Consider the following 230,686-nt stretch of genomic DNA (forward strand, 5'->3'; position numbering starts at 1 on the left):
AAGAAAAACGTAATGGCTTATTTTGAGAACGGTTTAAGGCTAAATTGAAGAAAACTATCATGATGTCATAAATAAAGTAGTTTTACCTTTACTGGTGCTGCTATAAATTTCGCTTTTAAATCTCTGAATTTAGTTATATTCCATAAAGAACCATAAGCATCTATTTGCAATTATTTTTTAAGTAACTTTGTCCATTATTCATTAAATACGACAATAAGGTGTCTTTCGATAAATTAAAATTAAGCAAGCGGTTACAAAAATCCATGGAAAGTTTGGGTTATTTAACACCCAAGGAAATACAAGTGAAATCAATGTCTCGGATATTAGGAGGCCAAGATATTATCGCTATAGGTCCTGACGGTTCAGGTAAAACGACAACTTATATCCTAAGTGTACTTTCTGGACTTAAATTCAACGTTCCTGATGCTCCAAAAGTTTTGATTTTAGCTCCTGATCAAGAATGTGTTCAGGCTATTGTTGATCAATTTTATTTGATCAGTAAAAATAAAGACCTTAGTATTATTGGATTACGTGCTGGAGGTAGTATGGAGCAAGAAATTGAAAAACTTGTCGCTGGTGTTGAAATCGTTGTTTCTACTCCAAATAGAGCAAGAGCTGTCTACCTTAAATTGGGCTTAAATCTTAATTTAATACATACCATAATTATCGATGATGCAGAAGAGGTAATTAAAAATGGTATGATAACTCCGGTGAAAGAACTTGTTCAAAGTGCTAAAAAGTGTCAGCATCTTGTTTTTAGTACAGTGGAGCATGAAAAATTGCACCAGATGATTGATGGTTTTATGGTTTCACCAGCCCTGATCGAAGTAGAAGAACTTGCTGCGGAAAAACTTAATGTACATGATATGTTCCTATATCAGGTTCCAAATTTCACAACTAAAATCAATCTTCTCAACAGCTTAATGCTGGACAACGAAGTTTTTGATAAAGTGATCATTTTTGTTAATAGTAAACTTACTGCACAAAAATTAGGGAAAAGCTTACACCGTAAATATAACGATGAGATCGTTATATTTAACCCTTTATTTTTTGAAGATAAAAGCATTTCTGACATCGAATTATTTAAACAAGAGGATGCTCATCGGATCTTAATCGTTGCCAATGAAGGAACTGAAGTATTAGATCTGTCGGGAATACCGTATATTTTTCATTTTGAAATCCCCGAGAATAACGATACGCTTATACAACGAATCATTAAATCAAATACAGAAGAGCAACTGTCATTTACTTTTGCAACAGATTTGGAGTTGCCTGAAATCAAAAAAATTGAGCATACAGTAGGTCAAAAAATGGAAGTTCTTGATTTACCAGAAAAATTATCAATTTACAGTGCAAAAAAGGGAAATACCTCATTAATTGATGATGATAATGATGGAACACGTGGTGCAGCTTTCCATCAAAAGAAAGAAAGTAATAGTAAAACATATAATTATGGTGCCGGGAAAAAAGCTAAGATGACCATGAAGAAGAAAAAGGGTTAAATATCGTCCTTCATATAAAATCTAAAAATCACGGAACTATCACTCCGTGATTTTTTGTTTTTTGGCTTAATATAGATCATCCCGATATGGTTTAGCCTTTTTAATTGTGAACTTGTGACGATTCAATGAAATTTAACCTGTTATAAAATCATTAATTATATTTTATCTTTACAGGTCTATTGAGTGGCGCTGTAAGTTATAAATAATGAAGGAAGCTATTTACCACTATGCCTCTTCTATCTTGGTTATATTAAAATAAAAAAATGTACAATTTCAAAAATGACTATTCTGAGGGTACGCACCCAAATATTCTCAATAAATTAATAGAAACAAATCTTGTTCAACAACTTGGTTATGGAGAAGATGAATATGCTATCCAAGCAAAAGATATTTTAAAAAATAAGATCAATAACCCACAAGCTACCATACATTTTCTTTCCGGAGGCACGCAGACCAACCTAATTGTTATTTCTTTTCTTTTGCGCCCCCATGAAGCGGTGATCAGTGCTAAAACCGGACATATTTCGGCTAATGAAACAGGAGCTATTGAGGCAACCGGCCATAAAGTAATTACTGTAGAAACCGCTGATGGCAAACTTAATCCAGTTGCTATTGAAAGAGCATTGCAAGAATATGCACTAAAACCGCATGTAGTAAAACCTAGGATGGTTTATATTTCCAATTCAACTGAGATCGGCACGATCTATCTTAAGAAAGAATTAGAAGATCTGGCAGCATGTTGTCTTTCGCATAATTTATTGTTATTTCTTGATGGTGCTCGATTGGGACACGCTTTAATGGCTCAAGATAATGATTTAACACTCCCTGATATTGCAAAATTAACAGATGTATTCTATATCGGTGGAACGAAAAATGGTGCATTATTAGGCGAAGCTGTTATTTTTAAAGATCCGCATCTGGCAGAAGATTTTGATTATGTACTGAAACAAAGAGGTGCAATGTTAGCGAAAGGACGTGTACTTGCTATACAATTTCTTGAATTATTCAAGGAAGACCTATATTTCGAATTAGCAGATCATGCTAACAAAATGGCCATGAAAATAGCAAAAACTGTAAAATCCAAAGGTTTTTCTTTCTTAACAAATTCAACTACAAATCAGATCTTTCCTATTTTACCCAAAGATATGATTGCAAAACTCCACGAAAATTATTTGTTCTTTGTCTGGAAAGAAATAGATGACGACAATGCTGCCATTAGATTAATAACATCATGGGCAACAGACGAACAATATGTCGATGCATTTATTAATGATCTAAAGAAATTATAATTTATTATTTTGACAATCCTAAATAGGTTTTACCTGTGTAAAGTATTTAGAATCTATAAATAATATTATTTAACAAAAGATGTGCTTAATAACAAGGGGTTTATCTAATAATTTAGATAAACCCCTTGTTTATTGTCAATAATTAATACCCATTGTTTTGTGTTAAAGCACCACCACTTCGATCAATTTGAGCTTGAGGAATTGGGAAATATTCATTTTCAGGTTTAAAATTCAACCCTTTATATGCTGGTAAAATACCACCTTCAAAAGATGAATAACTTTCTAAAACTGCCTTTGCTTCACCCCATCTTACTAAATCATAAAAGCGATGACCTTCCATTGCCAATTCTAGACGGCGTTCAAAACGAACAGCTTTTCGCGCGTAAATTTGATCAGGAAAGGATAAATATGGTTTAACTACATAGACAGCAGCATTACTATTGTTGGCTGTTTTCTTCGCTGGTAAATTAGCTGCACGATTACGAATTGCATTAACATAATTCATTGCACCAGTCAAATTCCCAACTTCCACTTCACATTCTGCTGCCATCAACACAACATCAGCAAGACGAATTATATTTACATCTAGATCAGTGATGTATGCAGCACCAGAAGCTGTATGGCTACCAAATTGACTCTGCGGAATCATAGTTTTGATACCTACAAAAGGACCTCCATTCGTTACGTCTCTAATCCATGCATCTCCTGGCATTACACCGTAATCAAGATACCTTACTCCTCTACGTCCCACAGTATAATCTAATCGTGGATCAAATCTTAAGCTAACATCTAATTGATATTTTGTTTTAGCTGAGTCCGCTTTTGTATCGACCAATCCAAAATCTGATTTATACGGATTTAGACGAAATGTACCATCTAAAAGTGGTAACCCATTAGCGTCAACTTTATATGCATTTACTAAATCAATTGTTGGTTGATAAAACCCACAACAGCCAACGGGATTATTTCCATTCAATCCAGCTAACATATCCCCCACATTTGCATTGTCACCACTACCGTTAGGATTGATGGCATGTTTCGATACTAACAAAGCCTCAGGTCCATTTTCAGTTAATACATCAAAGTTATTTTGAAAAGGCATTGATAAAATATCTTTACCAGCCATAACCTCCTTGAATAAAATAAGCGCATCAGGATATTTCTTTTGATACAAATAAACTTTGCCCAAATATGCTTTAGCAATATTTTGATCCATTCTACCTGCCTCTTCATTAATTTTTGTTAGAGGTAAATTCTCAATACCAAACTTTAAATCTTCTATTATCTTTGGTAGCACATCATCTTTATTAGGCTTTACCTTGGCTTCATCTAAAGTAGTATTTTCATCTACATAAACAAGATTCTTAAATACTCTCCATAGATAAAAATAATAATGGGCGCGCAACACCCTTGCCTCACCTTCAATCTGCGTTGCTCTAGCTGCACTAATAGTTTTAGCTCCAGCCTGATCTACTTTTAATAGGCGTAAAGTGTTATTAGCCCGCAATACACCTTCATAATAAACTTCCCACATTTGGCTCAAGTTATCGTTTGAACTATTAGGTGTATGAAATTCAATCATATTCATATTCGGCTGATCAGTAGACGTAGAACCTTTATGTGCATTATCTGCTGCAACTTCACCAAATAACCACTGGCTTGGTGCCGATGAGTAATTACCCCAAGTTCCACTTACATTCCCATTCAATATTCCATAGGCTCCAATCAATATCCCTTCAATTCCTTTAGCATTTTCAACTTGTGGTTCTGCTAATTCTCCCTGTGGAAATTTTTCCAAAAAACCCTTACCGCAAGAAGCAAATAAAAGTGTAGTGGCTCCCAGTATCATATATATATTCTTTTTCTTCATGATATTTAAATTTTAATAATTAATAAAGCTTTAGAATCCTAAACTAAGACCTAACATGTATTGTCTTGCCTGTGGATAGACTCCAAAATCAACACCTAATGCTGGATAATCCGAAGGAGTAGCGGTTACCTCTGGATCTAACCCTTCATATTTAGTAATAGTAAACAAATTCGTTACAGCAAAATACATTCTAAACTTACGTACTGAACTATTTGCTCCAAATAGATTTTGAACAGGTAAATTATAACCTACCTGTAAATTCTTAAGCTTTAAAAAACTAGCATCTTGTACATAATAACTTGAAGATGCATATTCATATGGAGAAGCATCATTGACTTGAGAAGGAATCATACTTCCATTATTCTTTGGGCTCCATTCATCTAAGACACGAACACTTTTCTGTCCTTTGAAAACTCCGAAGTCGGTAAAATAACGTGTTGCTTCATAATTTTGATTTCCTTTAGAACCGTAGAAATAAGCCATAAAATCAAAGTTTTTATACGTTGCATTGATATTTAATGAATATACAAAATCAGGATGTGGACTTCCTATTATTGTTCTGTCATTAGCATCAATTACCTTATCACCATTTATATCAGCATACTTAAGCCCTCCTATGCGTGATTTTCCATCCGCATAAGGTGCACTTGCGATATCAGCAGCATCTTGATAAATTCCGACAACTTTATATCCATAAAATGCACCTAGTGGTTCACCAGCTTTTAAAATAGAAGTTTCCATACTACGGAAAGCTCCATATACTTGTTGACTAATTGAAGGAGCTAAAGACACAATTTTATTTACATTTCTTGAGATATTAGCTGAAAGATCAAGCGTGAATGGTTTTTCTTGTTTCTTGCCATAATGATAATTTAATGAAAACTCAACTCCTTTATTTTGCATATCACCAATATTAACATAAGGTGCATCAGCTCTTCCTATACCAACTGCTGGTAACGGAAGTGGATAAAGCATATCTGTAGTTTTCTTATTATACCAGTCAAATGATCCATCAAAATCACCATTCATTATGGAAAAGTCCAATCCGAGGTTTAATGCGGATACCTGCTCCCACTTAATTGCAGGGTTACTATATGCATTTTGCCATACACCGGAACTAAGTGGTCCGTTGATCGGATAAGAAGATGAGTTTACATCAACTTTATAACGATTTACATATTGATTTTGTGGAATACGCTGATTTCCTGTTACTCCATAACCAGCACGGATTTTAAGATCATTCAACCATGAAGATCCCTTTAAAAACTCTTCTTCCGATAATCGCCAAGCAGCACTTACACCAGGAAATACTCCATATTTATTGTCTGGTCCAAATGTTGACGATCCATCTCGTCTTACAGTACCACTCAAAATATAACGATCTTTAAAAGAATAGTCTACTTTTCCGAATATGGAGAACAATGAACCCACGGTTCCCTCCCCATTTCCAAAAATATCTTTTGACGCAGCATCAATATAAAAATAATCTAAACTTTCAGTTGTAAAGAAACCGTTTCCTCGAGCAGATATTTGTCTATATCTGCTGGATATTGCTTCGGTACCCAACAAAATATTTAGATTATGTTCATCATTAAATTTCGCTTTATAATTTAAGGTATTTGTCCATGTCCACTCTTTATTAATTCCAGAAGATTCGATCATTCCGTTGTTGAAACTTCCTTCTGTAAATTCTGGATTCGGATAGGTATATGAAACTGTATTATAATTTTCATATTTCATACCCATACTTGTGCGGAAAGTTAAGCCTTTTAGTAAATCATACTCTCCATAGACATTGCCAAAGAATAAATTACTTTTATTCTTATTATCTTGAGCACGAGATGCTATGGCTACTGGATTTTCTCCGTTACCATACTGTCCACCAACAGAACCTGCAAAATTTCCACCCTCATCATATACAGGGATTAAATTGTGTATTCGGTATGCAAAACCAAGGGCACTCCCTTCCCCAATATAATCACCAGCAGTATTTGTATTCACCCCCATGCCAAAGCCTTCAGTAAAAGAATACTGAATATTTTCCCCAAATCTCAATTTTTTATCAAAGGCAGAAAATGACATATTAGAGCGGACATTATATTTTTCAAAACCTGTATGAATAATAGTACCCTTTTGATTTAGATATCCTCCTGAAAAAGCATAATTTGCATTCTCACCCCCACCCGTAGCACTTAATTGATAAGATTGGGTTGGTGCATTTTGAGATAATGCATCAAACCAATTGGTACCAGCCTTATTTGCTTTTGTAATCTGATAAAAATCGGCTCGACTTGAAGCATCATATTTGTATTTTGACATATCAAGATCGGCAGGTTTAATATCATGACCTAATTTAGCACCTGCAATAATGTAATCTGGCAATGTATTGTTTTTTCCATCTAATCTATTTTCAATATCTAAAACTTGTTGTGGACTTAACATTTTAGGAAAACGACTACTGTTAGGAACCTGTATTCCAAAATAGGCATCCAAATTAATTTGTGGTTTTCCCGATTTACCCATTTTTGTTGTCACAATCACGACACCATTATTTGCGCGAGATCCATATATTGAAGCTGCAGATGCATCTTTTAGAACCTGCATACTTTCGATATCATTTTGATTCAACCAACTTAATTTCCCTTCATACGGCACGCCATCAATAATGTATAATGGTTCATTATTGTTAATAGTACTATAACCACGGATCTTAATCTGCGGTGTCGCACCAGGAGCTCCGTCCGTTACAACTTGAACACCAGTTGCACGTCCTTGTAAAGATTCTACGGCACTTGCGGCCGGTGTACTTTTTAACTGATCAACATTCACGACAGAGACAGCTCCGGTCAGATCTTTTTTACGTTGTGTGCTGTATCCGGTTACTACTACCTCATCCAAATCACCAGTTTGTCCTTGCATCCCAACAATTAGTGGTAGCGATGTTGATGTTACATTCACAGATTGCTTTGAAAAGCCGACATAGGTAATTTCCAATACATCATTTAAGGCTGCATCAATCTGAAAATTACCCTCCGAATCGGAAGAGGTCGCTAAAGTCTTTCCCACGACTCTAATTGTTGCTCCAGCGATGGGTTCTTTAGTCGCGGCATCCTGAACTTTTCCTCGAACAGGGTTTTGCGTAATCTGTGTGTTGACTACATAACTTGACACATCAGCAAATTTTGACATCGGATTACCTAATGACTGATGGCTAATTAACACGAGCGCTGTGGACGCCCAAAGGGAGTATTTTATCGATTTTTTATGCTCAATAAAATCCTCGTTAAGAAACTGTAATAGTTTTCTCATAATGTGAAAAAGGTTTAATTTGGTAATTTAATCAGTGCTAAACCCTATTGAAAGAATCTCCCCTAGCACCATATGTTTAGTTGTTACCTAATGTACGCAATCGATTGATTTTTCATAATTATTCCGAAAAAATGTTTTTAACATTACCATAACATATTGATAATTAACGATTAAAATTATAAAGCCTTATTGTAACAAGTACATCATGTAACAAAAAAAAGACAATTTAACTTAATATCCATTAGTTTAAAGAATGAATTTAAATGATCAAGATCCACTCTAGATTAATTCTTAACAAAAATGATTTACCTCGAAAAAAAAATAATCAGAATCTATTTAATTCGATTTATTTTTAAGTTTTAATGACAGAAATCATAGATATGTTCAAAACATAAAAAGGCAGTCCTAATATTAGGACTGCCTTTTTATGTTTAGTTTTTATTTAGCTATGCTGTCTTTTTACCAATACTTGCTAAGAATAAATAGCCGATTGCTCCTGAAAATAAAGATCCGATGAGTACTGCAAATTTTGCTTCTTCAATAAGCATGGGATCAGTAAAAGCTAATATAGATACAAAGATAGACATCGTAAACCCTATACCGCCTAGTAAACCTACTCCAAAAATATGTTTCCAATTTGCACCTTCAGGCAACGTACATAATTTTAATTTCGTAGCAATGAAAGATATCCCTAATATCCCAACAGATTTTCCAACCAATAAACCGCCTATTATACCAATACCCAAAGCAGTGGTCAATCCGTGCACCATTTCACTTTGTATAGTAATATTGGTATTTGCGATTGCAAATAAAGGGATAATGATAAAATTGACTGGAGAAGTGAGTATATGTTCCAATTTTTCTAACGGTGATTCATCGTCTGTTACATTTGTTGGTAATGATAGTGCTACCAATACCCCCGCAATGGTGGCATGTATCCCTGAATGATGAATAAAATACCAGATAAATACTCCTGGTATCAAATAGGCCCATATTTTTTTTACTCCAAAAAAATTAAGCAACAATAAGAAAGCAAAAATTCCTAATGCAATAAATAAATAATTATAATGCAGATCGCCGCTATAAAACAATGCAATAACTAAAATAGCCAACAAATCATCAACGATTGCTAAAGCCGCTAAAAAGATTTTTAGACTTGCCGGAACCCGATTACCCAATAAAGTGATCACAGCCAAGGCGAAAGCGATATCTGTAGCCATAGGGATACCCCAACCATGCTCAGTTGGTAATCCTTTATTAATAAACAAATAAATAAGGGCTGGTAAAATAGCTCCACCCACAGCAGCTAATATGGGGAGTAATGCTTTCTTTGGAGAAGATAATTCACCCTCTACCAATTCACGCTTGATCTCTAAACCTACCAAAAGAAAAAATATTGCCATCAAACCATCGTTAATCCAAAGCAGTACCGAATAGTTTAACTGAATATGATCTGTTTCAAAACCTAGAGTTGTATTTAATAGCTTACTGAATGAATCTGCTAAGGGACTATTGGCTACTATTAAAGAAAGAATAACACAGATAAATAACAGAATACCGCCAATATTACTAGACTGTAAAAACTGCTTGAAAATTTTTAGATTAATTAATTTTGACATGAAGACTGTTTCATTTAGTGATCAATAAGGAAATATACAAGCTCCAAAATGACTGCGGAACTTTAACTATGTAATTCTACTAAGATAAGTTTTTCTTTTATAATAACAGGTTTTTTTGCCTCAATAATCATGGTTTTAGAATGAAAAAAAACCTCCAATGTTAACAAAATCAAATACACAAAACACTTAACAAAAACTTCACATACATTTTACGCAGAGATTAAAAACGATACTTATCTTTATAATAAATAAAAAACAGAAAGATGATTAAAGATTTTGAAGTACAAACATTAGAAAGCTACACGGATGTAATCGAATTTACATTTGATGGAGATGATTTATTATCGGGTGAAGATTAACCTACATTTATAAACAATTTGTCGCACGCTTAAAGCGTGTTTTTTTTATCTTATACATTCATAAAACAAAAAGGACCAATACAAAAAAGACCAATATAAATAATCAATCCTTTCATATTATACCTATAAACGATGCTAATTAAACAGGTGCATTTTGGCTGATCCATACCATACATTAGCAATGATCAAATTAATTATTCAGTATATAAAATCTTTATTTTTTCAACCAGCTAAACCAACCGGAGCTCCATTCTTTCTTTTTCTCTAATGCCTTTTCATGCTTCGGAAAAAACTTTAGAATATTTTGTATTTTTTGTTTACCGCTTTCTGTATCATTCAATTCAAATGATGCTTCGGCAGACATCAACAACATTTCGCACCAATCATCATCTTCTTCCCAATTCTGACTTTTATACATTTCGTCAGACTCTTGAGCAATTCGAATGACATTGTTCCAGTCATTTAAATGAAAATAAGTACGGATTAAATGAAGCAGTATTAAATGAAAATCACCATGTGATTCCTCTTCTTCCAAAGTTGCTTTTGTAGAGCTATACGCCACCAATAAATCCTGCAATGCTGCTGTATAGTTTGCAGTTAAAAAGTATGACTTCCCTCTGAGATAATGTAACTTGCGATAATCTATTAATGCCATCTCCTGTATGGGTTTTGTCGCTTCATAGTTATTAGCACAAGCAATACATTGTTCATATTGTTCCAATTGGAAATAGTTTTGCATTAACATGTACCAATTTGAAGCATCATCAGGTTTACTTTCCAGCTCTTTCTGCCAATCTTTTAACGTTTCAGAATCTCCACGATGATTGATTAAATCAAAACGAGCATTTTGAATTTCCATATAGGCCTGACGCGTAACAAATAAATCTTCCTCATCGTATTCAGCATATTCTGAAGATTGAATCAATTCATCATATTCCCGAGAAATTGTTTTTAAACGCTCTTCAGCTTCCTTAATATACCCGAGCTTAAATTCGCATTTCGTTACATAAGCTGAAATTCGAAGGTAGTTTGGTAAATCAAATTCTTTAAAACTATCATCCAATAATTCATGATAATTGATTAGTGCATCTTCAAATTCATTTTTTTCAAAATAGGCATCTGCCATGGTATTATACAGCTCCCAGAATCTACTATACGTCAGTCCTTCTTTACAGATCTCAATCACTTCATCGTATTTTCGTTTACTGCTCAGCGCTAATGCATAATTATTACAGCACATGGACATGAGCTGATGGTTAATGAAGTAATTCGCTTCAAATTTATTTTCGTGGAAATAAGCTTTAAATGCGAGGTATGCTCTTTCAAAAAACTGTAAGCGATAATTCAATAAGGCCATATCGAGTATTGGTGAGCCAATTGAATTTTCGAATTCCGAAAATTCGCAACCGGAATTAAAATAGTCGATAGGTCCATCTTCCGGCCAATTTAATACGACGGGCAATTGTTTATGAACTTCGTAATAAGTGAGTATATAACGGTATATAGTAACTGAAAAACCACCTAATTCGACAGCTTTTACCAGATAGGGTAAAGCTTCTTCATAGTTACCACCTTCAAGAATATAAGTTCCCGCAAAGTGATAGGGTACAAACCAATCTGGATTAAGATCTATATAACGTTTTGCTTCGATGAGAGGATCGGATAAGTCCAATCCCAGTTCTTCACGAAAATTACGTTGGACCATAATTGCAAAGTAAATACATTGCTTGTTTTCTAAGCCACCATTTAATAGATCTATTACCTGTTCATAAAACTTAAATATCTCTGCGTCAAGTTCAGGATCTTCATTTCCATACAACACAGCCTTAGTACCGGCCCAACCGATCATGTCATAATCATGATAATCCATTGCAAGCTGTCCTATATCTAGGTAAAGCAATACATTATTGGAAAGAATATCATGTTTGTATTTTTTAAATTCAGCTAAGGCTTGTTGATGTTGATCTAAATTTTCACGGAGTATCATTGCTTTAAAGAGTAAACTCTCTGTTAGCAAAGCACATTTACTAATACGATCATGGGCGTATAGCACTTCATAAATAGATAATAATTCATTGATATTACCTATAGATTCATTAAACTTTTCATGCAAATAATTTAAATCAGCTTTAAAACGGCATACGTTCTCCAATTCATCTTCATGAATACTCAACCTATCTATATACGATGCATACTCATCGTAATCTAGATCTTTATAAAAGAATCGTGTTGTTTCCAACAAACCAAAAAGAGCGGCCTCATTATTGGGCTCTATTTCAAGAATAGATTTATAAATTGTAATAACTTCCTGAAAATCTTCTAATAATAATTCCTTACTATCTTCTTCTGAATTTTGAAAATCAAGTTCTTTAAGTACAGTAGCTTTTAAAATTAGAGTGGGGATATCTTGAGGGTTCAGTACCAGAAAAACTTCTAATTCGGACAAACAATCCTCATATCTTCCTTCCTCATACAAATTAACTAAATCTTGAAACTTCATAAACTACGGCTCTTTTATATAAAAATAAAAATATATTCCAAACTTCAAAAAAGTTAAAAAAAATAAAGCTTAAAAGAGCTCATTATTAAAACGATAAATAATCGAAAGTCTGTAACAACAAAAAAGGAACCCTGATGGGTTCCTTTCCAATATCTAACAAATTGACTCAGGGTTAAAACTCTATTTTACTGCGTCAATAACTGCTTTGAAAGCATCTGGGTTGTTTAAAGCTAAATCAGCTAAAACCTTACGGTTTAAACCAATATTTTTAGCGTTTAATTTACCAATCAACACTGAATAAGATAATCCTTGTTGACGGGCTCCAGCGTTAATACGTTGAATCCATAAAGCTCTAAACTCGCGTTTTTTTGTTTTACGGTCGCGGTAAGCGTACTGTAAACCTTTTTCTACTGTATTTTTAGCAATAGTATAAACTTTGCTACGTGATCCATAATAGCCTTTCGCTAATTTAAGGATTTTTTTACGTCTTCTTCTCGAAGCAACTGCGTTAACCGAACGTGGCATATTTTTAAAATTATTTGGTAAAAGGCGTCATGTTTCTCAATGATCTTACAACCCTGTACCCGGTTAAAAAATTATTATTAATTAAATCGAATAAAACTTATTTACCGATAGCAAGCATACGTTTAACGTTGCCCATATCGCCATCAGATACATAACTTGTTGTTGTTAAGTTACGTTTACGTTTTGTGCTCTTTTTTGTCAAGATGTGGCTTTTGAAAGCGTTTTTTCTTGCGATTTTACCTGTTCCAGTAAGCTTAAAACGTTTTTTAGCGCTGGAATTGGTTTTTACTTTTGGCATAATACTTTAAATTTTATATCAATCTGTTAGAATTTTTTTATTATTTTTTAGCTACCAATTTAGGCGCCAAAGTTAAAAACATACGTTTTCCTTCTAATTTCGGTAATAATTCAACTTTACCTACTTCTTCTAACGCTTGTGCAAAACGCAATAACAGGATCTCCCCTTGTTCTTTGTGTACAATTGCACGGCCTTTAAAGTGTACGTAAGCACGAACTTTTTCACCGCTTTCAAGAAATTTGATCGCATGTTTCAATTTGAAGTCAAAATCATGTTCACTGGTATTAGGTCCGAAACGGATTTCCTTAATAACAGTTTGTTTTGCATTAGCTTTGATTTCTTTTTGTTTCTTCTTTTGCTCGTAAACAAATTTACTGTAGTCGATAATTTTACAAACCGGCGGAACAGCATTTGGCGAAATCTCAACTAAATCAAGTTCCAATTCATCTGCAAGCTCTAAAGCTTTACGTGTAGGATATACTCCTGTTTCCACATTGTCACCTACCAAACGTACCTCAGGCACACGGATTAGTTCATTAATGCGGTGATCTGGTTCTTTCTTCCTCATTGGTGGTCTAGGACCACCTGGTCTTTTTAATGCCAAATGTTTAAATATTTAAACGGTTATTTCTTTAATTAATACTTCTCTAAATTCGTCAGCAGTCATGGATCCCATGTCTACTGAACCATGTTTACGCACAGAAATCGTGCCACTCTCAGCCTCTTTCTCCCCTACAATCAACATATAAGGCAGTTTTTTCACCTCTGCATCTCTGATTTTGCGACCCACTTTTTCATCACGCAAGTCTATCAGTCCGCGAATATCGGAATTATTTAGCGATTCTAAAAGGTTTTTCGCATATTCTTCATATTTTTCTGACACTGGCAAGACGATAAATTGTTCTGGGGCAAGCCATAATGGAAATTCTCCAGCACAATGTTCGATCAATACAGCAATAAAACGCTCCATAGAACCAAATGGTGCTCTATGAATCATCACTGGTCTATGCTTTGCATTATCAGAACCTGTATACTCCAGTTCGAAGCGCTCAGGTAAATTATAATCCACTTGAATAGTACCTAGCTGCCATCTACGTCCCAAAGCATCCTTCACCATGAAATCCAGTTTAGGTCCATAGAAAGCTGCCTCGCCATATTCCACGACAGTCGATAATTCTTTTTCTGCAGCGGCCTCGATAATTGCACTTTCTGCAAGAGCCCAATTTTCATCTGTACCAATATATTTGGTGCGATTTTCTGGATCTCTTAACGAAATCTGTGCAGTATACTCTTCAAAACCCAATGCTTTGAAAACATACAATACCAAGTCAATCACTTTTTTAAATTCTTCCTTCACCTGATCTGGGCGACAGAATAAATGTGCATCATCTTGTGTAAACCCTCTTACACGTGTCAAACCATGTAATTCTCCAGATTGCTCGTAACGGTAAACCGTCCCAAATTCTGCAAAACGTACAGGAAGATCTTTATAAGAGCGTGGCTTTGTTTTATAAATCTCACAGTGATGCGGGCAGTTCATCGGCTTCAAGAAAAACTCTTCGTCTTCAACTGGAGTTCTTATCGGCTGGAATGAATCTTCGCCATATTTATCATAGTGCCCAGATGTTACGTACAATTGTTTATTACCGATATGAGGTGTCATCACAGGTTCATAACCTGATTTTAACTGAGCTCTTTGTAAAAAATCTTGTAATTTTTGACGCAAAGCTGCTCCTTTTGGCAACCACAATGGTAATCCTGCTCCTACTTTCTCTGAAAAAGCAAACAACTCTAATTCCTTACCTAATTTACGATGATCACGCTTTTTTGCTTCTTCAATGAACTTTAAATATTCTGTTAATTCCGAAGCTTTTGGAAACGTTACCCCATAGATACGAGTCAATTGTTTACGAGACTCATCACCTCTCCAGTATGCACCGGCAACATTTGTTAATTTGATCGCTTTGATAAATCCCGTATTAGGAATATGTGGTCCACGACATAAATCGGTAAATTCTCCCTGTGTATAGAATGTAATCTTTCCATCTTCCAGATCTTTAATCAGATCTAATTTATACTCGTCTCCTTTTTCAGTAAAATATGCAATAGAATCAGCTTTAGAAACAGCTTTACGTTCGAAAATTTCTTTACGTTTTGCTAATTCTAACATCTTATCTTCAATTTGCTTAAAATCATCAGATGAGAATTCACGATCTCCAAAATCAACGTCATAATAGAAACCCGTCTCGATCGCGGGACCTATACCAAACTTGATACCTGGGTAAAGATCTTCTAATGCCTCTGCCAATAGATGCGCAGAAGAATGCCAAAAGGTAGATTTACCATTTGTATCATTCCAGGTCAACAACTTTACTGCAGAATCTTCTTCAATAGGACGAGATGAGTCCCAAATCTCTCCATTCACTTCGGCGGCTAACACATTTCTAGCTAAACCTTCCGAGATTGACAATGCTACTTGAGCAGCTGATGTTCCTTTTTCGTACTCACGAACGGAACCGTCAGGTAATGTAATTTTAATCATCAACAAATATGATTATTTTTAGTAATTATTTATAAAACAACACCTTACAGACACACAACATACTAAATTGTTAATTATCTATAAGGCTTAATAAATTAAATCTATTCCTAGATCTATTATCCATCAAATATACTGAAAATAATCCATAATTGTACTTTTAAGTCTTTATTGCACTCCCATCATTGATCGACACATTTTTAGTTCTCCCCCTCACTTGGAAGAGGGCACATCATAATGCAAATGTAGCATAGGAATATTCATTATAGAAATGCTGAACTAACAGTTTATGATAAAAATTCGTTAATGATAAATATGGAGATAAATAGAATCCTGTCTGCGCCAAATAAGATCGTCAAGTGATTTGACTATCTAATCTAAAAGTAATGAATTGAAAACAATCCCGATATCACAATCTTTTTTATTATTTTTGCAATCTTAAATTCATTACTATGTCACATCAAGTTCCAGAAGACGGCACTTTACTTCCGTTGATGGAAGAGTTCTATACAATTCAGGGAGAGGGATTTCACACAGGAAAAGCTGCATATTTTATTCGATTGGGAGGATGTGATGTGGGGTGTCACTGGTGCGATGTTAAAGAAAGCTGGGATGCCGCTTTACACCCGCTAACTTCTGCTGATCAGATTATTGAAAATGCAAAAAAATATCCAGCAAAAACAGTTGTCATCACGGGAGGAGAACCTTTAATCTACAATTTGGATTACTTAACAAAAGGTCTTCACGCAGCTGGAATCCAAACTTTTATAGAGACATCTGGTGCCTATCCACTAAGTGGCGAATGGGATTGGATCTGTCTTTCTCCAAAGAAATTTAAAGCTCCAAGAAAAGATGTTTTAGAAGCTGCCGGTGAATTAAAAGTCATTGTTTTTAATAAAAGTGATTTTGAATGGGCTGAAGAACATTCTAAATTAGTAAACAACGACTGTAAATTATATTTGCAACCTGAATGGTCCAAATATCCTGAAATGACCCCACTGATCATTGATCATGTCAAAGATAATCCTAAATGGAATATCTCACTTCAGACACATAAATATTTGAACATCCCTTAATCTAAATTTGGGATTAATAATAAATCATAAAGGCGATCAATGATCGCCTTTATTTTTGAATGAATATTTTTTCGACTCTATTTCAAGTACTTCTCCTGAAAATCTGGAAGTGAATATTGTTGTACTTCGGAACTAATCTTCAAATCCTTAACCAGAATATTACCTTGCTCATCAGTATCAATAAAATCTAAAGTAGGTTTCAGAACAATCTTCCCATTAAAATCCAATAAACCTTGCTTATTGTTTTCAGAAAATAGCAAATATGATCCTACAAAGTTGCTGATATTGCTTAACCCTCCAATAAGTGACACTCCTGAGGCATTAATGATACCATATCGATCTTCTATTGCATACACCATGTTCTCATCATTAACAGCATAAAGTACTTCAAAACCTACATGATTTATTTTTTTTGCCTCATCATCAATAATCCAAAACAAACTACTACTATCAGAAACTATTGCTCTTTGTTTATTCAATACATCTATTGAATAAAAATTTGCAGGCTCCACTATTGTTCCATCCGTTTTTTTAACCCCAAACAAATGTTCATCACCATATGCGGCATTCTGCTGTGAAAACCATTTTAAAGGTGCTTTGAGTTCAAATGCATCTTGAAAAACACTTGCATCATCCAAGTTACTACCTTCATTTTCTGAAAGCTTAACAATTTTAACCTCATGAGGTAATTCAAATTCTTTTAAGTCACTTAGTTTAGTCAAAGCTGAGACTTCAAAACCTAAAGAATTATGCACCTGATCATTTAATTTCAGAACTGCTCCTGGTACATTAATCAAAAAGGGCAAACTACTTAGATAATAACTCGGTAGATCCGGAGCATACCAAATTGTCATTGCAACTTCACCTAAATAAGGGTCCACAACTTTCAACAATGCTTTTATACAGGAAACACCGTTGATGGTTTCTTTTTCGGACCCGTTCTCCAAGATAAGATAAGCATCTTTTGGATCAGTCGGATTCTTCAATAAGGGATAATCTGAAGAAAGCACATCCTGTGAAAGTAGATCATCGCCTTTTGTAAATGAATATTCCTGTTTTTTAGTTCGATCTGCAATCAGAACGTGCCCTAGATTATCAACTGATTTAATCTTTGAAGGTGAGGTAAAAATCGTAACCTCTTGAGCAGTGGTTCCTCCTTTTAAAAATGGCTCATAGAAATCTAACGCAAATTCAGGCACAGACTTTTCTAATTCTTCCACAGCGATCTGCCCTTTAAAACTCAATTTCATCTGCCATAAGTTATCCTGAGCTGCAGCAGAATGGGATAACAGTATAGTAAGAAATACAACATGAACCAATTTTTTCATACATTACAAATATAGCTCCTAAACAACAAAAGATAGACCAAAACGATCTATCTTTCACAATTAAAATTAATTTACTTTATTTCTTCAAATTTTATTGTTTTAAATACAATAGTGAACCATGGTTTACATATTCTGTTCTGCTAATTGCATCATCACAAAATAACATACCTAACACCATTATTTCTTTATTAAAAGTTCTTTACAACGTTATTATGCTTTTGGTTTTCACAGCTTGGTCACATGCAAAAGCAATACGTAAACTATTCAAAGCATCTTCCGATTGCTTCTTTAAATCCAAATCCTCTACAATTGCTTTTTGAAAAAATAACTGTTCTCTGTTACAAAGATCTTGATGAGTAGGTTCGTCTTCTAAATGAATCCATTCATCCGCATTTAAAAATTCATTATTCACATCAATATCAGCATGATGTACACGAATTGATTCTGTTTTGGTGTGTGCTTCCACCGAATCTGAAACCCCTTCTCTGACAGCATGATTTGGCACAATAGATACCGCCCCTTTAGGGCCAAACACATCTTTAACAAAAAAAGCAGTTTGACTAACCATAGGCCCCCATCCTGCTTCATACCATCCTACAGAACCATCATCAAAATGTAACTGAAGCTGTCCATAATTATAATTCGTTTCGGGTATATCATTTGTCAATCGTGCTCCGATAGCGGAAACTTGAACAGGCTTAGCGTCTGTCATCTGACACATTACATCAATATAATGAACGCCACAATCTATTATTGGACTCAAGCTATTCATTAAATTACGGTGTACATCCCACATATAGCCATGACTCTGCTGATTGAGATTCATACGCATGACCAAAGGTGTTCCCATCTTACGGCTAATTGCGATAAACTTTTTCCATGAAGGGTGATATCGTAAAATATATCCTACAACCAATTTTTTATTATACTTTATTGCGGCATCGATAACATTTTGAGCCCCTAATACCGTATCTGCTAAAGGTTTTTCAAGAAAAACATGTGCTCCTGCCTCAAAAGATCTGATTGCATAATTTTCATGCGTATCGGGATAGGTTGAAATACAGACTGCATCTGGTTTTGTTTGTAGCAGTGCCTCTTCAAAATCATCAAATTCAGGATAAGCTGCCTGAAGAGATTTATTCAATCTACTTTTACTTTCTCCCCTGGATACCAGCCCAACAATTTCAAAACCCGGTAAGTCATGATAGGCGCGGGCATGAGATGCTCCCATGTTACCACACCCGACTACTAATATCTTAATTCCTACGTCCATACCTAAACAAATGGTGTTTTTCCCGGCTGAGGAATCCCGCGATTATCAGCTTGCATTTTCCAATCATATTCTAATGAAGTAGGGCCTAAAACTTCTGTCGATTGCATAATCTGATCATACGTAATCGCTTTCCCCGTATAAGCGGCCGTTCGAGACCAAATTGCAAGTAGGGTACTATTCGCAAGGTGTGGTCCATCGTTAATCGCTTTTTTATCACGGATGGCTGCGAAAAGTTCGTCATGCTGGGTTTGATACATATTATTGTTCCGTCCAGTAAACTTCCACGCTTTGTCACCATAAATCTCGAAATTTGAAGGAATATTTAAGTTTGCACGACCGTTCTTTCCTATGACGTCCACTGAATTTCGGGAATCAGTTCCATTTTGTTGACGACAAGAATGAAAGGCCTTTAATCCATTTCCATAATCAAATTCAATAGACATATGATCATAAACGTTGCCGAATTTATCCAACTCTCGGGACTGTCTTCCTCCAGTTGCAATAATAGTCTTAGGAACAATATCTCCTAATGCCCAAGACATCATATCAACACTATGTATAGCTTGCTCGACAATAAGATCGCCAGAATATCTTTGGAAATAGAACCAATTACGTAACTGATACTCTAAATCTGACCAACCGGCCTGTCTTTCCTTATGACTTAATTCTCCTCCAAATCTAAAAGTAGAAACAGATTGTATATCACCAATATCACCTTGTTTTATCTTTTGAAAGATTTCACGGTTTGGTGTTGCATACCTAAAACAGAAACCACTTACCAAACAGAGATTCTTTTCTTTAGCAATCTTTACGCTTTCAAATACTCTTTTCAAGTTTGGAATATCTACTGCAACAGGTTTTTCACAAAAGATGTGCTTTCCTTTTTTGACGGCCTCTTCCAAATGATCTGGTCTAAAGTTTGGTGGAGAACAAAGTAAAACCACATCCACATCGGTATTCATCAATTTTTGAAATCCTAAAAATCCTAAAAAGATGTTTTTGCTATCGACCTTTACTTGATCATTTGATATCTGTCTCAATGAATCTAAACATAGGTCTACTTGATCTTGGAAGATATCTGCAACAGCGGTAATGACGACATTTGGATCTGCGCGCAATGCTTGAGAAGCGGCCCCTGTCCCCCTACCGCCACAGCCTACAAGTCCGATCTTAATTTTCTTTGGTGCACTGTTTGCATACAAATTAAGGCTTGATGTAGCCAGAGCAGTCCCCAGAACTACGGTATTTGTTTTCTTTAGAAAAGAACGGCGATTTAGATTTTCTAAATTCATATTTTAGCTTATTATTTTCGATTGTACAAGTCCCTATTCTTCTTACAGATAGCGAGAATTTAAAATTAATATTAAATTTTATACTAAAAAAGTATAAATAGCTTCCAAATGTAATAATGTTGTGCATCATAACGACATCACGTTAAAAGAAGCTTGAAGCACACTCTAACGTAATTTCTATCGCTTATTAAATATTTTAGTAAGGTAAAAAATGTTTAATTTCAATGCAGAAATGTCATATTTACGCTATCTCTATTTTATTTTTCTCAATTAATAGCTATTTAAATTTGATTTCTATTAACAAAATACTATTTTTGACACATTATTAATACAAACATGATTTTTGCTCACGGACATCACTTTCATATGCATCATCGCCATTGCGGCGATATGTAATAAGTGTGTTTCTACGTGAAGCATTTTTTCCCTTGTGTTTGATTTCTATTTATTAATAATTTACAGCTAACATTATAAAGCTTTGAAAAATCTTAAAATTGCTATCCAAAAATCGGGTAGATTAAACGAAAAATCAGTTCAATTACTTAAAAACTGTGGTCTAGACTTCGAAAATTATAAAAGTTCTTTAATAACAACCGTTTCCAATTTCCCTCTTGAAATTCTTTTCCTTCGTGATGATGATATTCCAGGATATGTAGAGCAAGGAATTGCTGATCTAGGAATAGTTGGTGAAAATGTCATTGATGAAACTGAATCTGAAGTTAATTATCTACAACGTCTAGGTTTTGGAAAATGTACTTTAAAACTAGCGGTTCAGAAAGATAGTGATATTAAAGATTTAAGAGATCTTAATGGAAAATCTATTGCAACATCTTATCCTGTTATATTAAAGAAATTTTTAGACGAATACCGCATCGATGCAGATATTCAGATGATATCAGGATCTGTTGAAATTGCACCTGGCTTAGGTTTGAGTGACGCTATATGTGATATCGTCTCTACAGGTGGTACCCTTAAAAATAATGGTTTAAAACAGTTTGCTGATGTCCGCAAATCTGAAGCAATTCTTATCGGTCGCCCAGGGTTGGAGGATAACGAAATCTTAGCTGAACTTTTACAGCGAATCCAGTCGGTGTTAATGGCAAAAGAAACCAAGTACGTTGTTCTGAATGTTGAGAAAGTTAATTTACCAACTATAACAGGTCTTCTACATGGGGTAAAGTCGCCTACTGTTGTTCCATTAGCAGAAGAAGGTTGGGTTGCCGTTCATACTGTTATTTCAGAAGATGATTTCTGGGGTAAGATCAACAAGCTAAAGTCTGCAGGTGCCCAAGGAATTGTGGTCATGCCGATCGAAAAAATTATTATGTAGTTAATAAGCGGTTACGCTTAAAATAAAATTCATGATGCTTAAAACTTTTGAATATGCTAAGTTAAATTCCATTGAATTACAGGAATTAACAACGCGTAATACTGATCCTTCGCATGCTATCCAAGATACTGTCTTAGATATTATACAAGAAGTTCGTCAAAATGGTGATAAAGCTTTGATTAGCTATGCACAACAATTTGACAAAGTTGAATTAGAAAAACTTTACCTTGATGCTAACGATATTGATGTATTGGCATCAACGATTAATCGCGAACAACAAAGGGCTTTAGAAATTGCGTTCCAGAATATTCATAAATTCCACTCTTCACAAGTAAAGCGTGAGCGAGTTGTAGAGACTACAACAGGTGTAAAATGCTGGCGGGAGATCCGCCCTATTGAAAAAGTGGGTCTTTATATACCGGGAGGCTCCGCTGTTCTACCAAGTACACTATTAATGTTAGGTGTACCGGCACGAATTGCGGGATGTAAAGAAATCATTGTTTGTTCTCCTCCCCAAAAAAGTGGAAAAATAAACGGTTTCGTAGCCTATTGTCTCAAATTATTAAAAATTGAACGCATTTACCTTGTCGGTGGTGCTCAAGCTATAGCGGCAATGGCTTTTGGATCGGAAACGATCCCTAAAGTTGATAAAATATTTGGACCTGGCAATCAATTTGTGACAAAAGCAAAAAGCATTGTTCAAGGTATGGCAAATGTAAGTATCGACATGCCTGCTGGTCCATCTGAAGTTTTAGTAATTGCTGATGAAACTGCCACACCTGCTTATGTAGCTGCAGATCTATTAGCTCAAGCTGAACATGGTACTGACAGTCAGGCTGTACTCGTAGCAACTTCCAAAGATATTATTGAAGCTGTAAATCTTGAATTAGAAAAGCAACTTGCTATTTTACCCCGTTTTGAATTAGCAAGCAAAGCAATCGAGAACTCCTATGCGGTGTTAGCAACTGATTTAAATGAGGCGCTTGCGTTTAGTAATTATTATGCTCCAGAACATCTGATCCTAGAAACTGATCAATGGGAACGTCTTGTCCGTCTTATTTTAAATGCAGGTTCCGTCTTTTTAGGACACTTAACGCCTGAAAGTGCTGGAGATTATGCTTCCGGAACAAACCATACTTTACCTACATCAGGATATGCAAGATCTTATTCGGGTGTATCCGTAGATTCATTTGTAAAAAAGATTACTTTCCAGCATATAAGTCAGGAAGGACTACTTAATATTGGTTCTACTGTGGAGATCTTAGCAGAATTAGAGGGACTTCATGCACATAAGAATGCTGTTACCATTCGAAAAGAAAATTAATAATTTCAAATCAAAAGAAAAGCCTTTCAGAAAATCTGAAAGGCTTTTTTATTAAAATCTTATTTCGAATTAGTTTTTCAATGCTTCACCAACTTTTTTAGCTTTGTCACCTACAGCTTTAGCTGCATCTTTGGTTCCTTCACCTACAGCTTTAGCAGCATCTTTAGTACCTTCAACGGCAGATTTTCCAGCTTTAGCTGTTGCGTCAGCAGCTTTATCGATAGCATGACCAGTTGCATGAGCGGCATCCTTCACACCTTCTTCAACATCACCCGCGACTTTAGCAGTACCTGCCGTAATTTTTTCCCAAGCAGTTTTTGTCTCGTCTACAGTTTTACGTGCAGCTTCTTCAGCTTTCTTATCTCCTTTTGCTATTGCAGCATCTAGATCTTTTTGAGCTTGCTCATATTTAGCTTTCGCTTCAGCAGCAGCAATGTCTGCATGTTTATCTAAACTATCTAGAGAATTATCTAATTTTTCTCCGACTGTGACTTCTCCATCACTATTTTTATCTTCTTTTGGCGTATTATTACAAGCCGCAAAAGTTAATGAAACTCCTGCGAATAATGCTAAAAATGCAACTTTTTTCATTTCGTATATTTCTTTGGTTAACAGATTTAACCAAACAATATTTATGCCAATTATGCTTTAGGATAAATCGTGCCTTTTGCCGCTTCTAGTGTATTCTTAAGTAATCCAACAATTGTCATCAAGCCCACTCCTCCAGGTACAGGAGTTATCCAGGAAGCTTTAGGAGCGACTTCCTCAAAATCTACATCTCCATATAATTTAAAGCCAGACTTTGTTTCTGTTGAGTCTTCTCTATTAATTCCTACATCAATTACAACTGCGCCATCCTTCACCATATCTGCAGTAACAAAGTTTTTCTTCCCAATTGCAGCAACAATAATATCCGCGCGTAAAACTTCTGTTTTAAGGTCTTTGGTACGACTATGTGTTAAGGTAACTGTACAGTTCCCCGGATTAGAATTTCGTGCTAAAAGAATACTCATTGGTGAACCAACGATATTACTTCTACCTACCACCACTGCATGTTTACCTGCAGTTTCAATTTTATAATGATCCAGCATCAACATAATACCATAAGGTGTTGCTGGAATAAAGCAAGGAAGATTTCGTTGCATTCTGCCCAAATTGATGGGATGAAAACCATCTACATCTTTTCGGTAATCTATTGCTTCAGTTATTTTATCGGGATCGATATGCTTTGGAAGTGGCAACTGCACGATCAAACCGTCAATATTTGCATCCGCATTTATTTCTTGAATTTTAGCGATCAATTGTTCTTCAGTCACATCAACATCGTAACGAATATTAGTAGATTCAAAACCTACCAATTCACAATTACGCATTTTACTCGCCACATAAGTTTCACTACCACCGTCGTTTCCAACTAGGATAGCCACTAAATGAGGTTTACGTCCAGCTTGCGCTGTAAAATCAGCTGTATCTTTTTTGATATCTTCTTTAATTTTAGCTGATACGAGTTTACCGTCTAATAAATTCATTTTTATAGGAATAGGATTTTTTAAGTTTCTAATCTAATTTCAGTACCGCCATAAATGCCGATTGCGGTATTTCAACGTTACCTACTTGACGCATTCGTTTTTTACCTTTTTTCTGCTTTTCTAAAAGCTTACGCTTACGAGAAATATCACCGCCATAACATTTTGCTGTTACATCTTTACGTAAAGCAGAAATTGTCTCACGGGCAATGATTTTCATTCCAATAGATGCTTGAATACGAATTTCAAACTGTTGGCGAGGCAATAATTCTTTTAATTTTTCACAAATTTTCTTACCAAAGTCATATGCATTACTTCTGTGAATCAGAGATGACAATGCATCTACAGGTTCATCATTTAAACGGATATCCAAACGGACCAAATCGGATTGACGGTAACCTATCTGTGTATAATCAAAAGAAGCATAGCCCTTGGAAATCGTTTTTAACTTATCATAAAAATCAAATACAATTTCCCCCATTGGCATCTCAAATACCAATTCAACACGGTCTGAAGTTAAATATGACTGATTAATGATTGCACCACGTTTTTGGATACATAAAGACATAATCGGTCCTACGAAATCAGATTTAGTAATGATATTTGCTTTAATATAAGGTTCCTCAATAGCATCTAATTTACTCGGATCTGGTAAATCGGATGGGTTATGAACCTGAACTTCTTCATTATCTTTTGTTAAATACGCTTTGTAAGATACGTTGGGAACAGTTGTGATAACAGTCATATCAAACTCACGCTCAAGACGTTCCTGGATAATCTCCATATGAAGCATTCCTAAGAATCCACAACGGAATCCAAAACCTAGCGCTGCTGAAGACTCTGGTTCAAACACTAAAGATGCGTCATTCAATTGCAAACGGTGCATCGATTCGCGTAACTCTTCGTAATCTTCTGTATCAACAGGATATATTCCGGCAAAAACCATTGGTTTTACTTCTTCAAATCCTTGAATAGCACCTTCACAAGGCCTTTCCTTATGGGTGATCGTATCGCCAACTTTTACTTCACGAGCTTCCTTAATCCCTGAGATGATGTATCCAACATCACCTGTTCTAACGACATCTTTAGCAACTTGATTTAATTTCAAAGTTCCAATCTCATCTGCAGAATATTCTTTTCCTGTAGCAACAAATTTCACTTTATCACCTTTACGGATCTCACCATTTTCAACTTTGAAATAGGCCATGATACCACGAAAAGAGTTATAAACTGAATCGAAGATTAAGGCTTGCAATGGCGCATTGGGATCCCCCACTGGTGCTGGAACTCGTGCTACAATTGCTTTTAAAATATCAGGAATCCCAAGTCCTGTTTTACCAGATGCTGGAATAATATCTTCTCGGTTACCACCAATTAAATCAATAATCTGGTCTTTCACTTCCTCTGGCATAGCACCCGGAAGATCCATCTTATTCAATATTGGAATAATCTCTAAATCATGCTCCAATGCTAAATAAAGATTGGAGATTGTTTGTGCTTGTATACCTTGAGAAGCATCTACAATTAACAAAGCTCCTTCGCAGGCAGCAATTGAACGTGATACTTCGTAAGAAAAATCGACGTGTCCGGGAGTATCAATTAAATTTAAGATATACTCCACTCCGTCTTGTATATAGTTCATTTGGATAGCGTGACTCTTAATGGTAATACCACGTTCACGTTCCAAATCCATATTATCTAGTAATTGTGCCTGCGCTTCACGTTGTGTAATGGTGTTGGTATACTCCAATAATCGATCGGCTAATGTACTTTTACCGTGATCAATGTGTGCGATGATACAGAAATTACGTATTTGCTTCATATAGGATTTTTAAAAATCGTTTCTAAAAAGCAAAGATACTTTTTTTGACAGACATTTAAGCTAAGCTGTCCCCTATTTATGCACATAATTTCATGATTTATCGATTAAGATAAAAAATGTTTTCGATTTGCTGTGACGTTTTCTACTTGCCATTCAATCTCAACTGTAAACTCTTTCGATCGTATTGGACAGTCTTTTACTTGACAATAGCTGCAGCATTCGGGAAGGCATGGATCTGCATGAATAAAAAACTCGGTTTCAATCGACATTTTGGTATTAACGATTTTATCTAAAATCGAGATTTCATCGTGTACTTTAGTTAAGGAATAATAATTTGGAAGTGTCAAGTGACAATCAACATGCAGTTCATTGCCATATCGTTGCACACGCAGATTGTGTATATCAATCCAATCTGTATGACGGTTTTCTTGCAAAACTTGAACGACTTCTTTTACTAGATCTACATCGGACTCATCCATAAGTCCACCCACTGACTGCCTTAACAATTTATAGCCATTATATAAAATAAAACTGCCCAAAGCAAAAGAAATTGCAATATCGATCCACTTTAAGCCTGTTAATTTCATAAGAATAAGACCGACTACTAGGCCTATTGTACTATAGGCATCAACTTGTAGATGTTTACCGTCGGCTTCCAATGTAAGAGAACCCAATGCTCGCCCTCTTTTCATGATGTAGAATCCAATTACAAAATTAATCAGGGCCGTAACAGAAACTAAACCGATCCCTTCTTCCAAATTTGATAATGTAGATGGGAAAAAGATATTGTAAAATCCCTTTACCAGTATGATTGATCCGGCTATAAAAATAAGTCCCCCTTCCAAGAAAACAGAAAAGAATTCCACTTTGCCATGACCATAAGGATGATTATTATCTTTAGGTTGAGCGGCTAAATAAATACTATAGAAAGCAAAACTTGAGGCAATGACATTGACAATACTTTCCGCAGCATCGGTGAAAATAGCATTGGAAGCAGTAAGGAAATACGCGACAAATTTGATGATCATCAATCCTAGCCCTGTCAAAAGGGATAGCAGAACTAATCTTTTTTGCTTAGACATAATAATACTTTATTTTCGCGACAAAGGTAGTCATATAACGCTACGATTTCCTTTTTAGTTTGAAACTACTAATCTTTTAGCATACTCTTTTACATCAATGCAATCTGATAAATGAAATGGTGATTAATGCTAAGCAGAAATATCATTATAAAATTTATCGTATATTTCTAACATCGTAACATCGGTAATATACGTGCTGAAAAATTAGAATAGATGTTATTCTAAAGCAATCAAAATCTTAATAATTTTACATATTTTCAGTAAAAAAGAAGCAATCGTTTGTCTTTTTTCAAGAAATTAAAGTATTATTTGCATTCTAAATAATATCTTTGTCTTACCATGAGCACACAATCATATTTATCAGATAGGATAAACAACTTATCCGAGTCGGCTACGCTTAAAATGACTAAGCTTGGTCGCGAATTAGCCTCAAAAGGCGTTAATGTTATCAGCTTAAGTGTTGGCGAACCAGATTTCAATACTCCTGACCACGTTAAAGAAGCTGCTAAGATAGCTTTAGACGAAAATTGGACACGTTACTCGCCAGTTCCGGGATACCCAGAATTACGTCAGGCTATTGTGAATAAATTGAAGATTGAAAATAATCTTGATTATGACATCTCTCAAATCGTAGTTTCTACAGGTGCAAAACAGTCTTTATCAAATGTTATTTTAACACTTGTTAATCCTGGTGATGAAGTTGTAATACCCACCCCATACTGGGTTTCTTATTCAGAAATGGTTGTTTTAGCTGAAGGAAAATCGGTTTTTATCAATACTGAAATCGATAATAACTTTAAAATAACTCCTGAGCAACTTGAGGCTGCTATCACGCCTAAAACTAAATTGTTCATGTTCTCATCACCAAATAACCCTACAGGTACGGTGTATAGTAAAGATGAGTTAGCTGCTTTGGCAAAAGTATTTGAAAAACATCCACAGGTATTTATCTTATCAGATGAAATCTATGAACATATCAATTTTGTAGACAAACATGAATCTATCGCTCAATTTGATAGCATTAAAGACCGTGTGATTATCATTAACGGTTTCTCCAAAGCATTTGCAATGACCGGATGGAGATTAGGTTATATTGCTTGTAATAAAGAGATCGCTGCCGCAAATGACAAATTACAAGGACAAACGACATCGGGAACATGTTCGATATCACAACGTGCAGGAATCGTTGCTTATGAGCAAGGATTAGCATCAGTGAATAAAATGAAAGAGGCATTTGCTCGTCGTCGTCAACTGGTTTATGATCTATTATCCGCAATTCCAGGAGTTAAAACAAACTTACCTGAAGGCGCTTTCTATTTCTTCCCAGAAATCAGTTCTTTCTTTGGAAAAAAAGATGAGAATGGAAATGTAATCAACAATTCATCTGACTTAGCTCTATACCTATTGAATGTAGGTCATGTCGCAACAGTTGGTGGTGATTCATTTGGAAATGACAAATACATCCGTCTGTCATATGCTGCATCTGATGAAAGCTTAGTAGAAGCTTTAAGACGTATCAAAGAAGCATTAGGCAAATTAGCATAAACTTTTATAACCCATAACAAAAGAAGAGGCTGTCTTTAAAGATAGTCTCTTCTTTTGTTATATACTCAGATTAGCCCAATTTGCTACGTAACATGGCAAGGGAACGGATATGATTTATACTGCCGCGGTATGGCGTATTCATAAATCCTTCTGCTAATTTTATTTCGGCATACGGCATATCAAAGCTGTCGTATGGGTTTTACGTCAATTCCGAATACAAAATAAGCTCCCCCATATGATGTTCAATAAATTCAACTAAAAATCAGACTTTCCCTAAGTGCATCTATTCTTTACGAGAAGCTCTTTTAATTTAAACAAGAGGCTAAACAATATCAGAATTTTACTCGCCAGTAAACTCAACTAACTTAATAGTAAAATAATATTTCCCTAAAAGCATGTTACGTAGCAATACCTATAAGCCATGCAGAGTTAATAATAAGCAATAGCGTAAAATGAACTACCGTAAGAATAAAAACAGACGGCCAAATTTCAATATACATTGGCCAGCGTGATGAATCAATTGGACATGGCGAATTACTACACCGCTGCAACGCAAAATGGTTTACCAAAAACGCGAAGACAAACGGCTAAGTTGGTATATACATTGACCAGAGTGATAAATCAATGAGCCATCGCGCATTGCTATCATACCTTTAAGCAAAATGAATGCGCAACACCACTTGTTAGAACTGCCAAGCACACAGGGTCCTTTACCCTATTGTGGCCACTCCAAATCTCAAAGCGAAAATTATGGAATGAAAAACATATTAGATTTTTCTCTATCTCAATCTCAAGTGTTGCTACAGACACTAGTTTTTTTTAATTATTGGTATCAATACGATTCAATGTAAAAGAAAAAGTACTTCCTGAACCATATTCACTGTCAACAGTTATAGTCCCCCCCTGTGCTTCTATAAACTCTTTACTGATACTTAAACCCAAACCTGTACCTTCTTTTTTTGTTCCCGGAATTCGAAAATACCGTTCAAATATTTTATCCTTATACTGATCTTCTATACCTTGTCCAGCATCTTTAATTGCAAATTTCACTTTATCCTCACTAGATCCAATAGAGATCCCAATGATAGCATTTTCATAGGAATAACGTACTGCATTTGAAAGTAAGTTGGTCAATACCCAGGCTGTTTTTTCATTATCCGCGAGCACATCTGGTAGGTTATTTTCCATTTGCAATTGCAATTCTATATGTTTTTGTTCTGCCATCGCTTTTGTTGCGCGTATAGCATATTCGATAAGTTCGCTCACATTGGTCGGTGCTACATTTAACTGAATGGTCCCACTTTCAACCTGCGTCATATTCAAAAGCTCACCTGTAATTTTCAACAACCTCCCGGTATCCTCGCGGATACTTTGAACAAGATTATTTTGATCTTCATTGAGTACACCAATTTGTTTATTTTCTAAAAGTTGTAACCCCATCTTTATGGAGGCAATAGGTGTTTTAAGTTCATGCGATATGGTTGCTATAAAATTCGTTTTAGCGAAATCCATTTCTTTAAACTGGGTAATATTACGCAACATGATGACCTGTCCTATAAATTGAGAATCTAATTCTCCCGTCGGTACAATATTAATATCGACAATTTCCTTCTCAAAATAACTTTCTTTACCATTTGCATAAATCTTAAGAAGAGTAGCTTCTCGTTGTTTCTGATCCTGAAAAATATCTTTGATAAAATCACGTATCAGATCATTTGTCACCGCGACATCTTGTATTTGCTCTCCAATTAGCTGTTCATTTTGTAAACCAGAAATTTTCAAAGCTTCTTCATTCGCGAATAATACCACCTTCTGTTCATCAATCCCAATTACAGGATCATGCATGTTATTAATAAGAGTATCTATTCGTTTTTTACCTTTTAATATTTTATCCAATTTACTTTCGGCATATTCTTCTAGTTTTTCAGCCATTGTATTAAAAGAATTTGCAAGCTCTCCAAATTCATTACGTTTATCATAATGTATTCGTTTTTTATAGTTTTCATTTGCAATCTGCTTAATACTTTCTGTCAATTCTTTAATAGGATTCGCAATATTTGATGGCAGGTTAACGATCAGAACAAAAGCAATCAGAAAACACAATGTTCCGGTAATGGAAATGACAGCAATGGCTTTTTCTGCAGTTACAGAAGCAATATCACTTTTACGTTCTATGGCTTCCATATTGAGACGCATCAATTCAGTAATGTCTTTTCTTATTTTGGAAAGCAACGTAACATCCGCTTTATTTTCGGTAAACTGATAGAAATGTTTTTCGACCATCTTTGTAGCCTGCACCTCTCCGATTTCAGTAACATTATGCTTTTGTTTCTCTAGATTTTCCTTAAAATCAAGTAACGCAACTGGATCAACAGCATATTCTTCCAATGCCAACAGCATATTGCGGGCATATTGCAAAGTGTTATAATTGGCAACGAGAATATTATTGGTATCCCTTTTCAACTGATTGACATACCAGCCACTTACCACAACCAATAGTACAATCATCAGAAAAAGTGACCCAACACCAAAAGTTAATTTTGTCTTTATACGCATTATGAAAGAATTATAAGATCAATTTTTTCGTTTGAAAGCTTCGTCAGAAGTTTATTAAAAGTATTTGTTGCCCAAATGATTTTGATTAATCCCAAATGTGGCTTACCTATACAAACTGTCGTTATCTGTTTTGCTTCACATTGCTCAATAATGGCTGTAGCAATCTTGCTATGATTAACCTTTATAATCTCGGCGCCCAATTCTGTTGCTAATTTAAAATTATTAATCAAATGTCGCTGTTTATCCAGAGCTATTTTAGAAACACTTTCTTTAGGCGTTTGCACATAGAGAACAAACCATTTACTATTATAATAGTTTGCTAACCTTGCGGTCTTACGAATTACGATCGTAGCAGTCTTCTCATTTGAACTTACACAAGCTAGAAATTGCTCCTTCTTCATATATTTATGATGAATAACCTCCGTCTCAACTTTCCTTTGCACCTGTGAAGCAACTTCTTTTAAAGCCAGTTCACGTAATTGCAAAATATGATCACTATTAAAAAAATTTGCTAATGCCATTTCTATCTTAGCAGCATCATAAATTTTACCATCTTTCAATCTATTTATCAACTCTTCAGCTGTTAAATCAATATTAACGACCTCATCGGCCAATCCAAGCACACTATCGGGTATACGTTCCTGTACATCAACACCTGTTATATTCTTAATCTCATCATGCAGACTTTCAATGTGCTGAATATTGACTGCGCTGATCACACTGATACCCGCATCCAATATATCGATAACATCCTGCCAACGTTTAGCATTGACACTTCCTTCAATATTACTATGAGCAAGTTCATCAATTATGACAATTTCAGGATGTATGTTAATAACCGCCTGAACATCCAATTCTTCAAGCTCTTTTCCCTTATAAAAAAGTTTACGTCTGGGGATCAAAGGAATACCATCCAACAATGCATGTGTTTCTTTTCTATTATGAGTTTCAATATAACCTATTTTAATATCTACCCTACTATGTAGAAGCATATGTGCCTCTTGTAGCATACGATAAGTCTTCCCTACACCAGCGCTCATACCGATATACAGTTTAAATTTTCCTTTCCTAGATTTTTTTATCAGCCCTAAGAAATGTTCCGCATCTTTTCTTTCTTCCATATAAGAATAGATCATGTTATTAGCTCTCTTGTTATTTTATAAACCAGTATAAAACAACAAGAGAAATAATAATTCGATTAAAAACGTAATGCCAAAGAAGTAATTCCAATCATATTATCTTTTTCCAAAGAATCATTTCGATCAGCAAAAATAGCATCTTTACTCTGTAGTCTCTTTAACTCTGTTCGCCAGACTAAATTTGAGAAAACCACATAATCTACTGAAAAGGAATAACCAAATGTTTGAAAACCATTTGCAGTTCCGGTATTAATAATTATCCCTTTCTTATCTTGATAATATTCACCTCGTAAAGCTATAGCAAAATCATCATGAGGTTTATAGGAAGCGATCAAAACTGGAGTAAACCATGTGTTGTAATGACTGCTTCCTTTTTCCTTTTGTTCAGCACCAATATCAAACCCTGTTATAACCGTAAATTTATCATGCAGTTGGAACTGTCCATAAAAATTATGAAAATACCGCATCTGACGAACAGAATCAGCTTTATCACTACCAAAAAACGAACTGCTGTTTAAAGTTATTTTATCCGTCGGCCTATACGTTAACTGATGCCCAAAAGCGGGGGTACTGTTTCCGTCAATCCGCTGAATTCTTTGCCAGCCATTTAAAACTAATCCACTCATCATCCATTTACCGTCATCGGTCGTATACGATACCTTAGCTCCTGTTTCAAAATAAGGAGAGTTATCCGCTCCTATACTACGTGTCAGGGTATAGCAATCCTTACTAATGGCGCTTTCAAATCCAATATGAGATGGCAAGACACCAGCATCAATCCATAAATTATACTTTTCTGAAATCTTAATACCGACATTTGCTTCGTAGATATTTTTCAACGTTACTGGTTCAGCAGCATAATTTGCATTCATATAAGTACCAGCTGCCAATGCCAGGTTAGTCCTGATTCGATCAGATTCATAATTTAATTTAATCAATCCAAGATTTAAATTAACCTCATTATTACGATGATGACTGTATACATATCCTGGTCGGGAATTATTTTTAGGGTTGGAAAAATCGTACTGACTGTACACTTCAACATAACCACTGATCGTTAACGGATTTTTGATCTCAACGTTTTCTTGTGCTTGCAAAATATGGATAGTTCCTAATAACAATAGGGAACTGATGATATATTTATTCATCATAATTTTATCATTTTGTTGATAGAGCATTCGTGTAAATCATGCTTAACATCCGCAGCAGATGATTTTACACCTTGATTTCACATTTGTTAATTGATGTATAAGGATGATATGAAATATCCAGACTGCATACACATCACTCTTCACAGAATTACATTTATTCGAATGTGTATGACATGGATATTTCATATTAAATTATTTTGCAGATAATTGATCTAATGCAATATTCAACTTTAATACATTTATTTTCGCAGGACCAAATAGTCCTATTAATGGTTTTTCGGTATGCTCATGAATTAATGTCATTAAGTCTGCTTCTTCAATATTTCGGATCTTAGCAATACGTTTCACCTGAACCTGAGCTGCCTGTACTGAAAAGTGAGGATCTAAGCCACTCGCACTTGCAGTAATAAGATCAGCAGGTATTTGTGCTTTTGTAATAGCGGGATTATGCACCAAAAATGTATCTATCCGACCTTTTACCTCTGCCAGATATGAAGGGTTTGAAGGGCCTTTGTTACTTCCCGCAGATCCTGCTGCATTATAGCCAGCTGCAGAAGGACGGGACCAGAAATAGTGATCATTTGTAAAGGCCTGACCAATATTGCTGTAATAAGTCCTACCTTTAAAAGTAATGATTTCACCTTTACCTTCATTTGGAGCTGCTTGAGCAATGGCCCATACAGCAAAAGGATAGATGACTGCAAAAAAAACAATTAGGATAAAAGTCAGCTTTATAGCTGGTAAAATATGCTTTTTCATGATTTCGTTTTTTTAAATAAATAAGGATACAATAAGATCAATCAATTTGATGCCTACAAATGGCACCAAAATACCCCCTACTCCAAAAATGAGCAGATTACGCCGTAACAGTGCACTTGCACCTATCGGTTTATAGGCCACCCCTTTCAAAGCCAATGGAATTAAAAATGGAATAATTAGGGCATTGAATATCACGGCAGATAAGATGGCACTCTCTGGACTATGTAATTGCATAATATTTAATCCTTGCAAAGCTGGAATAGCCGTAATGAATAAAGCAGGAATAATCGCAAAATATTTCGCCACATCGTTTGCAATACTAAAAGTAGTAAGTGTGCCACGAGTCATCAATAATTGTTTACCGATTTCCACAACTTCGATCAATTTCGTCGGATCATTATCCAAATCAACCATGTTGCCTGCTTCCTTAGCAGCTTGCGTCCCACTATTCATTGCAACACCAACATCTGCCTGAGCCAGTGCAGGAGCATCATTTGTACCATCTCCCATCATGGCAACCAGACGGCCATTAGCTTGTTCCATTTTGATGTAGTTCATCTTATCCTCTGGCTTAGCTTCAGCAATAAAATCATCGACTCCGGCCTTTTCGGCAATATATTTTGCCGTCAATGGATTATCGCCGGTTACCATAACTGTTTTGATACCCATTTTCCGTAAACGTTCGAACCGCTCTTGAATCCCTGGTTTAATAACGTCCTGCAATTCAATGACGCCTAAAGCAATTTCGTTTTCACAAACGACTAAGGGCGTACCTCCATTTTGAGAAATTTTAGTAACCTGATCGGTTATATCTACTGGAAATACATTTCCGGCCTGCGTAACGATATTACGGATCGCATCAGTCGCACCTTTACGAATACGAGTCTGATCAAAATCGATCCCCGAACTTCTTGTCTCTGCAGTAAATTTGATAAAAACGGGTGCATTGATTGGATAGGCCAACGGATTAACACCAGCCAACTCAATGATTGATTTTCCTTCAGGAGTTTCATCACTCATTGAACTTAATACAGCAGCTTTAATCAGTTGCTCTTCGGCTATGCCCTTCGTTGGGTAAAAATGTGTTGCTTTACGGTTACCAATGGTAATGGTGCCAGTTTTATCCAATAATAGGACATCAATATCTCCAGCCGTCTCTACTGCTTTTCCGCTTTTAGTAATGACATTTGCCCGCAACGCTCTATCCATTCCTGCGATACCAATCGCGGATAATAATCCACCAATCGTAGTTGGTATTAAGCAGATAAATAATGAAATGAAAGCTGCAATTGTGATGGGCGCATTGGCATAATCTGCAAATGGTTTTAAAGTTACAGTCACAATAATGAATACCAACGTAAATCCTGCCAAAAGAATAGTCAGTGCAATTTCATTTGGTGTTTTTTGACGACTGGCTCCTTCTACCAAAGTGATCATTTTATCTAAAAAGCTTTCCCCTGGTTCCGTTGTTACTTTTACCTGTATCTTATCGGACAATACTTTTGTTCCGCCTGTTACACTGCTCTTATCTCCTCCTGCTTCACGAATCACAGGAGCTGACTCTCCAGTAATTGCGCTTTCGTCTATCGTTGCCAATCCCGCAACAATCTCTCCATCAGAAGGAATGATATCACCTGCCTCACATATAAAGATATCTCCTTTTACAAGTTGTGATGAAGAAATCATACTTCCATTTGCCAATTTGGCTGGAGTTTCTTCTCGTGTTTTACGTAAACTGTCTGCCTGTGCTTTTCCTCTAGCTTCTGCAATAGCTTCTGCAAAATTGGCAAATAACAGTGTAAGCAATAAAATCAAAAATATGGTAAAATTGTAACCAAAACTACCTTGTGATGATTCACCTAACAATATCCATAAACTGACTAGGAGCATCACGAAAGTTCCGATTTCTACCGTAAACATCACGGGATTACGAAACATCAGTTTGGGGTTCAATTTCACGAAAGACTGTTTGCAAGCCTGCAATAACATATCACTCTGAAATAATGATTGATTCTTATTCATTTTTAATTATTTATATTGATGAAGTAAATGATCGTGTCTGTATACATTACCCAGCGATCCGTTACTATTCAAATGAGATTAACGCATAGAAAAATATTCAGCAATAGGACCTAACGCTAATGCTGGGAAAAATGATAATGCAGCTACAATAATGATTACTGTAAATACCAAAATCCCAAAAGTTGCTGTATCTGTCTGTAAAGTTCCCTCGCCCTCAGGAATGAATTTTTTCTTAGCCAACAAACCTGCAATTGCTATTGGTCCAATAATCGGCAAGAAGCGTGATAAGATCAAAACGATACCAGTGCTGATATTCCACCAAGGTGTATTATCACCTAAACCTTCGAATCCACTTCCATTATTTGCCGATGAAGATGTATATTCATATAAGATCTCACTGAAACCATGAAAACCAGGATTGTTTAGTGTTGATGCACCTTGTCCGGGAAATGCGGTTGCTAAACCTGCACTGATTAAGATTAGAAATGGGTGAATCAATGCAATAATCATCGCAATCTTCATTTCTCTAGCTTCTATTTTTTTTCCTAAAAACTCGGGTGTGCGCCCCACCATCAGGCCACTGATAAATACAGCAAGAATAATGAAAATGAAAAAGTTAAGGATACCAACTCCTGCACCTCCATAAAAACTATTTATCATCATTGCTAATAATTCATTCATTCCGGAAAGTGGCATTGAACTATCGTGCATGGAATTGACAGATCCAGTTGAAATCACTGTTGTCACAATACTCCAGAACCCAGATGTTGCTGCTCCAATTCGGATTTCTTTTCCTTCCATTGCACCTAATGACTGATCAATTCCCAAACTCGTTAAAGCAGGGTTACCATCCATTTCCATCTTGATATTGGGAATTGCCAACATCAAAAATCCTACAGTCATCACGGCAAACATCATCCAGGACAATTTTCTCCTCTTAATAAAATAGCCGAAAGCAAATATCATGGCAAATGGTACGATCATCTGCGCGGCCATTTCGATCATATTGCTTAAATAGGTCGGATTTTCAAAAGGGTGAGCTGAATTGGTTCCAAAAAAACCACCACCATTTGTTCCAATATGTTTGATTGCAACAAACGCTGCGGCAGGTCCTCGCGATACTTCAACGGTATCACCTTGCAGACTTACAATCGTATCCTTACCCTCAAACGTCATGGGTGTTCCTTGAAAAGCAAGTATAATAGCTACAATAAAGGATAATGGAAGCAGAATTCGTGTACAGGATTTTATAAAATATTCATAAAAATTACCTAAATCTGTAGCTGTTTTATCTCTAAAAGCTCTAAAAAGAGTTACTACCGCAGCCATACCAGTACCTGCACTGACAAACTGTAAAAACATCAACCAATATTGTCCCAAATAACTCACCCCAGTTTCACCAGAGTAATGTTGTAAATTACAGTTCACAACAAAAGAGATTACCGTATTGAATGCCAAATCTGCTGTCATGCTTGGATTTTGATCTGGATTTAAAGGTAATCTTCCTTGCGTCATCAGTACCAGCATTCCCACCAGAAACCAAATCATATTGATGGTGAGCATCGCAACCATATGCTGCTTCCAACTCATTTCAACTTTTGGGTTTATACCTGTTAGTTTATAAAATAATCTTTCAATCGGATTGAAAACGGGATCAAAGATTGTCTTATTTCCAGCAAATACTTTCGCAATATATTTCCCTAAAGGAATTGCTAAAGCGATCGTACCAAGAAACATGACGATTATGGCTATTATTTCTGTATTCATAATTAAATTTTAAATATTATTTCATTCACAGTTTGATTGTTAAAACTGCTCGGGCTTTAGTAATACATACACGATGTATGCAAACACGCCTACTGCTACTATGAGTAATGCTATCATCGTTTGCTATAATTTTAATTTTCCATTATCGTTTTGAGGTATTCCTTCCTCAATTCTTTTGGCAATATGGCCAGATGCTTTTTTAAACTTGCTGGACTTTCTTCTATGGACAGCTTAGTCAGAAATTCATTTTCGATCGCATTACGTGTATATTGGTTTCCTTCCTGATATATCAAATTCACCACTTTTGCAATTTCTTCGGCGTCTGCATACTCATATTCATTACCTGAGTTCATCTTTTTTAAGCATTGTTCGGCTAATTTCCCTAATACGATATAATCAGCTACGGTATGATCGCCTAATTCTTTATCTGAAATCCAATTACTGGACTCTGGTATCCATTCTTCCAGGGTACTTATCATTTTTGTTTTCATTCTATTATTTTTTCATTTGTTGATGACTGCTCGAGTAGTACATAATAGCTGCTATATATCAAGATTATCTACTTCTTGGCTTCACCTTAGATCTGATCAAAAAAGTCAATTGATTTAAAAAACAGTGCAAAACAAATTACACCGACAAGTGTCAATATTATGGCTATCATCTTTATTAATTTATGTGCTGAGAATATCTACAAATTTTACAAGCGCAAAAGTCACAATTGCAACAAAGGCAATTTTCAATAGTCCGGACGTTATGCCGGATTTCCAGTACCTGTCGTACTGCCTTATTTTTTTCCATTTTGAATTTAACATGAGTATTCATTTTGGAAGTGCTGGATGCCAATTTTATTCCAAGTCTAATAACAGGAAAATAAAACACTTAATAAGAGCAACTTAAGGGAATAACGCAAATAATTAAAAACAGAAAAACCTATCAAAATGATAGGCTCATTATCATAATAGAAGGAATTTTAAGAGGTATGATGCAGAGTGATATAAGGTTAAAAGGAATTTTTACAGAGAATTATTACACTGCTCGAAAGTTGTAAGGAACAACATGTCTGAAAGAGCCAAGAATAGTGGCATTATAATGAAAGTAATATAAAAATGGCCGTATAATGAATATAAGGCCGATATACAGATAAATTGGTATTAACGAGATCCAATTGACATCCCTATAACAACAATTGGATTTTTTTATCTTAAACTATAAACTTCTAAGTTCTCTGAGGAATAGTCTATTCCTTCCAAAATCAGTTCAATACAAGTTTGAAATATACTTAACAAAGTAATTATTAAACAATCATCCGAGAGGAAGATAACAATATGTAAGGCCTCCGTAAGACCAGAGACCTCTAGCTCATGATATTAATTTATACTCTTCAATCTTACGATAGAGTGTTGCAATACCAATTTCCAAAAGACGGGCAGCCTCTGCTTTGTTTCCCTGAGTATGGTGTAGTACTTTTTGAATATGCACTTTTTCTACACTTGCCATGGAGAAGGCAGATAACATTTTTACACCTGAATCAACGGCTATACTAGCAAAAGGAAGCGTGTCAACACACAATACATCATTATCTGATAAAATCACACTACGTTCTATGCAATTTTTAAGTTCACGAATATTTCCTTTCCATTGATGGTTTTCCAATGCAGTAATATATTCAGGCGAGATTTGTAATTCTTTTCTCTTAGCACGCAAAGAAAAGATTTGTGTAAAATGATTTGCCAATAAATGAATATCTTGCTTACGTTCACGCAGTGCTGGCAAATAAATACTGAATACCGAAAGACGATAAAATAAGTCACTTCTGAAATGTTCATTTGCTATTTCTTCTTCCAAATTACGATTCGTAGCTGCAATAATACGAACATCTACACGTGTTACTTTTGTTTCTCCAATTTTTAAAAATTCGCCAGTTTCTAATACCCTTAAAATTTTGGCTTGCAATTCCACTGGCATTTCGCCGATTTCATCAAGAAAAATAGTGCCTTTATTTGCCTCTTCAAAAAGTCCTCTTTGATCTTTCATTGCACCGGTAAAAGAACCGGCCTTATGTCCAAATAATTCACCTTCCAATAGTTCTTTACTAAAAGCAGCACAATTAATGGCGACAAAATTAAACTTACTACGGTTACTTGCCTGATGTATCGCTTGTGCAAACACTTCTTTTCCAGTTCCTGTATCACCTGTTAATAACACGGTTGTATCAGTAACAGCAACTCTTTTTGCTAAATCAATTGCATTTAATATTGGTTTCGATTTTCCGACAATCTTGTCAAAGGAATAGCGGTCTCCTAGCTGTTTTTCGAGTTTTTGAACTCTTTTTGCCAATGCTACCTTTTCGCTTGCATTATTTACTAATGGAATAATCTTATTGTTATCGTCTCCTTTGGTAATGTAATCAAAAGCTCCATTTTTAATTGCCTGTACGCCATCCGGAATATTTCCATATGCTGTCAACAAGATAATTTCAATTAACGGGTACTTCTCTTTTATTACTTTTGTGCTATCTACACCACTTCCGTCGGGTAATTTAACATCACAGATTACAACATCAATATCTTGCTCTTCCAAGCGTTTCAATCCTTTCTTTAAATCTGAAGCTTGAAATACCTCAAAGCCTTCTAGGGTAATAATTCTAGCAAGTAGTGTACGAATCTTTTCTTCGTCGTCGATTATTAGGATAGTGCTCAATGATTAAATTTTAGATATCAAACTTAAGTAAATTTTAGGCGAAACTTATTATGTATATCAGATACAATTTGTACCTAACGACCAAAATGATCATAGTTATCAGTTGCAAACTTTTCAAAACGTGTTAATAGGGCAATATTATCACGTTCCAATTGCGTTAGCTCTTTTGTTACATCATTGGAAACCGGCACATACCAATCCACCGGATCAAAGAATTGACGCACATTAATTCTAGTAAAAGCATATCCATGACGTGCAAAAATAGTATTTCGAATAATCTCTAAATCCAACTTCTTCAAATTTTTTAAATCGGCTTCTGTGAGCTTTGTTTTTGACGCATTGAGCGTATATACAACAGGCGATGCTGCACGATATAAATCATTAATAAAGGTGTAAGTTGAATCTCCGTCTGCCATCGTCTTTGTTTCCTTTTTTGACGCATACCAATCAATTAATGGTTCGCTATTTTCATCATTAGGTAACATGAGATTAGCATTATAAACGAACTGTTTTTTTATTAATTTGAAATTCCTTTTTTTCACATTTACACTTTGATCAAATGCTGTCCAAGCCCCCTCTAAAGTATCTTCATTCAATTTGAACTCAAATCTTCCGTCAGATTTTTTATCTCCGGGCTCATCCAAGATAAAGGTGATCAAATTTCCATTTTCTTCTATTTTCCCTACCAAAGGTCTTAAATTTCCTTTTACCACATTTTGCGCAATGACTGTATCGGCTGTAATTCTTTTAATTGTCAAATTAATTTTAGGACTATAATCGAATTCCGCAGGAAACTCGCCTTGCTTTTCAAGAATTTCTTCCGAAACTTTTTCATCTACAGTAAAATCGCCTACCCAATTTCCATATAATTCTGGATGAATCTCATTTTCGACCATAGCTCCCGAAACTGATTGGTCTGAAGATTTTTTATCTGTTTTACTATTACAAGAGGTTAGCATGGCGAATGCCAGTGCCATATAGAAAAGTCTTTTCATATTATTTATTACGGTTAATTATCCATTCTGCAATTAGTAGATTTGGAATCCAGCCTAACCAGGCCACCAATTGGTATAGGTCCATGGGATAGGGATGAAAGAAATAAACTAATACAAGTTTCCAATAGCGCAAAGTTAATGCCGAACATGTCAATGCAAAACTTCTGATCATAAAATTTTTATGCGCTTTAAAATCTCCCGTTTTTGCTTTTAGAACAGCTTGAAGTGTAACGTAAAACCAAAATATTGCAAGTAATGTAAAGGCAATCTGAGCAACTGGTCCACCGTTAGCTTGCATTGCGATTAAAAAACCAGAGGGTGCTGCAACAATTAAAATAGCACCAGCATATAAATAACCAAATGCTCTATGTAAACGTGGGTATGTTCTTAAAATGGTGCTATTAAATTGTGTAAATCCAGCTGGAAGCGCTAAAATTGCAAAAGTAACATGGGCATAAAACACAAATCTGTACCAGAAGATCTCTGTTATTTCAGTTTGTTTAATCTGTAAAAAAGAAGTATCTAATTCAAAATTTCGATATTGCCAAATAATTTCTGCCATTAGAATACAGCTATATCCAAACAGTAATAATAGTATTAAATTACCTATGATTTTTTTCCAACCCAAAGTCATCTCTTCCAATTTGATTTAATTAAGGTAATTTAAAAAATTACCTTAATTTTCAAAATTTCAATTAACAGCCAATGGTAATGCCGTTCACAATAACCGCTTCTTTCTTTACGACCACGATACCGTCACAAACAGCATAGGTCTCATAATCTCCATCTTTAAGATGCTTCCCTCCTTTTATACGAACATTATTACCAATACGACAGTTTTTATCTAGGATTGCATTTTCAATATAACATCGTTCACCGACGCCTACTGGCGGAGGTGCCTGCGTACTTCCTAATTCCAAAACTTCCTCCAGTTGTTCATAATAATCACTCCCCATCATATAGGTGTTTTTAATCACTGTACCATGTCCTATACGGGAGCGAATACCAATGATGGAACGCTGAATTTTATCGCCATTAAGAATACATCCATCTGCAACAATTGTATTGTTTAATGTAGTTCCTGATATTTTAGAAGGAGGCAACATCCGTGCTCTTGTATAAACTGTTTCATTAAACAAATTAAAATCAGGGATATCATCGGTTAAACCAATATTTGCTTCAAAAAAAGAACTAATTGTACCAATGTCGGTCCAGTACCCATCAAATTGATAACTCAGCACATTTTTGGAATCAATACTTTCAGGAATGATTTCTTTCCCAAAATCCATACCTGGATTTTCTTTGAGTAAGGAGGCTAATACTCCTTTTGAAAAAACATAAATCCCCATAGAAGCTAAATAATGTCTACCACGCTTATCCATCTCTTCTGATACTTCGGACCCCCAGTTTAACAGTTCTTCTTTATTAGGCTTTTCTATAAAAGAGGTAATAACATTATTTTCATCCGATTTTAAAATTCCAAATCCTGTTGCATCTTTACCAGTGACAGGAATAGTTGCAATGGTGACATCTCCTTTGTTTTTAACATGAAAGTCAACTAATGCAGCATAATCCATTTGATACAATTGATCACCTGACAGAATAAGTACATAGTCATAATCGACATTCAGCAGATTTTTCTGTGTTCTCCTCACGGCATCGGCTGTCCCTTCGAACCAACGATCGCCTTCATTATTTTGATCTGCAGCTAATATATCTACAAATCCTTTACTAAAAATACTGAAATTATAAGCGTTTTTAATGTGCTTATTTAAAGATGCCGAATTATACTGTGTCAGAACAAAGATTTTATTATATCCGGAATTTAAGCAATTCGAAATCGGAATATCCACCAAACGGTATTTACCAGCAATTGGTACAGCTGGTTTTGAGCGCTGTTCGGTCAAGGGATACAAACGAGTACCTCGTCCACCCCCCAAAACAATAGAGACTACTTTGTGTGACATATTATTTCAATAATTTAGTGTACAAATCCAAATATTTTTGAGCTGACTTATTCCATGAAAAATCCAAATGCATTTCCCTTTGTCTAATTTCTGACAACAAATCGGCCTGGTTAACTATTTCTAAAGTCCTTATCACACCCTGTACTGCATCTTCAACATGTGCTTCGGGAAATACGATACCGTATCCACCTGTATCTTTCACATCAATAACTGTATCTTTGAGCCCGCCAATACCTCTTACGACCGGAATTGTCCCATATTGTAGGGCATATAATTGGTTTAATCCACAAGGCTCCACTCTTGAGGGCATCAATAACAGATCTGTTGCTGCATATACTTGATGTGCAAGTGATTCATTATACCCAAAATAAACTGCGAGCTGTTTTGGATATTTTTCTAAAACCTGTTGCAAAGCAACCTGAATATCTTGATCTCCTGAGCCTAAAATAAATATACTCATTTTGGATTTAATATTTCCCAAAAGTTGATCAATTATTTCAGCTAATAAATCTGCTCCTTTTTCTATCGCAAATCGGCCTATAAACGACATCAATGGTAAAGAAGGATCTAATTTATACTGATCACATAAGTTTTTTTTATTTTGTGATTTACCTTTTTCAACTGTATTAAGATTATAATTCGAATCAATTAAAGTATCTAACTGCGGATTCCAATAATCTGTATCGATCCCGTTAACAATGCCGTATCCTTTTTGCGATTCGGATGCAAACAAAGATTGTAGACCATTTGCTTCGATAAATAATTCTTTTAGATATCCTTCTGAAACCGTAGAAAATGCATCGCAACATTTAACCGCTGCTGCCATGGGATTAATTACACCATCCCAATCAAGCAATCCCCATCGCCAAGTATCGAAACTTGGCAATAAAATACCTTTACTCCAATTCATCCAGCCTTGATACTGTCCATTGTGAACTGTAAAAAGTGTTTTAACATGCGAAAACTGTTGAAATTCATAACTGTATTTCAATAAAAAAGGAACCAATCCAACATGATGATCATGACAATTGATCAAATCGGGTTGGATGCCATCTGCTTTTAACCAATGTAAAAAAGCATGTTGAAATGACAGCCATTGCTCAGATTCATCTGGGTAACAGTATACTTCCTCACGATCTAATTTACCGGGTATGCGAATAAGATATAATGGAAATCCAAGCAGATCATCTGCTTCCTTCAAAATTTCATAATGCAATAATTCCGATCCTTGATAGAAAGCTCCGGAAGCAATATGATCAAACTTATTTTCTTGTGTAAATTTCCGATTGTACCAAGGCATAACAACGGATGCGTCAACACCAAGTTTACGCTGATATTTAGGTAAAGCTCCCAATACGTCTGCCAGTCCGCCTACCTTTGCTACAGGAAAACATTCAACACTTAAATGTATTACTTTCATTATGCTTTTCGTTTTAATATTATACCTCCTAAAGGTGGTAAAGTTATCGTTATCGATTGCTCAAAACCCATCCAGTGAACATGTGTTGAATTGTAAGCTTCGCCGATCAGTCCACTCCCATTAAATTCTAATTGATCTGAATTCAAAATTTCCTCCCATACGCCATTTTTTGGTACACCTATCCTAAATTCTTTTCTAACAACTGGGGTTAGATTTAATATAACTAATAAGTTGTCTTTTTCTTCATATCCCTTGCGTAAATACGCGTACACGCTATTGGTATAATCTCCTTGTTCTACCCATTGAAACCCATCGCTTACAAAAGCTTTCTGATAAAGTGCAGGTTGACTTTTGTACACACGATTTAAGGCGGTAACAAACCTAAGCATACCTTTATGTGGCGAATAATCCAGTAAGTGCCAATCCAAAGATTTGTTTTCATTCCACTCTGCTGTTTGCGCAAATTCATCACCCATAAATAACAGTTTCGTCCCGGTTAATGTAAACATATACAAATAAAGTGCTCTTAAATTTGCGAATTTCTGCCATTCATCACCCGGCATCTTATACAAAAGAGATTTTTTTCCATGCACAACTTCGTCATGAGATAAGGGCAACATAAAATTTTCATGATATGCATATACAGTTGCAAAAGTCAATTTATGATGGTGATATCGGCGATTAATAGGATCTTCTTTGAAATAATCTAACGTATCATGCATCCAACCCATCATCCATTTCATACCAAAACCTAATCCTCCTACAGATGTTGGCTTACTTACACCAGGCCAAGATGTTGATTCCTCTGCGATGGTGTGAACATCTGGGAAATGATGATAAACAGCTTCGTTAAATTCTTTTAAAAACTCTACAGCTTCCAAATTTTCTCTTCCTCCAAATTTATTGGGTTCCCACTCGCCTTCATTACGCGAATAATCAAGATAAAGCATGGAAGCAACGGCATCCACACGCAAACCATCCACATGATACCGGTCCAACCAAAAGAGCGCATTACTAATGAGGAATGATCGCACTTCGTTTCGACCATAATTAAAGATATATGATTTCCAATCTGGATGAAAGCCCTTTCTTATATCTTCGTGCTCGTAAAGGAAACTACCATCGAAACGATATAATCCATGAGCGTCACCAGGATAATGTGAAGGTACCCAATCTAAAATTACACCGATATTATGCTTATGTAAAGATTCGATCAAATACATTAAATCTTGTGGTCCCCCATAGCGTGAAGATGCAGCAAAATAACCCGCAATCTGATAACCCCAAGATGGATAAAAGGGGTGTTCCATAACAGGAAGAAACTCGACATGTGTAAATCCTGTTTCTATTATATAGGGAACTAATCGATCTGCAATTTCGCGATAGGAAAGCAAACGATCGGGATCTGAAGGATCACGTTGCCAGGACCCCAAGTGCATTTCATACACCGACATAGGTTTATCCAAACTATTAAACTGAGCTCTTTGTGACATCCAGTTTTTGTCGTCCCACTCATACCAAGTTGTACCGACGATTGACGCAGTTTGTGGTGGTAACTCACTAATCAACGCAAAAGGATCCGCTTTTTCCAATTGCTCTCCTGCCATCGAATTAATATGGTATTTATATACTTCTCCTATTCCAATATTTGGAATAAATCCTTCCCAGACACCACTACCGTCCCAACGCACATGCAAAAGGTGTGTATAAGGATTCCAGCCATTGAAATTTCCAATGACGGAAACTTGACTTGCATAAGGTGCCCACACGGCAAAATAAACTCCTGATTGACCGCTATACTCAACAACATGAGATCCAAATTTCTCATATAATTTGTAATGTCTTCCAGCTCTAAATAATGATATGTCGAATGCTGTAAGTAACGAAAATACTTCTACTGGTTGACCCATGATCAGATTAGGTGTTAGGTTTAATAATCGTAAATTATGTTATAATTAAGTTTCTGAAATCTTTTTCTACTTGGATATAATCATTGCCTGATTCATCTTTTAACAAGTTGAGTTCAACACCATCTGCCTTAACTGTTCTTACTTCAAATGGAATGCCGATCAGATAAATTTTGTAATCATCAAATCTTTCATTGTAAAGTCCTTCCACTTGTTGCAGTATCACTAAGCTATTATCTGTCCCTTCTAAAAGGAAGTGTTTTTCAGCATAGACACTTTGTTCATAAGCAAAGGTATCGCCATGATCAGCATAGGTATAAGAGTCAAACTTACCTCTACTGAAATAAACATTCAATTTCAAGGCATCAATTTTTTGCTGAAATGTATATTGCATCACGGGATATTCAGGAATTATACTTCCTCCTTTTACAAAAATCGGCATTTCATCTAGGGGAGTATCAATAGTATGTTCCTGTAAACCTACATATTTCTGTAAATTGAAATAATAATACCATTCTCCTTCTGGAAGATAAACCACTTTATTCTTTTGTCCAGGATTAAGAACAGGTGAGACTAAAATTTTATCTCCGAAACAAAACTCTTCCTCTCGTATTAAATTTTTAGGGATATGTTGTTCCACCAAGGAAATCGGTCTTAAAATAGGTTCTCCATAACGATGTTGTTGCCAAAAAATGGTATAGATATAAGGTAGTAATTTATACCTCATTTCAATAAATTTCTTACATATTGCTTCCCATTCAGGGCCAAAACTCCATGGTTCACGGTCGCGGGTATCACCTGCGGAATGTACACGCATGAATGGAGAAAAGACGCCAAATTGCATCCAACGTGTAAACAATTCTCCATCCGGTTCTCCTGTAAATCCTCCAATATCGGTTCCGCAAAAAGAAAGTCCCGAAACGGATAATCTTTGCAACTGCAAAAGACCAATACGAAGATGTTCCCATGTTGCAATATTATCTCCGGTCCATACCGAAGAAAAACGCTGTGTACCCGAATACGCTGCTCTCGTGATAGTAAAAGGTCTTTTATTTTTATATAGCTTTTTTAAACCATCATAGGTAGCACGTACCATCTGCATGCCATATATATTATGCGCTTTCCTGTGGGAACCTCGATAGCCATCATAGTTATGTCTTACGTCATCCGGAAATGTACCTCTTCCAAAAACAGCAGGTTCATTCATATCGTTCCAAAATCCAGCAACTCCGTCATCAACCAAGCCTTTGTATAAAGTACCCCACCATTCCCTAACAGTTGGATTTGTAAAATCGGGAAACTGACATCTTCCAGGCCACACAAAACCTTCCATAAAATAATCATCACCTCGACGACAGAAATACCTATTTTGCTGTCCTTCCTTGAACACCCAATAATTTTCATCAACCTTAATACCAGGATCTATCATAACCACTGTTTTAAAGCCATTGGCAGCTAAATCTGATATCATTTTTTTAGGATCCGGAAAATATTTTTTGTCCCAGGTGAAACATCGATAGCCATCCATATAATCGATATCAAGGTAAATCGCATCGCAAGGAATTTCTCTTTTTCTAAATTCGGCTGTTATCTCTCTTACATTCTGCTCAGGGTAATAACTCCATCGACATTGATGGTAACCAATCCCCCATAATGGAGGCATATAATGTGTTCCAGTGATACTATGATAACGTTTTACCACATCGATCATATTTGGGCCATGAATATAATAATATTGCATCTCACCGCCTTCTGACCAAAAGCTTGTACGTTGTTTATTTTCTGAAGCAAAATCGAAGAATGTTCTGAATGTATTATCAAAGAAAATACCGTAGGCTTCTCCACCAGTCACTCCGATATAAAAAGGAATTGTTTTATAAAGGGGATCTTGATTAAAAGCATAGCCATAGGTATCCGAATTCCAGTTTTTAAATCGTTTACCTCTAAGATTTAAATTTGTTGCTTTGTCTCCCAAGCCGAAGAAAGCTTCATCTTCATGTGCCTTTTTGCTGCAATAGACATAATAACCGCCGAAGTCTGGATTTTCCTCCCAATGCATTGGTTTGTCATCGGTATTGAATACTTTACCTGAAAGATCTTGAAATGAAACCAAAAAATTTGTTTTACGGATAGCGCAGATCACTTTATTTGTTTTCACGTAATAACTTGTTTCATCTTCATCTACAGAAAACGATACTGCGTGCTGATCTGTATCGATAACAGCATAAGAAAAGTCATCTAAAAAAGATCCTTGAGGAGCCAAACGAACGCGAATAATTTCATCAGAAACTATTCGAATTTCCACTTTAGCAATACCATCTGTAAAATAAAATGTATTCCGATCCTTAGAGCATGCTCTTACTCTAGCCAGGTATTTTTTCTCTATAGTAGGAAGGTCTAATACAGGATTATTAACATGATGTACATTATCTTCAGAAGAGTTTGCATCTAACAGATCATTTGCAATTTCCTCTTTTTTTATCGAGTCTCCCATAGTATTTATCTTTAAATAATTTAATCAGTTTAAGCTGAACTTAAATTACGATAAATAATACAAAAACTCGCTACATCATGAAGTAAAGAATAAACTTAATTTTATTTTATAGCTTATTTGCTACGGATTGCTTCCACTGGATCTAATCTAGAAGCCATCAAAGCCGGAACAATACCTGATATCAAACCAATTAACGTCGAAATAAAGACTGTTAAGAGTACCATCTTTATACTCACGACAATTGCTAACCCAGTACCAATTTTAACCAATAATGTGATCAGAAACACGATAGATAAGCCAATAGCACCGCCTAATAGACAGAGCACGATTGATTCGATCAAAAATTGAGACAATATAAAAAAGTTTTTAGCTCCTAAAGCTTTTTGAATACCAATAATATGTGTACGTTCTTTGACACTCACAAACATAATATTGGCTATACCGAATCCGCCTACCAATATGGAGAAAATTCCAATACAGAAACCGGCTAGATTTACAATGCCAAACATTTTATCCAGTTGGGAAGTTATCATGGTTGTTTGATTAATTGAAAAATCGTCCTCTCGTTGAGGAGAAATGCGGTGAATTGAACGCATTAAAACTTTAATTTCACTTTCAGCTTCTGCTAAAGAATACTTTGACATCACTCGAACAGCAATACTGGGTGAAAAATTATCGTAATTAACTAGATTTCGAGCAAGCTCAAAGGGAATAAATGCACTATTATCAGGAGAAGTATTGATCAGAACTCCTTCCCCTTCCTTCTTTAATACACCAATTACCTGTACCTTCCGTCCCAGCATGTTGACATATTTTCCCAGAGGATCACTATTTGGGAAAAGTCCCTCTGCGATGACAGCACCTAAAACAGTCACTAATGACCCTGCACGGGTTTCGCTTTCGACAAAATATCTACCTTTTTCAACATTCAAATTCTGAATACTGTACTGATCCTGTGTTCCTGCTGAAATAGACACCCCAGAGGCATTATTATTTTTATATTTAATCGTAGAATTACCGATATCAATCATATAGGCAATCTTATCTGCCGTTGTTATGCGTTCTTTCAGCATTAAATAATCCTCATATTTAGGTTCTGGTCTATTGAGATATTTCCACCAAGGGAAATCGGGCCCTCCAGTCCAAGGCCATTTCTGAACGTATAATGTATTTGATCCTATCTTCTTAACAGAATCTTCTATATTATTTCGTAATGTATCAACAGCTGAAAAGACACCAATAATCGTTAAAATACCTATTGTTACCCCTAATAAGGACAATAAAGTACGCGTACGGTTATCTTTTAGAGCCGACAGTGCGAATTTTGCACTTTCCTTAATGAGACCTATTGCTAGCATATTCAGGTTCTAAATTACAATTAAGTTTTGATTTTATGTCAAAATCAATTCATTAATCAATTTAATCCAGAAAGAAACTCCCTTTTAACTAAAAAATTGACTACCTTTGTATGCTTATTTATGTTCCAATAAGTCTGTTATAGGAAACTTAAATACATATAAAAGGCAATCATTTAAAATATCAATATTAAAGATGAAGTTATCTCAATTTAAATTCAACTTACCAGAGTCTCTTTTGGCGTCTGAACCAACTGAAAATCGTGACGAATCACGCTTAATGGTTTTACACCGTGATACTGGTAAAATTGAGCATAAAATTTTTAAAGATGTATTAGATTATTTTGATGACAAAGATGTCATGATTTTAAATAATACAAAAGTTTTTCCGGCGCGTCTATATGGCAATAAAGAAAAAACTGGTGCTACAATCGAAGTTTTCTTGTTACGTGAATTAAACAAAGAACTTCGTTTATGGGATGTATTGGTTGATCCAGCTCGAAAAATCCGTGTAGGAAACAAACTTTACTTTGGAGATGATGATTTATTAGTTGCTGAAGTTGTTGACAACACGACTTCACGTGGACGTACAATCCGTTTCTTATTTGATGGAACTGATGAAGAATTTCGTCGTAATATTGAGATTTTGGGTGAAACTCCACTTCCAAAATATATTACTCGTAAAGCAACACCTGAGGATAAATTTCGTTATCAAACAATTTATGCAAAAAATGAAGGAGCAGTTGCAGCACCAACTGCAGGTCTTCACTTCTCTCGCGAGTTGATGAAACGTTTGGAACTAAAAGGTGTTGATTTTGCTGAAGTAACTTTACATGTTGGATTGGGAACTTTCAGAACAGTTGAAGTTGAAGATTTAACAAAACACAAAATGGATTCTGAGCAGTTTATCATCACGGAAGAAGCTGCTAAAACAGTAAATAAAGCTATTGACTTAAAAAGAAGAGTTTGTGCCGTAGGAACGACTTCAATGCGCGCAATCGAATCAGCTGTTTCTGCTGATCGTCACTTAAAACCAGCGAACGATTGGACGAGTAAATTTATTTATCCGCCATACGATTTCAGTATTGCAAACTCAATGATTACGAATTTCCATACTCCAGAATCTACTTTATTAGTAATGATTGCTGCTTTTGGTGGTTACGAACACGTTATGAATGCTTATGAACAAGCGGTTAAAGAAAAATACAGATTTTACAGCTATGGCGATGCCATGTTGATTATCTAATCGACAATTAAAAAATACAGACGTGGATAAATAGTATATTTATCCACGTTTTTTGTTTTCAATCCTTTTATATTCATCATAACTCATGATCGATCAAAGCTTTGTTTTAATAGTTGCGGCTGGCAAAGGTAGTCGTATGCAGTCAGATTTACCGAAACAATATCTATTGATGAACGGGAAACCAGTCTTGATGCATACGATAGAGAAGTTCTATACAAGTACAAAACAACCCCATATCATCATAGCGATTGATCCAGCAATGGAGTATTTTTGGAAATCTCTTTGTCAAGAATACAAGTTTACTATTCCTCATGATATTACTTATGGAGGAGAAACAAGATTTCAGACGGTCAAAAATGGAATTGCATTTATCAAAAAAAAGCAACTAAATTTACAGGAAATTGCTATCGCTGTGCATGACGCGGCGAGACCTTTAATAGCCACCAATACAATTGATCTTGCTTTTGAACAAGTGGAGGTTTCTAAAGCGGTAATCGTTGCTCGTTCGTGTACTGATTCTGTTCGTATGACGACAGCAGATACCAACTATGCAATTGATCGTAATCATATTTGGCTTGTACAGACGCCTCAGATTTTTGAAGGAGGTTTACTAGAAACTGCTTATGAACAGGATGAAGAGGCGACTTTTACAGATGATGCTTCCGTTGTGGAAAGATTAGGTATACCTATTCATATTGTGATTGGTGATTATAAAAACATTAAGATAACTTATCCTGAGGATTTAGAAATTGCACAGATCTACTCAAAAGTATAGAAGTGTATAATTACACCCTGATCTCAAGTTGATCGTAAGCTAAAGTAATATTTGCAGGAAGTTCCTTTACAACATCTTTATGTAGCCCCATGCGATGACCAATATGTGTTAGATAAGTTTGTTCAGCTCCTATTTCTTGAGCAAAAGCTACAGCTTCATCCAAAGTCATATGCGAAACATGGCTTTCTTTTTGTAAAGCATTTATAACTAAAACTTTCAATCCCTGAAGTTTTTCTTTTGTTAAATGGGATACGGTCTTTGCATCTGTAATATAAGCAAAATCGTCTATTCTGAAACCTAAGACAGGCATTTGATAATGCATCACTTCCAAAGGAAGAATTTCCTTTCCAAACAAATGAAATGGTTTTAATGCTTCAATTTCCACTAATTCTAAACGCGGTATCCCAGGGTATTTTACTCCAGAAAAAGCATAGTAAAATTCTCTTCTTAACGCATCATGAAGAACACCTGTACCATAAATATCTATGGAAGACTGTTGCTTAAAATTAAATGCTCTAACATCATCAAGACCTGCGATATGATCTTTATGTGAATGTGTCATTAATACCGCATCCATATGCATCACATGTTCGCGTAGCATTTGATATCTAAAATCTGGCCCCGTATCTACGACAATGTTTCTATCGTCATAACTAATCAAAATAGAGGAACGAAGACGTTTATCAAAATGACTATTTGATAAACAAACAGCACATTGACAAGCGATAACAGGTACACCCTGAGAAGTTCCAGTTCCTAAAAATTTGACTATCAACGTTTTGATTTTAGTTTAGTAATTTGTGTATAAATAGTAAGGTGCTTCTCATTAACGCGTGATTGATCGATGTCGATTTCAGTTAAAATAGCCATCAAAGACTGAATTTTCATCTCTAAATTAGAAAACTTATTCACGACAACTACAAGTGAACTCTGTAACACACACGCTCCTGTCTTAAAAGTCCCTTTCTCGTACCTCACCCTATATCCCTGATCCTTAAAAAGTTCTTCGATCTTATCTAAACTTCCTTGTGTATATGCTACCAATTTTTCCCTTATTTATGCTTGTGCCTATATTCAAACTTAGATAAATTTGCTCAGATTTGCAATACAATTACCTCTATTTGAACAGGAATTGTACAGGTTGCAATGCACTTTTATCATTGTTGATAACCTATAAAATTCTGATTTTTCTGATAAACATGGCTGGAAATAAATAGCAATCAGTCCCTAAATAATTGTATATGAAAAGCTTTATACATTAAATTTTAAAGATTATTTCGCCAATCGAATTATTTCTTCACCAAAGATATCCCAGCTATATTTTTTCTTTTCCTCTTTCATATTTTCACGAAAGACACTTCCTTTATTTTGATCATAAAAAGATGCTATTCCTTTTACAATTTCCGCTACATTAGGTTCGACAACGGTACCAACGAGTCCATCGTGCACCAATTCTGGCAGTCCGCCTACTCGAGTAACGATCATAGGAAGATCAAAGTGATAGGCTACTTGGGTAATACCGCTTTGTGTCGCAGTTCTATAGGGTAATACGACAACATCGGCTGCACAGAAATATTTGCCAACTTCATCATTCGGAATAAAGGAAGTATGGAGATAAACACGGTCTTGCAAACCGTACTTTTGAATTAGTGACTGGTAAAGATCTTCATCTCCATAAAACTCTCCAGCTAGCAATAATTTTACATTTAATTCCTTAAGTTCTACTTTTCCTAACGCTTCCAAAAGCATATCCAATCCTTTATACTGGCGTATAAAACCAAAGAACAAGACAACTTTGTCTTCCACTGGTATCTTCAGCGCTGCTCTTGCTTGTTCTAGACTAATGCTAGGACCATAGTTATCGTATAAAGGATGTGGTGTATAAGTTGCAGGTATCTTAGAATTGATCTCTTTTAAATCATCCAAAACACTTCTACTCATCGTCACACAACCATCAACAGCATTTAAGAAGTATTTCGCTAATATTTGATCTCCAATCCGATGTTCATGTGGAATGATATTATCAGCAATACATACTACTTTTGTGTGTTTGTTTTGACGTACAATTCTCTGAATCGTTCCAAGGCAGGGCCCAAAAAAAGGCATCCAGAAGCGCACGATTAAGAGATCATAATTTGCTTTCTTTAGTTCCAGTCCTATTTTGATCCAGTTAAAAGGATTGACAGAATTCACCTTTGAAAAAATTCGTAATCCATTTGGTGCGGACTCATCTGAAAATTGCGATTTACCAGGAAATAAAAAATTGGGGTACTGGAGTGAAAAAGAATAAATATCCACCTCATGTCCCATTTGCTGATAATGCTCGGCCAATCGTTCATTAAATGAAGCTATCCCCCCTCCTCTTAATGGATATGCAGATCCTAAGATAACAATGCGCATTTCTATTAATTATATTACTTTCTCGATCTGATAATTATTACGATCTGTACTGTTTCTCGAAACCAATTCTGCCAAAAAACCGGTTAGAAACAATTGTGAACCAATGATAATCGCTGTCAATGATAAAAAAAACATCGGCTGATCTGTGACATCTCTAAATGGTGTCCCAGCGGCGATATTCATCAATTTGTGACAGATCAAGTATAAAGTAATAATAAGACCTACTAAAAAACTCACTACACCCATTACACCAAAGAAGTGCATAGGACGTTTAGCAAATTTTCCAACAAAAAATATGGATAATAAATCAAGAAAACCCTTTACAAAACGACCTGCACCAAATTTGGTTGTACCGTATTTTCTTGGATAATGCTGTACAACCTGTTCTTGAATATTGGTAAAACCTGCCCATTTCGCTATAACAGGAATGTAACGATGCATTTCTCCATACACTTCAATGTTTTTAACAACATCTTTACGATATGCTTTCAATCCACAATTAAAATCATGCAAATTATTAATTCCCGACATACCTCTTGTCACAGCATTGAACAGTTTAGTAGGTAATGTCTTTGTAAGTGGATCATAGCGTTTCTGTTTCCATCCAGAAACTAGATCTGCCCCTTTATTCATTATACGATCATACAATTCCGGAATTTCGTCAGGACTATCCTGTAAATCGGCATCCATTGTAATTACCACATCACCTTGAGCTGCTGCAAAGCCAACATTTAAAGCAGCAGATTTACCGTAATTACGTCTAAATTTTATTGCTGAAATATTGTTATTGCTCTTTTTTAATTCTTCAATTATAGCCCATGATTTATCCTTGCTTCCGTCATCAACTAAAATAATTTCATAAGAAAACTGGTGTTTAGCCATCACACGGTCTATCCATGAGGTTAGCTCTGGTAAAGATTCTTCTTCATTAAGAAGGGGAACAACAACTGAAATATCCATATGTACGTTGATCATTGTCAATATATTTGCTTTATAAACAAGTTAAGGTATCGTCATTCTGACAACACCTTAACGTAATGATTTTTTTAAATTTATTCTTTTAAACAGCAGGATTACTGCTAGCTTTTTGACCATTTTTTGTCAAAGCGGCTAACATTAGGGCAAACAAAAAATAAGGAAGTAAGGTGATAATAAAACCTTTTGCACGAGCGCCCACAGTCATGTTTGCAACCGATTCATTATCTTTCTCCATTTGTTCAATGCTTACATCTATTGTTTTTTGCTTTTCTTCTTCACTGGCAAAACCTGTACTTCTTTCCATACTTTCAATCCGAGCATTCATCATTACATGAAAATTTTCTTCCTGAAGAGTTGGTTCTACATATTTTAAATAGGTAAAGGTACTTACTGAAGCGACTAAATGATTAATTACAAGCATGATGTAAATACATTTCAACGCCTTACTAAAGTCCCAGATACCTCCCATTTTTTTTCGTAGCGCAAAGGTTATTAAAACCGTCACACCTAAAAATAAAATAAAATTAAAAAATGGATTGCTGTACTGCAATAAGGCTGATCCTTCTAACGGCTTTACTACATAAATGGAACATAATCCTAAGAAAAATGAAATCACCCCTAAGCCAACACCATATAGGATACTTGTAATCTTACTATTTTTGTCAACACCAACTTCCATTAGCCCTTGTAAAAGTTAGTAATAATTTGATAAAGAGCTGCATCGAAAGCTTTGTTTTCACTGTGAGATTCATACTCTTCAAACTGCGCATCTTTAGGGTTAATCTCACTGAAGAAACTTATGATTGCATAAAATAGCTCATAAACCTCACTTGATGGATTGATTGTTTTTGCAGTTTTTGCAATTTCTGCATATGTACTTTCTACTAAAATTTGATTGGCAATGATATCTTCATAAATCTCATGCTCATCTTGAAACTCATCTTCATCAACCAATAAAAACTCCTTCAAGTAATCATCTAAATCAGGATCAATCTCATCATCTTTACATTCACGTAAGTATAAAAATATATTCAATAGTTCTGTACCGCGATCTATTGTTTCATCTTCGATTTTCTCCCATTCTTCAGACTCCAAATAATCTTCTTCTAATTTTTGAATATCAATAGAAAAAAAGTTCATCAATAACAGATCGACATATACTTCTCTTAACTCATCAAATAGTGGATAGTCATCAAAAGCTTCATCCAATAAAGCCAATTTATCGATATATTTTCCATCGGTATCAAAAACATGCTCAACTTTTGTTAAAAATTCTGATTTTGTTTCGATGTTATCTACTCTACCGTAGGTATTAATCCCTGCAGCAACAGCCGCTTTAATATTCGCTTCCATTATTAAGCATTTTTTATGATTTGACCATTATTGATCACTAATTTAACTTTCCCTTTTAACTCTTTTCCGAACAAAGGACTATTTCTAGATTTGGATCTGTTTGATTCTTGATCAAAAATCCAATTTTCATTCATACTGAATAGCACCAAATTGGCCACTTCACCCTCTTTTATTTCAGGCAAAGTTAATCCAACTACCCGTCGTGAATTTACAGCTAATTTTTCAACTATCTGTTGTTCGTTTAATCCTGCTTTGATTAAAAGAGGTAAAACAGTCTGTAAACCAATTATACCATTTTTTGCGATATGAAATTCAACATTTTTAAATTCAATTTCATGCGGAGTATGTTGTGAAACAACAGCATCAATAACACCATCCTTCAATCCTTTTATTAACGCTTTTGCATCGGATTTGGTACGCAACGGGGGACTTACTTTATAATTACTATCAAAATCAACAATTTCATCATCAGTAAAAACCAATTGATGTGCGGCAACATCACAGGTAACCTGAATTCCTTTTGCTTTTGCCTTTTTTATCAAATCTACCGCTTCGGCTGTACTTATCGTAGTAAAGTGAATAGGTGACTCGGCATATTCAGCTAGATAAAGGTCACGAGAAACCATCAAAGACTCTGCAAGATTAGGAATACCTTTCATACCTAAATAAGTACTCATCACCCCTTCGTTCATTTTATTACCTCCCGCCATTGAAGCATCTTCTGGATGAGCAATGATTAAGCCTCCAAATCCGCGCGCATATAATAATGCACGGCTCATTAAACCAGCATGCTGCATACTTTTATTGCCATCACTAAAAGCAATGGCACCAGTCTGTTTCATATCATACAACTCAGCCATTTCATGGCCTTCGCGATTTTTACTCACTGCTCCGATCGGTAAAATATCTACCAAATTACCTTTTGCAATATTGACAATTAAAGCGACTTCAGCCCTGCTTTGGATTGCCGGTTGCGTATTGGGCATCACAGCAACAGCAGTGTACCCTCCAGCGGCGGCAGCTGCCGATCCAGAAGTAATATCTTCTTTGGTTTCCAAACCTGGCTCACCAAAATTAGCATTTAGGTCAAAGAAACCTATAGAAAGGATATTTCCTGAACCATCGAATATTTCTATATTTTTATCAGCGACTTCAATGGAATTTGCAATTTTGGAAATCTTTCCTTTTTCAATGAATACATCAACCACCTGTTGATCAAATTCATTTCCCGGCAAAACCACTTTGACAGAAGTAATTAATACGCTTTTCATATGCTTAAGAAGTTGAAATTTATTGGATTTGAATAGTAAGTACGCGCAGTTTTAAAGCACACTAATACTCTTTCCTTAGTAGAATTCAATAAAAATAGCGAGTTTTCTCTTTGAAAATTAGAGGAAGGATTATTTTTAATACGTGTAGCTTTAGACTGCTTCATTTCAAAAAACAAAGTTACAAAATACTATCGATTCTCCATTGAATTTTAGAAAATATTCACGTAGCTATCGCTATTCTGTTCCCCACTGATAATGATTAAAATTAAAACCAGCCAGACTCAACACCCGATCCACGACTGTACCTGCCAATTCATCAAAAGTTTTTGGCAAACTGTAAAACGACGGTGATGCCGGGCAGATAATACCACCTGCATCAGTAACAACTTTCATATTTTGAATATGAATATGACTTAAAGGTGTTTCTCTAGTTACTAAAATTAATTTTCTACGTTCTTTCAATATGACATCAGCTGCCCTTGTTGTTAAATCAGAAGAGATACCATGCGCGATACGTGCTAAAGTCCCCATTGAACAAGGACAGATAATCATCGTGTCAAATCGTGCAGATCCCGAAGCAAATGGCGCAAAAAAATCATTTTTACTGTAAAACTGGAAAGGGAATTGTTCATAATCTTTATTTTGCAACTCCTCCTGCCACACAACTTTGGCATTGTCAGACATTACTACTCCCACTTCACTGATCTGATCTTTTAATTCCATCAGTCGATTTAGCAGAACCTTAGCATAGATGGAACCACTTGCTCCTGTTATTGCTACTACAATTTTTCTAGACATAATTTCCTTTTAATAAAACAAAGCTATAAAAAAGGGTCGAATAAGGAATATTCGACCCTACATCTACCTATGAAAAACAAACCCTTGGGAGGGGCGTATACAAATATACCATAAGTGTGAATATTTTAAAGGATTTTTTAAAAAAAAGAATAATTGTTACAACTATATTCCTAAAAATAATTAAAAACACCTTATTTATTACCTAAAAGCCTGATAAATTAAAACTTAACAAGGTTATCTACATGCACAACCAATGATTATTAATAAAAAATAATCTGTACATTTCTTTTATAAATCCAGATTTTCATCACTTTTTTTTTCTATTTTAGTTACCGTTAAGATCGTATAATACTAGAAAATGAGTTTAAGTATATTAGAACAATACATCGAATCTGGAAATAGTAGAGATTTAGATTTGCTTTTAACAAGCAACCCAGCCTTAATCTTAGAAGAAACAAGTCACGGCATTTCGCCTTTATTACTAGCTTGCTATTTTCATAAACCTCAAATCATCCGCGTTCTTCTTCAGCACAATCAAGGCTTAAATATTCATGAAGCAGTGGCTGCCGGCTTGGATAATTATATTGAAGCGATGATTAAACAGTTACCTTCAGTGGTTAATGAGGTCTCCACACATGGTTATTCTGCCCTCGCTTTAGCGACCCATTTTAATAAAGAAGATGTTGTTCGTCTATTACTTGCACATAAAGCCAATCCTGATATCCCTACCCAAAATGAGGAACATCTCTACCCGCTTCACATTGCTCTTCTAAATAAAAACACGGCAATTACAAAGCTACTTATTGAAGCTGGAGCAAATGTTAACAACAGACAGCAAACAGGTCTTACCCCATTGCATTTAGCAGCACAACAAGGAAATATTGAAATTATCGTTTTACTCCTTGAACATGGAGCTATTATTGAATTAAAGAACTCCAATAACAAAACAGCATCAGATCTCGCTGCCTCAAAAGGCTACAGTGATATTGCAACAATACTTAAGGATATGTAAACTAACGCCGGAGCAATTCTAAGCCAATCCCACAACGTAAGCATTGTTTTGAATCGCAATACTTCCTTTTTATATGCAACAAACCTTGTGAATGTGCCGCATGCCACGCATTAACCCCTATATCTTCAAATTTTTGAATAATATTATTTCTTTCAGTTGGTAATTCTTCTAGCCATCGCATTGCCTTTTCTTTCAAATCTTCCAGCTTAAAGTAAGCCCCATAAGAAAATGTTAATGCAATAAATGCATTAATAATCAAGCTATTTTGACTCATTTCACTTAAACTATGATCACTAGTCGCTAAGGATTGCTTCGCAAAACTAAAATGAGTCTTCCAGTAATGAGTAACCCTTATATTATTAAGTAGCGATCTAAATTCACTTAAATTTTCAATCGCTAAGATTCCTTGTAGACGAACACTTTCATTTTGTAACAAACTGGCTAATTGAGCTATTCGAATAGTGGGAAAATTGTGAGGTCGCATCCGTGAAAAAAGCAGTGGAAAATGAGTTTCTTTTAAGGAATAGGCTTTTTTAAGATAAAGATATTCCTTCTGTAATTGTAGAGGATATGCTTCGTCAAAAGTAGAATTTAAAAAACCCGCCTGACCAAAAATCATAGCTTCCAATTTACTGATATCTGTCCTATATTTCAGCAATAATAAATTTGACAATTGCTCGCCTAAAGCCTGAAAAGCGTCTGCATTTACTTTAAATCCGAAACTTCGAAACAGCCATATAAAAAATATTTTCTCCCAATCTCCATCAAATTTTTGTAGTAATTCAAGTATCAATCTTGACTTATCTTCCATTCTTTCTACTGCCATACGCTCTACCCAGCTCTCCACTTTAAAACTATCTAAATGAAGTATCTGACTTTCACATGGAATCCAACGTTGCCCATCCATTAAACGCTGATATTGCTTCAGTAATTCTTCAGAAACATAATCCGACAGTCTGAGTGTTGGCACAAGGGAGCCATCTTCATGAATCACTTCTTGATCATGATCCCACACAACATGTAAAATTACATTTGCATATTTTGCATCTTTTTGATGTCCATGTAGAAACCAATCAGATGATCTGACATGAATCTCCACATTACCTGTCCACAACTCACTTCCGATACGGATTTTTGAAAACAAGAAATCTGGTCCCGCATTGTCATTATGTTCACCTACATGTAAAACTTGGATGGATTCGCCATTAACGGTTTTTAATTGATCTGTGTGATACAGACGCAACCTCCATATGAATTGCAAAAGATCTTCAGGAATAGCCATAACCTAAAGATAATCAAATAATTTAAAGTTTATATATTTACGATAATTTCCAATTGATCATCCGAAATTTTCATAATTTCTTTCAATTCACCTTTTACCTGCGGGGCTTTTATCCCGCCATCCAAAGTACGTTTACTTTTAAAAACCCTAGCCTCATCCCACAAATTAGCTTCAATAAATAGGGACAATGTCTTTGCTCCACCCTCAATAATAATAGATTGCACATCCATTAAATACAATTGATACAAAATATTTTGAGGAAGATACCAATCATAATTTTCCAATTCGATATACTTATTATGACCAGACCATTCCGTCGTCACAGCATTAAAAATAATGGTTTCAGCTTCATCGTTAAAAATAGCAGCTTCAGCAGGAACAGAAAGTAATTTATCTATCAATATACGTTTCGGATTTTTTCCATTCCACTCACGTACGGTCAAGCTAGGATTATCAACCAATGCAGTTTTAGCGCCCACTAAAATTGCATCTTCCTCAGCTCGCCATTTATGAACCAACTGCTTACTCGCCCCATTACTAATCCACACTTGCTCCCCTTCTTTTCCAAGATATCCGTCTGCACTTTCTGCCCATTTGAGAATAACATAAGGGCGATTTTTTTGAACACGTGTCAAAAATCTGCGATTTAACCACAAAGCCTCCTGTTCTAATAGTCCGATCTCAATAGCTATTCCTGCATTTTTTAAAATCTCTGCACCCTTACCGTTCACTTTTGCGAATGGATCTAAACATGCTATATATACTTTTTTAGGCTTGTATCTCGCAATAAGATTTGCACATGGTGGTGTCTTACCATAATGTGCACAAGGTTCAAGACTAACATAAAAAATTGACTGTCTTAATTTAGCTGCGGCATCATCCCCAAAATGGTCCAATACCTGCTGAATAGCATTAACTTCGGCATGAGCTCCACCATAAGGTGATGTAAATCCTTCTCCAATAATTTGATCATCACAAACAATAACGGCACCCACCATTGGATTAGGACTTGTAGTACCTGCTCCCAAAGCGGCCAGTTCCAGGCATCTACGCATGTAGCTTTCTTGCATATTCATATACAAAAGTATCAAAACAATACTATAACTTAAAATACGAGCAATATTGTAAATTTAGACTATCCAATAGTTCTGAATACTAGAGGAGAGATTCATCTTATTTAATAAGGTAAGTTCCAATAAAAATGACTTCAACAAATAAATTGTTTAATATCTGAGGCAATAATAATTGTAAATAAAACAAATTTATCTAAGTTTGACCAATGGAAAAATTACAAACCTACGACAGCTTATTCCAAAAAGATCTAGCTAAATTTTATGACGCAGAAGAAATCAAAAACATCTTCTATATAGTTATTGAAGATGTTTTAGGACTTTCCAAGATGCAGTACAGTCTGAACAAAGAACTGCCATTATCAGAAGAACAAAGCAGTCGGATTTCAAATATTTTAAAAGATCTGCTGAAACAGAAACCTATACAACACATCTTAAAAAAAGCTGATTTTTTTGGAGAAGTTTTTGAAGTCAATCCTTTTGTTCTAATTCCGCGGTCAGAGACAGAGGAATTAGTTGATCTGATCATCCGCAATCATCGGGATCAGCTACCGTTACGTATTATCGATATTGGAACCGGATCCGGTTGCATACCGATTTCACTTAAAAAGCATTTGCCGGAAGCCCATATTTCAGCATTGGATATTTCTAAAGAAGCTATTGCCACAGCCAGACGCAACGCACTCCGTTTAGATGCGCCAATAAATTTTGTGAATGCAGATATCCTAGAATGGGAATATATCTTTCAATCCCAGCAATATGATATTATCGTCAGTAATCCTCCCTATATTACACCAAAAGAAAAAGAGGAAATGCATCCAAATGTATTAGAATTCGAGCCGCATTTAGCTCTTTTTGTAGAAGAAACTGCTCCTTTATTATTTTATGAGACTATAGCTTCTTTTGCCCTGAAGCATTTAACAGCTGAAGGTGACTTATATTTTGAAATTAATCAGTATTATGGGGATGAAACAGTCGATATGTTACAAAAAAAGGGGTTTAAAACAGTGATATTACATCATGATATGCAACAAAATCCAAGGATGATACATGCTAAAAAATAAGGTGATAAAAATTTAATCATTTCATTACCAAATAGTAACAAAATAATTTAAGAATATTTAACTTAAAAGTTGGCACATATCGTCTTTTTTTCTACCTTTGCATCACTTTCAAAAACGAAATTTCTTCAAAAAAGAAAGGATTCCGTAGCTCAGCTGGTAGAGCAATACACTTTTAATGTATGGGTCCTGGGTTCGAATCCCAGCGGGATCACCAAAAGCTTCACAGAAATGTGAAGCTTTTTTGTTATTACTGGATTTCAATAGCACCATTCGGATCGATACCATGTACTGGATGTTAAAGATATTATACGATAATTGTAAAACTGCTCCAATTGCATTTCTACCATTGAGAATTTACAACAAATTACCAACAACTTTTCCCTAGATAAAACCCCACATTATACTGTACCTAAAATATTCAGTCCTGTATTGCCTCAGCTTTATGTTTTTCACCCCACTTTCCAAGTTCTTCAATAATAAGTTTCAATTCATTTCCGATTGAAGTTAATTCATATTCAACGCGCGGAGGGACTTCAGCGTATACCGTTCGTTTCACAATTTTATTTTCCTCCAACTTACGTAGTTGTAAGGTCAGCATACGCTCGGTAATGTTTGGTAAACATTTTTTCAATTCTCCAAATCGGTGTTTTCCGTTAATTAGATAGCAGCAGATCGCCAGCGACCACTGACCGCCAATTATGTTAGAAGCATAAACCTCCAAACATTCATTGGCTAAAGCCTGCTTATTTGCAAAGTTTGTTGAAGTTTCTTTTATTTTTGTCATTACTTACTTTTTTTATAGTATCCCACAATTAGCATCTAACCTACAAAATTTATGCTTCATCAATTACTTTTGTATGAGAATTTTAAAATTAAAAGACATATGAAAACATTAGTAATTGTTATTCATCCCGATGCAGAAAATTCCATAATCAATAAAAGATGGATGGAGGAATTAAACAAGCATCCTAAGCAATATCACATCCATCAATTACATGCCATCTATTCAGATGAAAAGATTGATTTTGTAGCAGAACAGAAATTGATAGAGCAGTATGATAAAATTGTATTTCAATTTCCGTTTTATTGGTTTAATTGCCCTCCGTTATTAAAAAAATGGCTAGATGAGGTTTTTACTTATGGATGGGCATACGGAAGCAAGAGTGGCTACAAAGTCTCAGGAAAAAAGATTGCTCTAGCAATGTCGATCGGCATAGATGAGGAAGAGTACGCTGCTAACGGAAAGTATAAATACACAATAAAGGAACTGACCCGAAATTTTGAATTAACTTTTGAATATATAAAAGCCGATTATCAACCATTCTTTGCTTATTATGGCCTAGAACAAGACAGTTCAGAGGAATGGATTGAAAAAAGTGTTACCCAATATATAGATTTCATGAATAATCTATAACATACTGGTCAGACAAATAAATAGACACTGTCTTTCCATTGGTTATAATTATTGGATTTTTTCAAAAAGAACTTAAATTCGCTCGCTGCCGATTCCATAAAAGGAGCACATGTTACATTAGCTCCTTTTATGGAATCGATATGAGAATTCGAACGAAGCATCACCTTAATTACGTACTGATTTGTTAGGATATACTAAGCCGGAATATTAAAACAACCTATATAGATCATATCGTTGTAATTTCCAATTGGTTTGTCTATGATCAATTCGGCATCAGCATAACATAATATGGCATTCACATTTGAAATTCCTTTATCAACACATGCCTGATAGATTGCTACTTCTGTTTGATCATTCCATATAGGCAGTTCTTCTATAGCAGCTTGAATACTCATTTTTTTGCGACTAAAGTAAACAGTGATCCAATCTACATCATAATCATACTGTTTGTCAATTGCTTTGCTAAACTGTGAACGGAGATTAAAGTCAGGTGCATTTCTCGCATAGGTTTCATCCGTTTTAAATCGATTATAATCCTTAATAAATTTGCTTTGGTCAAAATATTTATAAAATTGTTCTTCCGTTTTATTTGATGTCCCTGTCCAAATATGGATACGTTGTTCTGCCATTTTATTTCTTATACTTTTAGTAGACTGTAAAGATAGCCTAAATTCCCGAACCTTTATTTGTTCATTTACCCTCCCTACCATGGCTCAAGATATCCTTTTTAACGCAGGTAAGTTTTTTTATATTTGCAGTTCAACTAGTGATTCATAACATGTCGACAAAGCAAACAAAAATTGAAAATTTCGATCCATCACAACCTGGCTTACCAGATTCCAGCATATACGGGCTTCCCTTTACAGCTGAAGAAAGTGATATTATTGTTGTACCCGCACCTTGGGAAGTAACTGTAAGTTATGGAAGCGGTGCCAGTAATGGTCCTGATGCTATTTTAAACGCCTCATTTCAGGTTGATTTACTGCACCAGGAATTTCCGGATTTATGGAAATTAGGAATTTTCATGGATGAAACTCCTTCGCACTGGTCGGAAAACAGTGAAAAATATAAAAGTTTAGCGCAACCTATTATAGAAGCGCTAGAAAATGGTGAAGATATTGAAAATGACGCTACACTAAGAGGATATTTAGAAGAAATAAACAAAGCTTCCAAACAGTTCAATGACGAAGTAAAAGAACGCTCATTGTATTGGATGAATAAAGGTAAGAAAGTAATTCTTTTAGGCGGAGACCATTCTACTCCTTTGGGATATTATGAAGCTTTAGCTGAAAACCATGATTCATTTGGAATTTTACATTTCGATGCGCACATGGATTTACGTAATGCTTATGAAGGTTTTACCTACTCTCACGCATCAATTATGTTCAACGCGATCAAACTTCCACAATTGGAAAAAATCGTTCAGGTTGGTATTCGCGATTTTAGTGAAGGAGAATTGGAAGCAGTCCAAACTTCAAATAAAGTAAAAGTATTTACTGACACAGATCTAAAAGCAAATAGCTTTGAAGGAAAAATCTGGAAAGATCAATGTGATGAAATTCTAGCACAATTACCGGAAAATGTAGCGGTCAGTTTTGATATTGATGCTTTACAGCGTTGGTACTGTCCAAACACCGGAACTCCGGTACCTGGGGGACTGTCTTATGAACAAGCAACTTACTTGTTAAGTCGATTGGCTAATAGCGATAAAAACATTATTGGTATTGATTTAGTTGAAGTTGCTCCCGGAGAAGACGACTGGGATGGTAACGTAGGTGCTAGACTTCTATTTCATTTATGTGGCGTATTTGCAAAAAATAACAAACTTGCTGTAGGATCGAAAATCAATTTTTAATGCAAACTGCATGTACTAACGATATTTAAATAGATCATTATCTACTTAAATAATGTTCAAATATAATTAGAGCAGTAGACATTTTACATAATTGCATTTACCAGAAAACACAAAAGCCAATCTTTCGATTGGCTTTTGTTGTTATTAAATAGTGATAGGTCAGTATTTGTATACGTCATATCTCAGAAAATAATTAATTTGTAAATAAATAGAATATTAAAATCAAGGTATGGACAACGCCAAGACTATAGCAACACAAATAATTGAGTTTAATAAGCAATTACATTACTCAGGAAATCTTCCAGATGACTTTCGGGTATTAAATCCTTACTTTGAAAACCCGGAGACCTTAATCGTTATGGAAAAGTTTTACAACAAGTATTACGACGACACTGCTCCTAGAAAATTCATTATAGGAATCAATCCTAGCCGTCACGGCGCAGGGGTCACAGGCGTACCATTTACAGACACCAAAAGGTTAGAACACATCTGTGGTATCCCCATGAAATCTGCACATACTCATGAAATATCTTCCGTTTTTCTTTATGACATGATTAAGGAATTTGGTGGTACACAAACTTTTTATCGACAATTTTACATCAATTCACCTTTCCCATTAGCCATTGTCCGCAGAACAAAGGAAAACAAATGGATCAATGCAAACTATTATGATGATAGAAACTTGTTTGCAATGGTTAAGCCATTTATGATCGAATCTCTAAAAAAACACATAAGCTTAGGCCTGGAAACAACTAACGTATTTGTATTGGGAAAAAAGAATGCAACATTTATTGAAAAAATAAATAAAGAGGAACATTTGTTCGAGAATTTGACGATTCTAGATCACCCACGCTACATCCAACAATATAAATCACGAGAAAAAGAGCATTATATAAATAAATATATCGGTGTACTAGGGACTTAGAAGTAAAGTATAAATTTTATTTGGAGTATAGTACTAGAAACTCTATCTTTGCATCACTTTCAAAAAGGGATACACTTCCAATTAAGAAAGGATTCCGTAGCTCAGCTGGTAGAGCAATACACTTTTAATGTATGGGTCCTGGGTTCGAATCCCAGCGGGATCACAAAAAAGCTTCACAAATGTGAGGCTTTTTTTATTTTTCCTGGATCCGAATAGAAGCGTTGGGATGGTTGCTGCTTTTCATTGCGTACATGCGCTAGATGATTATCCGATGTATTAATCCCAGCGGGATCAAGACACCCATCATATCAATACGATATTCTAAAAAAGCACTCAAAATCGCATGTTCCTATAATATCTACCAGCGTTCCTATAATAGTAAATATTTCATTGTCCCAAACCTCTACTTTCGTAGAAAATTTGAAATATGTTAAAACCACTATCTTTTCTATTATTTTTAGTATCAATCACCCATATAGGTATTGCTCAAAAGCGATACAACATATCAGGAACTATAACAGATATATCAACCGGCGAAACACTAATTGGTGCTTCGGTTAAACTTCAGGAATTACCGCAGTCCGGCAGTTTAAGTAATTCATATGGTTTTTACTCAATTGGTGCGACGGAAGGACGTTATGTACTGATAAGTTCTTACATTGGCTATAAGACCTACACAGATACCATCACCGTTGATAAAAATTTTGTTATAAATATCGCATTGCAATCACAAGCAATGCTTGAAGAGGTAGTCATATCTACAAGCAGAAAAAACAACAAAAATATTTCTTCTCCGCAAATGGGTATTGAAAAGCTCAATATGAAGCAAATTAATCAACTACCTGTCGTTCTAGGTGAACAAGATGTGTTAAAAAGCATCACACTCATGCCGGGAATAAAAAGTTCCGGAGAAGGAAATACTGGTTTTTATGTACGGGGTGGAGGTTCGGATCAAAATTTAATTCTATTAGATGAAGCTACTGTTTACAACGCTTCTCATCTATTAGGTTTCTTTTCAACATTCAATTCAGATGCGATCAAAGATGTGAGTATCTACAAAGGTGGTATGCCTGCTGAATATGGCGGAAGATTATCGTCTGTCTTAGACATAAAAATGAATGAAGGGAATAATAAAAAAATAACTGTTCAAGGCGGTATAGGGATGATTGCCTCCCGCATTAAAGTTGAAGGACCTATCATGAAGGATAAAGGTTCGTTTATGATTTCTGCCCGTCGTACTTATGCGGACCTGTTCCTGAAAGCTTCATCAGATACCACAATAAATAAAAGTACTTTATTTTTTTATGACGTTAACGCAAAAGCAAACTACAGATTCAACGATAATAACGCAATTTACCTTTCAGGCTATTTTGGCAAGGATGTATTGGGTCTTCAGGACATTTTTGGCACTAATTGGGGAAATGCAACAGGTACAGTAAGATTTAATCACGTTTTCAATAGTAAATTATTTTCAAACACTTCATTCATCTACAGCAAATACAACTATGTCATTGAAGGACTCGATCGAGCTGATGGCTTTAAAGCGACTTCAAAAATTACCGACTTAAATTTTAAACAAGATTTCAATTATTATGCAAGTTACAATCATACGTTAAGATTTGGAATCCAAGCAATAAGACACGATATCTCGCCTGGAGATATTACTACCACAGCGAGTTCAAGTTTTAATAACAAGCATGTTGAACATCGGTATGGTTATGAAATGGCAGCGTACCTAAGCGATGAGTGGAAGGTTAACGACAAATTAAGCATGATATACGGTCTACGTCTAAGTTCAATGCTACTCGTCGGTCCTGGAACATTCAGCAAATATGATATGTTAGGCAATACGTTAATATCAGAAAAGTATAAGACAGGCGAAGTTGTTCAAAATTATTTAAATTTAGAACCTCGATTTAGCGTAAGCTATATGTTTGACGATCAGCAATCAATCAAGGCCTCATATAATAGAAATACACAAAACATTCACCTTTTAACAAACTCAACGAGCGCTAGTCCTACAGATTTATATGTCATGAGCAGCAAAAATATCAAACCAGAAATCGCAGATCAGATTTCTACTGGATATTTTAGAAATTTCAAAGACAATACATACGAATTATCAGTTGAGCTATATTATAAACATTTACAAAATCAGATCGATTACAAAGATGCAGCACAATTACTAGTCAATCAGGATGTTGAATCACAACTCCTTTACGGTGTTGGCAGGGCCTATGGTACTGAGTTATTCCTCAAGAAAAGATATGGAAAATTTAACGGATGGCTTGGCTATACCCTATCTAAAACGGAACGTAAATTTGAAGGGATAAATGACAGAAAATATTACCCAGCAACACACGACCGCACACACGATTTATCTCTAGTTGCTATTTACAAATACAACGAAAAATGGACATTTTCGAGCAATTTCGTTTATGGAACAGGTAAAGCTGCAACCTATCCTACTGGCAAATATAATATTGGAGGTAACACAACTTTCTCTTATTCACAAAGAAATGCTTATCGCCAGCCAGCCACTCATCGTTTAGATTTAGCAGCGACTTTCGAGGGAGCACCTGGTAAATATTTTCAGTCCAGCTGGACCTTTGGTATTTATAATGTGTACGCTAATAAAGATCCATATCGAATAGCGTTTAGAGATAGTAAAAAAATTCCTAATGCAACTGAAGCAGTTCAAACCAGCATATTTGGAGTACCGATTCCTTCCATTACCTGGAATTTTAAATTTTAATCTGAAAATCACAAAACATGAAAAAAACTATATTTTACATCCTGTTGCTAGTGCTATTTATCTTAGCACAGTCATGCGAAAAAGTAATTGATATTCAAGTAAATGACGAAATAGGAAAGCTTGTTATTGAAGCAAGTATTAACAATACAAGTTCACAGCAAGAAATAAAGCTGACTCGCAACGTATCTTTTTCCGCAGGCAATGATTACCCTTCAGTAAAAGGCGCTAAAGTAATCGTCTATGATGATGAAGAAAAAGAATATGTATTTCAAGAAACTATACCGGGAACTTATGTAGCAAAAGATTTTACTGGACAATCCGGAAGAAGCTATAGCATGGATATTCAAGTAAATGAGAGTAAATTTACTGCAAAATCTAAAATGCCTCAAGTGGTTCTGCTAGATTCTATTATAGCTGAAAAGCCAAAACTTGGAGACAAAGATACCCGCAATATAAAAGTATTTTACCGCGATCCTAAAGATGACGCTAACCAATATCGTTTTATTCTATTTGTTAACAATAAACAGATTAAAGATGTATATGCCCTAAATGACGATTTTAACAACGGTAATCCGGTTAGTATCACATTAAGACCAAGTGATGATGAGGAGATATATCCAGGAGATCAAATTCGTGTTGAAATGCTTTGCATTGATAAATCGATCTATAATTACTGGTATAGCCTCATGCAACAGTCTTCAGGAGGTGGCATTGCCCCCAGTAACCCACCAACTAATATAAGTCCAAGTGTATTTGGCTACTTCAGCGCCCAAACTATATCAAGCAAAAGTATAGTTGTTAATTAATGTCAACTCCATCATTACAAAGGAACCATATCGTTGAAAACATATGGTTCCTTTGCATTATTTCATCCTGTTAATAACCTTTTATCCATCACCTATTAATTGTCTGCTTGTCAATACGCATTAATAGGTTCTCTTTAAAATTAGCACCCAAAGGCATTTCGAACCCAGCAACAGTTACCCAATGATTATCGACACTTTCAATCTTCTTAAGATTTACTACAAATGATTTATTCACACGTACAAAATCCATACTTGGCAACTTATTTAAGATTGTTTTTATATTCATAGCAACCATTAATTTTTTGTCTTTACTATGTATCATAACATAATCTTTCATTGCCTCGATGTACTGGATCTCGTCTAGTGCAAGACGAAATAATTTTCGGTCAGACTTAACAAAAATATGATCGGTTGGTTGTAAAGCCTGTTTATCATAAGCTTTATTTTGAAAATAGCTGATAGCCTTATCCAAAGCTTTTTTTAACCGATCTTCAGCAATAGGTTTTAATAAATAATCTAAGGCATTCAGATCATAGCTTTCTAAAGCATAATTAGGATAGGCTGTTGTAAATATGACTTGAATTGACGGTGGAATTTGCTTTGCAAACTCCAATCCACTCTCCTCTGCTAAATGAATATCTAAAAAAATCAAATCAAGATCTTGCGTTTCCATAATCATGCGGGCATCGTCAGTATTACTATACATACCCATACAATCTAAGAAGTTATAATTTTTTAGTAATTGCACCAATCCCCTTCTTGCAAAAGGCTCATCCTCAATAACAATATACTTAATGCTTAACTGTTCTATATTCATTCGATCCATCTATTGGAATACTTAAAAATACTTTAAAAATATCTTCTCTATCATCTATTGCCAAATTATAACTATTCGGATATAAAATATCTAACCGCTTTCGAATATTACTCAATCCTAAACCTCCGTATTGTTTGACAGATACTTTCTTTTTTTTCGCATTTACACATGTAAAACAAATCTGCTCATTGGCTACAGTAAAATTAATTTTGACATGCAAATCTCCGTCCATAGCCTGATGCGCACCATGCTTCACAACATTTTCAATAAATGGAATAAATAGAAATGGTGGAATATTAATCGCCTCCATACCTGCATCCACGTCAAAATTCACACTAAATTTATCTCTTCGAATTTCCTCTAAAAAGATAATATTTTGAAGTACCTCAATTTCTTTTCCCAGTTCTATCGTATCCCCTTTTGATAAATAAAGCTGATTTCTAAGAATATCACTAAGCTTCAATAATACTTTTGATGCCAATTTAGGATTTTCATAAATGAGAAAATTGATATTATTAAGTGTGTTAAATAAATAATGGGGATTAATTTGACTTTTCAATTGTTCCAATTGACTTAGTAAGGTATTATTTTCAAATTCCTTAAATCGTATTAAATTGATAATCCATATTTTAAACAGCTTAACACTACTTACAGCCGCAATAAAAATTGTAAAAAGTATGATTAATATCACAAAATCTTTTCCATCTAATAAAGATTGATCTGGCTTCTTAATAAACCGCAATTCCTGACTCTCTAAGATCAACATACTTAAGAAAATGATGGTATAAAATGCGAACAAAGTACCTCCATAAGCTAAAAACTTACTTCTCAACATAAACACAGGTATCAAAACATAGTGATTAATATAAAATAAAGCCAAGAGAATAATAATTGAAATACATTTTACCAGTAGATTCCACACCTTCATTTTTTCATCAACTTCTGCAGGCGCATTATTTGGTAAAAAATGAATTCCTATGATTGCTGCTATTAACAAAACATGCCGTATCCAGCGGTATTTACTGTCAATTACGAAATCTATAAAATGGCTATTTTCATAACCGATAATTATTTGTCCATTTCTCATTTAAAAGATTTGCCGGTAAGCATTTAATTTATTGCAAAGGTACATTACTCCGAAAGTGATTTTGCGACCTTTTATCATTTATTTTTTTCAAAAGATACGTCTTCATTTAATTGCTATCTATTTGTAATCTTATGTTCTATATGATTCTTCTTTGTATTGAAATTAGATTCAAATAATTCTTAACTTTGTACGTAATGAAAACCCCCTATTTGAATTCTAGGGTAAGTCATGTTTGTTTCGATAGAAAATCTACCTTTTTAATGTGTAAGTTGTTAATTTATATATTAAAACATTTGAACAAAAACCAATTGATGCAAATGTTGTTACTAAGAAAAACAACATCCATTCGTTGCGCGACACTTTTACTAGGTTTTCTAACTTTTTACAACAAATAACATGGAAAATAAAAAAAACAAAATTACTGTATTATATGTTGACGACGAGGAAAACAATCTCGTTTCTTTCAAAGCAACTTTCCGTTTCAAGTATAAAGTACTTACTGCCATTAGTGGTTCTGAAGCTATCGAAATTGTAAAAAAGAATCACGTCGACATTATAGTTACAGATCAACGGATGCCAGGCATGACGGGTGTACAATTTTTAGAAGAAATCATCAAGATTAATCCAGAACCTATGCGCATTTTACTTACCGGTTATACCGATATGGCCGCAGTTATAGATGCTGTAAACAAAGGGAAAATTTTCCATTATCTAAATAAACCTTGGAGTGAGGAAGAATTAGACGAAACAATAAATCGGGCCTATGATATCTATTCTGAACGAAAAAATCTATTAGAAACATATTCGAAATTGGAAGTATCAAATGAACAATTAGAATTTTTACTTCGTCAAAAATTGCTTTCATAGGTTATACCAAAACCTAAATTCAATAAGTTTTTTTGCTTGGAACAACAATTTTAAAAGTTGTTCCAACTCCAACTTCAGATTCAACATCAACTGTACCCTGTAATTTAAGTAGCGCACTTTTCACGTTATAAAGACCAAATCCCATACCCTCAGCTTGGTCACTTGCTCTAAAAAACAATTTGAAAATATCATTGATATAGTCTGAAGAGATTCCTATCCCGCAATCACTTACTTTCAGCGTTGCATTTCCATCAGAAACTTCGACAGATAATTTAACAAATTTATTTTCACAATCCTTTCTTTGATATTTAAAAGAATTAGAAAGCAGATTATGTAAGATTAATTCCAAGACAGTTTTATCGCAAATAAATTCTTCTTTTTGATCAACACTGATTATAAATTCTACATCATTATTCCGAACAGACATATTATAGAATGCTTGAATATCATTAAAAAGTTCACTGAAATTAATTGTAGATAGCATTAATTCACCACGCCTCAATAAATAATAATCACGTAAGCTATCGATATATAAATCCAGTCTTGTCAACGAACCATCCATTAATCCTAATAACTCATGAATTTGATCGACCTGATCAAATTTCAACCCAAGTTTAACAGCTGATAGAACTCCAGTAAGTGGATCGCGAAGATCATGACTTACACTATAAGCAAATTTATCAAGCTCATGATAAGCTTTTTCTAGTTCCTCATTTTTTATATCGAGCATAGAATTGGCTGTATAAAACTTATCAGCCTCTTCGATACAGGAAATCATTTCCTCCTCTATCCATGGTTTACGGACAAAACGGAATATATTTCCTTTATTAACAGCATCAATTACAGTTTCCATATCTGCATAAGCAGTCAATAAGATACGGATAGGTCTTGGAAAATCCTTTTTTATACGATCAAAGAAATCAATTCCTAACTCATTTGGCATGCGTTGATCACAGAATATGATTCTGATTTTAGGATTTTTAATCAATATCTCTTGAGCTTCAACTGTTGAAGAAGCGGTATGTATAACATAGCTATATCTAAAATTGGCTTTAAAACCAAATAAGTTATTTAATTCATCATCAATATATAGTATTTCTATATCTTTTATCATAATCTAATCATATAGCAGTAAATGCCGCACCTACAAAAATAAGAATATCCCTTACTTTAAAGATAAGGTTCCATTTAAATAATTTGTCGAATCGGAATAATTAATTTAAAAACGGTCCCTTCTCCGACTATAGAATCAACCACAATCTTTCCATTATGCTTGGCTATAGTATTATAAGCAATTGACATACCTAAACCTGTGCCCTCACCAACATCTTTAGTGGTAAAGAATGGTTCAAAAATTTTCTCTCTAATTTCTGATGGAATCCCAATGCCATTATCAGCAATACTAATATACATAAATGACTCATCTTCAGTTAATCCTGTTTTTAATTTTAAAATTCCACCCGGATTATTTTGAAATTTCTTATTGATCGCATAGATCGCATTAGTCAATATATTTAAAAAAACTTGATTAAGTTTTCCTGCATAACATTCTATCGCTGGTAATTCACCGTAATTTTTATCAACTTCAATCCCTTGCTGTATTAAACTGTTTAGAATAACCATCGTAGATTCCAACCCCTCATTAATATCAGCAAATTTAAGTGTGTCCTCATCGACACGTGAAAAGATTCGAAGACTTTTAACGATCTCAGCGGTTCGATTGGCTCCCTCACTCATTCCTTTCAATAAGAAATCTACTTCAGTTCTGAGGTATTCCAGATCAATTTCTTCTTTATAAGCTATAATACGAGATTGTTTTTCACTTAAGGTCAGTTCATCATCAAGGGCAACACTTTCCACTTCATCTAAAGTTTCCCAAATCATATTAATATCCCGTTTCAAAGGCGCAACACTTGAGGTGACGAAATTAATCGGATTATTGATTTCATGTGCTACACCAGCAGTCAATTGCCCTAAAGAAGCCATTTTCTCGGCCTCTACCAGTTGTGATTGCGTCTCTTTTAAATGTTTCAAAGTCGCTTGCAGCGACTCATTCGTCTCCATTAATTCGCTCGTTCTTTCTTCCACTTTTTGTTCTAAAACCACATTCTGCTCACGAATAAGACGTTCATTCTCCAATAAAGTAGCCAATTCTCTAGTCTGCGATTCCTCCTTCTCTTTACGATAAATATTAATTTTATCTCCCAATGCGAATGAAAGTAATATTGCTTCAATTACTGAACCAATCTGTACAGAACGTACTGTAAAAAAATTATACTTTAAGATATTATAATCTTTAAAAACATATACAACAACACTCACTAAAAACACACACCAGGCAAAAAGGAAGTATTTTGTTTGTTTATACTTCTGTCCAGATAATTTAAATGCTACAATCAAAACAATTATAGAACCACCGCCAGCTACTATATTTACCATTTTATATGCTGGAATTAAAATCCCGGCAGCTAAAAATCCAATAATAATAAAATAACTAATCAAAAAAATATTAAGGAGCTTATCAAGTTTTGGAGCATCCTTTGCCGTCTGCAAAAATGATTTTACAAAGAAAATCGCTGCAATACCTGACATTGCTCCCGAAAAAGTAAGCAAACGACTTGATAGCCAAACACTATGAATAGAAAAAAATGGTTCAAAAATCCCTAGTATTATACACTGTGCAATTGTAACCCAGAAAATATAATTGACATAAACATAGTAATGTGATTCTCGAGTCGAAAAGAATAAAAAGATATTATACAAGATCATAGCAAGCATCAACCCTATATAAATTGCCGAGAAAATATCCGTCTCTAATAAAGTTTCCATCACCCCCCTCTCTGTATGAATCGAGATTGGGGCCATCAATTGAGTATTACTCCTTAATTTAAAAAAACACGTTACTTTTTCACCCTTTTTTAGCGGAATTTCAAATAAGAAAAACTGATGTGGATAAGCACGATCTTTTACATCACCACCATATTTTAAACTTGTACTGTCTACAACACCATTTCTTAAAGTATAAAAAACGACCTCATCAATATTAGCATGAGACAAATTTACAACAAGCTTCTCCTTATCAGAAAGATTTCTTATTTCAAATTGAATCCAATTATTAACATCTTCAATACCTAAGTTAAGTACTTCATCTTTACTTGCTTTAAATAAATTGGGCTGACGACGTACATCTTCAAAGGTGAGTTGCTTTGTTTGATCTTTTAGAACAGAGACACTCTTACCAATATATGAGTTTGATTGATCTTTAACAAAGCGAATACCCTCAAATGCATTGGTGCACAAAAATGAAATGAAAAGCAGTAAAGTCAATAATAGTTTTTTTTGATTCATAATATCCTATAAATCAATTGAAATCTGAACCGATATGACTGTCCATATCCAAATAATATCGTCCTGAAGATACTCGCTCACCCAACAATATTCTCCGACAGACATTTGTTGTCATAGCTCCCCCCAAGACAACTTCTGAAGCAAGTTGAGGCCAAGAAAGTAATGTTTTCTTGATTTGTGGAATGGATTTCTTCATTCTAATGGATAATTGATCCGCATTGACGATTTTCATTAGATATTGTAATCTTTCGCCTTCCGATAAGGTATTCAGTTCAACCATAGTTAAATCACCTATTAAGCCATGAAAAATTGGGCGGTCGGGTTCCTGATCAAATCGTTCGATATCTAACATCCCCCTGTCATTAGTATCCATTACCACCGGAATCTTTAAGGCGCGCGCATTAAATCTGCTTTCCAATTTAACTTCAAAACTATCACAAACCTCTACTAACAAATCGATCTTATCTGTTTCTCCTAAAAAAGAATTGTAATTTTTAGTATTTAATCCCTCTGGAAAAATTTCGACTTTTAAAAATGGATCTATTTCCGCTATTTCTCGTGCTGCAATAATTACTTTTGGTACAGCAAGATTAAAAACAGCTGTGCGTAATCTATTTAAATTACTTAAATCCAGTTCATCAAAATCTGCAAGTCTCAATGTCCCACAAGTACGCTCCATCGCCATTGTCAAAGCTATTGACTGTCCGACAGATAGTCCAACAATACCAACTATCTTTTGAGCTAAAATATCTCTTTCCTCTGTTGTAATTTTAAGCTGATTTCGATTCGTTCTTACCTCAATAAACTCCTTCTCATCCAATAAGTGAACAAGCGTTTTTCGCCATGGATAATATACCCAAACACCATATTCTTCCAAACTCTTTCCTTGTAGGAAATCTTGTATAAATGACTGATGCTTTAATTCTGATTCCCAATCAGCAGGGTAGCGACAACGTCCCAACTCATTAAGCTGTCTTTCAATCTCATTATATTCAAAAACAATATCACCTTTTCGCCTAAGCTCTTCTAAAGATTTTCTATCATGAGTATTAGCCAATCTAAAATATAATGGGCTGTATGGCACATCCAACGTATCAATCATATTATATTATCAAAGTATATTGAGATTATTCTCGTCAAAAAATTCAGCATTAGTATGCTGTTTAGTCATTTGTTTGATGACCTCAGTCAAATTCCATTTATCCATGTTATCCAGTTGCAACATATAATGTATCTCAATCTCTTTAGAGCGCAATTCCTCTATTCTAACCACATTACCACGGTTACGTAATTCTAAAATAGCCTTTCTATCTTCTTCAGAAGCTAATTCAAGATTATTAACGTCATCTAAAATCATCGTTGTTGCGAGAAGATCCAGTTTCGGATAATAAAATGTTCCGTTATTTCCTACACCACTTTCCAAACGATAGCCCACACATTTTGTTAAATTAATGGTGTATGGGGCGCATAAAGCAAATAATGATTTTATACCTATTTGTGGTGCAATTGCAATTGCTGCTCTAGTTAAAAAAATACTTCCAATACCATAGCCCGCAATTTCCCTTGAATTCCATAGCCCACAGCCCTCGCCTGTACCTTCTTGTGCATAGTCCCATACCAAATCAAAGATTTTAGCGTCCATGTTTCCTGTCGCCTCCTCGATAGGAAGAGGCTGGGATCCTCCTGAAACATGTATCCTTGCACCTCCGTATACATTTTCTCCATCCAGAGATTCTACAATCAAAACGAAAGCAGCAGGGTTATACATCCAATCATTTTTGGATGATGTAACTTTTTTCACACCTATGGCCGTTAAAACATGTGCATGTCCCTCTATAAAACGTTCGCAAGTTTTAGGATCATCGATTGCACGAAACGCTCTTAACCTGACCACAGGACGTCCCTCTTTAAATATTAGTGCCATGGACAGTTAATTATTCGATTAAGATTCAAAAATAATCAATATAATCAAAAGCTGTTCACTATATATAAAAATATTAAAAATGAACTATTTTATTGAATTCTAAATCATTAAAAACCTAAAATTGTATAGCGTAATTAGAATATAAACTTGGTAGGCCCTTAAATATTATTTTTTGAAATAAACTCAATTTAATTGTTTTTTTGTATCTTTTTCAAATTTCATTAGATTATATCAATAATGCATTTTGCGATAAAGGAGTTTCGAAGTCATAATTTTATTCATTCGACATTTTGAAATTACTTTGTTGCAACAAATCAAAGTTACTGAAATCATATATGAAATTTACATATAGATCATCAAAAACACCTTAAAAGTTAATTCAAGATAACTATGTGTTACATAACACTTTCTTCTGAATAATAATTTTATTAAAATCAAGTCCAAAACAACTTTTCAATTCAACTCGGATTTAGAATATACATGAACTAATATAATCTCCATATAGATAAGATACCAAGGTTACCTGCTTATGGTATTTTACGATAATAACATCTTAAATGGTAAGTTTGTATTTATTAAACCATCATGTGTTTATCGCGCCATAGTAAAAAACAGTTTATGAATTAAATATCGATGATGGTTTCAACTGATAAATAACGTATGCTCCATGAAAATATTAATTATAGAAGATGATCAGCGCGTAGCAGAACTCATAAAGAGAGGACTGGATGAACAGGATTTTGAAACCGTATTAGCTTATGATGGGTTATCAGGTAAAAAGCTTTTTTCCCAAGATCATTTTGACTTAATCATTACGGATATCATCTTACCCAAGCTGGATGGTTTAGACCTTTGTAAGCAAATCAGACAAATAAATCCAGATCTTCCAATCATTATGCTGACAGCACTAGGAACTACAGATGATAAAATAGAAGGGTTCGATGCCGGAGCTGACGATTATTTAGTAAAGCCATTTGAAATGCGCGAACTTTTAGTCCGTATTAGAGCATTATTAAAGCGTCGTCAAAAAACAACTGGTAATCTCAATTTTGTTTTACACTTTGAAGATCTCGAAATGAATCTACATACCAAAATTGTAAAACGTGGTCAGCAAGAGATTAATTTAACACCTAAAGAGTTTAAACTGCTGGAATACCTGATGCAAAATCCTAACAGAGTATTGTCTCGGGTCGAAATTGCAGATAAAGTGTGGGAAACCCATTTTGATACCGGCACGAACTTCATCGATGTATACATCAACTACCTCAGAAAAAAAATAGACCGTAATTTTGACAAGAAACTCATCCATACAAAATCCGGAATGGGTTTCATTTTGAAAAAAGAACTATGAAAATAAGAACACGTCTAGTTTTTCTATTTACCGTCATTACAGCAATTATTCTTAGTTTGTTTGCTACTGTAATCTATCTATCTGCAAAGGAAAACAGACAGATAGAATTTTACAATCTACTACAAAAAGAAGCGATCACCAAAGCCAATCTTTTTCTAAATGCTCATGTAGACAAAAAGATTTTGCAAGATATCTACCATAATAATAGAAAAATATTGAATGAGGTTGAGGTTGCTATTTATGATACCAAATTTGATTTAATCTATCATGACGCTGTGGATATCGATTTTGTCAAAGAAACAAAACCTATGTTTGATGAAATTTACCAAAAAGGTGAAATCAAATTTTATCAGCAGGACTGGCAAGTTATAGGTCTTCAGTATGTTTATACAGGTAAAAGATATATTGTTACTGCGGCCGCTTATGACCAATATGGTTATAGTAAACTCCATAATCTATTAAATAATAGCATTATTGTTTTTATTATTTCAATTTTGTTTATTCTCATAGCAGGTATTTTTTTCTCTAAGAAAGCATTTGAACCAGTTCGTGCAATGAGTGAAAAAGCACGAAATATTTCTGCTACCAATCTTGATCTCCGTTTATCAAATAATGACAATAAAGATGAACTATCTGAGCTTGCCGATACCTTCAACGATATGTTGGACCGCTTAGAAAACTCATTTGACGCACAGAAACATTTTGTATCGAACATCTCTCATGAATTGCGCACACCACTTGCTGCTATTATTACGGAACTGGAATTATCAATGAGTAAAAATCGAGGGATAGACGATTATAAGAACGCAATTAATCATGCATTAAATGACTCAAACAAATTGGCCCGTTTGTGCAATAGCCTCCTTGATCTAGCAAAAGCTAGTTATGATCCTACCGAAATTGCATTTAAGCCCATACGAGTAGACGAACTTTTGTTAGATGCCAGACAACAGGTTCAAAAAACCAACCCCCAGTACAAAATTGACATACACTTTAACGACGATTTTGAAAACGATAATCAAATCTCCATAAATGGCAATGAATACTTATTAAAAGTAGCCTGTAGCAATCTTTTCGAAAATGGTTGTAAATTCTCTACCCCATCTCGCTGTACTGTTTCTGTTCTGTTTGATAGCCAAAATATAGTGCTAAAATTTGTTGATTTAGGAATTGGAATTGCAACCGAAGATCTATCACAGGTTTTTAGTCCATTTTATCGTGGTAAAAACAAAGACTATACCTATGGACACGGCATTGGACTTGCGTTGACACAAAAAATTGTTGCACTGCATAATGGCAACATCTCGGTCATTTCAAAAGAGAACAAAGGAACAACTTTCATCTTAACCTTACCACATTGCTGATGCTATAATTTTGTAATCTATATTCAAAAGATATCAACGACTCGCTATACTTAAATCTTAGATAAAATAACACCGCAATAAACCGGACAGAAAAGCCTAACACTACGGTGAAGGTTCTGTTGCTTGGCAAAGATCAAATCTGATCTTAAAGCAAAATATTTATAATTTCATCTTCTTTATTAACACTCCAGAAAATCATTCTAATAATTTTCTAATAATTTTCTATTCGTCTTCTAACTGCTATACTCCTACAACCTAAGCACCTTTGCAATGTTCAAAAACAGCGATAAAGATGCTCCTCATGGAGAAATATCACTTAGGCACTAATAAATGTTAATTTAAAATTCTTAGCGATGAAAACCACAATTACAAAAAAACATAGTCACTTAATCCGGATTCTCATCATTTCTATACTTTCTCTTAGTCTAATGGGATGTCATACAAAAGTTGATGAAGAAATTACTGAAGATTTCACACAAAAAGGTGATACCATTCAAGTCCAAGGAAAGGTAAAATCACAATTAAAGACATATACTGTTCTCAAACAAGCTCATCATCTGGAGCTCATTACATCCGGGATAGTGAAAGCTATTCCAAATCTCTATGCTGAAATCGGTTCTCCATTTTCAGGACGTGTTTCAGCAGTACATCTCAAATTAGGAATGAAAACAAAGTCCGGAACTCCCCTTTATGAACTGATATCTCCGGAATTTATTGATACTCAAAAGCTATACTTTCAGGCAAAAACAGCTTATCAAAATGCTAGATTGATTCTAAAGCGACAACAAGATCTTAAACAACATGGTGTAGGAACTGATAAAGATGTCGAAGAGGCCAGGGCCCAGTACGAAATTACAGAGAAAGAATATCAAAATACGTCTGCTTCGCTTAGATTCTTCAATGTAGATACTGAAAAACTAGTTTTAGGACAGCCACTTATTATCCGATCGCCTATTGGTGGTGAAGTTATCAGCAATGACATTGTTCTGGGACAATACATTAAATCGGATGATTTACCCCTTGCTAAAGTAGCCGAACTGAACACTGTCTGGGTAGTTGGAATGGTTAAAGAACAAAATCTAAACCTTATTAATAAATTAGATTTAGCCGAAATTACTACAATAGCCTTTCCTGATGATAAGATAAAGGGAACCATTTACCACATCGATGAAATTGTAAATGAAGATACCCGAAGTGTCCAAATACTTATTGAATGCCGCAATCCCGATCGTTTATTAAAACCAGGCATGTATGTGAATGTCAACTTTACTAAAAAAGCTTCTGATGCTGTGTTCATTCCTGCAAAATCATTACTACAATATAATGATCAAAGCTATGTGTTCTTAGCAATTGGGAAAGATAAATATCTCAGACGCTACGTCGAAACTGGTATCACAGATAAAGATCAGGTACAAATTTTATCAGGTCTGCAAGCAGGAGACAATATTATCAGTGAGGGTGCATTTTATCTATTAAATGCAAAATAAATAGTATTTCGAAGAAAGTTTATTCACATAAAAACTGCTGTACATTCTCAAGTATATTATTCCAATGAAACCAATTACGCTGTGAATTGCATTTGGGGATCTATTGAAATAAGTATAGCTATAAAAACAGCGCTGAGAAACTAAGATAAATTAATTCCTTCCTGATTGGTGCATCGCAACTTTAATCAACTCTATTCTAATGAAAAATATATTCGACAATACTATAGCCAAACGTTGGTTGGTCTTGGCTCTTTTTATTCTATTAACCTTTTTTGGATATTATTCTTGGACACAGCTTTCCATTGAAGCGTATCCTGATATAGGCGATGTAAGTTCTCAGATTGTGACACAAGTACCTGGACTTGCTGCAGAAGAAGTAGAGCAGCAAATTACTATTCCGATAGAAAGAGCTATCAATGGTTTACCAGGTATGCACGTGATGCGGAGTAAAAGTACTTTTGGACTGTCTATGGTTACAATTGTTTTTCAAGATGGAACAGACGATTATTTCGCACGCACCCGTATTCAAGAACGGTTGACGGATCTGGAACTGCCTTATAACGCAACAGCAAATCTTGACCCTTTAACTTCTCCAACAGGAGAAATATTTCGGTACATCATCGAAAGTAAATCACATGATCTACGTGAACTCACCGATCTGCAGACATTTGTCATTATACCCCGTATCAAACAAGTTTCTGGCGTAGTTGATGTTACAAATTTTGGAGGTATTACGACACAATTTCAAGTTGAGATTGATCCCATTAAACTGGAACAATATGGTCTAGCCCTAAGCGAGGTGGTGAACAAAATTGAAACAAACAACACCAGTGCAGGTGGAAGTGTCATGAATAGAGGGGACCAATCTTACGTCATTAGAGGAATCGGACTTCTCAGGACATTGGAAGACATCGGAAATATAGTTGTTAAATCCCAGCAAGGAACAGCTATTTTCATGAAAGATATCGGTCAGATCAGATACGGAAATCTTGAAAGAAAAGGTGCTTTAGGCTATTCTGATAAACGTGGAGCAAACTATTCCGACAATATTGAGGGAATTGTACTATTACTTAAAGGACAAAACCCTTCTGTCGTTTTAGAGGGCGTCAATCAAGCTATTGATGAATTAAACAATACCACATTACCTGCGGGAGTACAGATTCATCCGTTCATGGATCGTACTCAACTTGTAGAAACAACCTTAACTACCGTTTCCCACACCTTATTAGAAGGAATGGGTTTGGTTATTATTGTACTCATCATATTCCTTGGTAGCTGGCGTGGAGCGCTTTTAGTTGCTATTACCATACCTATCGCTCTGTTGACAGCTTTTATCCTGATGCACTTTACGCATGTTCCGGCTAACTTGTTGTCATTGGGTGCCATCGATTTTGGTATTATAGTCGATGGGGCCATTGTCATGATGGAAGCTATCTTGAAAAAAAGAGAAAAGAATGAAGATGAAGAACTCACAGAATTAGGTATTGCTTCTATTGTAAAGCAAATGGCTAAACCCATATTTTTTGCAACAATCATTATAATCACGGCTTATATTCCCCTATTTGCATTTGAACGTGTAGAAAAAAAGTTATTTACTCCTATGGCTTTTACAGTAGGTTATGCATTGTTGGGTGCGTTATTAGTTGCTCTATTTCTAATACCTGGACTCGCTTATGTTGTTTATCGGAAGCCTCAAAAAGTATATCACAACAAATGGTTAGAAAAATTAACTGTAGGATATCACAGACAAATCCAGCATTTATTAAAGCGTCCAAAGAAAGTATTCACACCTTTAATTATCATTTTTGCAGGTGCAATCGTATTAACATGTACTGTTGGTAAAGATTTTCTGCCGCCCTTAGATGAAGGATCCATCTGGTTGCAAGTATCACTACCTCCTGGGATCACAGTTGAAAAATCAAAGGAAATGAGTGACTCACTGCGTGCGCGAACACTTCAATATGATGAGGTAACATATGTGATGGTCCAAGCAGGTCGCAATGATGATGGTACAGATGCATGGACTCCCTCTCATTTTGAATGCAGTATTGGCTTACTTCCTTACAAACAGTGGAAAAATGGGAAAACCAAAGCTGATCTAATTGAGGAATTGGCTGCTGAATACAAACAGATGCCCGGATATGATGTTGCTTTTTCACAACCAATGATTGATGGGGTGATGGATAAAATTGCGGGGGCGCATAGTGAGCTCGTCGTTAAGATATATGGAGAAGACTTTAAGGAAATCCGAAGAATAGCAGATGAGGTCTTGATTACGTTGCGAAAAGTAAAAGGTGCTGTCGATTTAGCGATCGATCAAGAACCTCCATTGCCGCAACTACAGATAAAAGCAGACCGTTATAAAATAGCACAATATGGTTTAAATGTCGCCGATGTCTCCGATCTTATTGAAACAGCTATCGGCGGAAAAGCGGTCTCCCAAATATTTCAAGAGGGAAAGGTATACGATATTATCTGCCGTTATCATGAAGCAAGTCGCAATACTCCTGAAAAAATAGGAAATCTAATGTTGACAAATGAATCCGGAGCCAAAATTCCCCTATCACAAGTAGCGACAATAAAACTCAATACCGGAGAAAGCACAATCGCTCGTGAGATGAATAAGAGACATTTGACAGTGCGGTTAAATCTACGCGGAAATGATCTTACTTCCTTTCTCAAAGAAGCACAAGCTAAAATTGAAAAAGATATCAAATATGACCACAACGACATAAAAATAAAATGGGGCGGTCAATTTGAAAATCAAAATCGCGCATATCAGCATTTGGCTATTATTGTTCCTATGGCACTAGCATTAATGTTTATACTACTATACGGCGCTTTTGGAAGCTTCTCACAAGCCGGATTATTGATGAGTGTTGTACCGCTTGCCATATTTGGAGGTATGCTTGCATTAAATATTCGCGCTATGACCCTCAATGTATCTTCAGTAGTCGGATTTATAGCACTCTTTGGTGTTGCAATTCAAAATGGTGTACTGATGATCACACAGTTCAATGCATTAAGAAAAAAAGGGTATGCTTTAAAAGAAGCCGTAATAGAAGGCGCTCAACATCGTTTCAGACCAGTAATCATGACTGCCACTGTAGCCATCTTGGGGCTTCTTCCTGCTTCATTGGCCACAGGTATTGGATCTGATGTTCAAAGACCATTAGCAACTGTCATTGTTTACGGATTATTCTTCGCTACCGTGATAACCCTCTATGCATTGCCATCATTATATTATCTATTAGAGAAAATAAATGCAGACAAAAAACATAATTAGTTTTCATCTCAAAAATACCATCGCATGTTACGTCTTAAAAACATCCATAAAAAACACTTTCTACTATTATATTTTACTTTAGTCTTAAGTGTAATTACTCAAGCTCAGATTGACGCAGATATTCAAAAAGAGATTACTTATCCCGATTTTATAAAAGCTGTTGCTCAAAATAACATAGCTTATGCGGCAGAAAAGTTAAATATCAATATTGCTGAAGCAAATATTGAAAAATCCAAAATAATTCCTGATCCAGAATTTACCGCTGATGTATTTAATAACGACCAGCATAAGATGAAGATGGGGTACGGATACAATATCGGACTGGATTGGACCCTCGAACTTGGCGGAAAACGGAAAGCACGCGTTGATCTGGCAAAAAGTGAATCTGAACTTAGCAAATATGTATTGCAGGATTACTTCAGGAATCTCCGAGCCGATGCTACTGTACAATATTTAACCGCAATCCATCATGAGCAACTGATGAAATTAAAGTTCAATTCCTATGAAACGATGGATGAACTTGCAAAATCGGACAGTTTACGTGCCAAATTAGGTACAATTACTGCTATTGATGCCAAACAAAGTAAACTTGAGGCTAAATCCATATGGAATGAAGCAATTCAGTCCATCGGAAATTGGAAAGGATCGTTGAGTAGCCTCAATTTACTGATGGGGAGTAAATATGCTGAACTTACACAGATGGCATTGGTGAATTTTTCTACATTTGACCGGTCTTTTTATCTTGATGACCTTATAGTCCATGCACTATCAAACCGTGCAGATCTACTGTATGCATTACAAAATAAAGATGTGTCAGAAAAAATGATCCGTCTTACAAAAGTAAATCGGGTACTAGATTTAGGAATAACGACAGGTATTACGCGCAATGCAGAAGCCCGCAATGAGTTAGCTCCCAGTCCAGCTTTCACTTCATCAAATTTTGGAATAAGAATTCCTTTGAAATTTTCAAATCATCGGAAAGGAGAACTTAAGGAGGCATTTTATACTGCCCAACAAGCTGGATTACAACATCAAGAGATTGAACTACAGGTGCAAACAGAAGTTAAGCAAGCATTTTATAACTATGAAGCGACTCAAAAGCAACTCCAGCAGTTCAACAGTGGTATTCTTGACGATGCTAAAGCTATCTTAAAGGGGAAACTCTACGGCTACAAACGAGGTGATTCTAGTTTACTTGAAGTACTCCATGCACAGAGAATCTATATTGAAGTTCAGCAAAATTATTATGAAATACTGTTTAATAATGCCCATGCTCTCGTCATATTGGAACAATCCGCAGGTATTTGGGATATCCTTTTTTAGAAATAACACAATTTTATGTGTGTTTAAAAAATATTAATATGGATAATCAGAAGCATATTTTAATGAAATATGCTTCCAGAAAGCAACAAAAATCTTAGATAAAAAAAATATTCTCCCTCAAAATAAAGGATTTAAAGAATATTCGCAAGATATACTTGGCATATCTCAGGGATTTTTCTACCTTTGCATCACTCCAAACAACGAAGGAAACTTCAAAAAAGAGTAGGATTCCGTAGCTCAGCTGGTAGAGCAATACACTTTTAATGTATGGGTCCTGGGTTCGAATCCCAGCGGGATCACAAAAAGCTTCACAGAAATGTGAAGCTTTTTTTATTTCGGCTAGATTCGAAAAAGGGATCGATCGGGTTCGATCTAGAGATATTGATTAATTTATGTGGTGAATTGCTTTTATTAGTGGTGAGTGATGGAATAGACTAGTCAAAATCGAGGAACAATATATTGTTTAGGCATAAAAAAAGCTAATCTTACGATTAGCTTTTTTTAATTTACTCTATTGACAACTAAAATAGAAAGATGGAATAAAATTAATGATTGATCACCTATAAGTTGTTTGCAATAAGTAATCAATGCATTTATAATCTATTATTTAGTAACCTTTTGCTTTTTGTGCATCTTTCAAATTCGTGTTTCTATCTAAGGCAGTTTGCGGAAAAGGCATCAACATAAATTTAGGATCCCAAATACGCTCCTGTACAATCACATTGGCAATATCTTTAGGTGATTTCATCACATCAGCAGCAATTTTCCAACGACGTATATCGAAATAGCGCTGTCCTTCTCCAGCCAATTCTATTCGACGTTCATTGCGGATCACTTCCCTTAATTTTTCTTTCGAATTGTTAACAACTTGATTTATTGGCGGCATTCCTGCACGGTCACGGATATCATCTAAAGCGGCAAATATACTCGCATCTGGTCCACTTAATTCATTTTTAGCCTCCGCATAAGCGAGTAATATTTCAGCATAACGAATGATACTAAAATCCTGTGGCGCATCAAATACGAGACCACTAGCTAGTGAAACTGGATCTAAGTATTTTTTAAAATTGTAACCCGTGAAACTTTCACCATCCCCCGGTCCAGACCACTTAAATACATAACCATCTTTGTATTCATTCCAGGTTGCTCCTGGAAATAATACACTGGCGTAAAGACGTGTATCCCGGTTTTTAAATTCATTGATGTAGTTCGCTGATGGCGTTTTTTTAATATTAAAATCGATTGCCCTCTGTTCTGGAGTCGGTGGAGTATAGGTAGTACCATCACTTTTCCAGTAAGCATCCACCAAAGTTTGAAGAGGAGTAATAGAACCCCAACCAGACATAATCGGAGGTGCAAATAGCGTTCTCAATCCATTACCAAAGGGTGCATAATCTTCATTTTCCTGAATATTCTGCGATACAAGGATTGCTTCTTTATTGCCTTCATTCGCTATCCAAAATTGTTGTTGATAACTCGCTAAGCCTTTATAAAATTTTTCTTTTGCGGCGTTATCAGTAAAAGTCACCAAGGTACTGTAATCATCTTTGGTGTCATCTCCGGTTAAAACAGTTTTTCTAAAAAGCTGATAACCTGCATCTTTTACTTTTTGAGCACTTACTATAGCATCAGCATATTTACCATACTCCAATTGAATACGTGTTAATATTGCCCAAGCAGCACCATTGGTAATACGGCCACTTTTGTCTTGAGCACCACTTGCAAAACTAGGTAATAAATCTGCCTCGGCGGCTTTAATTTCGTCAATAGCAAATTGAATTACTTCAGCTACAGGTGTTGGTGCTACAGCGGTTTCTTCTGCATCCGTATAGGCATTTTTCAGCAAGGGTACTGGTCCAAATAAATGTGCCAATTCGTAATAAGTAAATGCTCTTAAAACTCTGACTTCGGCAATAAAACGTTTGCGCAAGGTTTCATCCATGACCGCTTTACCGACATTATCTAAAAAATAGTTATAGCGACGTATGTAAACGTAGCGGCTATTATACCCGACGTCTAAGGTGGCATCTATGTCGCCTTCAGATACCCGGTTTGCGGAACTTTCCCAGGGATATTGACAAAAGGCATTATCAGCCGCACCATCATCGTAAGCATAGTTATAAGCATTTGCCAACGATGCATAACAGCCGTTTAAAGCAAGCTGAACATCATTTTGTGTCTTCCAAAAAGTGCCTGCAGAAAGTTTATCCTGCGGAACAAAATCTATCGAATTTTTACAGCCACCCAAAACTGCACTAGCGATAAGCGATATATATATAATTTTTTTCATAGTGATTAAAGCGTTAAATTAAGACCAGCAGAAATTGTTTTTAACGATGGATAAGCCGATCTTGCTGATGGAGCTTCCGGATCAAAATCTTTCAATCGTTTATCACCACGGATGGTGAATGGATTATTACTTGACACATAAACCCGAACACCTTTGATCTTAGCCTTATCCAACATATGTTTAGGGATGGTGTAACCCAATGTGATGGCCTTCACTCTAAAGTATGAAGCATCAAACAACCAGAAGCTAGACAACCCATAGTTTTGGGTGTCGTTCGTTACTCTTGGGTATGCAGCATTTGGGTTTGGATTATCCACTGTCCATCTATCCAAAACATAATTTTTAACCCCTGCACCATTAAAAAATGCTTGCGAAGCCTCTTGCTCTAAGTAAACTTTTACATCACTCACTCCTTGCCCCAGTACACTCAAATCAAAACCCTTATAACTTGATGATAGGTTCAGACCGTAAGTAAAATAAGGAACATCATTACCATTAATTACGCGATCGTCGCCATCGATAGTCTTATTGCCATCTTGATCTTTATACTTGATATCGCCAGGTTTTGGATTATTGGGTTGTTTAGCATGCGCATCTATATCAGCTTCATCAACGAACAGACCCTCAGATTCCCACATGTAGAATGAGCCAACTGGCTGGCCAATTCGGTTGATATAATAACCATTGGGAGCTGTTTCATTTGCTCCTCCCAAATCGGTTACTTTATTCCATATTTTAGTAACATTCCCCCCTATTGAGTAGTTAAAATCATTTATTTTCCCATTATAATTTAAGGAAAGTTCAAATCCTTTATTTTTAACTGTACCCAAATTTACCGAAGGTTTTTCTCCATCAGCTAAACCTGCTTCATCCGGAATATTTGGATCTGGTAATAAAATGTCTTTGGTTATCCGGCTAAAAGCATCCAACTGTAAAGTCAGTGATCGAAACAAGGTAGCATCTAACCCTGCATTATAGGTGGTTAGTTTTTCCCAACTTAATAAAGGATTGGCTAACTTACCTGGCGTTACGCCATCCTGTTTTGATTGATTAAAAATAATAGTACTTCCAGCATTTAATCCATCATAAAAATCGTAATCACCCACATTGTTGATATTTCCTAATTTACCCGCCGACAAACGGAATTTCAATTCATTAACAGCAGTTAGATCTTTCATAAAATCTTCCTGCGAAAGGCGCCACGCGACTGATGCAGAAGGATACCATGCCGAACGATGGTCAGGAGCAAATCTAGAAGAAGCATCGTTTCTAGCACTTGCTTCCAATAAGTACTTGTCAGCATAAGCATAATTAAAGCGAGTAAAGACAGAAGCCAGTGCACTCTCTCCAACACCTGCTACACCATCGTCTAAATCACTTCTTACAGTTGTATTTACTGGAAGAGTAGAACCTGCATTGATGGCATTCAGATCGTTATTGGGAAATTCTTTACGTACAACCTGTACTGTTCTCTTTTGTGTTTTTTCATAAGAGACTCCAGCTAAAATTTTAAAGTAATGCTGTTCTATATTTTTCTCATAACCGGCTGTCGCTTGAGCCAATACATTTGACGAGCTTTGCCAAGATTCTGTCAATTGGTTGGTTTTTATCCTCGTACCTTCTAAGGGAGTATTTGAAATAAATCCTATAATAGGATCTAACTTATTGTTAAAAGAACTTTTAAAATAATTATATGCATTGTATGAAAATAAACCCGAGATATCTAACCCTTCAAACGGTGTATAGGTTCCATTTAAATTACCGATAAAACGGTTGGTATTATAATTGTTTCTACCGCCCTCTTTTAATAAGCGTAATTGATTTGCTGCGGCTAATGTTGCATTTTCTTTTCCAGCAGTCACACTGCCCCATTCGCCGTTACTTTGTTGTGCAACAGATAATGGAATGGCTCTCCCAACACCCGTAAAACCGATCTCCATATTATCATTCTTGTAACCGTCTCTTATATAAGATAAATTACTACTGACTTTAAATTTATCGCTCACTTGGGTTTCGGTATTCGACCGTAACGAGTAGCGTTTCAAATCTTTACCTTCAATTAAAGAGTTTTGACCGAAATAGGCACCACTCAAATAATATTTTGTTTTTTCACCGCCAGACACACTTAACTGATGTTCCATCATGGGTGCTCTTTTATTTAGAATTAAGGAGTACCAATCGGTATTGGGATAAAGATCTGGATTGGATTGTGCCTTTATTGCTTCTAAAGTTGCAGCATCATAAAGTGGTGTTCTATTTAAATTTGTTTCGGCTTCGTTGCGTAAAATGGCATAATTGTATGCATCGGCATAATCGGGTAGATAGGTGGGTGATTGGCTTCCGAAATAAGCATTGTAACTTATAGTCGGTGTACCATTACCTTTTTTAGTTGTCACCAAAATAACTCCATTTGCAGCTCTGGCACCGTAAATCGATGAGGACGAAGCATCTTTCAATATAGAAATACCAGCAACATCATTTGGATTGATGCGTGCAAAATCATTTTGGGTTACAACCACACCATCAACCACAAATAAAGGAGATGATGACCCTAAATTTGCACGTCCTCTAACATTGATGCTTCCCAAGTCATTTCCTAAATCGCCAGGAGACGACTTAATAGCTACCCCTGGTACAGTACCTTGTAGTGCATTTGTTAACGAAGTTACGGGTCTATTAATGATGGTTTTGGTATTCACAGTATTCACAGCTCCAGAAAGATTCACTTTCTTTTGCGTACCATACGCCACCACGACTACGTCCTCTAAGGTATTCACTAAAGGAGATAAAGTAATTCTAACGTTAGCTGAGGCTCTTACTTCTGTAGTTTGATAACCTATATAAGAAATAACCAAAATAGCCCCATCGGTGACACCTGCTAATTTAAAATTTCCAGATTCATCAGTTGAAGTCCCCAGTTCCTTGCCTTTTACTTTAATACTGGCACCTGGAACCCCTTTTCCTGTTTCATCTAAAATCGTTCCGCTAACCTCCATCACCTGATTTATAGCTGTACTTAATTCGGACTTAGCGTTTGAAACCATATTTTTAGGTCGCTCTTTAATGACTATTGTATTGGTTTCTATAGCATAAGTTATAGGTTGATTTTTAAAAATGGATATCAGTACATCTTCCAAAGGCACATTTTTTACATCAATCGTTACTGGATTTGTTTTTTTTAAAGTGCTTCCAGACACCAAAAAATCATATCCACTTTGTTTACTAACCTGAATAAATACTTTTGACAAAGGTTCGTTTTTAACAGATAGTGAAATTTTTTGCGCAAATGAAGCTGCGTGAAGTTGCAATATACTAGCAACTAATAGAAAAGTAGCTAACTTCATAATTAATAATATTTTACAGACATACCTCCATAGTATGCCCATCTTTTGAGTATAAATTTTATACATTTGATTACTGGTTTATAAGTGAATTGATCATAATTTTTTGCCTTGATCCAGTCCGGCCAGATGTGTTACAGCACACTGGCCATTTTTTAGATCACTGCGATAGCTGCTTTATGTTATTGTCTAACCATAATCCTCCTCCCTTCAAAAGTTAAGTGAACTGATTTTGAATTCTGTACAATTTGAAGTACTTGATTTAGATTTCGATCGCGCGAAATACGACCGGTAAAAGACTCTTTACTCATTGGTCCGACAAACTCAACATCTACGTCATACCAACGAGAAATCTGTTTCATAATCGTATATATGTCCGCATCCACAAACTGAAAATAACCATTCTTCCAAGCGCTAATTTCATCCGTATCTACTTTTCCAACTTTGATTCCATTATTACTAACGCGAGCTTGATCTCCAGGTCTAAGAACATGGTTAAATTCGCCCATTGAAATTGCTACTGATCCCTCGACCAACGTTGTCCGTATTACATCCTCATTATTATAGCTATTCACATTAAAGTGTGTTCCTAAAACTTGAATCAGCTGATCCCCGGTTTTTACTTTGAAAGGCTTAGAAGCATCATGTGCAACCTCAAAATAAACTTCACCGCTGATGGATACTTCACGGATTTTATCAGAAAATGATGTTGGATAAGTAATCGATGATGCGGCATTTAACCATACTTTAGTACCATCTGCTAATTTTAATCTATATGTTGCACCTCGAGGCGTACGCATGGTATTTGTCCTATAAGGAGATTTAACCTGATTTACGTTGCGATCCTTATAGATCACTTCATTTTCAGCATTGATATGAATAAATGAATTTCCTTCTGCGGCAATTTGCCCCTGAGGAGATGCTTCTAGGTCTATCTCTTCTCCATCGGATAGTGTTAATATCGCTCTGTTCTTGCCTGGGGCTAAATCGGGGATTTGATTACTAATAGTAACGATATTAGCAGTTCGGTCTGTTTTTAATAAAAAATAAACTCCAAAACTAAGCATGATTAAAACAGCTGCAGCTGCGCCTAAATTATTGCGATTAAAAAGCCAATGATACCTCGTTTTCTTATCAAATTCTAGCTTATCTTCAATACAATGATAAATACGATTTTTTAATTCGGCATTATTACTTGCAAAATCTTCAGGAATATAAAAGTCTTTTTCAGCTTGTAGACGATACCAATCATCGAACTCCTGTTGCTCTAAAGTATTTATATTACCTTTTTTAATTTTACTAGCGAGCTCCTCAATACGTTTTCTTAGCTGCTTTTTATTCATTGGACTCTGACTTTAGGTTTATACTAATAGTCAGTAAAAACTGATTATATACCTAGTCCTTTTAAAAAAAAATAATAAAAATAAATAAAAACTACCATCAGGCTGAAAAACAATCACTTACATAATCAAAACCAGAATAGCTAATTTTTATTAAAAAGTTTGTTTTCCTTAAAAACGATGAGGAGATAGGTTAAAAAAGACGATGTATACATCCGCCTACTATAAAAGCAATAGATGAAGCACTCATTTTGTCTCCAAGGTCTTTGATTGCCTTAGTTAAATGGTTATTGACAGTTTTTGTAGATATATTTAGTTCTGCAGCAATTTCTTTATGTGTTTTTAAATCTTCTCGGCTCATCTTAAAAACCAAACGACACTTTTCAGGTAATTCTGCAATAGCGTTTTCAAGCTTAGCAAAAAGCTCCTTTTCAAGTAAAAGTGTTTCTGCAGAAGGTGAATAAATATCATTTTCTACTAGATCCACATTTTGAGTACGTTTTCTCTTATGGAATGCACTATCGAGAATATTTATTACGCGATATTTAACAGCCACAGCGAGATACGTATATAAGGAATATTTTAATTTTAACGTTTCTCGACGATTCCATAAACTACAGAAGATATCCTGAACGCACTCCTCTGCTTCTTCTTTAGAATTGAGCGCATTAGCCGCTAAAAGAAATATTTTCTCCCAGTATCGGTTATATAATTCAGAAAAAGCAACACGATCTTCCTTAACCCGAATTAAATCAATTAGGGTTTCATCCGTCCAAGTTGCTGAAGCATATTTTGTCATTTTACCATTAAAAGATTAAGTAAATTTATAACATTATTGTGACATTATTATTAAAGGGCTAATAGATAATATTATTATTAATTTATACTTTCTGCTTGTAATTTGCAATAATACTGCATTTTAAGCATGATTTTTTAATATACTCACTATTTTCTATTCATCAGAAATATTAGTCTATGCATAGTTCAATATTTAAATGCATGTCTTTCACAATTTTTCTTCAAAAAAACCTTTTAACAATGTCACTATAATCTAGCATTATTGAGATTTTACAGCTATTACTCGTGTTTATTAAAAATTGAGATTATTTAATCGGATCTAAAACAGCATCTAAATTTATTTAAAAATTCCAAAAAGAAACAAACCTGAATTTTAATAAATAGCTCTTGAACAAAAAAGATCCTACTAGCTGATCTGATAATCAGCTAGTAGGATCTTTTTTTTATTTACTATACTATTATTCCTATTTTAAGAAAACCTTACGGATTGCCTTATTGTCCGGATCCAAGATATAAATATTACCATCCTTGTCAATTGCCATATCGGCCATGGCACCAAAGCGAGACTCGAGTAATGTTCCATTTATATATCCACGATTATTCGCTTTGAAAATTGTAGATACCCTTCTAGTCACCATATCAATCTCTCTTAAACCATAATTAAAATTATCTGTTGCAAACATGGTGTTACCTTCAAAAAGGACAACGCTACTTATTCCTTGAAAACGTGCTGCACTTCCAATACCATCAACATAACCTGCGTCTGAAAATCCGACCCATGCATTCATAATTATACCATCAACACCTCTTCGCATCAAACCATTACCGCTTATTGCATTCTGATCTGGATAGTAGTAGTTTCCTAGAGCATCCGCAACTGTTCTGGTTGTCACCCAACCTGGACCATTAATTTTAGTATAATTTCCGGTTGGATTAACCTTATTGACCCCCGCGGCAAATCCATTGATATTGACATACAGATTTCCAGCATCGTCAATACTCATATGTCCTGGCGCAAAGCCCGATGTATGGACTGAACGTTGACCAGCCGATGTAATCTTGATTACCTGATCCGTCCCTTGATCGCTCACATAAATAGTATTCTGCTTATCGATTACGATACCGTAAGGTTTAACAAAAACCGCATCTGCTCCGTTAACCTGCAAAATGGAAACAGTACCGGAAGATGTAATCTTTTTCACTTGTTTATTATTCGTATCGGTTACATAAATATTACCTTGCTGATCGGTCGCAATGGCAGACATATATCCAGCAAAGGTATTACTGCTTGGTCCTCCAGCCAAAGTCATCACACCCGCTCTTTTAAACAATTGCGGGGCAAGCGCTTCCTGTGCACCGACAACAACTTTAACATTTCCAGTACTTAATCCCAAAGGTGCTTCGAGTACTAAACTATTCTCCGTTGCTGTTTTTACCATCGCTAATACGCCATTAAAATATACTTTATTTTCAGATGCAGTAGTACTAAAACCCGTACCTTTAATCGTCACACTCGTACCGGTCAGACCGTTGTCTGGTGTCATTGCAATAATCCCCAGATTTTGATCTTTAAACTGCGGGCCATTACTCACTTGATCATTTACCACAACGCGAATAACGCCTGATCCGGTACCTCCTGGAACTGTTAGTTTCAGCTCCGTTTCATTAGCTGAACTCAGTGGTATCAATACATTATTGATGTATACTAAATTTTCATCCATTTCTTTACTGAATAAAGAGCCGCTGATCGTCATTTGCGCCCCCTTTGGGCCGCTTAATGGAGTCACTGTTTGGATGACAGGTTTATCTACAACTGTGAAGGAAGGACCTGTGGTTTTCTGATTATTGATATTTACCGATAAGGGTCCTGAAGTTACTCCTTCGGGAGCTTTTACGATCAAACGATCTTGGGTAGATTCAAGAACAAGAGCTTTCTTACCATTAAATTCTACGATATTATTGGCTGTCAATTCCTCAAAACCTTCACCCGTAATCACTACACGCGTATCTTTCCCCCCGCTTAAAGGCTTTATACTTTTTATTGCTTGATAAGTGAAGTTTTGACCTTTCGCATCCATTCCATCCACTTTAACCAATACCGACCCAGAACCAGCTTCATTAGGCACTTCTGCTACGATAAGCGTATCACTAATACTGACAACCAAGGCCTTTTTTTCATTAATAAAAACTTCCGCCGGAGTGCTAATACTTCCAAATCCAGTACCTCCAATACGTATTTGCGAGCCCGCAGGACCATTTGCTGGAAACACCTGACGTACACTTAAATCTTGATAAGTATAGGTACCAACATCCATCAACTTACTCTTATAGCTCAATACCAGTTTCCCTGTACTTCCCCCTACAGGTATACGAATAACAATCGCATTGGCTGTCGCACTGATCACCGTAGCATCTTTACCGTTCACCGTTGCTTTGTAAGCATCGATACCAGTACCAAAACCTTCACCCTGAATAGTAACAAGCGTACCCTCTTTTCCTGAATTTGGATAATAGTCCATTATTTTCATTGCAGTCTCAGGAAGCAGATCTTCTTTCTTTTCACAACCTGCAATACCTGCAAGTATCAAAATAAAAAAGATGATACTGAGGCTATATTTTGTCCATGTTTTCATGACTTTAATTTTTTATTTATCCATATGGAATATCCATATGCTATTTTTTTGCGTTCGCATGAGTAGAAGATGATATCTTTCTTTCTGACTTTAACCATAATTTCATTGCACTTATCAACTGTTAAATCACTCATGAAAGTTACTGCTATCGTTTAAAATGTGTATCGAACTCCTAATTGAACCTGTGCTCTTGAATTAAAATAATCAATACTATATGTTTCCCCAGGTTCATTGAAAGTAAATACCGGCCAACTTCCATCATTCTGCTGTGGCGGGAACAAGCTTGGAGTCAAGCCCACACTACTAGTCGAATTGAATGTATTAGGAGAAAAATACTGTACTCCCCACTTTTTATACAGCAGGTTTGTCACATTGACCACATCGGCAGAAATTGTAATAAATTGACCTTTTTTGTTGTTCACTGGAACATCGTGTGCGATTCGAAGATCCGCTTGCACATTCCAGGGCGTACGGCCCATATTACGTTCCGTAAAATCTCCCCTTCTACTGCTGAGGTAGGCATTGCCATCAATGTATTTGTTAAATGCTTCAGCTTGCTGTACTGCAGTGTTGCCACTAGGAATATCTTTAAAATAACGGATCGCTTCCTCCGGATTTGGCACATACACTAAACTGACCTGTTGTGGTAATCCCTGAATACTGTTGTTTACAATACCGTAAGTAAATGGAGATCCCGATTGCGCACTGAAAAACAAGGTGATGTTTGTTTTACCAGCAGTTCGCCAGTTTTGGTCATAACTAATACTCGATACAATACGGTGACGAATATCAAAATTACTATAAGCAAGTTTTGGATTATTCGGTATAAGTGATTGATTCAATTGCCAATTTGATTCCATTGAGTTTCTGACTCCGTTACTCAGATCTTTAGATTCTCCATAAGTATAACTCGCCGTTCCGCTAAAATTTTTCATGCGCTTACCGATTGTTCCAGTAATGCTATAACGGTACCCCTGATCGGTATTGCTTAACAAATAAATATTAGAGAAACGATCGTCAACTGCCCCCTTATATACCGGTTGTTGCTTATAAGCATCAAAACCAAAATAGAGCGGGTTATCATGGACATTCAACTGCTGAAAGAGCACATCGCTGATATTTTTTGTATACATACCTTCGAACGCAAACTTCCAGTTATCAGCGGTTTCATAATCAATACCTAGACTACCACGCAATACCTGAGGTAATGTAAAACCATTATCTACCAGATCGACTTGTGTCTTACCGCTCTTCGGATTATTTACCACAGCGCCATTTGCTGCTATAAAATCGGCCAATCCATTTGGACTAGGTTTAATTGCATCACTGCCTGGAGCAAAAGGCTTCTGATCTGCACGTTGGTCAAAAGCCCCATAGCTATCACCTGTATTGTAATAAGCGTAAGCCAGCCATGCAAAAGGAATACGTCCTGTAAAAAGTCCTGCCCCACCACGTAATACTAAACTTTTATCTTCCAACACCTCCCATCGGAACCCTACACGTGGCGACAGCTGTACGCGATTAAGGAAATCATTTGAAATTCGTGACAAAGGTGTATAATTATAAGTTGTACCAAAGTACGGATCGGACTGTATATGTCGAACTTTATCACTTAAAACAGGCATGTCGGGCAAATGTGTAAAATCAGCGCGCAAGCCGGGTGTAATTCGAAAATTATCACTTACCCTGATCTCATCCTGTACATAAAAACTGTACATATTGATTCCAAAATCTGCGGCAGGATTATCTAGAATATAATCCCGCGTATTGTTCTTGTAGTTGTAACTACCACGTACGCGATAAGGATTATTATTTAAAAAATCATCAATACTATTATAATCTACCCTTCCATTCCAGGCATTAACAAAACCGTAGCGGATACGGTAAAGCTCGTTATGCGTACCAAAAAGAAGTTTATGCCGACCTAAGTTCCAGTTCAGATTCGCGGTCAGTTCCCATGTCCGCTGCTGCATATCAAAAATACTAGCTTCACGGTCAGTTCCTAGATAAATTGTCGAACCTGGGGTACGTCCCTGAATCTGTACTTGAGGAAGAGTGGGGTCACTCAACGGATCTCGTCTGTCGTTTACTACTGTAAAACCCAATACCGCATTACCAGAAAGATTATTACTAAAGCGGCTTTTCAATTCTGCTACTGTACTACTCTGATTATTCGTTTGCTTAAAAGCCATACTTGAAAAGCGGAAATCCTGTTGATCCCGATCCATATGACTAGCGCTACTAAAAATAGTGTTATTACGAATAGCTAATTGATGTTGATCATTTATATTCCAGTCGATACGATTAAAAAACTTTGTCGATTTTGACCAATTTGTATATTTTCCTGCTGTCCCTGCATCAAATACATCACCGTAGCGACTACCTACTGCTGTAGCAATAGATTTGACATCATCCTCACTCAAAATATGAGCGGTCTCGACAATACCTACATACAGTTGTGTAGGATCTTGACGACGGGTGATCTCTTCATTACTAAAGAAGAAAAGCTTGTCTTTTATAATTGGAAAACCTATCCTAAATCCGGACTGATAGTCATAAAAATCATGATCCATCTTACCTAAACCACCAACCCTATCCTTTCCTGTCAACATAGCATTACGGCCATATCCATAGACTGATCCTTCGATCTTATTGGTACCACTACGTGTTACAGCATTGACCGAACCTCCAGTGAAATTACCGATTTTAACATCATATGGTGCTAAATACACTTGCATGTCTTGTATGGCATCAATAGAAATCGGATTGGTACGCGTACTGCTTCCAGCCATGCCTGAAGTCCCTGTCTGTCCACCTAAAGAAGGCGAAAAGCCGATTGCATCATTATTGACTGCCCCATCGACAGTGACGTTATTATACCTAAAATTGGTTCCTCCAAAACTATTGTCTCTACTCCCCTGAGGAGTCAATCGGGTTACATCTGTAATAGAACGACTTACCGTAGGCATATTACGGACCTGTTCAGCACTGATATTGCGTCCTGCGCCATACGTATCCACACGTTGTCGCTGTAAACGACCAGTTACAGCAACTTCGGCCAAAGCTTGAGTACCTGCTAGCAATTGTAGATTGAGTTCCTGCGCAGCACCTAGACGCACTTGAATATCCGATCGTGTATCACTTTGCATCCCGACCATGCTCACCATTACCGTATATGGTCCACCAATACGGAGATTGTTTAACGTATAGCGACCGTCTTTATCTGTAGCAAGTGAATAACGCGTCCCCGACGGAGTATGTATAGCCAGAATCGAAGCTCCAGCGACAGCATTCCCGTCAACATTCTGAACACGACCTGTTAAAGCACCTGATGTTTCCTGTGCGAAAACAGAGGTATCCGTTAAAAAAAGGAAGCACATTAAGGCCACCTTTATTTTCATCCACCAAAGTATATTTTTTCCTAAAAATGGACCTACCCTTGGCTTCATATTGATATAACTATTCATTTTTAATTTCTTTTAGCTAATCTTAATTTGATTATTGAGTAATCCGCAAACCAGCATCGATCACATGTAATACACCATTTCCACTTAACATATCCTGTTTCAGCAATTTGATATCTGAAGTATTTCCTATTCCGCGTAAGCTGATACTCTGGAATGATGTTGTCGAGTTTGAATTAGGCACCAGCTTTATGGTGACACTATTACCATCCATCATGCCCTGTTGTGCCATATTTGAAACACCCGTACTGAGAATATAATCGTATACGAATCGTCTATCCTTTACAATATGATAAAGCAAAAAACTTCGAAGCTTCGCAGGATCTGCCAACTGAATCTGTTGAACCGTACTGTACCCCAAAGCCTGCATCGCTGCATTATTTGGAGCAAACACAGTATATGGACCAGCATCACTTATAGTCTGTAAAACACCAGAGGTTTTCAATGCTTGCGCAAACAAAGTAATACTGGGATCTGCTGCAATTGCATTACCTACCAAATCGTGTACATAGGGTGTAAGCACCCGATCTAAAACCTGAATCAGTCCATTGGACGCGGCAATGTTCTGGGCCAATACGCGCGAACCATTGAGCGTTAACACCGTATCAGGCCCTTTAATCCAATGGGTTGCATAGATTTTTCCACCTCGTGTCTGCAATTCCTGATTAAACAGAAAAGGAAGTTTATTTAACTCGTATTTTCCATCCAGTGTATGGTAATTGGCAATTCTGGAAATCAATTTAGTATTTCCGGCTAAAACAGCTACAGCATCGGTATAACCAGCTGTTGAAAAAGCGGCATCAGAAGGTGCCAATAAGGTATATGGTCCTTCCCCGTTCTGTACTACTTTATCCAATCCACTTTTACGCAGAACTGCACTAAAACTGGACAAATTAAAATTATCGGCTATAACCAAATTGACCCTATTATTATCATGACCTGTAGCTACCTCGTCCTTTTTACAAGAGGTAATCAATAAAATTGCGAAAAGCAGTATCCCTAATTGCTTATAAAATCTTAGCTGTAGTTTCATCTATCATTTTTTAATCATGAGCTTACTAGCTCGTTTAGTTATTCAGCGTACACATGAAATATCTTGGTTTCTGTTATTTTGTAGTACCTTAAACTCTTCCAAGGGGCTATTTTAATTTGAATCCCTTTGGTAACAATAAATTGTTCACTACATGAATCGGCCCATTTAGGGTATTGATATCTGTTTCGATAATCTGTACAGGATCCCGACCACTTTCTTTTATCGTCATGAATAACAATCCTTTGGAAGTGGTAAACGCAAAAGGATTCTTATATGCATATTCCACAGGTGCAGTTCCACCAATATTGACATTATAATCTTGTAAGAAGTCTGCAGTCAAATCATTACTAAAAAACACCGTACTATTGGAGTATGGGAGTCCATAACCAGGATCCTTGATGGCATAAAAACGTCCCCAATCACGATGATAATTCACAATACTATCTAGTGGATAACCACCGATCGGTTGAAACTCCCACTCATCAAAATGCACATTGCCACGAATTTCATTGAATTGAAGCATCTCGGTTACAGATTTAAATCCTGCTTGCTTAAAGGCCGCATCTGTAGGCACAAACCAAGTCGAAATGGTGATATTAGGATCAGCATAATCGGGATTTGGAGTTGGCCCAATGCGCCATTTTTTTGTATAAGGCTCACGTGCATCAGGAAAATTCTGCCAAAATTCTTCATGTGACATTTTATATCCAAATAAAGGCTCCATTTGAGTCACCATCGTTTCCGCAAATGTATCGTCGGAAAGTCGTTGCAATTCAAGAAACATCGTAAAACGCCCATCCTGTTCCAATGCTTCCAATACCGTTTTTGTTGGTTTGTTAACGGTTTGTTCTAAAAAATAAATTGCACCATTGCGTGCCGGTTGATACTTCACTTTTCCCGCCTTTTTTCCATTGATCAACAACTGTTCATCACGTAAAGCCAGGTAATGTTTGTAATAGTATGGATCATACCTTTGACCGAGACCAGATCCGACTCCACCTTCATAAAAAGGAACCCTTAAAGCTGGATTCATCAGCATACTTTTTACAGGTAAACTATTTTCTCGGAGTTCATCTCTCGCTATCATGCCCAACACGGTATAAAATAGCATCATACTATCTACATCCGCCTTCGGCATCAGTGCTAGCTTCGACTCGGTCAAACCTGCGGCAGTCATCGCAGCATTGTCGGGAACCAACAAAGTATAGGTTGTATTCACCCCTTTTTCCTTGATTTTTTCGTCCATACTGCTCCTTTTCCAAGCCGTATAAAACAATGTCGCATCCGGATTTTCACCTAACAATTCAGTAACAGTCTCGTTCGCCTCAGGTTTATAGGGTATCTGCTCGCCTTCCGTTGCAGGCATAAACTCCGTTTTTTTACAGGCGGAAAATAACAGCATCATCAGCATTCCTATCAATGCCAGCTTATATATTGTATTCATTTGTTGCGTTTTCATCAGCATAATTTGTCATATTATTTAATTGCTTGATCTGGTCTTACCAACCCCCGATTCAGGTCGTGCACCACTCCATTGCGACAGAGGTAATCCATCTTAGCACTGATCCCATAAGACACTTCCGCAATGATCGGTGCCATAACACTATGATCTGCACGTAAGCGAAGAAAATAACTCAATATAAAACTTGGATATGCTTCCCCTCCAGAAAAGCTCATCTCATGTAGATTATTTTTTAAGTTATAGGTATAAATTCCGCTTGAATTGATGACAGATAAAACTTTGGAATCGGACACAAAAAAGTGCTTATCATATAAGATGTAAGCTCCAAAAAGAACATCTGCACGGTAATTTTCCGGACTTAACCCCTGTAATGATTCCGATGTAATCCCTACTTCTGCTAAGGCCTCATTGGTAGGTGCAAAGATTGTGAAAGGACCATCAGTTGCGAGTTGATCCCATAATCCAAACTTTTTAAGTCCGCTTACAAATACACTGTATTCGGATCGAGCTGCTAACCAAGCTTGAATATGTGTATCAAAATGCGGTTTCATCATTTTATCTAAAACATACAGAACACCGTTCGCTAAAACTACATCTTTACGGGTTGCTTTTGCTCCGCTAAAAAAAAGTTCATTCATAGGTGTACCACCATTTGGTCCTACCGAACCAAGCGAAGTATATAAAGAAGTTCCAGCTAGTGTAGCATAGCGTACATCAACTCCATTTGAGGGAATATCACGCAGCAACATACGGCGCGGAAGGATATGATATTGAATCACTTTTTTTAAACTGTCCAGATCAATCTTATCAAAATCTGAAGGTCTAAATATCCCTAATTCATTAAATGCTTTATCAGTAGGAACCAAAACAGTATAGGGTCCCTTTTCATTTAACGTTCCCGTCAATCCCACTTTTTCCAGTGCAGCACTGAATAAGGTCATTTCATAATTATTCTTAATAAAATCCGAGGCCGGACGTAAGTTCTCATTGGGTACGACCACCGTTAAATCAGGATGTTCACAAGAAAAAAGGAAAAATGAAAGTATTAACAGAACATACTGCTGTACCTTATTACACCGTTTATCGATTATCTTATAGCTCATATTTAAAATCTCCTATCTAACTGTTAGTAAATTGGTGGGGCATATTTTCGTTGAATAGTGGTCAAATAAATTCGGCCATTTACTACCTCTAATGTGTTTACTGTTGCAAATGTCTGCGGATTATGGGTGCCAGAATGTACGTTGACTAATAGATTGGGCAATTGTGTGCCGTTGTCAGATCCCCCCAAGAATACTTTTCCATTCTTCAGACAATTCACCGATGCCCAATTTCCTCCAGTAGCAATTTCACCAGAAAAAAACGGATTATTGGTGATATCCATTCCTGGTGCAAAGAAATCAAACCGTTGCCATATATCTGTCTGAATACCGTTGCTTTTACTACTCGCCCAAAGCGGAAAACTCAAGTAAGGGCTTACCGTAGCGTTTGTATTATTACGCGTCAATCGTGTTAAAAATTTACCCTTATAACCAGATACGGTTGGCGCCTGAACAAACGGATTATCTTGGCTTTCATACAATGAAAGAAAAATATTCGTCTCGTCTTTAATGCCATTCTTAAAACTTCGCAGCAAATAATCATCATCCTTCAAACTGAGATCTGCATCAACAAACCCCTTGGCACTCATATTATAAAAATTGACATAAACCAAAGAATCAGAAAGTGGTAACTTATGAAAATTCTCTTGACGTAAGAGTATTCCATGTTCTTTGGATATAAAATCTTTTTGTAGTAAATGCAGCGTATACACCTCTTTACTTGCCAGATTAATGACCGTATCGATTAAAATATCAGTTTTAAGCTGGCTTTCTAATTCAAAAAATGGAATGCTGTTCTTTGGCCTATAAGCGAAAATTATGTGTAGTTCTCCAGACGGAACTTGAGCCCAACTACTTAAATCAAATCCATTTAAAACAGGACCTACCAATACATTTTCTTTTCCCGGATATTCTGGGTTATCAACTGTTGTGCTATTTCCAATATGTGATGGATAAGGTGGAGCATATGCTGCCCTTTTATCTAGAAAGTCACCAACAATCTCGGCGCCGGTTATTGCTCCCTCTGCACCAAACGTAGGATTGATCAACATGCAGAAATAAGGAACTTTATCATCTTTACTTCCTAAAGTTTGCACATAATTGAGGTTATTGAACACCCGTAGATAGGCAGGTTCTGTAATGGCTGTATAATCCACCTTGGCACAACCTGTAAATAGCGAAACACACAGCAACAACAGCGCTAAGTAAATCGTTAATCGTTGATTTTTCATATAAATATTATTTAAAATAATGGTCAGTAAAGAAGGTCTTTACCTTCCATTATCGGGTATGTTTAACTAAAATCATTCTTGCTTTATCTTTCGCACTCACATTCTTTGAACTCTTGCCAATAAGCGCAACCGTATACACGCCAGCTTCTTGTACCGGTGCGGGTCGTCCTGGTTTCTCATAAAGTTTTTTATTGGCGATAAAAGCTTCATGTGTCAGTACATCAATATCGTTTGCCCAGGTGCCAGGAACGACGTCTGGCGTAGAACGATAGACCATAAATTCAAAAGGATTATAGATCGTCCGATATCCAATATAAGGTCTGTCCAACTTCGCAATTCCCGGTTGAAGATTTTCTACCGCATCACGATTATCGAAAGTCATCGCAGGAGACTGTCCGTTGCCCGCTGTAAAAGTCACATATGGGTTTCCTACAGATAAGTTTAAGAAGCGTTTGGGAAAATAAAATTGATATTGTAAATGGGCTAAACTTGCATCATCCTGAGCTCCTGTATACACTGAGCCACTTAAATCATTAGCAACAAGTAGCAATTTTGCCTGACCATCTTGTTCGGGATAAAGCCAAATGGTGTAATTTTGTGCAGGTTGCAACGCTTGATCTAAAGACGCCAATACCTTACCTGATGCATCCAAGGCTTCAATAACATGCGTTCCTTGAATCAGACTGAGATAATTACTGGCCTGACCAAAAGTCAAAGGATCGGCTAGCGGTTTCCCATCAATACGAAAACGAACTGACTGTCCTGTTAGCGCATTAGCTGCTTGAATACGGAAATAAGTCCGATTAGCTGGAGCTGTTACATCGTTAAGCACCTGAAAAGCATTTTGATAATAAGATGAAGTGTTATCGATTTCGTCTACATGGTAATTAAATTCTCTGGGAGCAACGATTATTGTATACACACCACCTGGTTGATAGGTCTTGACAGGAGCATAATGCAAATTGCTATTGCTCGAGTGATTGATAGCGATTGTTGATGTTACTGGATGAAGGACAGTGTATTCATAAGTATCTGCTCCTACAGCTGGAAGTTGTCTCCCATCCTGTAGCAATAACCTAAACTGATAAGTGCCATATGGCAGTTCAATATAAGGAGAACTTACTGTACTCGTGTTTACATTATTTGTTTGCGTATGAACTAGAGTACCGTCTGCATAAGCCAGCGATACCGCACCTGTAAGATTTTCCTGCATTCCCAATAAACCCATTGTCTGATGCTTAATATTACCGCCCAAATTCACAATTCGAATTTTGAAATGATCCGGTTTTGAGGGAGACGAGACGCCACGTGGCACGGAGACAATATCCGGCTGGCCATCCATAAAAATGGAAGGCATCAGGAAATAATCCATCGGTTTGTTATAATCATTGGCTGCCTGAAAAGTGATATCCGGATATAAAGTCATTTGATAGTTACGCGCAGCCAGCGTAAGCTTTACCTGATCTTGTTGATTAAAAAGATCCTGCGGGATAATCCAGCTTTTACCTAAGCGCCCATCTATTGGAAAATAAGATGTGCCGGGATACTGATCGCTATCTGGAGCATCTGGACGACGTACTATGAAATTTGTTAAACTATCTTTACCTGAAATAACTTGGTTATATCCTGCAATGTTTATAATACGTACATTTGATAGTTCGCGGTTTTCCGTAACTGCCCGATTATCATCCCCTATTTCTATTTTTTCTTTCTTACAGGCCATAAACATTAAAGAAATTAAAAAAATTGCCCCATAAGTGCGGAGGTTACCGACGAAGCACAACCAATAAGCGCGCATCGCATGATCGCGTTTGTCCTGTTTAAAGTCTAATTTTTGATATCGCATGACTACAATAAATTATAAGTAAAGCCTACCATGATTTCAGCACCGCGTTTATAACTTCGGTTGATGTACTCATTACCGTACCATTTACCTCCTGTTTGCGGATTAGCATAAACAGTTTTAATGGCTGGGTTCATGATATTTTTGGCATAGCCCTTAAAAAGAATTCTTCTATTAATACGTTGACTAAATACGAAGTCCAAATAAGGAACTGGTTGCGTATAAAGGTCTGGTTCACCTGTTAGATTGATTTGAACCAATCGTTCTCCGACCATATTAAAAGTCATGGTTAAATCTGTTCCTGATTTATCGTTATCATAATTTAACCAGGCATTGATCGAATAGGGAGCTTGTTCAAATAAAGGGCTGTTTCTGGGTGAATGCCGATCTAGGGAGCGATTGGCTTCATAACGTGCTGCTGATTTCTGGATCTCGCTCTGCGCAAGCATCAGGTTAGAACCTAAAAAGAAATTACGTAAAGGATCCGTTAATGTTCCTAAATTTTTAACCACTTCAAACTCCACCCCCCAGACTTTACCGACATTAACATCATTCTGGAACTGTATGGTCGGAAATTCCGGATAAGTAGCTGCCAATCCTTGAGTTTCAAGGTTAAACACCTTGACCAGCTGATTTTCAATACGCTTACCAAAAGCAGAAACGGCAATAACCTCACCCTTTGCCGGAAACCATTCCCATCTAAAATCTGCATTTTGTGTATATTGATTTTTTAGATTTGGGTTTCCAACGACTAATCCCATCTGAAAAGCATCGAATTCGAACACGTTTGTTATTTCCCGAAGCTCTGGTCTAGCCAAGGTAGTATTGACAGCGCCTCTAAAATTCATATTATCGTTTAATGTAAACGTCGCATTCAACGAGTAAAAAGGTTTATAACCTGTTTTATATACTGAATTGGGATCAATCGGATTTAACGGTATTGGAGCTTCTCCATTAGCGCCCGTGGTCAATGAAGGATCCAGAAAGACGTCAGCTGTATCTACCGTAGAACCAATATTGGTCATCTCAAATCGTATACCGCCTGCCATTCGGAACCGATCCGTTAATTTTAGATCAAGCATACCGTAGAGGGCATTCGTTTCAAAATAACCTGTATAATTATTGGGTGATTTCTGACTGTTATACAAAAATCCACCAATAGGCATCATTCCTTCACCCTGCTCTGCTTTTGGTATTTTCACCCCAATGATCTCATTACTGACCAGACGGTTCAGATTACCTTCTACATCATAGAGCGGTAATGCTTTATTAGCGGTAAAATTCGATCCTGGCAAAAACAGCTGGTTTTCTGTAAAATCCCGATCCCGAAATAGATAGTTTACACCCGATTTAAACTCTTGCTTCTGACCTAATAAGCGGAAAGGAATGCTGATATCAGCTTTATAATTGTAATTCTGTTCTGTTAGATTTCGCCATCTCCTTCCATTCGGTTCCGCCTGCATGATACCATAAGTACCAAATCCATTTACATAACCAGAAGTTAGGGCATACAAATGTTTACTATAGACATATTCAAGACCACCATTAGTAGCACCGACAACTGGCCGTTTATAATAACCGCCATCACGTGGTATATAATCAGCTAAGCTCGCAAATCGAAAATCGGGATCATTCTGTTTGGATCTTGAACTCGCCACATTGTAACTTAAACGAGGAGAAAGATCTCCTTTTAAGAATTTATGCTCGCCTTGTAAATTGAAGGTATTTAAATTTCTGAAAGTTTGTTTTAGCGAGTATGTGGTACTTCTCACCTCTCCAGGTAAGCCTGTATACTCATATCGTCCAGCGAGCTGGGTTGATTTGGTTTCACCACCCCAGCTCCCAAGATATTGCATACTGATTTCATGCTGAGGATTAAACCGATATGTTAATCCTGCCAGCGTTCCATAATTCAATGTTTCTGTCCCTGTATTTTCCTTATAAGTTTGATATTTACCCATATACAAACTATTAGGTGTAATATAATTTGGAATATTGCGAACACTGTACACATCCGGGTTACCGGTCACTACCCCTTGATAAATACTATATTGTGTCAAGTCACCTCCACTTATATCGGTCGTTCTTTTATAATAATTCCCACCTAATATAACTCCCAGCTTATGCTTTTTATTAAACAGATCATAACTATTTCCAAAGGTGGCCGAATACAGTTGGTTCAATGGGGCCTTTTTATAGGTACTGGTCATCACAGGATCAAATCCCTGCATAATGCCATTAATTCTTCCCACTTCTTGATATGCATTGTTGCTATAATTACTGTTGGCAATCATATTGTGGATTGATGATAAGCCTGCCGGATATTCTTTAGCAAGATTTAAGAAATCAGTTGACAGATTTTTATTATTGATTTTTGTGCCCAAAAATCCCATGTCACTATTCCAGAAACTGTTGTACTTCCCGCCCATTCCGATATTAGAATTTAAACCTGTCTGAGCAATCACCTCAAAAGTCATCCTATCGGGCACAGACTTTGTTTTCAATTCTACAATTCCGGAGGCCGCATCTGCTGGTTTATCAGGAGTGACCGTTTTATAAATAGTGATATTATCCAGTAAGGAAGCTGGCACTAAATCTAGAGGGATAGAACTGCGATCAGGATCGGATGAGGCCAAACGTACCCCGTTCAGCTGTCCAATGACCGATCGGTCACCAAGACCACGCACAGCAACGTACTTATCATCCGTAACCGTAACTCCAGTAACCCGTTGCAAAGCCTGAGTAGTTGTAATACTTCCTGTACGTTCTATTAATTCCGCTGAAATAGCATCTTGAACAATAGACGCACGTTTCCGCTCTTCTAGAACAGCAACTTCAGTATTCGCTTTTCTTCGTGCTTGTACCCGAACTTCAACTTCGTCTAATGCTGTTGAAGCTGAGCGCAACTGAACAATAAGATTACGTTCAGCGACATGAATAGATAGTTCACGTGATTGATACCCCAATAAGGTGAATACAAATACATTTATACTTTTTGGAACCGCAATAATAAAATTACCAGAAGCATCTGTGGTAGCACCCAAAGAAAGGCCTTTTATCCGAATGGTTACACCAGCAAGCGCAGCTTTACTATTTACATCTTGGACCCGTCCGGTGATCGTTAATTGCTGTTCTTCTAGTGTGGATTTGATCCCTGCGCTTTCTGTTGCTTCGGTAACAACCACTAACTTATTTTTAATGACAAAGCGAAAGGGCAGTTCAGAAAAACAGGCCAATAACGCTTGTTCAATCGAAGCATCCTTTAGATTAATACTGATAGGTTTAGTTTTCTTAAATAATTCAGTATCATAAAAAAAGTCATACTGACTTTGTTTTCTGAACTCCTGCAAAATGGATGGTATGTTGCTATTTTGTTTATTCAGTGTAATGCGCTGTCCGAAAGTAGACGCACTGACCTGAACCAACAAGCAAGTCATTAACATCATGGTGATTTTCATAACACGCATGCATTGATAAAAATTCATATGTATTTATTGTCCTTTAACAAGACTATATAGCAGATTCATAACAGGTGTTTAACCAATGTAAATGAATATTTTATATATTTGTTGTCGTTAATATTAATTGATGATTTTGTTCGCACAACGTTATCGATCAGCTTAACTACTTGCCAGAGGTGTTACGAGCACCTTTGGCCTTTTTTGTTCAAGCGGATCCAGTATTAGAGTGGTATTAGTCCGTCACGATAATCCTCCTTTCCGTCAATTTCACTTTTGCTTTTCCTGTTATTTCAACCATATCCATTATGGAGGTTAAAGGCTGAGAACGGGATACAATTCCATCAAATTTGAGCTTCCCCAAATGTGGTGGACATACGATATCGACATCGTACCAACGCGAAACTTTGCGTAGTATACTTGCTAATGATTCACTTTTAAAAATAAAATCCCCCGCTGTCCACGCCACCTGTTGCTCTACATCTGCCGCACTCACAACAAGGTGTTTATCTAAGAATGACTGCTGTCCAGGACGCAACAGAACCGTTTCGCCGTTTAAAGAAGACGTTACGCGCACACTTCCCTCAAGAAGTGTTGTAACTATTCCCGGTTCATCGGGATATGAATTCACATTAAAATGCGTGCCCAAAACCTGTATCTCCTGATCTGCAGTTTCAACATAAAAAGGTATGCGTTCCGTACGTCCATGAAGACGCTTTTCCAGCTTGGCGATTTCAAAATATACTTCACCAGTCATTTTTACCCTTCGTTCATTATTTTCAAAATGTATTGGGTAATGTAGCGATGACGAAGCATTCAACCAAGCCTTTGAGCCGTCGGGCAAGATTAGTCTATATTGTCCTCCTTTAGGTGTAGAGATAGTATTTGAGGCCGTTTGATTTTGGATTTCCGATCCGGAAGCACTGTAAATCAGCTGTCCATTTTTTGTTTTCTCCACGCGGACACCACCTTCTAAAGCCAAGGTCCCCACTGCAACCTCATCTAGTGAGATCGTAGATCCATCTGCCAATGTCAATAAAGCTTTATCTTCTCCGGGTATCACAATGCTTTGCTTGTTGTGGTCAGATTTAAGCAACAATGATTGGCGTAAAATCAGGTAAGATATGGAACAGATCAGCAATAGTGAAGCTGCAATCTTTAACCACGGCGAAATGCGAAAACCTTTATCCGGTTTCTTATTTTTTTTAGTGATCCGCTCTTTAAGGCGAAGATAATTATCTTCAGCGGTAGTTACGGCGACATGATGAGCCATAGGCTGCACTAGCCTTCTCTGTTCTTCTACTTTTTTACGGTACTGTGGGTGGTCTTGAAGCCACTGTTCCCACTTAGCAACATCCTGAGCCGGGTATCCTTTACAATAGTTAATGAAGCTCTCATCTGCTAACAACGCTTTCAGATTCAGTTCTTCCATGTCTTATTTTTCTTCATTTGATCAATAGAGCATGGACTATGCTTTTTTCACTACTGATTTTCTAAAAAAAATAAAAAAAATGTTGAAAGTGCACCAATGGCTATTTTAAGAAAGGTTTCTTGTTCTGCAGTCAAAAGATTTCGTAATTTATCGACAGACTTATAAATAGTATTGTAGACGGTATTGATCGAAATGTCATTTGCAACAGCAATTTCATGATAGGACAATCCAAGGTAAAATTTCTGATAGATCAATAGCCGTTGTTTCTCACCCAGTTCAGCTACCTTTTCTTTGACAAAGCGCCCCACCTCATCTTCCGTATAACGTTGTATATAACCATCTTCGACAGAAGGTATTTCACAGTTTTCTAATAAAGTGGCCATAGTAGGAATCAATTCGTATTTCTTTGCATCACCACGGAATAGTTGACGTAAAAAAATGGTAATAATGTAATTGTGCTGATTCTTTATCGTACTATTTTTTATCCGGTTTTCCCATAAATAAAGAAACACATCGTTAATGGTATCTTGGATAACATCCATAGCAAAACCACGTTTGGTACCCACATAGCTGAGATAATGATGATAATATTCGTAAATTTGATAAAATGCTTCTTCACATTCTTCTACAACAAATGTATTCCAGTGTTCTTTCAGGTCGTGACGTTTTATAAGAGGCATAAATTCAAGATAATACGGTTAACTATTCTTTACAAAGAAATAGAACGCATATTAACAGAGCATTAATTATAAATAACCAAATCATGTCATATTTATCATCAACATTACAACCTGTCATCTACTAGCCTCAACCTTTGATCATATGATAGATCTAAAAAATCTGAACACTTAATTAAACAATAGATTATTTGAATTGAAGTTTAATTTGTCAATAATTTCCAGGTAAGTCTCTCATTTATTTCTTTACTTTCAATCACAAACTAAATGCAACTATATTGCATTTGATGTATTTGTTTTATATATTTGCTTTCGTATTACATTAAGAAAACAGATCATATATGATACCTCAAACATTTGAACAATGGAAAACCTGTTTGGTGAATGATTGCAAGATACCTCTAACGAAAGAATTTGCAAGAACTAGACTTGCGGTGTACCAAAACCTAGATAAGTCGGAAACAAAAAAATTCATCCGTCTATATGGCCATCACCACCATCAAAATATCATCAGCTGGTTCATAAAAATAGTTGATGAGTCGATTTAGCTTGAGATCACGAATGCCCTTGGTACGCTACTTCCTTAAATAGTATTATCCGTACGATTTTTATATCAAACATTAAAGAATTAAAGACATGCACACAGAAACATCCTTATCATCCCCTGATGTGAACATCAGCAAGAAACTTCCTGTTACCGTATTAAGCGGTTTTCTTGGAGCCGGAAAGACGACCTTACTTAACCATATTTTGCATAATAAGGAGGGATTGAAGGTTGCGGTGATCGTCAACGATATGAGCGAGGTGAATGTGGACGCGCGCCTGGTTGAAAATGAACACACATTATCACGCACTGAAGAAAAATTAGTTGAAATGAGCAACGGATGTATCTGCTGTACTTTACGTAAAGATCTCATGATTGAGGTCGAAAAACTTGCCAATGAAGGACGATTTGATTATCTATTGATTGAGAGCACGGGTATCAGCGAACCTATTCCAGTAGCGCAGACTTTTTCCTATGTTGATGAAGAGCATGGCATAGACCTGTCTCGCTTCAGCTACATCGATACGATGGTGACAGTGGTGGATTGCTTTAACTTTTTCAAAGATTTTGGAACCAATGAATTGCTAAAGGATAGAAATCTAACGGATATGCAAGGTGACGAGCGAACTATTGTTAATCTGCTAACCGATCAGATCGAATTTGCTAATGTCATCATCTTGAATAAAACAGATCTAGTAGAAACCAGAACAGTTAATCTTTTAAAAGCTGCGATACAAAAATTAAATCCAGGAGCTAAAATTATACCTTCTATTTTTGGTAAAGTGAGTCCCAAAGCTATATTAAATACCAAACTTTTCAATTTTGATGAAGCTCAAACTTCGGCAGGATGGCAAAAGGAGTTGGAATCTGAACACCATATTCCCGAAACAGAAGAGTATGGGATTAGCTCTTTTGTATTCAGAAATCAAAAACCGTTTCATCCTGAACGGTTCTGGAATTATTTAAACCATCACTATCCCTCCGGTATTATTCGTGCCAAAGGTCTTTTCTGGCTAGCTTCTCGTCGCGATGAAGCATTAAATTTTTCTCAGGCAGGCGGCTCTTCGCGCCTAGAGACAGCTGGCGTCTGGTGGATCAGTATGTCCTACTTCGAACGAATACAATTTGAAAGTTATGTAGCTAACAAAGACTATATTGAAGGCCGTTGGAGTAAGCAATGGGGAGATCGAATAAATGAGCTGGTCTTTATCGGACAAGACATAAACGAAAAAAAAATAGTAATGGATTTGGAAAAGTGTCTACTCCAAGATGATGAGTTCTATCTCTTTGAGAATAATGTTAGATTTGAAGATCCTTTTCCAATACATTTATAAAATAGAGAAGAATAGTTAAAAATAAAATGGTAGTCTAAGCACACACCATTTTACTTTTTTATCTTCCATCTGAAATTATTTCTTTAATCGTAAAATTTAAATAATATTATTCGTTACTTTTTTTATTTTACAATCTGAATAGATAAAATAATGACGATGTCATTCAAGTACAGCAATAAAGTTGTACTTGAATCAAAAAAATGGCAAGATAACAAATCATATTGTCATTGAGGATCCTGTTATGATCGAGTACCTTTGTCTTAATCGATATGCAAATTACGTAGAGACATGGATAAGAAAAATATTGCCATTTTAATATTACCAGATGTACAATTATTGGATGTAGCGGGCCCCACTGATGTCTTTCATACGGCCAATGAAATTGTAAAAAAAGCAGGATATGACGCACCCTATCAGCTTCATTACCTCTCGGCATTAAAAACTGAAACTGTTATATCAAACTCAGGTATCAAGCTCCAATGCGATTCAAGCATTTTCAATATGACAACACCTATCGATACCTTGATCATTGCTGGCACGCATCCCAATTTATTTGAAAATCTTGATAAAACGGTCTATACATGGCTCAACCAGATATATCCACGGGTAAATCGTCTAGCTTCGATCTGTGTCGGCACATTTCTAATGGCCAAAAGCGGTCTACTGAAAAATAAAACAGTGACCACACACTGGAGATATGCTGGCATGCTTAAAAGTATGTATCCTGAAATTCATGTTGACGCCAGATCTATTTTTTTAAAGGATGGCAATATCTATAGTTCTGGCGGGATCACTTCTGGAATTAATCTGGCATTGCAATTAGTCGAAGAAGATCTGGGGCGGGATATAACCATACAGGTTGCCAAACATCTGGTGTTTGGAGTGTACAGACTCTCGGATCAATCACTCTTTTCTGAAGAATTACCTGCGGTTGAAGATATGAGTGAACTTGTTCAAAAAGTTTATCACTATGCTAATGCACATATTGAAGAAACATTAAATCTTGAACAACTAGCATTCGCAGTAAACATGAGCCCACGCAATTTCTCCCGTGTCTTTAAGAAAGAATCGTCTTTACCCCCGGGACAATTTATTGAAAAAATACGTCTGGAAAAAGCAAAGCAGTTACTCGCTTATACTGCTGACACCTTAACAATCATCAGTGTTCAATGTGGCTACCATCAGATCAGCTCCTTAAACAAACTATTCTATAAATACTATAAAATTAGTGCACTGCAGTATCGAATAACATTTCAACATTAATTCATATATAACTTTTTCACAGCATGAAGATTAACAAAGATAAAATAACTAAAAACATTGCATTTTTTGTTTTTGACCAGGTAGAAGTATTGGATCTAAACGGTCCATTAGATGTATTCGTTAAAGCAAATATTATTGTGCCGAATAGTTTTAACTGTTACACTGTTGCCTTGGATGCTGCACCTGTATTTTCAGAATCCAATACGATGCAAATTATTCCAAATTACACGATCGACAATTGTCCACAAGCTGATTTGATCATTGTACCAGGAGCATTTCCTGAAACAGTTATCAAATTATTCAAAGACGAACAGTTTGAATCCCGGTTAACAGCATGGATCACAACTCAAGCACAATCTGATACCGTAATTGTCAGTATATGTACAGGTGCGCTTTTACTTTCGAATACCAAGCTTTTAGATAGAAAAGCGATTACCAGTCACTTTATGATAACAGATCTTCTACAGGAACTAAATCCGAACAGTAAAGTTGTGACAGGACCTCGTTACATTGATGAAGGGAATTTAGTAACAACTGCAGGAATCACGGCAGGTATAGATGCAGCGCTATATATGGTAACGGATATCCTTGGAAAAGATGTAGCGCAGCAGATTATTGAAATATTTGAGTATAAATCAGATTTACAAATTCATTAACCTTACCTACCGAGATTCCATACCGTCTAAGATTGAAAATTTAGTCTTAAGATATCTCTGTACCTATCCATTCCTTCTTAGATCAATTAAAATGATAGCAATTAAAGGATTGCTCAATCCCTTTAAACGCTTATTCTGTGGATTTTACTTTCAGTTTTTGAAGGCTAATTCGCTTATTTTTAAAATCACTTCATGATACTATGAAGTGATTTTACTTATCACAAAACCTTCTGATTGTCTTTTTTAAAGTGTTCGTAGCTGCTATATCCAATTTCTTGATCGATAAAAAAACACATTCCATCGGCCGATTCTACCTTTTCATCGGTAGAAATTTCATCAAATGCTGCATTCACATACTTTTAAAGAAAAATTAAAAGATATGTCACTATTAACACCTCTCATTTGGATCTCATTCATGCTACCTTTAATCGCTATTGCATATGCAAAATCGAAAAAAGTAAACTCAAAATTTTTAATCTTTTTCATCGTTTATTTTTTAGCAGACTGCTACATTCAACATTTTAGCAGACAATATTTTAGTCTTGATGCGATTGGACTAAAATTTTCATGGATTGGTAAAATCTTAAGTTTATTGTTATCGCTGATCATCATTTTCTCGGTAAATAACACTCATCGTGAGCAGATCGGCTTCACCTCGAAAAGTAACGCAAAGAAACAGGTGAAATTCGGTATATTCATATTCCTTGGATTCTTACTTTTTGATTTGATTTTCAAATTTATCTTATTTCCTAAAGGAGCTAATTTTGATTTAGAAACTTTTGCTTTTCAGGCGACCATGCCAGGCTTAACCGAAGAATTGGCCTTTAGAGGCATTTGCTTTTGGCTTCTTGACCAAACATTTCAGCCCCAATGGAATATCAAAGGCATCTCATTTGGCTGGGGATTTATTATCGTGACCCTGCTATTCAGTGTTGCACATGGTATTGTGTTAACGGAAGATCATCAACTTAAATTTGATATCATAACCATCATCTACCTCACGCTGATATCTTCGTTAAGTGTGGGTTTGTTACGGAAATTTTCAGGCAATCTTGTTTACCCAGTAATAGGTCACAATATGATCAATGTATTAAATGCCTTGATCCGAATATTATAACTAAAAGATTGCTTAGAACGCGCAATGGATAAGTTAAGAAGCTTCAAATTAGTAATCAATATTACCCGAGTCATCCGTCTTTTTAAACAAAAACTAGCTTTATAACTCGTTCAAAAAACTATATTTGGTTGATCATTTAAACAAACAACATGTCGCAGGATACGAGAATTTTCTCTAGTTATTTAACAAGTAAAATAGCTGAATTTGATTTTGATAGTTTATACAGCAAAACCAGTCGAATTTTACTTCATGTCTGCATGTGGTTCACATTTTCGATCTTATTGCTGTTGAGCTACATACTTGCATATAAACTCTCTTTTTTCAATGCTACCATCCTAACCATTAGGATGACAAGCGTTAATATGCTCGTTTTCTATCTGTTCTTTTATGTCTTACTTCCCAAGATTTTATCCGGTAGCAAGAATAAGATCATTTTACTTCTAGTCATTAGTTTGCCGATATTGTTATTTATCTGGATTGCTACCACCTATTTTTTCTCCCTATTCTACCATTCGCTGGGCTTTGAAATAGAAAATGGAGAACTAAAGAATGCTATTAAGATGAGTGCCGATCAGAAGTTCGTACAAGCCGTATCTTTAAAACGTATGATTTCACAAGCATTCATTGTCATTTCAATTCTATCGCCTTTCTTTTTTGTCAAAATTCTATTTGAAATTTCAAAATTATACAGTAAAACTTTAAAAATTCAAAATGAAAAAGCTTCACTAGAAATTGAGAATATCAATATTGAAAAAAACTTTTTAAAAGCCCAGCTAAATCCTCATTTCCTATTCAATACTTTAAATAATCTATACGGTCTTGCGATTAAAAAAGATCCAGCTACGCCAGAGGTGATTGTAAATCTTTCGGATATTATGAGTTATACCCTTTATGAGTCCAACACGGAAAAAGTATCCTTGCAGAAAGAATTGGAATTTATAAAAAACTATGGTGAACTCGAAAAAATGCGATACCCGGTAGATAAAAAGATCCAATTTGATCTTCCTGAAGAAAGTGCATTATTAGGGTTATACATCGCTCCTCTCTTAACATTTACATGTATTGAAAATGCTTTTAAGTACGGTCTTAAAAATAATAAAGAACAGTTTATATATTTGACGATAAAAGTAAAGGATCATCATTTTTACTTTCATCTTGAGAATGATGTTGAAGACTTTGTTTCGACAAAAAACTTTGGTGGTATCGGTCTATCTAATTTACAAAAGAGACTTCAATTGTTATACCCCAATAAACACGAACTCAAAATGGAGCATTTGGAAAATAAATTTATCGTCAACTTAAAAATAGATTTAGCAACTCATGGATAAATTCACCTGTATCGTCACCGATGATGAACCACTTGGTAGAGAAATTATAGAATCTTTTGTAAAAGAAATACCCTTCCTTACACTTGTCTGCTCATTTGGAGATCCTGTCGAAGCGTTGCTGTACTTACAAAACAATATTGTTGACATCATGTTTAGCGATATCCAGATGCCGAAAATAAACGGCATGGAGTTGGTAAATGCCTTGGTCAATCCACCTGTTATTATTTTTATTACCGCACATCGTGATTTCGCATTGGATAGTTTTGATGCTGGGGTAACAGATTACTTAGTTAAGCCCGTTCGATTCGATCGTTTTTTAAAAGCAGTAAATAGAGCTAAAGAAAGTGTATTAGCCGTTAAAACTCCAAAGATACAAGAGGCAAGACCTGATCGTATATTTATAAAATCAGAAGGAAGATTAGTGAAAATTTTATTGCACGAAATCCTGTATATTGAATCCCAGGGAGATTATCTAAAAATCGTTGTATACGAGAAAACATATACCACGCAAGCTACGCTCAAATCCATGGAAGAAATCCTTGATAAGCAACTATTTTTTCGTATTCAGCGGTCGTTTATCCTCAACATAGAAGCTGTAAAAACAGTTACCGGAAATATGATCGAGTTAACCAATGGCAAATCAATAGCGATCGCTGTCAACAAAAAGGAGGAGTTTTTCACCTTATTGGGCATCAAATAAAACAGATAATTTTAATATTTACAAGAGTTCCTTATGGTAGATATACAATTTAAGAAAAGCAACATTATTACAGGCATTTTCCTTTGTACTGCATTTATTGTACTATTACTTTTCATCTTTTATACCTCGTCCAATAGCTATGCCCCCATACTTATATTTTTAATATGCATAACTTTACATATTTTATATTTTCACAAGATAAAATTCTGGATCGATCATAAAAATGGCCGACCAGGATTAAGCATAGAGCAACTAGGTATATTAAATAACACCGCTGATACAGCCATTTTTATTCCTTGGGAAGAAATTCAAAGTTTTGAATCTGGCTTTTTTCGTGCCCAAAATCAAATCTTTATCAAAGTTAGGAACGAAAAAAAATATGACCAAGTTAAACGTACTACATACTTAACTGCCTTAAATACAATAGGTCGCCTTTTTAGGTCAAAACCAGATTTACTTTGGATCGATGTTGATGTCTTAGCGATCTCAGAACAACAGCTTTTAACCTTACTGCGTTCGAGGTTGGATAAAAATGACCGTCACGGGTAAAACTTCCTGTACATCAACTATTATTTAAAATTAAACACCGCTTTTAAAACAGCCATCCTGCCCCGTAGTTCATACTGATTATGAGTCTGCATATTCGCCGATATGTAATAGGTTTCAAATTTCTTCACATTTGCCAAATTCGTCAAATTTAGTTCAAAATCCGTTTTCAACTTCTTGTGACGATAGCGTAAAAATGTATCAAAGAAAACATAATTAAAATCTTTTAATCCAGGTTGATGCGAATACGTATTTCTAGCACTCAAACGCAGATGAACACTTGAAAATAGATTTATCGGTAAACTTATTTGATGTGAGGCATTAAATGTATTTCTATTTAATCCATCAGATCCCTCCTTTTGTTTCGTACTTACCCAAGATAATTGTCCATTATAAGAAAGATTAACCTGCTTCCAAATTTTAAATTCCATGTTAGGCCTCAAGGTATAACTTGTATTCTGAAATGGAAGTATCTGCTCATTGAATAACTGATTATAGTCCGACAAAGACCAAGATGCAGCAATTTTCACATTACTTGATAAGGCAAAAATATATTTATCAATCCCAGCAGAAGCACTATAGGACTTCACCTCATTTTCTTGGGCGATCAGCTGTGTTTGAGTCGACTCCTCATTGACGACGTTAGAAAGCATCGTACTTGATATGGATTGGTTGTAACCCAATCCAAAATTGAAAAATAGCAGTTTTATTGTTTTACCTATCTTATAGTTTAATCCAAAATTATTGCTCCTATTTTCATTGATTTCACCACTATTAGTCGATAAAGTCCGGTAATTTCTAATCAGTAAACCTCGATACACATTTTCGATAGTTCCAAAAGTATTGCCTCTCTGATAAGAAAAACTAAGTTCTTCCTCCTGGTGAACCTGTAAACGAGCTGAAAATGAAGGATTAAACAAAAGATTACTCAGGTTTTTATCGATACTAAAACCTTCGTCAATATAACTGGTGCGTTGCCATGATAAAGGCAAACTCAACTTTGTGGCTAGTCTATTAATACTCCATTCATAGTCTGCATTGACAGAAAACGATGAACGATTCCAGTGCATATTATTCTCCGTAGAATCAAGATCTGTAGCCTTTACAATTCCTTCTTTATTGAGATCAATACCCGATTTGAGTTTTTGATCTTCCATCATTGCCCCTAGCGTATAGTATTGTTTGATCTTTCCTTTGGGAAGCCTATATCCGATACTACCATTCGTAAAAATTGTGGGAACTTCAACATGTTGCACTGTTTGTTCATATGATATTCCTGAAGCAAAGATATCCGGAAAAAGACCAGGAGAAAAAGCTAAGGTCTGTGGTTTATTGGCGTAATTCAGATACCAATTTACCTGTACAACATCTCCATTTTTAAGTTGGGGAACCCATTCCAATTGATTTGAAAAACCGCTAATTTTATGGTTCAAATTCCCAAAAATAGTATTTCCATTACTCCCTATTGTGGCGCGCCGATCTTCTTTTTCGTATTCGAACGAGAACGTATTATTGATATAACGCTTTTCCATGTTCTTGTTCAATGACAACCGTAATGTTGCTAGCCATTCCGCTGTTTTTGTATATTGATTTTCATCAAATACAAGATCACCCCCTTCAGAAAAATAGCTCGTTTTTCCTTCAAAAGTGGTATTGTTCTTATCGTACAAGAGCTGTACATTCGACTTCAGTTGCAAACCGTTCCTTATATTCAATAGATTATTTGCATTTAAAGCCACTGTATTATTCATAAAATAATTTGATTTTGCTACAGGAGGACCACCAACAGTCCCTACAGCAAGCAAATTATTAATAGGTGAATACCCCATTTGTGCAAACACGGAACTTTGATTAAATCCAGTAAAATCACCAGTCAAGTCATTACCTATATTATTTCCCTGCAACACATTCAATACCTTATATTTTTTATTGAACAAGATTGTATTGACTTCTGCATCATATTGTTTGGGCAGTCCCCCACCCAGTTTAGCCTGACCGGTTAACTTGAGCTTAGCGTCGTCTTTAATAACCAGATTTATCGCCACATCATCTGTAAAACGCTTATTTTTCAACACTTTCATATGTTCGTGGTTGGTCAGTACCTGTATATCTTTCACCATCTTATGTGGTACCGTTTTTGTGCCAATCGCGTAACGATCGTCCAATAAATCATCACCATCAATATAGAACTTCGAAATCGCTTTTCCCTGATACTTAATACTTCCATTATCTCCTACCTCTATACCCGGCATCCGTTTTAATACCTCACCAATGCTACGATCCTCTTCCTTTGCAAACGTCGAAACATCATAAGACAATGTATCCCCGATTCGACGGATCTTCGGTCTACTTTTGACCTCAACGTCATCCAATAAAACAGCTTTCTGTTCAAGTTCAATCGTTTTTTTAGTACGAAGATCTGCCAATGGAATTATTTTTTTATGATACCCTAAGTGGTTGATCTCGAGATATGCTCCATCCACACCTTTCAATGTAGTTAAAGAAAAAGCCCCATTCTCATTTGTTTCTTTAAAGGTTAACAATTTATGGTCACTTGACTTCAGTACCACATGAATATAATTTAACGGTTTTCCCGACGCCTTATCTACTAATACCCCTTCAATGGCAACCTGCTGCCCAAAAACCCATGCACTACAAAGTATATAGCAAATTACAGTAAGAGATCTTAATAACATATTATGGTTTTAATTCTAAAGGATTATTAGTGACCGAAGAAGGTTTATAATTATCATCATTTTTAATAGATATCGATTTAATTTTATTAGGGTCGATAGTTGAAAATGGTACGTCGCTCGTTACAAAAACTCCACTCTTTTTTATAGAGGAAGATCCACCCGATTTTGTCTGCATATACGCCTTTGGATTGGTTTTAAAAGCCCTGTACAATTTTTCTACCTCCTCAGGTGCTGATAAAATAACATCGACCGGAGCACCAATCGTAATCTGAACACTATCAGCAAGTTTATCAAAACCAGAATACTCAAACTCAACTTCACTTTTATCATCCTTGGCTTCCAAAATTAATCCTGGTAAGCCGTGTAATTTCCATGGTCCAAAAGAAAAAGGAAGATCTGTTGTAAACCAAGTTGTGTAATGGCGACCGCCAAAAGTCGTTGTTGCTTTTTGACAAGTATATCCGCCTATTACTTTAGTATCATCATGAATATCCCAGTCTTGTTTAGGATATACTGCATCCAACAAGAACTCATCGGACGCTACACGTTTCACTTGAATCATATTGGATTTAGAGGATTCTAAAAGATAAGATTCTCTTATTCCGCTAGTGGATTTCGAAACAATAATATGACCATCAAAATTTAGAGCATCCATCTCTTGCGCAGATTGTTCTTGTGTTCTTGTAGATGAATAACTTGTGTAATAGCTTGTTTGGGGACTTAAATAAGTTACGACTTCATCTCTCCGATATTTATCTCGTTGTGTTGTATCATTAACATGTTTAAAGAGGTAGTGAACTTTAGCAATTGCCTTTTCTTGAGCCCTAACAGTGAACCCCGTTAATAACATCAATACGATGAATAGATTTCTTTTCATTTTTTGGTCTAAAACAGTTGAATTAAGAATAAGGCGTATCAAAGCCAAACTAGTATGATTCGTATTCGAATAATTTTAGAGTTTTTAATACGATTTTAATTCTAAAGGATTATTAGTGACCGAAGAAGGCTTATAATCATCATCATTCTTAATAGTCATCGATTTAATTTTTGATGCATCCATAGCTGGAGCTGATGAACTAGCGCCACTAATGCTCACAAAAACACCAGCCCCTGTAGATCTGCGGCTAGATCTCGTTTGCATATAGGCACTGGGATTTGCCTTAAATGCCTGCTCTAATTTTTCTACTTCATCTTTTTTAGATAAAATTGCATTTGCAGGAGTTCCAATTGTCACTTGTACATCATCAGTTAATTTATCAAAACCAGAATATTCAAATTCTACCTCACTCTTATCATCCTTTACCGATAATATCAGTCCCGGTAAGCCATGCAATTTCCAAGGTCCAAAAGAAAAAGGAATATCTGTTATAAACCAAGCGGTGTAATGACGACCAGCAAAAGTTGTAGTTGCTTTTTGACAAGTATATCCACCAATTACTTTGGTTTCATCTTCTATATCCCAATCCTGCTTAGGATAAGTGGTCTCTAATAAAAACTCATCAGATGCAACACGTTTTACTTCTACCATCTTGGATTTCGAAGGTTCTAAAAGGTAAGATTCCTTGATACCACTAGTCGATCTGGAAATCACTAAATTACCATCAAAATCCGGAGATGATAGTATTTTTGAAGTCTGTTCTTGCATTCTAGTACTAGAATAACTAGTGTAATAACTAGCTTGTTTACCAAGGTAAGTAGCAACTTCATCACGTATATGCTTGTCTTTTTGTGTGGTATCATTAACATGCTTAAAGATGTAATGTATTTTAGCAATTGCCTTTTCTTGTGCCTGAAGAGTGAACAGGCTGAATGAAATTAATGTGGTCAATAATATTTTCTTCATAATTTTACGATTTATTTGTAAACTTACGAAATATTCGTAATTAACAAATATTCATCTGGCTAAATCACAAAACAAATACACAAACAACTGATTCCTTGATAAATAAAATTACACCACATGTATTTACATGTAAAATTATTAATAGTTAGTGATCTCTTTATGGCAGTTGAGTGATAATCTCTGTTGGCCATTTATATAGAATATATAAATTGGAAAGTAAAAGCTGTTGGAACCAATTGCATCAACTAGTCCCCACCATTCATTAAAGAACTGTTTCAAAAGATATGCACAATTAGCACAACAAAAACCGTAACCCACTCTTAAAAAATATAATCGCTTAAAGACCTTCATTTGAAATAAGTACTTCTAAGAGAAGGGACCAAGTATAAAGAAGGCGTAGCTAATGCAGCCCCCCTTAACTCTTCATCTTTTGTCGTTGTACAATGATGATTAACCTTATGCTTATATAACAGACATCGATGCAAAGTAAAAATAGACCTGTCATATTGTAAAACAGCAAGCATTATCACAACAGCTTTTTGATCGTATGATTTTAATTGCTAGTTTTATATGTCAAGATATCCTTGGTAATTGTAAAAATCAATGATAAGAGTAATTTAATAATTAAATACAGCCGGGAAAAACCTACTTAAAATCTGACAACAAACTACATTCAATAATTAGAGAATATAGATCGTTGCTTTTTTATTAGTATTAGGAATTCTTACAATAAAATTTAAATGATTGTAAACAACAAAATAGGAATTACGCTTTCCGGTGGTGGCTTTAGAGGAATCGCCCATTTGGGCATACTCCAATATCTTCAGGAACTGAACATACAGCTTCATGCTATTTCAGGAGCGAGTGCAGGAGCTCTGGTCGGTGCGTTTATAGCTGAAGGATACGCTCCGCTAGAGATATTGGAGCTGGTAAAACAGGAAAAATTCTTCACCTATTCCGACTTCTCGATTAGAACTGATGGCCTGTTCAGTGCAGATATTTTTGAAAAAATCATTAAAAAATATATTCCGCACGACAGTTTCGAAAGCTTGAAAATGCCCTTATATGTGGCTGTTACAGATTTAACCAATGCGGAGTCTCTTATCTTCAACCAAGGCTCACTATCTTTTGCTATTAAATCTTCCTGCTGTTTTCCTCTGGTATTTCAGCCGGTAGCTTATAAAAACAACCGTTACTTATGTGATGGCGGAATATTAAATAACTTCCCGGTGGAGCAGATTAAAGCAACATGCAATAAAAGTATCGGCATCAATGTGAATCCGGTCAACCGTTCCGAAGGACGACTGAACTATAAGCAGATTGTGGAACGTATTATCCGAATTACCACCTCAAACATTAAGGCTGAAGCTCCTGGCGACTGCGATATATTTATACAGCCCGAGGAAATCAATCAGTTTAAAACATTTGACACGAGTAGAGTGAATCAGATATATGAATTCGGATATAATTATGCGAAAAAATTTGAGAAAGAATTTTTAAATCTCCAGAAAGAGCTCGGCTAGTAGCTAATTCTAATCATGGCTTTTTATAAAAATACATTAAAACACTAAGGCTATTCGACAACAGCAGTATCGACCTCTTCTACAGTTTCCTCATCACCTTCCATTTCTTGTTTTGAATTTTTAACATCCTCATCTGTATATTGATAATGTTCATCAAAGGTTTTCGTCTCACGATTATAAATCAGCACATATTTTGAGTTTTTGTTTTGCTTTATTATACCATCAGTTGGTGCAGGAACAAGCTTCATATCATTCAAATATATTAGTGCGCCTTTTGCAAATTGTTTGATGGTCGGCAACTCCGAACTTAATTCTTTCCAGTACAGGAGATTACCTTGATCCGTTATAATGAAAATGGCACTACTGGCAAAATCTTGTTTTTCAAGTAGAAAAGCCATTTCTTTATCCCCTTGACCAGTAAAATTGCCATATGCAATTACTTTAGGTGCTCGATCTTTAATTTTTGTAAAAAAATATTGATTGTTATCTTCATTTTGCATGAACTTATTGTCCATAAAAATCTTTACGATAGCCCTTTGAAATGGAACAGGAATATCGTTATATTCAGGTATTGTAAAAACCGCATTTTTCCAATATGCATAATCTTCTTGACTAGCCCATCCATTCACAAAAACACTGTCAGCGGGATATGCTATCTCTTCTGTATAAACTTCCTGACGCTGTTTATAAACTCCAAATTGAAAAGCAATAAAACATACTATCGCGAGTAAGGCAATGATGAGAACTACCCAAAAAATCGTTTTTTTATTTGATTTAGATTTCGGTTCCGGCAAATTATCCGAGCTATGAAATTGACTTGAGTTAGAATTGGTTCGATCCATCTTATTTTCGGTTGTATTTCTAGTATTCAAATTACTATTTCACTGATAACAATTTATTGGCCAAAAATAAAAATCGACAAGACTAAAACGTAAAGCATTTACAATTTGTAAACCATCACTTACAATTCGTGGCGTTTCCATTAAAATAAAAAAAAGTTATACTAATCAGACAACTTGAAGAATATTAAACTGTCGAAAAGAATTCTTAAAATGAATTTATATGTGCCCCTTTCTATACCACATAGTAGGAAAGCTTAATCAGATTAACTTGATCGATAAATATTCTTTATTCTAAAATCATCGCGTAAATTACATAGAATTATTGATCACTTAAGAAGAAGTGCAATCATCGTCGTTTTTTCAGAACTAAATTAAGTATAGTACATTATATTTGTATCTATAATCAAAAAAATTATGAAAGATACACCTACACAAAAACTCAAGCACGAACAGATCCAATATATTGAATTTTTATCTCAAAATCTTCAACAGATCAAAAATTTTTATACAGCATGTTTCAGTTGGACTTTTACCGATTATGGGCCTCACTACACTGCATTTGAAGGTGAATATATTGATGGTGGTTTTACTTTAGGAAATCCTGTAAAGGGAAGTATATTAATTATCCTTTACTCTAAAGCTCTTGAAACAACTCTTGAAAAAGTAATTAAAGCTGGTGGTATAATAACAAAAGAAATCTTCAGCTTCCCTGGTGGGAGACGATTTCAATTTATAGATCCAGATGGCAATGAGCTGGCAGTTTGGTCAGAATAAACTAAACATACAGGCCTGTATTGATGAACCAAAAAAACACAGGCCTGCATTAAAATAATAGTTTAACCTCTAATCTTTATGTGCTGATTCTTTTTGAAAAGCAATAAAATCTGCCTTAGAATAATCTGGGCATGCTCCCTCTCGAGCAGTAACAAATGCTCCCAGTGAAACAGCTTGATTCATAATTTCAATTGCTGAACTGCCTTTTTCGAACCTTTTTGATAAAAATCCCGCCAAAAAGGAGTCTCCACTACCAACAGTATCTTTTACTTCAATAGGGATCGTCGATATGGAATAAAAATCATGATGATCAGCGTAGAGTGCTCCTTTACTTCCTTTGGATACAATAACTTCTTTCATCCCAAAACTATCTTGTAGGAAACTTACACAATCCTCTTCTGTCGTATAGGACTTACCCATAAAGTCAATCATCATCCGTAACTCAGCTTTATTAAATTTTGCTAGCTGCGTTTTATGTAACAGATCTTTTATTACATGTATATCATAGTGTGGCGCACGCAGATTGATATCAAATACATTGTAAGAACTATTTTCAAGCAACGCAAATAATGTATCCCTAGACTGGTTATTACGAGTGGCTAATGTACCAAAAACCAATGCATCCGATTCATTAACCATTGCTTGATTTATAGTATTCACTTCAATATAATCCCAGGCAACATCACGAACAATATCATAATGCGCATCATTATGTTCATCAATTGTTGCAACGACAGTACTTGTTGGATAGTTACTCCTTACTTGTATACCAGCTGTAGAGATTTTCCAACCTTCTATTTTCTGCAGCAATTCACGACCTAATTCGTCATCTCCGACGCTACTTATCATATTGACTGCAACACCCATCTTGGAGAGGTGATAAGCAACATTAAAGGGTGCCCCACCTGCTCTTCTATCTCCTCCAGGAAATATGTCCCACAATACTTCGCCATAACAGGCTATTTTAGTCTTTTTATCTATCATTTCAATTTCCTTTCAAAAAATAGATTAGAGATATCACACGTATAGTGTTGTGACATTTCTCTAGCCATATTTGCCTATTATTTACATAGGAACCACATTCAGTATTACGCTAATTTACCAAAAATTGTATACTTGAATAGGCATAAAACAATTTAAATGAACAATTCCTTTTGTCAGATTCTAAAAACAAGCAATACAAAAATCAGACAGCACATAGCCGATCACACTGACTAACACCTTGAAATTCCACAGATCAAATATACTGTAGAAAGAATTTCTAAAAAACAGGAGGGTCATAATAAAAATATTGACCTTATTTTCGAATACATTGACCGTCTCCAAGATAAAATAGAAGAACCTCTTCCAAAAGAAAGAAAAAAGATAGGGCTTCAAGGTAAGAGATAAGCCTTTCAGATGAATCTGCATCACCATATTCTAATAAAAAAGATCTCCAAAAAGCACGAAACTATTGGAGATCTTTTAGTTAAAAAGCTAATTGCTCTTAGACCTTCTCTTTGCGATAAGCCAGATAAAAAACAACTGGTAAAATAGTAAATGACAGTACAAGACAGATCAGCAGTCCACCTACAATCATAATGGCAAGTGGTTTCTGGATTTCAGAACCCATACCTGTTGATAAAGCTGCGGGCAATAAACCCATTGACCCCATTAAAGCAATCATGACAACAGGTCTGATCCGGCTTCGGACACCTTGTATAATAGAATCTTTCAACTTCATTTTATGTTTGAGGTTATCTCTGATAACACCAATAAGTACAATACCATCAATCGTAGCCACTCCAAATAAAATGATGAAACCGATACCTGCTGATATTCCAAAGATGGTACCTGTAGCCCATAGTGAAATAAACCCTCCAATAAAAGCAAAAGGTAATGTGAGAGAAGCAATAGCTGTATCTTTAATATTTCCAAAATTGGCGTACAGTAACAATAAAATCAGCACTAAAGAGATAGGAACTACTAAAGCTAACTGTTTAGCGGCACGCTCTTTACTTTCAAACTCTCCTGCCCATTCCATATGGTTTTCTTTTGGTAAATTGACCTCTGCTGCTACAACCTGCTTCGCTTCTGCAATCGTACTTCCCAAGTCACGGCCGTCGATACTAAATCCGACACCGATATAACGGCTATTGCCTTCACGATATATAAATGCTGGCCCCGTTTGGTAATTGATACTCGCAATCTCCTGTAAGGGTATATTCTGTCCATTGCTGGTCGGTATTAAGATATTACCAATCTTAGTTGGCGTATCGCGATATGCCTCTTGAAAACGAAGGATGACATCAAATTGTCGGTCCCCTTCATAAAAGGTAGTGGCAGCCTGTCCGCCGATAGTCATTTCAATAACAGCCTGCACATCTCGCGTCTGAATTCCATATTTTGCCATCTTCGAATCGTGCAACTGAATCTTGAGTTCTGGCAGTCCAATATTTTTATACACATTGATATCGGCTATACCCTTAACTTTTGCAATAGATGTGGCTACTTTATTAGCATATTTCTCCAAATCGTAGAGATCGTCACCAAAGATTTTAATAACCAAAGAACTCTTAACTCCTGCTACATATTCCTCTACATTATCTTGAATCGGCTGACTAAATCCAAATGTAATACCGGGATAATGATGTAATTTGGTGCGCATTTCTTGAATAATATCTTCTTTAGTTACTTTTCTTTTCCATTCGCCAGCATCTTTTAGCTGGACATTGAACTCGATATTGAAGAACCCCGTTGGATCTGTCCCGTCATTTGGTCGGCCTGTTTGTGTCAAAATAAAATCGATTTCTTCACAGTCCTTTTGCATCAAGTTTTTCATTTCAGACGTCAAACGGGTAGATTCTTTCAAATTGACACTATTGGGCAATGTTGCTCGGATGTATATAGCACCCTCATTGAGCTTAGGTAAAAATTCAGATCCATAATGCATAAATTTGAAAAGACATAAAGTTAAAATACCCAAAAATAGTCCAATGGTTGTTCTTTTATAACGAAATGCAGCCGCATACATTCCAAAAATTGTTTTTTGAAAAAATCGCGTGATCACATTTTCCTTCTCATCGATATTTTTGGTAAATAATAATTTGCACATCGCTGGAACATAGGTCAAACTTAAGATCAAAGATCCAAGTAAAGCGTAACCGAGCGTAAATGCTAAAGGAGTAAACATCTTTCCTTCAACTTTTTGGAAAGAAAAGATAGGCAGTAGTGCAACAATTAGAATAATCAATGCAAAGAAGATGTAAGAAGCTACACTACCGGCACTTTTCTTAATCACTCCTAGCTTACTCATTTTAGCAAAACGCTCTGGTCCTACTCTGTGTGACAAGGTAGCCATGGCTACAAATACAGTCTCTACAATAACAAGAGTCCCTTCAAGCAATAAACCAAAATCTAAAGAACCCATCGAAATCAAGTTAGCCGGCAGGCCTTGTATTTTCAGCATGATGATAGCAAACAGGAACGCGAGCGGGATGACCGAGGCTACTATAAAGGTTGACTTCCAATTGTACAAAAAGATAAAAACAATAAGTGAAACCAGCAGAATTCCCTCGACCAAATTTTTAGAAACAGTTTTTACCGTATTATCCACCAACTTAGTTCTGTCAATAACAGTTTCAATCTTCACATTATCGGGCAAAGTACGTTCATTAAGTTCCGTGATTTTTGCTCTCAGATTTTCAATAACAGCTGAGGGATTTTCTCCGCGCAGCATAACAACAATTCCCTCAACCATGTCACTGTTCTCGTTATATCCTACCTGCCCCAGACGAGGTTTATGAGAGACAACAACTTCAGCAACATTCTTGATCAAGATCGGCGTAGAACCGTTTAATTTGATTGTGATATTGCCAATATCTTCAATCTTATCTAATAGACCTACTCCGCGCACTACATAAGCTTGACTACCTTGTTCAATGACATCACCGCCAACATTCACATTTGACTTCGACACAGCCTCATAAACATCTAATGGGGAAAGATCAAAATTCTTGAGTTCTGTCGGGTTTATCTTGATTTCATACGTCTTCTCTTCGCCCCCAAAGCTAACAACATCGGCAACTCCAGAAACAGAAAGCAATTCACGTTCAATCACCCAGTCCTGTATCGCTGTAATTTCTTTTAAAGGAAGATCACTTTTAATCACATACCTGAAAATTTCTCCTGTTGCACCAGAAGGTGGTTCAATCTCGGCACTTGCTCCTTCGGGTAGATTGACTCCGCTTAATTTATTCGAGATGTATTGTTGCGCATAAAAATCATCAACTCCATCTTCAAATTGAACAGTTACAACCGACAGCCCAAATAAGGAGATAGACCTAATGTTAGATTTATGCGGTATACTGTTCATCACCTTCGATATAGGTAAGGTGACAAGTTTTTCCATCTCTTCAGCACTTCTTCCTGGCCATTGGGTGATGATCCTGCCTCTGGTGCTAGTCACATCAGGAAAAGCTTCAATGGCTGTATGTCGCAGTGCATAAACACCACCAAACAGTAAAGCCAGGGTTGCAAAAAGAATAAAAGTGGTATTTCGCAACGAAAAAGTCACGATATTTTGAACTAATTTTTGCATGCCTTATGGATTTAACTGTTCAAATAATAACAAGGCATTTTTACTGATGATCTGTTCGCCCTGATCAAATTTTTCTTGAACAAATGTATATTGCTCATTAGAAGAGATTGTTGTAATACGTTTTGTAGAAATAGCACAGTCATTTTTATAAATAACAACATATTCCTTATTGTTGTGGAAGACAATGGCGGCATTTGGTACAGCATAAGCCTGTGCACCTGCATTGGATTTATCAATAATGATATCAGCCGCTAGACCTGGCATCAATTGTAGATTCTGATTCTCCAGTACCACACGAGCTTTTAATACATGCTCATTGTCATCAAACACATGATATATTTTATCAATTTTTCCAGCATAAAAAATATCGGGCTGTGCGATGGTTTTTACCTTTACCGCATCACCTTCTTTAATGTATTTTAAATTGTTTGCATAAATATTAACCATCACCCAAACTTGTTTCAGATTAGAAATCGAAAAAAGCGGATCCTGGTCTGTTGAAATACTTTGTCCAACACTTACTGCTTTTTGAATAATATAACCATTCTTAGGCGCTACAATTTCAAATGATCCCTGTCCTTTTGCGCGATACATTTTTAATATCTGCTGCACTTTATCCAATTCAATTTTTAAACTGGCTAATTCATGTTCGCTGGTCAGAACCTCTGTTCCTGCTACCATACCATCTTGCAACAGTTCCTTTTTTGTCTGCAATTGCTTAGTAGCCATTACAATTTGATTTTGTAAATTACGCTGTTCCTGAAAGAGTTCCTGAACATGTGTCGATTTAATAGTCGCCAATATTTGTCCTGTTTTAACATAATCTCCCAATTCAAATCCAACACTTTCAACCGTCCCTTCCAATAAACTTCTAAAGGCAACTAAATCATTTTCATTATAATCAATTTTGCCAGAAAGGGATAACTGTTCCGTAATCGGTAATAAATTGATCGGGCTTATGGTCGTTGTTTTTTTCATCTGTTCACTCAGACAGAACTTGGTCGTATCGGCTATCCCTTCAGCTGTATTTGAAGTTGCATCAGCACTGCATCCGGATAGCAATTGTATCAAAACGACCATCGGTAAATATATAAGTTTGGTTTTCATCGTCATCTTTTTAAAATTTTTGTCCGGTTAAATATTGTAGCTGCGCATGTGCCATTTGATAAGCCAAAGTCATATCAACAATTCCCGTTTCTGTTTCTTGATAAGCTTCTATAAAATCAATAAACTCCAATAAAGTGATCTGTTTCTTCTGTAAATGCTTCTGGTAGTTTACAATCATTGTTTTGCGTTCTTCGGAAGCTATATTTTTTGATTTTAATAAAGTCACTTCATACAGTGCAACTTGATACTGTAAATCCATAAGCTGTCCTTTCAATTGACTGATCAATGCATGCTGTTGGGATTCAGCATGTTTAGCCATATTTTCAGCCGCTTTGATATTTCCCTTATTTCGATTCCAAATAGGGATGTCCATGCTAATGCCGGCACCTACAAAGTCACGCATAATATTTCCACCACGATCATAACTTAATTGAAATGTTATATTAGGTGTTCTATCAGCTTTTTCGATCAAAAGCTGTTGCTTTGCCTTATCACGTTCGTTGATTTGTTTTTGATAACCAATATTTTGATCTAATAGTTGATGCTCTATATCAAGAGGTATTTTTTGTGATAAATTTAACTGTACTTCACCTTTTTCAAGCTGCAGGTTTTCAATCGTTTCATTTTGCGTCAAAATTTTAATCTTTGTCAACCAATTATTTTTATCGGCATAAAGTTCCACACGATCTTTTTCAAAATTGATAAGCGCAGCTTGAATACGTAGATAATCAGATTTAGGAATATTATTGAGCTCGGATTGGCGTTTGTATTGGTTTTCTAAATTTTGATACAGATTTACGATAGAATCTACGAGCGACTCTTTTTGAGAGACGGCCATATAATTCCAATATGCTTCATCTAGTTCAAATTGTAATTCACGAAGTAACTCTTCATAATCAAGCAATGCATCTTTCTTTTCTAAAGATTTAAGATTGATTCTTTTTTTGCGTTTTCCGGCAGTTTCAATCAGCTGTTCTAATGCTGCGGCCACCTGTTGCTGCTGACCATATTTACCAAAAATATAAGGTAAAGTCTCCGCAGTACCATTTTTCCAAAGATTGACTTCACTAATACTTAAAGTAGGGTTAGACCATAATTTTTCCTGTACGATTAATGCATCTGAAGCAGCTATTTGATACTTTTGAGCAATAAGTTGTCCATTGTTCTGCAGGAGCATATCCTTCAATGACTGTAATGAATACGTCTGTGCTCGCGATTGACCAACTGTCAATAGAAAAACACCTATAAACCAATATATCTTCACTATTTATTATTTTTAGCAAAGCTAGGTTTAGAAGATTAACAGGAATTTCGAAGTAGATTAGAATTTGATTAGAAATATAGCGAGACGGTTGTCCCTTTTATACTAGAACTGATATCCATACGAATGTGATGGAGTTTAAAAATAACATTCGCTAACGATAAGCCAATCCCTTTACCCGTATAACCATGTGCATTTTCACCTCTGTAAAAATTTTCGGTCACACGAATAAGTTCTTCTGGCAAAATACCTATTCCTTGGTCGATGATTTCAACAAGCAATTTATCATTATGGGATTTCAGATTCACAACAATAGGTTGGTTATTGGAATACTTGACAGCATTTAAAATTATATTTTGAACAGCAAGCTGTAACAGCTTATCATTCGCATCGATTTTTAATATATCGGTATCTGCAACCTGGATATCAACACTGATCTGGGCCCCATGTACTAAGGTTAGTTGCTCAATAATTTCCCAAAGTACTTCATCAATACGTATGATCTTAGTCTCGAAATTAGTCTTTGCGCCCGATAGAATCATCATATGATCGATCGTATCACGAAGATCTTCGGTATAACGTTTCAATTGTAAATTAACGAGCTCATGCTCTTCTACTGTTCGCGGCTTCTGTTTACTTACTTCCAATGTGCCTAAAATCGCGGCAAGGGGTGTTCGCAATTCATGCGATACGTAATCGATAAAATTTTTTTGAATAGAAAAGGTCTGGCTTAATTTTTCAACAAAGTGATTATAGGTATCAACCAATTCCTGAACTTCTTGGTAGGATTTATTTAATACAATGGGTTCATTGAAATTTTGATTGTCTTTTTTCTTAATCTGACTGATCATCTTGAGGATCGGATCATAAGCAATATTTCCAAGAAACTGAGAAAAAATCAGGATCAAAATCAATCCGATTAATGAAACAGCCAGCAAGATATGTAGCAATAGTTTCATCTGATCTTGAAATTCTACTGTTGATGCCCGAGTTACAATAACAAAATCACCTTCATTATCATGATAAAAAAGTCCATTATAAAAAAAAGCATCTGTTTTTAGTTGTGCCATATCCTGCTGACGCACTAAATCAAAAAAATCGGCAGAAATTGGAGCTTCATCTTCCATAAGCCCATCATAACGCCGATTGAGCGAGTCAACAACCAGTATATTACGTTTGGAAATATTCTTCTGGAGCTGATTTTTGATCGATTCATGTTCAATAAACGAAACCTCATCTTTCTCCAGATAAAACAATGCTGACAAGAGCGTTTTACTCTCCAGGTTCCTAAATTCCTGGCTTTCCATCTTGGTATAAAAAGACACATAAATGATCGTCGAGGCAATCAAAATAATCACCCCAAAGATAAAAGCCGCATATACAGAAAGTCGGTTCTTTAAATTCATTGCTCTAATTTAAATAGATACCCTACTCCTTTTACTGTAAAAATATATTTTTGATGTTTCTCGATTTTATTGCGGACATAAGAAATATAAACATCAACGACATTGGTTTGATTATCAAAATTGATTCCCCAAACCGCATTTAAAATCTGAATTCTACTAACCGCTTTATTCTGATTTTCCAGCAGGTACATTAAGAGTTTGAATTCTCGTGGTGATAATTCCACCTCCTGCCCTGCATCAAAAACTTTATACTGATCTTTATCAATCGTGAGTGATCCGACCTGTATGCATTGACTTTTTTTAACATCAAAACCAATTTGACTCCGCCTCGTCAGCGCTTTAATCCGAGATAATAACTCATCAAAATGAAATGGCTTGGTCAAGTAATCATCAGCTCCAATATCTAGAGAATCGACCTTATCTTGTACCGTGTTTAATGCACTCAACATTAAGACAGGTGCGTGACAGTCTTTATAGCGCAAAGTACTAACTAATTGCCTACCGTCCATTCCCGGAAGCATAATATCAATAATCAAGAGATCCCATGCTATATTTAGGTAATTAGCAATGACTTCTTCTGCGGACCGACATAACGTAACCAAATAGCCATTTTCTTCTAATCCTTTAATTAGAAAATCACTTATCCGTTTATCATCCTCCACAACTAATATCTGCATAGTAATTTACTTTAATTCACAAATTTAAAGAAAGGTTAGAGGAAATTAAGCAGAAATATGAATATCTAATGAAATTCTAATCTAAAGAAGTAGCTGTACAAATAGATTTCTGATGCTAACATGCAACCATCAGAAATCTATTTAATTATTTCAAGGGGCTTGTATCAATTTCCCAATTATCTGTTCTAAATGGCGCCATGGGAAGATTATTTTTTGTAAAAATATTTCCGATTCCAGCGTTACTAAACTGATAGCGTACCGCTACAGGAGCCTTCACTTGTTTATTGGAGACAATGAGTTGATTTCCTTTTATTTTTACCGTTGCAGGATAGAATACTTTATCCGCTCCAGCAATAAAAATCTCTTTTGGCTGATCTCCTTTTAAAATCAATCCTGATGAAGCATAATTAAAATCGAGGATAGCTTCTTTATCTTTTATTGTTAATGATTTAAACATCGGGCTTTTGTGCGCATCTTTCTTAAGACCATAGGTTTCTACTAAAGCGAGGTTTGCCAACCTTAGACCTACATCTTTTTTATTTGTAGGGTGAATATTTAACGTATCTGTGACTAAATCTGAAATTACCACCATTCCTGTATTTTTTGTAGTAAGGTTTTTAGCCTGCGCTTCTCTCAATAAAGCTCCGACACCATGTCTTTCATAACGAAATGGTGCAATCTGTACATAATAAAATGGAAATTCTTTATTCCATGCCTTACGCCATGATCCAACCATCGTATTGATCAATTCCGTATAAGTAGATGCTGTCTCTTTATTACTTTCACCCTGATACCAGATGGTACCTGCTATTTTATAATTGACAAGTGGAGCAATCATGGCATTGTATGCATAGCCAGGCGATACTGGCCACCACGCTGTAGGTTTATTGTTGGTTGCTGCTTCTTTCAGAACCGAATTATTATCCACCAGCTCTTCGGGAGTCCACACTTCAGCTGGCGTACCGCCCCAATTGCTACCGATCAATCCAATGGGAACATCTAAATCTTCGTTGAGATGTTTACCAAAATAATAACCTACTGCGCTAAAATTCTTTATGGCGTTACTGTCACAAACTGACCAATTACCTTCATTATTATCCTGTGGTGTTTGAGAAGTTGTTTTAGGGATATTAAACAATCGAATATTACGTGTGTTTAGTTGGGTAAACTCATCCTTTATACTTGTGATACCTTGATTGTATGACCATTCCATATTAGATTGACCACTACAGACCCATACCTCTCCGATCAATATATTTTCAAGGACTATTTTATTATTTCCTTGAAACGTAATACTGTAAGGTCCGCCTGCTTGTGGCGTCTGGATATCGATCTGCCACCTTGCATTACCATCCGTTACACTTTCAATAAGTTTATTATCCCACGAAGTAGTGATTTTAATCTTTTCACCCGGCTCTGCCCATCCCCATAACTTGGTGGTTGATTTTTGTTGCAATACCATATTACTCCCTACAATATTAGGAAGACGAATTTTTGCATACAATGTTGCTGTGAACAAGAAAAGGATACCGACTAGCAAGTATTGTTTCATTTTTTTATTTTTTAGAATTTAGGTTGCATTTCTTCTATTCTCAGTACATTAAAAAGTAGGTTTTATAGTAACAGAAATAGGGTAAGCAGTTGCAATAGCAAATGATTATAAAAGTAAATATAAATGATTTAAATCAAATAAAGTATAAAAAAAGAAGCTCCAATTCTAGAACATACTATCCACAAAGTAAGTCGTTCAGCATGTTTAAACTCTTTTTAAAGTGACAAATACCTCATTAGGGTACCCTTTTGATAAAAAATAAAGACTTGTGTGAAACAAAGGAGTAGGTTTTATAAAAGAAAAGGATCTGAAGAATTAACTTCAGATCCTTTTTCGGTACCCGGAGCCGGGATCGAACCGGCACGGTTTCCCACTAGTGTTTGAGACTAGCGCGTCTACCAATTCCGCCATCCGGGCGGTCCGTTCAAACAAGTATTTCGTTGTTTGGAGTGATGCAAAGGTAGATATTCTTTTGATATATGCAAAATAAAAATGCACCTAAACAAGAAAATAACTGATTATGAACGACTTTATTTTTTTCATTTAAAAAATAAAGATCACAAATATCGGCAGGTTTATAATCTCTAACAGATATTGATTCTCAATCAAGCCAAATGGTAATAGTAAGCTTGACCTACCTTATAGAGCAATGCTATAAACTCGCAATTTTCATTTCAGGATGCTTCTGTCCATTATGACAGGTTTTACATGAAATAGCTTTGATTTCACCTTCTTTACTTCCTTTATGGAAATATTTTTTATTGATCTTAGCAGTCATTTTCATCATATCACGCGCTATATTTTTATGGTTATTCTCATCGCTTGCAAAATCCATTTTTTTAGGATCATCTTTCGAAGGAGCATGACAAAACCCGCATTTCACACCCAAAGAAGCATTGAAATCATGCATTACCTCTTTCAATTGCTCCGGAGTTGTATTTTTAGGGAGTACTTTAAGATTGCTAAACTTTTTTTCCTTTGGTTTTTCCTGACTCGGAATAAAAGCACTTAAAGTCATCGCAGTTGCAATCACTGCAGTAACTAAGGATATTTTCCTGTATTTAAAATTAAACTTCTTCATTTTTCTTCTTCTTCTTTTAATAACTAAATGTAAAAAAAGAACAACGAATAACCTATGATAAAATGAAATTAATATGACAATACAGTAGATTGTTACAATTTAAGCTTTCTTCTCTAGCCCGATTAGATGTAAAAAGAAAGCGCTCGATAAAATATCGAGCGCTTTCATGATGTACCAACTTGAAGGGATACCTAGTTTACCTATTCTTAGCTAATGAATAACAGTTCGCGAAGTTTTGGTAATGGCCATTTTTGATCATCAACAATTTTCTCCAATTTATTGACATGGTAACGAATCTCATCAAAATAAGGTTTAACAACCTCATCATAAGCGATTGATTTTTCGCGCATATCTTCAATTTGATTTGCTTTTTTTCGCTCTTTACGCATAGCTTCTGTTTTCTCAAGAACAGTATTAACATGTGATGAAATACGCTCTAAGAAGTTAAACTGAGAACTATATGCTTCTTTTCCAAATCCAAGATCTTTCAAGCCTTGGACATTCTTGATCAATTCGTTTTGATAGATCAAACATGCAGGAGCAATCTGATTATTTACGATATCTTCAATAACACGTGCCTCAATTTGAAGTTTTTTGTAGAAGTTCTCCAACAAAATTTCATGACGGGCTTCACTTTCACGTTTTGTATAGATGCCTAATCTCTCAAATAATTCGATAGACTCCTCTTTTACATAAACATCTAAAGCTTTAGGCGTAGATTTGATATTAGACAAGCCTCTAGCTTCTGCTTCTTTCTCCCACTCATCGCTGTAGCCATTACCTTCAAAACGAATTGATTTAGAATCTTTGATATATTTACGAACAACATTCAATAGAGCTAAATCTTTCTTGATGCCTTTTTTAATTTGTTTATCAACTTCGATCTTAAATTCAATCAACTGATTAGCAACAATTACATTTAACACAGTCATTGGTAAAGCAGAGTTTGCAGAAGAACCTACAGCTCTAAATTCAAACTTATTACCTGTAAAAGCAAATGGAGAAGTACGGTTACGATCAGTATTATCCAATCTCAATTCAGGAACTTTCGGAATACCATGCCATAAGTTCGCTTCAGATTTCACCTTTTTAGCAACACGTGCCGATTCAACTTCCTCTAAAAGATCATCTAACTGTGAACCTAAGAAAATTGAAATAATAGCAGGAGGAGCCTCATTTGCGCCTAAACGGTGATCGTTACTTGCACTGGCAATCGATGCGCGTAATAAATCCGCATGCTCATAAACAGCCTTAATGGTATTAACAAAGAATGTCAAGAACATGAGGTTATTTTTAGGAGTCTTACCAGGAGACAATAAGTTGACACCTGTATTGGTAATTAATGACCAGTTATTATGTTTACCAGAACCGTTGACACCGCTATAAGGTTTCTCATGTAATAATACTTTGAAATGGTGACGCATTGCCACTTGGTCCATTAAATTCTGTAACAATTGGTTATGATCAATTGCTAAGTTTATTTCCTCGTACATAGGCGCACACTCAAATTGAGAAGGAGCAACCTCGTTGTGACGAGTTTTTAATGGAATACCTAATTTCAAAGCTTCATTTTCCAAGTCGACCATGTACGCTAAAACACGTTCTGGAATCGCTCCGAAATAATGATCATCCAATTGTTGTCCTTTTGCGGACATATGACCGAATAAAGTACGTCCTGTTAATTGTAAATCTGGACGTGCATTATATAAAGAAAGATCAACTAAAAAATACTCTTGCTCAATACCCAAAGAAGCATTTACTTTAGTAATTTGTTTATCAAAGTACTGTGCCACCTCAGTAGAAGCTTTGTCAATAGCACTAACAGCTTTTAACAGAGGTGCTTTATAATCTAATGCCTCTCCTGTATACGAAACAAAAACTGTTGGGATACACAATGTTTTACCTGAACCTGTTTCATAAAGGAAAGCTGGTGATGAAGTGTCCCAAGCTGTGTAACCACGTGCTTCGAATGTATTACGGATACCCCCATTCGGAAAACTTGATGCATCAGGCTCTTGCTGTACCAAGGCATCAGCTGTAAACTTCTCAATAGCTTCGCCGTTATCATCCGGCTCGAAGAAAGCATCATGCTTTTCAGCAGTAGATCCTGTCAAGGGTTGGAACCAGTGCGTATAATGCGTAGCACCATTAGATAGTGACCAACTCTTCATCGCCTGTGAAATATGTTCCGCTAAATCACGAGAAATAGCACTCCCATCTTCGATTGCCTGTGCTAACTCCTTGTAAGAGTTTTTAGGAAGATAATCTTTCATCTTCGCAATTGAAAAAACATTCTTACCGTAAATATCGGTAGCTTTTTTAGTTTCTACTTTTAAAGAAGCATTTTTGCGAGATACAGCTGCTTCGACAGATTTAAATCTTAAGTTAGACATTATGTGATTGAGATTTTAAGTTTTTTATACCCTGTTTTTGATCTTTCCATCAAATTACTTTGTAAAAGTATGTTGTTTTCAATAAAAATTGAAATTTTTTTTAATTTTTTTATAAAAAAGCCAAAACAATTATAATTAGGTATAAAAAAAGAGCTTATTTGTAACAAATAAGCTCTTTTTAAAAACTATTCCACCGAAAAACCCCAGTCGATTCCTTTTTCTTTTGCTGAAACTCCAGATTTTAACCATTTAGGTGCTGGTGCTCCTTTTAAATAATGATCAAAAAACTGCTGCTCTCGTATTTGAATATCTTTTCTATTCTGTCTGAGCAACAAATTATGTTCGTCACCATTGTAATTAAGCATCCAGACAGGTTTTTGCAAACGTCTTAATGCCGTAAACATTTCGATACCTTGATACCATGGCACCGCTCCATCATTATCGTTAGCCATGATCACTACCGGAGTTGTTACTTTATTCAGATGGAACAAAGGTGAATTAGCTAAATAAGCATCCTGTCCCTCCCATAGAGTCTTACCGATTCTACTTTGTGTATTTTCATACTGAAACTGTCTTGACATACCTGTCTGCCAACGAATACCTCCATAAGCTGAAGTCATATTTACAACCGGTGCCCCTGCCCACGCAGCCGCATACATATTGGTAGCTGTTATTAAATGCGCTACTTGGTAGCCTCCCCAGCTTTGTCCCTGGATACCCATTTTAGATGAATCTACCCAATTATTCTGCGCCAGATGCTTCATTCCTGAATTAATATATTCTTCCGCAGATTTACCAGGCTCACCTGTGACATACGAAATATCCGGTGCAAAAACCAAATAACCATTGCTCACAAAATAAGGTATGTTCAAACGAGACGGTGTGGGTGCCGGTGCTTGGTAACTATATAGTCCATCTGATAATTTTTCATAGAAATAAGCAATAATTGGATATTTCTTATTCGGATCAAAATCTTCCGGTTTGTACAGAATACCTTCTGCAGCATGACCAGCAGGTGTAGTCCACTGTACCAATTCCGCGGTTCCCCAATTGTAATTCGCTTGCTGCAGATTCAACTCACTCAATTTTTCTTCCTTTTTAAACGTATTGATGTTTACATATAAATCAGGACTATTGACATAATCTTCTTTTGAATAAATCAGATATTTCTGATCTTCGGAAGCTTGTAAATTTCTAAAAACCTTTGGTGCCATCAAGATCTCTTTCGGATCTTTGCGCTTACCTCTCAATTCATAAAAACCATTCTCTTTGGTCTTTTCATTAAAAGCAGTTAGCAAAATACGTTGACGCTCATCAAGTGTATTAGATTTCCACTTGCTATTTCGCGGATGTGTTAAGTTCTTATAACGCAATACGGTACTGGATACTCTTCCATATCCATTTGTGGCTAAATATTTATCCGATCCATCTAAAGCGAAATACCAGATATCATATTTATCATAAACATATACTCCTTTATTGTCGGCTCCCCAAGCGGCCATACCATAGCCTTCTGGTTTTGCCGGCATATCATTATCCTCATCGACAAAGGATACAGGAAGACCATCATTTAATATCGACACTTTTTTAGAGGCAATTTGATACGAATACCAATTGCCATTATCCTGATTAAAATACAGCACATACTGACCATCTGGAGACAAAACAGCTTGTCCTGATAAATTTTCAACTACCAACTGACGAGTACCAGAAACGGTAGAGATGACATATACATCCTGTTTGCTCCGATAATCCCACTGCGTAGATACTCTACGCCCATAATCAGTGGTTGCCAAAACATATTCTTGGTCGGCTTCAATAGTTGTACGTGCTGGATTAAATTTCTCATCAACTAGAGGAATCACACGATTATTCTGTTGCGGATAAAATATACTCAGATAGCTTTGAACAAGATCTTTTTTAAGATTGACTAATTGCTGTGGCTGTAGGTAATCATCCTGCCAATGCCAAACGTCTACTTTCGCATGCTCAAAATCCACTAATGTCGTATCCTTAACTCTAGGTATAGGTGCCAATCCTAAAAATAATTTCTGTCCATTTTTACTGAATTTTAACTCTCCATCTCCACTTACAGCCCAATTTGCAGGTACTCCTGAAGTATTTTTTTGAACAGCAATGCGCGCTGAATCAAGCTGTGCAGTATAATAATAAAGATTAAACTCTTTTAATAAAGATTTTTCAGCAGTTTTATCTCCTAAATAGACCAATTGATTGCCAAGATCGTCAAAAGTGAAGTTTTTATACGTTCCGCGACCATTTGTAATCTTTTTTAATGTCTTATTGGTCAAATCATATAAATAAACACCGGCAATATTTGATGTAGAATCTTTCGCTTCAGTTTTTTTGGTAAAAACCAGCTTGTTTCCAGCTTTATTAAAGTCATATTGATCTACCTGCTGAAAATTAACCGTATCACCTGTTGCTAGATCATATACATGCAATGTGCTGATTTTAGTTGCTTTTTTAGTCTTTGACGTCGCGGTGTCTGTAGGAGCTATCCCTTTATCATCCGTTAAGAATCCAAAGTAACCATTAGCTTCCTCAGCCAATTTATAGGATTTAACTTCTGCATACTTTAAAAGCTTTCCAGTTGCTACCGTAAAAATAGCAAGGGAGTCTTTCGGCATTTCTTCCGGTTTCTTTTTCTTAATTTTCGCTTGGCGTGTATCGGCAAACTTAGGCTTTATCAATGAAATGACATGCGTTTCATTATTGGTCAAACGGGCATTATATCCCCTTGGTAATTCAAGTATGGATTTGTTTAAATTATCCTTGACATATAAGGCTCCATCTCCCTCCTGTGGCAGTACTTGAAATGTGATGTATTTTCCACTACCACTTATTTCACTTGCATTCAAACTTTGCCATCCATCATAAACCGTATGGTTAAGCGGTTGCTTTTGAGCGAATAAAACGGCTCCATGCATTGCTAACAACCCTATAAGAATGATTTTTTTATTCATTATTTACTACTTATATCAACAAATTGATTCAAAAACTGCAAATTATCTATTTAAATTCAAAAATAACAGTTTTTTTTGGTATCATGATTGCTACATAGTAAGTCGATAAAACGTTAAATAACCTGATTAGAATAATGATTATGAAATACAATCCAATTATAATTGCACTTATTACAGGTATTGTTATTATTGCAAGTGCATGCCTTTTTAGCAATGCATACCGTTACAAATTCAAATCTTCACAAACGATTACCGTTAATGGAAATGCTAAAAAAGATTTTGAATCTGATTTAGTAAAATGGAATGCCAGTTACAGTCGTAAAAATTTCGATTTAAAAGGCGCATCAGATCAATTAGCTGAAGATCGTGAGCTGGTTCGCAATTTCTTGATCGCACAGGGTCTAAAAGCTGAAGAGATAAGATTTGAAGCTGTTAATATTAATAAAGAATTTGAATACCACACAGATGGTAAAGGCAGTAGCTATAATACGTTTTCTGGATATACCTTATCGCAAACTGTTGGAGTGGAATCAAAAGATCTTAACAAAGTCGATAATGCATCTCGCGAAATATCAACGTTAATCTCTCAAGGGCTTGAATTAAGTTCGAGCACACCGAATTACTATTATTCTAAATTGGAAGATTTAAAATTAGAACTCATTTCTCAGGCTTCTAAAAATGCACACCAACGTGCACAGAATATTGCTACCGAATCTTCCTCCACTTTAGGTCAATTGGTAAAAGCTGATTTGGGCGTTTTTCAGATAACTGGTCAAAATGATAACGAAGAATTTTCTTATGGTGGTGCATTCAATACAACATCTCGAAAAAAGACTGCAAACATTACTGTAAAAGCGAGCTATTTACCATTATAAAGTATAAAATGATATTTTTAAAGCCTTTTAGTCTTAAAATCAAGAGAAAAATTCACAAGAAAAACACGACACAATAAATTGTCTATCAAGAAAATAGCATAATTTAAAACAACTTCCAAAACTTTTCATGATAAAAAAAATCGTCAACAGATTAAACTTGTCGTCTACAGATCACTCTAACCTGATAATAATACACATGTAAAAATAATATATATGAAAAAGTTAATGTTAAAAACAGGTATGATCGTTGCTACTTTATTAATTTCGATATCCGCTATGGCACAGACATTACTTAAACAAGACGTAAATGTATTTCCAGCACCAGAAAAAGGGATGGTAAAATATGTAATTGAAGTCCCTCACGCAGGAATCGATAGTGATAATAATAAAAAGATTGAGTTTTTTGCTGGCAAATATATGGAGACCGACGCGTGTAACAGTTACTTCTTATCCGGTGATTTTGAGAAAAAAGATCTGCAGGGATGGGGATATAATTACTATGTTTTCAAAACAAATGGAAATGTAGCTTCGACTCAAATGCTTTGCCAAGGTGAAAAAAAGAACAGCTTTGTACAGGCGAAATCTGTTATAACCGATTACAATGGAAGAATGCCAATCGTTATTTACGCACCAGAGGGCTATGAAGTAAAATTCAAAATTTACAAAGCTGAGCCTGAAACTTACCAAGCCGCTGAGGTTCCTCTAAAAAAAACGAAATAGTTAAACGCAATATAAAAATTAAAAAAACGCTCTTCAATTAAATTTGAAGAGCGTTTTTTGTTAAGGATCTAAAATCTTAAATTTTATTTTAAAATCTTCCTTAATAAAGAAACTGGAAAATCTGTTTTGGTTTCTTCAGACAACTCTCCTTGGGCATTTTCTACTTGAAAATCATTTAAATCAATTGATGTATGTCCAACTGTTTTTAGATTCAGAAGCTTCAATTTCAAATCAGGGTTATCTCCTTTAAAATTTACTTTAGAATCCTTCGCTTGAATAAAAACATGTTCATAATCTTGTTTTGCAAAATTCACATCACTGCTATCCAAATCCAATGTCAGCTGATTAAGTTTAAAAGACTCCTGACGATCGCCACTAATATGGGAGCTTTTTAATCGTAATGACAAATCATTAACAACTACATCTGAATTGAACGTAAAATCTTCAACCTTATCTCCTACGATCTCCAGTTGATCATATTGACCTGAAAAACTACTCACATGAATTGCTGAAAATTCAATCTGCTTGATATCGGGAGTAAATATATATATCCGTTTATAGTAGGATTTTGCATTATCCTTCAGCTCAATATTCAATTGACCGTTTCCATCAACATCAATTGAAATTTCACCTTCACTATTTTTATCCACTTTCACAGCATATTTATCACTTTTCACAATAAAAAGTCCTATGGATCCTTTATCATTTCCGATAATATTCAAATTTGTAAAACTTTTAGTTTTATATGTTTTCAAATAAGTATCCTTACTATCTGGTTCACTACCTTCCTTACGAAGCATCTCCTCATACACTTTTGTATCAACCCGATTATTTCCTACAATATAAGAAGTGGTGACTATAGGAATAATAAATAATGCTATCCCCAAGCCTATCAATATTTTACTACTCAGTTTCATAATTCGTTATTTTTAAAATTTTGTTCGATAAAAGATTGATACCGTTGCTTTAGTTCATCTAAACTAATTTCCAAAAGATAGATATTTCTAAAAAAAGGATTAAGATCCTCTTCCAAAAAGACAGCTTTGCGATATTCCTTTACATTTCCTACTGACGTATCAGTCACAAAAAATCCAACTCCTCGTTTATTGACAACAATTTCTTTTTGTTGCAACAAATCATAGGTACGCATCACGGTATTTGGATTCACTTCCAATTGTACAGCAAGTTCACGGACCGAAGGTAGCTTATCCTCCACTTTCCAAGTCCCCAATAGAATATGATCGCATACGTATGCTGCTATCTGAAGATAAATGGCTTTGTTAGCATTAAAATCCATACTAAACCTCCTTTTCTTTTAATCTCAAGAATGCTAATCCCCAAAAAATTAATGTTAAAAATATACCAATTGCTAGAGCAAGTTGAAGTCCATGAACCTTATCATCGAAATAATTACCGTTATCAAGGCCAATTGTATTATCTGTTCGTAATTTCATGACATAGATAAATGTGATTATCCATATGGCTACATATATAATCATGGTGATAGCTGTTTTAATATATTGATAATTCTTATAGGCAATAGAACCTAATAAAAATAAGGCATTCAATATAAAGGGTAAAAAATAGAAATAGGGCAAAAATTCAGATTTTTCCAGCTTGAAGAAATACATCCAATTATCAATCACTACTTTTCCTTCTTGTTCGGTTTCAAAAGTTCTAATAGAAGATCCTATACTTCTTAAATAGGATACGAAAGCAAGATCAACTAAAAAGAATAATAAGAAATAGGCACACAAGCTTACAATAATAGTATAAAAAATAGAAGTTAAAAATTTCTCTAAGGAAGAAGCTGGAGTCATCAACTCAAAAATCGCCTTTGTTTTTTGACCTAAATCAGAAAAATAACTGCTTGATACAACTGTAATAAAAAATAATCCCAAAATAAAAAATAACGGTATTCTAAAATTAAGAACATCTTGCCCTATATTAGAGCTTGTCCTTATATCTTCATAATTTTTAAAGATTGCAACCCCATAAAAAGCTATAAAAACTCCAGCAATAATAATTAGTGACATCAAATAAATGCGTCCGACAGAAATCCACTGCCGGCGAATCAATGCACACAAGCGATTAACATTAAATACGTTCGACATCTTCAGTAACATTTAAAAGGTTTGTAATCAATTCTTTTTTCTGTAAAACAGCATTAAACAACAGTTCCAGATCTAATTTCGAGTCTTCACCCATCGTATTCAACTGTATGGTATTAAAACCTCCTAACGCAGGTTCTGAATAAAGCACATCATCGTTCAACTCACGTACTTTTTTAAAGCTGATATGATCCGTAATACGATTAACATTAGCATTTAATACCACCCGATGTTCATCCAATAGAATAACCGCATCAATCAGGTTATCGAGATCACGTACTTGATGTGTCGAAATAATAACACAGCGGTCGTCAGCAATAGCCGAGGCCATAATTTTGCGAAATTGCACTTTAGAAGGAATATCTAGACCATTAGTAGGTTCATCCATAATCATGATTTTGGTATTGGAGGCCAAACCAAATGATATGATATATTTCTTCTTTTGCCCATAACTCATATCTGCAAGCTTCTGTTCGATCGGAATTTCAAACTCTCTGATCAGTTCTTGAAAATATGCATGATCAAACTTTGGATAAAAAACGGCATTCGCTTTTACAAAAGTTGCGGATTTCACTGCTGGTAAGTGAAATTCCTCAGGAATAAAACTGATTTCCTGAAGCAGAGCAGGTTCGCGTTTACAAGGATCATGCTGTAACACTTCAATCGTACCACTTACAGGATAGACCAAACCGGCCATATTCTTCAGTAACGTCGACTTGCCTGCACCATTTTTCCCCAATAGACCATAAATATGCCCTTCCTGTAAATGAAGATCCATATTTTTAAATAATGGTCGCGATTTGCTGTAGCTGAAATTTAGGTTTTTAATAGTTATCATACTACTGTACTATTTAATTAATACACTAATATAGAAAGGAAAAATAAGAATGCAAATTATTTTGTACTTTTTATTAAAGAAATAAAAGAAAACAAAAAAAATTTTAAATATTATATCAGAAATAAGAAGCCTACCCTTTTGATTTCTAAGATTATATTGAAAAGATTAGCGATCGTTATAAGTAGCAATTATGCCGAACAAATTAGGTGCAAACAAAAGACCGTTTCTCTATATAAGAAAAACGGTCTTTTACCTTCGGTGGAGAAGTTTGTGTTAAAGACAGGAACCTTTCATGTAAATGAGTACTGTCACTTAACAATATTCTCTAAACTCAGTAGTATAACCTTCAGCCCATATGTATGTATAATAATATATCTAACGTGATCGCTGCTATACATTACATCTTTTAATAATCATTGCAGAAGCACCACCGCCACCATTACAAATTGCTGCTAACCCATACTGTCCTCTCTCCTGCTCCAGCACACTTGTTAAGGTTACTAAAATTCTGGCACCCGAACACCCCAGAGGGTGACCTAAAGATACTGCCCCCCCATAAACATTCATCCTTTCCAATGAAATATCCAACAAACGGGCATTTACTAATGCTACAACAGAAAAAGCTTCATTAAATTCAAAAAAGTCAATATCAGACAATTCTAGATCTGCTTTTGCTAATACTTTTTTTACGGCGAGACTAGGCGTCGTTGTAAACCATTCCGGTTCCTGTTCCGCATCAGCATATGCTATGATTTCAGCTAAAGGTTCTAAACCCAATGCTTCCATTTTCTCACCGGACATCAGTAATAATGCCGCAGCTCCATCACTTAAAGTAGAAGCATTTGCTGCAGTAATCGTTCCGTCTTTTTGAAAAGCTGGTTTCAAAGTATAAATTTTCTCAAAATTGACCTGCGTAAATTCTTCATCTTGCTTGACAACAACTTCTCCTTTTCGGGTAGAAACTGCTATCGGAGCCACTTCCTTATCAAATTTCCCCTGTTGCCAAGCATCACGGCTTCTGGTATAGGACGATACCGCATAGGCATCCTGCTCCTCCCGGTTAATGTCATATTTAATCGCACATAATTCTCCAAAAACACCCATTGCGTCTTGCGAATAAGCGTCACTCAGTCCATCTTTCTGTACTCCATCTACTAAACTTTGATGACCATACTTCGCTCCCCAACGTACTGTAGGTGCATAATAAGGCACACGGCTCATACTTTCCATACCGCCAACAAGTACGACATGAGCATCACCTAGTAAAATAGCCTGTGCACCTAGTGCTACCGCTTTCATTCCACTTGCACAAACCTTATTAATAGTGGTCGCAGGAATATCATCAGGTAAACTTGCATATTTTAAAACTTGGCGAGCGGGAGCTTGTCCCAAATCGGCTTGCAGAACACATCCCATCAATAATTCATCCACTTCGCTTCCATCAATAGCAACTTGTTTCAAAACTGCATTAACAGCCTGAGCACCTAATTCTGTCGCGCTAAAAGTGGATAATCCTCCTCCAAAGCTTCCTATTGCGGTACGTTGCGCCGCGACAATAAATACTTTCTTAGTCATCGTTTATTATTTTGGTTATCTATGCCACTACCTTGCTTAATCAAAACGTCAGATCCGGTTTCCCCCGAACTACGAATCCCAATTGACATACAAAGAAAACAAACAGTAGAGCGTTATCATAAAGTTATATTTAAAGGTACAAAAAAATAGTAAACAGTAAATGAATCGGTTAAACAGAAATCTTTAATAAGCTTATAAATGAGCCTAAAACACTTAAATCAAGCGAACACTCTCCCATAAAAATAAGTTATCATAAAAATTAACTTTCAAATAAATGGAAACGTCAGCTTTTTAATTTAAATTAGCTTCAACTTATTTGGATCACCAAATCCAAAAGAGAAAATATAACCAATAAAACTTGATAGCATATGCAAGCAACACAATTGACAGTTGAGCACCACGTATTTCGCGAAAGTTTAAAAGCATTTATCCGTAAAGAGATCCTGCCTCATATTGATCAGTGGGAAGAAGAAGGTAAAATAGATCGTGCCATTTGGAAAAAAATGGGCGACATGGGCTTTACAGGTCTTAACTATCCAGAAGTTTATGGTGGGCTCGACCTTGATTTTTATTATTCCATGATTCTTTGCGAAGAGCTCTCTCAGTGCTTTTCGGGAGGATTCACGATAACAGCATTAGTCATTCAATATATGTCAGCCCCATACTTACTCAAATATGCCTCTGAAGAATTAAAAGAAAAATATTTAAAAGGTGTTATTGCTGGAGATTTGGTCAGTGCAGTAGCTATTACGGAACCAGGTGCTGGATCTGATGTACAAAAAATTCAAACAACTGCTATCCGGGAAGGTGATCATTATATTGTTAATGGTTCGAAAACCTTTATCACCAATGGTTACTATGGCGATTTTTTTATTACTGCTGTTAAAACCGATCCGACCAAAGGTAGTAAAGGAATCAGTTTGCTCTTGATCGACCGTAATGCTTCAGGAGTAACAGCAACCAAAATCAATAAAATGGGCTGGCATGCTTCTGATACAGCAGAATTAGGTTTTGATCAGGTAAAAGTCCCCATTTCACATTTAATAGGTGAAGAAGGTGCGGGTTTTAGTTACCTGATGGACGGACTACAACTGGAACGCCTGACCGCAGCAATCCATAGCATTGCTACAGCAGATTCTGCCTTACAGTATACCCTAGAATATATTAACAAACGTGAAGTATTTAAGCATAAACTGCAAGATTTCCAAGTAGTAAGACATCGCGTCGCACAAATGGTTGCAGATATCGCTACAACAAAAGCATTTATATATGCTTGTTGCGATTTGCAACAACTTGGAAAATATGCAGTTAAAGAATGTTCGATTGCGAAATTACAGGCGAGTGAGCTTGCGGTCCGTATTGTAAGCCAATGTTTTCAACTTTTTGGTGGTTATGCCTTTACAGAAGATTTCAAAATAGCTCGTCTCTACCGTGATATAAGAGTCGGTACCATTATCGGGGGAACATCTGAAATCATGTTGGAAATTATTGCTAAAATGACAATTGATAAAGTCAATTATCAATCCAAGTCCGATAAAACAATTTCTTCAAATTAATTAAACTCTATACTGCAATTCCCCATAAGGGAATATAACACCTAAAAAAATGGATAAAATTAATCCTATATATTTTACTTACTTCTTAAGTGAAAGAGATGAACAGGGAGTCGTATTGATTAGCCCCTTAATTTCTACAGAAACTATCCATGGAAATGACTTAGAGCGATTAGAAGAATTTGTGACCATCATCCGTGATCAGATTAATCTCAATGAAGTAAAAGGAATAATATTCAAAAATCCACTTATAGGCCAAGCTATTAACTATGATATTTTACTTAAACAAGCATTAGATGAAAATTCATTTAAGCTACGTTTGAAATCACTCCTGTCAAATTTTAATGATCTTAACCAACAAAAGAAACCCATCGTCGGTCTAATGGACAGCGACTGTATAAGTTTACAACTTTCTACACAACTATGGGCACACTGCCGGATTGCCCTTGAGCAGATAAAAATAGGATTTCCAGAAGTCAACTATGGATTATTTCCAGGGTTTGGTGCCACGATACAAATAACAGAGATACTTGATGCACAAGATGCTCTTCCATTGGTGCTACAGGCTAAAATAATCACAGCACAAAAAGCTAAAGAAATAGGTTTAATCGATCTCATTTCTTCAAATATAGATCATGCAATCTTTCTTGCCAAAACATGGATCTTAGAACATGTGCATGAACAGGCTCGGAAACCAACTCCACCATGGGATGAAGCACAATGGGATAATCTTACCGTACCCATCAAAAAACGTAACTTAGGAATTAAGCCAAACATAGACAACTGTATGGCAGTTATTTATCAAAAACACAATCTTTCAAAACAAGAAGCACTCCGTATTGAAATAGCGTATTTTATCCAGACCCTGCGCGATCCTATTACCTGCAGTATCATCCGGACCCAGTACTTCGGTATAAATGAAGCTACAAAAGCTACAGATCCATTAGTCCATACCCCTTTCGAGTTACAAAGGATGGCAATATTAGGAGCTGGTATGATGGGGTCTGGAATTGCATTCGAAGCTGCTCGCTCAGGAATTGATGTTATCTTGAAAGATGTGACTTTACAACAAGCAGAGCAAGGAAAAAAATATGCAGAAAAAGTATCAGCAAAATGGGTGGAACTGGGAAAAATGAATGAAGAAAAAAGACAGGCTCTCCTCTCCCGAATCTCCCCTACAGATCAGACAAAAGATTTTGGAGAAGTTGATCTCATTATCGAAGCTGTGTTTGAAGACAAAAATCTTAAGGCGGCTGTCAGTACTGAAACACTTCCTTTCCTAAATAATAATGGTTTTTTTGCTTCCAATACCACATCATTACCCATCAGTGAATTGGCTTTAGTAAGTCCGAAACCAGAAAACTTTATTGGAATGCATTTTTTTTCACCTGTAGATCGAATGGCTTTAGTAGAAATCATACGCGGGAAACAAACTAGCGAACAAACCCTGTCTAAAGCTCTAAAAGTAGTCCGTCAACTTGGAAAGATTCCAATTGTTGTACATGATGGCCCTGCATTCTTTACTTCCCGTATTTTTTTCAACTACCTACTGGAAGCAGTGACGATGCTGTTGGAAGGTATTCCTGCATCTCTCATTGATGAACAGGCAAGAAATGCGGGGTTTGCTGTTGGTCCTTTGGCAGTTCTTGATGAAATTTCGCTATCGCTTATGCTGCATGTATACGACCAGCTTCCCCATCTACATCTAAGCCAGAGGCGATGTTATGATTATTTAAAAAAACTTGTGGATAGTGGACGAAATGGACGAAAATCCAATCGAGGTTTTTATGACTATGAAATTGCATCTGGAAAAAAAACAATTTGGCAAGATTCGAATTTACCGACCTTAACTACATTGCCCGAAACCATCAACATTCAGGATCGATTATTACATGTTATGGCATTGGATAGTTACCGATGCTTAATAGAAGGGATACTCGACAGGCCGATCGATGGCGATATCGGCGCTACCTTAGGGATTGGCTATCCCATTCATACTGGCGGTGTCTTTGGTCATATAGACCAAGTTGGACTCCAAAAATTTGTAAACGACTGTCAGCGTTTTGAGCGACTAGGTGAACAATGGATGATTCCAACCTCATTACATCAGCTCGCCGCAGAAAATTTCACATTTTATTTAGGCCTTCAATCCAACTGGCCTATCCAAAAACAAAATTTATAAATTCAAAAAAGGTTTTCATAAAGGTTTTAAAAAACCTTTATGAAAACCTTCTTTAACTAACTAACTAACTAACTAACTAACTAACTAACTAACTAACTAACTAACTTTATTTCACCATCAAATCAACTAACTGATTAACATCCATATCGATAAAAGTATCGTAATCCAATGTTGCATTTAAGATTTGTTTCTGTTGTTTATCTGCAAATATGCGGGCCAAATTAATCCTGTATTTTTCAATCAGTTTAGGAATACCTTCATCGCGGCGGCGTGGATGCCCTATTGGATATTCAACCAAAATTTCAGAGAGCTTTGTTCCATCATTTAATGTAATCGTCAATCCATTTGCAATTGCCCTTTTTTCAGGATCATGATAATCTTCTGTTAATTTAAGATCTTCGATACAATTCATTTTATCACGCAAAACATCAATTCGAGGATCCATAGCTATCCGATCTTCATAATCTTCTGCTGTCAATCGGCCATAGATCAAAGGTACCGCAATCATATATTGTATACAATGATCTCTATCAGCAGGATTATGAAGTGGCCCCTTTTTATCAATAATGCGAATAGCAGCTTCATGGGTCCTAATTTCTATATGCTTAATAGACTCAACAGTTTTCCCTATTGCTTTAAGTTGATCATGCAGCAACATGGCGGCCTCAACAGCTGTCTGAGAATGGAATTCAGCAGGAAAAGAAATCTTAAATAAAACATTTTCCATCACATAAGAACCATAAGCTCGCTGAAATTGAAATTCCTTTCCTTTGAACGAAACATCATAAAATCCCCACACTGGAGCCGTTAATACGGAAGGATATCCCATTTCCCCTGTCTTGGCTATCAATGCTAACTTTACAGCACGTGAGGTTGCATCGCCTGCTGCCCAAGATTTACGGCTACCTGTATTGGGTGCATGACGATATGTTCGCAGTGCCTGCCCATCAACAAATGCCAGTGAAACAGCATTGATCAATTCATCACGACTTAATCCCAACAATTTACCAACCACAGCTGTGGAAGCTACTTTAACAAGAATGACGTGATCTAAGCCCACTTTATTAAAAGAATTTTCCAAAGCAAGAACACCCTGAATCTCATGTGCCATGATCATTGCTTCTAAGACTTCCCTTGCTTTTAAAGGTTTTTCACCCATAGCAATACGGGTTCTACTCAACCAATCAGCCGTTGCTAAAATACCTCCTAAGTTATCCGAAGGATGTCCCCATTCTGCCGCAAGCCAAGTATCATTAAAATCCAACCAGCGCACAATTGTACCGATATTAAAAGCAGCCTGTATCGGATCTAATTGGTAGTTTGTTCCAGGAACTTTCGCACCGTTTGGCACAATGGTACCAGATACCACCGGACCTAACAATTTTGTACAGGCAGGGTAAGTGAGCGCTTCAAAACCGCATCCTAATGTATCCAAAAAACAGTAAAATGCAGTTCTCCATGCAACTTTGCTTTCAATCTTATATTGAAGTACATAATCTGCAATATCAGCCAAGACCTGATCAACCGGTGGTCGTTCATTCGAAATTTGTGATGCCATTTTTTCTAAAAAACTATTCGTAAATATTAAATTTCAATTGTTGTGTTCATTTGTATATTTTCTCACATTACCTTTCAGAAATTGGAATATAAGGTCTATTTTCTGGTCCGATATAGTGAGCACTAGGTCGAATAATCTTCCCGTCCTGACGCTGTTCAAATACATGTGCTGACCATCCTGTTATCCGTGACAGCACAAATAAAGGGGTAAACATTTCTGTCGGGATACCCATTATATGATATGAAACGGCCGAATACCAGTCTAAATTGGGAAACATTTTCTTTTCTTCCCACATCACAGATTCCAAACGCTCGGCAATGGAATATAGTGTCATATCGCCCGCTTCCTCCGATAGCTCCCTAGCAATACGCTTAATAACCTGGTTACGCGGATCTGAAATGGTATAAACAGGATGACCAAATCCAATAATAACCTCTTTATTCGCTAACCGCTTACGAATATCAGCCTCCGCTTCATCAGCATTGGCATAACGACTCTGTATTTCAAAGGCTACTTCATTAGCACCACCATGCTTTGGTCCCCGCAGGGCACCAATAGCTCCTGCAATACAAGAATAAAGATCCGATCCAGTACCTGCAATAACACGGGCGGCAAAAGTAGATGCGTTAAACTCATGTTCAGCATACAGATTAAGAGACACCTGCATGGCTCTTATCCAAGATGCAGATGGCGGCGTGCCATGCAACAAGTGTAAAAAATGCGCACCCAAAGTTCCATCGGTAGTTTCGACATCAATTTCTCGGCCATGTTGGCTAAAATGATACCAATACAACAAAGCAGAAGCCATAGAGGCCATTAAACGGTTGGCAATATCGCGCGCACCAGCACTTGGATGACTTTCCTTTTCAGGTTGAATACTCCCAAATACTGAAACATAAGTTCGAAGAACATCCATTGCATGAGCAGTTGTCGGCAATTGTTTTAAAACTTTCTGTATCGCGATCGGTAATCCACGTTGACTTATTAATTGTGCCTGATAAGTGGTCAATTGCGATTTAGTCGGTAAATTTCCATAGATCAATAAATAGGCTACTTCTTCAAAACTAGCCTGATCTGCAAGTTCCAAAATATCATAACCTCGATAATGTAAGTCATTACCACTTTTTCCGACGGTGCTTAATGCTGTATTGCCTGCGGCAACACCAGATAATGCGACGCTTTTCTTGGGTTTAAAACCCATTTCATTTGTTTCTGTCATCATGCTTAGTATTGAACAATTGATCTAGTTTATTTTCATATGCATAATAATTAATGCTACGATAAAGTTCTTCACGGGTTTGCATATCTACCAGAACGCCAGCTTGCGTACCATCTTTTCGAATATGCTGATATACATTTTCAGCCGCTTTATTAGCTGCTCGAAAAGCAGAGAGCGGATATAAAATTATTGAAACTCCTACTTGATGTAATTCATCTCGAGTAAACATTGGCGTTTGACCAAACTCTGTAATATTTGCTAAAACAGGCAATTGGGTTGCATCACGAAATCGTCTATATTGGTCCAGTTCATGAACAGCCTCTGCAAAAATAAAATCAGCTCCAGCCTCCTTATATGCGATAGCTCGATCTAAAGCCGCCTCTAAACCTTCGGATGCTAAAGCATCTGTACGGGCGCCGACTACAAATGTATTATCCGTACGTGCATCCACAGCTGCTTTAATACGGTCCACCATCTCTGTCTTAGATACCAATTCTTTTCCTGGTCGATGTCCACAACGTTTTGCTCCCACCTGGTCCTCCATGTGAACAGCTGCGGCACCAGCCTTGATCAAAGACTGAATCGTACGTGCTATATTAAATGCCGAGGGACCGAATCCGGTATCGATATCGACCAATAAAGGGACTGGACAAACGTTCGTAATACGCTGCACATCAACCAGTACATCTTCAAGCGTGGTAATACCAAGATCAGGAATTCCCAAAGAACCCGCGGCAACTCCTCCTCCCGATAAATAAATGGCCTGAAAACCTGCTTGCTGAGCTAGCAGAGCATGGTTCGCGTTGATAGTTCCAACCACCTGTAATGGTTTTTCCTGTTGCATCGCTTCTCTGAAAAGAAGCCCTGGAGTTTTTATCATATAATTGGATATTATAAATGAGCCCGATAGCCGAGCAGATGCATTAAACTTTTTATTGTTTAATGTCCAAGAAATTTTCTCCTATATTATCGTACTGAAAAAAGTTCCCTTATTGCTAAAGATAAGAAAAATAATGGTCGTGATCACCATCTTTAATGATCATTTTTCATGTAAATGTTCAAAATACACACTCTCAACAACACCCTCCAAAATATTGATTATCAAAAGTTTTATAATAAAAAAAAATCAATAAAATAATTAAAAAGGCTAAATACTGAGACAGCCTGCATATCCACTGGGTCAGATGATGAGCAATAGAATTGGCTATAATTATATTGCTTATTACTACAAATTTATTTAAGTTTGCTTGTACACAGTATTTTAATCATAACCCTTATTTAACCTTTTTCAAACCGTTTCACTACATCAATATGAACCTTAAAACTATCGGTTTATTTTTTCTTTTGCTCGCTTTATGTCAGCATAACTACGCTCAAAAAATAACCTTATCTTTTGGCGAAGAAGTACAACTTGAGGATCTACTTTTATCAAAAAAGCCCACGAAAAATTCAATCAACTGGCTAAATGTAAACACAGCCAAAGATACTTGGCGTTTAAATAGAAAATCACTAATATGTACAGGGCTTCCTATCGGTGTCATGCGGTCTGAAAAACTATATGAAAACTTTATTATCCATGTCGAATGGAAGCATATCTATGCAGGAGGTAACTCGGGTATCTTTGTATGGTCGGATGCAGAGCCCGATTCCATAGGAAGACTTCCAGGAGGAGTTGAAGTGCAGATGCTGGAATTGGATTGGGTAAAACAGAATACCAAAGACGGTGTTGTTCCGCCAATCGCTTACGTTCATGGCGAATTATTTGGTGTGGGCGGTGTGGAAACAATACCAGATAATCCACGCGGTACAAGAAGTAAAGCGATAGAGAATCGGGCTAAAGGGAAAGGAGAATGGAATAAATATACGATCATCTGCGTGGACGGTACAATTAAACTAACTGTGAACGGAAAATTTGTCAATGGTATTCGCAATTCGACTATCAAGAAAGGATACCTATGTCTTGAATCTGAAGGTTCGGAAATACATTTTAGAAATTTTCAATTAATTGAACTTCCTCCAAGTGTTACCCACATTTCTCAAATCGTAAAAACAATAATACAATAACCACTTAAATTCGTTGCTGCTCTTTTAAGAGCAATTTAAAACAGAAAATTTAACAGCTAAAAATTAAAAATAATTAATTTCTGATCTTAATTGTAAGTTACAAGCAAAAAAAAGAAAACTTTTGATTTCGTTTACTGTTATATAATAAACAACAATCGTTAATTATATAGAAAACTTACGAATCATGAAGAAATTAGCATTACTACTTACAATTATGGGGGGAATAGCTTTCGGCGCAAATGCACAAAAAATCGAAACTGTTCCACAAAGTTCAGCAGATGTTGGAACTGCCCCAATAAAAAAAGGTAACTGGATGGTTGGTGGTTCCTTAGCAAATCTTGGTTATAGTTTTGAAGGAAAAGCATTTAATATCAACGTACAACCTCGAGCAGGTTATTTTGTTTCTGATGGTATCGCGATCGGAGCTCAAGCTAACTTAGGATTTATTGCTGTAAAAGATCATGATAACGAATGGAATTATGGTATTGCACCTTTTGTCAGATATTATTTCCCAGAAGGTTCATCTTCGTCAGGACGTTTCTTCGGACAAGGTGATATTGGTATCGCAGGTAGTTCAGTTGGAAAAGGTGCTTCCTTAGCTTTAGGAGCAAATCTTGGTTATGCACACTTTATTACAAGAACAGTTGCACTTGAGGCTACTGTCGGTTATAACTATACCAAATCGAACGTTAACTTAGGTGAGAAGTCTTCTGGTTTAGGAGTAGGACTTGGATTCCAAATCTATTTACCTGGTCAGAGATAAAAACAGATTTATACACCGTATAAAAAAAGCACATATTCATCTATGTGCTTTTTTTATTCACGTAATTTTTTCATCATAAAACAGACTTCATTAAACAATCATGAACATAATACGTTCTTAGGTTTTATTGTCATCACAGTCTGTTCATGCCAGCTTGTTGCTACTGGACAACCCAGTTTTTCATTATAATAAATATCAGATACAACATGCTCTTTTTCGATTTTCACCTCCAGCTGAAACATACTGTCCAAATCATTTAAAATACGCTGCTGATACTCCTCTCTTTCAGTTGCCGCAGGTAAAGTAATTTCATAGCAATACAAATACTTCTCCCTCCATAATGCGGAGTCTCCACAATCCTGAGTATGTAAATACTGACACCGATTATCATCATAGATAAAAATACGTGAGACAGGAAAATTTGCTGATAAACCAAACGCAAACAAGTAAAATTCATAAATCGCCATATTGACTAATGAGATTCGAAGTATATCGGCTTTTTCATCGCGCACAACAGCACTGTAAGAATCAAGTCCTTTTAAAGGAGATGTAAACTGTGCATAGTATTGTTCCGGAGGTTTTACTTTTAAAATGCTTTTTAAAGGTTGTTCCCGATTATGAGTTTGAAACTCCTTCATGACACGAGTTTTAAAACGATCTTGCCTTAATGTTTTCATTCTTATTATATGTTTATAAGTTTTTCGTGTAATTAAAAGCTTTAGCTATACTAAGTATGTTCCCAAATCAATTGACTTCCCTATAAAAAATTGAAAATAAAAAACCGACCTACTACATTCACAAATAAACAAGAACATGCATCTATCATAGAGCAAAAAAACTCACTTAAATTTATTGTATCAAGAATAAATTAGTCATGAAGATTTCTCTATCAGTGCTACTTGCCAGGCAAGTAGGTCGGAAAAATCATAAGATACTAGCCGTTCACCATCTTTACATAAGCCGTTACAAATATGAAAAACAGACAACATGAATTTGACAACATGTTGTGAAAGTTGACGACTAGACTAATAATTTTTTTTAAAATGTCATTATCTAACAAATTTTAATATAGCATGCATTTTATATAAATAGTGCATGTAAAAAAATGCGATCAAATCAAATGTCTACATGGCTTCAATCCCACTACTATTAAGATTTCTCGATTGCTATAAATTAATATAAAAATAATGCATACAAGAAAAGGCACCCTATTGGGTGCCTTTTCTTGTATTATAGTGCATACGTAGTTCTTACCAATAAATTGAATATAGGGCCACCACAATCATGAGTACTAATAATGATCCAATAACAAAACCATTATGAGATTTAAACATTTTTGCATCAATTTCTAATCCTTTAGGGACAATACCACGTTTGTTATCAATCAAACTAATGATTACCATGAAGATCACACAGATGATAAATACAAAACTCATCCTGTCTATAAATGGAATTTCATAAATACCTGTTGTTGGATTCAGCACAGAGAATCCGGTGCTTGATAAGAAAGAAAGGTCCATCATATCTGGCAACTTTTTGAATAGTACAGATAAAATAAAGCCTCCAATCGTTGCGAACATCGCTGCATTTGATGTTGTTTTTTTCCAAAAGAACCCGAGAATAAACATCGCAAAAATACCCGGAGAAACGAATCCTGTATACTCTTGAATGTATTGGAATCCCTGTTTTCCTTCTCCCATTAGCGATTCACCTAAAATAAGTGCCAATCCTGTTCCTAAAATCATGGAAACAATAACAGCTATTTTTCCAACATTCACCAAATTCTTTTCAGAAGCAGTTTTATTGATTGCTTTTTGGTAAATATCTAACGTAAAAATGGTCGCAATACTGTTTGCTTTCCCCGCTAAAGAAGCGACGATTGCAGCAGTCAATGCGGCAAATGAAAGACCTTTTAAGCCTGCAGGCAAAAGAGTTAAGAGCGCTGGATATGCTTTATTTGGATCCTGTGCTCCAGTTGAGGTCAATAAGCTTGATGCATCAATAGCACCTAAATTTTTATTTACAATATAGTAAACAGCAATTCCTGGGATAACAACAATCACTGGCATCAAGAGTTTTAAAAATGCAGCAAACAATAGACCATTTCTTGCTGTTGGCAAAGAAGCTCCCAATGCACGCTGTGTAATATACTGATTACATCCCCAGTAGCTTAAATTAGCTATCCACATACCTCCGATCAGAACACTGATACCAGGTAAGTCCATATAATTAGGGTTGTCGGTTTTGAATATCATATGGAAATGTTCAGGAGCATCATTATGCAAAGTGGTAAAACCAGCTAAAACACCATTACCATCTGAAATGATATTAAGTGCTAAGTAGGTAGCTACCAAACCTCCTAATACTAAGAAAAATACCTGAATAACGTCTGTATACCCAATAACTTTCATACCACCTAATGTGATGATGATAGCAAAAACAGCCAATAACATAATACATAAAGTCAAATCTAAACCAGAAATACCACTGATAGCGACAGCTCCAAGATATAAGATCGACATTAAGTTGACCACGATATAAAGCATTAACCAAAATACAGCCATGATCATCGCTACAGTACTATTGTAGCGTTGATTTAAAAACTGAGGCATGGTAAAAATCTTATTCTTAAGATAGACCGGCATAAAGAATATGGCTACAACAATCAGGGTTATGGAGGCCATCCATTCATATGCTGCGATTGCAAGTCCCATTTTAAAGCCCGAACCGCTCATTCCAATGAATTGTTCGGCAGAAATATTTGAAGCGATCAAGGAGGCACCAATAGCCCACCATGTCAATGATCCCTCAGCCAAGAAATAGTCCTTTGCTCCTTCTGACGCTGACTTCTTTTTGTAGTAGATCCACAAACCATATGAAGCAACAATTATAAAGTATACAAAAAATACAATATAATCCTTCGTACTTAAAATAGTATTCATTAGTTAAGATTAATTAGATTTTGATATAAAAATGTGAGGCTAAATATAGAAATATTTATTGCAGAATCACATAAAAAAACAGACGCAAAACTTATATAATCAATTTCACTCATCTCAAAATAGTTCAATTTTTATGTTTTTTTCCCAATTTTCTTTGTAATTTTGCACAATAATGTCAAAAATCTCATCAAATAGAGTTATTCGTTATACCTCTTTATTATTACTTTTCGTAATACAATTATTATTTTTATTAGCAATCTTTAAGGAAAATAACTCAACTATTGCCCTATCATTCTTCATCATTCTAATTTCATTCTTATTACTTTTCTCCTTTTTTAAGTCGCCAGTTCATCATAATAAATTAGCGTTTGAAAAAGTTTATATTGCCGTATGGGTTCCAATTGGTGCAATAAGTTGTTATTTTTTAAATCACGCATTTGGATTAGGTTCGGTATTTTCAGCAAGTTTAGTAGGGCTCACCGGCGCCTTAATTCCGTACCTAAACAAAAAGTCAAGTTATCTGCCCCATCTACCTCCTGCTATTTATTGCGGTGCATTCGTAGGTATGTCCAATACCAAAGTAGCTCATGATATTTATTTCATTCTCGCAGCCAGTATCTGTACGGCTATTCTGCTGATCATATCAAAAAGTTTGTTGAACGGAATTGGCGGAAAACTTGGAACATTGGCTTTTGCCGGAGTTACCATTACCTACTTGATTCTATTTTTATTTTCTAGATAATGATATTTACAGCGATTCTCATATTCACAGGAATTTTCGGAAGTTTACTCACTTATTATTTTAACAATAAGCTGAAACTTGGAGGTGTATTATCCTCATCCCTATTGACCAGCATTGTTGCTGGATTTGTCCACTTTTTTCCTTCTTATATTCCAAAAGAATTAGTCAATCATATTCCACTGATTTTTATAGGTTCTTCTTTTGTTGGTATGGTTTCGAGCAATCAATTGTCTACATTTATCGGAGTTTCACTTTCAGGTCTTGTATACAGCCTGATCTATATCAACACCAGTAAATTTTTTGATGGTTTTGGCGGTGCATTAGGTACTTCAGCGTGCATATCATTACTGGTAATTATGAGCATACCTTATCTTCGGTCAAATCATAAAATGACACTGGGTTTCTTTCAGTTACGCCGTATGATATTTAAGAACACCAGAAGAAAATCGAAAAAAAATACCTAGTCATCAACAAATACCTAAATAGTCTACTTTTTCAATAAAAGGCAGCAGCTCTCTTCCCTAAAAATCTCAGAACCTTATCGAAAATAAGAGCACAAAAAAACGGTTTGAGTACTATTATTCCCGCTTTTAAGAGAAATAACAGCCCCAAACCGTAAGATGCAAAATCTTCTCAGAGATTACAAAACAGTAACATTAAAGTGTTACTCGATTATCCTCACTGGTATAATCCATAAATATATCATTATCAAGCTCAACTTCTTTCACCTTTGCTTTAGTTTTCAGTTTTAATGTAGTAACAGCCTGATTACTCTCCCAAACTTGTGGTGTAAAATGAATTTTTTCTTTTTCACCGTCCACATAAGTCAATATCACATCAAATGGAATTGCAAATCCACCATTATTTTCAATCTCTAAACTAATGGTTTTATTTTTTTGACTGACCTTAGACACCTTCAGATCGATATAATGATTACTAAAATACCAGTTATTCCAGAACCAATTGAGATTTTTTCCAGATCCTGTATTGAAGGAATAAAAATAATCCCAAGGAGTCGGATGCTTCCCGTTCCAATTATCCATATAATGATGTAAAGCTTTTCTGAATGCTTCGTCCCCTAGATAATCTTTCAGTGCCAAATAAGATAATGCCGATTTGATATAGGCATTATTACCATAACCCTTACCGCTCAATTGTGATGACAAAGAAATCAATGGCTGATCTTGTTCAGTAGCAGGATCCTGAATCCATCCTTTTACCCGAAATTCTTTAAACAATTGCTTAGCAGCTTCCTCTCCATTTTCATCCATTCCAATAAGCAATTCCAAAGCTGTAGCCCAACCTTCATCCATAAAAGCATAACGGGTTTCATTAGTTCCCATATAAAAAGGAAAATAAGTATGGGCAATTTCATGGTCTACAGTTTGTCTAGCATCCATCAAGTTATCCGGCACACTGCTATCATTGACCATCATCGGGTATTCCATATCCGCAAATCCTTGAATTGCAGTCATCGTTGGAAATGGATATTCTACTCCTGGCCAATTTTTAGAGAACCAGTCAATACAGTAACGCTCCCAACCTACATATTGCTCGAAATCCTTAGTCCCATTCAGATAAGCCGCCTGAACACTTACTCTTTTACTTTTCAATTGAACACTAGAAGCATCCCACACATAATGATCACTCAAAGCAAAACAAAAATCAACGATATGATCTGCTTCAAACTTCCAGATGTTCCAGTCATGCTGTTTTGTCACCTTTTGTGTCTCCATTTCTTTTAAATTTGCAACCGTAATCACTTGGTCCGAAATCAAAGATTTTTTAAAACGGTCTAATGTTTCAGCTTGCAGTACCTCTTCAGGGTTTAGAAAACTTCCTGTAGCCCATACTACATAATTTTTTGGAACGCGGATTTCAACTTTATAATCATTGAAATCATTATAAAATTCCTGACGGCCGTTATGTTCCAAGACATCCCATCCATTATAATCATCATAAACTGCTATACGCGGGTATGCATACGCACAGAAATAGGTACCAGGATCAATCTGCCCCTCACGGTCACTGGATAATGACAATGGATATTCCCATTCCATTTCGACTGTGACAGAAGATTTGGGATCAACAGGTTTATTCAACTTAATGCGATTGGCGGTAGTCCAGTCCTTACTATCGATAACATACACTTTATTATCTACTTTAAACGACTTCAACTTCAGTCCCGAAGTGAGAAAATCTGTACTGACGTCCGCAGCTCTTGTGGCTGTAGGTTTATGTACATTATTAGCAAAATGAATAACAAGATCTTTTAATGCATTAGGACTATTGTTCTCATATTGAATACGTTCTTTTCCAGAAACAATTTTTGTTTCTGGGTTTACCGTTACCTGTATGTGATATTGCGCTCTGTTTTGCCAATATTTTGCACCTGGTGCACCGGTTAAACTTCGCGTTTCATTTTTATAAGCCTGCTTAATATGACGAGGAGTATATAATTCCTGAGCGTGCAGGAATATGTTACAGACGACAATGTAAACCAGACTGAAGAGAATCTTTATTTTCATGTACTTTTTTTTGCTAAAGATAAGCAGTTCCTAAACGTCGTACAACAAGGAGATGTGTCGTATATTAAAAATTACTGGCTAAAAAATATCGCAAGTCTTACTTTTAACCGTATTTCCTCAATAAAATAATTCTAGATACCAAAGAGATATCGATAATTGTATAAGAATCATGAGTGCCAAATAAAAAAAATACAAACAAATTTATCTAAGTTTGCATACTATCTATATGACTAAAACGTTAAATTTTATACTCATATGTTGCAATATAAACTTGATACATGAAAAGATATTTACCTCATTTTAAAGCTGTTAACATAACTTTAGTTTCCTTATTACTTTTGTTCGCAACTCATATCACCCCAGTTCTTGCTCAGGTCACTATTGTATCGGACTCTTCTAGATTAGAATCAAAATCCACCTATATGCAGCATAAAATTGATTCTAACGCTTCTTATCAATATGATATATCCGATTTATTTCGCAACATTCTTCATCCAAAAAGAGAGCGAAACCCAAATAAAAAACGTTCTGGAATTACCCTGATGCCTGGTGTGGCCTTAAATCCCACTATTGGAGCTCAAATCGGAATAAAGGGAGTTGCAGGCATTGTACTGGGAGATAAATCGAATACCACAATGTCTACAGCGGCATCAACAGCTTCAGTAACAACAAAAGGTATTATGGTTTTTTACGTAAGCCATAACATCTATACCAGAGAGAATAAATGGAATATCCAGGGAGGATGGGCTATTGTAAAAATGGTCAATCCAGATGCCGGCTTAGGAATGACTAAAACTTTTTCTGGACAAAATGATGATGATATTCTTGCTAACCCAGACAAAAACATGTTTGTCTACAAGTATACATCCTTTAGCATCAATGAAAAGCTCTATAAACGGGTTTCAGATAATCTTTTTCTGGGTGCTGGTTTTGCATTTGACATTCGCAGAAATATCAAAGCATCAACCGAAAACAATGACAATCCAAATTACGTCTATAGTAAACGTTATGGTTTTGATCCTGAAAAATTCAATTCAAATGGTCTCCTGTTTAATGTTCAGTATATGACACGTGATAATCCAAATCGTGCGTATAAAGGAATTTATTCGGATATTGGAATTCGTATGAACCAGGAGTGGATGGGCAGTAGTAAGAATGCAATTCAGCTTACCACAGATTTTAGAAAATACATTAGTCTTTCTGAGGAAAACCCTGAACATGTACTTGCATTATGGAATTATGGATCTTACCGTATAGCAGGAAGACTACCTTATCTTGATCTACCAGGAACTGCCAAAGATAGTTATGCACGGTCAGGGCGCGGTTATACGCTTGGGTTTTTCAAAGGCTTATCTTACTTCTATAATGAGGCAGAATACCGGTTCCCGATACTTCGTAATAAATTTATCAGTGGAGCAACCTTTTTTAATATCCAATCGACCAATAACGATATGGACAGCAAATTATTTCAATCTTGGAGAGCTGCTGGAGGAGCAGGATTACGTATTCTGTTTAATAAAGCCACACGCACTAATTTATGTATTGATTATGCTTTTGGTGGGTATCATCAAAGAGGTCTATTCCTTGGATTAAATGAAACCTTTTAAAAAGCAGGCTTAATTGAAGTTTTTCATTATTTTAGGGGCAAATTGTTTTTGAGCCCCAATATCATATGTCTGTTTTTAAATCTGCTTTCTACGCATTAATACTATTTTCACCTTCTCTATATGCACAGGAGGTTAGTAAAGATACCATTACATCCTATCAATTAGAAACAGCAAAAGTGTCTGGCTATTTTACAGAACAGCCCCTATTAACAACACCAGGATCTGTTTCTATAGTCGGGCAGAAAGCAATTCTTAGTCAAAATGGAGCAACTTTATTACCGAGCTTGAATACCGTTCCGGGCTTACGGATGGAAGAACGCTCACCAGGAAGCTACCGTTTGGCCCTTCGTGGTAGTTTAATCCGTTCTCCTTTTGGTATCCGTAATGTGAAAATATATGTCGATGAATTTCCAATAACAGACGCAGGTGGGAATACTTACCTCAATCTTATTGATCCGGCTTCCATTTCGCAAATTGAAGTTCTAAAAGGTCCTGATGGATCTATTTTCGGACCGAACTCGGGAGGTGTACTCATGATTAAACCTAATGGCTTTCAACATAGTCCGTTATCGAAAACCTCACTTAACCTTGCTGGTGGATCTTTTGGATTCGCACAACAACAACTTTCGATACTACAGCAGATCAACCAAAAATATCAATTTTCCCTTGATCAAAGTTTTACAAGATCCGATGGTTATCGAGAAAATTCGGCTTTAAATAAAAAAACTATTCAAACAGCACACCTATGGAACTATCATCCACAAGCAAGTCTTAAAGTCTTTGCCCTTTATAGTGATTTGAATTATCAAACACCAGGAGGACTTACGCTAGAACAATATCAGGAAAACCCACGTATGGCACGTCCCGCTACTCCAGCCACACCATCGGCTAAACAACAAAAAGCGGCGATTGATAATAAAACCTTTTTCGGAGGAATATCCCATAAAATCAACATAAGTAATAAACTATCCAATACGACCACTATTTTTGGCTCATCATCAAAAATAGAAAATCCATTTATCAGTAATTATGAATATAGAGATGAACAAAACTTAGGGTACCGAAGCTATTTTTCTTACGAATCGCAGGATCAATTGAATTGGCAATTGCAAATTGGTACAGAAGGTCAAAAAGGTTGGTATGATATTGCTAATTATGATAATAAAAACGGAGTTTCCACAGATCCTCAAGCAGAAGATAAATTGGAAAATTGGCAGAATTTCTATTTTGTAAGAGGTAAAATTATTCTTGCAGAAAAATTGACCGTGGAGGGTGCTCTTGGGTTAAACCAGAATCAAATTGCTTATAGACAAGTATATCCTCAAACCTCGCAACAAAAAGAACGAATCTCTTTTGGAACAACGTGGATGCCGAAGTTTGCGGCATCCTATCTGCTTACACCAAAACTAGCCATCCGAGGTTCCATTTCCTCTGGATTCTCAGCTCCTACAATTGCTGAAGTCCGATCATCAGACAATATCATCAACACAGCTCTGAAACCGGAATCTGGTTACAACAAAGAGATCGGATTACGATGGGAATGGATGAACCGTCGTTTTATTACCGATATATCCTACTATCAGTACAAAATGAATAATGCCATTATTCGCCAGTTAAATGCAAATGCGGTAGAATATTACCAAAATGCTGGAAAGGTAAACCAAAGTGGAATTGAGAGTTCCATTATGGGGTACATTATAAAGCCTTCTTCAGAAAAGTTGGTGCAGGCGCTGTACATCAATTCGAGCGTGACCTACAATCATTACCGATTTAAAGATTATGAGATAGGGAATAACAATTATGATGATAATAAACTTACTGCAGTACCAGACTGGATTATTGTTCATGCTTTAAACCTAGATTTTGCCCATCAACTTGGTCTCCATGTGCAACATAATTATACGTCAAAAATCCCGCTAAATGATGCAAATACAGCATTTGCAGATTCCTATCATCTGGTTCAGGCAAAGATCCAATGGGGATTCAAATTTTCAACTAAATTCATGGCAAATGTATACCTCGGAGTGGATAACCTACTGAATGAAAAATACAGTTTAGGAAATGACATTAATGCATTTGGGAATAGATATTACAATGCCGCACCAACACGAAATTTTTTCGCTGGACTAAAACTAAGTTATTAAATGAAACGGGACTATATCATCAGAAAACATTCAACTGATGAAGCTATACCTTACGATTTACTGTTATTGGCAGATGAGACGAAAGAAGCTATCGACAAGTATATTTCGACATGTACCATCTTTACATTAGTACATCGAATAACTAACGAGATTGTTGGAGTCATGGCAGTAAAACAAATAAATTCAGATACGGTTGAACTAAAAAATATTGCGATCACAGCACAGTACCAAGCGCAAGGTCTGGGCAGCGACATGCTGTCTTTCTTAAAATCCCATGCACAGGAAGAAAATTTACTGCATATCTGGGTTGGTACTGCGGATGTAGGCTTTCAACAGCATCGATTCTATATGCGCAATGGTTTTGAAATGAATCACATCCGTCATAACTTCTTTATGGAAAATTATGCTGACCCTATTATAGAGAACGGACTGCAGATGAAGCACATGCTTGTCTTTGCATACCGTTTAAAAACGAATACAGATTAAACTACCTACAACACAATATAAATAATTATACATACCTTTAAAAATAATAGCTTTACAAAAAGAGCATTTAGATACCATGAGCAATTTCAATTATCCATTAAACTTTCTATTTAAAATTTCGACTTTTCATAATGACTTCACCATTAAGGATAGTGAGGATCGTACACTCTTTTATGTTCGTCAAAAACTGTTCAAGCTTAAAGATGAAATTATGATCTTTTCAGACGAAAGTAGATCAGAACAGCAGTATGGTATAAAAGCAGACCGTTGGTTAGATTTTAATGCAAATTATACTTTTACAGATACCAGAACTACTGAAACGATTGGTAAAGTAGGCCGAAAAGGAATGAGATCGATATGGAAAGCTAATTACAATGCTTTAGACATAGATGGTCTTGAAGATTATACCATCAAAGAAGACAATGGCTGGGTAAAAGTTGGCGACAGCTTTTTAGGAGAAATACCGATACTCAATATTCTCACCGGATATGTATTCAACCCCTCATACACCATGTATGATAAAGAAGGAAATAAAATATTACAGCTCAAGAAAAAACCTTCTTTTTTCGGCCGAAAATTTACATTGGACAAACTCGCGGATATCAACCCAAAGGATGAAACAAGACTTATTCTTTGTTTTATGATGATGATCTTACTAGAGCGCGAAAGAGGATAAAATAGAAAAGGAGAATACAAGATGTATTCTCCTTTTCTATTTTATAAACCTTTAATCTGACGGTTCAAGTGATATAGCTTAACAAGCCTTTCTATAAAAAACAGGATCAATATCGCATAGATGATCTGAGAAACTAACAAGGCATTTTCCTGCTGCGGTAAATTGAATTGGAGGTCTTTCCATGACTTGCTGAGTAGATAGTTCAGTCCAAGCCCAAATATCATTCCTGCTAAGAAAAAATAAATTCCTCTCTTACGATCCTCTAAAACAGCAACCGCTTTTTTTTCATCCTGTTCGATTGTTTGCATTACACGACTTTCAAAATCAGAAAAAGGCATTTTAAGTTTACTGCTCTGCATTAATGTCTTCATTAATTCATCATTATTTTCCATGCTACACATTTGCTTTATTCATTAATTCCTTCAATATGGCGTACATTCGTTTACGGCCCCGGTGCAAGATCACTCTTGTATTTGCATCAGTCCAGCCCGTTATTATCGAAACCTCTTTGATACTTTCTTCCTCCAGATAAAATAACCGTAAAGCCAAACTTTCATTTGCCGGTAATAGACAAAGTGCTTCATTGATCATCTGACTCCGTTCTTCTTCCTCCAATAAAGTCAGGTCACTTTCATCGATCACCTCTTTATCATAATCTGACTGAAAATCTAAGACTTCAATCTTAATCTTTCGCAATTGCATAAAGGCTGTATTGACGACAATTCGATATAACCAACTGCTAAATTTGGACTGCTGATTAAACGTGTCGAGTTTATGGTAACATTTGACAAAAGCATCCTGCGCGACTTCTTCTGCAAGCGATTCGTTTTTCACAATACTCATTGCAACAGAAAAGACCATATCCTGATATTTTTGCAAAAAATATCGAAAGGAATCGCGATCTCCCGCTAAAACTTTATCAATATACTGTTGATCCATCAATCCCTATCCTGCTTAGGTTTATCTACATAATTAGCAACAATCATGGCAATACCGCCACAAAGTACAATAATCGAAACTTTAAGTACACCGACAATATTTTCGGTCTGATATTGCGAAATTAAACCAACTATCAACAGCCCGATGCCAATTCCTACTATAAATACACCTAAACGTAACCAGTGTGAAATTCGAACTTGTTTTTTATAAAATTGCGATAAGTCCAGCCCTGCTTCGATCAAGGCCATACGCTCTTTATTTCTTGCTTGAAAATAGTAATAAAGCGTGAAGAAAATTGTACTAAAAAATGATACGAACATAATCGCACCCATTGTTTCCTTTTCCATAATTTATATTTTTCTCATTAGATGCAGACCGATCATCAAATGTTACAACTTAGCACTATAAATTTTAAAAAATGCTTTTTTAGTCTTTTAACAAAAAATATTTCTGGAAAACGAATTTACATCGTTGCGCTTATATTCATACTGATATAACAGTTTTAAAGACTCTGACCATAAATATTGAAGAATAAAATTGGTTTTATATGACGGAATTAAAATTGTAAATAAAACAAATTTATCTAAGTTTGAGTAGCATGTATACAAAAGACGTTTTGCCACAGGGTTCAGATGATTTTCACCAGTTTCGATTCTCAGATATTCATTTTAACAATGAAAATCGATACAGCTTTTATTCTTGGATGTCAAACTTATCCGATAGCAACGCTCCAATCCGCATATTGACACTAAAGAAAAATGAAGGCCATTTCTCTATCCTCTCCCTAGGTATTTCCTACGATATCATTGTCGTTTATGACACTCCCGTACTCTCATTACTGTGCAATTGCTCTGAAAGCGAAGAATTCTGTATCCATCAAAAGCTAGTTCTGAATGAAATCTTTAAAAATGATCAGGTATATTTATTTTTCTCCGATCATGCTTATCAGAATTATCTAACTAAAATAGCAGTTAAATATGGGATAGAAGATGAACAGCAACTCGAGGATTATTTCGAAATTCAATGCATTGACGGTGTTGTAAAAACCATCAAAAAACAGGATAATTTACTAGATTTATCTCAAGATATTCTTAACACCGCAACAAATCCTGATTTAAAACGCAACAATAAGGAATTAGAACAGCTAAGCAACATTCTAGTACTTAAAGAGCATAAATACTATAAACACCCTCAGGTGTTACTCTATCGTGCACCCCGCGCTAAAAATGGTTCGCTAAAAAACCCAGTACAGCAACTTTCATGTGAGGAAATGATCTGGAAAAGTAAAGATATTACAGAAAGTCAATTTTTTACCGCACTTCATTTTTTAGGGCAGAACACAATAGAAGAAAGCAAACAACAGATCACCGCCTTTAAAAAGCTGATTAAAAATCCACTAGGACTGGAAATCTATCAACATGATAAATCCTTATCGCAAACTATCGGGGCAAATAGTCTGACGCAGATCACATTAAGAGAACTACCCAAAACAATCCGAATTGACATCGATCGCGTCGGGAGATTTTTCACTGTTAGAAGCTCAATTCAAATCGCTGGACAAGATCACGCTTTACAGCAGCTTCCTGTAGTCTTTGATTATTTCATTCAGTTACAGCAACATTTCTATTTTATAGAGCATGCACAAATCCTTGCCCTGTTCAAACTTTTCAACACGACAGCAGATCACCTTATCGTACATCAGTCCAAATTCGAAGGTTTTAACAAGGATTTTTTAGTAGCAATGGAGGAGATTGTAGAAGTCAACTATCTACATATTCCCAAAGCAAATAGTAAACAAATCAAAGAACAACAGTTTTATAACGACACCGAATCGATTATCTATCTTGAAGAATCTGGTGATTATATCAATCTCATTCCGACCATGCGATATGCGGATGTAGAAGTTCCTGTTCGAAGCAGAAGATCTATCTTCGGATTTGATAAAAATGGACAAAAATTTTTAGTGAAACGGGATCTCGAAGCAGAACTCAAGATCATCAGCTTGATCATTAAGCAACATCCCTATTTCCAGGAGCAACTTGATGAAGATTTTCAGCACTTCTATCTGCATCGTAAACATTTCCTTGAACTGGACTGGTTCTTAAATGTGTTTGAAGATTGGCGCAATCATCATATTTCCATCATCGGATTTAACGAAATAAAAGCAAATAAATTCAACTCCTTTAAAGGTAAAATAGCAATTCATGTGCTCAGTGGACAGAATTGGTTTAATGTAAATGTGGATCTGCAGTTTGGTAAAAGTAAAGGTTCGCTTAAAAACCTTCAAAAAGCTATTCGTAATAAATCAAAATTCATTACACTAGATGATGGTACGCAAGGTATATTGCCCGAAGAATGGTTGAATAAATTTGAACAGTTCTTTTTAGCAGGCGAAATCATTGATGACAGCCACTTACAGATTGCAGAAACAAATTATACAGCCATTGATCAATATTTTGAGGAACAATGGTTATCCCAAATAGCAAAAGAACGTTTGGAAGAAATTAAAAGTAAAATACGCAACATCGATCAGGTCAAACCCGTAATATTATCAAAAGATTTTATCGGCGAACTCCGTAATTACCAACATGATGGATTGAATTGGCTAAATTTCTTAGATGAATTCAATTTTGGTGGTTGCTTAGCGGACGATATGGGACTCGGAAAAACCATTCAGGTCATTGCTTTTATTTTAGATCAACGTAAAAAAGTAAAAAACAATTGCAATTTACTGGTACTTCCAACCACGCTAATTTTCAATTGGAAAAACGAATTGGAGAAATTTGCACCTTCCATTAAGGTACTTATATTACAAGGTGCAGATCGTCAAAAAAACACCTTTGGATTCGATCAATATGACCTGATACTAGTTTCTTACCATAATTTATTGACCGATATTAATCACTTAAAAAAACACACTTTCAATTATATTTTCCTAGATGAGTCACAGCAGATTAAAAACCCCGAATCACAACGTTACCAAGCTGTTACCAAACTCAGTTCTCGTAATCGTATTGTAATTACAGGTACACCGATCGAGAACAGCACCATGGATTTGTTTGCGCAACTGTCGTTCGCCAATCCCGGATTATTAGGTTCGAAAAAATATTTTAAAGATGTCTATACTACGCCTATTGATGGATTCAGCAATAAAAAAAGATTGGAAGAATTGCAACGCAAAGTAAAACCTTTTATTTTGCGACGTACAAAAACGGACGTTGCCAAAGAGTTGCCAGCAAAAAATGAAATCGTACTTTATTGCGAAATGAAGCCTGCTCAAAGACATATCTACGATACTTACGAAAAGGAATTTCGGGAATTTATCTCGGTCAAAGATGGAGATGAAATACGCAAGAGTCCTATGCATGTATTAAAAGGATTGACCAAATTACGTCAGATCTGCAATTCAACAAAATTGCTAAAAACAGATGATCTAAGTGTAGAACAAGATGCATGCAAGATTGAAATGCTTATCGAACAAGTACTCGACAAAAGTCCATATCAGAAAATCATCATCTTTTCGCAATTTGTGAGCATGTTAAATCTAATCGAAACAGCTTTAGCCAAACATAATATCAAAGTGCTAAAATTAACAGGACAGACAAGAGATAGACAACATATTGTAACGCAATTTCAAGAAAATGAAGCACAGCGAGTCATACTGATAAGTTTAAAAGCAGGTGGAACGGGCTTAAATCTTACAGCGGCGAGCTTAGTATATTTGGTTGATCCTTGGTGGAATCCTGCAGTTGAAGCGCAAGCTATCGACCGCGCCTTTCGAATAGGTCAAGCAAAAGATGTCACCGCGATACGCTTAATCTGCCCGGATACTGTGGAGGATAAAATCATGAAACTGCAAGCCAATAAAACAGCAATAGCAGATAACATCATTTCCAGTACTTATAATCCGATTGCAGACTTTATGAATAAAGAACGCCTACTGAGCTTATTTCAATAAATCGAATTGCTACATACAAAGCGAATGTAAAGAGCTCATCTATGCCCTTAAAACATACATTTTTAAATAATTATCCTGATGAAAAAACTAAAGCAAAGCATTGAATATCTGAAATCTTTAGAACATATTTCTATAACGGCTAATTTAGATGATATTTGGTCGTATATCTGCTATTCCCCTAAAATGCCATTGCGACATCATCAAGAGCTACTAATAAAGTTAGCTTCAAAAGATGAATTAGCAGTAAAGGATGAATTTTTCAGTGGTCACCTATTATCTTTTCCTGTCTACCGTTGGGGATCGGGCAAAGATTTAGTTTTGTTGACGCATGGTTGGGGATCAAAAGCCGCAGATTTTTCGATGCTTATTGATAAACTATTGGAAAATCCAGATTTAACGATAATCGCATTTGACGCACCTGGAAATGGAGGAGCTGAAGGAGAATTATCCAATTTAATTTTATACATTGAAGCTGTTCAAACTATTATTAATACCTATGGTTTACCTGCAATAGTCATCGGTCATTCTCTCGGTGCCATGGCTAATATCGCAGCATTAGCAAAAATTAGACATACTCCGAACTGGATCATTAGCCTTACTCCACTAATAGATTTAAAAGCAAATTTCGCAGCTAGTATGGATTTCGTAGCTGTACCAAAAGATGTTCAAGAGCACTTTTTTCTGAATTTTGAAGAAAAATTCAATATGAAAACCGCTTACTTTCATTTAAACAGTTTATACGATTTTGATAATAGCCAGCAGCATCTTGTACTCTATGATCAACAGGACAAAATTGCGCCCTATACCTATCTGCAATCATTTTTTAAAGTTCATCCCCCGACAGAGGCGATAGACTTGAATGGTGTCGGTCATGAACGCATCTTAAAATCACCGGAAGCAATCTCCTGCGTTCTTGAAAAGATTTACTTAACATAGAAGCTGTTCTATGAATTTCAAATCAAATAATCTTATTTTAAATTCAATGCTTTTTGATGGATAAAATACAGCAAAATACCCATAATACATCTTCATTATGACATCAAAGGGGCAAAAAGCAATCTTCTAATGTTTACCTTTGTATCACAAACATTTATAAAGTAGCATGATTAAAGCAGTTTTTTTTGACATCGACGGTACTCTTCTTAGTTTCGACACCCACAAAGTCCCCGCTTCAACCGAAAAAGCCATTCAAGAATTAAAATCAAAAGGTATAAAAGTAATTGTTTCTACAGGAAGGTCTATCAATAGTTTAGATCACATCAAATACCTTGACTTTGACGGATTTATCACTTTTAACGGTGGTTATTGCATCACGAAAGAGGGTGATGTACTTTTCAGAAAAGGTATTCACGCCACTGATATTCAATCTTTGATTGACCATGCGGCAAAAAATGAAGTAAGCTTCTCTCTGATGTCAGAACAAGAAATCAGTATTTTTCAAGTAACACCGGAGATCGCTTCCATGTATGCACTCTTAAATTTACCTGTCCCGCTTCAAAGATCTTACTCAGACTTTGATATGGGATCTGTGCTTCAAACCAATATCTTCATTCAACCGGAGGAACAGGAAGAATTCATGAACAATGTAATGCCTAATTCTGTGGCCAGCCGTTGGACCCCGCTATTTGCAGATGTGAATCCTTTAGGTCAAAGCAAACAAATTGGTATCGATATTTTCATCAAACACTTTAATATCGACATCAAGGAAACCATGTCTTTTGGTGACGGTGGAAACGATATCACCATGTTGAAACATACGGCCTACGGAATTGCTATGGGTAATGCCAATCCTGAGGTAAAAGCTATTGCAGACTATATTACAGATGATGTAGACAGTGACGGTATATACAATGCTCTAGCACATTTTGAGGTTATCTAAAACCTCAAAGTTAGATTTGCGCGAAATGTATGTGCATTGCTATTCATAATAAGTGTATGTTGATCACCAAATTCATACTGTAGACGAGCCTGATAATTCTCCACAGAGTCATTAACTTTTTGATCTACAATATGGTGATTAACATGATTTGTAATATCCAATGAAATGATTTTTTCAAATACTGAAATCTTAATTTTCATTGGATATTTTTCTGCTGCATGATATCCTTGCCACAAAGCATTCTGAACCAATGGCAATAAGATAAACCTCGGTACAGACAAAGTGGGATATTCGATCTTTTTAGTCCAAACAACGGAAAGGTCTACAGCAGAAATCTGACTGAATAAAAAAACATATCTTTCCATAAAATCAATTTCTGCTTCAGCACTATTCTGAGTTTCCAATTGCGAAACAATATCCTGATAAGCTAGAAAAGCTTGTAAAAATAAGGTATTCTTTGGATCATCCTTAATTTTATCCAAGCAACCTCGTATAAGTTCTACATCAAACTGACTGTTTACAAAAGAAAGTTTTGCCTTATCTTTCCATTGTTCGTGTAAGTTTTCAGGAACTTTACTGCTCCATAAACGATTCCATAATCGATCCATCACCACCTTTAATTTAAAATCCTAATAACCTATTTAAACTTATCTAATGTCTCTGAAACCCTAAATTCAACAATTCTTCCGATGAGTTCAAATGGGATCGGCCCCCGTAACGGAAACTGCACCGAACCTTTACCTTGCTTATATGAAGCAAGTTCTATTTCGAATTTTGAATGACCAGTCGGCGTTGCATAAAATCCGATATGCTTTTGATAACCACCGAAATAAACAAGCGGTTTTCCTTTTAATTTATAAGCAGGCATGCCATAAGCTATTCCTTCAGTAGCTTGAGGAGCATGCTGCAGAATTGTATTACGGACCTGCAACAAGATCTCCTGCACTTCTTTTGGAAAAGAAGCAATATACTCTTCTACTGTTTTAAATTCAACATTCATCACTAATTATGATTTAAAGTTCAAGATAAATGTAAACAAAAGGGAACCATTTTACCAATGATTCCCTTTTGTTTTATATAAACGTATGTATTTGTATTTTATTCTAAACCACTGACACCACCTGAAACAACGAGCTTCATCGCGTCTGTAGCAGACATATCTAATTTGGTTACCAAGGATGATTTTACAACGACCACCTGACCTGCAAATGAATATGAATAGGGAAAATAAACCACCACTTCATCTGTAAGCTTAATTTTTGATAGATCTGATTGTGTCAGAAAACCAATTTTACTAACACCTATTTCATTCACTTTAACTAGAACAGGAACATTAAATTTTTTGGCATCACCTACAAAGGCTTCAGTAAAATCTTTAATGGATGAATATAGCGTATTCAACAAAGGAATACGGTTAATCTGATTATTCAGCCAGTGTTTAATTGGATCTGTCACAAAATTGGTAAAAACAATCCCTGCTACAACCAAAAATAAAATGACTGTTAAAATACCAATTCCGGGAATATATAAAGGATGCCCTGTCTCATCCTCCAGGAATAACCCTGTAAGGTTAAGTGCCGAATCGACTGAAGCAACAATCCAAACAATTAAAAAAACCGCACCAGCTAAAGGAACAACGACCAAAGTTCCTTTGATAAGATAATTTAAAAAAGCTCTAATTAATTTTGATAACATATCACTTGTATCTAAAAGACCCTACAAAGATGCGAAATAAGCCTCGAATTACTCGTAAAAATAAACTCTTTTCACCCGTTGTGAGATATTGACCAACAATTCATACGGGATGGTTCCTATAGCCAATGCCGCTTCCTTGATATCAGGATAAACAATGACTTCGTCTTCTTCATTAACATTAATATCTGTCACATCCAACATACACATATCCATACAGACATTTCCAATGGTAGAAACCAGTTGCCCGTTGATCGACATTTTACCTACTCCATTACCGAACCTTCGATCATAACCGTCTGCATAACCGATCTTGATGGTTGCGGTTCTGCTCGCACGTTGCAACATACCAGCGCGATTGTATCCTACTGTTTCATTAGCCGCAAGCTCTTTTATCTGGGTAACATTGGTCTTCAGAACACTAACTTCTCTCACCGGCAGATCATCTCGATCCATATCAATTCCATAAAGACCAATCCCTAAGCGTACCATATCGAAATAAGCACTTGGCCACAGATCAATACCCGATGTCGCAGCAATATGTCTGATAAAAGAATACCCTAATTCCTCCTTAAGTTTTGTAGTGAAAACATCTAAAAGATGAATCTGACTCTCAGTAAAATCATTATCAACAGCATTTCCTGCCGAAGCTAAATGTGAAAAAACAGACTGCACTTTCATCGCATCCTGATTTTTCAATATCGCTAGCAGTTCATCAACTTCCTCTGGCATAAAACCAAGACGATGCATCCCGGTATCAACTTTAATATGGACTGGAAAATCTTTTAGTCCTTGCTGTAAGAGATAGCGGAGAAATGAATTTAAAACTCTAAAACTATAGATCTCTGGTTCCAACTTATGATGTACAATAGCATCAAAGGCATTTTCATCAGGACTCATTACCACTATTGGAAGTGTGATGCCTCCATTTCTCAGATCAACACCTTCATCAGCAAAAGCAACCGTCAAATAATCCACATGATTAAACTGTAGTAAATTAGCAATTTCAAAACTTCCACTTCCATAAGAAAAAGCTTTCACCATAGCCATCAATTTAACACCTGCAGGCAACAGACCCCGATATACATTGAGGTTATGTTCCAATGCATTTAAATTAATCTCTAATATCGTATCATGTGATTTAGCAACCAATCGTTTACTGATCTGTTCAAAATGATAATCACGTGCACCCTTTATCAAGATCGTTGAATTGCTATAATCAATATGCTTAAAACCATCTATAAATGATTTTGTATCCGAGTAGCTGGCCGTGGGTAATGAAAACTGTGCTTCCAACTGACTCAAAATAGGTCCGATAAAAATCAAATCAGTTAATCCACTAGCTGCGACCAAACGCTTTAGTTTACTGATACTCTTCTCATCATGCAACTGTACTCCAGGAATATCGGATAAGATTAGGACCTTACGAGAATTTTGCTTTTGTTGCTTTAAAAAATCCAATGCAATCTGTAGCGCTACCAGATCATTACTATATGAATCATCAATAATGGAAGTATTATGTTTTCCTTTTTTCAATTCAAGACGCATCTCCATCGGTTGCAACGTGGCAATACGATCGGCTATAGTTTTAAAATCATAACCAAAAGTAATCATCACTGCAATACATGAAATCGCGTTCTCAATTGATGCTTGATCAACAAAAGGAATTTTAACCGTAAAAAACTGACGGGAAAAACATAAACTTACCAATGTAGCTTGATCACCTTCCTTCTTAAGCGAATAAACCTCTAATTGACACGATTCATCCTCTCCCCAGGCAAATTTGTAAATCTGAGACGGCATATAGATCTGTTCAAGATACTTTTTAGGATAGACCAATACCTCAGCATCTGTAAAAAGTTTCAGCTTCTGCGCAATTTTTTCCTCTTTCGATTGAAACCCTTCTTTATGGGCTACCCCGATATTGGTTAATACACCATGCGTGGGTTTAATCATTTTTTGGAGTTTCTCCATTTCACCGACCTCACTTATTCCAGCTTCTATGATGGCGAAATTATATTGTTCATTTAGTTCCCATAGTGATAAAGCAACACCCAGCTGTGAATTATAGCTTTTAGGACTGCGATAGATTTTATATTCTGGAGATAGCAGTTGAAACAACCATTCTTTGACGATAGTCTTACCGTTGCTCCCTGTAATACCCAATACAGGAGATTTAAATTTCATGCGCTGTGTTTCTGCTACTGCCTGTAATGCTAAAAAAGTATCTGCGACCCATAAAACATTAGCATCTGGCAATATCAGTTCTTGCTGAAAGTCATTTTGTAACACAAAATTTCTAATCCCTTTACTATAGGCATCCATGATAAACTCATGTCCATCACGACGATTGATCAAGGCAAAGAATAATCCTGTTTCAGCATTTACGATCTTACGTGTATCATAAATCAGATTTTGAATGATAGATTTATGATGAACAATAATTGATCTTTTAGGAACAACAATCTCTGAAATATCCGATATGGTATACATTTTTTAAAATATTTATTCAATCAAAGCTCCACAATTTTTCAATAAGTTCAATATATTTTTGAAATTTGTAAAGATGTTTGACGAAGAGAAAACGAGAAAAAAAATATACACGCCTAAGCAAGCATTGCTTAAGGCTGCCAGTTATTGTGCTTATCAAGAACGGGCACAACAAGAAGTCCGGGATAAATTATACGAATGGGGCTTGCATCAAGAAGATGTAGAGGAAATCATTTCACAATTGATATCGGACAATTTTCTAAATGAAGAACGCTTTGCTATAGCCTATACTCTAGGTAAGCTTAGAATAAAAAGTTGGGGAAAGATTAAGATTAAGCAGTCCTTAAAACTCAAAAGGGTATCCGACCCTTTAATCAAAATTGCATTTTCAAAAATTGATTTAGATGAGTATGAAGATAAACTCCATGATCTTTTAGATAAAAAGCAACTATCATTGAAAGATAAAGATGTCTATATTCTAAAAAACAAGTTATTTCAATATGCTTTATCAAGAGGTTTCGAAAGTGATCTCATTTCTTCTCTCCTGAAAGAAAAGGGCTTATAAAAAAAAGACAATAAAGCTTATATTAAAATTTGTTTTTTTAATTATTAGCTCTATATTTGCATCACCAAAACAGAAAACAACTTGTTAACTGTTAGCAATGCGAAAATAGCTCAGCTGGTAGAGCACAACCTTGCCAAGGTTGGGGTCGCGAGTTCGAATCTCGTTTTTCGCTCCACATTAATATCACCTGCCTAGGTGGTGGAACTGGTAGACACGCAGGACTTAAAATCCTGTTTCCGTTAAGGAAGTGCGGGTTCGATTCCCGCCCTAGGTACAAGAAAAGCTCATCCAAAAGATGAGCTTTTCTTGTTTATAGACCTTTGATTTTTTTATTGATATCAATAGATTTACCATTGCATTTTATTGTTTCCATCTTGTATATTTCTAGATAGGTGATAGTGATATTATAGAGGTTTTATAGAGGGTTCATAGAGGTATATCTCTATAAACCCTCTATAAATACACAATAAAATGTATCTAAGATCTCAAGTACTTTTTAACCTGTCCTCTACATGATCTTCATCATTTTATATCAGCTCATAAGGCAATCGCTACTGAATAAAATTTCCTTCAACACGATCGATTTTTCCCATATAAACAATTTTAGGAGTTTATAAATTTATATACCTTTAGCCATCGACAACTTACTTTTAAAAGTCCACCGTATTTTAGAAAAAAAGTATAAAAGAACTGAAAAATATGCATATGACAATTATTAATAATGCGAATTTGAAATACCTCAATCATGATAGATAACATCAAAATCACAGAAACCAAGGTCTTATCAGACAATTGGTACGTCTTGCGAAAGATCACTTACGAATATTTGAAAAAGGACGGCACCATTATGAGTCAAAGCAGGGAAGCATACGACAGAGGAAACGGTGCCACTATTTTACTGTACAACAAAGAACAGAAAACAGTTATCCTTACCCGTCAATTTCGTCTACCTACATTTGTCAATGGAAATGAGAGCGGTATGATGATTGAAGCTTGTGCAGGTTTGTTGGATAAAGATAATGCCGAGGATTGCATCAGAAGAGAAACTGAAGAAGAAACGGGTTATAAAATTACAGATGTACGTAAAATATTTGAAGCTTATATGTCCCCTGGATCTGTCACAGAAATTCTGTATTTCTTTATAGCCGAATATGCTAAAGAAATGAAAGTCAGTGAAGGTGGTGGGCTAGAACAGGAGGAAGAAAATATTGAAGTTTTGGAATTGCCTATAAAAGAAGCGATGCAAATGGTTGATAATGGCGAAATCAAAGATGCCAAAACCATTATGCTGCTTCAATATATTAAACTCCAGCATATTTTATAGTATTTGCCATTGATTCTCCCTGCCCATAACTCCACCTCTGCCAGGGAGAATCATTATTCGCTATACCAGCAGTCCCCATCAATAAAACACTTCACTTCTTAAAGTATATGGTTCTGTCACAAAAAGATGGACAGATTAAAATAAATCTACCTATTTTCGTTTATTGAGATTTTTTACCTAGTTTAGTGGAAACTTTAGGGGTGTCTGCAAAATTTGCAGGCTGAGATTTTACCCTTAGAACCTGATCCGGATCATACTGGCGTAGGGAAAAGTAGATGTCTTCATTGTGCATATACCGGCACAACTGTGGCCATTCCTAAAGTTTTTTATTTAAAAATTTTAAAAGGAATGGAACTCAAAATTAATCACCAATTACGTTTTTTTGAACAGCCCCCCTCCTCTTTGGAAGGTTTGATGCTTTTGGAATTCCCAGAAAAAAGCAAGGGCATTGCTGTCGCTATTAATAACCAGGTTATACCCAAAACGGCTTGGGCAATAACCAAACTACAGCATCAGGACTCAATTCTAATTATCGCTGCAACACAGGGCGGATAAATCTCTTATACCTATTACTATACCATCATGTTAGAACAAAACATTACCCAGACCCCATTTCCAAATTCAAAAAAAGTCTATATTTCAGGTCAGCTCTATCCTATTCAGGTTGCCATGCGTGAAATTACATTAAGTCCGACCAAACTTAGCAAGGGTGGAATAGAAATCAATCCTCCAGTCACTATTTATGACACTTCTGGTCCGTATACGGATGAACAAGCACAGATTGATATCCGCAAAGGTCTTGCTAGAACTCGTGAAAATTGGATATTGGACAGAAAAGATGTTCAAGTTTTATCACAAATCAGTTCAGATTATGGAAAAGAAAGATTGGCAGACTCGGACCTGGATGAACTCCGTTTTGAATACAGCCATAGACCTAAAAAAGCATTAGCGGGTAAAAATGTAAGTCAACTGCACTATGCAAGAAAAGGAATCATAACTCCAGAGATGGAGTATGTAGCCATTCGCGAAAATCAGCGTATTGAGCAAATCGAAGCAGCAACTAAAGGTATGGATCATCAGCACACCGGTCACAGTTTTGGTGCCCGTACTCCAAAGAAATTAATTACCCCTGAATTTGTAAGAGAAGAAATTGCCGCCGGAAGAGCAATTATTCCAAACAACATTAATCATCCAGAAAGCGAACCGATGATCATCGGCCGCAACTTTTTGGTAAAGATCAACGCTAATATTGGTAATAGTGCCGTTACCTCAAGCATTGAAGAAGAAGTTGATAAAGCTGTCTGGGCATGCCGATGGGGTGCTGATACAATTATGGATCTTTCAACAGGTAAAAATATTCATGAAACACGCGAATGGATCATCCGTAATTCTCCGGTGCCAATTGGTACAGTTCCTATATATCAAGCTTTAGAAAAAGTAAAAGGCGTTGCAGAAGATCTGACATGGGAAATATTCAGAGATACACTAATTGAACAAGCCGAACAAGGAGTTTCTTATTTCACCATCCATGCAGGAGTACTTTTACGTTATATCCATTTAACAGCACAACGTGTAACAGGTATTGTTTCCCGAGGTGGCTCGATTATGGCAAAATGGTGTCTGTTCCATCATAAAGAAAACTTCCTCTACACGCATTTTGAAGAGATCTGTCAGATTATGAAGGAATATGATGTTGCTTTTTCACTAGGGGATGGACTGCGACCAGGTTCTATAGCTGATGCTAACGATGCTGCACAATTTGCTGAATTAGAAACCTTGGGTGAGTTGACCAAAATAGCATGGAAACATGATGTACAGGTTATGATCGAAGGTCCAGGTCATGTACCTATGCACATGATCAAAGAAAACATGGACAAACAGCTTGAGGTTTGTGACGAAGCACCATTTTACACTTTAGGCCCATTGACAACAGATATTGCTCCGGGTTATGATCACATCACCTCAGCAATTGGCGCGGCAATGATTGGCTGGTTCGGCTGTGCCATGCTTTGTTATGTTACCCCAAAAGAACACCTCGGTTTACCTAACCGCAAAGATGTAAAGGATGGCGTGATCACCTACAAACTGGCTGCACATGCGGCAGATTTGGCTAAAGGACATCCTGGTGCACAATACCGAGACAATGCTCTAAGTAAAGCGAGGTTTGAGTTCCGTTGGGAAGATCAGTTTAACCTTTCCTTAGATCCTGACACAGCCCGAGAATTTCATGATGAAACTTTACCTGCAGACGGCGCTAAAGTTGCTCACTTCTGTTCGATGTGCGGCCCTAAATTCTGCTCGATGAAGATCACACAGGAAATCCGGGATTCTGCAGAACAAGGCATGATCGATATGTCAAAAGAGTTTATCGAAAAAGGTAAAGAATTGTACTTATGATCATCGTCTTGACAGCCGAGCATGATATTGATAACGAACTCCAGACCATCAACAGTATACTGGATGCAGGATTGGAACTATTACATATCCGAAAATATAATTTTTCGGATGATGATATGTGTCAATTTATTTATGGAATAGATCCGCAATATCGAAATCGTCTTGTCATGCATAGCCATCATCATCTAGCCGAAAAGTTAAACTTAAACCGGTTACATTTTAATGAATATGATCGAAAATCAAAAAAACAAAGTCAGTATAGTCACACCGTAATCCGATCAACATCTGTACACAGTATGATAGATTTTAATCAACTGGATAACCAATGGTCATATGCACTGTTTAGTCCGATGTTTTCAAGTATTTCAAAACCAGGTCATGGTAAGGAGCATACTATCAAAGATCAGCTAAAACTTCGGAATAATCAGCAAGTTCAATTAATTGGGCTTGCTGGTATCCATTCCGAAAACCTAGGCCTTGCATATGACGCCGGCGTCGATGGTGTAGCTTTATTAGGAACAATCTGGAAGAGTGCACAACCTGTAAAAAGTTTTAAAAATTGTCTTATAAAAGATCATGCATATTGCCTGTAACAATTGTTCTTACAGGTAATTCATTCCTTTACAGATGATTAGAAGGAAATACCCAAACCGGATTATACTGAGCAGAAAAATGCGATAGTAAAAAAATTGAAATAGCAATGACAGCATACCCCAAAAATATCACGTTCAGTAAGATACAGTATATCTCGCAGGGAGATACGGCTATTGAACAGGAGACTAACATTAATAATGCACTACAAGCGGGTGCAGATTGGATTCAGCTACGCTGGAAACAAGGCACTAAAGATGAAGTGCTCGCATTAGCACGTCGTATTAAACAGCATTGCTTGCAACATAGTGCTACGCTTATTATCAATGATTATCTGCACATAGCCAAAACCATTGATGCTGCCGGAGTTCATCTGGGATTAACAGATACTGACATACAAGAGGCCCGACATGTATTAGGACCGCACAAAATAATTGGTGGTACAGCAAATAATATTTCTGACGTACAGCAACGCATCACAGAAAACTGCGATTACATCGGTCTTGGCCCTTTACGGTTCACCGCAACTAAAAACAATTTAAGTCCAATATTAGGCTTAACAGGATATCAAGACATCGTTTATCATTTAAAAAACAACGGTCAAAACTATCCGCCGATTTACGCTATTGGCGGTATAACACTTGATGATATCGTTCCCCTACAAGATATTGGCATTTATGGGATAGCACTGTCAAGTTTAATCACCATACACCCTCACTACATTCAAGAACTTAAAAATAAACTACAATGGATACATTAAAAATAGCCGATCAGATATTTCAATCGAGACTATTCTTAGGAACAGGAAAGTTCGGAAGTCTGCAACAAATGAAGGAATCTATCGTCGCATCGGGTTCTGAATTGGTCACGATGGCTTTAAAGCGTTTGGACCATCAGTCTTCCTCAGACACATTTCTCGAGTCTTTACAAATCCCTGGCGTAAATTTACTCCCCAATACCTCTGGAGCACGTAATGCAAAAGAAGCAGTCTTGGCCGCACAACTTGCTCGTGAAGCCCTGGAAACGAACTGGGTAAAACTCGAAATTCATCCAGATTCACGCTACCTGATGCCCGATCCGATCGAAACATTGTTGGCTACAGAGCAACTTGCAAAACTCGGTTTTATTGTGCTCCCTTATATGCATGCAGATCCAGTGCTCTGTAAAAGACTAGAAGAAGCTGGAACGTCGGCAGTAATGCCTTTAGCTGCACCCATAGGAAGTAATAAAGGACTTCGAACATTGGACTTTTTAGAAATGATCATCGCCCAAAGCCAAGTTCCTGTTATTATTGATGCTGGAATTGGTGCTCCTTCCGATGCTGCAAAGGCAATGGAAATCGGTGCTGATGCTGTTTTAGTCAATACAGCTATTGCATCCGCAAAATATCCGATACAGATGGCGACGGCATTTAAAGAAGCTGTAATAGCAGGTCGCAAAGCTTATCAGGCAGGATTAGGTATATCAGAAAATCGTGCTATCGCTTCTAGTCCGCTAACTTCATTTTTAATCGATTAAGAACGTTTTATGCAAACTTTTCAGGAACTATTTACACTATACAGCTGGCAGGAAATCAAGGAAAAGATATATAATACCACAGTTGAGGATGTCAGAAGAAGTCTCCGTAAAGAAAAAAGAAATTTAACTGATTTTCTAACCTTCCTTTCTCCTGCGGCCATTACTGAAATAGAAGAAATGGCCCAATTAACGCAACAGATCACACAACGTCGATTTGGTAAGACAATCCAGTTATATGCTCCTTTATATCTAAGCAATGAATGTCAGAATATCTGCACCTATTGCGGTTTTAGTATGGACAATAAGATCAAGCGCAAAACACTTTCGAATACAGAATTACTGCTAGAAGCCATGGCGCTAAAATCTATGGGTATCAGTCATGTATTATTGGTAAGCGGAGAAGCCAATAAAACAGTTGAGATCAATTACTTTAAAAATGCGATTGCATTGCTGAAGCCCCACTTCGCGCAGATATCCATTGAAGTACAACCTCTGCTTTTAGAAGAATACCGTATTCTGCAGGAAGAAGGGGTTAATACTGTGCTTGTCTATCAGGAAACCTATCATCAAGAGGTTTATAAAACATATCATCCAAAAGGCAAAAAGTCAAATTTTGAGTATCGGCTGAATACACCAGACCGTATAGGTCAAGCCGGAATTCATAAAATTGGTCTTGGTGTTCTTTTAGGTCTAGAAGACTGGCGTGTCGATAGCTTTTTCAATGCGTTACATATTGATTATCTTGAGAAGCATTATTGGCGTACAAAATATTCAGTTTCATTTCCTCGATTACGACCTGCGGAAGGTGTATCCACACCGAATTTTATTATGGAAGATCGTGATTTACTGCAATTGATCTGCGCTTATCGTTTATGGAATGAAAATCTAGAAATATCCATATCAACTCGTGAACGCGAGAAATTTAGAGACCATATCATTCCTATCGGTGTCACGACCATGAGCGCCGCTTCGAAGACAAATCCAGGTGGCTATGTGGTCGATCCACAGTCGCTTGAACAATTTGAGATCAGTGATGAGCGCAGTATGGAAACTATCCAAGGTATCATCAGAAAGGCTGGATACGATCCCATTATGAAAGACTGGGACATAAGCTACTCTGGTAGGCAATAATAATTATAACACAAATTATCGTATTTATGCAACAGCACAGTGCTTTTGATCGATACTCCCGCCAAGTTTTTATTAATGAAATTGGTGTTGAAGGGCAACAGAAAATTATGGCGGCAAAAGTCCTCGTAATTGGAGCAGGTGGACTAGGTTCGCCTGTTCTTCAATATCTCGCTGCTGCTGGAGTAGGTCATTTAGGGATTGTTGATTTTGATCATGTAGAAATTCATAATCTCAACAGACAAATTATACACAATGAAAAAAGTGTACATCTACAAAAAGTAAAAAGTGCGGCAGTATATATCCGCGAACTCAATTCATCCATCCAAGTCGACAGCATTGCGACAAAAATCACTTCGGAGAATGTTGATGTTACCCTAGCGGGATATGACATTGTTGTAGATGGTTCTGATAACTTTACTACACGCTATCTGGTCAACGATGCTTGTGTACGTTCCAACAAAGTTTTGGTGTATGGAAGTATTCTTGCTTTCGAAGGTCAAATGGCTGTTTTCAATTACATGGGCAGTAAACAATTGCGTGATTTATTTCCAGAGCCTCCCCATCCAAAAGATGTTCCTAGCTGTGATCAATATGGGGTATTAGGCCCTCTGCCTGGAATCATGGGAAGTATGATGGCCATGCAGGTATTAAAAATTATAACAGATCTACCTGTTGATTCCGACAAACTGACGCTAGTTGATACTTACCACTGGAGATTCACTACGCTCTCATTTTAAGTTTTGACTACTATGAAAGCTTGTATTAGTTCCCCTACATATCTAGCAAGGTGGTGAATTCAAATTTAAACACATCGTATTTTGAAGCGGGATAAAAATTATCTCGCTTCATTTGAGGGAATTACGCTTAAGCTATAAAAAAACATTTTGTAGTATCTATAATCTCCCTATATTTGCAGTATCAAAAGCGAAAATAGCTCAGCTGGTAGAGCACAACCTTGCCAAGGTTGGGGTCGCGAGTTCGAATCTCGTTTTTCGCTCCACATTAAATCACCTGCCTAGGTGGTGGAACTGGTAGACACGCAGGACTTAAAATCCTGTTTCCGTTAAGGAAGTGCGGGTTCGATTCCCGCCCTAGGTACAAGAAAGCTCATCCAAAAGATGAGCTTTTCTTGTTTATTTTAAATATTTCGAATTGCCTCCCTTTACATGTAATTGACCAAGATATCCCTTAAAACTTAAATTTCGGATTTTTAAATCCTGATCATCATGTATTTCAAAATACAATAACCCCAGCGATAATACATCCGCTCCCTTCAAAAAAGTTCTTGCATAATCAGGTAGGCCTGATCATGCGTAAAAATCCAACCACACCACTGATCTCAAATAAATATCAGCAACCCTTGCCTACCAACTGGTAGGTTTGTATATTTACAAAAAAATAATTGATGTCAACAAAAGAACAAATCATACGAGTTGCTGATAGCCTGATTCGGGATAAGGGTTACAATGCCTTTAGCTTTTTTGATATATCTAATGCCGTTGGAATAAAAAAAGCTTCTATTCATTATCATTTTCCACAAAAGATAGATTTGGGAATTGCAGTTATAGATTATCATATTGAAAACTTTCACAAAATGAAAAAGGATTTTGAAGATAAGTCTCCACTACAAAAACTAGACAAGTTCCTCTCTATATACAGGAATATTAAAAATGACAATAAAATATGTATCGTTGGATCGCTATCTACTGATTACAATACTTTAGATATAGGTATAATTGAACATCTAAAGATTTTTTCCGAACAGGTGTTAAATTGGGTGATTGCATGGCTTAAATATGGTCAAGAACAGGGTACTTTTCATTTTAAAGGTGAGCCTAGAACAAAAGCCGTCTTACTTATTTCCACGATGATTGCAAGTGTACAAATTACTAGACTGACCGGTGATGAAGATTTCACTCTCATACAAAAAATTATTAAAGAAGATTTAATTAAAAACGATTAAATGATGAAAAGAGTTGTTATAACAGGTATTGGAGCGATTACGCCTTTAGGAAATACCGTAGATAAATTTTGGAATGCACTGATTATGGGACAAAGTGGCGCAAAAATGATTACTAAATTTGATGCGACAAACTTTAAAACAAAATTCGCATGTGAAGTAAGAGATTTCGATCCTTTACAATTCATGGAAAAATCAGAATTACGAAAATTAGATCTTTTTACGCAATATGCATTAGCTAGCGTTCATGAGGCTATTCACCACGCTGAGATTGATTTCAATCTACTGGACAAAGATCGGATAGGTGTTATCTGGGCTTCAGGAGATGGCGGGGTTTCAACATTTGAGCAACAAATAGCGGAGTTTAAGCAAGGAAATGGAATACCACGCTTCAGTCCGTTCTTTATTTCTAAGCGTATTTTAAACATTGCTTCAGGTGTTATCTCCATTAAATATGGACTTAGAGGAGTAAATTATACGACCGCCTCTGCTTGTTCTGCAAGTAATACTGCGATTGTTGATGCCTTTAATTATATCCGCTGGGGCAAAGCAGATATGATTATTACCGGAGGTTCTGAAGCGTCTATAACCGAAAGTTCCATCGGTGGATTTAATGCATCTAAAGCCTTATCAACAAGTAATGAAGATTATTTGGGTGCCTCCCGCCCTTTTGATATTCATCGTAACGGTTTTGTATTAGGAGAAGGTGCTGGGGCTATCGTATTGGAAAGCTATGAAAGTGCGATTAAAAGAAACGCCCCGATTATTGCTGAAATAATTGGAGGAAGTTTAGCGGCGGATGCTTATCATATTACGGGCACACATCCTGAAGGAGACGGGGCATTTCTGGGAATGAAACTTGCTTTGGAGGATGCGAATATCGCTGCAAAAGATATAGACTATGTCAATGCGCACGCAACTTCTACTCCTATGGGCGATCAAAGTGAACTGAAAGCTATGGGAAGAATGTTTGGTTTTAACAACGAGGTATCTATTAGCGCTACAAAATCAATGACAGGGCACTTACTGGGAGCTGCTGGAGCTATCGAAGCTATTGCTTGTATTAAGGCGGTTCAAGAAGATATTGTTCCGCCTACGATAAACTCTAAAGAAATAGAACCAGAATTTGCTGATAAATTGGATTTAACTCTCGGAAAAGCAAAGCATAAAAAAGTAAATATAGCCATGAGCAATACTTTTGGTTTTGGTGGTCATATCGCTTGTTCCATATTCAAAAAAATAGAGCACTAGATCTCGGCTACTTTTAGAAAATTTATAAATGAACATTTTAAAATGACGGCTTAGAAAGGCTGTCATTTTACTTGAAACATGTACAAATAGTGCATCGTATAATAGGTGCAAAATTTTGAAAAAACATCTATACTCCAGTTTCAGATCAATGTGTTTTTCTGTTATTCATTTCAATCTAAAAAATAAGAGCCAATATTTGAGGTCATTACATTAAATATTAAAAAAATGATGGTTTCAAATTTTGATTTTATAAAAATCGCCGTATATTTGCATCACCAAAACAGAAAACAACTTGTTAACTGTTAGCAATGCGAAAATAGCTCAGCTGGTAGAGCACAACCTTGCCAAGGTTGGGGTCGCGAGTTCGAATCTCGTTTTTCGCTCCACATTAATATCACCTGCCTAGGTGGTGGAACTGGTAGACACGCAGGACTTAAAATCCTGTTTCCGTTAAGGAAGTGCGGGTTCGATTCCCGCCCTAGGTACAAGAAAGCTCATCCAAAAGATGAGCTTTTCTTGTTTTCTATGCCGTCTAAAATATTTTTATTAAATACTAGATTTTCATACTAAAAGCAACACCTGATCGAAACTGTAAACTGCAGTTATATAAACGACCCATTAGCATTAAATCAAATTTCATCCATCGCGCTTACTCTTGCCTTATACAGATCAATTTTTTGATAAGCCTTATTAAAAAACATTTTCTTATCCCTTGTTCCTGCTGTGTTTAACAACCTGGAATTCTTAAGCTGGTGCTGATAAAAATTTGAAACGTGTTGACAGGTGTCAGTATCGTGTGTGATAAAATATCCCAACATGGTATGGGGGACAAATAAAGCCCTTCTATCTTTGTTCGAAACAAGAACATTATTGTTTAATATCAACAGTTCATGATAATACAGTTGGTATTGGTCATTATTCGGAACACATTTATTCTCCAGCGAAAACAAAAGCTCTTTGACCTGATCGCAGAGAATCGTCCCGTGCGCTGCGGTCAATAAACCAGTTTGTGAAAAATACATGATCTGCTGTAACGTACTATTGATAGTTGTATCATTCCAAATTTCTTTTACTCTGATGGAGGAATAATAATCGTTCAATTTTTTTCCGCCATTGTCTAATGCGTTTTTCGATAAAAAAGATTCGAATGATACTTCCAGTCCCTCAAAACTCAATAAGTTGAGCCAGACGTATCTTTTAAAGCTTGACAGTAATCCTGTATTTATGGTATAGAAAATTGGAATATCCTTAGCGGAATAGTAGAGGGACGTACCAAGATCAGGATTGAATTCTGTTAAAGACTTAAAGGAATTTTCCAGATAAGTTGAAAGGTCATGTGGTGTCCGGATTTCTGTCGTTTTTTTTACTAAAACATGATCACTCTTTTGAAACATCTTATCTAAAGAAATTGCAAAGTGATTAGCCAGCTGAACTGTCTCCTCTATCGAAAATTTACTTTTCATCGAAATTCTTCGATGTGCCGCATCATAACTAATATCAAGCGCATTTGCAATGGCTTCTATAATAGACTTAGTAGCGTCGACTTTTTTATATATTTCTTGGATTAGCTTTTCTTGATACATTGGTTTAATTATTTGCGATAATCACAAAATTAAAAATATTTTTTATTGTTTGTCACAATTTTAAATGCAATTATCACAATAACTTTGGAATACGAAACAAACAGTCCATTTATTAAAAGCTCATTATGAAAACATTATTAAAAAAAACAGAAGCATATGACGTTCATACTGAAGACGCATGCGCTTTACCATTTTCTTCAGAAATCAGCCAAACAGAGATAGCGAAACTGTGTGATTATCTCAGCAAAAAAACGAATAAACAATTTCCAATACTTACTGACAGTAACATCAACTTATCGCTATTAAATGGAAATATTGAAAATTTTATTGGGATAAGTCAAATTCCTACGGGGGTCATTGGCCCGCTAAAAGTTCATGGTACAGCAGCTAATGGAGCTTACTATGTTCCATTAGCTACCAGTGAAGGCGCGCTGGTGGCTTCATATCATCGTGGAGCGAGAGCATGCTTACTAGCTGGAGGAGTTACTTCGATATGTCTAAAGGAAGGTATCCAGAGAAGTCCTGTATTCAAATTTGAAAATTTAAATGATTTAAGCCTTTTTATCTCTTGGTTTCTTGCTAAAAAAGAAAGTCTCCACGATATTGTTAAAAATACAAGCAGATTTGCTAAGCTAACAGATACAAAGATTCAGATTGAAGGAAACCATCTCACCATATCTTTTGAATACTTTACAGCAGATGCATCGGGACAAAATATGGTCACGATATGTACAGATGCGATCTGTCGATTTATGATTGATCAATGTCCCGTTAAACCTAGCCATTGGTTTATAGAAGGAAATAGTTCAGGAGACAAAAAAGCAACAGCATATTCCTTTAATAACGTTAGGGGTAAGAAAGTCACAGCGGAAATTGAATTATCCGCTAAAATTGTATCAGAGGTACTTAAAACGTCATCTGCACTCATGGATAGGTATTGGCGTACTTCCACTATGGGAGTGATCCAGAGCGGTGCAATAGGCGCACAGGGTCATTATGCAAATGGGCTTACAGCATTATTTATAGCTACCGGTCAAGATGTGGCCTGCGTAGCAGAAGCGGCAACAGGAATTACAAGAATGGAATTAAATAGTAATGGATCGCTCTACGCCTGTGTTACATTGCCAAATCTGATCGTAGGAACGGTAGGTGGAGGAACCAATCTACCTACTCAAAGAGAATGTCTGGATATGATGGACTGTTATGGAGAAGGAAATTCAATAAAATATGCCGAGATAGCTGCTGCTCTTGTTCTTGCCGGCGAGTTATCGATCGCCGCGGCGCTGTCAGCAGGTCAATTTACGCAGGCTCATCAAAATTTCGGTAGAAAAAAATCACTGTAATATGGAAACTAAAAAAGAAAACAGATGGAATGTGCCAAATGCACTTTCACTATACCGTTTATTGGCATTACCTTTTATCATTTATACTATAATTACAGCAAATAGAGAGTCCTTTATATTGTTGCTGTCCATAAACCTAGTAACTGATATACTTGACGGATTAATCGCAAGACTGTTTAATCTTCAAACAGAGTTTGGTGCAAAACTAGATTCGATTGCAGACATCGGGACTTATATTATGGCGTTCATGGGAATGATTAGTTTAGAAAAAGTATTCGTAGCAACATACAAAATAGAATTTATAATCTTAATTGCGATGTTGTTAATTCCACAGTTATGCGCGCTTATCAGATTTCAAAGATTCCCTAGCTTTCATTTATGGTCTTATAAAATAACTGGCTACTTACAGGGCATATTTATTTTCAGCTACTTCGTATTTGGCTTTAGTGCATTCTACTTTCACTTGATGTTAGTTGTTAGTTGTCTAGCGTACCTAGAGGAATTAATCTTGGTTATTACGCTACCAAAACTACACTCTAATTTAAAGAGCATATTTCTTATACAGCAACAAAAAAGAAATTAATCATGTACTTAATTATTGGTTCTATATTGTTCCTGTTTTTTGGAATAGGCAGTTTAGTTACACAGTATATCAATAAACAGAGTAAGCTGCGACAAGCTAATGAACGTTGGTTAAAACTCGTGTTGTACTTTGTAATTCTGATCATGGTATTTTCGTGTATCTATTTTGAATTAACAGTATCTCTAGCTATTTGCATTGGAATAATAGGTCTTTTTGAAATTTCAAAAGCTCATATATTTTCCAATAAACGGATTATATTTTTCTTTTTTTCTGTATTTATTTACCTTACGATCCTATTTGCATTTATCAAATTCAGTGACAATACTTTAACAGAAAACGTATGCTTTGTATACTTTACTGTGGTCACTTTTGATGGATTCAGCCAACTTACTGGTCAATTATTTGGTAAAAGAAAACTTCTGCCTCAGATTAGTCCCAATAAAACTTTTGAAGGTTTACTTGGAGGTTTAATACTAACAACATCGACCAGCTTTTTCTTTTTCCAATACATCGATTTTTCAATTGGCCAAACCATAGCGACAGCAATTTCTATTTGTTTTACAGCACTCACTGGAGATTTATTAGCTTCATTGCTGAAACGTAAATATCAAATTAAAGATTATAGTAAGCTAATTCCAGGTCATGGTGGGATACTAGATCGCTTTGACAGCTTTATATTTTCTGGAGCTATGTATTGGTTAGCTGATTTATTTAAAGAAATATTATAATGAAAAACGATTTGTTAAACCTGCTTTTACTGGCATTGACATTCTTGCTTTTATTTGCTCTTTCTGAATTTTTATACCATCAATACAAGATTAAGGTAGAATTGACAAGAAAACTTGTACATATTGGTACAGGATTAATTTGTTTGCTCTTTCCAATATTATTGAAAAATCATTGGTCAGTCCTATTTCTTTGTGGATTATTTGCTGTGATTTTACTCCTATCCTTAAAATTTAATTTATTAAAATCCATCAATGCAGTTGACAGAAAATCCGTAGGTAGTATTGTATATCCAGTGGCAGTTTATCTGTGCTTCTTAATCCAGACATCTTTAGATGAATGCTATATATATTATTATTTACCTTTAGTTACCTTAGCTATTTGCGATCCTATGGCCGCACTATCCGGCAAGAAATGGCCTTTAGCGCAATATAAGATCTTTGGTGCAAAAAAAACTTTAATGGGATCTACTGTTTTCTTTATATGTGCTATGATCGTTATGTTTTTAACATGGAGATCCGTTTATAATTCTAATTTAGATTCGGAGGAATTTATAGTAATAGCCACAATTGCTCTTACTGCTACATTAGCAGAGGCATTTAGCAAAGATGGCTATGATAACTTAACAATTCCGGTAAGTATATTAGTCTGTTTGTATATATATTTTCCTTGATGAAAAAAATGATCATCTTTAGAAATAGAAAAAGTTTATCTTTGGGATCAGTTTTTGTATTTTATTATAGTCGATCTATAGATTCCCATTTCCTATTGAAATCTTAAAATTCCATTGCCTTTTTAGAAAATTGCTATATTCGAAGTAAAACAAAGTCAGTATGTCTACTTTTTATTATAGTTTATTATTTCTTGTGTTCTTTATTCTTGTTTTATTAGCGGTCTTCCTCTACTGGAAGATTCGTATTTTAAAACGTCAAAATAAACTATTAATTCGACAAAATCGAGATTTAAATAGCATTTCTCTTCCTGATGAAACGAATTATTATAAGTTGGACCCACACTTACTAAAAAATGCATTAAACGCTATTCAGTCTCATGCCTACCAAAGTTATCATGCACTTGATAAATTATCCAATGTACTGGATTATATTCTTTATGAAACAGATGTCACGTTCGTAAAGCTAAAAGATGAGATCGCTTTTGCGCAAAATCTAATAGAGATCAATAAACTTAAAATAAGTCCTTTATTTGATCTACATATACGAAAAAAAATTAGTGCCGAAGCTGGAGAAATGCTTATTGCTCCATTTATGACCATCAACCCAATTGAAAATGCTTTCAAACATGCTGATGTTCAAAATGAAAACAGTTTTATCTCTGTGGTGTTTGAGGTTATCGACGATTATTTTCACCTCACCGTTTCTAATCGGGTCATGCAAAAACAAAAAATAGACTCAAGCCTAGGTGGATTGGGCAATAAAACTTTTTCGAAACGGTTGAAAAATATTTACGGTACTGAGTACAGCTTGAATACTGAGCAAAAAGAAAATATATACACGGTAACCGTAAAAATAAAACTTTATCAAAATGATTAAATGTATTTTATTGGATGATGAACTTCCTTCACTAAGTTACATTCAAGCTTTATGTGAAAATTTTAAGGACGTAGAAATCGTAAAAAGTTTCAATAATCCCCAAAAGTTTTTAGCACAGATTGACAGACTTGATTTTAACACCTGTATTCTAGATATTCATATGCCAGGTATGAACGGACTAGAGGTCGCCCGGATACTTTCTGACAAAGCAATTATCTTTTCAACAGCTCATAAGGAATATGCTGCTGATGCATTTGATCTCAATGCTGTGGATTATATACGAAAACCTTATCAGGCTGATCGATTACAGACTGCTTTCGATAAAGCCTTGAAGTGGCTTAACTCAACAAAGGAAACAGGTTTAGAGGTTATAGAGTTAAACAGTAATCAAGGAAAAACAAGGATAAGAATAGATCAAATTGCCTATATTGAGGTGGCCGATCATGATAGGCGGGATAAATACATCTATATGAAAGACGGTCAAAATATTCTTGCGAAAAACATCAGTTTAGATGAAATTTTGGCGATCCTACCTTCTGGAAAATTCTGTAGGATCAACAGACGAAATGTTGTTGCATTAGCTGTGGTCTCGTCTTACACAGCACAGTATGTCGCGTGTAAAATAAAAGATATGCCTGACCTGAAACAACTTACCTTATCGGCACCCTACAAAGATCATTTTGTAAACAGCTTAAATGTTTAGTACATTTTTTTTCTGGTCTGGTACAAAAAACACGAATTCGTTTTGTAGAAAAAACTTTAGCTATTATACTTGCTCTTTACAATCCGACAAAATATGTTTAAAAGTAAGTACCGCTCCACCTTTTTTTATCTAGCCATTTTAATTATTGGGATAGCTTTAGGCTATTTTATTATCCATCAGGGCTCCCAATTTGAAAATCAACCACATACAACTGCAGATGTACCACTCAACTCAGCATGGTCACATTTCTTAGATCATTTGCATGAAAATCTTTCCTACCCGCTAGCAATACTCGTGTTGCAGATCATAACAATCATATTTGTAGCGCGAATATTTGGTATATTATTCAGAAAAATTGGTCAACCTTCTGTTATTGGAGAAATCGTAGCGGGTATTGCACTAGGGCCCTCCCTACTAGGAAATTACTTTCCAGAAATATCCACATTTTTATTTCCAGTCAGTTCTTTGGGAAATCTGGGGGTATTGAGTCAAATAGGTTTAGTGCTATTTATGTTTGTCGTCGGCATGGAGCTAGATTTGAAAATATTGAAAAACAAAGCTCAAGATGCCATAGTTATCAGTCATGTAAGCATTATCTTTCCTTTTCTTCTAGGGATGGGGCTCGCCTATGTGATCTTCCAGACAACAGCACCTGAAGGTATTTCATTTTTATCATATGCGCTCTTTATTGGAATATCCATGAGTATTACTGCATTTCCTGTTTTAGCAAGGATCGTACAGGAAAGGGGTATGAGCAAAACACGACTAGGTTCGATTGCCATCACCTGTGCAGCGGCAGATGATATCACTGCTTGGTGTCTTTTGGCAGCTGTTATTGCGGTTGTAAAAGCAGGATCTGTAGTCAGTGCAGTTTACACGATCGCTTTCGCGGCCGGCTATGTCTTATTGATGGTCCGGTTCGTAAAACCATTTCTCCAACGTATCGGTGACCTTCACTCCACTAAAGAACGGTTAGGCAAATCGATTGTAGGTATCTTTTTTCTAACATTGCTGATTTCTTCATGGACCACCGAAGTTATCGGTATCCACGCCCTATTTGGAGCTTTTATGGCTGGTGTAATCATGCCAACCAACACAAGTTTTCGAAGTATCTTTATTGAAAAAGTGGAAGATGTAGCGCAAGTACTTCTTTTACCGCTATTTTTTGTCTTTACAGGCCTAAGAACACAGATTGGATTACTCAATGAGGCCGAACATTGGCAAACCTGTTTCTGGGTGGTTACAATTGCTGTAGTGGGTAAATTTATTGGAAGTGCTTTATCGGCAAGATTTGTGGGGCAAAACTGGCACAGTAGCCTTACCATAGGAGCTTTGATGAATACTAGAGGTTTGATGGAACTAGTCGCTCTAAACATAGGTTATGATTTAGGAGTCCTTACTGATGAAATGTTCGCAATACTGGTTCTTATGGCTTTGATCACAACATTTATGACGGGGCCTGCATTAGATTTAATTAATAAATTTTTTAAGCCTGAAATCGAAAATAATGGCGATCTCATTTCGAAGAAAAATAAATACAATATTCTGATTTCATTTGGCAACCCAAATTCTGGAAAAATTTTACTCCGTATTGCCAATATGCTGATTAAAAAATCAAAAGAAAATAGTACGGTAACGGCATTACATCTTTCGATCGGGAATGAACTCAATACTTATAATTCGATCGAATACGAAAGAGATAATTTTTCAGTATTAAATGATGAAAGTGAAAAAATAGAGCAACCGTACACTGGTATTTTTAGAGGTACCGACAATATCAACGACGACATTGCAAAAATGGCCAATGAAGAAGATTTCGACTTACTGTTGACAGGTATCGGTCAATCTGTCTATGAAGGATCTGTTTTAGGAAGTATCATCGGGTTTACAAGTAAAGTCGTTAATCCGGAAAGATTGTTAGGTTCATTAACAGGTAAAGAAAGTTTATTTAATCATAGCGGATTTGAAGATAAAACGACAGCGCTTTTAAAAGCTGTTCATATTCCTTGTGGAATTTTAGTCGATAGGGGTCTTCCTGAAGAGGTGAAAAGCATATTGGTTCCTATCAAAACACTTAGTGATAGTTTCTTATTGATATATGTGCACAAACTTGTACAGAACAACGATGTAAAAATAAGTTTCTTAGACGAAGATGAGTTCATTAAAACCTCTGTGGAGCTCAAAGAGGCTATTCGTTCGTTAGATTATGCGGCACCTAATCAAATCAATATTATAGAGGAACCCAAGACTAAAGATATTGATTATTCTTCATTCGATATTATACTGATAAGTTTCATTGCTTGGAAACAGATTTCTTTTGAGAAAGAGCAATGGACGAAAAAATTACCGAGTACATTGATTTTAAAACCTTAATATTTATTGTTATGGAAAAATACATTTTTGAAACCATGCTAATTAATGAAGACAAAATTCATCAATTAGAGGAAACTTTAAAGAAGATTCCCAACATCATCACCATTAATATTAACAGATTCAGTAACGGATTAATATTAAAATTGGAAGCTCTAAATATTCAAGCGTTTGAAATAGCACTACGTCTGAAACAAAATGGTTTTGCCGTTGAGCGCTTATACGAAGAATAATAGCTGATCCATTGTTACACCATTATATAAACTCCAACAAAAAGTTTATATAATGGTGTATGCATTTTTAACGATTCCCCATACATGATGCCCTTATAGCCTGCTTCTGCTATCTTCCAATTCTCATTTTATTGTGCCCGAATCATCTTTTCTTGATTATTTTTCTATTTTTATCGCACAAATAGATTACATATGCACACAGCTCTATATATTTTTTCTTCCATCCTAATCATTATAAGTTTTATTCCATTAATAAGAAATGATTATTGGACGTTCCGAATTTTTGAGTATCCAAGACTACAAAAGCTTGTATTAACAGCCCTGTCACTGGCGCTCCTTTTAATATTCTCTAACAGAACGTTAACCTTCTATATTTATGTAACCTTACTTTCAGGGACTATTTTATACCTATTAAAACAGATCATTCCCTTTACTCCTCTTGGAAAAAAGCAGATTTTAAGAGTAAAACAGGAAATACCCGATCAAACCATCAGTATTATGATATCAAATGTGTTTGAAGATAATACCAATTACAAAGGCTGCATTGCGGAAATTAAAAAGACTGATGCTGACCTGGTACTGCTATTGGAAACCAGTCATGAATGGATGGAACAGCTTAAGGAAGCCACAGATGCCTATCCTTATCGTATAGAGAAACCGATAGATAACACTTATGGTATGTTGCTGTACTCTAAATTGGAATTGAAGGAAAGTGAAGTCAAATTTCTTGTGGAGGATGATATCCCTTCCATTCATACAAAAGTAATTTTACGAAATGGGCAGGTCATTCAATTATATGCGGTACATCCGACTCCTCCTGTACCAGGTGAAAACCCAAGGTCAACAGAACGTGATAAGGAACTCCTTCTGATTGCAGATAAAGCTTTAGCATCAAAAATACCAGTGATAGTTTGCGGTGACCTGAATGACGTCGCCTGGAGCTATACCACTGAATTATTTTTAAAGACAAGTCAATTACTTGATCCGAGAAGAGGCCGTTTCTTTCTGAATACTTTTCATGCACATCATTTTTTTATGCGCTTTCCTTTAGATCATATTTTCTGTAGTACAGACTTCAAATTAAAGAAAATGAAAAGACTGAATAATTTTGATTCAGATCACTTCCCAATTCTGACCGTATTACAATACGAAAAATCCGCGGATGCAGAACAAGAAGACAATACATTAGATTTAGATCAGGAAGATCGGGAATTAGCTGAGGAAAAAAAAGAAAAGTGCTGATACAACAGCACTTTTCTTTTTTTGAGTAATTATTTTTGTTTAATATTCTATTGCTAAAATTGATCTCAGAGGAATCAATACACCGCTTTTTATTTGGAGATACTTATCCGTTAACGACCAAACCGTTGTTTCTATTCTTTTAGGACCTACTTCTGTTTGAAAGGCTATTGTAGTCTTCGACTTAAATTCATTCCCCAATCGCAAAGCTCCTTTTAAAGTTTCTAAAAATGTTTGACTTCTATCTTCATTCGCCGCGACTATTTTGAATGAAGAGATTTGTTCTTTTTCTATCAATTCTCCGATCATACTACTAATAATTTATAATTGACACTTTGATTAAGTAAGACATTTCATTTATAACGCTCCTAATTGTTATAACATATACTTAACCTTATTTAAATGTAAGGAATCCTCGATAAAATACCAATACTATTTCGATTTTAACATTTATTTTACAAAATGCCTTATTCTACAGCATAATAATGCCTAAATTTGTTGAAATTTATCAAAAATGGACAATTCAACATTTGAAAAAAACTGGGAAATCAATTTTACACAATGCTATTCAAATGCCAGAATCCGTTATTCTGATCTTTCCAATTTACTGCAACTCACAGCTGGTGAACATGCGACTATTGCAGGTTTTGGTTTTAGGGAAATGGCCAAAAATAATCAGACCTGGGTGTTAAGCCGTATCCGGTTTGAAATAAACCGCTTGCCAAAATGGATGGATATAGTGACCATAAAAACCTGGATTCAGCACTTAGAAGGGGCTAAATCAACCCGTAATTTTGAGGTGTATGTCAATAACCAACTTTATGTGACTGCTACAAGTTATTGGGCGGTTATCAATACTGTAAAAAGAGGACCTGAGGAACTGGCAATAGCACTTGGCGATTTTAAAACATTTCCAGAGCGTCACAGTACGCAAAAGCCTTTTTCAAAACTAAATCTAGCACAGACCGTAAAACCAATCGAAAACTATACGGTTAAAATATCAGATCTGGATATTGTCAATCATGCTAATAATGTCAAATATTTAGATTGGTGTATGGATAGATTACCGATGGAATTAGTGCTAACAAATCAAATTGTATCCATAGAAATGAATTACCTACGAGAACTCCGCTATAATGACCGTGTAGAAATTAGTGGTAACTCAACAGATAAGGGCTATTTCATGACGGTCACAAAGCAAGAACGTGTTTCATTCGCCTTAGAAATCGAGACTAAATAAAAAGGGAGTACTTCGCTTGAAGTACCCCCTTTTTATTCTTTATGTTTTTACATTAACCTGCAAAAGCTTTATCACCTTTTTTATAAGGGTAATTTCCATCGAATTTTCCTGGAATCTTCACATAGCGCAATGCTTTAGTTAATCCCAGTTCCGAATTAAAGTATCCTGTTAAGGTCAACTGCTTAAACATTGTAAACCAATGAGGTGGTTTATTTTCCACTTCTCTATATAATTCATTTTGTTTTACAGCATTTTTCTCACGTTCTTCTTTTGTCGCCTCATCTTGTTTTTTATTAAACTCACCAGCTTCTTTGTCTAGTAAGTTTACAAAACTTGTACGTTCTTCAGCAGAAAGATCTAAGAAATTTTTCTTCATTAACTCTTGTGCTTTTTTATCTAAGTTGTTAATTCCATCCATGAAAACAGTTTGTTGTTCATCGGTATAACAATCTCTTACCATCACTGGGATAAAGCTTCCCACGCCTGCTTCTTTAGCTCCAGGAGTAGAGGTTTTCGGTAATATTGCTTCGGCTAAGTCTCCCAATAAATCGGTTGTCTTAGGTTCGAATAAAACTTCTACCTGTTTAGTAGCAGAGCGTGAACAACCTTCAAGAAAAAGGCTTGAACCAATGACCACGCCTCCCATCAACATTGCGACACGTTGAATTGCTTCTCTTCTATTCATAATCAATCTCTTTTAATACTTAAATTGTATAATTAACTTCCCAGCCTGGACGATAGTTACGCTTCACGAACTGGTTTACTTCATCAAAATTCGTCACACGCATATTATTATTATCCCATAATAAGCGTAAGTTTCTTCCTGGATATTTATTATCAACTTTCAAATCCGATCCACGAATAGCCAAGTTTGCCATCAGTAAAGCTTCTGTCAATGGTCCAGCAATTTCAAAAGGAGAAGACATCTGCATATTACCATAACCAGCAATACAACCTTCAACCCATTGCGCCCAGTGACCATCCGCACCACCTTTAACACGTGCATACTTTTGTTTTGGAGTCGTATAAGAAGCAGTTGTAGGCAATAATCTCGGATTTGCAGCGTAAGTATCGGCCAATATTTTACCTTTCGTACCGATAAATAAAATACCATTTCCACCGTCGCCAAAAGCCTCATTAGGACCTAGTTCATCTGGTCTTGGTGGTTGAATTCCACCATCCATCCAATGTAGCTTAACATCTCCTGCTGTTTTATCCGTTTTCGGGAATGTCATTACGGCATAGCTTGACGGCGGACAGCTTTCTGGGAAATATCCTCTTTTAAATTCGTCAACATATACAGATCCAACAGTTGCCTGTACATCTTTCACATATTGAAGGCCATAGATACTAAAAGGCGCTTCCATGTTATGGCATCCCATATCACCTAATGCACCTGTTCCATAATCCCACCATCCTCTCCAGTTGAAAGGAATCAATTTTTCAACATAGTCTTTTTTTGGAGCAGTACCTAACCAAAGATCCCAATCCAATTCTTGTGGAACCGGAGCTTGTTGTGTAGGCCATTGGATACCTTGAGGCCATACAGGGCGATCGGTCCAACAGAAGATCTCTTTCAGATCTCCAATCATCCCTGCGTCAACCCATTCGCGCATCTGTCTCACACCATCACCTGATGCTCCTTGATTACCCATTTGCGTCACAACTTTATATTTCTTGGCTGCTTGTGTCAAAACACGTGCTTCCCAAACATCATGAGCTAATGGTTTTTGCACATAAACGTGCTTACCCAATTGCATTGCTGCCAAAGCCACAATAGCATGCTGATGATCTGGTGTTGATACTGAAACTGCATCAATATGTTTATGCTCTTTATCGAGCATATCACGGAAATCCTTATAAAATTTTGCCTTCGGAAACTTTTTCACAGAATCTGCCGCACGACGCGTATCTACATCACATAGGTAAGCAATATTTGCTTTTCCACTTGCTGCAAATCGCGATACGTCTGATCCCCCCATACCACCGACACCTACAGATGCAACATTCAACATATCACTCGGTGCTGTAAAACCTACTCCACCCAATACATGGCGGGGCAGTATAGTCACTCCAGCGCCAAATAAGGCAGCTTTTTTCAGAAAGTCTCTTCTTGATGAATTATTCTTTTCCATAATTTAGATTTATAACTGATTAAAGATTACCTTTTTTCAACTCACTTACAGCAAAATCAACCGCTCTTGCTGTTAATGCCATATACGTTAATGAAGGATTGACACAGCCTGCAGATGTCATCGCTGCACCATCAGTTACAAAAACGTTAAGTGCATCCCAAACCTGGTTATTACCATTTAAAACAGATGTTTTAGGATCTCTACCCATACGAGCAGTTCCCATTTCATGGATACCTTGACCAAAACCATACACGTTATCATAAGTATATGTGTCCTTAACACCAATTTTCTCCAACATCTCTTTCATCTCGTTTTGCATATCACCACGCATCTTCAACTCATTATCCTTGATTTCAACGTCCATTGATAATACAGGAAGACCCCATTTATCTTTTTTAGTTTTGTCTAAGCTAATTTTGTTTTCATGGTATGGCAAAATCTCACCGAAAGCAGTAAAACCTACGTTCCAATCACCAGCTTCGGTAAGAGCATCTTTCCATGCTCCACCTACACTCATTTCTGCGACCTCCCCAGACCAGCGACCACGGCCTGCAGCTCCTTGATAACCAAAACCACGGACATAATCACGTTTCTTGTCATCTCCAGCAACGTTAACAAAACGTGGCACATATAATCCTGTTGGTCTACGACCAAATACATAGCTATCTAAATATCCTTCTACATTACCTCCTGCTCCACAACGGAAATGGTGATCCATTACGTTATGTCCCAATTCTCCACTGCTACTTCCAAGTCCACCTTCCCAAACATCTGTAGCTGAGTTCATCAGTACCCAAGTTGAGTTAAATGCAGATGCATTAACGAAGATCACTTTAGCGAAAAACTCATACGTTTGATTTGTTTCCGCATCTACAATTTCAACACCTTTTGCTTTCTTGGTATTTTTATCGTAAATGATTTTCGTAACAATTGAGAATGGACGTAATGTCAAATTACCAGTTGCTACTGCTGCTGGTAATGTTGCCGATTGTGTACTAAAATAAGCACCAAAATTACAACCTAACCAACATTGGTTTTGATATTGACAGTTGATACGGTTATGATGAGGAACAGTAATGTTTGCTGTTCTTCCCATAATAAAATGGCGATTACCACCGTATTCTTTTTTCAAACGTGCTGCAAGATCCTTTTCCACGATATTCATCGCCATAGCAGGCATAAAATCACCATCAGGCAATACATCCAAACCATCACGGTTACCGCTGATACCAGCAAATTTCTCTGCATAGCTGTACCAAGGAGCAATATCTTTATAACGGATCGGCCAATCTACACCGTGTCCATCTTTTAAATTTGCTTCAAAATCTAAATCGCCAAGTCGGTAAGATTGTCTTCCCCACATCAATGAACGACCACCTACGTGATAACCTCTATACCAGTCAAAACGTTTAGTTTCGGTGTAGGGACTTTCTTGTTCATTTACCCAATAATCTAAGTTTTTTTCATTTAACGGATAATCCCTGCTCAAAACTGGACGTTCTTTGATCATCTCTTGCGTACGTCCTCCGGCATGTGGGAAATCCCAAGGATTCTTATTCGGCGACGGATAATCTTTTACGTGCTCGATATTACGACCACGTTCTAACATAAGGGTTTTTAAACCCTTTTCTGTTAATTCTTTTGCTGCCCATCCACCACTGATTCCTGAACCAATGACAATAGCATCATAAGTGTTATTTTCAGCCATTTTATTTTATTGTTTAGTTTTAGTTCTTTTATTAATTTTACTCAGCAACCGCTTTATTCTCGACCTTCTCATCTTTAAAAGCAACTAAAAAGATAACAAAGACTACGAATGCTATTCCTGCTGGAATAATCCATGTTTGTTTCCAAAAATCAGCAACATTAGCTTGTTGCAAGTATGCATATTTCTCACCGATAAAACCCGCAACCCAGAATCCAATAAGCTGACCTACCCCATAAGTCGCTAATGTAATCAAACCCTGTGCAGCACTTTTATATTTGATTCCAGCTTTACTATCGGTATAAATTTGTCCAGAAACGAAGAAGAAATCGTAACAGATACCGTGTAAAGCAATACCTAATATCAACATGAAAGAAAGATCGCCCGCATTACCATATGCAAATAAGATATATCTTAATGCCCAAGCAAGCATACCAACCAAAATCGTTTTCTTGAAGCCGAATTTAGAAAAGAAAACAGGTAATGCCAATAAGAATAATACTTCTGAAATCTGACCAATTGTCATTTTTCCAGTAGGATTTTCCATTCCTATTTGATCTAAAAATGGATTGGCATTTTGATAGTAAAATGCTAAAGGAATACAGATTAAAATCGATGAAACGAAGAAAATCAAGAAATTACGGTCTTTCAATAATTTGATTGCATCCAATCCGATGATCGATGAAAATGATGGTTTCTGATCTGACTCAATTTTAACAGGTGGCGTTTTAGGCAATGTAAATGAGAATAAACCTAACACCAAAGAAGCAATAGCCCCCATTAAAAAGGTATTTTTCAAAGCTCCAGCAGATGAAGCTTCTGCAGCATCCCATTTAAACAAATAACTGATTGAAAGACCAGCAATGATCCAACCGATAGTTCCCCAAATACGGATATTAGAGAACTGTTTCTCAGGATTGGTCAACTGTCTGAATGATACCGAATTTACCAATGATAGTGTCGGCATATATAAAACCATATAAGCCAATACATAAGGGTAAAAAGAAGAAATTTCAGTTGCATTATACATTTGATACATCAATACCGCACCGATGATATGCAATACGCCTAATATACGTTCCGCGTTAAAGTAACGATCGGCAATCATACCGATAATAAAAGGAGCAATAATAGCACCTAATGATTGGGTTGAAAAAACATTCGCAATTTCAAGCGGCTGTGCTTGTAAATTTTTACTCAGGTATGTACCCAATGTAACGAACCATGCGCCCCAGATAAAGAATTCCAGGAACATCATGAAGGATAATTTAAATCTAATAGATGTGGACATTATATGTTTTAGTTTATTTTAAAATAAGAGATTTCTATCAAGAATTTGGTTTTTAAAATGACAATCTAGCATAAAAAAAACAATTGTACAAGTTACACTAAGAAATTATCTACTTCTCTGTAAGCGTTGACCAAAGTTTCTTCGCCGATCTTGCCACTTTTGGACATACCATGCTCCATACCGACCACGCCTTTAAATCCCTTCTCGTGAAGCCATTTAAACACATTTTTGTAGTTAACTTCACCTGTAGTAGGTTCCCTTCTTCCTGGATTATCTCCTACTTGAATATAAGCGATCTCATTCCAGCACTCATTCATTTTATGAATGAGATTACCTTCATTTTTTTGCATATGATACGCATCATATAATAATTTACATGAAGGACTTCCCACACCTTTGCATATTTCATAGGTCTGATCTGAATATCTAAGAAATAAATCAGGACTGTCACTTAAAGGCTCCAGTACCATCGTTATGCCATGTGGTTCAAAAATTTCTGCCCCTCTCTTCAATGCCTCAATCACATTACCAGTTTGTACCCCGATAGATAGATTACGTTCGTAATCGCCAGGAACAACTGTTACCCATTTTGCATTGACACGTTTTGCTACTTCCACAGACTCTTTACAGCCTTTTAGAAAGATATCAATGTATTCTTGTTTACCTGCCGCTAAAGTATTGGCACCGTTCCCGCCCTTTGGAACAACAAAAACGCCCATACGCATCCCAAGAGATGCCAACGTTTCACCTATTTTCTTTTGTTCATCGATACTGCGTCCTGTCATACCGTTATCTTCGATACTTCTGAATCCTAGTTCATGCATATATTTTATTTCATCAACAAAATTTTTACCAGCAGTTGCACTGAACATACCCTGATGCGGTGCATAATCTAAGTTAAATACTGCTCCTGCCTTATTTTTTTTCTGTTGTTGTTCACCCGCTAAAGTATTCAAGCTCACAGCGGAACCTGCAACCAATAAGGTGTTTTTTAAAAATTCAGATCTTTTCATAATTTCATTTATATTGTTTTTTTTAGAAAAAAGTTGGAAAACCCTTTCGAGTACTTTTCTTCTATTTCTCCCTTTTCATTGTTAAATATAATATAAACTTCTAAATTCTTTCTCTTCTTCACAAAATCAAGTATCTCATCTGGTGTAAGGGCCATAAAATAATTGTCCAAGGCGTCTGCTTCCATTGCAGTTTTTGCATATACCGTAACACTGACTACTGGACTAGAAAACATATATCCCGTCAAAGGATTGACATGATGACTAATCTTCTGTTTTCCATTCATCATGTACTTTTCAAAATTTCCAGCAGTCGTCAATGCTCCAGATTTGATATGCACAACTTCGGTTTTCAGTAATTGATTGTGGCTGGAGGCTGGTCTTTCAACACCAATTTTAAAAAATTCACCTGCTTGATTTCTTCCCTTAACACGCATTTCCCCACCTAACTCCACAATATAATTTTTGATATGCTTACTTTCAAGAAATTTAGCCAAGACATCTACTGAATACCCCTGTGCAATACCATTGACATCAATACTGACGTTAGGTTTGCTTTTTTTAAGATAAGGAGCTTTCCAAATTAACTTATCCATTCCCACAGACGCTAGGGTTGCATTGATTTCATTTGAGTCTGGAAAATGTTTAATCTGTTTAGGTCCAAACCCCCACAATTGGACAAGCGGTGCTACCGTAATATCAAAAATACCTTTCGTGATGCGATTATAGCGGAATGATGCATCAACCACATTTTGAAAATGACGATCTAACTTGACAGCACTTCTCTCCTCTTTATTAAATAGACTTATTGTAGAGGATGGGTTATAAATCGACATTGACAAATCAATGACTTTCAAAACACTATCGATATCATTTTTTGAAACCAACTCCTGTGTATCAAAATACGTAATATGATAAGAAGTACCCTGCGCAGGGCCAGATAAAACAGTTTTTCGGAGAGATTTTAAAGAATAAGAAGCTTGTTCAGCTCGTGCAGCTGTTATGCTGCACAAGCCAAAAAAACTAATTGAGAGCAGTATCCATGATTTAAAATACATGAATGCATCCTCTTATTAAATGTATAAATTTGTATTCTGACCTGGTATAGCTACCGGGTACGAACCATCTTCTTTTGGTAATATCTTAGGTAAAGCATCCCATGCATAATTTGTAGGCATAATATCGATTTCCGACTTTAATGCAGCATCCCATTTAATTACTTTTCCTGTATAACATGCGATACGACCAATAATACCTGTTAAAGTACTATATGCACCATATTCTGCATTATCAAATTTATATTCACCTTTTGAAATTGCTTCAAACAATTCTTTATGCTCTTGTTGATAAGGATTTGGATTTCCTTTTGGTTCATGACGATAGATTTCATTTCCTTTAGCATCCCAAAGTACTGCTTGTCCATTTGCTGACAGGTAGGCTCTACCTTTAGTTGCTTGAAACTGTTCGTCGACACGGTTTGTAACCCCTTCGAAGTGCGCACACTGACTGTATACAACTGAATTATCAGGATAAGTTAACTCTAATGCAAAGTTGTCATAGATCTCACCATATTCTTTACCTGTTCTATGCGCGCGGCTACCAGTACCTTGAATACGTACCGGGTATGCACCTTTGACCCAATTGGCAATATCAATATTGTGAACGTGCTGCTCTACGATATGATCACCACATAACCAGTTAAAATAATACCAGTTGCGCATCTGATAATCCATTTCTGTCTGTCCCGGCTTACGTGGTCTTACCCAAACACCACCACTATTCCAGTATACCTGTCCAGAAACAACATCACCGATTGCACCCTCGTGAATTCTTTTAATGGCTTCTCTGTAGTTTGTTTGATACCTACGTTGAAGACCCACCACTACATTCAGTTTTTTCTTCTTAGCAATTTCAGCAGCTGCCAAAACTTTACGGATTCCTGGGATATCTGTGGCAACAGGTTTTTCCATAAATACATGTTTACCTTGGCGCACAGCTTCTTCAAAATGAATTGGACGAAATCCAGGAGGAGTTGTTAAGATCACCACATCGGCTAATTTAATAGCTTCTTTATAGGCATCAAATCCAACGAATTTATTTTTTTCAGGAACATCAATTTTATCCTGCCATTTATCTTTTAATGTTTTATATGTGCTGTCCAAATTATCTTTGAAAGCATCAGCTAATGCAACTACTTTAATATTAAATCCTGAGCTTAGGGCGTCAAAAGTTGCACCTGTACCGCGTCCACCACAACCGATCAATGCAACTTTAATTACATCGCTTCCCGCGGCAAATGCTCCTACCAATGGCACTGAACTTAAAACTGTCCCGCCTGCGATAGCTGCTGTCGTTTTTAAAAAATCACGACGTTCAAAATTTTCCATATTTTAGGTTTTTTGGTTATAATTAATAATCTTTAATTGGAGCCTTATCATAATAGGCCATTATTTCTTCATGCGAAGGAGGTGTCACAGGTCTTACTAAGCGCATTCCTACAAATGGAGCTTCAGGGAACCACCAGTTACTTTTAGGAATTTGTGGATCTAGTTGTTTCCAGAATGGATCTGAAGCTACCCGAGATGCACTTCTTAAATCTACAGCTTCACTATCAAAGGCACCGCCTCTTACACTATTGGGATATAATTTAGTAGGTATTGCAACGGGGTTATCAGCTACTTTACCGTCAAACTGCTGGTAATAATCTTCGATATATTGATCAAAAGTCCATTCTGAAACATTTCCATGCATATCAAATAAACCCCAAGCATTTGGCTTCTTAGTTCCAACAAGATGTGTTGAACCGTCACTATTGCCTTTATGCCAAGCATATTGATCCAATAAAGCGGCATCATCTCCAAAACTATATGCTTTATCACTTCCGGCGCGACAAGCATACTCCCATTCCGCTTCTGTTGGCAATCTATAAAAAACTCCTGTACGTACGTACAGCCACTTGCAGAACTGAATTGCATTATAATGGGTCATGGCCAAAGCTGGGTGACCTTCTTTACCCATACCAAAGGTCATATCTAAATATGGTTTTGTAGGACGTGTTACTGCATCCACTTCGGGAGTGATCTTGCCATCTATACTTTGAGTCAACTCATAATCTTTATACAAGAAAGGTTCAAACAAGTTCCAGGTTACCTCGTATTTCCCTATCCAGAAGGGAGCTATTTTTACCTCATGAATAGGCTTTTCATCTGCTTTAACATTCCCACCTTGTTTATATACGCCAGCTGGAATCGCAACCATGTCAAACTTCAATTTTGTCCCTTTTATTTCTTGTACATAGCTTTCCACCTTTTGCTGTGCAAACAACGAGCTGGACATTCCTGACAAGATAAGAGCAAGTAAACTTTTACGCATTTCTATTTTTTTCTATAAATAATTGGTCATCACCCACCACTAATCCAGATATATTATTTGTCTAAGATATTAATTTCATTGTGTAATTTAAACAATAAGTATCATAACTTTTTTATTACACAGATAAAAAATGACAATTGAATAAAAAAAATAGGGTCTGTAAGACAATGTTTTACAGACCCTATTTGAAAATTACAAGTATCCTTTATAATAAAATATTACGGCTAACTTCACGATCAATCGTTATATATCCGGGATAAAAAATTGATTTACCGGCGACATTTATAGAAGGTTTAATCTTTATTGTAAACAAACCTTTTTTAGTGTTTGAATTAGATCCTATAAATCCTGCTAAATCACCATTATTGATCAATTCATAAATATTAGTATTTAATCTTACCGAGGCCACCGTAGATTGTCCAGGGTCTAAAGAAATCGACTGATTAACAATACCCTCTGCTAATTGCTTTTTTTCAAACAGAATAATATATTGAAACTGATTAATTGCAGCTTTCTTTAAAGTCGGATTTTCAATTTTCAAGCGAATTACGGCATCCAAAGGAATATTTTTACGCAACATTCCCAAAGCTACACTCGGTAGTGCCGATAGATCAATACCATCTGCTTTCACTATTTTTTGAATAGAAGTTCCCGCTACACGAATGCTATCAACAGACTGTATATCAAACTTACACTTACCAAGATTTTCAATCTGGGCTTTTTGCCTACTGATCCCGCAGCTACTCAAAAATGCCACGCTCATTAACATCAATAGCCAGTTCTTTTTCAATACTTTTATCATAATTTAATTTTTCCTTCCAAATTTATAAAGAATTCCCAAACTATTTATCGGATGCCCTGCTTTCAAATAATCATTGCTCATCAAACCGAAATTCATGCCAGTCATATATTGTATCTGCCAGCCACGCCCTACTTCCATACGGGTATAGAATACAGGTTCTATCAAAACATTCTGTTCTTTATTTGCATTAAGCTGGTTTATTTTAAAATCTGTCATATTTACATGTGACAATCGTAAAATTGTACCATAGTTCAAGGCGCGATCTCCACCAAACAAACGAATTTTCTCACGTTTTGTGGAAGAGTAATTGACTTGGACAAATATTTTATTAAAATCCATATCTCGGCTTTCTACCACTGCCGGCCCCGCCGTTGATGTCCTTGTATCTAGTTCATTTACAACACCCATCCCATAACCTGCATATACTTCGAGAATACGATTGCGCCGTTGACCAAAAGTCGTAAAATAGCCAATACCCAGCTCACCCATTTTTTGAGCAAAATCTGTAGGACTATCTTTTCGGTCCACATAAGAACCATTTGCAATCACTCCAATATGATCTGAAACGGCGACTCCTCCACTGGCAGAAATATTTCCCTTTAAATTAATATTTCCGGAAACATATACTTCACCAGCATCTTTAAACATTGGCGCGGCTGGCACATTGGGCATATACATCGAACTACAAGATGACAACAACAATAACACAACTGCTGGAATACTGTAAGGTAGACTTTTATAAATCATGAACGTTTAATATTATCTATAAACTGCAATTCCTGTATAAAATTGTACCAAACTTAGATTCTTGAAGAAATAAATGTATACAATTTTATTAAGAAGCTCTTACTTAAGCTTTAAAACATAAAAAAGGCGTTAAGTAAACTTAACGCCTTTTACAAATATTGTGTAGCAAAAAAACTTATGCCTTCTCTACAGGAACTACAGAAACTTCTGCAGGAATAATAGAAACATAAGATTTATTGTTAGCTTTTTTGCGGAAAAGTACTTTTCCATCAACTAAAGCAAACAATGTATGATCTTTACCAATACCAACATTTAAGTCAGGATTGTGTTTAGTACCACGTTGGCGAACGATGATGTTACCAGCGATAGCAGCTTGACCACCGAAGATTTTGATACCTAAACGTTTCGAATGTGACTCACGGCCGTTCTTAGAACTACCCGCACCTTTTTTATGTGCCATTTCTTTATCTCAATTTAAGACTAATGTCTGATTAAAAATTCAATTATAATGTAATACCAGTGATCTGGATTTTAGTGAATTGTTGACGGTGACCGTTTTTCTTTTTGTAGCCTTTACGACGTTTTTTCTTGAAAACGATAACTTTATCACCTTTTAAATGAGACAAAATTTTAGCCGAAATTTTAGCACCTGCCACGTTCGGAGTACCGATTGTGAATTTACCACCATCTTCTGCTAACAATACATTGTCAAATTCAATACTAGCGCCTTCTTCTCCTTGTAAGCGGTGCACAAAAAGAAATTGGTCTTTTGCAACCTTGAATTGCTGTCCTGCTATATTTACTATTGCGTACATTGTTAATAAATTAATTAAATGTGTTTATTGTTAATGAACGGCAAAATTAGCAATTATTATTCAATTCTAAAAATATATTACACTTTTTATTTACCACTACCAAACAGCAACACGTTTCTCTGGTGCTACATACATCTTCGCAGTTTTTGGAATCTGGAATGCTTGATAAAAAGCTTCCATATTATAGACTGGACCATTGACACGGAATTCTTCAGGGCTATGCGGATCGACTTTCAAACGCATGCTCATTCGCTCATCACTATTTTTAATACGCCAAACTTGAGCAAAACTTAAAAAGAAACGTTGGTCTGGTGTAAATCCATCTATTTTGGCTGCATCTTGACCTTGCTTTGTTTTTTTGAAAGCATCGAATGCAATATTAAGACCTCCGATATCCGCTAAATTTTCGCCTAATGTCAATTTTCCATTCACATGTTGTTTATCCAGTAAAGTAAAACCGTCGTATAAGGAGGCTACCTGATTAGCTTTTGTCGTAAACTTAGTTGCATCTTCTGGAGTCCACCAATCTTTTAGATTTCCTTCTTTATCATATTGACGACCTTGATCATCAAAACCATGCGTCATTTCATGTCCGATTACAGCTCCTATAGCACCATAGTTGATTGCATCGTCGGCATTTGCATCAAAAAATGGAAACTGTAGTATTCCTGCAGGAAATACAATTTCATTATAAGGTGGGTTGTAGTATGCATTGACAGTAGGTGTTGTCATCAACCACTCAGTCTTGTCAACTGGTTTGCCCATTTTTTCGATCATTTCCTTATAAGCATGACGTGATGCAGCTTGTAAATTGGCATAATAAGTATCCTTATTGATTTCTACATCAGAATAATCTTTCCATTTATCTGGATATCCGATCTTTTTAGTAAAAGCTTGCAGTTTTTCGATCGCTTTTTTCTTGGTTTCAGGAGTCATCCAATCTAACTTTTCAATACGGTCACGATATGAGATTTCTAAATTATTAACTAACTCCAACATTCTTTTCTTAGCCTCAGGTTTAAAGTATTCTTCGGTAAACAATTTTCCAAGTACTTCTCCTAAGTTATCATCGACCGTACTGACCATAAGTTTCCAGCGTTCCTTTTGCTCTTTCTGCCCCTGCAAAGTTTTACCATACAGTTCAAACTGTGCATTACGGAAGTCTTTTGTCAATGCTGTTGCTGATGAATTCAACAGATCCGCCTTCAATTTTAGTTTCCATACTGGTAGCGGTTCAGATTTTAACAAATTATTTAGAGCAACATAAAACTTCGGTTGCTGTACCAATAAAGTATCTGTTTTAATTGCTAATCTGCCCAAGATATCATTCCAGTTCAGATTAGGTGTCTCCTTTTGAAAAGCTGCTACCGCAACTTTATTATAGTTTTTAATCGGATCACGTAATTCAACTGGATTAAGATGAGATTTCGCAATTGCAGTTTCAATCTTAAGGACAGATTCGGCATCCGCTTTAGCTGTAGCCTGTTGACCGGCAAGGGTAAACAGCTTACTAAGATAATTCGTATAAGCTTCACGTATTTTCTTTGCCTTTTCATCCTGATCCAAATAATAACTTGCTTCAGGAAGATTAAGTCCCCCCTGTACAAAAGTAGCGGCATTTTTATTACTCATACGTTCATCGGCAGCGATATAAAATGAGAAAAGATCTCCCTCCCCCTCTTTAAAACCGTCGGCACTATAAGCAATCAGTTCTTCGATGGATTTTAAATCATCAATTTTCTTCAGCTGAGCCTGAATAGGTGAAATTCCAAGCTTTTCTATCGTCAGGGTATCCATTCCACTGGAATAGAAATCGCCAACCTTTTGTTGATCCGTACCTTTTTTACTATTGGACTGAGCGGCCTTATCTAAAATACCATGAAGCTTTTGTAAGTTCTCATCATTCAAGGTATAAAATGATCCCCAGCCAGACTCTGATGGAGGAATAACTGTTTTCTTCAACCATTGTCCATTGGCATACATAAAGAAGTTATCTCCTGGATGAACTGTCGTATCCATACCGGATACATCTAAAAATACAGTTCGATCTGCTTGTTTCTGATCCGAACTTTTATTGGATTGGCAACCAAATGCTAGAGCAGCAATCGGTAATATTGCCCATAATTTTTTATTGACCATAATTTTCTTATTTCAAACACCTTGAGTAAAGGTAGTTTTTTTATTAATGCGGAAATAACACATTTTAATAAAATTTGTTTTGGAAAATAGAATTATACTTCTATTTTTGCCAACAGACTCCGGAGAGGTGTCAGAGTGGTCGATCGAGCACGCTTGGAAAGCGTGTGTACTTAACGGTACCGCGGGTTCGAATCCCGCCCTCTCCGCATCCTAACAAGGAAAATGTATTAAAACCCTACAAATTGTACAATTTGTAGGGTTTTTCTTTTATACGCCATATCGTTTTTTTCAATACTTCTCATTTTCAACGAGACCCTAGCGAGACTCTAAAAGATGGTTATCTAGGGTCTCGCTGAAATGAACTCTTAGATATAAAACAAACAAGGTCATTACGTGACCAGTCGTTGAATATCTTGACAGTTTATACTCAAAAGAGTAAATTGAATTTTGAAATAAAACAACACACGCTTACACGACAAGGTGAATAAGCATAGCGAATGGTTTTATTTTTAGATAAAGTCTTCCTATAGCATAGGTATCATTCCTACTTTTTTTGTAGATTGGTTTTGCTGAACCATTAGGAGCGAACATAATAATGTAAGATTAAAATGGACAAACTGACAATCATAATAAACGGAGACAATTTTTCTGATTTAGAAAGTTTCTATCATGAAGTCGACCAAGTCTTGACGAAAGATCTTGATTGGCAAACGGGGCATAATCTAGACAACAGCAATTACTAACATTTTTCTTATATTAGGGAAAATATTACATATCAAGGTATCCTTACTAACATTTAACTTTTCTTTATGAAAGCTTTAATTATAATCGATGTACAGTATGATTTTTTACCAGGAGGTGCTTTAGCTGTTAATCATGGTGATGAAATCCTGCACACAATTAACGAGCTACAGACACAGTATGATCTTGTGGTAGCCACACAAGATTGGCATCCAAGGGGGCACAAAAGTTTTTATACCTCGCATCCTGGCAAAGAGCCATTTGAAGAAATAAAGTTAAATGGATTAGATCAGGTACTTTGGCCAGAGCATTGCATACAAGGAACTAAAGGCGCTGAATTCGTCTCTGGACTTTCAACAAATGCAATTGAAGCTATTTTTAGAAAAGGAATGGATAAAGAAATTGATAGCTATAGTGGTTTTTTTGATAATGGTAGAAAAAAATCTACAGGAATGGGTGATTATCTTAAAGGTAGAGGTGTTACAGAAGTAGCTGTCTGTGGAGTGGCTGCTGATTACTGCGTATATTACACTGCAAATGATGCTTTAGATTTAGGTTTTAAATCGAGTATTATAGCGGGTGCATCTAAACCAATAGATCTGGAAAGATACGATCGTGTGAAAAAAGACTTTATCTCGAAGAGCGGTACAATCATATGACCAGCTGGCAAATCTAAACATAATATTTACAGTAATTATAAATTAGGCCCAATAGCGAAGTTGGGCTTTTTTTATGATCACGAATGGAGAAGGCTTAATTTCAGGTTTATGTATTCGTTATCAAATTGATTGTTGGTATATGATAAAGAACACCAATAGTAATGGCAGGCCATTTCCTTCTTTTCCCCCTTTTCATAAAGAAATGCTAAAGTGCTATAAAATGGAAATTTAAGAAAGCCATTTAACATAGGTTCCAAATCAAACATTTTCTCAATCAATGGAGTTATTGGCAAGTAATTACTCTCAGCAATAACCCTATTTATTTTTACTGCTATAGCATTAGGCTCTAAAAATTCTAATTGAGAATACAAGGTAGATATCAATCTCCAATCTGTTTTTTCATAATTAGGTGAAGAACAATGCACTGAAGCAATTAAAGCCTCTAAATGATATTTATTCAGCCTATTTTTACTTAAATCTATTTTATTAAGATAAGCATATCCCTCGCTTATCAAATTTTTATCCCAAAGCGTCCGATTTTGAAATTGAATAGATATCCATCCATTTTCTTGAATCCTTGCAGGAAATCGAGAAACATGAAAGAAAAATAAAGCTAAAAGAGCATTTAATTCACAATGATCCTCCTGATATTTTTTGACTAAAACACTTAGACGAATCGCTTCAAAACATAAATCCTTTTTTATTGATTCTCGTTTTTGAGCAGATTTGAAGCCTTCATTAAACATCAAATACAATACATGAAGCAGATGGGGCATCTCATTATGCAAGCTTTCGAATTCACATTTCTCATATTGAATAGCAATTTTTTTTATTAAAACCTGACTTCGTAAGATGATCTTTTTAATAGTTTCAACGGGTAACATCATGGCTCTTGATATTTCAGAATAGCCAAATCCACATAAATAAAACAAAGATATAATCAACTTATTTCTGTCAGAGACATTGATTTTAGAAAAGAAGATCAACAATTGAAGTAAACTATCTTCGGCTTCATGTGACGCAATTGATTCTTCTTCCTCGTACGAAATTCGATTAAGAATCTTGCTTCCAACCGAATCTCGATTGATTTTATTGATTAATTTATTTTGAGAAACATAAATTAACCATCCGAAACAATTTTTGGGAGTTCCTTTATATCTCCATTCACTTAGGGCAATTTCAAATGCTTCCTGAACTGCATCAACAATATTATCGATCTGCTGATATCCAAATTTTGCAGACAAAAACGAAATCATCTTTCCATGGTATTCCCTGAAAAGATGATCTGTTAATTTGTCAATGTCCTTATTGCTCATCGGTAATGATAATCTCCCGTATTTCTAAAGTTGCACCATTCTTTAAATCAGGACAACTTTTAGCAAGCTGTGTTGCTTCTTCCAAACTTTTCACACTTAATTTGTAGTAACCGCTAACACATTCTTTTGTCTCGATGTATGGACCATCTGAAATCATATCCTTCTTTAATGTAACTCCATTAGCTTCTAGTGGATTTCCTTCTAGAAAATGTCCATTTGCAACCAGTTCCTCTACCCAATTGATATGTTCCTGAATATCAGCCTGCATATCTTCTACCGATAGGTTGCCATAAGTCGAAGACTCACGAATCAACAATAAAAACTCTTTCATCTTTTCTTAATTAAGGTTAATAAATATACTATTTATTTTAATGACAAATGAGGATCGTAATTCGGGACATTTTTTTTCAAATCGTATTCAAGAAATTTATAATCACATGAATAGATGCAATTTAACGTAATATAAGGTACTAAAAAATAGTGATTAATGTATATGATCGCGATTAGATATATACTTTTTCCTTGTCAATAAAATCAGAAGACAAAACTTAACGTCTGCCTTTAAGATTTCAAGAACATTCTCTTAAATAAATTATGCAATTAAATATACTGCATTCAAAGGCAATTCATCAAGTTGATTTATCTCCGACTGTTTAACAAATCCCTTACTTTCAAAAAGTCCGATAAAGGGATTTTGAATATACTCGTGGATCCATACCGCTTCATATGGCCTGCAGACGGATAAACTTTTTTCCAGTAATGCTTCTTCTACACCCAGATTAAAATATTTTTTTAAGATCCCAAAATTGGCAATACGGATAGCCCGTTTACGGTCTAAACTCGAAGGTCTAACGCCCTTTGACGTAATTTGGACGAATCCTGCCGGTATATTATCGACGTATGCGATGAGCCATTGATTTGACATGCTATTTAATTCTTCAACCAAATTGCTATCACTAAAATTTTCATGTATATATTTCTCTACGAACGAAAGCTCTAGATGTTTTGAAAACTTTTCTATCGCTATCGCATGCGTTAATGTTAAAAGAGCTGCCAATCCTTCTTCTGTAGCTATAGTAAATTTGATTATTATTTTCATACTGATATCATAAATGTGTGTGCACAAATGTATAAGTCTTTCAAAAGAATAAAGAGAACAGCTTATGCAACATGAAGCAGTACAGTTGTTATCGCATTAGTTGACCAGCAAGCATAATCGCTTCTATCTTCTTAACAGAAAATTTGTCTGCAAATACTACTCGAAAGTAATTTGCGAACGCCCCCGAAAATGAAAAAGTATACCCAGGAGTAAATCTCACTCCTATTTGCTCACATTGTCTGTAAAATTTAAGCATGTCTGTCCCGTCAGGCATCTTTACCCAAATATTATAGCCTCCTGCTGGCATTAAAATAGAAGTACTGTCCGGAAAATTAGCAGAAAGCAAGTGTACAGTACTATAGGCATTCTTAGCCAATTGCATTCTAAAGGAACGTATATGACGATCGTAACTACTTCCTGTCATCAGTTTATTTAGCGTCTCCTGATATAAAGGAGAAACGGTACTTCCCAATGAAAATTTAATCTGCTCTGCCCGTTGCATAAATTTTCCAGCCGCCAACCAACCTAGTCTTATACCGGGAGCCAAAGTTTTCGAATAGGACGAATAAGTAAGAACTAGACCACTTACATCAAAACTTCTCAAAGTAGTCGGTCGCTGTCCATGAAAATTCAGATCACCATAAATATCATTTTCAATAAGCGCAACATTATAGTATTGTGCTACAGTAACTAAGGCAAGCTTTTGTTCATCTGACATTAATATCCCTGTCGGGTTATGAAAATTTGAAGTTACAATCGCCGCTTTAACCGGATTGTGAAGGCATGCCTCTCTGAAAAAATTAATATCAAATCCCAAAACCGGATCTACAGAAATCTCGATAACTTTCAGGTTCAATACCCTTATTACTTCAAGTACCGAAAATACACAGGGACTTTCCACTGCTACAACATCGCCCGAAGAACAAACTGTAGCCAGAGCAATATATAAAGCCTGCAATGCACCATCTGTAATAATTAGCTCATCCATATGAATGACAGTACGATAAGCTGCCGCACGTGTGATAATATGTTCTTTTAACTCAACAGAACCATTTGAAGGATAATACCGAAGCAGACCTGCCCCCTGCTCCCGGATCACCTGTTGCATTGTCCGCAACACTAACTTTTGTGGCACAAGCAAATCTCCAGGAGCAGCTACATTAAACTCAGAAAATGTCTTTCCTGCTCCCGCAGAAGTTGTAAGTCCAAGATGATCCTTAAATATAGCATCCCTAATGACTGGAATACGGTCACTTTTTAACTCTTCTACATTTTTTTTTGTTTGATAACTTACATAATAACCCGATTTAGGAATACTTTCCACTAAACCATGAATCATCAGATATTCGTACCCATTTTGTATTGTACTGACACTGATCTTAAACTGTTCTTTCAACTCACGAACGGAAGGCAGTTTATGACCTGGCTTGAAAATACCATCTTTGATATTTTTTTCTATAGTACTGGTAAATAGTTCGAATTTATACGCCTTCATATCTGTACTGGTAAGTTTTACAAAATCTACACCTATATCGCAAATCTAAGTAATTTACCTTTGAGAAAAAAAATACTATGTCCCCTAATAATTTCATAAGTAGTCCAGTAGATCTACGCAATTTATCCTTTTCCTCTTTACAAGTTGTATGCGAAGACTTACGATCGTTTATTATCGATCATGTTGCCGTAAACGGAGGTCATTTCAGTTCTAGTTTAGGTGTTGTTGAACTTACTGTGGCCTTACATTATGTTTTTAATACGCCTATAGACAAACTGATCTGGGATGTAGGACATCAAGCTTATCCTCATAAATTACTCACAGGAAGAAGAAAATCTTTTTACTCTAACCGAGTACTAGGAGGTATAAGCGGTTTCCCCTGTAGGGACGAAAGCGAATTTGATGCATTTGGAACTGGTCATTCTTCTACCTCCATTTCGGCCATCCTAGGTATGGCTATCGCAGCCAAATATCGCGGAGAACTCAACCGGCAGCATATTGCTGTTATTGGAGATGGGGCGATGACAGCAGGACAAGCCTTTGAAGCAATGAACAATGCGGGATATGAACAACCAAACATGCTTATTATACTCAATGATAATAATATGTCTATCGATAGCAATACCGGTGCACTACAAAATTATTTGACAGATCTCACTACCGCTAAATATTACAATACGTTAAAGTTACATCTCAAAAATCTCCTTTCATCAGAAAATTCATCCACAAAATGGGCTTCAGATACGCTGCGAAAATTTGATAAAATCATTAAGGGAGGATTTATGCAGTATAGTAATCTTTTCGAAGCATTAAACATACGATATTTTGGTCCTGTAGATGGACATGATCTAAAAAAAATGATTGGTTTGTTCGAAAAACTAAAGCACATACCAGGACCAAAATTACTTCATTGTGTTACTATCAAAGGAAAGGGATTTGCTCCCGCTCTGGCCGATCCTAAAAAATGGCATGCTCCAGGAACTTTTAATAAATCAACGGGATCGAAGTTGAGTACAGTAAATCGCAGTCCCACTTTTCAGGAGGTTTTTGGAAATACGCTACTTACACTAGCAAAAACCAATGACCGCATCATAGCAGTCAGTCCAGCCATGTTATCGGGTAGCTCGTTATCGAAGATGAAATCAGAAATGCCTGACCGAGTTTTTGATGTCGGTATTGCCGAACAACATTCCGTTACTTTTTGTGCTGGACTTGCCGCTGACGGCCTGTTGCCATTTTGCGCAATATATTCAACATTCCTACAGCGCGCCTACGATCAGCTCATACATGATGTCGCTTTGCAAAAGTTACCTGTTGTATTCTGCATAGATCGTGCAGGTGTTGTTGGCACAGATGGGCCAACACATCACGGCGCATTTGACATTTCCTTTCTTAGATGTATACCCAACATAACAGGTGCATCTCCCATGGATTTGGATGATTTTAAAAATCTGCTTTTCACAGCACAATGCGATACGTTAAATGGTCCTTTCGCGATACGCTATCCAAAAAGCGTAGGCTCTGGTGAGCTCAAAAGTAAGTTTTGCAAAATACCTCTCGGAAAGGGACGAAAAATCAAATCTGGAAAAAGAATAGCCATATTATCGCTCGGTCCGATAGGTCAATTTGCAGTAGAAGCCTGTCAAGAACTTTTGGATGATCACATTGATGTAGCCCATTACGACCTCCGGTTCTTTAAACCTATTGATGAAACATTACTGCACGATGTCTTTAGTCAATTTTCAGTCGTGATTACTATAGAAGATGGTAGTATCATAGGCGGGATAGGTAGTGCAGTAATGGAATTTATGGTAGATAATGGATATCATTCCATTTTAAAACGTCTGGGGTTACCTGATACATTTGCGACACAGGGAACCCAAAATCAACTTCATGCATTATACGGATATGATAAGAAAGCTATAATTTCTTTGATTAGATCACTACACCATGAACCAAATAAAGAGAACATCTCTTAAAAAAAACAATTAGTTATATAAATATGCTGCGCTTGTATCTTGATTTAAGCAAATAAAACAAGCTCTGAAATAGAGCTTGTTTTTAAATATCAGAACTATCAAAAATAGCCAACCTATTCAAGTTTATATTACCAAAGTTTGTATGCTACACCAAGTGTTAGATAAATATTATGCAAATTATATCCTACTCCACGGAAAGATGAAGGGAAAACCGGATTTAAGCCTAATTGTCCTGTCAGATCTGCCACCCAACGTTGACCAAAATGCCTTGAAACTCCTAAATGAGCTCCAATATCAAAGGATCTCACCTCTCTTGAAAAGTCAAAATCAGCACTTTCAATCAATACTTTTTCACCTAATGAATTACCTTTTCTAATATAACCATCTGACACAGTTCCTTTGAATTCAGCCGATAATAAACAAGCGAAATACATCCCTAATTTAAAATCCCATTCTCCCTGACGGTAACCTGCAAAAACAGGTAGCGTTAAATACACATTTCGGGATGTCGTGGCGTTTGTTCCTGTAAAATCTCCTTCAAAAGAGCCTTTTTCACCATTACCATTATCCACAGAAATAATAGTATGAAAGTACTGGACACTGTCAGTTACTTTCATTCCTTTAACATCTACGCTTAATCCAGTACCTACAAACCACTTTGATGAAAGATCATATGTAGCCTGATAGCCAAAAGAAGGTGAAAATATCGGTGCATAACTATTGATCTGACGAATGGTATTAGGAAAAGAAAAAGGAGCCGTAGCACCAATATTATAACCTAATGTAATTGAATGCTTAATCTGATCAAATAAAAACTTTCGCTGTTTATCTTGTGCGTACAGGATACCTGATCCCACCACTAGACAACAATAAATGGATAACGCTATATGTTTCTTCATAATAAAGGTACGATTCTTAAACTATCTACCACCAATCGGGATCCTATCGCTCCCCTATATTGATCCCCTTCAGCGCTGGATGACGTCACAATAGCCATCATCAAATTCTTACTTATGACTGCATTCTGTTTATAAACAAAAGGAATATCAAATCTTGTGAAACTTGATTTGTCAGATCCATCCTGAAGATCCGCACGCGCAATTATCCGGTCCGAATTCATAATATTAGTCGCATTAAGTCTATCCGGACCGTTAAATAAAACAGCATAGATACTACATTTGTCTTTCACTCCTGGCTGAACCTGTCCTGCCTTATTTATAAAATCAGGTCCTGCACTATATTTATAATAACCTGTAAAAGATTTAGGAAGCCCCTTATAAGGTTCTCCAAATTCTGTCGCTGCCAACGGATTAAGCATAGCCTGAGAAGCATTAAAATTTCCTAAAAACAAAGAACCTGCATACAGTCGAATACCAATAAGTTCTGATAAAGGTGTACCTTTAATCGTAACCAGTTCTGCAGCCTTCGTACCAAGGTAACCATCTGTAGTGGATCGCGTCGGGTATGCGTCACTGCGCGCAGGAACACCCGATAGCGCAACTCCCGGATTGCCGGAGGACCAGAGCTGTAATCCAGCATCCTCTACCGGATACTCATATTTATCTGTAGGATGACTAGCCCAATTTTGAAAAGCAAAATCCCAATGACCAATATTCACAACTTTAACCGTATACCGTTTGGTGTTTTCTCCTGATTCTGAAGTGACATCATATACAATTTCTTGATCACCGTCAAACTTGATCAGTGTTCCACTTGCTGGTTTTAC

185 protein-coding genes, 11 tRNA genes and 1 riboswitch (1 of these 197 cut by a window edge) are annotated in these 230,686 nt (G+C 36.0%); of the genes, 79 read left to right on the top strand and 117 right to left on the bottom strand.

Annotated features, from left to right (window positions below; all coding sequences use genetic code 11):
- Nucleotides 1-263 precede the first annotated feature (263 nt).
- Nucleotides 264-1,502 carry a DEAD/DEAH box helicase gene (locus JAZ75_RS24905; RefSeq protein ID WP_410528618.1) on the top strand — a complete coding sequence of 413 codons (1,239 nt, stop codon included), beginning with the start codon at nt 264-266 and terminating at the stop codon, nt 1,500-1,502.
- Nucleotides 1,503-1,765: 263 nt separating this feature from the next.
- A complete protein-coding gene (locus tag JAZ75_RS24910; protein ID WP_208699282.1) occupies nt 1,766-2,791 on the top strand; it encodes a threonine aldolase family protein in 1,026 nt (341 codons plus the stop codon).
- Nucleotides 2,792-2,933: 142 nt separating this feature from the next.
- Here the strand turns inward: JAZ75_RS24910 and JAZ75_RS24915 are convergent, their stop codons facing one another.
- The 8 genes from JAZ75_RS24915 to thrS form a co-directional block, all read right to left on the bottom strand.
- On the bottom strand, nt 2,934-4,661 hold the full coding sequence (locus JAZ75_RS24915) for a RagB/SusD family nutrient uptake outer membrane protein (RefSeq protein WP_208699283.1): 1,728 nt from the start codon (nt 4,659-4,661) through the stop codon (nt 2,934-2,936).
- Nucleotides 4,662-4,691: 30 nt separating this feature from the next.
- Nucleotides 4,692-7,970, bottom strand: a complete 3,279-nt coding sequence (locus tag JAZ75_RS24920) for a SusC/RagA family TonB-linked outer membrane protein (protein WP_208699285.1) — start codon at nt 7,968-7,970, stop codon at nt 4,692-4,694.
- Between the two features lie 446 nt (nt 7,971-8,416).
- A complete protein-coding gene (nhaA, locus tag JAZ75_RS24925) occupies nt 8,417-9,589 on the bottom strand; it encodes a Na+/H+ antiporter NhaA (protein WP_208699287.1) in 1,173 nt (390 codons plus the stop codon).
- 573 nt (nt 9,590-10,162) lie between these two features.
- Nucleotides 10,163-12,448: a tetratricopeptide repeat protein gene (locus JAZ75_RS24930; protein ID WP_208699288.1), complete on the bottom strand. Its 2,286-nt coding sequence runs from the start codon at nt 12,446-12,448 to the stop codon at nt 10,163-10,165.
- Between the two features lie 180 nt (nt 12,449-12,628).
- Nucleotides 12,629-12,973, bottom strand: coding sequence for a 50S ribosomal protein L20 (gene rplT, locus JAZ75_RS24935; protein WP_021191518.1), 345 nt, complete (start codon nt 12,971-12,973; stop codon nt 12,629-12,631).
- Nucleotides 12,974-13,070: 97 nt separating this feature from the next.
- On the bottom strand, nt 13,071-13,271 hold the full coding sequence (gene rpmI, locus JAZ75_RS24940; RefSeq protein WP_021191519.1) for a 50S ribosomal protein L35: 201 nt from the start codon (nt 13,269-13,271) through the stop codon (nt 13,071-13,073).
- Between the two features lie 40 nt (nt 13,272-13,311).
- Entirely contained in the window at nt 13,312-13,875 is a 564-nt protein-coding gene (infC, locus tag JAZ75_RS24945; RefSeq protein WP_021191520.1) for a translation initiation factor IF-3, read from the bottom strand.
- Nucleotides 13,876-13,887: 12 nt separating this feature from the next.
- Nucleotides 13,888-15,813 (bottom strand): threonine--tRNA ligase, encoded by a 1,926-nt coding sequence (thrS, locus tag JAZ75_RS24950; protein ID WP_208699290.1) that lies wholly within the window; start codon nt 15,811-15,813, stop codon nt 13,888-13,890.
- A 449-nt stretch (nt 15,814-16,262) separates the two neighbouring features.
- Between thrS and JAZ75_RS24955 the strand changes: the two genes are divergently transcribed.
- Nucleotides 16,263-16,886, top strand: coding sequence for a 7-carboxy-7-deazaguanine synthase QueE (locus JAZ75_RS24955; RefSeq protein WP_208699292.1), 624 nt, complete (start codon nt 16,263-16,265; stop codon nt 16,884-16,886).
- A gap of 77 nt (nt 16,887-16,963) precedes the next feature.
- Here JAZ75_RS24955 and JAZ75_RS24960 read toward each other — a convergent pair whose 3' ends face one another.
- The 3 genes from JAZ75_RS24960 to JAZ75_RS24970 form a co-directional block, all read right to left on the bottom strand.
- Nucleotides 16,964-18,214 carry a hypothetical protein gene (locus JAZ75_RS24960; protein WP_208699295.1) on the bottom strand — a complete coding sequence of 417 codons (1,251 nt, stop codon included), beginning with the start codon at nt 18,212-18,214 and terminating at the stop codon, nt 16,964-16,966.
- Nucleotides 18,215-18,413: 199 nt separating this feature from the next.
- Nucleotides 18,414-19,487, bottom strand: a complete 1,074-nt coding sequence (locus JAZ75_RS24965) for a Gfo/Idh/MocA family oxidoreductase (protein ID WP_208699297.1) — start codon at nt 19,485-19,487, stop codon at nt 18,414-18,416.
- Nucleotides 19,488-19,489: 2 nt separating this feature from the next.
- Complete coding sequence (locus tag JAZ75_RS24970) at nt 19,490-20,779, bottom strand: Gfo/Idh/MocA family protein (protein WP_208699299.1); 1,290 nt, start codon at nt 20,777-20,779, stop codon at nt 19,490-19,492.
- A 478-nt stretch (nt 20,780-21,257) separates the two neighbouring features.
- On the opposite strand from JAZ75_RS24970, the gene hisG reads away from it, so the two are divergent.
- Nucleotides 21,258-22,109: an ATP phosphoribosyltransferase gene (hisG, locus tag JAZ75_RS24975; protein ID WP_208699301.1), complete on the top strand. Its 852-nt coding sequence runs from the start codon at nt 21,258-21,260 to the stop codon at nt 22,107-22,109.
- Between the two features lie 34 nt (nt 22,110-22,143).
- Complete coding sequence (hisD, locus tag JAZ75_RS24980) at nt 22,144-23,433, top strand: histidinol dehydrogenase (RefSeq protein WP_208702600.1); 1,290 nt, start codon at nt 22,144-22,146, stop codon at nt 23,431-23,433.
- A 69-nt stretch (nt 23,434-23,502) separates the two neighbouring features.
- Here the strand turns inward: hisD and JAZ75_RS24985 are convergent, their stop codons facing one another.
- The 4 genes from JAZ75_RS24985 to JAZ75_RS25000 all read right to left on the bottom strand — a co-directional run bounded on the left by JAZ75_RS24985 (nt 23,503) and on the right by JAZ75_RS25000 (nt 27,863).
- Entirely contained in the window at nt 23,503-24,024 is a 522-nt protein-coding gene (locus JAZ75_RS24985) for a hypothetical protein (protein ID WP_208699303.1), read from the bottom strand.
- A 50-nt stretch (nt 24,025-24,074) separates the two neighbouring features.
- Complete coding sequence (locus JAZ75_RS24990; RefSeq protein WP_208699305.1) at nt 24,075-24,962, bottom strand: bifunctional 5,10-methylenetetrahydrofolate dehydrogenase/5,10-methenyltetrahydrofolate cyclohydrolase; 888 nt, start codon at nt 24,960-24,962, stop codon at nt 24,075-24,077.
- A 28-nt stretch (nt 24,963-24,990) separates the two neighbouring features.
- Nucleotides 24,991-26,781, bottom strand: a complete 1,791-nt coding sequence (gene lepA / locus JAZ75_RS24995; RefSeq protein ID WP_208699307.1) for a translation elongation factor 4 — start codon at nt 26,779-26,781, stop codon at nt 24,991-24,993.
- A 104-nt stretch (nt 26,782-26,885) separates the two neighbouring features.
- On the bottom strand, nt 26,886-27,863 hold the full coding sequence (locus tag JAZ75_RS25000) for a cation diffusion facilitator family transporter (protein ID WP_132843207.1): 978 nt from the start codon (nt 27,861-27,863) through the stop codon (nt 26,886-26,888).
- A 339-nt stretch (nt 27,864-28,202) separates the two neighbouring features.
- Between JAZ75_RS25000 and JAZ75_RS25005 the strand changes: the two genes are divergently transcribed.
- Nucleotides 28,203-29,408 carry a pyridoxal phosphate-dependent aminotransferase gene (locus JAZ75_RS25005; RefSeq protein WP_232789315.1) on the top strand — a complete coding sequence of 402 codons (1,206 nt, stop codon included), beginning with the start codon at nt 28,203-28,205 and terminating at the stop codon, nt 29,406-29,408.
- Between the two features lie 819 nt (nt 29,409-30,227).
- On the opposite strand, the gene JAZ75_RS25010 is transcribed toward JAZ75_RS25005, so the two are convergent.
- The 16 genes from JAZ75_RS25010 to JAZ75_RS25085 all read right to left on the bottom strand — a co-directional run bounded on the left by JAZ75_RS25010 (nt 30,228) and on the right by JAZ75_RS25085 (nt 51,643).
- Nucleotides 30,228-31,964: an ATP-binding protein gene (locus JAZ75_RS25010; protein WP_208699309.1), complete on the bottom strand. Its 1,737-nt coding sequence runs from the start codon at nt 31,962-31,964 to the stop codon at nt 30,228-30,230.
- The gene (locus tag JAZ75_RS25015; RefSeq protein WP_208699311.1) at nt 31,964-33,085 is read right to left on the bottom strand and encodes a sensor protein KdpD; all 1,122 of its coding nucleotides are present in this window, start codon (nt 33,083-33,085) and stop codon (nt 31,964-31,966) included. The genes JAZ75_RS25010 and JAZ75_RS25015 overlap by 1 nt, the downstream gene beginning before the upstream one ends.
- Nucleotides 33,086-33,162: 77 nt before the next feature.
- Entirely contained in the window at nt 33,163-34,254 is a 1,092-nt protein-coding gene (locus JAZ75_RS25020) for a porin (protein WP_232789316.1), read from the bottom strand.
- 192 nt (nt 34,255-34,446) lie between these two features.
- Nucleotides 34,447-35,013: a K(+)-transporting ATPase subunit C gene (locus JAZ75_RS25025; protein ID WP_208699313.1), complete on the bottom strand. Its 567-nt coding sequence runs from the start codon at nt 35,011-35,013 to the stop codon at nt 34,447-34,449.
- A 12-nt stretch (nt 35,014-35,025) separates the two neighbouring features.
- Nucleotides 35,026-37,035, bottom strand: a complete 2,010-nt coding sequence (kdpB, locus tag JAZ75_RS25030; RefSeq protein WP_208699315.1) for a potassium-transporting ATPase subunit KdpB — start codon at nt 37,033-37,035, stop codon at nt 35,026-35,028.
- 78 nt (nt 37,036-37,113) lie between these two features.
- Nucleotides 37,114-38,802: a potassium-transporting ATPase subunit KdpA gene (gene kdpA / locus JAZ75_RS25035; RefSeq protein ID WP_208699317.1), complete on the bottom strand. Its 1,689-nt coding sequence runs from the start codon at nt 38,800-38,802 to the stop codon at nt 37,114-37,116.
- 39 nt (nt 38,803-38,841) lie between these two features.
- A complete protein-coding gene (gene kdpF, locus JAZ75_RS26280) occupies nt 38,842-38,919 on the bottom strand; it encodes a K(+)-transporting ATPase subunit F (protein ID WP_084825336.1) in 78 nt (25 codons plus the stop codon).
- Between the two features lie 14 nt (nt 38,920-38,933).
- The gene (locus tag JAZ75_RS25045) at nt 38,934-39,293 is read right to left on the bottom strand and encodes a hypothetical protein (protein WP_208699319.1); all 360 of its coding nucleotides are present in this window, start codon (nt 39,291-39,293) and stop codon (nt 38,934-38,936) included.
- 868 nt (nt 39,294-40,161) lie between these two features.
- The gene (locus JAZ75_RS25050; RefSeq protein WP_132771820.1) at nt 40,162-41,502 is read right to left on the bottom strand and encodes a sigma-54-dependent transcriptional regulator; all 1,341 of its coding nucleotides are present in this window, start codon (nt 41,500-41,502) and stop codon (nt 40,162-40,164) included.
- A 74-nt stretch (nt 41,503-41,576) separates the two neighbouring features.
- Nucleotides 41,577-42,497: a YARHG domain-containing protein gene (locus JAZ75_RS25055; protein WP_208699321.1), complete on the bottom strand. Its 921-nt coding sequence runs from the start codon at nt 42,495-42,497 to the stop codon at nt 41,577-41,579.
- Between the two features lies 1 nt (nt 42,498).
- Nucleotides 42,499-43,059 (bottom strand): DUF2306 domain-containing protein, encoded by a 561-nt coding sequence (locus JAZ75_RS25060; protein ID WP_232789317.1) that lies wholly within the window; start codon nt 43,057-43,059, stop codon nt 42,499-42,501.
- 133 nt (nt 43,060-43,192) lie between these two features.
- Complete coding sequence (locus tag JAZ75_RS25065; RefSeq protein ID WP_021188128.1) at nt 43,193-44,464, bottom strand: glucose-1-phosphate adenylyltransferase; 1,272 nt, start codon at nt 44,462-44,464, stop codon at nt 43,193-43,195.
- A 1-nt stretch (nt 44,465) separates the two neighbouring features.
- Nucleotides 44,466-45,884, bottom strand: coding sequence for a glycogen/starch synthase (locus tag JAZ75_RS25070; protein ID WP_317192284.1), 1,419 nt, complete (start codon nt 45,882-45,884; stop codon nt 44,466-44,468).
- A complete protein-coding gene (gene glgB / locus JAZ75_RS25075; RefSeq protein WP_208699323.1) occupies nt 45,884-47,794 on the bottom strand; it encodes a 1,4-alpha-glucan branching protein GlgB in 1,911 nt (636 codons plus the stop codon). The genes JAZ75_RS25070 and glgB overlap by 1 nt, the downstream gene beginning before the upstream one ends.
- A gap of 34 nt (nt 47,795-47,828) precedes the next feature.
- On the bottom strand, nt 47,829-50,285 hold the full coding sequence (locus JAZ75_RS25080; protein WP_208699325.1) for a glycoside hydrolase family 31 protein: 2,457 nt from the start codon (nt 50,283-50,285) through the stop codon (nt 47,829-47,831).
- 113 nt (nt 50,286-50,398) lie between these two features.
- Nucleotides 50,399-51,643 (bottom strand): ABC transporter permease, encoded by a 1,245-nt coding sequence (locus tag JAZ75_RS25085; protein WP_132771824.1) that lies wholly within the window; start codon nt 51,641-51,643, stop codon nt 50,399-50,401.
- A gap of 193 nt (nt 51,644-51,836) precedes the next feature.
- Between JAZ75_RS25085 and queA the strand changes: the two genes are divergently transcribed.
- Nucleotides 51,837-52,886: a tRNA preQ1(34) S-adenosylmethionine ribosyltransferase-isomerase QueA gene (gene queA, locus JAZ75_RS25090; protein ID WP_045752934.1), complete on the top strand. Its 1,050-nt coding sequence runs from the start codon at nt 51,837-51,839 to the stop codon at nt 52,884-52,886.
- An 85-nt stretch (nt 52,887-52,971) separates the two neighbouring features.
- Nucleotides 52,972-53,661 (top strand): 2-C-methyl-D-erythritol 4-phosphate cytidylyltransferase, encoded by a 690-nt coding sequence (locus JAZ75_RS25095; RefSeq protein WP_208699327.1) that lies wholly within the window; start codon nt 52,972-52,974, stop codon nt 53,659-53,661.
- 10 nt (nt 53,662-53,671) lie between these two features.
- Here the strand turns inward: JAZ75_RS25095 and JAZ75_RS25100 are convergent, their stop codons facing one another.
- The 8 genes from JAZ75_RS25100 to JAZ75_RS25135 form a co-directional block, all read right to left on the bottom strand.
- Entirely contained in the window at nt 53,672-54,436 is a 765-nt protein-coding gene (locus JAZ75_RS25100; protein WP_208699329.1) for an MBL fold metallo-hydrolase, read from the bottom strand.
- Nucleotides 54,433-54,705: a hypothetical protein gene (locus tag JAZ75_RS25105; RefSeq protein ID WP_021188135.1), complete on the bottom strand. Its 273-nt coding sequence runs from the start codon at nt 54,703-54,705 to the stop codon at nt 54,433-54,435. Before JAZ75_RS25105 ends, JAZ75_RS25100 begins: the two co-directional genes overlap by 4 nt.
- Nucleotides 54,706-54,933: 228 nt before the next feature.
- Nucleotides 54,934-56,061 (bottom strand): glycosyltransferase, encoded by a 1,128-nt coding sequence (locus tag JAZ75_RS25110; RefSeq protein WP_132843188.1) that lies wholly within the window; start codon nt 56,059-56,061, stop codon nt 54,934-54,936.
- A gap of 9 nt (nt 56,062-56,070) precedes the next feature.
- Nucleotides 56,071-57,021 (bottom strand): glycosyltransferase family 2 protein, encoded by a 951-nt coding sequence (locus JAZ75_RS25115; protein WP_208702608.1) that lies wholly within the window; start codon nt 57,019-57,021, stop codon nt 56,071-56,073.
- A gap of 100 nt (nt 57,022-57,121) precedes the next feature.
- Nucleotides 57,122-57,718 (bottom strand): DUF4199 domain-containing protein, encoded by a 597-nt coding sequence (locus tag JAZ75_RS25120; RefSeq protein WP_208699331.1) that lies wholly within the window; start codon nt 57,716-57,718, stop codon nt 57,122-57,124.
- The gene (locus tag JAZ75_RS25125; protein WP_021188139.1) at nt 57,718-58,392 is read right to left on the bottom strand and encodes a hypothetical protein; all 675 of its coding nucleotides are present in this window, start codon (nt 58,390-58,392) and stop codon (nt 57,718-57,720) included. Before JAZ75_RS25125 ends, JAZ75_RS25120 begins: the two co-directional genes overlap by 1 nt.
- Nucleotides 58,393-58,394: 2 nt before the next feature.
- Nucleotides 58,395-59,663: a dihydroorotase gene (locus JAZ75_RS25130; protein ID WP_132843185.1), complete on the bottom strand. Its 1,269-nt coding sequence runs from the start codon at nt 59,661-59,663 to the stop codon at nt 58,395-58,397.
- 234 nt (nt 59,664-59,897) lie between these two features.
- Nucleotides 59,898-60,461: a UbiX family flavin prenyltransferase gene (locus tag JAZ75_RS25135; RefSeq protein ID WP_132771829.1), complete on the bottom strand. Its 564-nt coding sequence runs from the start codon at nt 60,459-60,461 to the stop codon at nt 59,898-59,900.
- Nucleotides 60,462-60,819: 358 nt separating this feature from the next.
- Between JAZ75_RS25135 and JAZ75_RS25140 the strand changes: the two genes are divergently transcribed.
- Entirely contained in the window at nt 60,820-61,473 is a 654-nt protein-coding gene (locus JAZ75_RS25140; protein ID WP_021188140.1) for an ankyrin repeat domain-containing protein, read from the top strand.
- Nucleotide 61,474: 1 nt separating this feature from the next.
- Here the strand turns inward: JAZ75_RS25140 and JAZ75_RS25145 are convergent, their stop codons facing one another.
- On the bottom strand, nt 61,475-62,755 hold the full coding sequence (locus JAZ75_RS25145) for a DUF2851 family protein (RefSeq protein ID WP_208699332.1): 1,281 nt from the start codon (nt 62,753-62,755) through the stop codon (nt 61,475-61,477).
- 29 nt (nt 62,756-62,784) lie between these two features.
- On the bottom strand, nt 62,785-63,831 hold the full coding sequence (ribD, locus tag JAZ75_RS25150; protein WP_208699334.1) for a bifunctional diaminohydroxyphosphoribosylaminopyrimidine deaminase/5-amino-6-(5-phosphoribosylamino)uracil reductase RibD: 1,047 nt from the start codon (nt 63,829-63,831) through the stop codon (nt 62,785-62,787).
- A 203-nt stretch (nt 63,832-64,034) separates the two neighbouring features.
- Between ribD and prmC the strand changes: the two genes are divergently transcribed.
- Together prmC and JAZ75_RS25160 are read left to right on the top strand one after the other, a co-directional pair.
- A complete protein-coding gene (prmC, locus tag JAZ75_RS25155; protein ID WP_208699336.1) occupies nt 64,035-64,889 on the top strand; it encodes a peptide chain release factor N(5)-glutamine methyltransferase in 855 nt (284 codons plus the stop codon).
- 138 nt (nt 64,890-65,027) lie between these two features.
- A tRNA-Lys gene (locus JAZ75_RS25160) sits at nt 65,028-65,103 on the top strand.
- A 204-nt stretch (nt 65,104-65,307) separates the two neighbouring features.
- Here the strand turns inward: JAZ75_RS25160 and JAZ75_RS25165 are convergent.
- On the bottom strand, nt 65,308-65,673 hold the full coding sequence (locus JAZ75_RS25165) for a winged helix-turn-helix transcriptional regulator (RefSeq protein ID WP_021191443.1): 366 nt from the start codon (nt 65,671-65,673) through the stop codon (nt 65,308-65,310).
- 99 nt (nt 65,674-65,772) lie between these two features.
- Here JAZ75_RS25165 and JAZ75_RS25170 point away from each other — a divergent pair, with 99 nt between their 5' ends.
- Nucleotides 65,773-66,303 (top strand): NAD(P)H-dependent oxidoreductase, encoded by a 531-nt coding sequence (locus tag JAZ75_RS25170; protein ID WP_208699338.1) that lies wholly within the window; start codon nt 65,773-65,775, stop codon nt 66,301-66,303.
- A 194-nt stretch (nt 66,304-66,497) separates the two neighbouring features.
- Here the strand turns inward: JAZ75_RS25170 and JAZ75_RS25175 are convergent, their stop codons facing one another.
- Nucleotides 66,498-66,932 carry an immunity 22 family protein gene (locus JAZ75_RS25175; RefSeq protein WP_021191445.1) on the bottom strand — a complete coding sequence of 145 codons (435 nt, stop codon included), beginning with the start codon at nt 66,930-66,932 and terminating at the stop codon, nt 66,498-66,500.
- A gap of 149 nt (nt 66,933-67,081) precedes the next feature.
- Here JAZ75_RS25175 and JAZ75_RS25180 point away from each other — a divergent pair, with 149 nt between their 5' ends.
- The 5 genes from JAZ75_RS25180 to JAZ75_RS25200 all read left to right on the top strand — a co-directional run bounded on the left by JAZ75_RS25180 (nt 67,082) and on the right by JAZ75_RS25200 (nt 72,644).
- Nucleotides 67,082-68,158, top strand: a complete 1,077-nt coding sequence (locus JAZ75_RS25180; RefSeq protein WP_208699340.1) for an agmatinase family protein — start codon at nt 67,082-67,084, stop codon at nt 68,156-68,158.
- A 229-nt stretch (nt 68,159-68,387) separates the two neighbouring features.
- Nucleotides 68,388-69,083, top strand: coding sequence for an SMUG2 DNA glycosylase family protein (locus tag JAZ75_RS25185; protein ID WP_132843173.1), 696 nt, complete (start codon nt 68,388-68,390; stop codon nt 69,081-69,083).
- Between the two features lie 90 nt (nt 69,084-69,173).
- A tRNA-Lys gene (locus JAZ75_RS25190) sits at nt 69,174-69,246 on the top strand.
- 264 nt (nt 69,247-69,510) lie between these two features.
- Nucleotides 69,511-71,838 carry a TonB-dependent receptor gene (locus JAZ75_RS25195; RefSeq protein WP_208699342.1) on the top strand — a complete coding sequence of 776 codons (2,328 nt, stop codon included), beginning with the start codon at nt 69,511-69,513 and terminating at the stop codon, nt 71,836-71,838.
- Between the two features lie 17 nt (nt 71,839-71,855).
- The gene (locus tag JAZ75_RS25200; RefSeq protein WP_208699344.1) at nt 71,856-72,644 is read left to right on the top strand and encodes a DUF4249 domain-containing protein; all 789 of its coding nucleotides are present in this window, start codon (nt 71,856-71,858) and stop codon (nt 72,642-72,644) included.
- 88 nt (nt 72,645-72,732) lie between these two features.
- Here the strand turns inward: JAZ75_RS25200 and JAZ75_RS25205 are convergent, their stop codons facing one another.
- Nucleotides 72,733-73,461, bottom strand: coding sequence for a LytR/AlgR family response regulator transcription factor (locus JAZ75_RS25205; protein WP_208699346.1), 729 nt, complete (start codon nt 73,459-73,461; stop codon nt 72,733-72,735).
- On the bottom strand, nt 73,436-74,548 hold the full coding sequence (locus JAZ75_RS25210; protein ID WP_208699348.1) for a sensor histidine kinase: 1,113 nt from the start codon (nt 74,546-74,548) through the stop codon (nt 73,436-73,438). The genes JAZ75_RS25205 and JAZ75_RS25210 overlap by 26 nt, the downstream gene beginning before the upstream one ends.
- Before the next feature lie 396 nt (nt 74,549-74,944).
- Here JAZ75_RS25210 and JAZ75_RS25215 point away from each other — a divergent pair, with 396 nt between their 5' ends.
- Nucleotides 74,945-75,415, top strand: a complete 471-nt coding sequence (locus JAZ75_RS25215; RefSeq protein ID WP_021189665.1) for a response regulator — start codon at nt 74,945-74,947, stop codon at nt 75,413-75,415.
- A 19-nt stretch (nt 75,416-75,434) separates the two neighbouring features.
- Here JAZ75_RS25215 and JAZ75_RS25220 read toward each other — a convergent pair whose 3' ends face one another.
- From JAZ75_RS25220 to JAZ75_RS25235, 4 genes are all read right to left on the bottom strand, one after another.
- On the bottom strand, nt 75,435-76,529 hold the full coding sequence (locus tag JAZ75_RS25220) for a sensor histidine kinase (RefSeq protein WP_132843168.1): 1,095 nt from the start codon (nt 76,527-76,529) through the stop codon (nt 75,435-75,437).
- 74 nt (nt 76,530-76,603) lie between these two features.
- On the bottom strand, nt 76,604-78,763 hold the full coding sequence (locus tag JAZ75_RS25225; RefSeq protein ID WP_208699350.1) for a 7TM diverse intracellular signaling domain-containing protein: 2,160 nt from the start codon (nt 78,761-78,763) through the stop codon (nt 76,604-76,606).
- Nucleotides 78,764-78,776: 13 nt separating this feature from the next.
- Entirely contained in the window at nt 78,777-79,865 is a 1,089-nt protein-coding gene (locus JAZ75_RS25230; protein ID WP_208699352.1) for a ThiF family adenylyltransferase, read from the bottom strand.
- A gap of 9 nt (nt 79,866-79,874) precedes the next feature.
- Nucleotides 79,875-80,687, bottom strand: coding sequence for a hypothetical protein (locus JAZ75_RS25235; protein ID WP_208699354.1), 813 nt, complete (start codon nt 80,685-80,687; stop codon nt 79,875-79,877).
- Between the two features lie 667 nt (nt 80,688-81,354).
- On the opposite strand from JAZ75_RS25235, the gene JAZ75_RS25240 reads away from it, so the two are divergent.
- The 6 genes from JAZ75_RS25240 (at nt 81,355) to JAZ75_RS25265 (ending at nt 89,797) form a co-directional block, all read left to right on the top strand.
- The gene (locus JAZ75_RS25240) at nt 81,355-82,038 is read left to right on the top strand and encodes a response regulator transcription factor (RefSeq protein ID WP_208699356.1); all 684 of its coding nucleotides are present in this window, start codon (nt 81,355-81,357) and stop codon (nt 82,036-82,038) included.
- Entirely contained in the window at nt 82,035-83,402 is a 1,368-nt protein-coding gene (locus JAZ75_RS25245) for a sensor histidine kinase (RefSeq protein ID WP_208699358.1), read from the top strand. The genes JAZ75_RS25240 and JAZ75_RS25245 overlap by 4 nt, the downstream gene beginning before the upstream one ends.
- Before the next feature lie 353 nt (nt 83,403-83,755).
- On the top strand, nt 83,756-84,889 hold the full coding sequence (locus JAZ75_RS25250; protein WP_208699361.1) for an efflux RND transporter periplasmic adaptor subunit: 1,134 nt from the start codon (nt 83,756-83,758) through the stop codon (nt 84,887-84,889).
- A gap of 199 nt (nt 84,890-85,088) precedes the next feature.
- Nucleotides 85,089-88,175 (top strand): efflux RND transporter permease subunit, encoded by a 3,087-nt coding sequence (locus tag JAZ75_RS25255; protein ID WP_208699363.1) that lies wholly within the window; start codon nt 85,089-85,091, stop codon nt 88,173-88,175.
- 24 nt (nt 88,176-88,199) lie between these two features.
- Nucleotides 88,200-89,498, top strand: coding sequence for a TolC family protein (locus JAZ75_RS25260; protein WP_208699365.1), 1,299 nt, complete (start codon nt 88,200-88,202; stop codon nt 89,496-89,498).
- Between the two features lie 226 nt (nt 89,499-89,724).
- Nucleotides 89,725-89,797: transfer RNA gene (locus JAZ75_RS25265), tRNA-Lys, on the top strand.
- A gap of 308 nt (nt 89,798-90,105) precedes the next feature.
- Here the strand turns inward: JAZ75_RS25265 and JAZ75_RS25270 are convergent.
- The 14 genes from JAZ75_RS25270 to JAZ75_RS25335 all read right to left on the bottom strand — a co-directional run bounded on the left by JAZ75_RS25270 (nt 90,106) and on the right by JAZ75_RS25335 (nt 115,604).
- Entirely contained in the window at nt 90,106-91,788 is a 1,683-nt protein-coding gene (locus JAZ75_RS25270; protein ID WP_208699367.1) for a RagB/SusD family nutrient uptake outer membrane protein, read from the bottom strand.
- A gap of 5 nt (nt 91,789-91,793) precedes the next feature.
- Nucleotides 91,794-95,132: a TonB-dependent receptor gene (locus JAZ75_RS25275; RefSeq protein WP_208699369.1), complete on the bottom strand. Its 3,339-nt coding sequence runs from the start codon at nt 95,130-95,132 to the stop codon at nt 91,794-91,796.
- A gap of 179 nt (nt 95,133-95,311) precedes the next feature.
- Nucleotides 95,312-96,472, bottom strand: coding sequence for a FecR family protein (locus JAZ75_RS25280; RefSeq protein WP_208699371.1), 1,161 nt, complete (start codon nt 96,470-96,472; stop codon nt 95,312-95,314).
- Between the two features lie 190 nt (nt 96,473-96,662).
- Nucleotides 96,663-97,268 carry an RNA polymerase sigma-70 factor gene (locus JAZ75_RS25285; protein WP_208699373.1) on the bottom strand — a complete coding sequence of 202 codons (606 nt, stop codon included), beginning with the start codon at nt 97,266-97,268 and terminating at the stop codon, nt 96,663-96,665.
- 463 nt (nt 97,269-97,731) lie between these two features.
- Complete coding sequence (locus tag JAZ75_RS25290) at nt 97,732-99,900, bottom strand: IPT/TIG domain-containing protein (RefSeq protein WP_208699375.1); 2,169 nt, start codon at nt 99,898-99,900, stop codon at nt 97,732-97,734.
- 152 nt (nt 99,901-100,052) lie between these two features.
- Nucleotides 100,053-103,367 (bottom strand): carboxypeptidase regulatory-like domain-containing protein, encoded by a 3,315-nt coding sequence (locus JAZ75_RS25295; RefSeq protein WP_232789318.1) that lies wholly within the window; start codon nt 103,365-103,367, stop codon nt 100,053-100,055.
- A gap of 31 nt (nt 103,368-103,398) precedes the next feature.
- A complete protein-coding gene (locus JAZ75_RS25300) occupies nt 103,399-104,397 on the bottom strand; it encodes a fasciclin domain-containing protein (protein WP_208699377.1) in 999 nt (332 codons plus the stop codon).
- Between the two features lie 106 nt (nt 104,398-104,503).
- The gene (locus JAZ75_RS25305; RefSeq protein WP_208699379.1) at nt 104,504-105,841 is read right to left on the bottom strand and encodes a fasciclin domain-containing protein; all 1,338 of its coding nucleotides are present in this window, start codon (nt 105,839-105,841) and stop codon (nt 104,504-104,506) included.
- Nucleotides 105,842-105,873: 32 nt separating this feature from the next.
- Nucleotides 105,874-106,962, bottom strand: a complete 1,089-nt coding sequence (locus JAZ75_RS25310) for a fasciclin domain-containing protein (protein ID WP_208699381.1) — start codon at nt 106,960-106,962, stop codon at nt 105,874-105,876.
- Nucleotides 106,963-106,985: 23 nt separating this feature from the next.
- Nucleotides 106,986-108,191 (bottom strand): hypothetical protein, encoded by a 1,206-nt coding sequence (locus tag JAZ75_RS25315; RefSeq protein ID WP_208699383.1) that lies wholly within the window; start codon nt 108,189-108,191, stop codon nt 106,986-106,988.
- A 49-nt stretch (nt 108,192-108,240) separates the two neighbouring features.
- A complete protein-coding gene (locus JAZ75_RS25320; RefSeq protein ID WP_208699385.1) occupies nt 108,241-110,037 on the bottom strand; it encodes a DUF4397 domain-containing protein in 1,797 nt (598 codons plus the stop codon).
- 2 nt (nt 110,038-110,039) lie between these two features.
- On the bottom strand, nt 110,040-113,519 hold the full coding sequence (locus JAZ75_RS25325; protein ID WP_232789319.1) for a TonB-dependent receptor: 3,480 nt from the start codon (nt 113,517-113,519) through the stop codon (nt 110,040-110,042).
- A gap of 208 nt (nt 113,520-113,727) precedes the next feature.
- A complete protein-coding gene (locus JAZ75_RS25330; RefSeq protein ID WP_208699387.1) occupies nt 113,728-114,924 on the bottom strand; it encodes a FecR family protein in 1,197 nt (398 codons plus the stop codon).
- Nucleotides 114,925-114,974: 50 nt separating this feature from the next.
- Nucleotides 114,975-115,604: an RNA polymerase sigma factor gene (locus tag JAZ75_RS25335; RefSeq protein WP_208699389.1), complete on the bottom strand. Its 630-nt coding sequence runs from the start codon at nt 115,602-115,604 to the stop codon at nt 114,975-114,977.
- A 633-nt stretch (nt 115,605-116,237) separates the two neighbouring features.
- Between JAZ75_RS25335 and JAZ75_RS25340 the strand changes: the two genes are divergently transcribed.
- The 7 genes from JAZ75_RS25340 (at nt 116,238) to JAZ75_RS25370 (ending at nt 123,092) form a co-directional block, all read left to right on the top strand.
- Complete coding sequence (locus JAZ75_RS25340) at nt 116,238-117,479, top strand: GTP-binding protein (RefSeq protein WP_208699391.1); 1,242 nt, start codon at nt 116,238-116,240, stop codon at nt 117,477-117,479.
- Nucleotides 117,480-117,767: 288 nt separating this feature from the next.
- Entirely contained in the window at nt 117,768-118,742 is a 975-nt protein-coding gene (locus tag JAZ75_RS25345) for a GlxA family transcriptional regulator (protein ID WP_208699393.1), read from the top strand.
- Between the two features lie 23 nt (nt 118,743-118,765).
- Nucleotides 118,766-119,398 carry a DJ-1/PfpI family protein gene (locus JAZ75_RS25350; protein WP_208699395.1) on the top strand — a complete coding sequence of 211 codons (633 nt, stop codon included), beginning with the start codon at nt 118,766-118,768 and terminating at the stop codon, nt 119,396-119,398.
- A 379-nt stretch (nt 119,399-119,777) separates the two neighbouring features.
- A complete protein-coding gene (locus JAZ75_RS25355) occupies nt 119,778-120,515 on the top strand; it encodes a type II CAAX prenyl endopeptidase Rce1 family protein (RefSeq protein ID WP_208699397.1) in 738 nt (245 codons plus the stop codon).
- 149 nt (nt 120,516-120,664) lie between these two features.
- The gene (locus tag JAZ75_RS25360) at nt 120,665-121,843 is read left to right on the top strand and encodes a sensor histidine kinase (protein WP_208699399.1); all 1,179 of its coding nucleotides are present in this window, start codon (nt 120,665-120,667) and stop codon (nt 121,841-121,843) included.
- Entirely contained in the window at nt 121,836-122,543 is a 708-nt protein-coding gene (locus tag JAZ75_RS25365) for a LytR/AlgR family response regulator transcription factor (protein ID WP_208699401.1), read from the top strand. The genes JAZ75_RS25360 and JAZ75_RS25365 overlap by 8 nt, the downstream gene beginning before the upstream one ends.
- A 33-nt stretch (nt 122,544-122,576) precedes the next feature.
- Nucleotides 122,577-123,092 (top strand): STM3941 family protein, encoded by a 516-nt coding sequence (locus JAZ75_RS25370; protein WP_208699403.1) that lies wholly within the window; start codon nt 122,577-122,579, stop codon nt 123,090-123,092.
- A 20-nt stretch (nt 123,093-123,112) separates the two neighbouring features.
- On the opposite strand, the gene JAZ75_RS25375 is transcribed toward JAZ75_RS25370, so the two are convergent.
- The 3 genes from JAZ75_RS25375 to JAZ75_RS25385 all read right to left on the bottom strand — a co-directional run bounded on the left by JAZ75_RS25375 (nt 123,113) and on the right by JAZ75_RS25385 (nt 127,628).
- Nucleotides 123,113-125,785, bottom strand: coding sequence for a TonB-dependent receptor (locus tag JAZ75_RS25375; RefSeq protein ID WP_208699405.1), 2,673 nt, complete (start codon nt 125,783-125,785; stop codon nt 123,113-123,115).
- A 1-nt stretch (nt 125,786) separates the two neighbouring features.
- Nucleotides 125,787-126,662 (bottom strand): GLPGLI family protein, encoded by an 876-nt coding sequence (locus tag JAZ75_RS25380; protein ID WP_208699407.1) that lies wholly within the window; start codon nt 126,660-126,662, stop codon nt 125,787-125,789.
- Between the two features lie 84 nt (nt 126,663-126,746).
- Nucleotides 126,747-127,628, bottom strand: a complete 882-nt coding sequence (locus tag JAZ75_RS25385; RefSeq protein WP_208699409.1) for a GLPGLI family protein — start codon at nt 127,626-127,628, stop codon at nt 126,747-126,749.
- 740 nt (nt 127,629-128,368) lie between these two features.
- Between JAZ75_RS25385 and JAZ75_RS25390 the strand changes: the two genes are divergently transcribed.
- Complete coding sequence (locus JAZ75_RS25390; protein WP_021191549.1) at nt 128,369-129,151, top strand: patatin-like phospholipase family protein; 783 nt, start codon at nt 128,369-128,371, stop codon at nt 129,149-129,151.
- Between the two features lie 50 nt (nt 129,152-129,201).
- On the opposite strand, the gene JAZ75_RS25395 is transcribed toward JAZ75_RS25390, so the two are convergent.
- Nucleotides 129,202-129,993 carry a hypothetical protein gene (locus JAZ75_RS25395; RefSeq protein WP_208699411.1) on the bottom strand — a complete coding sequence of 264 codons (792 nt, stop codon included), beginning with the start codon at nt 129,991-129,993 and terminating at the stop codon, nt 129,202-129,204.
- 414 nt (nt 129,994-130,407) lie between these two features.
- Between JAZ75_RS25395 and JAZ75_RS25400 the strand changes: the two genes are divergently transcribed.
- Nucleotides 130,408-130,767: a VOC family protein gene (locus JAZ75_RS25400; RefSeq protein WP_208699413.1), complete on the top strand. Its 360-nt coding sequence runs from the start codon at nt 130,408-130,410 to the stop codon at nt 130,765-130,767.
- Nucleotides 130,768-130,836: 69 nt separating this feature from the next.
- On the opposite strand, the gene JAZ75_RS25405 is transcribed toward JAZ75_RS25400, so the two are convergent.
- The 11 genes from JAZ75_RS25405 to JAZ75_RS25455 form a co-directional block, all read right to left on the bottom strand.
- Nucleotides 130,837-131,751, bottom strand: coding sequence for a carbohydrate kinase family protein (locus JAZ75_RS25405; RefSeq protein ID WP_208699414.1), 915 nt, complete (start codon nt 131,749-131,751; stop codon nt 130,837-130,839).
- Nucleotides 131,752-132,253: 502 nt separating this feature from the next.
- The gene (locus tag JAZ75_RS25410) at nt 132,254-135,346 is read right to left on the bottom strand and encodes an efflux RND transporter permease subunit (RefSeq protein WP_208699416.1); all 3,093 of its coding nucleotides are present in this window, start codon (nt 135,344-135,346) and stop codon (nt 132,254-132,256) included.
- Nucleotides 135,347-135,349: 3 nt separating this feature from the next.
- On the bottom strand, nt 135,350-136,453 hold the full coding sequence (locus tag JAZ75_RS25415) for an efflux RND transporter periplasmic adaptor subunit (protein ID WP_208699418.1): 1,104 nt from the start codon (nt 136,451-136,453) through the stop codon (nt 135,350-135,352).
- Between the two features lie 10 nt (nt 136,454-136,463).
- Nucleotides 136,464-137,717 (bottom strand): TolC family protein, encoded by a 1,254-nt coding sequence (locus JAZ75_RS25420; RefSeq protein WP_208699420.1) that lies wholly within the window; start codon nt 137,715-137,717, stop codon nt 136,464-136,466.
- A 68-nt stretch (nt 137,718-137,785) separates the two neighbouring features.
- Nucleotides 137,786-139,120, bottom strand: coding sequence for a sensor histidine kinase (locus JAZ75_RS25425; protein ID WP_208699421.1), 1,335 nt, complete (start codon nt 139,118-139,120; stop codon nt 137,786-137,788).
- A complete protein-coding gene (locus JAZ75_RS25430) occupies nt 139,117-139,797 on the bottom strand; it encodes a response regulator transcription factor (RefSeq protein WP_208699423.1) in 681 nt (226 codons plus the stop codon). Before JAZ75_RS25430 ends, JAZ75_RS25425 begins: the two co-directional genes overlap by 4 nt.
- A 145-nt stretch (nt 139,798-139,942) precedes the next feature.
- Nucleotides 139,943-141,349: a sialate O-acetylesterase gene (locus tag JAZ75_RS25435; protein ID WP_208699425.1), complete on the bottom strand. Its 1,407-nt coding sequence runs from the start codon at nt 141,347-141,349 to the stop codon at nt 139,943-139,945.
- Between the two features lie 337 nt (nt 141,350-141,686).
- Nucleotides 141,687-141,766 (bottom strand) — tRNA-Leu (locus JAZ75_RS25440).
- 235 nt (nt 141,767-142,001) lie between these two features.
- The gene (locus JAZ75_RS25445) at nt 142,002-142,430 is read right to left on the bottom strand and encodes a c-type cytochrome (RefSeq protein ID WP_208699427.1); all 429 of its coding nucleotides are present in this window, start codon (nt 142,428-142,430) and stop codon (nt 142,002-142,004) included.
- Nucleotides 142,431-142,636: 206 nt separating this feature from the next.
- Nucleotides 142,637-144,823 carry a glutamine synthetase III gene (locus JAZ75_RS25450; RefSeq protein WP_132843082.1) on the bottom strand — a complete coding sequence of 729 codons (2,187 nt, stop codon included), beginning with the start codon at nt 144,821-144,823 and terminating at the stop codon, nt 142,637-142,639.
- 185 nt (nt 144,824-145,008) lie between these two features.
- Nucleotides 145,009-147,807, bottom strand: a complete 2,799-nt coding sequence (locus JAZ75_RS25455) for a prolyl oligopeptidase family serine peptidase (RefSeq protein ID WP_208699429.1) — start codon at nt 147,805-147,807, stop codon at nt 145,009-145,011.
- A gap of 140 nt (nt 147,808-147,947) precedes the next feature.
- Between JAZ75_RS25455 and JAZ75_RS25460 the strand changes: the two genes are divergently transcribed.
- A complete protein-coding gene (locus JAZ75_RS25460) occupies nt 147,948-148,682 on the top strand; it encodes an SIMPL domain-containing protein (protein ID WP_208699431.1) in 735 nt (244 codons plus the stop codon).
- Nucleotides 148,683-148,895: 213 nt separating this feature from the next.
- Nucleotides 148,896-149,402 carry an ecotin family protein gene (locus tag JAZ75_RS25465; protein ID WP_232789320.1) on the top strand — a complete coding sequence of 169 codons (507 nt, stop codon included), beginning with the start codon at nt 148,896-148,898 and terminating at the stop codon, nt 149,400-149,402.
- An 83-nt stretch (nt 149,403-149,485) separates the two neighbouring features.
- On the opposite strand, the gene JAZ75_RS25470 is transcribed toward JAZ75_RS25465, so the two are convergent.
- The 5 genes from JAZ75_RS25470 to JAZ75_RS25490 form a co-directional block, all read right to left on the bottom strand.
- Entirely contained in the window at nt 149,486-150,319 is an 834-nt protein-coding gene (locus tag JAZ75_RS25470; RefSeq protein WP_208699433.1) for a hypothetical protein, read from the bottom strand.
- Nucleotides 150,316-150,699 carry a GntR family transcriptional regulator gene (locus JAZ75_RS25475; protein ID WP_132843073.1) on the bottom strand — a complete coding sequence of 128 codons (384 nt, stop codon included), beginning with the start codon at nt 150,697-150,699 and terminating at the stop codon, nt 150,316-150,318. Before JAZ75_RS25475 ends, JAZ75_RS25470 begins: the two co-directional genes overlap by 4 nt.
- Before the next feature lies 1 nt (nt 150,700).
- Nucleotides 150,701-151,516 (bottom strand): hypothetical protein, encoded by an 816-nt coding sequence (locus tag JAZ75_RS25480; RefSeq protein ID WP_208699435.1) that lies wholly within the window; start codon nt 151,514-151,516, stop codon nt 150,701-150,703.
- On the bottom strand, nt 151,500-152,351 hold the full coding sequence (locus JAZ75_RS25485; RefSeq protein WP_031289419.1) for an ATP-binding cassette domain-containing protein: 852 nt from the start codon (nt 152,349-152,351) through the stop codon (nt 151,500-151,502). The genes JAZ75_RS25480 and JAZ75_RS25485 overlap by 17 nt, the downstream gene beginning before the upstream one ends.
- A gap of 390 nt (nt 152,352-152,741) precedes the next feature.
- Nucleotides 152,742-153,926 carry a thiolase family protein gene (locus tag JAZ75_RS25490; protein ID WP_132843070.1) on the bottom strand — a complete coding sequence of 395 codons (1,185 nt, stop codon included), beginning with the start codon at nt 153,924-153,926 and terminating at the stop codon, nt 152,742-152,744.
- A 368-nt stretch (nt 153,927-154,294) separates the two neighbouring features.
- On the opposite strand from JAZ75_RS25490, the gene JAZ75_RS25495 reads away from it, so the two are divergent.
- Together JAZ75_RS25495 and JAZ75_RS25500 are read left to right on the top strand one after the other, a co-directional pair.
- Complete coding sequence (locus tag JAZ75_RS25495; RefSeq protein WP_208699437.1) at nt 154,295-155,482, top strand: acyl-CoA dehydrogenase family protein; 1,188 nt, start codon at nt 154,295-154,297, stop codon at nt 155,480-155,482.
- A gap of 49 nt (nt 155,483-155,531) precedes the next feature.
- Complete coding sequence (locus tag JAZ75_RS25500; RefSeq protein WP_208699439.1) at nt 155,532-157,661, top strand: 3-hydroxyacyl-CoA dehydrogenase NAD-binding domain-containing protein; 2,130 nt, start codon at nt 155,532-155,534, stop codon at nt 157,659-157,661.
- 106 nt (nt 157,662-157,767) lie between these two features.
- Here the strand turns inward: JAZ75_RS25500 and JAZ75_RS25505 are convergent, their stop codons facing one another.
- From JAZ75_RS25505 to prpB, 3 genes are all read right to left on the bottom strand, one after another.
- The gene (locus JAZ75_RS25505) at nt 157,768-159,219 is read right to left on the bottom strand and encodes a bifunctional 2-methylcitrate dehydratase/aconitate hydratase (protein WP_208699441.1); all 1,452 of its coding nucleotides are present in this window, start codon (nt 159,217-159,219) and stop codon (nt 157,768-157,770) included.
- A gap of 67 nt (nt 159,220-159,286) precedes the next feature.
- Nucleotides 159,287-160,441, bottom strand: a complete 1,155-nt coding sequence (prpC, locus tag JAZ75_RS25510) for a 2-methylcitrate synthase (RefSeq protein WP_021190915.1) — start codon at nt 160,439-160,441, stop codon at nt 159,287-159,289.
- Nucleotides 160,422-161,318: a methylisocitrate lyase gene (gene prpB / locus JAZ75_RS25515; protein ID WP_208699443.1), complete on the bottom strand. Its 897-nt coding sequence runs from the start codon at nt 161,316-161,318 to the stop codon at nt 160,422-160,424. The genes prpC and prpB overlap by 20 nt, the downstream gene beginning before the upstream one ends.
- A 431-nt stretch (nt 161,319-161,749) precedes the next feature.
- Here prpB and JAZ75_RS25520 point away from each other — a divergent pair, with 431 nt between their 5' ends.
- On the top strand, nt 161,750-162,502 hold the full coding sequence (locus JAZ75_RS25520; RefSeq protein ID WP_208699445.1) for a DUF1080 domain-containing protein: 753 nt from the start codon (nt 161,750-161,752) through the stop codon (nt 162,500-162,502).
- A 184-nt stretch (nt 162,503-162,686) separates the two neighbouring features.
- Nucleotides 162,687-163,265, top strand: coding sequence for a hypothetical protein (locus JAZ75_RS25525; RefSeq protein ID WP_021190911.1), 579 nt, complete (start codon nt 162,687-162,689; stop codon nt 163,263-163,265).
- A gap of 98 nt (nt 163,266-163,363) precedes the next feature.
- On the opposite strand, the gene JAZ75_RS25530 is transcribed toward JAZ75_RS25525, so the two are convergent.
- Together JAZ75_RS25530 and JAZ75_RS25535 are read right to left on the bottom strand one after the other, a co-directional pair.
- Nucleotides 163,364-163,942: a hypothetical protein gene (locus JAZ75_RS25530; RefSeq protein ID WP_021190910.1), complete on the bottom strand. Its 579-nt coding sequence runs from the start codon at nt 163,940-163,942 to the stop codon at nt 163,364-163,366.
- Between the two features lie 573 nt (nt 163,943-164,515).
- The gene (locus JAZ75_RS25535) at nt 164,516-166,207 is read right to left on the bottom strand and encodes a sodium/sugar symporter (protein WP_132771878.1); all 1,692 of its coding nucleotides are present in this window, start codon (nt 166,205-166,207) and stop codon (nt 164,516-164,518) included.
- Nucleotides 166,208-166,379: 172 nt separating this feature from the next.
- Here JAZ75_RS25535 and JAZ75_RS25540 point away from each other — a divergent pair, with 172 nt between their 5' ends.
- Both JAZ75_RS25540 and JAZ75_RS25545 read left to right on the top strand, forming a co-directional pair.
- Nucleotides 166,380-166,949: a hypothetical protein gene (locus JAZ75_RS25540; RefSeq protein ID WP_206368662.1), complete on the top strand. Its 570-nt coding sequence runs from the start codon at nt 166,380-166,382 to the stop codon at nt 166,947-166,949.
- Nucleotides 166,949-167,413 (top strand): hypothetical protein, encoded by a 465-nt coding sequence (locus JAZ75_RS25545; protein ID WP_206368659.1) that lies wholly within the window; start codon nt 166,949-166,951, stop codon nt 167,411-167,413. Before JAZ75_RS25540 ends, JAZ75_RS25545 begins: the two co-directional genes overlap by 1 nt.
- Nucleotides 167,414-167,605: 192 nt before the next feature.
- Here JAZ75_RS25545 and JAZ75_RS25550 read toward each other — a convergent pair whose 3' ends face one another.
- Nucleotides 167,606-169,477 (bottom strand): M1 family metallopeptidase, encoded by a 1,872-nt coding sequence (locus tag JAZ75_RS25550; RefSeq protein ID WP_208699447.1) that lies wholly within the window; start codon nt 169,475-169,477, stop codon nt 167,606-167,608.
- 278 nt (nt 169,478-169,755) lie between these two features.
- Here JAZ75_RS25550 and JAZ75_RS25555 point away from each other — a divergent pair, with 278 nt between their 5' ends.
- From JAZ75_RS25555 to JAZ75_RS25570, 4 genes are all read left to right on the top strand, one after another.
- Nucleotides 169,756-171,084 (top strand): BamA/TamA family outer membrane protein, encoded by a 1,329-nt coding sequence (locus JAZ75_RS25555; RefSeq protein ID WP_132843923.1) that lies wholly within the window; start codon nt 169,756-169,758, stop codon nt 171,082-171,084.
- 65 nt (nt 171,085-171,149) lie between these two features.
- Nucleotides 171,150-173,228 carry a TonB-dependent receptor gene (locus JAZ75_RS25560; RefSeq protein WP_132771882.1) on the top strand — a complete coding sequence of 693 codons (2,079 nt, stop codon included), beginning with the start codon at nt 171,150-171,152 and terminating at the stop codon, nt 173,226-173,228.
- Nucleotides 173,229-173,714: a GNAT family N-acetyltransferase gene (locus JAZ75_RS25565; protein ID WP_208699449.1), complete on the top strand. Its 486-nt coding sequence runs from the start codon at nt 173,229-173,231 to the stop codon at nt 173,712-173,714. It abuts the gene before it with no gap.
- Between the two features lie 76 nt (nt 173,715-173,790).
- The gene (locus JAZ75_RS25570) at nt 173,791-174,390 is read left to right on the top strand and encodes a hypothetical protein (protein ID WP_132771884.1); all 600 of its coding nucleotides are present in this window, start codon (nt 173,791-173,793) and stop codon (nt 174,388-174,390) included.
- Nucleotides 174,391-174,431: 41 nt separating this feature from the next.
- On the opposite strand, the gene JAZ75_RS25575 is transcribed toward JAZ75_RS25570, so the two are convergent.
- The 3 genes from JAZ75_RS25575 to JAZ75_RS25585 are packed head-to-tail and all read right to left on the bottom strand — an operon-like array spanning nt 174,432 to nt 175,676.
- The gene (locus JAZ75_RS25575; RefSeq protein WP_132771885.1) at nt 174,432-174,782 is read right to left on the bottom strand and encodes a hypothetical protein; all 351 of its coding nucleotides are present in this window, start codon (nt 174,780-174,782) and stop codon (nt 174,432-174,434) included.
- 1 nt (nt 174,783) lies between these two features.
- Nucleotides 174,784-175,329, bottom strand: a complete 546-nt coding sequence (locus tag JAZ75_RS25580) for an RNA polymerase sigma factor (protein ID WP_183915473.1) — start codon at nt 175,327-175,329, stop codon at nt 174,784-174,786.
- Nucleotides 175,329-175,676 (bottom strand): DUF6249 domain-containing protein, encoded by a 348-nt coding sequence (locus tag JAZ75_RS25585; protein ID WP_132771887.1) that lies wholly within the window; start codon nt 175,674-175,676, stop codon nt 175,329-175,331. Before JAZ75_RS25585 ends, JAZ75_RS25580 begins: the two co-directional genes overlap by 1 nt.
- A 251-nt stretch (nt 175,677-175,927) precedes the next feature.
- On the opposite strand from JAZ75_RS25585, the gene JAZ75_RS25590 reads away from it, so the two are divergent.
- The 3 genes from JAZ75_RS25590 (at nt 175,928) to JAZ75_RS25600 (ending at nt 181,166) form a co-directional block, all read left to right on the top strand.
- Entirely contained in the window at nt 175,928-179,287 is a 3,360-nt protein-coding gene (locus tag JAZ75_RS25590) for a DEAD/DEAH box helicase (protein WP_208699451.1), read from the top strand.
- A gap of 78 nt (nt 179,288-179,365) precedes the next feature.
- A complete protein-coding gene (locus tag JAZ75_RS25595; RefSeq protein WP_208699453.1) occupies nt 179,366-180,223 on the top strand; it encodes an alpha/beta fold hydrolase in 858 nt (285 codons plus the stop codon).
- Nucleotides 180,224-180,389: 166 nt separating this feature from the next.
- Nucleotides 180,390-181,166 (top strand): Cof-type HAD-IIB family hydrolase, encoded by a 777-nt coding sequence (locus tag JAZ75_RS25600; RefSeq protein WP_183915479.1) that lies wholly within the window; start codon nt 180,390-180,392, stop codon nt 181,164-181,166.
- Here the strand turns inward: JAZ75_RS25600 and JAZ75_RS25605 are convergent.
- The 4 genes from JAZ75_RS25605 to JAZ75_RS25620 form a co-directional block, all read right to left on the bottom strand.
- Nucleotides 181,163-181,774, bottom strand: a complete 612-nt coding sequence (locus tag JAZ75_RS25605; protein ID WP_183915481.1) for a hypothetical protein — start codon at nt 181,772-181,774, stop codon at nt 181,163-181,165. The two genes, JAZ75_RS25600 and JAZ75_RS25605, sit on opposite strands and share 4 nt — an antisense overlap.
- A 29-nt stretch (nt 181,775-181,803) precedes the next feature.
- Nucleotides 181,804-182,166: an iron chaperone gene (locus JAZ75_RS25610; RefSeq protein ID WP_208699455.1), complete on the bottom strand. Its 363-nt coding sequence runs from the start codon at nt 182,164-182,166 to the stop codon at nt 181,804-181,806.
- 98 nt (nt 182,167-182,264) lie between these two features.
- Nucleotides 182,265-182,861: a DUF502 domain-containing protein gene (locus JAZ75_RS25615; RefSeq protein WP_132771894.1), complete on the bottom strand. Its 597-nt coding sequence runs from the start codon at nt 182,859-182,861 to the stop codon at nt 182,265-182,267.
- A 48-nt stretch (nt 182,862-182,909) separates the two neighbouring features.
- Nucleotides 182,910-185,351, bottom strand: coding sequence for a bifunctional UDP-N-acetylmuramoyl-tripeptide:D-alanyl-D-alanine ligase/alanine racemase (locus JAZ75_RS25620; protein WP_208699459.1), 2,442 nt, complete (start codon nt 185,349-185,351; stop codon nt 182,910-182,912).
- Between the two features lie 73 nt (nt 185,352-185,424).
- On the opposite strand from JAZ75_RS25620, the gene JAZ75_RS25625 reads away from it, so the two are divergent.
- The 17 genes from JAZ75_RS25625 (at nt 185,425) to JAZ75_RS25705 (ending at nt 196,570) form a co-directional block, all read left to right on the top strand.
- The gene (locus JAZ75_RS25625; protein WP_132771896.1) at nt 185,425-185,913 is read left to right on the top strand and encodes a regulatory protein RecX; all 489 of its coding nucleotides are present in this window, start codon (nt 185,425-185,427) and stop codon (nt 185,911-185,913) included.
- Nucleotides 185,914-186,012: 99 nt separating this feature from the next.
- Nucleotides 186,013-186,088, top strand: a tRNA-Gly gene (locus JAZ75_RS25630).
- Between the two features lie 14 nt (nt 186,089-186,102).
- Nucleotides 186,103-186,187, top strand: a tRNA-Leu gene (locus JAZ75_RS25635).
- Nucleotides 186,188-186,658: 471 nt separating this feature from the next.
- Nucleotides 186,659-187,237, top strand: coding sequence for a GDP-mannose pyrophosphatase NudK (gene nudK, locus JAZ75_RS25640; RefSeq protein ID WP_132771897.1), 579 nt, complete (start codon nt 186,659-186,661; stop codon nt 187,235-187,237).
- A 186-nt stretch (nt 187,238-187,423) separates the two neighbouring features.
- A riboswitch (TPP riboswitch) is annotated at nt 187,424-187,522 on the top strand.
- 21 nt (nt 187,523-187,543) lie between these two features.
- Nucleotides 187,544-187,792 (top strand): sulfur carrier protein ThiS, encoded by a 249-nt coding sequence (gene thiS / locus JAZ75_RS25645; protein WP_208699462.1) that lies wholly within the window; start codon nt 187,544-187,546, stop codon nt 187,790-187,792.
- Nucleotides 187,793-187,819: 27 nt separating this feature from the next.
- The gene (gene thiC / locus JAZ75_RS25650; protein ID WP_208699463.1) at nt 187,820-189,634 is read left to right on the top strand and encodes a phosphomethylpyrimidine synthase ThiC; all 1,815 of its coding nucleotides are present in this window, start codon (nt 187,820-187,822) and stop codon (nt 189,632-189,634) included.
- The gene (locus tag JAZ75_RS25655) at nt 189,631-190,227 is read left to right on the top strand and encodes a thiamine phosphate synthase (RefSeq protein WP_132843941.1); all 597 of its coding nucleotides are present in this window, start codon (nt 189,631-189,633) and stop codon (nt 190,225-190,227) included. The genes thiC and JAZ75_RS25655 overlap by 4 nt, the downstream gene beginning before the upstream one ends.
- Before the next feature lie 107 nt (nt 190,228-190,334).
- Entirely contained in the window at nt 190,335-190,985 is a 651-nt protein-coding gene (thiE, locus tag JAZ75_RS25660) for a thiamine phosphate synthase (RefSeq protein ID WP_208699464.1), read from the top strand.
- Complete coding sequence (locus tag JAZ75_RS25665) at nt 190,973-191,743, top strand: thiazole synthase (protein WP_132843943.1); 771 nt, start codon at nt 190,973-190,975, stop codon at nt 191,741-191,743. The genes thiE and JAZ75_RS25665 overlap by 13 nt, the downstream gene beginning before the upstream one ends.
- A 9-nt stretch (nt 191,744-191,752) precedes the next feature.
- Entirely contained in the window at nt 191,753-192,874 is a 1,122-nt protein-coding gene (thiH, locus tag JAZ75_RS25670; RefSeq protein ID WP_183915489.1) for a 2-iminoacetate synthase ThiH, read from the top strand.
- Between the two features lie 26 nt (nt 192,875-192,900).
- Nucleotides 192,901-193,611 (top strand): HesA/MoeB/ThiF family protein, encoded by a 711-nt coding sequence (locus tag JAZ75_RS25675; protein WP_132771903.1) that lies wholly within the window; start codon nt 192,901-192,903, stop codon nt 193,609-193,611.
- A 187-nt stretch (nt 193,612-193,798) separates the two neighbouring features.
- A tRNA-Gly gene (locus JAZ75_RS25680) sits at nt 193,799-193,874 on the top strand.
- A gap of 13 nt (nt 193,875-193,887) precedes the next feature.
- A tRNA-Leu gene (locus JAZ75_RS25685) sits at nt 193,888-193,972 on the top strand.
- Between the two features lie 307 nt (nt 193,973-194,279).
- Nucleotides 194,280-194,837, top strand: a complete 558-nt coding sequence (locus JAZ75_RS25690; RefSeq protein ID WP_132843946.1) for a TetR/AcrR family transcriptional regulator — start codon at nt 194,280-194,282, stop codon at nt 194,835-194,837.
- 3 nt (nt 194,838-194,840) lie between these two features.
- On the top strand, nt 194,841-196,085 hold the full coding sequence (fabF, locus tag JAZ75_RS25695) for a beta-ketoacyl-ACP synthase II (RefSeq protein WP_132844113.1): 1,245 nt from the start codon (nt 194,841-194,843) through the stop codon (nt 196,083-196,085).
- Between the two features lie 310 nt (nt 196,086-196,395).
- Nucleotides 196,396-196,471: transfer RNA gene (locus tag JAZ75_RS25700), tRNA-Gly, on the top strand.
- 14 nt (nt 196,472-196,485) lie between these two features.
- Nucleotides 196,486-196,570, top strand: a tRNA-Leu gene (locus tag JAZ75_RS25705).
- A gap of 144 nt (nt 196,571-196,714) precedes the next feature.
- Here the strand turns inward: JAZ75_RS25705 and JAZ75_RS25710 are convergent.
- Entirely contained in the window at nt 196,715-197,668 is a 954-nt protein-coding gene (locus JAZ75_RS25710) for a hypothetical protein (protein ID WP_208699465.1), read from the bottom strand.
- Between the two features lie 125 nt (nt 197,669-197,793).
- Between JAZ75_RS25710 and JAZ75_RS25715 the strand changes: the two genes are divergently transcribed.
- The 9 genes from JAZ75_RS25715 (at nt 197,794) to JAZ75_RS25755 (ending at nt 206,418) form a co-directional block, all read left to right on the top strand.
- Nucleotides 197,794-199,011, top strand: a complete 1,218-nt coding sequence (locus JAZ75_RS25715) for a hydroxymethylglutaryl-CoA reductase (RefSeq protein WP_208699466.1) — start codon at nt 197,794-197,796, stop codon at nt 199,009-199,011.
- 1 nt (nt 199,012) lies between these two features.
- A complete protein-coding gene (locus JAZ75_RS25720; RefSeq protein WP_208699467.1) occupies nt 199,013-199,594 on the top strand; it encodes a CDP-alcohol phosphatidyltransferase family protein in 582 nt (193 codons plus the stop codon).
- 2 nt (nt 199,595-199,596) lie between these two features.
- Nucleotides 199,597-200,322 carry a phosphatidate cytidylyltransferase gene (locus JAZ75_RS25725; protein WP_132771908.1) on the top strand — a complete coding sequence of 242 codons (726 nt, stop codon included), beginning with the start codon at nt 199,597-199,599 and terminating at the stop codon, nt 200,320-200,322.
- Entirely contained in the window at nt 200,322-200,993 is a 672-nt protein-coding gene (locus JAZ75_RS25730; RefSeq protein ID WP_132843954.1) for a diacylglycerol/polyprenol kinase family protein, read from the top strand. Before JAZ75_RS25725 ends, JAZ75_RS25730 begins: the two co-directional genes overlap by 1 nt.
- Before the next feature lie 160 nt (nt 200,994-201,153).
- Nucleotides 201,154-201,870: a sensor histidine kinase gene (locus JAZ75_RS25735; protein WP_208699469.1), complete on the top strand. Its 717-nt coding sequence runs from the start codon at nt 201,154-201,156 to the stop codon at nt 201,868-201,870.
- Complete coding sequence (locus JAZ75_RS25740; protein WP_021189847.1) at nt 201,863-202,573, top strand: LytR/AlgR family response regulator transcription factor; 711 nt, start codon at nt 201,863-201,865, stop codon at nt 202,571-202,573. Before JAZ75_RS25735 ends, JAZ75_RS25740 begins: the two co-directional genes overlap by 8 nt.
- Before the next feature lie 93 nt (nt 202,574-202,666).
- Nucleotides 202,667-204,946 carry a cation:proton antiporter gene (locus JAZ75_RS25745; protein ID WP_208699471.1) on the top strand — a complete coding sequence of 760 codons (2,280 nt, stop codon included), beginning with the start codon at nt 202,667-202,669 and terminating at the stop codon, nt 204,944-204,946.
- Between the two features lie 11 nt (nt 204,947-204,957).
- Nucleotides 204,958-205,176, top strand: a complete 219-nt coding sequence (locus JAZ75_RS25750) for a hypothetical protein (RefSeq protein ID WP_132771913.1) — start codon at nt 204,958-204,960, stop codon at nt 205,174-205,176.
- Between the two features lie 192 nt (nt 205,177-205,368).
- Nucleotides 205,369-206,418 (top strand): endonuclease/exonuclease/phosphatase family protein, encoded by a 1,050-nt coding sequence (locus JAZ75_RS25755; protein ID WP_021189845.1) that lies wholly within the window; start codon nt 205,369-205,371, stop codon nt 206,416-206,418.
- Nucleotides 206,419-206,457: 39 nt separating this feature from the next.
- On the opposite strand, the gene JAZ75_RS25760 is transcribed toward JAZ75_RS25755, so the two are convergent.
- Nucleotides 206,458-206,724, bottom strand: a complete 267-nt coding sequence (locus tag JAZ75_RS25760; protein ID WP_208699473.1) for a hypothetical protein — start codon at nt 206,722-206,724, stop codon at nt 206,458-206,460.
- 205 nt (nt 206,725-206,929) lie between these two features.
- Between JAZ75_RS25760 and JAZ75_RS25765 the strand changes: the two genes are divergently transcribed.
- On the top strand, nt 206,930-207,655 hold the full coding sequence (locus tag JAZ75_RS25765; RefSeq protein ID WP_021189843.1) for an acyl-[acyl-carrier-protein] thioesterase: 726 nt from the start codon (nt 206,930-206,932) through the stop codon (nt 207,653-207,655).
- A 52-nt stretch (nt 207,656-207,707) separates the two neighbouring features.
- Here JAZ75_RS25765 and JAZ75_RS25770 read toward each other — a convergent pair whose 3' ends face one another.
- The 13 genes from JAZ75_RS25770 to JAZ75_RS25830 all read right to left on the bottom strand — a co-directional run bounded on the left by JAZ75_RS25770 (nt 207,708) and on the right by JAZ75_RS25830 (nt 221,671).
- Nucleotides 207,708-208,340: a gluconate 2-dehydrogenase subunit 3 family protein gene (locus JAZ75_RS25770; RefSeq protein ID WP_021189842.1), complete on the bottom strand. Its 633-nt coding sequence runs from the start codon at nt 208,338-208,340 to the stop codon at nt 207,708-207,710.
- A gap of 19 nt (nt 208,341-208,359) precedes the next feature.
- Nucleotides 208,360-209,790: a Gfo/Idh/MocA family protein gene (locus JAZ75_RS25775; protein WP_168128081.1), complete on the bottom strand. Its 1,431-nt coding sequence runs from the start codon at nt 209,788-209,790 to the stop codon at nt 208,360-208,362.
- A 19-nt stretch (nt 209,791-209,809) separates the two neighbouring features.
- Nucleotides 209,810-211,498, bottom strand: coding sequence for a GMC oxidoreductase (locus tag JAZ75_RS25780; protein WP_132771916.1), 1,689 nt, complete (start codon nt 211,496-211,498; stop codon nt 209,810-209,812).
- Between the two features lie 37 nt (nt 211,499-211,535).
- Nucleotides 211,536-212,786, bottom strand: a complete 1,251-nt coding sequence (locus JAZ75_RS25785; RefSeq protein WP_132771917.1) for a nucleoside permease — start codon at nt 212,784-212,786, stop codon at nt 211,536-211,538.
- Between the two features lie 92 nt (nt 212,787-212,878).
- Nucleotides 212,879-213,799: a hydroxypyruvate isomerase family protein gene (locus JAZ75_RS25790; protein ID WP_132771918.1), complete on the bottom strand. Its 921-nt coding sequence runs from the start codon at nt 213,797-213,799 to the stop codon at nt 212,879-212,881.
- An 8-nt stretch (nt 213,800-213,807) separates the two neighbouring features.
- Nucleotides 213,808-214,854, bottom strand: coding sequence for an FAD:protein FMN transferase (locus tag JAZ75_RS25795; protein ID WP_208699475.1), 1,047 nt, complete (start codon nt 214,852-214,854; stop codon nt 213,808-213,810).
- A 15-nt stretch (nt 214,855-214,869) separates the two neighbouring features.
- Nucleotides 214,870-216,183: a Gfo/Idh/MocA family protein gene (locus JAZ75_RS25800; RefSeq protein WP_132771920.1), complete on the bottom strand. Its 1,314-nt coding sequence runs from the start codon at nt 216,181-216,183 to the stop codon at nt 214,870-214,872.
- Between the two features lie 22 nt (nt 216,184-216,205).
- Nucleotides 216,206-217,168, bottom strand: a complete 963-nt coding sequence (locus JAZ75_RS25805) for a formylglycine-generating enzyme family protein (protein ID WP_021189838.1) — start codon at nt 217,166-217,168, stop codon at nt 216,206-216,208.
- A 205-nt stretch (nt 217,169-217,373) separates the two neighbouring features.
- Entirely contained in the window at nt 217,374-217,970 is a 597-nt protein-coding gene (locus JAZ75_RS25810; protein ID WP_021189837.1) for a hypothetical protein, read from the bottom strand.
- A 3-nt stretch (nt 217,971-217,973) separates the two neighbouring features.
- On the bottom strand, nt 217,974-218,717 hold the full coding sequence (locus JAZ75_RS25815) for a hypothetical protein (RefSeq protein ID WP_208699477.1): 744 nt from the start codon (nt 218,715-218,717) through the stop codon (nt 217,974-217,976).
- 175 nt (nt 218,718-218,892) lie between these two features.
- Nucleotides 218,893-219,177: a 50S ribosomal protein L27 gene (gene rpmA / locus JAZ75_RS25820; RefSeq protein WP_021189836.1), complete on the bottom strand. Its 285-nt coding sequence runs from the start codon at nt 219,175-219,177 to the stop codon at nt 218,893-218,895.
- 43 nt (nt 219,178-219,220) lie between these two features.
- Nucleotides 219,221-219,532, bottom strand: a complete 312-nt coding sequence (rplU, locus tag JAZ75_RS25825) for a 50S ribosomal protein L21 (RefSeq protein ID WP_021189835.1) — start codon at nt 219,530-219,532, stop codon at nt 219,221-219,223.
- 96 nt (nt 219,533-219,628) lie between these two features.
- Nucleotides 219,629-221,671: a M13 family metallopeptidase gene (locus JAZ75_RS25830; protein ID WP_232789321.1), complete on the bottom strand. Its 2,043-nt coding sequence runs from the start codon at nt 221,669-221,671 to the stop codon at nt 219,629-219,631.
- 121 nt (nt 221,672-221,792) lie between these two features.
- Here JAZ75_RS25830 and JAZ75_RS25835 point away from each other — a divergent pair.
- The 3 genes from JAZ75_RS25835 (at nt 221,793) to pncA (ending at nt 223,071) form a co-directional block, all read left to right on the top strand.
- Nucleotides 221,793-221,877 (top strand) — tRNA-Ser (locus JAZ75_RS25835).
- 402 nt (nt 221,878-222,279) lie between these two features.
- Entirely contained in the window at nt 222,280-222,414 is a 135-nt protein-coding gene (locus tag JAZ75_RS26115; RefSeq protein WP_262896130.1) for a hypothetical protein, read from the top strand.
- 66 nt (nt 222,415-222,480) lie between these two features.
- On the top strand, nt 222,481-223,071 hold the full coding sequence (gene pncA / locus JAZ75_RS25840) for a bifunctional nicotinamidase/pyrazinamidase (protein ID WP_208699479.1): 591 nt from the start codon (nt 222,481-222,483) through the stop codon (nt 223,069-223,071).
- 77 nt (nt 223,072-223,148) lie between these two features.
- On the opposite strand, the gene JAZ75_RS25845 is transcribed toward pncA, so the two are convergent.
- The 4 genes from JAZ75_RS25845 to JAZ75_RS25860 form a co-directional block, all read right to left on the bottom strand.
- Nucleotides 223,149-224,387: a DUF6596 domain-containing protein gene (locus JAZ75_RS25845; protein ID WP_208699481.1), complete on the bottom strand. Its 1,239-nt coding sequence runs from the start codon at nt 224,385-224,387 to the stop codon at nt 223,149-223,151.
- Nucleotides 224,377-224,718 carry a YciI family protein gene (locus JAZ75_RS25850; RefSeq protein ID WP_132771948.1) on the bottom strand — a complete coding sequence of 114 codons (342 nt, stop codon included), beginning with the start codon at nt 224,716-224,718 and terminating at the stop codon, nt 224,377-224,379. Before JAZ75_RS25850 ends, JAZ75_RS25845 begins: the two co-directional genes overlap by 11 nt.
- Before the next feature lie 261 nt (nt 224,719-224,979).
- On the bottom strand, nt 224,980-225,486 hold the full coding sequence (locus JAZ75_RS25855) for an N-acetyltransferase (protein ID WP_132771949.1): 507 nt from the start codon (nt 225,484-225,486) through the stop codon (nt 224,980-224,982).
- Nucleotides 225,487-225,574: 88 nt separating this feature from the next.
- On the bottom strand, nt 225,575-226,981 hold the full coding sequence (locus JAZ75_RS25860; protein WP_208699483.1) for a PLP-dependent aminotransferase family protein: 1,407 nt from the start codon (nt 226,979-226,981) through the stop codon (nt 225,575-225,577).
- 77 nt (nt 226,982-227,058) lie between these two features.
- On the opposite strand from JAZ75_RS25860, the gene dxs reads away from it, so the two are divergent.
- On the top strand, nt 227,059-228,960 hold the full coding sequence (dxs, locus tag JAZ75_RS25865) for a 1-deoxy-D-xylulose-5-phosphate synthase (protein WP_132771951.1): 1,902 nt from the start codon (nt 227,059-227,061) through the stop codon (nt 228,958-228,960).
- 128 nt (nt 228,961-229,088) lie between these two features.
- On the opposite strand, the gene JAZ75_RS25870 is transcribed toward dxs, so the two are convergent.
- On the bottom strand, nt 229,089-229,859 hold the full coding sequence (locus JAZ75_RS25870) for a porin family protein (protein ID WP_208699485.1): 771 nt from the start codon (nt 229,857-229,859) through the stop codon (nt 229,089-229,091).
- Nucleotides 229,856-230,686: the 3' portion of a PCMD domain-containing protein gene (locus JAZ75_RS25875; protein ID WP_208699487.1), read on the bottom strand. The gene runs 189 nt beyond the window's last position; the window shows 831 of its 1,020 coding nt (coding positions 190-1,020); its start codon lies beyond the right edge, outside the window — the gene reads right to left on this strand; the stop codon is at nt 229,856-229,858. Before JAZ75_RS25875 ends, JAZ75_RS25870 begins: the two co-directional genes overlap by 4 nt.

Origin of the sequence: Sphingobacterium sp. UDSM-2020, assembly GCF_016132525.1 — a bacterium.
Classification (GTDB): Bacteria; Bacteroidota; Bacteroidia; order Sphingobacteriales; family Sphingobacteriaceae; genus Sphingobacterium; species Sphingobacterium anhuiense.

Excerpts from the sequence above, each read along its gene's own strand:
- thrS (WP_208699290.1), bottom strand. The coding sequence starts at position 15,813 with ATGATTAAAATTACATTACCTGACGGTTCCGTTCGTGAGTACGAAAAA.
- JAZ75_RS26115 (WP_262896130.1), top strand. The coding sequence starts at position 222,280 with ATGGACAAACTGACAATCATAATAAACGGAGACAATTTTTCTGATTTA.
- JAZ75_RS25405 (WP_208699414.1), bottom strand. The coding sequence starts at position 131,751 with ATGATAGATAAAAAGACTAAAATAGCCTGTTATGGCGAAGTATTGTGG.
- JAZ75_RS25230 (WP_208699352.1), bottom strand. The coding sequence starts at position 79,865 with ATGATTGATACGTTGGATGTGCCATACAGCCCATTATATTTTAGATTG.
- JAZ75_RS25750 (WP_132771913.1), top strand. The coding sequence starts at position 204,958 with ATGGAAAAATACATTTTTGAAACCATGCTAATTAATGAAGACAAAATT.
- JAZ75_RS25380 (WP_208699407.1), bottom strand. The coding sequence starts at position 126,662 with ATGAAAAGAAATCTATTCATCGTATTGATGTTATTAACGGGGTTCACT.
- JAZ75_RS25270 (WP_208699367.1), bottom strand. The coding sequence starts at position 91,788 with ATGAAAAAAATTATATATATATCGCTTATCGCTAGTGCAGTTTTGGGT.
- JAZ75_RS25780 (WP_132771916.1), bottom strand. The coding sequence starts at position 211,498 with ATGGCTGAAAATAACACTTATGATGCTATTGTCATTGGTTCAGGAATC.
- JAZ75_RS25610 (WP_208699455.1), bottom strand. The coding sequence starts at position 182,166 with ATGAATGTTGAATTTAAAACAGTAGAAGAGTATATTGCTTCTTTTCCA.
- JAZ75_RS25350 (WP_208699395.1), top strand. The coding sequence starts at position 118,766 with ATGAAGATTAACAAAGATAAAATAACTAAAAACATTGCATTTTTTGTT.
- JAZ75_RS24960 (WP_208699295.1), bottom strand. The coding sequence starts at position 18,214 with ATGAAAAAATTGGTTCATGTTGTATTTCTTACTATACTGTTATCCCAT.
- JAZ75_RS25720 (WP_208699467.1), top strand. The coding sequence starts at position 199,013 with ATGGAAACTAAAAAAGAAAACAGATGGAATGTGCCAAATGCACTTTCA.
- JAZ75_RS25860 (WP_208699483.1), bottom strand. The coding sequence starts at position 226,981 with ATGAAGGCGTATAAATTCGAACTATTTACCAGTACTATAGAAAAAAAT.
- JAZ75_RS25210 (WP_208699348.1), bottom strand. The coding sequence starts at position 74,548 with ATGAGAAATGGACAAATAATTATCGGTTATGAAAATAGCCATTTTATA.
- JAZ75_RS25815 (WP_208699477.1), bottom strand. The coding sequence starts at position 218,717 with ATGATTTATAAAAGTCTACCTTACAGTATTCCAGCAGTTGTGTTATTG.
- JAZ75_RS25525 (WP_021190911.1), top strand. The coding sequence starts at position 162,687 with ATGAAGAAATTAGCATTACTACTTACAATTATGGGGGGAATAGCTTTC.
- JAZ75_RS25555 (WP_132843923.1), top strand. The coding sequence starts at position 169,756 with ATGAAAAGATATTTACCTCATTTTAAAGCTGTTAACATAACTTTAGTT.
- JAZ75_RS25275 (WP_208699369.1), bottom strand. The coding sequence starts at position 95,132 with ATGAAGTTAGCTACTTTTCTATTAGTTGCTAGTATATTGCAACTTCAC.
- JAZ75_RS25565 (WP_208699449.1), top strand. The coding sequence starts at position 173,229 with ATGAAACGGGACTATATCATCAGAAAACATTCAACTGATGAAGCTATA.
- JAZ75_RS25200 (WP_208699344.1), top strand. The coding sequence starts at position 71,856 with ATGAAAAAAACTATATTTTACATCCTGTTGCTAGTGCTATTTATCTTA.
- JAZ75_RS25205 (WP_208699346.1), bottom strand. The coding sequence starts at position 73,461 with ATGAATATAGAACAGTTAAGCATTAAGTATATTGTTATTGAGGATGAG.
- JAZ75_RS25020 (WP_232789316.1), bottom strand. The coding sequence starts at position 34,254 with ATGATGAATAAATATATCATCAGTTCCCTATTGTTATTAGGAACTATC.
- JAZ75_RS25790 (WP_132771918.1), bottom strand. The coding sequence starts at position 213,799 with ATGAAAAGATCTGAATTTTTAAAAAACACCTTATTGGTTGCAGGTTCC.
- JAZ75_RS25340 (WP_208699391.1), top strand. The coding sequence starts at position 116,238 with ATGCACACAGAAACATCCTTATCATCCCCTGATGTGAACATCAGCAAG.
- JAZ75_RS25080 (WP_208699325.1), bottom strand. The coding sequence starts at position 50,285 with ATGGGAGACTCGATAAAAAAAGAGGAAATTGCAAATGATCTGTTAGAT.
- JAZ75_RS25345 (WP_208699393.1), top strand. The coding sequence starts at position 117,768 with ATGGATAAGAAAAATATTGCCATTTTAATATTACCAGATGTACAATTA.
- JAZ75_RS25655 (WP_132843941.1), top strand. The coding sequence starts at position 189,631 with ATGATCATCGTCTTGACAGCCGAGCATGATATTGATAACGAACTCCAG.
- JAZ75_RS25130 (WP_132843185.1), bottom strand. The coding sequence starts at position 59,663 with ATGAAAAGCGTATTAATTACTTCTGTCAAAGTGGTTTTGCCGGGAAAT.
- hisD (WP_208702600.1), top strand. The coding sequence starts at position 22,144 with ATGCTTAAAACTTTTGAATATGCTAAGTTAAATTCCATTGAATTACAG.
- JAZ75_RS25475 (WP_132843073.1), bottom strand. The coding sequence starts at position 150,699 with ATGGATTTTAATGCTAACAAAGCCATTTATCTTCAGATAGCAGCATAC.
- JAZ75_RS25300 (WP_208699377.1), bottom strand. The coding sequence starts at position 104,397 with ATGAAACTACAGCTAAGATTTTATAAGCAATTAGGGATACTGCTTTTC.
- prpB (WP_208699443.1), bottom strand. The coding sequence starts at position 161,318 with ATGATAAAAACTCCAGGGCTTCTTTTCAGAGAAGCGATGCAACAGGAA.
- JAZ75_RS25390 (WP_021191549.1), top strand. The coding sequence starts at position 128,369 with ATGATTGTAAACAACAAAATAGGAATTACGCTTTCCGGTGGTGGCTTT.
- rplT (WP_021191518.1), bottom strand. The coding sequence starts at position 12,973 with ATGCCACGTTCGGTTAACGCAGTTGCTTCGAGAAGAAGACGTAAAAAA.
- JAZ75_RS25335 (WP_208699389.1), bottom strand. The coding sequence starts at position 115,604 with ATGCCTCTTATAAAACGTCACGACCTGAAAGAACACTGGAATACATTT.
- JAZ75_RS25620 (WP_208699459.1), bottom strand. The coding sequence starts at position 185,351 with ATGTATACCATATCGGATATTTCAGAGATTGTTGTTCCTAAAAGATCA.
- JAZ75_RS25135 (WP_132771829.1), bottom strand. The coding sequence starts at position 60,461 with ATGTCTAGAAAAATTGTAGTAGCAATAACAGGAGCAAGTGGTTCCATC.
- JAZ75_RS25245 (WP_208699358.1), top strand. The coding sequence starts at position 82,035 with ATGAAAATAAGAACACGTCTAGTTTTTCTATTTACCGTCATTACAGCA.
- JAZ75_RS25395 (WP_208699411.1), bottom strand. The coding sequence starts at position 129,993 with ATGGATCGAACCAATTCTAACTCAAGTCAATTTCATAGCTCGGATAAT.
- JAZ75_RS25330 (WP_208699387.1), bottom strand. The coding sequence starts at position 114,924 with ATGGAAGAACTGAATCTGAAAGCGTTGTTAGCAGATGAGAGCTTCATT.
- JAZ75_RS25740 (WP_021189847.1), top strand. The coding sequence starts at position 201,863 with ATGATTAAATGTATTTTATTGGATGATGAACTTCCTTCACTAAGTTAC.
- JAZ75_RS25535 (WP_132771878.1), bottom strand. The coding sequence starts at position 166,207 with ATGAATACTATTTTAAGTACGAAGGATTATATTGTATTTTTTGTATAC.
- JAZ75_RS25220 (WP_132843168.1), bottom strand. The coding sequence starts at position 76,529 with ATGATAAAAGATATAGAAATACTATATATTGATGATGAATTAAATAAC.
- JAZ75_RS25710 (WP_208699465.1), bottom strand. The coding sequence starts at position 197,668 with ATGTATCAAGAAAAGCTAATCCAAGAAATATATAAAAAAGTCGACGCT.
- ribD (WP_208699334.1), bottom strand. The coding sequence starts at position 63,831 with ATGAATATGCAAGAAAGCTACATGCGTAGATGCCTGGAACTGGCCGCT.
- JAZ75_RS25480 (WP_208699435.1), bottom strand. The coding sequence starts at position 151,516 with ATGTCGAACGTATTTAATGTTAATCGCTTGTGTGCATTGATTCGCCGG.
- JAZ75_RS25455 (WP_208699429.1), bottom strand. The coding sequence starts at position 147,807 with ATGAATAAAAAAATCATTCTTATAGGGTTGTTAGCAATGCATGGAGCC.
- JAZ75_RS25615 (WP_132771894.1), bottom strand. The coding sequence starts at position 182,861 with ATGTTATCAAAATTAATTAGAGCTTTTTTAAATTATCTTATCAAAGGA.
- JAZ75_RS25755 (WP_021189845.1), top strand. The coding sequence starts at position 205,369 with ATGCACACAGCTCTATATATTTTTTCTTCCATCCTAATCATTATAAGT.
- fabF (WP_132844113.1), top strand. The coding sequence starts at position 194,841 with ATGAAAAGAGTTGTTATAACAGGTATTGGAGCGATTACGCCTTTAGGA.
- dxs (WP_132771951.1), top strand. The coding sequence starts at position 227,059 with ATGTCCCCTAATAATTTCATAAGTAGTCCAGTAGATCTACGCAATTTA.
- JAZ75_RS25410 (WP_208699416.1), bottom strand. The coding sequence starts at position 135,346 with ATGCAAAAATTAGTTCAAAATATCGTGACTTTTTCGTTGCGAAATACC.
- rplU (WP_021189835.1), bottom strand. The coding sequence starts at position 219,532 with ATGTACGCAATAGTAAATATAGCAGGACAGCAATTCAAGGTTGCAAAA.
- JAZ75_RS25505 (WP_208699441.1), bottom strand. The coding sequence starts at position 159,219 with ATGGCATCACAAATTTCGAATGAACGACCACCGGTTGATCAGGTCTTG.
- JAZ75_RS25125 (WP_021188139.1), bottom strand. The coding sequence starts at position 58,392 with ATGGAAGCGAATATTAAAGCGGCTGTTGCTGCAGGGATTAATACCTAC.
- JAZ75_RS25760 (WP_208699473.1), bottom strand. The coding sequence starts at position 206,724 with ATGATCGGAGAATTGATAGAAAAAGAACAAATCTCTTCATTCAAAATA.
- JAZ75_RS25310 (WP_208699381.1), bottom strand. The coding sequence starts at position 106,962 with ATGAGCTATAAGATAATCGATAAACGGTGTAATAAGGTACAGCAGTAT.
- JAZ75_RS25745 (WP_208699471.1), top strand. The coding sequence starts at position 202,667 with ATGTTTAAAAGTAAGTACCGCTCCACCTTTTTTTATCTAGCCATTTTA.
- JAZ75_RS25120 (WP_208699331.1), bottom strand. The coding sequence starts at position 57,718 with ATGGAAGTTGGTGTTGACAAAAATAGTAAGATTACAAGTATCCTATAT.
- JAZ75_RS25400 (WP_208699413.1), top strand. The coding sequence starts at position 130,408 with ATGAAAGATACACCTACACAAAAACTCAAGCACGAACAGATCCAATAT.
- JAZ75_RS25235 (WP_208699354.1), bottom strand. The coding sequence starts at position 80,687 with ATGGCACTAATATTTAAAGAGGGACGTCCTGTGGTCAGGTTAAGAGCG.
- kdpF (WP_084825336.1), bottom strand. The coding sequence starts at position 38,919 with ATGATAGCATTACTCATAGTAGCAGTAGGCGTGTTTGCATACATCGTG.
- JAZ75_RS25005 (WP_232789315.1), top strand. The coding sequence starts at position 28,203 with ATGAGCACACAATCATATTTATCAGATAGGATAAACAACTTATCCGAG.
- JAZ75_RS25585 (WP_132771887.1), bottom strand. The coding sequence starts at position 175,676 with ATGGAAAAGGAAACAATGGGTGCGATTATGTTCGTATCATTTTTTAGT.
- JAZ75_RS25360 (WP_208699399.1), top strand. The coding sequence starts at position 120,665 with ATGTCGCAGGATACGAGAATTTTCTCTAGTTATTTAACAAGTAAAATA.
- JAZ75_RS25115 (WP_208702608.1), bottom strand. The coding sequence starts at position 57,021 with ATGGATATTTCAGTTGTTGTTCCCCTTCTTAATGAAGAAGAATCTTTA.
- JAZ75_RS25180 (WP_208699340.1), top strand. The coding sequence starts at position 67,082 with ATGTCGACAAAGCAAACAAAAATTGAAAATTTCGATCCATCACAACCT.
- JAZ75_RS25325 (WP_232789319.1), bottom strand. The coding sequence starts at position 113,519 with ATGAATTTTTATCAATGCATGCGTGTTATGAAAATCACCATGATGTTA.
- JAZ75_RS25675 (WP_132771903.1), top strand. The coding sequence starts at position 192,901 with ATGCAACAGCACAGTGCTTTTGATCGATACTCCCGCCAAGTTTTTATT.
- JAZ75_RS25170 (WP_208699338.1), top strand. The coding sequence starts at position 65,773 with ATGAAAACATTAGTAATTGTTATTCATCCCGATGCAGAAAATTCCATA.
- JAZ75_RS25260 (WP_208699365.1), top strand. The coding sequence starts at position 88,200 with ATGTTACGTCTTAAAAACATCCATAAAAAACACTTTCTACTATTATAT.
- JAZ75_RS25225 (WP_208699350.1), bottom strand. The coding sequence starts at position 78,763 with ATGAATCAAAAAAAACTATTATTGACTTTACTGCTTTTCATTTCATTT.
- JAZ75_RS25295 (WP_232789318.1), bottom strand. The coding sequence starts at position 103,367 with ATGAATAGTTATATCAATATGAAGCCAAGGGTAGGTCCATTTTTAGGA.
- JAZ75_RS25850 (WP_132771948.1), bottom strand. The coding sequence starts at position 224,718 with ATGAAAGAGTTTTTATTGTTGATTCGTGAGTCTTCGACTTATGGCAAC.
- kdpB (WP_208699315.1), bottom strand. The coding sequence starts at position 37,035 with ATGAATAAGAATCAATCATTATTTCAGAGTGATATGTTATTGCAGGCT.
- JAZ75_RS25460 (WP_208699431.1), top strand. The coding sequence starts at position 147,948 with ATGAAATACAATCCAATTATAATTGCACTTATTACAGGTATTGTTATT.
- JAZ75_RS25355 (WP_208699397.1), top strand. The coding sequence starts at position 119,778 with ATGTCACTATTAACACCTCTCATTTGGATCTCATTCATGCTACCTTTA.
- JAZ75_RS24990 (WP_208699305.1), bottom strand. The coding sequence starts at position 24,962 with ATGAATTTATTAGACGGTAAACTCGTATCAGCTAAAATTAAAGAAGAT.
- JAZ75_RS24915 (WP_208699283.1), bottom strand. The coding sequence starts at position 4,661 with ATGAAGAAAAAGAATATATATATGATACTGGGAGCCACTACACTTTTA.
- JAZ75_RS25775 (WP_168128081.1), bottom strand. The coding sequence starts at position 209,790 with ATGGAAAAGAATAATTCATCAAGAAGAGACTTTCTGAAAAAAGCTGCC.
- JAZ75_RS25055 (WP_208699321.1), bottom strand. The coding sequence starts at position 42,497 with ATGAAAAGACTTTTCTATATGGCACTGGCATTCGCCATGCTAACCTCT.
- JAZ75_RS25500 (WP_208699439.1), top strand. The coding sequence starts at position 155,532 with ATGGATAAAATTAATCCTATATATTTTACTTACTTCTTAAGTGAAAGA.
- prpC (WP_021190915.1), bottom strand. The coding sequence starts at position 160,441 with ATGATGACAGAAACAAATGAAATGGGTTTTAAACCCAAGAAAAGCGTC.
- JAZ75_RS25725 (WP_132771908.1), top strand. The coding sequence starts at position 199,597 with ATGTACTTAATTATTGGTTCTATATTGTTCCTGTTTTTTGGAATAGGC.
- JAZ75_RS25560 (WP_132771882.1), top strand. The coding sequence starts at position 171,150 with ATGTCTGTTTTTAAATCTGCTTTCTACGCATTAATACTATTTTCACCT.
- JAZ75_RS25800 (WP_132771920.1), bottom strand. The coding sequence starts at position 216,183 with ATGGAAAATTTTGAACGTCGTGATTTTTTAAAAACGACAGCAGCTATC.
- JAZ75_RS25045 (WP_208699319.1), bottom strand. The coding sequence starts at position 39,293 with ATGAAAACAAAAATGATAAGTACCCTGGAAGAATGGATACCAGAGTCC.
- JAZ75_RS25805 (WP_021189838.1), bottom strand. The coding sequence starts at position 217,168 with ATGCGTAAAAGTTTACTTGCTCTTATCTTGTCAGGAATGTCCAGCTCG.
- JAZ75_RS25250 (WP_208699361.1), top strand. The coding sequence starts at position 83,756 with ATGAAAACCACAATTACAAAAAAACATAGTCACTTAATCCGGATTCTC.
- JAZ75_RS25665 (WP_132843943.1), top strand. The coding sequence starts at position 190,973 with ATGGATACATTAAAAATAGCCGATCAGATATTTCAATCGAGACTATTC.
- JAZ75_RS25450 (WP_132843082.1), bottom strand. The coding sequence starts at position 144,823 with ATGTCTAACTTAAGATTTAAATCTGTCGAAGCAGCTGTATCTCGCAAA.
- JAZ75_RS25305 (WP_208699379.1), bottom strand. The coding sequence starts at position 105,841 with ATGAATACAATATATAAGCTGGCATTGATAGGAATGCTGATGATGCTG.
- JAZ75_RS25095 (WP_208699327.1), top strand. The coding sequence starts at position 52,972 with ATGATCGATCAAAGCTTTGTTTTAATAGTTGCGGCTGGCAAAGGTAGT.
- JAZ75_RS25600 (WP_183915479.1), top strand. The coding sequence starts at position 180,390 with ATGATTAAAGCAGTTTTTTTTGACATCGACGGTACTCTTCTTAGTTTC.
- lepA (WP_208699307.1), bottom strand. The coding sequence starts at position 26,781 with ATGAAGCAAATACGTAATTTCTGTATCATCGCACACATTGATCACGGT.
- JAZ75_RS25285 (WP_208699373.1), bottom strand. The coding sequence starts at position 97,268 with ATGACAAAATATGCTTCAGCAACTTGGACGGATGAAACCCTAATTGAT.
- JAZ75_RS25365 (WP_208699401.1), top strand. The coding sequence starts at position 121,836 with ATGGATAAATTCACCTGTATCGTCACCGATGATGAACCACTTGGTAGA.
- JAZ75_RS25830 (WP_232789321.1), bottom strand. The coding sequence starts at position 221,671 with ATGGTCAATAAAAAATTATGGGCAATATTACCGATTGCTGCTCTAGCA.
- JAZ75_RS25765 (WP_021189843.1), top strand. The coding sequence starts at position 206,930 with ATGGACAATTCAACATTTGAAAAAAACTGGGAAATCAATTTTACACAA.
- JAZ75_RS25795 (WP_208699475.1), bottom strand. The coding sequence starts at position 214,854 with ATGTATTTTAAATCATGGATACTGCTCTCAATTAGTTTTTTTGGCTTG.
- JAZ75_RS25590 (WP_208699451.1), top strand. The coding sequence starts at position 175,928 with ATGTATACAAAAGACGTTTTGCCACAGGGTTCAGATGATTTTCACCAG.
- JAZ75_RS25485 (WP_031289419.1), bottom strand. The coding sequence starts at position 152,351 with ATGATAACTATTAAAAACCTAAATTTCAGCTACAGCAAATCGCGACCA.
- nhaA (WP_208699287.1), bottom strand. The coding sequence starts at position 9,589 with ATGTCAAAATTAATTAATCTAAAAATTTTCAAGCAGTTTTTACAGTCT.
- pncA (WP_208699479.1), top strand. The coding sequence starts at position 222,481 with ATGAAAGCTTTAATTATAATCGATGTACAGTATGATTTTTTACCAGGA.
- JAZ75_RS25785 (WP_132771917.1), bottom strand. The coding sequence starts at position 212,786 with ATGTCCACATCTATTAGATTTAAATTATCCTTCATGATGTTCCTGGAA.
- JAZ75_RS25735 (WP_208699469.1), top strand. The coding sequence starts at position 201,154 with ATGTCTACTTTTTATTATAGTTTATTATTTCTTGTGTTCTTTATTCTT.
- JAZ75_RS25470 (WP_208699433.1), bottom strand. The coding sequence starts at position 150,319 with ATGAAACTGAGTAGTAAAATATTGATAGGCTTGGGGATAGCATTATTT.
- kdpA (WP_208699317.1), bottom strand. The coding sequence starts at position 38,802 with ATGAATACAGAAATAATAGCCATAATCGTCATGTTTCTTGGTACGATC.
- JAZ75_RS25185 (WP_132843173.1), top strand. The coding sequence starts at position 68,388 with ATGGACAACGCCAAGACTATAGCAACACAAATAATTGAGTTTAATAAG.
- JAZ75_RS24910 (WP_208699282.1), top strand. The coding sequence starts at position 1,766 with ATGTACAATTTCAAAAATGACTATTCTGAGGGTACGCACCCAAATATT.
- JAZ75_RS25465 (WP_232789320.1), top strand. The coding sequence starts at position 148,896 with ATGAAAAAGTTAATGTTAAAAACAGGTATGATCGTTGCTACTTTATTA.
- JAZ75_RS25540 (WP_206368662.1), top strand. The coding sequence starts at position 166,380 with ATGTCAAAAATCTCATCAAATAGAGTTATTCGTTATACCTCTTTATTA.
- JAZ75_RS25375 (WP_208699405.1), bottom strand. The coding sequence starts at position 125,785 with ATGTTATTAAGATCTCTTACTGTAATTTGCTATATACTTTGTAGTGCA.
- JAZ75_RS25730 (WP_132843954.1), top strand. The coding sequence starts at position 200,322 with ATGAAAAACGATTTGTTAAACCTGCTTTTACTGGCATTGACATTCTTG.
- JAZ75_RS25845 (WP_208699481.1), bottom strand. The coding sequence starts at position 224,387 with ATGAGCAATAAGGACATTGACAAATTAACAGATCATCTTTTCAGGGAA.
- JAZ75_RS25495 (WP_208699437.1), top strand. The coding sequence starts at position 154,295 with ATGCAAGCAACACAATTGACAGTTGAGCACCACGTATTTCGCGAAAGT.
- JAZ75_RS25215 (WP_021189665.1), top strand. The coding sequence starts at position 74,945 with ATGGAAAATAAAAAAAACAAAATTACTGTATTATATGTTGACGACGAG.
- JAZ75_RS24970 (WP_208699299.1), bottom strand. The coding sequence starts at position 20,779 with ATGAATTTAGAAAATCTAAATCGCCGTTCTTTTCTAAAGAAAACAAAT.
- JAZ75_RS25520 (WP_208699445.1), top strand. The coding sequence starts at position 161,750 with ATGAACCTTAAAACTATCGGTTTATTTTTTCTTTTGCTCGCTTTATGT.
- JAZ75_RS25290 (WP_208699375.1), bottom strand. The coding sequence starts at position 99,900 with ATGAAAACATGGACAAAATATAGCCTCAGTATCATCTTTTTTATTTTG.
- JAZ75_RS25070 (WP_317192284.1), bottom strand. The coding sequence starts at position 45,884 with ATGAAAGTAATACATTTAAGTGTTGAATGTTTTCCTGTAGCAAAGGTA.
- JAZ75_RS25145 (WP_208699332.1), bottom strand. The coding sequence starts at position 62,755 with ATGGCTATTCCTGAAGATCTTTTGCAATTCATATGGAGGTTGCGTCTG.
- JAZ75_RS25770 (WP_021189842.1), bottom strand. The coding sequence starts at position 208,340 with ATGAATAGAAGAGAAGCAATTCAACGTGTCGCAATGTTGATGGGAGGC.
- JAZ75_RS25530 (WP_021190910.1), bottom strand. The coding sequence starts at position 163,942 with ATGAAAACATTAAGGCAAGATCGTTTTAAAACTCGTGTCATGAAGGAG.
- JAZ75_RS24955 (WP_208699292.1), top strand. The coding sequence starts at position 16,263 with ATGTCACATCAAGTTCCAGAAGACGGCACTTTACTTCCGTTGATGGAA.
- JAZ75_RS25165 (WP_021191443.1), bottom strand. The coding sequence starts at position 65,673 with ATGACAAAAATAAAAGAAACTTCAACAAACTTTGCAAATAAGCAGGCT.
- JAZ75_RS24985 (WP_208699303.1), bottom strand. The coding sequence starts at position 24,024 with ATGAAAAAAGTTGCATTTTTAGCATTATTCGCAGGAGTTTCATTAACT.
- JAZ75_RS25000 (WP_132843207.1), bottom strand. The coding sequence starts at position 27,863 with ATGTCTAAGCAAAAAAGATTAGTTCTGCTATCCCTTTTGACAGGGCTA.
- JAZ75_RS25625 (WP_132771896.1), top strand. The coding sequence starts at position 185,425 with ATGTTTGACGAAGAGAAAACGAGAAAAAAAATATACACGCCTAAGCAA.
- JAZ75_RS25715 (WP_208699466.1), top strand. The coding sequence starts at position 197,794 with ATGAAAACATTATTAAAAAAAACAGAAGCATATGACGTTCATACTGAA.
- JAZ75_RS25595 (WP_208699453.1), top strand. The coding sequence starts at position 179,366 with ATGAAAAAACTAAAGCAAAGCATTGAATATCTGAAATCTTTAGAACAT.
- JAZ75_RS25175 (WP_021191445.1), bottom strand. The coding sequence starts at position 66,932 with ATGGCAGAACAACGTATCCATATTTGGACAGGGACATCAAATAAAACG.
- thiE (WP_208699464.1), top strand. The coding sequence starts at position 190,335 with ATGACAGCATACCCCAAAAATATCACGTTCAGTAAGATACAGTATATC.
- JAZ75_RS25320 (WP_208699385.1), bottom strand. The coding sequence starts at position 110,037 with ATGCGATATCAAAAATTAGACTTTAAACAGGACAAACGCGATCATGCG.
- glgB (WP_208699323.1), bottom strand. The coding sequence starts at position 47,794 with ATGGGTCAACCAGTAGAAGTATTTTCGTTACTTACAGCATTCGACATA.
- JAZ75_RS25085 (WP_132771824.1), bottom strand. The coding sequence starts at position 51,643 with ATGCTAGCAATAGGTCTCATTAAGGAAAGTGCAAAATTCGCACTGTCG.
- JAZ75_RS25110 (WP_132843188.1), bottom strand. The coding sequence starts at position 56,061 with ATGCGCATTGTTATCTTAGGATCTGCATATCCATTAAGAGGAGGGGGG.
- JAZ75_RS25605 (WP_183915481.1), bottom strand. The coding sequence starts at position 181,774 with ATGGATCGATTATGGAATCGTTTATGGAGCAGTAAAGTTCCTGAAAAC.
- JAZ75_RS24905 (WP_410528618.1), top strand. The coding sequence starts at position 264 with ATGGAAAGTTTGGGTTATTTAACACCCAAGGAAATACAAGTGAAATCA.
- JAZ75_RS25490 (WP_132843070.1), bottom strand. The coding sequence starts at position 153,926 with ATGACTAAGAAAGTATTTATTGTCGCGGCGCAACGTACCGCAATAGGA.
- JAZ75_RS24965 (WP_208699297.1), bottom strand. The coding sequence starts at position 19,487 with ATGGACGTAGGAATTAAGATATTAGTAGTCGGGTGTGGTAACATGGGA.
- JAZ75_RS25570 (WP_132771884.1), top strand. The coding sequence starts at position 173,791 with ATGAGCAATTTCAATTATCCATTAAACTTTCTATTTAAAATTTCGACT.
- JAZ75_RS25195 (WP_208699342.1), top strand. The coding sequence starts at position 69,511 with ATGTTAAAACCACTATCTTTTCTATTATTTTTAGTATCAATCACCCAT.
- rpmI (WP_021191519.1), bottom strand. The coding sequence starts at position 13,271 with ATGCCAAAAGTAAAAACCAATTCCAGCGCTAAAAAACGTTTTAAGCTT.
- JAZ75_RS25010 (WP_208699309.1), bottom strand. The coding sequence starts at position 31,964 with ATGCGTATAAAGACAAAATTAACTTTTGGTGTTGGGTCACTTTTTCTG.
- JAZ75_RS24930 (WP_208699288.1), bottom strand. The coding sequence starts at position 12,448 with ATGAAGTTTCAAGATTTAGTTAATTTGTATGAGGAAGGAAGATATGAG.
- JAZ75_RS25240 (WP_208699356.1), top strand. The coding sequence starts at position 81,355 with ATGAAAATATTAATTATAGAAGATGATCAGCGCGTAGCAGAACTCATA.
- prmC (WP_208699336.1), top strand. The coding sequence starts at position 64,035 with ATGGAAAAATTACAAACCTACGACAGCTTATTCCAAAAAGATCTAGCT.
- thiH (WP_183915489.1), top strand. The coding sequence starts at position 191,753 with ATGCAAACTTTTCAGGAACTATTTACACTATACAGCTGGCAGGAAATC.
- queA (WP_045752934.1), top strand. The coding sequence starts at position 51,837 with ATGAAGTTATCTCAATTTAAATTCAACTTACCAGAGTCTCTTTTGGCG.
- JAZ75_RS25445 (WP_208699427.1), bottom strand. The coding sequence starts at position 142,430 with ATGAAGAAGTTTAATTTTAAATACAGGAAAATATCCTTAGTTACTGCA.
- JAZ75_RS25690 (WP_132843946.1), top strand. The coding sequence starts at position 194,280 with ATGTCAACAAAAGAACAAATCATACGAGTTGCTGATAGCCTGATTCGG.
- JAZ75_RS25550 (WP_208699447.1), bottom strand. The coding sequence starts at position 169,477 with ATGAAAATAAAGATTCTCTTCAGTCTGGTTTACATTGTCGTCTGTAAC.
- JAZ75_RS25870 (WP_208699485.1), bottom strand. The coding sequence starts at position 229,859 with ATGAAGAAACATATAGCGTTATCCATTTATTGTTGTCTAGTGGTGGGA.
- nudK (WP_132771897.1), top strand. The coding sequence starts at position 186,659 with ATGATAGATAACATCAAAATCACAGAAACCAAGGTCTTATCAGACAAT.
- JAZ75_RS25315 (WP_208699383.1), bottom strand. The coding sequence starts at position 108,191 with ATGAAAAATCAACGATTAACGATTTACTTAGCGCTGTTGTTGCTGTGT.
- JAZ75_RS24920 (WP_208699285.1), bottom strand. The coding sequence starts at position 7,970 with ATGAGAAAACTATTACAGTTTCTTAACGAGGATTTTATTGAGCATAAA.
- JAZ75_RS25425 (WP_208699421.1), bottom strand. The coding sequence starts at position 139,120 with ATGAATTTAAAGAACCGACTTTCTGTATATGCGGCTTTTATCTTTGGG.
- JAZ75_RS25855 (WP_132771949.1), bottom strand. The coding sequence starts at position 225,486 with ATGAAAATAATAATCAAATTTACTATAGCTACAGAAGAAGGATTGGCA.
- JAZ75_RS25025 (WP_208699313.1), bottom strand. The coding sequence starts at position 35,013 with ATGAAAAAGCATATTTTACCAGCTATAAAGCTGACTTTTATCCTAATT.
- JAZ75_RS25545 (WP_206368659.1), top strand. The coding sequence starts at position 166,949 with ATGATATTTACAGCGATTCTCATATTCACAGGAATTTTCGGAAGTTTA.
- JAZ75_RS25430 (WP_208699423.1), bottom strand. The coding sequence starts at position 139,797 with ATGCAGATATTAGTTGTGGAGGATGATAAACGGATAAGTGATTTTCTA.
- JAZ75_RS25015 (WP_208699311.1), bottom strand. The coding sequence starts at position 33,085 with ATGGAAGAAAGAAAAGATGCGGAACATTTCTTAGGGCTGATAAAAAAA.
- JAZ75_RS25810 (WP_021189837.1), bottom strand. The coding sequence starts at position 217,970 with ATGATAAAAGTATTGAAAAAGAACTGGCTATTGATGTTAATGAGCGTG.
- JAZ75_RS25385 (WP_208699409.1), bottom strand. The coding sequence starts at position 127,628 with ATGAAGAAAATATTATTGACCACATTAATTTCATTCAGCCTGTTCACT.
- JAZ75_RS25280 (WP_208699371.1), bottom strand. The coding sequence starts at position 96,472 with ATGAATAAAAAGCAGCTAAGAAAACGTATTGAGGAGCTCGCTAGTAAA.
- JAZ75_RS25435 (WP_208699425.1), bottom strand. The coding sequence starts at position 141,349 with ATGAAACAATACTTGCTAGTCGGTATCCTTTTCTTGTTCACAGCAACA.
- JAZ75_RS25065 (WP_021188128.1), bottom strand. The coding sequence starts at position 44,464 with ATGTCACACAAAGTAGTCTCTATTGTTTTGGGGGGTGGACGAGGTACT.
- JAZ75_RS25140 (WP_021188140.1), top strand. The coding sequence starts at position 60,820 with ATGAGTTTAAGTATATTAGAACAATACATCGAATCTGGAAATAGTAGA.
- JAZ75_RS25370 (WP_208699403.1), top strand. The coding sequence starts at position 122,577 with ATGGTAGATATACAATTTAAGAAAAGCAACATTATTACAGGCATTTTC.
- JAZ75_RS25575 (WP_132771885.1), bottom strand. The coding sequence starts at position 174,782 with ATGGAAAATAATGATGAATTAATGAAGACATTAATGCAGAGCAGTAAA.
- JAZ75_RS25580 (WP_183915473.1), bottom strand. The coding sequence starts at position 175,329 with ATGGATCAACAGTATATTGATAAAGTTTTAGCGGGAGATCGCGATTCC.
- JAZ75_RS25255 (WP_208699363.1), top strand. The coding sequence starts at position 85,089 with ATGAAAAATATATTCGACAATACTATAGCCAAACGTTGGTTGGTCTTG.
- JAZ75_RS25060 (WP_232789317.1), bottom strand. The coding sequence starts at position 43,059 with ATGGCAGAAATTATTTGGCAATATCGAAATTTTGAATTAGATACTTCT.
- rpmA (WP_021189836.1), bottom strand. The coding sequence starts at position 219,177 with ATGGCACATAAAAAAGGTGCGGGTAGTTCTAAGAACGGCCGTGAGTCA.
- JAZ75_RS25415 (WP_208699418.1), bottom strand. The coding sequence starts at position 136,453 with ATGAAAACCAAACTTATATATTTACCGATGGTCGTTTTGATACAATTG.
- thiC (WP_208699463.1), top strand. The coding sequence starts at position 187,820 with ATGTTAGAACAAAACATTACCCAGACCCCATTTCCAAATTCAAAAAAA.